Source organism: Micromonospora humida (assembly GCF_016901255.1).
Lineage (GTDB): Bacteria > Actinomycetota > Actinomycetes > Mycobacteriales > Micromonosporaceae > Micromonospora > Micromonospora wenchangensis.
The window spans coordinates 1-230,686 of record NZ_JAFEUC010000003.1 but is presented as its reverse complement, the minus strand read 5'-3'; the positions used below and the strand labels follow the sequence as shown (position 1 = coordinate 230,686).

188 protein-coding genes, 2 pseudogenes and 1 riboswitch (1 of these 191 cut by a window edge) are annotated in these 230,686 nt (G+C 73.7%); of the genes and pseudogenes, 90 read left to right on the top strand and 100 right to left on the bottom strand.

Annotation, left to right across the window (positions count from 1 at the left end; genetic code table 11):
• The 15 genes in view from JQX11_RS07980 to JQX11_RS07910 are tightly spaced (at most 12 nt apart) and all read right to left on the bottom strand, a layout consistent with a single transcriptional unit that may run on beyond the window.
• On the bottom strand, positions 1 to 1,896 hold the 5' portion of the coding sequence (locus tag JQX11_RS07980; protein WP_204924341.1) for a baseplate J/gp47 family protein. 483 nt of this gene lie to the left of the window's left edge; the window shows 1,896 of its 2,379 coding nt (coding positions 1-1,896); it begins with the start codon at positions 1,894 to 1,896; the stop codon falls past the left edge of the window.
• Entirely contained in the window at positions 1,893 to 2,255 is a 363-nt protein-coding gene (locus JQX11_RS07975; RefSeq protein WP_204924340.1) for a GPW/gp25 family protein, read from the bottom strand. Before JQX11_RS07975 ends, JQX11_RS07980 begins: the two co-directional genes overlap by 4 nt.
• Positions 2,252 to 2,596 (bottom strand): hypothetical protein, encoded by a 345-nt coding sequence (locus JQX11_RS07970; RefSeq protein WP_204924339.1) that lies wholly within the window; start codon positions 2,594 to 2,596, stop codon positions 2,252 to 2,254. Before JQX11_RS07970 ends, JQX11_RS07975 begins: the two co-directional genes overlap by 4 nt.
• Positions 2,596 to 3,102 (bottom strand): phage baseplate assembly protein V, encoded by a 507-nt coding sequence (locus tag JQX11_RS07965; protein ID WP_067303923.1) that lies wholly within the window; start codon positions 3,100 to 3,102, stop codon positions 2,596 to 2,598. Before JQX11_RS07965 ends, JQX11_RS07970 begins: the two co-directional genes overlap by 1 nt.
• Positions 3,099 to 4,250: a hypothetical protein gene (locus JQX11_RS07960; protein ID WP_204924338.1), complete on the bottom strand. Its 1,152-nt coding sequence runs from the start codon at positions 4,248 to 4,250 to the stop codon at positions 3,099 to 3,101. Before JQX11_RS07960 ends, JQX11_RS07965 begins: the two co-directional genes overlap by 4 nt.
• Positions 4,243 to 4,662 carry a hypothetical protein gene (locus JQX11_RS07955; protein WP_204924337.1) on the bottom strand — a complete coding sequence of 140 codons (420 nt, stop codon included), beginning with the start codon at positions 4,660 to 4,662 and terminating at the stop codon, positions 4,243 to 4,245. Before JQX11_RS07955 ends, JQX11_RS07960 begins: the two co-directional genes overlap by 8 nt.
• Complete coding sequence (locus JQX11_RS07950) at positions 4,659 to 5,303, bottom strand: hypothetical protein (RefSeq protein ID WP_088645885.1); 645 nt, start codon at positions 5,301 to 5,303, stop codon at positions 4,659 to 4,661. The genes JQX11_RS07955 and JQX11_RS07950 overlap by 4 nt, the downstream gene beginning before the upstream one ends.
• Positions 5,300 to 12,823, bottom strand: a complete 7,524-nt coding sequence (locus JQX11_RS07945; RefSeq protein ID WP_204924336.1) for an eCIS core domain-containing protein — start codon at positions 12,821 to 12,823, stop codon at positions 5,300 to 5,302. The genes JQX11_RS07950 and JQX11_RS07945 overlap by 4 nt, the downstream gene beginning before the upstream one ends.
• Complete coding sequence (locus tag JQX11_RS07940; protein WP_204924335.1) at positions 12,820 to 13,062, bottom strand: hypothetical protein; 243 nt, start codon at positions 13,060 to 13,062, stop codon at positions 12,820 to 12,822. The genes JQX11_RS07945 and JQX11_RS07940 overlap by 4 nt, the downstream gene beginning before the upstream one ends.
• Positions 13,059 to 14,903, bottom strand: a complete 1,845-nt coding sequence (locus JQX11_RS32990) for an ATP-binding protein (protein WP_204924334.1) — start codon at positions 14,901 to 14,903, stop codon at positions 13,059 to 13,061. Before JQX11_RS32990 ends, JQX11_RS07940 begins: the two co-directional genes overlap by 4 nt.
• Positions 14,903 to 16,189: a Pvc16 family protein gene (locus JQX11_RS07930; RefSeq protein ID WP_204924333.1), complete on the bottom strand. Its 1,287-nt coding sequence runs from the start codon at positions 16,187 to 16,189 to the stop codon at positions 14,903 to 14,905. Before JQX11_RS07930 ends, JQX11_RS32990 begins: the two co-directional genes overlap by 1 nt.
• Complete coding sequence (locus JQX11_RS07925; RefSeq protein ID WP_204924332.1) at positions 16,186 to 17,010, bottom strand: hypothetical protein; 825 nt, start codon at positions 17,008 to 17,010, stop codon at positions 16,186 to 16,188. The genes JQX11_RS07930 and JQX11_RS07925 overlap by 4 nt, the downstream gene beginning before the upstream one ends.
• Positions 17,007 to 17,720 (bottom strand): hypothetical protein, encoded by a 714-nt coding sequence (locus JQX11_RS07920; RefSeq protein WP_204924331.1) that lies wholly within the window; start codon positions 17,718 to 17,720, stop codon positions 17,007 to 17,009. The genes JQX11_RS07925 and JQX11_RS07920 overlap by 4 nt, the downstream gene beginning before the upstream one ends.
• A complete protein-coding gene (locus tag JQX11_RS07915) occupies positions 17,717 to 18,235 on the bottom strand; it encodes a phage tail protein (RefSeq protein WP_204924330.1) in 519 nt (172 codons plus the stop codon). Before JQX11_RS07915 ends, JQX11_RS07920 begins: the two co-directional genes overlap by 4 nt.
• 12 nt (positions 18,236 to 18,247) lie before the next feature.
• Positions 18,248 to 20,263: a phage tail sheath family protein gene (locus tag JQX11_RS07910; protein WP_204924329.1), complete on the bottom strand. Its 2,016-nt coding sequence runs from the start codon at positions 20,261 to 20,263 to the stop codon at positions 18,248 to 18,250.
• Positions 20,264 to 20,618: 355 nt separating this feature from the next.
• Here JQX11_RS07910 and JQX11_RS07905 point away from each other — a divergent pair, with 355 nt between their 5' ends.
• The 3 genes from JQX11_RS07905 (at position 20,619) to JQX11_RS07895 (ending at position 23,111) form a co-directional block, all read left to right on the top strand.
• The gene (locus tag JQX11_RS07905) at positions 20,619 to 21,359 is read left to right on the top strand and encodes a YqjF family protein (protein WP_204924328.1); all 741 of its coding nucleotides are present in this window, start codon (positions 20,619 to 20,621) and stop codon (positions 21,357 to 21,359) included.
• 71 nt (positions 21,360 to 21,430) lie between these two features.
• Positions 21,431 to 22,093 carry a HEAT repeat domain-containing protein gene (locus JQX11_RS07900; RefSeq protein ID WP_204924327.1) on the top strand — a complete coding sequence of 221 codons (663 nt, stop codon included), beginning with the start codon at positions 21,431 to 21,433 and terminating at the stop codon, positions 22,091 to 22,093.
• A gap of 4 nt (positions 22,094 to 22,097) precedes the next feature.
• Positions 22,098 to 23,111, top strand: a complete 1,014-nt coding sequence (locus JQX11_RS07895; protein WP_204924326.1) for a MerR family transcriptional regulator — start codon at positions 22,098 to 22,100, stop codon at positions 23,109 to 23,111.
• Between the two features lie 60 nt (positions 23,112 to 23,171).
• On the opposite strand, the gene JQX11_RS07890 is transcribed toward JQX11_RS07895, so the two are convergent.
• Positions 23,172 to 23,390 (bottom strand): hypothetical protein, encoded by a 219-nt coding sequence (locus tag JQX11_RS07890; protein ID WP_204924325.1) that lies wholly within the window; start codon positions 23,388 to 23,390, stop codon positions 23,172 to 23,174.
• A gap of 168 nt (positions 23,391 to 23,558) precedes the next feature.
• Between JQX11_RS07890 and JQX11_RS07885 the strand changes: the two genes are divergently transcribed.
• The 3 genes from JQX11_RS07885 to JQX11_RS07875 all read left to right on the top strand — a co-directional run bounded on the left by JQX11_RS07885 (position 23,559) and on the right by JQX11_RS07875 (position 26,591).
• Positions 23,559 to 24,785, top strand: coding sequence for a sensor histidine kinase (locus JQX11_RS07885; RefSeq protein WP_204924324.1), 1,227 nt, complete (start codon positions 23,559 to 23,561; stop codon positions 24,783 to 24,785).
• A 70-nt stretch (positions 24,786 to 24,855) separates the two neighbouring features.
• Positions 24,856 to 25,962, top strand: a complete 1,107-nt coding sequence (locus JQX11_RS07880) for a winged helix DNA-binding domain-containing protein (protein WP_204924323.1) — start codon at positions 24,856 to 24,858, stop codon at positions 25,960 to 25,962.
• A gap of 32 nt (positions 25,963 to 25,994) precedes the next feature.
• The gene (locus JQX11_RS07875; protein ID WP_204924322.1) at positions 25,995 to 26,591 is read left to right on the top strand and encodes a GNAT family N-acetyltransferase; all 597 of its coding nucleotides are present in this window, start codon (positions 25,995 to 25,997) and stop codon (positions 26,589 to 26,591) included.
• Between the two features lie 31 nt (positions 26,592 to 26,622).
• Here JQX11_RS07875 and JQX11_RS07870 read toward each other — a convergent pair whose 3' ends face one another.
• From JQX11_RS07870 to JQX11_RS07855, 4 genes are read right to left on the bottom strand one after another with little or no spacing between them, the layout of a single operon-like run.
• Positions 26,623 to 27,228, bottom strand: a complete 606-nt coding sequence (locus JQX11_RS07870) for a response regulator transcription factor (RefSeq protein WP_204924321.1) — start codon at positions 27,226 to 27,228, stop codon at positions 26,623 to 26,625.
• Positions 27,225 to 28,376, bottom strand: coding sequence for a sensor histidine kinase (locus JQX11_RS07865; protein WP_204924320.1), 1,152 nt, complete (start codon positions 28,374 to 28,376; stop codon positions 27,225 to 27,227). The genes JQX11_RS07870 and JQX11_RS07865 overlap by 4 nt, the downstream gene beginning before the upstream one ends.
• Positions 28,377 to 28,397: 21 nt before the next feature.
• Positions 28,398 to 29,129 (bottom strand): ABC transporter permease, encoded by a 732-nt coding sequence (locus JQX11_RS07860; RefSeq protein ID WP_204924319.1) that lies wholly within the window; start codon positions 29,127 to 29,129, stop codon positions 28,398 to 28,400.
• 1 nt (position 29,130) lies between these two features.
• On the bottom strand, positions 29,131 to 30,024 hold the full coding sequence (locus JQX11_RS07855; protein ID WP_204924318.1) for an ABC transporter ATP-binding protein: 894 nt from the start codon (positions 30,022 to 30,024) through the stop codon (positions 29,131 to 29,133).
• A 347-nt stretch (positions 30,025 to 30,371) separates the two neighbouring features.
• Between JQX11_RS07855 and JQX11_RS07850 the strand changes: the two genes are divergently transcribed.
• Positions 30,372 to 33,734 (top strand): M12 family metallo-peptidase, encoded by a 3,363-nt coding sequence (locus JQX11_RS07850; protein ID WP_232377467.1) that lies wholly within the window; start codon positions 30,372 to 30,374, stop codon positions 33,732 to 33,734.
• A gap of 111 nt (positions 33,735 to 33,845) precedes the next feature.
• A complete protein-coding gene (recD2, locus tag JQX11_RS07845) occupies positions 33,846 to 36,062 on the top strand; it encodes an SF1B family DNA helicase RecD2 (protein WP_204924317.1) in 2,217 nt (738 codons plus the stop codon).
• An 81-nt stretch (positions 36,063 to 36,143) separates the two neighbouring features.
• On the opposite strand, the gene JQX11_RS07840 is transcribed toward recD2, so the two are convergent.
• Both JQX11_RS07840 and JQX11_RS07835 read right to left on the bottom strand, forming a co-directional pair.
• Positions 36,144 to 37,736 (bottom strand): arabinofuranosidase catalytic domain-containing protein, encoded by a 1,593-nt coding sequence (locus JQX11_RS07840; protein WP_204924316.1) that lies wholly within the window; start codon positions 37,734 to 37,736, stop codon positions 36,144 to 36,146.
• A gap of 160 nt (positions 37,737 to 37,896) precedes the next feature.
• Positions 37,897 to 39,744: an RICIN domain-containing protein gene (locus JQX11_RS07835; RefSeq protein ID WP_204924315.1), complete on the bottom strand. Its 1,848-nt coding sequence runs from the start codon at positions 39,742 to 39,744 to the stop codon at positions 37,897 to 37,899.
• 326 nt (positions 39,745 to 40,070) lie between these two features.
• On the opposite strand from JQX11_RS07835, the gene JQX11_RS07830 reads away from it, so the two are divergent.
• On the top strand, positions 40,071 to 41,801 hold the full coding sequence (locus JQX11_RS07830) for an amylo-alpha-1,6-glucosidase (RefSeq protein ID WP_204924314.1): 1,731 nt from the start codon (positions 40,071 to 40,073) through the stop codon (positions 41,799 to 41,801).
• 116 nt (positions 41,802 to 41,917) lie between these two features.
• Here the strand turns inward: JQX11_RS07830 and JQX11_RS07825 are convergent, their stop codons facing one another.
• Positions 41,918 to 42,931 (bottom strand): LacI family DNA-binding transcriptional regulator, encoded by a 1,014-nt coding sequence (locus tag JQX11_RS07825; RefSeq protein WP_204924313.1) that lies wholly within the window; start codon positions 42,929 to 42,931, stop codon positions 41,918 to 41,920.
• Positions 42,932 to 43,301: 370 nt separating this feature from the next.
• Between JQX11_RS07825 and JQX11_RS07820 the strand changes: the two genes are divergently transcribed.
• Positions 43,302 to 44,747, top strand: coding sequence for an arabinofuranosidase catalytic domain-containing protein (locus JQX11_RS07820; RefSeq protein WP_232377465.1), 1,446 nt, complete (start codon positions 43,302 to 43,304; stop codon positions 44,745 to 44,747).
• 122 nt (positions 44,748 to 44,869) lie between these two features.
• Positions 44,870 to 47,107 carry an ATP-binding protein gene (locus JQX11_RS07815; RefSeq protein WP_204924311.1) on the top strand — a complete coding sequence of 746 codons (2,238 nt, stop codon included), beginning with the start codon at positions 44,870 to 44,872 and terminating at the stop codon, positions 47,105 to 47,107.
• Positions 47,108 to 47,110: 3 nt separating this feature from the next.
• Here the strand turns inward: JQX11_RS07815 and JQX11_RS07810 are convergent, their stop codons facing one another.
• Together JQX11_RS07810 and JQX11_RS07805 are read right to left on the bottom strand one after the other, a co-directional pair.
• Positions 47,111 to 48,241 (bottom strand): helix-turn-helix domain-containing protein, encoded by a 1,131-nt coding sequence (locus JQX11_RS07810; protein ID WP_204924310.1) that lies wholly within the window; start codon positions 48,239 to 48,241, stop codon positions 47,111 to 47,113.
• A 164-nt stretch (positions 48,242 to 48,405) separates the two neighbouring features.
• Entirely contained in the window at positions 48,406 to 49,875 is a 1,470-nt protein-coding gene (locus tag JQX11_RS07805) for an RICIN domain-containing protein (RefSeq protein ID WP_204924309.1), read from the bottom strand.
• Between the two features lie 481 nt (positions 49,876 to 50,356).
• Here JQX11_RS07805 and JQX11_RS07800 point away from each other — a divergent pair, with 481 nt between their 5' ends.
• A complete protein-coding gene (locus tag JQX11_RS07800; RefSeq protein ID WP_204924308.1) occupies positions 50,357 to 51,247 on the top strand; it encodes a RodZ family helix-turn-helix domain-containing protein in 891 nt (296 codons plus the stop codon).
• A gap of 71 nt (positions 51,248 to 51,318) precedes the next feature.
• Here JQX11_RS07800 and JQX11_RS07795 read toward each other — a convergent pair whose 3' ends face one another.
• From JQX11_RS07795 to JQX11_RS07785, 3 genes are all read right to left on the bottom strand, one after another.
• The gene (locus JQX11_RS07795) at positions 51,319 to 52,914 is read right to left on the bottom strand and encodes a class I SAM-dependent methyltransferase (protein WP_204924307.1); all 1,596 of its coding nucleotides are present in this window, start codon (positions 52,912 to 52,914) and stop codon (positions 51,319 to 51,321) included.
• Between the two features lie 132 nt (positions 52,915 to 53,046).
• Positions 53,047 to 55,866, bottom strand: a complete 2,820-nt coding sequence (locus tag JQX11_RS07790) for a M14 family zinc carboxypeptidase (protein ID WP_204924306.1) — start codon at positions 55,864 to 55,866, stop codon at positions 53,047 to 53,049.
• A gap of 274 nt (positions 55,867 to 56,140) precedes the next feature.
• The gene (locus JQX11_RS07785; protein ID WP_204924305.1) at positions 56,141 to 57,646 is read right to left on the bottom strand and encodes a CehA/McbA family metallohydrolase domain-containing protein; all 1,506 of its coding nucleotides are present in this window, start codon (positions 57,644 to 57,646) and stop codon (positions 56,141 to 56,143) included.
• A gap of 531 nt (positions 57,647 to 58,177) precedes the next feature.
• Between JQX11_RS07785 and JQX11_RS07780 the strand changes: the two genes are divergently transcribed.
• Positions 58,178 to 59,815: a fibronectin type III domain-containing protein gene (locus JQX11_RS07780; RefSeq protein ID WP_204924304.1), complete on the top strand. Its 1,638-nt coding sequence runs from the start codon at positions 58,178 to 58,180 to the stop codon at positions 59,813 to 59,815.
• Between the two features lie 153 nt (positions 59,816 to 59,968).
• Here the strand turns inward: JQX11_RS07780 and JQX11_RS07775 are convergent, their stop codons facing one another.
• From JQX11_RS07775 to JQX11_RS07755, 5 genes are read right to left on the bottom strand one after another with little or no spacing between them, the layout of a single operon-like run.
• Positions 59,969 to 62,839 (bottom strand): DUF5682 family protein, encoded by a 2,871-nt coding sequence (locus JQX11_RS07775; RefSeq protein WP_204924303.1) that lies wholly within the window; start codon positions 62,837 to 62,839, stop codon positions 59,969 to 59,971.
• Positions 62,836 to 63,948 (bottom strand): ATP-binding protein, encoded by a 1,113-nt coding sequence (locus tag JQX11_RS07770; protein WP_204924302.1) that lies wholly within the window; start codon positions 63,946 to 63,948, stop codon positions 62,836 to 62,838. The genes JQX11_RS07775 and JQX11_RS07770 overlap by 4 nt, the downstream gene beginning before the upstream one ends.
• A gap of 14 nt (positions 63,949 to 63,962) precedes the next feature.
• Positions 63,963 to 65,495, bottom strand: a complete 1,533-nt coding sequence (locus JQX11_RS07765; protein WP_232377463.1) for a VWA domain-containing protein — start codon at positions 65,493 to 65,495, stop codon at positions 63,963 to 63,965.
• Complete coding sequence (locus JQX11_RS07760) at positions 65,492 to 66,886, bottom strand: hypothetical protein (RefSeq protein ID WP_204924301.1); 1,395 nt, start codon at positions 66,884 to 66,886, stop codon at positions 65,492 to 65,494. The genes JQX11_RS07765 and JQX11_RS07760 overlap by 4 nt, the downstream gene beginning before the upstream one ends.
• A complete protein-coding gene (locus tag JQX11_RS07755) occupies positions 66,886 to 67,353 on the bottom strand; it encodes a hypothetical protein (protein WP_204924637.1) in 468 nt (155 codons plus the stop codon). Before JQX11_RS07755 ends, JQX11_RS07760 begins: the two co-directional genes overlap by 1 nt.
• 357 nt (positions 67,354 to 67,710) lie before the next feature.
• Between JQX11_RS07755 and JQX11_RS07750 the strand changes: the two genes are divergently transcribed.
• Entirely contained in the window at positions 67,711 to 68,055 is a 345-nt protein-coding gene (locus JQX11_RS07750) for a hypothetical protein (RefSeq protein ID WP_204924300.1), read from the top strand.
• Here the strand turns inward: JQX11_RS07750 and JQX11_RS07745 are convergent.
• Both JQX11_RS07745 and JQX11_RS07740 read right to left on the bottom strand, forming a co-directional pair.
• Positions 68,040 to 68,732 (bottom strand): GyrI-like domain-containing protein, encoded by a 693-nt coding sequence (locus JQX11_RS07745; RefSeq protein ID WP_204924299.1) that lies wholly within the window; start codon positions 68,730 to 68,732, stop codon positions 68,040 to 68,042. The two genes, JQX11_RS07750 and JQX11_RS07745, sit on opposite strands and share 16 nt — an antisense overlap.
• Positions 68,716 to 69,270, bottom strand: a complete 555-nt coding sequence (locus JQX11_RS07740) for a DUF8453 domain-containing protein (protein ID WP_204924298.1) — start codon at positions 69,268 to 69,270, stop codon at positions 68,716 to 68,718. The genes JQX11_RS07745 and JQX11_RS07740 overlap by 17 nt, the downstream gene beginning before the upstream one ends.
• 124 nt (positions 69,271 to 69,394) lie before the next feature.
• Here JQX11_RS07740 and JQX11_RS07735 point away from each other — a divergent pair, with 124 nt between their 5' ends.
• Positions 69,395 to 69,892 carry a DinB family protein gene (locus tag JQX11_RS07735; protein ID WP_204924297.1) on the top strand — a complete coding sequence of 166 codons (498 nt, stop codon included), beginning with the start codon at positions 69,395 to 69,397 and terminating at the stop codon, positions 69,890 to 69,892.
• 40 nt (positions 69,893 to 69,932) lie between these two features.
• Here JQX11_RS07735 and JQX11_RS07730 read toward each other — a convergent pair whose 3' ends face one another.
• A complete protein-coding gene (locus JQX11_RS07730) occupies positions 69,933 to 70,160 on the bottom strand; it encodes a hypothetical protein (protein ID WP_204924296.1) in 228 nt (75 codons plus the stop codon).
• Between the two features lie 117 nt (positions 70,161 to 70,277).
• Here JQX11_RS07730 and JQX11_RS07725 point away from each other — a divergent pair, with 117 nt between their 5' ends.
• On the top strand, positions 70,278 to 70,982 hold the full coding sequence (locus JQX11_RS07725) for a hypothetical protein (protein WP_204924295.1): 705 nt from the start codon (positions 70,278 to 70,280) through the stop codon (positions 70,980 to 70,982).
• A gap of 26 nt (positions 70,983 to 71,008) precedes the next feature.
• Here JQX11_RS07725 and JQX11_RS32225 read toward each other — a convergent pair whose 3' ends face one another.
• Positions 71,009 to 71,569, bottom strand: coding sequence for a GNAT family N-acetyltransferase (locus JQX11_RS32225; protein ID WP_307826131.1), 561 nt, complete (start codon positions 71,567 to 71,569; stop codon positions 71,009 to 71,011).
• 36 nt (positions 71,570 to 71,605) lie between these two features.
• Positions 71,606 to 73,624: pseudogene (locus tag JQX11_RS07720) on the bottom strand (penicillin acylase family protein); the annotation flags it as partial.
• 106 nt (positions 73,625 to 73,730) lie between these two features.
• Between JQX11_RS07720 and JQX11_RS07715 the strand changes: the two are divergent.
• The 7 genes from JQX11_RS07715 (at position 73,731) to JQX11_RS07685 (ending at position 82,536) form a co-directional block, all read left to right on the top strand.
• Entirely contained in the window at positions 73,731 to 74,441 is a 711-nt protein-coding gene (locus JQX11_RS07715; protein WP_204924294.1) for a siderophore-interacting protein, read from the top strand.
• Positions 74,438 to 75,682 carry an MFS transporter gene (locus JQX11_RS07710; RefSeq protein ID WP_204924293.1) on the top strand — a complete coding sequence of 415 codons (1,245 nt, stop codon included), beginning with the start codon at positions 74,438 to 74,440 and terminating at the stop codon, positions 75,680 to 75,682. The genes JQX11_RS07715 and JQX11_RS07710 overlap by 4 nt, the downstream gene beginning before the upstream one ends.
• Before the next feature lie 144 nt (positions 75,683 to 75,826).
• Positions 75,827 to 77,377 carry a pyridoxal phosphate-dependent decarboxylase family protein gene (locus JQX11_RS07705; RefSeq protein ID WP_204924292.1) on the top strand — a complete coding sequence of 517 codons (1,551 nt, stop codon included), beginning with the start codon at positions 75,827 to 75,829 and terminating at the stop codon, positions 77,375 to 77,377.
• A gap of 23 nt (positions 77,378 to 77,400) precedes the next feature.
• Positions 77,401 to 78,693, top strand: a complete 1,293-nt coding sequence (locus tag JQX11_RS07700; RefSeq protein WP_204924291.1) for a lysine N(6)-hydroxylase/L-ornithine N(5)-oxygenase family protein — start codon at positions 77,401 to 77,403, stop codon at positions 78,691 to 78,693.
• On the top strand, positions 78,690 to 79,265 hold the full coding sequence (locus tag JQX11_RS07695; RefSeq protein ID WP_204924290.1) for a GNAT family N-acetyltransferase: 576 nt from the start codon (positions 78,690 to 78,692) through the stop codon (positions 79,263 to 79,265). Before JQX11_RS07700 ends, JQX11_RS07695 begins: the two co-directional genes overlap by 4 nt.
• A complete protein-coding gene (locus tag JQX11_RS07690; protein ID WP_204924289.1) occupies positions 79,262 to 81,046 on the top strand; it encodes an IucA/IucC family protein in 1,785 nt (594 codons plus the stop codon). Before JQX11_RS07695 ends, JQX11_RS07690 begins: the two co-directional genes overlap by 4 nt.
• A complete protein-coding gene (locus JQX11_RS07685; RefSeq protein WP_204924288.1) occupies positions 81,043 to 82,536 on the top strand; it encodes an MFS transporter in 1,494 nt (497 codons plus the stop codon). The genes JQX11_RS07690 and JQX11_RS07685 overlap by 4 nt, the downstream gene beginning before the upstream one ends.
• 13 nt (positions 82,537 to 82,549) lie before the next feature.
• Here the strand turns inward: JQX11_RS07685 and JQX11_RS07680 are convergent, their stop codons facing one another.
• From JQX11_RS07680 to JQX11_RS07655, 6 genes are read right to left on the bottom strand one after another with little or no spacing between them, the layout of a single operon-like run.
• Positions 82,550 to 83,533 (bottom strand): STM4011 family radical SAM protein, encoded by a 984-nt coding sequence (locus JQX11_RS07680; RefSeq protein ID WP_307826109.1) that lies wholly within the window; start codon positions 83,531 to 83,533, stop codon positions 82,550 to 82,552.
• Positions 83,530 to 84,855: an STM4012 family radical SAM protein gene (locus JQX11_RS07675; RefSeq protein ID WP_307826108.1), complete on the bottom strand. Its 1,326-nt coding sequence runs from the start codon at positions 84,853 to 84,855 to the stop codon at positions 83,530 to 83,532. Before JQX11_RS07675 ends, JQX11_RS07680 begins: the two co-directional genes overlap by 4 nt.
• On the bottom strand, positions 84,852 to 85,655 hold the full coding sequence (locus JQX11_RS07670; RefSeq protein ID WP_204924286.1) for an STM4013/SEN3800 family hydrolase: 804 nt from the start codon (positions 85,653 to 85,655) through the stop codon (positions 84,852 to 84,854). Before JQX11_RS07670 ends, JQX11_RS07675 begins: the two co-directional genes overlap by 4 nt.
• Positions 85,643 to 86,719, bottom strand: coding sequence for an STM4014 family protein (locus JQX11_RS07665; protein ID WP_204924285.1), 1,077 nt, complete (start codon positions 86,717 to 86,719; stop codon positions 85,643 to 85,645). Before JQX11_RS07665 ends, JQX11_RS07670 begins: the two co-directional genes overlap by 13 nt.
• Position 86,720: 1 nt before the next feature.
• Positions 86,721 to 87,671, bottom strand: a complete 951-nt coding sequence (locus tag JQX11_RS07660) for an STM4015 family protein (protein WP_204924284.1) — start codon at positions 87,669 to 87,671, stop codon at positions 86,721 to 86,723.
• Between the two features lie 6 nt (positions 87,672 to 87,677).
• The gene (locus tag JQX11_RS07655; RefSeq protein ID WP_204924283.1) at positions 87,678 to 88,610 is read right to left on the bottom strand and encodes an STM4015 family protein; all 933 of its coding nucleotides are present in this window, start codon (positions 88,608 to 88,610) and stop codon (positions 87,678 to 87,680) included.
• Positions 88,611 to 88,814: 204 nt separating this feature from the next.
• Between JQX11_RS07655 and JQX11_RS32985 the strand changes: the two genes are divergently transcribed.
• Entirely contained in the window at positions 88,815 to 90,260 is a 1,446-nt protein-coding gene (locus tag JQX11_RS32985; protein ID WP_307826107.1) for a pectinesterase family protein, read from the top strand.
• Positions 90,261 to 90,344: 84 nt separating this feature from the next.
• Here JQX11_RS32985 and JQX11_RS07645 read toward each other — a convergent pair whose 3' ends face one another.
• Positions 90,345 to 91,631, bottom strand: a complete 1,287-nt coding sequence (locus tag JQX11_RS07645; protein WP_204924281.1) for a low temperature requirement protein A — start codon at positions 91,629 to 91,631, stop codon at positions 90,345 to 90,347.
• A gap of 300 nt (positions 91,632 to 91,931) precedes the next feature.
• Here JQX11_RS07645 and JQX11_RS07640 point away from each other — a divergent pair, with 300 nt between their 5' ends.
• Both JQX11_RS07640 and JQX11_RS32980 read left to right on the top strand, forming a co-directional pair.
• Positions 91,932 to 94,124, top strand: a complete 2,193-nt coding sequence (locus JQX11_RS07640) for a carbohydrate-binding module family 20 domain-containing protein (protein ID WP_204924280.1) — start codon at positions 91,932 to 91,934, stop codon at positions 94,122 to 94,124.
• 168 nt (positions 94,125 to 94,292) lie between these two features.
• Positions 94,293 to 96,128: a right-handed parallel beta-helix repeat-containing protein gene (locus tag JQX11_RS32980; protein ID WP_269756805.1), complete on the top strand. Its 1,836-nt coding sequence runs from the start codon at positions 94,293 to 94,295 to the stop codon at positions 96,126 to 96,128.
• Here JQX11_RS32980 and JQX11_RS07630 read toward each other — a convergent pair.
• The 4 genes from JQX11_RS07630 to JQX11_RS07615 form a co-directional block, all read right to left on the bottom strand.
• The gene (locus tag JQX11_RS07630) at positions 96,040 to 97,377 is read right to left on the bottom strand and encodes an MFS transporter (protein WP_204924279.1); all 1,338 of its coding nucleotides are present in this window, start codon (positions 97,375 to 97,377) and stop codon (positions 96,040 to 96,042) included. The two genes, JQX11_RS32980 and JQX11_RS07630, sit on opposite strands and share 89 nt — an antisense overlap.
• Before the next feature lie 59 nt (positions 97,378 to 97,436).
• Complete coding sequence (locus JQX11_RS07625) at positions 97,437 to 98,792, bottom strand: carbohydrate-binding protein (RefSeq protein ID WP_204924278.1); 1,356 nt, start codon at positions 98,790 to 98,792, stop codon at positions 97,437 to 97,439.
• A gap of 126 nt (positions 98,793 to 98,918) precedes the next feature.
• On the bottom strand, positions 98,919 to 100,628 hold the full coding sequence (locus tag JQX11_RS07620) for a pectinesterase family protein (RefSeq protein ID WP_232377460.1): 1,710 nt from the start codon (positions 100,626 to 100,628) through the stop codon (positions 98,919 to 98,921).
• A gap of 142 nt (positions 100,629 to 100,770) precedes the next feature.
• Positions 100,771 to 100,938, bottom strand: coding sequence for a hypothetical protein (locus tag JQX11_RS07615; protein WP_204924666.1), 168 nt, complete (start codon positions 100,936 to 100,938; stop codon positions 100,771 to 100,773).
• 292 nt (positions 100,939 to 101,230) lie between these two features.
• Between JQX11_RS07615 and JQX11_RS07610 the strand changes: the two genes are divergently transcribed.
• Positions 101,231 to 101,563, top strand: coding sequence for a YciI family protein (locus JQX11_RS07610; protein WP_204924277.1), 333 nt, complete (start codon positions 101,231 to 101,233; stop codon positions 101,561 to 101,563).
• A 69-nt stretch (positions 101,564 to 101,632) separates the two neighbouring features.
• On the opposite strand, the gene JQX11_RS07605 is transcribed toward JQX11_RS07610, so the two are convergent.
• The 4 genes from JQX11_RS07605 to JQX11_RS07590 all read right to left on the bottom strand — a co-directional run bounded on the left by JQX11_RS07605 (position 101,633) and on the right by JQX11_RS07590 (position 107,564).
• Positions 101,633 to 103,198: a Na+/H+ antiporter gene (locus JQX11_RS07605; RefSeq protein WP_204924276.1), complete on the bottom strand. Its 1,566-nt coding sequence runs from the start codon at positions 103,196 to 103,198 to the stop codon at positions 101,633 to 101,635.
• Positions 103,199 to 103,279: 81 nt separating this feature from the next.
• Positions 103,280 to 104,533, bottom strand: a complete 1,254-nt coding sequence (gene kynU, locus JQX11_RS07600; protein ID WP_204924275.1) for a kynureninase — start codon at positions 104,531 to 104,533, stop codon at positions 103,280 to 103,282.
• 116 nt (positions 104,534 to 104,649) lie between these two features.
• Positions 104,650 to 106,314, bottom strand: a complete 1,665-nt coding sequence (locus JQX11_RS07595) for a copper resistance CopC/CopD family protein (protein ID WP_204924274.1) — start codon at positions 106,312 to 106,314, stop codon at positions 104,650 to 104,652.
• Positions 106,315 to 106,319: 5 nt separating this feature from the next.
• Positions 106,320 to 107,564, bottom strand: a complete 1,245-nt coding sequence (locus JQX11_RS07590; protein WP_204924273.1) for a PucR family transcriptional regulator — start codon at positions 107,562 to 107,564, stop codon at positions 106,320 to 106,322.
• Positions 107,565 to 107,660: 96 nt separating this feature from the next.
• On the opposite strand from JQX11_RS07590, the gene JQX11_RS07585 reads away from it, so the two are divergent.
• Positions 107,661 to 109,319, top strand: coding sequence for an FAD-binding dehydrogenase (locus tag JQX11_RS07585; protein ID WP_204924272.1), 1,659 nt, complete (start codon positions 107,661 to 107,663; stop codon positions 109,317 to 109,319).
• A gap of 59 nt (positions 109,320 to 109,378) precedes the next feature.
• A complete protein-coding gene (locus JQX11_RS07580) occupies positions 109,379 to 110,029 on the top strand; it encodes a formylglycine-generating enzyme family protein (RefSeq protein WP_204924632.1) in 651 nt (216 codons plus the stop codon).
• A gap of 57 nt (positions 110,030 to 110,086) precedes the next feature.
• Here JQX11_RS07580 and JQX11_RS07575 read toward each other — a convergent pair whose 3' ends face one another.
• Positions 110,087 to 111,103 (bottom strand): LacI family DNA-binding transcriptional regulator, encoded by a 1,017-nt coding sequence (locus JQX11_RS07575; RefSeq protein WP_204924271.1) that lies wholly within the window; start codon positions 111,101 to 111,103, stop codon positions 110,087 to 110,089.
• Positions 111,104 to 111,465: 362 nt separating this feature from the next.
• Between JQX11_RS07575 and JQX11_RS07570 the strand changes: the two genes are divergently transcribed.
• Both JQX11_RS07570 and JQX11_RS07565 read left to right on the top strand, forming a co-directional pair.
• Positions 111,466 to 115,575: a SpoIIE family protein phosphatase gene (locus JQX11_RS07570; RefSeq protein ID WP_204924270.1), complete on the top strand. Its 4,110-nt coding sequence runs from the start codon at positions 111,466 to 111,468 to the stop codon at positions 115,573 to 115,575.
• Positions 115,572 to 115,871: an STAS domain-containing protein gene (locus JQX11_RS07565; protein WP_204924269.1), complete on the top strand. Its 300-nt coding sequence runs from the start codon at positions 115,572 to 115,574 to the stop codon at positions 115,869 to 115,871. Before JQX11_RS07570 ends, JQX11_RS07565 begins: the two co-directional genes overlap by 4 nt.
• A gap of 59 nt (positions 115,872 to 115,930) precedes the next feature.
• Here JQX11_RS07565 and JQX11_RS07560 read toward each other — a convergent pair whose 3' ends face one another.
• The 3 genes from JQX11_RS07560 to JQX11_RS07550 form a co-directional block, all read right to left on the bottom strand.
• On the bottom strand, positions 115,931 to 116,635 hold the full coding sequence (locus JQX11_RS07560) for a VOC family protein (protein ID WP_204924268.1): 705 nt from the start codon (positions 116,633 to 116,635) through the stop codon (positions 115,931 to 115,933).
• A 195-nt stretch (positions 116,636 to 116,830) separates the two neighbouring features.
• Positions 116,831 to 118,564, bottom strand: coding sequence for an ABC transporter ATP-binding protein (locus JQX11_RS07555; RefSeq protein ID WP_204924267.1), 1,734 nt, complete (start codon positions 118,562 to 118,564; stop codon positions 116,831 to 116,833).
• Positions 118,561 to 120,303 (bottom strand): ABC transporter ATP-binding protein, encoded by a 1,743-nt coding sequence (locus JQX11_RS07550; RefSeq protein WP_372444567.1) that lies wholly within the window; start codon positions 120,301 to 120,303, stop codon positions 118,561 to 118,563. The genes JQX11_RS07555 and JQX11_RS07550 overlap by 4 nt, the downstream gene beginning before the upstream one ends.
• A gap of 180 nt (positions 120,304 to 120,483) precedes the next feature.
• Here JQX11_RS07550 and JQX11_RS07545 point away from each other — a divergent pair, with 180 nt between their 5' ends.
• Both JQX11_RS07545 and JQX11_RS32975 read left to right on the top strand, forming a co-directional pair.
• The gene (locus JQX11_RS07545) at positions 120,484 to 121,593 is read left to right on the top strand and encodes a hypothetical protein (protein ID WP_232377459.1); all 1,110 of its coding nucleotides are present in this window, start codon (positions 120,484 to 120,486) and stop codon (positions 121,591 to 121,593) included.
• 49 nt (positions 121,594 to 121,642) lie between these two features.
• The gene (locus tag JQX11_RS32975) at positions 121,643 to 124,861 is read left to right on the top strand and encodes an ATP-binding protein (protein WP_204924266.1); all 3,219 of its coding nucleotides are present in this window, start codon (positions 121,643 to 121,645) and stop codon (positions 124,859 to 124,861) included.
• On the opposite strand, the gene JQX11_RS07535 is transcribed toward JQX11_RS32975, so the two are convergent.
• From JQX11_RS07535 to JQX11_RS07525, 3 genes are all read right to left on the bottom strand, one after another.
• The gene (locus JQX11_RS07535; RefSeq protein ID WP_204924265.1) at positions 124,821 to 125,648 is read right to left on the bottom strand and encodes an ABC transporter permease; all 828 of its coding nucleotides are present in this window, start codon (positions 125,646 to 125,648) and stop codon (positions 124,821 to 124,823) included. The two genes, JQX11_RS32975 and JQX11_RS07535, sit on opposite strands and share 41 nt — an antisense overlap.
• Entirely contained in the window at positions 125,645 to 126,619 is a 975-nt protein-coding gene (locus tag JQX11_RS07530; protein WP_204924264.1) for an ATP-binding cassette domain-containing protein, read from the bottom strand. The genes JQX11_RS07535 and JQX11_RS07530 overlap by 4 nt, the downstream gene beginning before the upstream one ends.
• A gap of 75 nt (positions 126,620 to 126,694) precedes the next feature.
• The gene (locus JQX11_RS07525) at positions 126,695 to 128,305 is read right to left on the bottom strand and encodes an RICIN domain-containing protein (protein WP_204924263.1); all 1,611 of its coding nucleotides are present in this window, start codon (positions 128,303 to 128,305) and stop codon (positions 126,695 to 126,697) included.
• Between the two features lie 233 nt (positions 128,306 to 128,538).
• On the opposite strand from JQX11_RS07525, the gene JQX11_RS07520 reads away from it, so the two are divergent.
• Positions 128,539 to 129,186, top strand: coding sequence for a DUF2238 domain-containing protein (locus JQX11_RS07520; RefSeq protein WP_307826106.1), 648 nt, complete (start codon positions 128,539 to 128,541; stop codon positions 129,184 to 129,186).
• A gap of 105 nt (positions 129,187 to 129,291) precedes the next feature.
• Here JQX11_RS07520 and JQX11_RS07515 read toward each other — a convergent pair whose 3' ends face one another.
• Both JQX11_RS07515 and JQX11_RS07510 read right to left on the bottom strand, forming a co-directional pair.
• Positions 129,292 to 130,431, bottom strand: coding sequence for a CaiB/BaiF CoA transferase family protein (locus JQX11_RS07515; RefSeq protein WP_204924261.1), 1,140 nt, complete (start codon positions 130,429 to 130,431; stop codon positions 129,292 to 129,294).
• The gene (locus JQX11_RS07510) at positions 130,421 to 131,587 is read right to left on the bottom strand and encodes an acyl-CoA dehydrogenase family protein (RefSeq protein ID WP_204924260.1); all 1,167 of its coding nucleotides are present in this window, start codon (positions 131,585 to 131,587) and stop codon (positions 130,421 to 130,423) included. The genes JQX11_RS07515 and JQX11_RS07510 overlap by 11 nt, the downstream gene beginning before the upstream one ends.
• A 150-nt stretch (positions 131,588 to 131,737) precedes the next feature.
• Here JQX11_RS07510 and JQX11_RS07505 point away from each other — a divergent pair, with 150 nt between their 5' ends.
• Positions 131,738 to 132,379, top strand: a complete 642-nt coding sequence (locus tag JQX11_RS07505) for a TetR/AcrR family transcriptional regulator (protein ID WP_204924259.1) — start codon at positions 131,738 to 131,740, stop codon at positions 132,377 to 132,379.
• A 97-nt stretch (positions 132,380 to 132,476) separates the two neighbouring features.
• A complete protein-coding gene (locus JQX11_RS07500; protein WP_204924258.1) occupies positions 132,477 to 133,139 on the top strand; it encodes a QsdR family transcriptional regulator in 663 nt (220 codons plus the stop codon).
• A gap of 19 nt (positions 133,140 to 133,158) precedes the next feature.
• Here the strand turns inward: JQX11_RS07500 and JQX11_RS07495 are convergent, their stop codons facing one another.
• The 3 genes from JQX11_RS07495 to JQX11_RS07485 all read right to left on the bottom strand — a co-directional run bounded on the left by JQX11_RS07495 (position 133,159) and on the right by JQX11_RS07485 (position 136,659).
• Positions 133,159 to 134,112: an alpha/beta hydrolase family protein gene (locus JQX11_RS07495; RefSeq protein ID WP_204924257.1), complete on the bottom strand. Its 954-nt coding sequence runs from the start codon at positions 134,110 to 134,112 to the stop codon at positions 133,159 to 133,161.
• A gap of 205 nt (positions 134,113 to 134,317) precedes the next feature.
• Positions 134,318 to 135,136, bottom strand: coding sequence for an IclR family transcriptional regulator domain-containing protein (locus tag JQX11_RS07490; RefSeq protein WP_204924256.1), 819 nt, complete (start codon positions 135,134 to 135,136; stop codon positions 134,318 to 134,320).
• A 62-nt stretch (positions 135,137 to 135,198) separates the two neighbouring features.
• Positions 135,199 to 136,659, bottom strand: coding sequence for an amidohydrolase family protein (locus JQX11_RS07485; protein ID WP_204924255.1), 1,461 nt, complete (start codon positions 136,657 to 136,659; stop codon positions 135,199 to 135,201).
• A gap of 247 nt (positions 136,660 to 136,906) precedes the next feature.
• On the opposite strand from JQX11_RS07485, the gene JQX11_RS07480 reads away from it, so the two are divergent.
• Genes JQX11_RS07480 through JQX11_RS07460 form a run of 5 tightly spaced genes read left to right on the top strand, consistent with a single transcriptional unit; the run spans position 136,907 to position 141,096 of the window.
• Complete coding sequence (locus JQX11_RS07480) at positions 136,907 to 138,067, top strand: CaiB/BaiF CoA transferase family protein (RefSeq protein WP_204924254.1); 1,161 nt, start codon at positions 136,907 to 136,909, stop codon at positions 138,065 to 138,067.
• On the top strand, positions 138,049 to 138,846 hold the full coding sequence (locus JQX11_RS07475) for a citryl-CoA lyase (protein ID WP_204924253.1): 798 nt from the start codon (positions 138,049 to 138,051) through the stop codon (positions 138,844 to 138,846). The genes JQX11_RS07480 and JQX11_RS07475 overlap by 19 nt, the downstream gene beginning before the upstream one ends.
• A gap of 35 nt (positions 138,847 to 138,881) precedes the next feature.
• Complete coding sequence (locus JQX11_RS07470) at positions 138,882 to 139,745, top strand: DODA-type extradiol aromatic ring-opening family dioxygenase (RefSeq protein WP_145920058.1); 864 nt, start codon at positions 138,882 to 138,884, stop codon at positions 139,743 to 139,745.
• Complete coding sequence (locus JQX11_RS07465; RefSeq protein ID WP_204924252.1) at positions 139,742 to 140,104, top strand: hypothetical protein; 363 nt, start codon at positions 139,742 to 139,744, stop codon at positions 140,102 to 140,104. Before JQX11_RS07470 ends, JQX11_RS07465 begins: the two co-directional genes overlap by 4 nt.
• Positions 140,104 to 141,096, top strand: a complete 993-nt coding sequence (locus JQX11_RS07460) for a quinone oxidoreductase family protein (RefSeq protein WP_232377458.1) — start codon at positions 140,104 to 140,106, stop codon at positions 141,094 to 141,096. Before JQX11_RS07465 ends, JQX11_RS07460 begins: the two co-directional genes overlap by 1 nt.
• Before the next feature lie 12 nt (positions 141,097 to 141,108).
• On the opposite strand, the gene JQX11_RS07455 is transcribed toward JQX11_RS07460, so the two are convergent.
• Genes JQX11_RS07455 through JQX11_RS07445 form a run of 3 tightly spaced genes read right to left on the bottom strand, consistent with a single transcriptional unit; the run spans position 141,109 to position 143,857 of the window.
• Positions 141,109 to 141,972: a DMT family transporter gene (locus JQX11_RS07455; RefSeq protein WP_204924251.1), complete on the bottom strand. Its 864-nt coding sequence runs from the start codon at positions 141,970 to 141,972 to the stop codon at positions 141,109 to 141,111.
• The gene (locus JQX11_RS07450) at positions 141,969 to 142,697 is read right to left on the bottom strand and encodes a polysaccharide deacetylase family protein (RefSeq protein WP_307826105.1); all 729 of its coding nucleotides are present in this window, start codon (positions 142,695 to 142,697) and stop codon (positions 141,969 to 141,971) included. Before JQX11_RS07450 ends, JQX11_RS07455 begins: the two co-directional genes overlap by 4 nt.
• Entirely contained in the window at positions 142,694 to 143,857 is a 1,164-nt protein-coding gene (locus tag JQX11_RS07445; RefSeq protein WP_204924250.1) for an MGDG synthase family glycosyltransferase, read from the bottom strand. Before JQX11_RS07445 ends, JQX11_RS07450 begins: the two co-directional genes overlap by 4 nt.
• A 138-nt stretch (positions 143,858 to 143,995) precedes the next feature.
• On the opposite strand from JQX11_RS07445, the gene JQX11_RS07440 reads away from it, so the two are divergent.
• The 3 genes from JQX11_RS07440 to JQX11_RS07430 all read left to right on the top strand — a co-directional run bounded on the left by JQX11_RS07440 (position 143,996) and on the right by JQX11_RS07430 (position 148,444).
• On the top strand, positions 143,996 to 144,748 hold the full coding sequence (locus JQX11_RS07440; protein ID WP_204924249.1) for a lytic polysaccharide monooxygenase: 753 nt from the start codon (positions 143,996 to 143,998) through the stop codon (positions 144,746 to 144,748).
• Positions 144,749 to 144,882: 134 nt separating this feature from the next.
• A complete protein-coding gene (locus JQX11_RS07435; RefSeq protein WP_204924248.1) occupies positions 144,883 to 145,422 on the top strand; it encodes a DUF305 domain-containing protein in 540 nt (179 codons plus the stop codon).
• Between the two features lie 178 nt (positions 145,423 to 145,600).
• Entirely contained in the window at positions 145,601 to 148,444 is a 2,844-nt protein-coding gene (locus JQX11_RS07430) for an ATP-binding protein (RefSeq protein ID WP_204924247.1), read from the top strand.
• 23 nt (positions 148,445 to 148,467) lie between these two features.
• Here JQX11_RS07430 and JQX11_RS07425 read toward each other — a convergent pair whose 3' ends face one another.
• From JQX11_RS07425 to JQX11_RS07415, 3 genes are all read right to left on the bottom strand, one after another.
• Positions 148,468 to 149,223, bottom strand: a complete 756-nt coding sequence (locus JQX11_RS07425; RefSeq protein WP_204924246.1) for a MerR family transcriptional regulator — start codon at positions 149,221 to 149,223, stop codon at positions 148,468 to 148,470.
• Between the two features lie 199 nt (positions 149,224 to 149,422).
• Positions 149,423 to 150,874 (bottom strand): ATP-binding protein, encoded by a 1,452-nt coding sequence (locus JQX11_RS32970; protein WP_204924245.1) that lies wholly within the window; start codon positions 150,872 to 150,874, stop codon positions 149,423 to 149,425.
• A complete protein-coding gene (locus JQX11_RS07415; protein WP_204924244.1) occupies positions 150,871 to 152,529 on the bottom strand; it encodes an NAD(P)/FAD-dependent oxidoreductase in 1,659 nt (552 codons plus the stop codon). The genes JQX11_RS32970 and JQX11_RS07415 overlap by 4 nt, the downstream gene beginning before the upstream one ends.
• Positions 152,530 to 152,924: 395 nt before the next feature.
• Here JQX11_RS07415 and JQX11_RS07410 point away from each other — a divergent pair, with 395 nt between their 5' ends.
• Both JQX11_RS07410 and JQX11_RS07405 read left to right on the top strand, forming a co-directional pair.
• Positions 152,925 to 153,248: a TraR/DksA family transcriptional regulator gene (locus tag JQX11_RS07410; RefSeq protein WP_204924243.1), complete on the top strand. Its 324-nt coding sequence runs from the start codon at positions 152,925 to 152,927 to the stop codon at positions 153,246 to 153,248.
• A 414-nt stretch (positions 153,249 to 153,662) separates the two neighbouring features.
• Positions 153,663 to 154,589 (top strand): diacylglycerol kinase family protein, encoded by a 927-nt coding sequence (locus JQX11_RS07405; protein ID WP_204924242.1) that lies wholly within the window; start codon positions 153,663 to 153,665, stop codon positions 154,587 to 154,589.
• Here JQX11_RS07405 and JQX11_RS07400 read toward each other — a convergent pair.
• Together JQX11_RS07400 and JQX11_RS07395 are read right to left on the bottom strand one after the other, a co-directional pair.
• Positions 154,552 to 155,442 carry an EamA family transporter gene (locus JQX11_RS07400; protein ID WP_307826104.1) on the bottom strand — a complete coding sequence of 297 codons (891 nt, stop codon included), beginning with the start codon at positions 155,440 to 155,442 and terminating at the stop codon, positions 154,552 to 154,554. The genes JQX11_RS07405 and JQX11_RS07400 overlap by 38 nt on opposite strands.
• A complete protein-coding gene (locus JQX11_RS07395; protein WP_204924241.1) occupies positions 155,439 to 156,206 on the bottom strand; it encodes an HAD family hydrolase in 768 nt (255 codons plus the stop codon). Before JQX11_RS07395 ends, JQX11_RS07400 begins: the two co-directional genes overlap by 4 nt.
• An 86-nt stretch (positions 156,207 to 156,292) precedes the next feature.
• Between JQX11_RS07395 and JQX11_RS07390 the strand changes: the two genes are divergently transcribed.
• Positions 156,293 to 159,091 carry a DEAD/DEAH box helicase gene (locus tag JQX11_RS07390; protein WP_204924240.1) on the top strand — a complete coding sequence of 933 codons (2,799 nt, stop codon included), beginning with the start codon at positions 156,293 to 156,295 and terminating at the stop codon, positions 159,089 to 159,091.
• 167 nt (positions 159,092 to 159,258) lie between these two features.
• Positions 159,259 to 160,152 (top strand): MHYT domain-containing protein, encoded by an 894-nt coding sequence (locus JQX11_RS07385; protein ID WP_204924239.1) that lies wholly within the window; start codon positions 159,259 to 159,261, stop codon positions 160,150 to 160,152.
• A gap of 91 nt (positions 160,153 to 160,243) precedes the next feature.
• On the opposite strand, the gene JQX11_RS07380 is transcribed toward JQX11_RS07385, so the two are convergent.
• Positions 160,244 to 161,161 carry a 5'-3' exonuclease gene (locus JQX11_RS07380; protein WP_204924238.1) on the bottom strand — a complete coding sequence of 306 codons (918 nt, stop codon included), beginning with the start codon at positions 161,159 to 161,161 and terminating at the stop codon, positions 160,244 to 160,246.
• 168 nt (positions 161,162 to 161,329) lie between these two features.
• Between JQX11_RS07380 and JQX11_RS07375 the strand changes: the two are divergent.
• Positions 161,330 to 161,707: pseudogene (locus JQX11_RS07375) on the top strand (TerC family protein); the annotation flags it as partial.
• An 11-nt stretch (positions 161,708 to 161,718) separates the two neighbouring features.
• Entirely contained in the window at positions 161,719 to 162,786 is a 1,068-nt protein-coding gene (locus JQX11_RS07370; protein ID WP_204924237.1) for a DUF4037 domain-containing protein, read from the top strand.
• 10 nt (positions 162,787 to 162,796) lie between these two features.
• Here the strand turns inward: JQX11_RS07370 and JQX11_RS07365 are convergent, their stop codons facing one another.
• Both JQX11_RS07365 and JQX11_RS07360 read right to left on the bottom strand, forming a co-directional pair.
• Positions 162,797 to 163,135: a histidine phosphatase family protein gene (locus tag JQX11_RS07365; RefSeq protein ID WP_307826103.1), complete on the bottom strand. Its 339-nt coding sequence runs from the start codon at positions 163,133 to 163,135 to the stop codon at positions 162,797 to 162,799.
• A gap of 145 nt (positions 163,136 to 163,280) precedes the next feature.
• Positions 163,281 to 164,411 (bottom strand): glycoside hydrolase family 5 protein, encoded by a 1,131-nt coding sequence (locus JQX11_RS07360; protein ID WP_204924236.1) that lies wholly within the window; start codon positions 164,409 to 164,411, stop codon positions 163,281 to 163,283.
• A gap of 187 nt (positions 164,412 to 164,598) precedes the next feature.
• Between JQX11_RS07360 and JQX11_RS07355 the strand changes: the two genes are divergently transcribed.
• Genes JQX11_RS07355 through JQX11_RS07345 form a run of 3 tightly spaced genes read left to right on the top strand, consistent with a single transcriptional unit; the run spans position 164,599 to position 166,517 of the window.
• The gene (locus JQX11_RS07355) at positions 164,599 to 165,741 is read left to right on the top strand and encodes an acyl-CoA dehydrogenase family protein (RefSeq protein ID WP_204924235.1); all 1,143 of its coding nucleotides are present in this window, start codon (positions 164,599 to 164,601) and stop codon (positions 165,739 to 165,741) included.
• A gap of 9 nt (positions 165,742 to 165,750) precedes the next feature.
• A complete protein-coding gene (locus JQX11_RS07350) occupies positions 165,751 to 165,966 on the top strand; it encodes a DUF433 domain-containing protein (RefSeq protein WP_088647100.1) in 216 nt (71 codons plus the stop codon).
• Between the two features lie 59 nt (positions 165,967 to 166,025).
• On the top strand, positions 166,026 to 166,517 hold the full coding sequence (locus JQX11_RS07345; protein WP_204924234.1) for an Lrp/AsnC family transcriptional regulator: 492 nt from the start codon (positions 166,026 to 166,028) through the stop codon (positions 166,515 to 166,517).
• 14 nt (positions 166,518 to 166,531) lie between these two features.
• Here JQX11_RS07345 and JQX11_RS07340 read toward each other — a convergent pair whose 3' ends face one another.
• Positions 166,532 to 167,098, bottom strand: a complete 567-nt coding sequence (locus JQX11_RS07340; RefSeq protein WP_204924233.1) for a histidine phosphatase family protein — start codon at positions 167,096 to 167,098, stop codon at positions 166,532 to 166,534.
• 190 nt (positions 167,099 to 167,288) lie between these two features.
• On the opposite strand from JQX11_RS07340, the gene JQX11_RS07335 reads away from it, so the two are divergent.
• Both JQX11_RS07335 and JQX11_RS07330 read left to right on the top strand, forming a co-directional pair.
• Positions 167,289 to 167,480: a CsbD family protein gene (locus JQX11_RS07335; RefSeq protein WP_204924232.1), complete on the top strand. Its 192-nt coding sequence runs from the start codon at positions 167,289 to 167,291 to the stop codon at positions 167,478 to 167,480.
• 64 nt (positions 167,481 to 167,544) lie between these two features.
• The gene (locus JQX11_RS07330; RefSeq protein ID WP_204924231.1) at positions 167,545 to 167,880 is read left to right on the top strand and encodes a YnfA family protein; all 336 of its coding nucleotides are present in this window, start codon (positions 167,545 to 167,547) and stop codon (positions 167,878 to 167,880) included.
• 55 nt (positions 167,881 to 167,935) lie between these two features.
• On the opposite strand, the gene JQX11_RS07325 is transcribed toward JQX11_RS07330, so the two are convergent.
• Positions 167,936 to 169,342 carry a KamA family radical SAM protein gene (locus tag JQX11_RS07325; RefSeq protein ID WP_204924230.1) on the bottom strand — a complete coding sequence of 469 codons (1,407 nt, stop codon included), beginning with the start codon at positions 169,340 to 169,342 and terminating at the stop codon, positions 167,936 to 167,938.
• A 167-nt stretch (positions 169,343 to 169,509) separates the two neighbouring features.
• Between JQX11_RS07325 and kdd the strand changes: the two genes are divergently transcribed.
• The 9 genes from kdd (at position 169,510) to JQX11_RS07280 (ending at position 179,793) form a co-directional block, all read left to right on the top strand.
• Complete coding sequence (kdd, locus tag JQX11_RS07320; RefSeq protein ID WP_455565707.1) at positions 169,510 to 170,571, top strand: L-erythro-3,5-diaminohexanoate dehydrogenase; 1,062 nt, start codon at positions 169,510 to 169,512, stop codon at positions 170,569 to 170,571.
• 5 nt (positions 170,572 to 170,576) lie between these two features.
• Entirely contained in the window at positions 170,577 to 172,142 is a 1,566-nt protein-coding gene (locus tag JQX11_RS07315) for an amidohydrolase (protein WP_204924229.1), read from the top strand.
• Between the two features lie 64 nt (positions 172,143 to 172,206).
• Positions 172,207 to 173,769 (top strand): lysine 5,6-aminomutase subunit alpha, encoded by a 1,563-nt coding sequence (kamD, locus tag JQX11_RS07310; RefSeq protein WP_204924625.1) that lies wholly within the window; start codon positions 172,207 to 172,209, stop codon positions 173,767 to 173,769.
• A complete protein-coding gene (gene kamE, locus JQX11_RS07305) occupies positions 173,766 to 174,518 on the top strand; it encodes a lysine 5,6-aminomutase subunit beta (RefSeq protein WP_204924228.1) in 753 nt (250 codons plus the stop codon). Before kamD ends, kamE begins: the two co-directional genes overlap by 4 nt.
• Positions 174,515 to 174,907: a 3-aminobutyryl-CoA ammonia lyase gene (gene kal / locus JQX11_RS07300; RefSeq protein WP_088647080.1), complete on the top strand. Its 393-nt coding sequence runs from the start codon at positions 174,515 to 174,517 to the stop codon at positions 174,905 to 174,907. Before kamE ends, kal begins: the two co-directional genes overlap by 4 nt.
• Positions 174,904 to 176,250 carry a glutamate mutase L gene (locus JQX11_RS07295; RefSeq protein WP_204924227.1) on the top strand — a complete coding sequence of 449 codons (1,347 nt, stop codon included), beginning with the start codon at positions 174,904 to 174,906 and terminating at the stop codon, positions 176,248 to 176,250. The genes kal and JQX11_RS07295 overlap by 4 nt, the downstream gene beginning before the upstream one ends.
• Before the next feature lie 526 nt (positions 176,251 to 176,776).
• Positions 176,777 to 178,372 (top strand): apolipoprotein N-acyltransferase, encoded by a 1,596-nt coding sequence (gene lnt, locus JQX11_RS07290; protein WP_372444568.1) that lies wholly within the window; start codon positions 176,777 to 176,779, stop codon positions 178,370 to 178,372.
• Positions 178,373 to 178,395: 23 nt separating this feature from the next.
• The gene (locus JQX11_RS07285) at positions 178,396 to 179,169 is read left to right on the top strand and encodes a polyprenol monophosphomannose synthase (protein ID WP_307826102.1); all 774 of its coding nucleotides are present in this window, start codon (positions 178,396 to 178,398) and stop codon (positions 179,167 to 179,169) included.
• Positions 179,170 to 179,265: 96 nt separating this feature from the next.
• A complete protein-coding gene (locus JQX11_RS07280; protein ID WP_204924225.1) occupies positions 179,266 to 179,793 on the top strand; it encodes an FxsA family protein in 528 nt (175 codons plus the stop codon).
• A gap of 60 nt (positions 179,794 to 179,853) precedes the next feature.
• Here the strand turns inward: JQX11_RS07280 and JQX11_RS07275 are convergent, their stop codons facing one another.
• A complete protein-coding gene (locus JQX11_RS07275) occupies positions 179,854 to 180,195 on the bottom strand; it encodes an RNA polymerase-binding protein RbpA (RefSeq protein ID WP_007070998.1) in 342 nt (113 codons plus the stop codon).
• Positions 180,196 to 180,436: 241 nt separating this feature from the next.
• On the opposite strand from JQX11_RS07275, the gene JQX11_RS07270 reads away from it, so the two are divergent.
• Positions 180,437 to 182,521 carry a molybdopterin-containing oxidoreductase family protein gene (locus JQX11_RS07270; RefSeq protein ID WP_204924224.1) on the top strand — a complete coding sequence of 695 codons (2,085 nt, stop codon included), beginning with the start codon at positions 180,437 to 180,439 and terminating at the stop codon, positions 182,519 to 182,521.
• Here JQX11_RS07270 and JQX11_RS07265 read toward each other — a convergent pair.
• Entirely contained in the window at positions 182,506 to 183,654 is a 1,149-nt protein-coding gene (locus JQX11_RS07265; RefSeq protein WP_204924223.1) for a coiled-coil domain-containing protein, read from the bottom strand. The two genes, JQX11_RS07270 and JQX11_RS07265, sit on opposite strands and share 16 nt — an antisense overlap.
• A gap of 84 nt (positions 183,655 to 183,738) precedes the next feature.
• Here JQX11_RS07265 and JQX11_RS07260 point away from each other — a divergent pair, with 84 nt between their 5' ends.
• On the top strand, positions 183,739 to 184,248 hold the full coding sequence (locus JQX11_RS07260) for an NUDIX hydrolase (RefSeq protein ID WP_204924222.1): 510 nt from the start codon (positions 183,739 to 183,741) through the stop codon (positions 184,246 to 184,248).
• Between the two features lie 28 nt (positions 184,249 to 184,276).
• On the opposite strand, the gene JQX11_RS07255 is transcribed toward JQX11_RS07260, so the two are convergent.
• The 5 genes from JQX11_RS07255 to JQX11_RS07235 form a co-directional block, all read right to left on the bottom strand.
• The gene (locus JQX11_RS07255; protein ID WP_204924221.1) at positions 184,277 to 186,481 is read right to left on the bottom strand and encodes a glycosyl hydrolase family 95 catalytic domain-containing protein; all 2,205 of its coding nucleotides are present in this window, start codon (positions 186,479 to 186,481) and stop codon (positions 184,277 to 184,279) included.
• On the bottom strand, positions 186,478 to 187,536 hold the full coding sequence (locus tag JQX11_RS07250) for a LacI family DNA-binding transcriptional regulator (protein WP_204924220.1): 1,059 nt from the start codon (positions 187,534 to 187,536) through the stop codon (positions 186,478 to 186,480). The genes JQX11_RS07255 and JQX11_RS07250 overlap by 4 nt, the downstream gene beginning before the upstream one ends.
• Positions 187,533 to 189,995 (bottom strand): glycoside hydrolase family 3 C-terminal domain-containing protein, encoded by a 2,463-nt coding sequence (locus JQX11_RS07245; RefSeq protein ID WP_204924219.1) that lies wholly within the window; start codon positions 189,993 to 189,995, stop codon positions 187,533 to 187,535. The genes JQX11_RS07250 and JQX11_RS07245 overlap by 4 nt, the downstream gene beginning before the upstream one ends.
• Positions 189,996 to 190,230: 235 nt before the next feature.
• Positions 190,231 to 191,451: an ROK family transcriptional regulator gene (locus tag JQX11_RS07240; protein ID WP_204924218.1), complete on the bottom strand. Its 1,221-nt coding sequence runs from the start codon at positions 191,449 to 191,451 to the stop codon at positions 190,231 to 190,233.
• Between the two features lie 205 nt (positions 191,452 to 191,656).
• Positions 191,657 to 193,993 (bottom strand): TIM-barrel domain-containing protein, encoded by a 2,337-nt coding sequence (locus JQX11_RS07235; protein ID WP_204924217.1) that lies wholly within the window; start codon positions 193,991 to 193,993, stop codon positions 191,657 to 191,659.
• Between the two features lie 156 nt (positions 193,994 to 194,149).
• On the opposite strand from JQX11_RS07235, the gene JQX11_RS07230 reads away from it, so the two are divergent.
• Entirely contained in the window at positions 194,150 to 196,243 is a 2,094-nt protein-coding gene (locus JQX11_RS07230; RefSeq protein ID WP_204924216.1) for a beta-galactosidase, read from the top strand.
• Between the two features lie 10 nt (positions 196,244 to 196,253).
• A complete protein-coding gene (locus tag JQX11_RS07225; protein WP_307826101.1) occupies positions 196,254 to 197,540 on the top strand; it encodes an O-antigen ligase family protein in 1,287 nt (428 codons plus the stop codon).
• Positions 197,541 to 197,545: 5 nt separating this feature from the next.
• On the opposite strand, the gene JQX11_RS07220 is transcribed toward JQX11_RS07225, so the two are convergent.
• Entirely contained in the window at positions 197,546 to 198,196 is a 651-nt protein-coding gene (locus tag JQX11_RS07220; RefSeq protein ID WP_204924215.1) for a LysE family translocator, read from the bottom strand.
• 122 nt (positions 198,197 to 198,318) lie between these two features.
• Here JQX11_RS07220 and JQX11_RS07215 point away from each other — a divergent pair, with 122 nt between their 5' ends.
• Both JQX11_RS07215 and JQX11_RS07210 read left to right on the top strand, forming a co-directional pair.
• Complete coding sequence (locus tag JQX11_RS07215; protein ID WP_204924214.1) at positions 198,319 to 198,867, top strand: GNAT family N-acetyltransferase; 549 nt, start codon at positions 198,319 to 198,321, stop codon at positions 198,865 to 198,867.
• A gap of 82 nt (positions 198,868 to 198,949) precedes the next feature.
• Entirely contained in the window at positions 198,950 to 199,429 is a 480-nt protein-coding gene (locus JQX11_RS07210; protein ID WP_204924213.1) for a DnaJ family domain-containing protein, read from the top strand.
• Between the two features lie 8 nt (positions 199,430 to 199,437).
• Here the strand turns inward: JQX11_RS07210 and JQX11_RS07205 are convergent, their stop codons facing one another.
• Positions 199,438 to 200,022, bottom strand: coding sequence for a maleylpyruvate isomerase N-terminal domain-containing protein (locus JQX11_RS07205; RefSeq protein ID WP_232377456.1), 585 nt, complete (start codon positions 200,020 to 200,022; stop codon positions 199,438 to 199,440).
• Positions 200,023 to 200,074: 52 nt separating this feature from the next.
• Entirely contained in the window at positions 200,075 to 200,971 is an 897-nt protein-coding gene (locus JQX11_RS07200) for an NAD(P)H-binding protein (protein ID WP_204924212.1), read from the bottom strand.
• 87 nt (positions 200,972 to 201,058) lie between these two features.
• Here JQX11_RS07200 and JQX11_RS07195 point away from each other — a divergent pair, with 87 nt between their 5' ends.
• Positions 201,059 to 201,787: a TetR/AcrR family transcriptional regulator gene (locus JQX11_RS07195; RefSeq protein WP_307826100.1), complete on the top strand. Its 729-nt coding sequence runs from the start codon at positions 201,059 to 201,061 to the stop codon at positions 201,785 to 201,787.
• Positions 201,788 to 201,909: 122 nt separating this feature from the next.
• On the opposite strand, the gene JQX11_RS07190 is transcribed toward JQX11_RS07195, so the two are convergent.
• Positions 201,910 to 202,614 carry a hypothetical protein gene (locus JQX11_RS07190; protein ID WP_204924211.1) on the bottom strand — a complete coding sequence of 235 codons (705 nt, stop codon included), beginning with the start codon at positions 202,612 to 202,614 and terminating at the stop codon, positions 201,910 to 201,912.
• Positions 202,615 to 202,758: 144 nt separating this feature from the next.
• Between JQX11_RS07190 and JQX11_RS07185 the strand changes: the two genes are divergently transcribed.
• Complete coding sequence (locus tag JQX11_RS07185) at positions 202,759 to 203,667, top strand: alpha/beta fold hydrolase (protein ID WP_204924210.1); 909 nt, start codon at positions 202,759 to 202,761, stop codon at positions 203,665 to 203,667.
• Between the two features lie 18 nt (positions 203,668 to 203,685).
• Here the strand turns inward: JQX11_RS07185 and JQX11_RS07180 are convergent, their stop codons facing one another.
• On the bottom strand, positions 203,686 to 204,273 hold the full coding sequence (locus JQX11_RS07180; protein WP_204924209.1) for a helix-turn-helix domain-containing protein: 588 nt from the start codon (positions 204,271 to 204,273) through the stop codon (positions 203,686 to 203,688).
• A 317-nt stretch (positions 204,274 to 204,590) separates the two neighbouring features.
• On the opposite strand from JQX11_RS07180, the gene JQX11_RS07175 reads away from it, so the two are divergent.
• The 3 genes from JQX11_RS07175 to JQX11_RS07165 are packed head-to-tail and all read left to right on the top strand — an operon-like array spanning position 204,591 to position 206,541.
• Complete coding sequence (locus tag JQX11_RS07175; protein ID WP_232377486.1) at positions 204,591 to 205,418, top strand: alpha/beta fold hydrolase; 828 nt, start codon at positions 204,591 to 204,593, stop codon at positions 205,416 to 205,418.
• Positions 205,415 to 206,053, top strand: coding sequence for a class I SAM-dependent methyltransferase (locus tag JQX11_RS07170; RefSeq protein WP_204924207.1), 639 nt, complete (start codon positions 205,415 to 205,417; stop codon positions 206,051 to 206,053). Before JQX11_RS07175 ends, JQX11_RS07170 begins: the two co-directional genes overlap by 4 nt.
• Positions 206,053 to 206,541, top strand: a complete 489-nt coding sequence (locus JQX11_RS07165; protein ID WP_204924206.1) for a DinB family protein — start codon at positions 206,053 to 206,055, stop codon at positions 206,539 to 206,541. Before JQX11_RS07170 ends, JQX11_RS07165 begins: the two co-directional genes overlap by 1 nt.
• 406 nt (positions 206,542 to 206,947) lie before the next feature.
• On the opposite strand, the gene JQX11_RS07160 is transcribed toward JQX11_RS07165, so the two are convergent.
• Both JQX11_RS07160 and JQX11_RS07155 read right to left on the bottom strand, forming a co-directional pair.
• A complete protein-coding gene (locus tag JQX11_RS07160) occupies positions 206,948 to 207,280 on the bottom strand; it encodes an endonuclease VII domain-containing protein (RefSeq protein WP_204924205.1) in 333 nt (110 codons plus the stop codon).
• A 210-nt stretch (positions 207,281 to 207,490) separates the two neighbouring features.
• A complete protein-coding gene (locus JQX11_RS07155; protein ID WP_204924204.1) occupies positions 207,491 to 208,183 on the bottom strand; it encodes a TetR/AcrR family transcriptional regulator in 693 nt (230 codons plus the stop codon).
• Between the two features lie 57 nt (positions 208,184 to 208,240).
• On the opposite strand from JQX11_RS07155, the gene JQX11_RS07150 reads away from it, so the two are divergent.
• The 4 genes from JQX11_RS07150 to JQX11_RS07135 all read left to right on the top strand — a co-directional run bounded on the left by JQX11_RS07150 (position 208,241) and on the right by JQX11_RS07135 (position 211,730).
• Positions 208,241 to 209,353, top strand: a complete 1,113-nt coding sequence (locus tag JQX11_RS07150) for an FAD-dependent oxidoreductase (protein ID WP_204924203.1) — start codon at positions 208,241 to 208,243, stop codon at positions 209,351 to 209,353.
• A 194-nt stretch (positions 209,354 to 209,547) separates the two neighbouring features.
• Complete coding sequence (locus JQX11_RS07145) at positions 209,548 to 209,970, top strand: Hsp20/alpha crystallin family protein (protein ID WP_204924202.1); 423 nt, start codon at positions 209,548 to 209,550, stop codon at positions 209,968 to 209,970.
• A gap of 127 nt (positions 209,971 to 210,097) precedes the next feature.
• On the top strand, positions 210,098 to 211,096 hold the full coding sequence (locus tag JQX11_RS07140) for a tyrosine-type recombinase/integrase (protein WP_204924201.1): 999 nt from the start codon (positions 210,098 to 210,100) through the stop codon (positions 211,094 to 211,096).
• Positions 211,097 to 211,142: 46 nt separating this feature from the next.
• Positions 211,143 to 211,730, top strand: a complete 588-nt coding sequence (locus JQX11_RS07135) for a TetR/AcrR family transcriptional regulator (RefSeq protein WP_204924200.1) — start codon at positions 211,143 to 211,145, stop codon at positions 211,728 to 211,730.
• Here JQX11_RS07135 and JQX11_RS07130 read toward each other — a convergent pair.
• On the bottom strand, positions 211,723 to 213,429 hold the full coding sequence (locus JQX11_RS07130) for an acyl-CoA dehydrogenase family protein (protein ID WP_204924199.1): 1,707 nt from the start codon (positions 213,427 to 213,429) through the stop codon (positions 211,723 to 211,725). The genes JQX11_RS07135 and JQX11_RS07130 overlap by 8 nt on opposite strands.
• Before the next feature lie 111 nt (positions 213,430 to 213,540).
• Here JQX11_RS07130 and JQX11_RS07125 point away from each other — a divergent pair, with 111 nt between their 5' ends.
• Positions 213,541 to 213,999, top strand: a complete 459-nt coding sequence (locus tag JQX11_RS07125; protein ID WP_204924198.1) for an Rv0361 family membrane protein — start codon at positions 213,541 to 213,543, stop codon at positions 213,997 to 213,999.
• Positions 214,000 to 214,012: 13 nt separating this feature from the next.
• Here JQX11_RS07125 and JQX11_RS07120 read toward each other — a convergent pair whose 3' ends face one another.
• Genes JQX11_RS07120 through JQX11_RS07105 form a run of 4 tightly spaced genes read right to left on the bottom strand, consistent with a single transcriptional unit; the run spans position 214,013 to position 217,782 of the window.
• On the bottom strand, positions 214,013 to 214,729 hold the full coding sequence (locus tag JQX11_RS07120) for a thymidine kinase (RefSeq protein WP_204924197.1): 717 nt from the start codon (positions 214,727 to 214,729) through the stop codon (positions 214,013 to 214,015).
• A gap of 45 nt (positions 214,730 to 214,774) precedes the next feature.
• A complete protein-coding gene (locus JQX11_RS07115; RefSeq protein ID WP_204924196.1) occupies positions 214,775 to 216,169 on the bottom strand; it encodes an MFS transporter in 1,395 nt (464 codons plus the stop codon).
• Between the two features lie 15 nt (positions 216,170 to 216,184).
• The gene (locus JQX11_RS07110; protein WP_204924195.1) at positions 216,185 to 216,952 is read right to left on the bottom strand and encodes a glycerophosphodiester phosphodiesterase family protein; all 768 of its coding nucleotides are present in this window, start codon (positions 216,950 to 216,952) and stop codon (positions 216,185 to 216,187) included.
• A 53-nt stretch (positions 216,953 to 217,005) separates the two neighbouring features.
• A complete protein-coding gene (locus tag JQX11_RS07105; protein ID WP_204924194.1) occupies positions 217,006 to 217,782 on the bottom strand; it encodes a lysophospholipid acyltransferase family protein in 777 nt (258 codons plus the stop codon).
• Positions 217,783 to 217,955: 173 nt separating this feature from the next.
• On the opposite strand from JQX11_RS07105, the gene JQX11_RS07100 reads away from it, so the two are divergent.
• The 3 genes from JQX11_RS07100 to JQX11_RS07090 all read left to right on the top strand — a co-directional run bounded on the left by JQX11_RS07100 (position 217,956) and on the right by JQX11_RS07090 (position 221,695).
• Positions 217,956 to 219,362 (top strand): cytochrome ubiquinol oxidase subunit I, encoded by a 1,407-nt coding sequence (locus JQX11_RS07100; protein WP_204924193.1) that lies wholly within the window; start codon positions 217,956 to 217,958, stop codon positions 219,360 to 219,362.
• A 16-nt stretch (positions 219,363 to 219,378) separates the two neighbouring features.
• Positions 219,379 to 220,377 (top strand): cytochrome d ubiquinol oxidase subunit II, encoded by a 999-nt coding sequence (gene cydB / locus JQX11_RS07095; RefSeq protein ID WP_204924192.1) that lies wholly within the window; start codon positions 219,379 to 219,381, stop codon positions 220,375 to 220,377.
• A 115-nt stretch (positions 220,378 to 220,492) separates the two neighbouring features.
• Positions 220,493 to 221,695 (top strand): GNAT family N-acetyltransferase, encoded by a 1,203-nt coding sequence (locus JQX11_RS07090; protein WP_204924191.1) that lies wholly within the window; start codon positions 220,493 to 220,495, stop codon positions 221,693 to 221,695.
• Between the two features lie 72 nt (positions 221,696 to 221,767).
• Here JQX11_RS07090 and JQX11_RS07085 read toward each other — a convergent pair whose 3' ends face one another.
• Complete coding sequence (locus JQX11_RS07085; protein ID WP_204924190.1) at positions 221,768 to 222,469, bottom strand: hypothetical protein; 702 nt, start codon at positions 222,467 to 222,469, stop codon at positions 221,768 to 221,770.
• A gap of 66 nt (positions 222,470 to 222,535) precedes the next feature.
• Positions 222,536 to 222,997, bottom strand: coding sequence for a peroxiredoxin (locus JQX11_RS07080; RefSeq protein WP_435822406.1), 462 nt, complete (start codon positions 222,995 to 222,997; stop codon positions 222,536 to 222,538).
• A 164-nt stretch (positions 222,998 to 223,161) separates the two neighbouring features.
• Between JQX11_RS07080 and JQX11_RS07075 the strand changes: the two genes are divergently transcribed.
• The gene (locus JQX11_RS07075) at positions 223,162 to 223,890 is read left to right on the top strand and encodes an SDR family oxidoreductase (protein ID WP_204924620.1); all 729 of its coding nucleotides are present in this window, start codon (positions 223,162 to 223,164) and stop codon (positions 223,888 to 223,890) included.
• Between the two features lie 185 nt (positions 223,891 to 224,075).
• Here the strand turns inward: JQX11_RS07075 and JQX11_RS07070 are convergent, their stop codons facing one another.
• Positions 224,076 to 225,077 (bottom strand): pentapeptide repeat-containing protein, encoded by a 1,002-nt coding sequence (locus JQX11_RS07070; protein WP_204924188.1) that lies wholly within the window; start codon positions 225,075 to 225,077, stop codon positions 224,076 to 224,078.
• 137 nt (positions 225,078 to 225,214) lie between these two features.
• On the opposite strand from JQX11_RS07070, the gene JQX11_RS07065 reads away from it, so the two are divergent.
• The 6 genes from JQX11_RS07065 to JQX11_RS07040 all read left to right on the top strand — a co-directional run.
• On the top strand, positions 225,215 to 225,526 hold the full coding sequence (locus JQX11_RS07065) for a transposase (protein WP_204924187.1): 312 nt from the start codon (positions 225,215 to 225,217) through the stop codon (positions 225,524 to 225,526).
• Positions 225,523 to 226,449 (top strand): IS3 family transposase, encoded by a 927-nt coding sequence (locus JQX11_RS07060; protein WP_204924186.1) that lies wholly within the window; start codon positions 225,523 to 225,525, stop codon positions 226,447 to 226,449. Before JQX11_RS07065 ends, JQX11_RS07060 begins: the two co-directional genes overlap by 4 nt.
• Before the next feature lie 1,050 nt (positions 226,450 to 227,499).
• Positions 227,500 to 228,504, top strand: a complete 1,005-nt coding sequence (locus tag JQX11_RS07055) for a tyrosine-type recombinase/integrase (protein ID WP_204924185.1) — start codon at positions 227,500 to 227,502, stop codon at positions 228,502 to 228,504.
• Positions 228,505 to 228,594: 90 nt separating this feature from the next.
• A complete protein-coding gene (locus JQX11_RS07050) occupies positions 228,595 to 228,912 on the top strand; it encodes an ArsR/SmtB family transcription factor (RefSeq protein WP_204924619.1) in 318 nt (105 codons plus the stop codon).
• Complete coding sequence (locus JQX11_RS07045; protein ID WP_204924184.1) at positions 228,912 to 229,607, top strand: cation efflux transmembrane domain-containing protein; 696 nt, start codon at positions 228,912 to 228,914, stop codon at positions 229,605 to 229,607. The genes JQX11_RS07050 and JQX11_RS07045 overlap by 1 nt, the downstream gene beginning before the upstream one ends.
• Positions 229,608 to 229,779: 172 nt before the next feature.
• Positions 229,780 to 229,856, top strand: a riboswitch (ZMP/ZTP riboswitch).
• A gap of 13 nt (positions 229,857 to 229,869) precedes the next feature.
• On the top strand, positions 229,870 to 230,686 hold an 817-nt coding region (locus JQX11_RS07040; RefSeq protein WP_204924183.1), incomplete at its 3' end, for a bifunctional 5,10-methylenetetrahydrofolate dehydrogenase/5,10-methenyltetrahydrofolate cyclohydrolase.

Below are 230,686 nucleotides of genomic sequence, written 5' to 3'. Positions count from 1 at the left end.
GAGGGTGAGGAACACCGTCCACCAGGAACCGGTCCAGCGGACCCGGGCGGTGGCGTTGGCGACCTCGGGTAGCCGCAGGGCCGCCGCCACCCAGTCGGCGGTGGTGACCGCCCGTTCCTGGGTGGCGAAGGCGACCGGGGCGTGCTGCCGGGCGTGTTCGACGTCCTCCGGGTCGGTGCCGCCGACGGCGGGCAGCGGGTTGGTCGCGGCGAGCAGCCCGACCCGGTCGGTGACCAGGGTGGTCAGCGCGTCGTGGCCGAGGTTGCCGGCCGCGCCGCCGCCGCGCCACCAGGCGACCTGGAAGACCGTGCCGGCCGGTGGTCGCCGCCCCGACACGTCGTCGCCGAAGCGCAGGCTCACCCGGCCGTCGCGTTCGCGTTCCGGGACGAAACCCTGATCGAAACGGTCGGCGTTGAGCAGGTCCCGGCGGGGCCGCCAACTGCCCTCGGTGGTCTCCAACCGGATCAGCGGCACCGCGGCGCGCGGGTCCTGGTCGAGGGCCTGGCTGGCCGGGGTGTCGGTGGTGAACGGCACCGCCGCGGCGACCGGCTCGTCGGTCAGCACCGGCCGCCACCGGTGCTCGGCGGCCGGCGGAAGCTGCCCGGACACCGCGCTGGCGTGCTGGACGGCCACCAGGTTGGCGCGGGCCACCGCACAGGTCACCAGGTGGTCGGTGCCCGTGCCGGCGACGGAGGCGGTGACGGTCAGCGGGAAGGCCAGCCGGTCGGCGGCGCTCCACCCCACCTCCAGCACGGCCACCCCGGTCACCGGGTCGGTGGTGGGGCGCACCGACACCAGCCGGACCACCTGCCGGTGGGTGGGGTCGGCGTCGGCGCGTCGACCCGTGCGCGGGGAGAGCACCTCCTCCAGCAGCAGCAGGTCACCGGCGGCCAGGCCGGTGGCGGGCAGATCGACCAGGGTGGCCCGGGTCGCCCCGGCGGGCAGGCCGCAGTCCCGGCCGCCCCACACGTACAGGGCGATCTCGTTGCGGGCGGCCCGGGGCGCGAGCGGGGTCAACGTCTCGAAACCGGTCGCGCCGCCGGCCAGCAGCGCCGTCGCGTCGGCGGGGCGTACCGCCGGGGTGGCCCGGTCGGCGGCCAGCACCGGGGTCCCGGCGGGCAGGCCCCGACTCTCCACGTCCGACCCGGCGGCCACCCGCACGCTGAGCCAGGCGCGGGCCGCGCAGCCGTCGTGCACCGCGTAGTCCAGCAGCCGGGCGTGCCGGCGTACCGAGATCCGGCTGCGGGCGGTGCCCAGGTAGGCCTCGGTACCGGCGGCGTCCTGCCGGTAGGACAGCCGGTCGGCCACGTGGGCCAGCGCCTCCACCATCGTGACCAGCGGGTCGGCCGGATGCCGGTCGGCGCCGCCGGGCAGGGCGGCGAGCCGGTCGAGCATCAGCCGCCGGAACCCGGCGTAGTCCTTGGCCAGGTAGTCGGCCGGCGCGGTGGTCGCCGGTGGCGGCGGCACCGGCGGGGCGGCCGGCGCCGGGTCCAGGTCGCTGGGGCAGTTGGCCTTGAACGAGAAATCCTGCGCCGACAGCACCGGGTCGAAGCCGGGTGGCACCCGGTCGTCCACCGCCGAGCGCACCAACCGCAGGGTGTACGGGGAGAAGTCACCGGCCCGGTCCACCCGGACGGTCAGTTCCGCCCCGGCGGCGGCGACGCTGAGCACCCGTACGCCGGTGATCCGGACCCCGCCGTCGACCACCACGTTGCCGACGGCCAGCGGCGCACCGGCGGGCACCCCGCCGGTCTGGCCGGGCAGCGGGTGCAGGAAACCCACGTGCAGCAGCCGCTGGTCGGCGGCGTCCACCTCGACCCAGTCGATGCCGTTGAAGGCGCTGCCCGGCCGGGCCACCTCGGCCCGCCGCTCGTCGTCGTCGCACCGCACGCTCATCCCGCACCCCTCTCCACCGACACCTGCGCCGGCCGGCCGGTGGCCCGCAGCCGGTAGGCGACGTGCACCCGCACCGCCGCCTCGGCCAGGTCGACCCGGACGTCGTCGACCTCGATCAGCTCACCGAGCCACCGCTGCAACGCGCTGCGGGCCTGCAACTCGGCGGTGCCCACCACCGCGTCGTCGACCGGGGCGAACAGCAACTGGCCGAGGCCGGCGCCGAAGTCCGGCCGGTTGACCCGCTCCCCGGGCGCGGTGAACAGCACCGCCTCCACCAGGTCGGCGACGTGCCGGTCCGGGCCGGCCAGCCCGGAGCGGCCCCGGTTGTCCGGCCGCCACGGAAACGCCGGGTACGTCATGACGCCACCGCCCGGACCTGCACGCCGGCCACCGTCGGCGGCCCCTGCGGTACGCCCTCCGCGCTGACCCCGAGCCCGACGCTGGTGCCGAGCACCGGCGGCTGCCCGTTGACCAGCACCCGGGCCGCCGGGGTGGTCCACTGGAGCTGGACGCAGGGCTGCGGCTTGGTGCCCGCGCCCACCGGCACCTGGAAGGTGCACCCGGTGACCGGGTACGCGTCGGTGGCGGTGACCACCGGCAGGCCGCCGACCAGCACCCGCGCGTTGCCGGTCTGCGGGGTGACCGGGCCGGTGTGCGGGCAGGTCAGCACCGCCCCGACGTGCAGCAACGGGCCGGGCATCAGGTCACCGTCAACGCGGTCTGGTTGACCGCCACCGTCGGGCCGACCAGGGTGATCGAGGCGCCCTTGCCGTTGGAGATGATGATCCCGGTGTCGTTGATCGAGATCATCGCCCCGGTCAGCGTCTTGAGCAGGATGCCACCGGTCGGGCCCGGAGCGTCGGAGATCATCAGGGTGGCCTGGCCGGGGGTCTGCAACACGATCGGCGGGGTGGGCGGCGGGGCCGACGACACCAGCGCCGGGATCTCCGCCTTGGAGCCGTACCAGCAGCCCGTCCAGATCGGATGGTCGGCGTCGCCCTGCTCGAACTCCACCCACACCCCGGTGCCTGGCAACGGCACGGCGAACATGCCCGCCTGGATGCCGGCGAGCGGGAAGCAGGGCATCGCCCAGCTCGACGGGGGGAGCGTGACGTCCGGGACGGTCACCTGGATGCGGCCCTGCTGCAACGGATCGAGGTGGTTGACCACCGTGCCGCGATACTTGCCGTAGTACCTCGTCGTCATGGCTGTGCCCTTCCGGAGGTGGAGACCTGGGCGTTGCGGCCGAGGGTGAACCGCTGCTTGACCTCGCCCGCCCTGACCGTGGTGGTCACGCTGCGCACCACGTACTCGCCGTCGTAGGCGCGGCCCGCCCCGCGCACCCCGACCAGCCGGCGGCAGCGCAGCAGCCGGCCGTAGCGCAGCACGTCAAGCGAGCCGGACCCGGTGATCACGTTCGCCGACTGGGCGGCCCGGGCCAGACCCCGGGCGAGGGTCTGCACGACGTCCATCCGGGCGGTGGCGTCGTCGGTGCCGTCGGGGTTGGACCGCCCGACATTCATCCGCCGGTACGACAGCGGAATCGGGATCTTGCGGCCCAGCGGCGGGTTGAGCGGGCTGACGTCCGGCACCGGCAGCGGAATCGGCACCCGTACCTGCTCGGGGAACGCGGTGAGCAGGTAGACGGTCTTCTGCACCCCGTCGAAGGAGAACGACAACGACTCCACGTTGGAGCCCGCGTCGGCGTTGACCGTCAACGCCGGCTGGGGCTGACCGGCACGCACCTCCGGCCCCCAGTAGGCGGTGTTCATCCCCGGGGTCGGCCCCGGCTCCAGGTAGAACGTGTAACCCACCTCGTCGGCGAGCTGCGACACGTACGCGAAGGTGGTGCCGCGTACCGCCGGGATCCGCTGCACCGGGTTCGGCGCGAACACCAGCACGCTGGGCACCACCATCGGCACCACCCCGTACGCGGCGAACGGGGCGAGCAGGGTCAGCACCCGGGCCTCCGCCGGCATCGGCATCGGCAGGTCCGACAGGTCGATCAGGTCCATCATCTGGCTGACGTCCACCCCGGTGAGGGTGAGCGTCGACGCGCCCGCGTCGTTGCTGCGGGCCACGTCGTGCCGGGTCACCACCCCGTCGGAGAGCACCTGCGGCCGCCCGTCGAGGTGCAGCACCAGCAGCACCCGGGTCGGCGGGTCCAGGCTGCCGTCGGCGAGCATCCGCTCCACCGGCGACCCCCGGCCCAGGGCGAGACGCAGCTGGAAGCCCGAGCGCTGTCCGGCGTTCTGGGTGACCTGCGCCTCCTGCACCGCCGCCACCAGCTCCATCGGGGCCGGCCGGAAGGTCAGCGGCCCGATCAGCACCTGCAACCGCACCCCGCTAGGCATCGAGGCTCCCCGGGAACCCCTCGGGCAGGGCCACCCGGACCACCTGGCCGGGGCGGATCAGCTCCGTCGGGTCGAACACCCCGTTGGCGTCGCAGAGCTGCCAGAACGCGGTGGGGTCGCCGACCGTACGGGCGGCCAGCAGGTCGACCCGGTCGCCGTCGGCGACCGGTTCCCAGCCGGCGGTGGCGAGCCGCTCGGCGGGCGGCACGAACCGGCGACGCAGGTGCACGATCTCCTCGCCGGTCTCCGGGTCGACGGTGACCGTGGTGCCCACGGCGGCGTACCGGCTGTCCGGCGCGAGCGCCCCGGGCGTCGGCTGGCCGCCGGTGGCGCCGGTGGCGGCGAAGAGGGTCTCCGCGACCCGGCTCTGCGCGGCAACCAGGGCCGGGTCGGTGTCGGTCGGGTCGCTCATGGCAGCCGGTCGATGCCGAGGTCGGCCAGCCGCCCGCCGCGCGCCCGACCGGCGAGCTGTTCGAGCTGCTGGTGGGCGGCCATGGCCAGGCCGCCGGCCCGGCCGTCGGTGCCCACGTCGTTGACGGTCAGCACCCGCAGACCCAGCCGGATCTTGGCGCGGATCGGGTTCAGCATCGGGTCGAACGCCTCCTCGGTGATGGTCAACTCGGTGATCCGTACCGGCCAGAGCCGGCGTCGTCCGAAGGCCAGCAGCACCAGTGGCGCCGGCGGCGGCACCACCTCCAGGGTTCCGGCGGCCAGCAGCGCCGCCGCGTCCTGCACGGCGGCCAGGCTGGGGTAGGCCAGCGACTCCAGGGCGGCCAGTTGCGCGGTCAGCCCCAGCTCCACCGTCTGCGGGTCGGTGAGCTGGTCGGCGGCGTCGAGGTCGGCCTCCAGGGTGAGCGTCTGCACCGGCGGGCCGGTGATCCGCAGCGCCTCGCCCCGGGCCCCACCCTCGGCCCCGGCCGTCTTGAGCTGGAAACCGCGGGTCAGCGCGTCCGGGTTGTACTGCAGGGTGATCACCCGGCGGCTACGCCCGCTGTCCGGGTCGAGCACGACCAGGCCGGCGCGCAGCAGTCGGGGGCTGAGGGGACTGGTCACGGGGTGCCTCCAGAGGTGGGACGCCGCCAGCGGATCCGCTCCGCCACGGCCCGGGTGATCCGGCCCTGCATCAGCAGCGGGTCCAACCCGCTGAAGTCGACGGTGCAGTCGGCCAGCTCGGTGATCCGGATCTGCCCGGTGGACAGGCCGAGCCCGTCGAAGAGCAGGTTCACCCGGGCCACCGTGGCGCTCTGCAACGACACCGGCCGCAGCCGGCCCGGCAGGCCGCCACCACCGCCGGCCCGCCGTACCCCACCGCCGACGGCGAGGTGCACCAGCGCGTCGGGGGCCAGCACGATCTCGTTGCCGCCGCCCAACGGCAGGGTGATCTCCCGGGGGTTGTTGACCGACAGGTCCACGTCGACGTTGCCGATCGCCAACCTGCCGGGCGGGCCGGTCGACGGTTCGTCGCTCTGCACGTCGGCGACGGTGTGCAGCAGGTCGTCGCGGGAGGCGGCGGTCGGTCGCAGCAGCCGGTTGAGCCGCACCAGGTGCTCGGTGCGGGCCTGGCTGACCTCGCCGGTGTCGAGCTGCCACCGCAGGAGGTCGACGTTGTTGTCCGGCGGGGGCGCGCCCTCCGCCCCGAAGCTGGGCAGGTGCACCCGGTAGACCAGGTCGTCGCCCTCGACGATGAACCGGCCCGGGGTCCACCACGGCAGCGCGCCGGTGAGCCGGCGGTAGTCGACCGCCCCGTCGCGCAACGCCAGCCGCACCTCCCAGCTCCGCTCACCCCAAAGGAATCCGTCGTGGGTGACGTCGAAGTCGATGTGCCCGTTGAGGCTGTCCAGCACCTCGCCGATGCGGTAGGCGTCCAGCACCCGCACCAGCGCGTCCCACTTGCCGGCCAGGTCGGCCCGGCGCTGCGCGCTGGTGGTCCGGGCCGGCGGCGGGGCCGGGATCGGGGAGCCGCCGCCCAGCATGGTGGCCAGGTCCAGCACGAACCGGGCGTTGCGGATGTCCAGCGACGGCAGCTCACCCGAGCCGCTGGTCAGGTCGTGGGTGAGGTCGCCGAGCAGCCCCTGCTCGACGAAGACGTACAACCCGAGCCCGCTGTCGGTGAAACTCAGCCCGGTCACCTCACCGCCGCGTACGGCGATCCGCCGGCCGGGGGCCGCCGTGCCGTCCGGACCGGCCGGGTCCTGCTCGTAGCCGATCGAGGTGAACCGCAGCCCGTGCTCGGGGCGGCCGGTCGGTGCGCCGAGGAACAGCAGTTGCCGGCGCGGGTCGGCGGTGACCTGGGCTCTGATCGCGGTCAGCGTGGGCTGCGCGAGGTTGAGCCGCAGCCCACCGTGGTCGAGGAAGTCGACGCTGAGCCCGCCGGCGGTGAAGTCGGCCGTGCCGCCGGACAGGAACGTGCCGATGTCGAAGCCGACCCGGGCCGCCTCGATGGCCCCGATCCGCAGGCCGCCGAGGATCCGCATCCCCTCCGCCGTGCGGGTCGCCTCCACCAGGAAGCCGTCCTGCCCGGCCGCCGGCACCAGCCGCAGCTCCCCGAGCACCGCCTCGACGTCCGGGCTGAGCCGGATGGTGGTGCCGTCGTGCAGGTCGACCAGCAGTCCGCTGGCCCGGGTCTGCTGCACCACCAGCTCGCGCAGCAGCAACCGGCGGAACCGGCCGCCCGGGGTGCCCGCCGGCCACAGGTCGACCCGGGCCCGCACGCTGATGCCGAGCAGGGTGATCGCCCCCGCGCCCGACGGGATCCGCAGGCCGAGCGCCGCGCCCTGCCAGTTCAGCGCGTCCACCGAGATGGTCGCCAGGCTCAGCCCCGGCTGCCCGTCCGGGCCGATCTCGATGTGGTCCGGGCCGACGCTGACCACCCCGGTGTCCAGCCCTTGGATGCTGACGTGCTGGTCGTGTTCGCCCGGCCGGGGGCCGACGCCGAGCTGAGCCTCACCGCCGACCACCCGGGCCTGGATCCGCCCGCCCCGACCGAAGGCGAGGGTGAGCTGGGCCGCCCACAACGCGCCGTCGACGTGCAGCGCGGCGTCGATCCGGCCGGCGATCTCCACCCGGGTCACCCCGGTGGTGAGCCGTCCGGCGGTCACCCCCGCCGCCGCCGACCAGCGTAGGCCGCGCAGGTCCACGTCGAGGATCTCCAGCGGCGGCCGGTCCGGTTCCCCGGCCGGAACCGGTTCGGGTCGGCCGAGGCCGACGTCGAGCACCCCGTCGCGGTAGCGCAGGTCCCGCCCGGTGATCCGGGCGATGTGCAGCCGTTCCAGGTGCAGCGCGGCGGCGGCCGGGACGACCCGACCGGCGGCGTCGCGCTGCTCCGGCGTGCTGTCCCAGCGACCGCTGGCGGTCAGCCCGTCCAGCACGGTCGGCCCCCGGGAGACGATCCGCCCGTCGCCGGCCCGCCAGTCGATCGCGCCCAGCTCGATGCGGGCCGGGCCGACGTCCTCGAACCGCAGCCCGCCGGCCCGTTCCGTGACCAGCCGGCCACCGAGGCCCGCCCGGCGTACGGTGACCGCGCCGTCCGGGGTCCGCAGGGTGGTGTCGGTGAGCGTGAGGCCGTCGAGTTGGATGCGTTGGCTGTCGGTGGGGTCGCTGACGATCCGGCCGGTCACCGGGTCGACCCGGTGCGGCCCGGCCTGGATCAGGTCCACGGTGACCGTGGCGGCGTCCGGGCCGGTCGGCCGGCCGCCCACGGTGCCGGTGATCGTGGTCGGGCCGCCCTGCACCGAACGGGAGATCACGGCGAACCGGAGCCGGTCGAGCTGACCGACGGTCAACCGCCCGGAGTAGGTCAGCTCCTCGCCGGTGAGGTCCACGTCGAGGTCGCGCAGCCGCACCCCGATCAGCGCGCCGGAGACCACCTCGACGCTCATGCCCGGTGCCGGGTCGGTGACGTCCATGCCGATCCGGTCGGCGTCGATCCGGTCGATGACCAGGTTGCGCACCAGCGCGCCACGGACCTGCCGCCCGGCGGCGTTCGCGCCGGTGCGGACCCGCACGTCGAGGCTCATCCGGCCGATCCGGGTGCTGCCCCGGGCGTAGACGCTGCGGCCGGGGGAGTTCCACGCCAGCCCGGTCAGTTCGGTCTGCTCCACCACCAGGTCGGGCAGGCGCAGGTCGTCGCCGTCGGGCAGCACCCGGCCGTGGATCGCCTCGCCGGGTGTGCCGTCGGCGCGGGCCGGTGCGGTGAACGCGATCCGCTGCGCCTGCACGCCCGGCCCGGAGACCCCGGTCACCGCCAGTTCACCCACCCCGAACCCGACGGCGGCCCGGCCGACCGGCAACCCCGCGGCGGCGGCCGGGCCGGCCAGCTCGGCGGGGAGCGCACCGCCGCCGACGGTGTCGAGGTCGGCGCGCACCCGCAGCCGGGACGCCGTCAGCCGCTCCACGGCGGTGGCCCCGGCGCGGACGTCGGTGGCGGTCAGCGCGGCCAGCCGCACCTGCACCCCGAGGGTGGCCGGGTCCAGGGTGACGTCGAGCCCGCCGACGGTCAACCCGCCGACGGTGACGCCGAAGTACCGCCGGGCCTGTTCCCGCAGCAGCTGAAGCTCCTGCTCCTGGGCCCGGGTGCGGTGCCCGGGCTGGGGGCGGCCGGCGGGGTCGACCGGCTCGGCGGCCAGCGACTCCAACTCCCGCAACCGGTCCAGGTCGGTCAGCCGACGGGTCAGCTCCGCCCGCCGCTGTGCCCAGCGCGGCTCGTCGGGCAGCAGAGCGAGCTGGGCGGTGACGTCGGCGCGGGTGGGCAGATCCCCGGCGGCCAGCCGCAGTGCCGGTGCGCCGGCCGGGCCGGGCAGCAGGCGTACCCCGGCGAGGGTGGCCGACCCGGTGCTGCCCCGGGCCGTCGTCGCCGCGTCGGCGGGAACACGGTCGCGGCGGAACCTGGTGATCAGCTCGTCGTCGGGCAGGTACTCCCCGGCGCGCGACGGCAGGGACGCCTCGGCGTGGATCGGGTCGATCTCCACCCCGGCGGCCTCGACCCGGCCGGTCAGCCCGGTGACCCGGATGCCGCCGACGTCGATCGACCCGCCGACGGACTGGCGGAGCTGGTCGGACAGTTCCACCAGCCGGCGACGTTCGGCCTCGGACAGCGACTCGGCGTGCCAGCGGTGCCGGGCCTCCAACCGGTCCAGTTCCCGCTCGGCCGGCTCCAGCGCGGTGAGCTGGCTGTCGACGGCGCGTAGCCGCTCGTCCAGGGCGGCGCGTTGCGATCCGGTGGCGGTCTCGCGGCGCAGCCGCAGCGACTCCTGCTCGGCGCGCAGCCGGGCCGGCAGGCTGGTGGCCACCCCGATCAGCGTGCGGCCGACCTCGATCCGGCCGACCTGTTGCAGGCCGGCGAAGGAGAGCCCCTCGGCGGTGGCGCTGGAGAAGCTGACCCGCAGCGAGTGCATCATCTCCACCGCGTCGGTGACCCGTTCGCCGACCGTCCGTGGTGGACGGAACACCCCGTCGGTGAGCAGTCCGATCGTCGCGTTGGCCAACGGTGTGAAGATCTCCCCGGCGGTCAGCGAGGTGAACTGCTGGGCGAGGAACGGCGCTCCGGCGGTGTACGGGGCCAGCAACGCGTCGCTGATCTTGGACAGGAACGGCAGCCCGCCGTAGAACGAGATGACGTTGTGCAGCAGGTGGATCAGCGGATCGATGATCGGGATGCCGACCCAGCCGTGCCGGCCCGGCTCGGTCAGGTTCTCCTGCCCGGTCGCCCCGGCCCGAAAGGCCAGCGTGGACAGCCCGAACCGGGTCAGGCCGAGCAGCCCGCCGGGCAGCCCGTCGCTGGCGTACACCACGTCGGAGACGCTCAACGCGCCCATCCCGGCCTGCGCGCCGACCGGCCGCTCGTAGCCCCGGTCGGAGAACGAGGCGACGATGTCCAGGTCGGTCAGGGTGATCCGGCCCGTCCGCAGCGAACTGCCGGTGAAGGTGCGGTTCACCCCGTCGAGTTCCAGCCGGGGCAGCCTGATCCGCAGCACCCCCTGCCGGGCGTCCACCGACAGCGACAGCCGGTTGGCGCGTTCCCGGTCGGTGTCGCGCAGCCGGGCACCCCCCAGGTCGCCGCTGATCCACTGGGCGTCGTGCAGGTCGAACTCGTCGACGGTGACCTCGTCGGTGAACAGACTCAGCCCGGTGCGGCTGAGGAACAGCAGCTTCAGCCCCACCGCGACCAACCGGGCCAGGTCACCCACCACCGTCGGCGTGCCGTCGGTGCGCAACGACTCCGGATCGAACGTGGGCCGCCGGGTCGCGTGGTACAGCCGCAGCTCCGCCACCAGCGTCGCCAGGGCGGGCAGCAGATCCGCGCGGACCTCCCGGGAACGCAGGAACACCCACCGCCGGTCGTCCAGCGCGTACGCCTGGATGATCAACGACCGTAGCTCGGTGACCCGCCCGGCCCGCCACAGCCGGTCGTCACGCAGCCGGTCCCGCAGCTGGTCGCGGGCCTCGACGCGGCGCGGACCGGCGATCGCGGTGACGGCGAGCGAGGCGCGCATCTGCGGGGTCATCCCGGACTGCATCCGGGCCCACCGGTCCGGGTCCTCGGCGGCCAGCCGGGTCTGGTCGGCCACCGGCAGGCTGCGCACCAGCTGGAAGGCCAGCCACGCCTCCCGGGGGTTCACCGCCCAGTCGGTCAGTCCGATCGCGAGCAGGCCGCGGGTTTGCCGTTGCAGGTGCGCCGGGTCGCGCAGGGCGAGCAGGTCGAGCAGCTCGGCCCGCCACATCTCGTGGGTCAGGTACGCGTCCGGCAACGCGGCGAGGATGCGGTCCAGGTCGCGCAGGGCGTCCAACCGGTGCACGGCGGTCCGCAGCGCCTCCCGCCCCCGGGCATCCGGACCGGCGGTCGCGCCGGTCGGCCGGTCGTAGCCGATCAGCCGGCGGACCAGCTCGACGGCGTTCACCCCGTCCAGGCCGCCCTGTACGATCCGATGGATGTCCGCGACGAGCCGGTCGGCGTCGACCTGCCCGGCGCTGCGCCGCCGCCGCTGCAGCGGTTCGGCGAGGGTGCCGACGCCGGTGTAGCTGCCGCCGAGCACGTCGGCGGCGGGGATGTTCTCCTCCAACCGGTCGAACCAGCTGCCCCGGTCGAGCTGCCGCCACCGGTCCTGGGCGGCCAGCGGCAGGCTGCGCAGCAGCAGGTACGCGAAGCGGGCCTCGTGGTCGCGGATCGCCCAGTCGAACAGCCCGTACGACAGCAGCCCCTCCACCCGGGCCAGGTTCCGGTGCTCCGCGCGGGCGGCGAGGACGACCAGCAGCCGGGGACCGAGCGGCGCGTCGACCCGCTTCTCCTCCCACGGCACCTGGTCGAGCAGGGTGTCGAGGTGGCCGCCGTCGTCGAGCTGGCGGACCGCGTACCGCAGCCGGGGCCCCGGCTCGGGCGGCCCGGCGGTGGTCGGCGCGGCGGTGGCCGGGGTGCCGGCGGTGGGTGCGGCGGGGGCCAGGTCGGCGAGCTGGCGCAGCGCCTCGTCGGCCCGGCGGTCGTCGATCAGCCGTTGCACCCGGCGCAGCCGGGTGGCCAGGTCGGTGTCCCGGTCGAGCCGGGCGTCATCGGTCGACACCCCGCCCAGCGCGGTGACCTGCTCGCGCAGGGCCTCGGCGTCGTCGCCCGCCGGGGGCCGCTCGGCCAGCAACGCCCGGAAGTGCGTCTTGCGGTCACCGGCCAGCAGCTCCCGCAACACGCTGGTCCGCAGGGCCCGCAGCACGTTCAGGGCGGTCCGCCGCCGCACCGGGTCGAGCCCGTCGGTGTCCAACCCGTGCACGTTGTCGGCTTCCAGCACCCTCAGCAGGTAGGGGGTCTGCCCGCCGAGGGCGGCCAGCGCGGCCCGGGGGTAGGCGCGGTGGTGGTCGTCGTCGAGGTTGCCGGCCAGGTCGGTGCGCCGGGGCGCGGGCAGGCTGTGCACCAGGCTGCGGGCGACCACGAACGGCAGGGTGTCCAGGATGCGCAGGCAGCCCCGCACATCGTCGCCGGAGACCCACAGCCCGTCGAGCAGGTCGATCATCCGGGCCCGTTCCGCCCGGTACCGGCGGTCCACCAGCGCGCCCAGCTCCGCCTCCAGCGGCCCGGTCGTGGCCTCCTCGGCCGGCGCGCGGTCGGGGGCCGGCGGGGTGGCCGGGCGCGACGGGGTGGCCACGGCACCGGTGTCGGCGGCGACCGCCCCGGCCGGCAGCCACGCCACCGGCCGCCACAGGGCCCGCCCGGCCGCCGCCGCGTCGGCCAGCGCCCGCGCCTCGGCCTCCGGGTCGGCCACCTGCCGTCCCGGGTCCGCCGTCGTGCCGCCCGCCTGCGCCAGGTGCCCCAGCTCGTGCACGAGCAGGGCCCGCCCGGCGGCCCGGGACGGGTCGAAACCCGGGGCCAGGTGCACCACCTGGTCGGCCAGCAGCCCGCGCGCGCCGTGGTTGGCGGCCCGGCGACCGTCCCCGCCGAGGCGTACCCGCACCGCGTCGGGGCGCAGCCCCAGCGCCGGGGCGTACCTGTCGACCAGGCCCCGGGTCAGCGTGGCGAGGGCGTCGTCACGTGCCGCGACGGGTTCCGTCGCCGGGAGCGGCGCCCGCTGCGCGGCCGGGCCCGGGGCGGTCACCGTGGCCACCCGGGCAGGCGCAGCCGGACCCAGATCGCCTCGGCCAGCGCGGTCGGCAGGTCGGCGGTGGCCGGCGCATCGGTCACCGGGGTCACTGTCGACGGCAGCCCCCGCTGCGCCAGCAGCCGGGTCAGCCGGGCACCCACCTCGGCCGCCAGGGTGGCGTCGACCGGCCCGTCGACGCCGGTGACGACCAGCCGGCGGATGTCGACCTCGACGGTCGTGACGTCGGCGTTCACGACCACAGCCCCGGATCGGCCGGCCGGTCGTGCTTGGCGTACTCGGCGGCGACCGCGTCGAGCACGTGCCGCATCCCGACCGGGGTGCCCTCCCCGGCGGCGACCAGCGCGGCGCGCAGCGCGACGGTGTGGATGTCCCCGCCGGTGAGGTCCAGTTCGGCCAGCCGGGGCAGGTCCAGGTCGGCGGTGGCGACCCCGGGCGGGAAGGCCCGCCGCCACAGCCCGGCCCGCTCGGCGGGACCCGGGTGCCCGAACGGCACCACCACCCGCAGCCGGCGCAGGAAAGCCGGATCGATGGCGGTGCGCATGTTCGTGGTCAGCACCGCCACGCCCCGGTACCGCTCCATCCGTTGCAGCAGGTACGACACCTCGATGTTGGCGTACCGGTCGTGGCTGTCACGCACCTCGGAACGGCGGCCGAACAGCGCGTCGGCCTCGTCGAACAGCAACACCGTGCCACCCCGTTCGGCGGCGTCGAAGATCCGCCGGAGCTGCTTCTCGGTCTCCCCGATCCACTTGCTCACCACGGTCGCCAGGTCCACCCGGTGCAGGTCCAACCCGAGTACCCCGGCGACCACCTCGGCGGCGAGGGTCTTGCCGGTGCCGCTGGGCCCGGCGAACAACGCGCCCACCCCGAGGCCCCGACCGGTCCGGCCGGCGAAACCCTGCTCGACCAGCAGCGCCCGACCGGCAGCGGCGGCCGCCAGCTGCCGCAACTGGGCCAGGGCGGGCGCGGGCAGCACCAGGTCGTCCCAACCGGCCCGCACGTCGATCCGCTCGGCCAACCCGTCCAGGTCGCGGCGGACCCGCCCACGGACCAGCTCCCGGGCCCGGGTGACCGGGTCGTCGCCCGACCCGGCGGCGGGGGTAGCGGAGTCGAGGATGTCCCGGTGCCCCAGGTCGAACTCCCGGGCCAGCCCGGCGGCGGCCGACGCGGCGGGGCCGGGCAGCAGGTCCCGCCACAGCGCCCGCTGCTCGTCCCGGGTCGGCCGGTCCACCGTCGGCCCCGGGGTCACCCCGTCGAGGGCGACCGCGCGGGGCGTGCTGACCACCACGTCACCGACGAGCCGGGCCAGCAGCTGCGACACGGCGGCGCTCGCGTCCGGTGGTTCGTCGCCGGTCAGCTCGACGACCAGCACCGGGTCGGCGAGCACCACCTCCCGGTTCCACAGCCGGGCGAAGGCGTCCCGGTCGGTCACCGCCCGGGGCAGCTCGGCGGCGGCCACCCGGTGCCCGGTCCGGCCCACCGTCGTGCAGGCCGCCGCCACCACGTCGAGCCGGTCGTCGTGGTCGGGCCCGCACACCCGCAGCGGGCGTCGCCCGGCCTGCCAGGTGGCGCAGAGCTGCCGCACGGCCCGACGGCGGCTGGCCGGCAGGATGGCCGGCGGCGGGGGTAGCGCCACCAGGTAGGGCCGGAGCCGTTCGTCGAGCCGGCCGACGCCGTGCAGCTCGTGCAGGACCCGCTCGTCGACCCGCAGCGGGGCGTGCGGCAGGGGGCCCTCGGCCAGCTCCACCAGCCGGGCCGCGCGCAGTGGACGGTCGGCGGCGAGGGCGTCCCAGTGCCCGCCGGGCAGGGCGTCCAGGCACCAGGCGAACGTGGGTGGCCGGTCCAGCAGGCCCAGCTCACCGGCGACCGTGGCGGCCAGCACGTCACGTTCGAAGCCGGTCAGCCCGAACCCGGTGCCGATCCGGTCCAGCGGGGAGCCGTCGGGCGGGGCGTCGGCCGCCGGTTCCCCCTTGAGTAGCAGGCGGATGCGGTCCAGTTCGCCGGCCAGCCCGTCGCCGCCGGCGGTGACCGGGGGCGGGGCGGGCCAGCGGGCGGCCGGGCGTGGGGCGGGCATCACAGCACCACGGCCGGGCCGTCGTACCGGCCGGTCGGGTCGGCGTGCAGCGGACTGTCCACCCCGTCGACCCGCAACCGGGCCAGGTACGTGCCGGCCGGCAGGTCGCGGAAGGCGAAACCGATCCGCCCGGTGCGCTCCCCGCCGGGCGGCACCCCGTTGCCGGCGGGCGCGGCGAGCACCGTACCACCCGTCCCGGTCAGCCCTAGGGTGACCTGCTGGCCGGTCTCGACCCCGGGGACGACGTCGACGGTGACCGTGCCGGTGCGCAACAGCACCCCGTCGACCGTGCGGCTGGACTCGACCACCACGTCGGCGGGGGCGACGGTGATCGTCGGCCGGTAGGTGACCGGCACCGCGTCGGAGCTGATCGCCGGCCGGGGCGTGGGCGGGTCACCCAGCGCCACCGCGTGGGTGACGACCAGACCCCGGATACCGGCCGCGACGGGCCGGTCGAACGCGGTCAGCGGCAGCCGCAGCTCACCGGCGGTGACGGTGGCGGGGCTGGCCGACGCCGCCCCGATCCGCACCCGTACGTCCGGCCCGGCGAGGTTGCGGCCGGTCACCACCAGGGTCGCACCGGCCGTGACCGGGGTGCCGGTCGGCCCGTCGGCGCGTACCTGGTCGACCTCGGGGCCGTCGACGTCGATCGTGCCGGCGCTGACCGCGCGGACCGGCAGCGGCTCCCGCGCGCCGCGCAGCGGGTCGATCAGCACCACCGACACGTCGAAGAAGACACTGCTGCGGTACGGCGCGCTGAACGCCGACCAGAGCCGGAAGCTCTCCTCCCCGCCGGGGCTGTTGGTGACGCTCACCCGTAACTGCTCAAGCTGCTCGGCGAGACGGGAGTCGGCCACCGGGGCGGGCAGCGTCGGGTCCGGCGGGTCGGGGGCGAGCGAGCGGCGGATCGCCGCCCGGGTCAGCACCGGCGTCTCGTGCAGCATCGCCAGCAGGTGCCCGAGCAGGATCTCCCCGGTCAACGGGTCGTGACCGTAGACGCTGGCCACGTAGTGCAGGTCGACACCGAGCGGCGGCGCGGCGACGTCGTCCCCACCGGTGCTGCGCGGCGGCGGCCCCAGGTTGGCCCAGGTGGGATTGCGGGTCACCCGGCTCAGGAACAGGTTGACCTGGTTGCCCTCCTGGTTGCCGACGGTCACCCGGTCGGGTGGGCCGGCGGAGACCGACACCCCGCCGACCGCCGACGACGCGCCGGTGGCCCGCAGGTACGCCATCAACTGCCCGCGCAGCACGGCGGTGACGGCGGCGAGGGCGTACCCGGTGCTCATCGCGTCACCCCCGCTCCGCGCAGGTACGACTCCAGTTCCGGCGCCGGGCCCGGGGCGACGGCGGTTGCCGGGGTGAGTGTCGGGGCGGTGACCGCCGGGGGCGTCGCCGGATTCCGCTGCGGGGTGAGGCGGACCTCGATCCGGCCGATGTGCACGTGCACGGCGACCGGCTCCGGTGCCCGCGCGTCGGCCCGGGTGACAGGCGTCCGGTGGGCGGGCGGGGGGGTCGGCGCGACGTGGGGCACCGGCACGGCGGGGACCGGTGGGGCGACCGGGGCCGGCACGGCGGGCGTCGGGGCGGCCGGCCGGGGCGGCGGATCGTCCGGGTCGTCCCGGCGACGCGCCGGTGCCCCGGCCGGCGCGGTCGGCGTGGTCGCGGTGACCGGCGGTCGGGGCGGGGCCTCCCGGGTCGCCGGCGTGGGTACGGGCGCGTCCGGTCGGGGCGCGTCCGCCAGCGCCGGAACCACCACCGGCCGGCCGGGCCCGGTCACCGCCGGGGCGCGGGCGCCGGGCGGAGGCAGCGGTCGGGGCGACCAGGGGACCGGTGCCCCGGCCGGCGGCGCGGGCGGCGTCGCCACCGCGACGGCCGGGGCAGGCTCAACGACCGACGGCGTGCCCGGTGCCGGTGGCAGCGGTGCCGGCGACGGCGGCTGGTCGGCCGGCCCGCCGGGCGGCGTTGGGGTGGCCGGCCACTGTGCCTCGTCGGCCGGGAAGCCGGCCGGTTCCGGCTCCTGTGGCTCGAACCGGCCGAGGGGGCGGGGACGCAGCCGGGGCGCGGTCCCCACGGCCAGGGCGGCCAGCGCGGCCAGGTAGCCGCTCACGGGACCCGCTCCAGGTACGCCGCCCGCCGGTGCGGACCCAGCGCCAGCACCTCCGCCTCGGACCAGCCGTACGCGCGGGCCAGCCGGTGCACCTCGTCGAGCAGCCGACGCACCCGGACGTCGGCGGCGTGCCACGCCCAGGCCGGCACGTCCAGCAGCGCCTCGGTGTCGCCGCCGCAGCCTGGACAGGTCAGGGCGACCGCGACGACGCCGAGCGGGTCACGCTCGGCCATCGCGGCGGACACCGCCGGCAGCGCGGCGGACGGGTCGGCAAGCGGTGGATCGGCGTCGAGCAGGCAGGCGTCGAGCAGCCACCGCTCGGCCGCCGCCGCGTCGCCGGCCCGTGCCGCCCCGGCCAGGTCGGCGGGGGTGGGCAGCCGCAGGGTGAGCCGGTGCCCCCGCCAGTGCAGGGTGAACGGGCCGGCGGGCCGGTCGGCCCGCTGCGGCGCGGCGGCCAGCAGGTCGGCGACGGTGAGGGTCACCTCCAGCTGTTCGGGGCAGGCCGGACAGTCCGTCGTGGTCGCCACCCGGCCGCCCGTCCAGCCACCGGCCGTGGCGAGCAGCAGCGCCGTCACCTCGCCCACCGGCAGCCGGTCGGCGTCGGGCCGGCCGAGCAGCAGCAACCCCCGGCGCGGCGCGGGCTGACCGAGCGCGTCGTCCCAGGCGTGGACCAGCGCCACCTCGGTCGACGGCGGGCCCGCGACGGTCACGACCCGAGCCGGGGTTCGGCCGGTTCGGTGACCGCCTCGTCGCGCTCCCAGCCCTCGTTCTCCAGCTTGAGGTGCTCGATCGCCACCGCGTTGGCGTTGGCGTCCAGCTCCGGCAGCGCCTGGTACTCCGACACCCAGCAGCGGAACAGCCGGTACGACTGGGCGACCTGCCCGGCCTCGTTGAGCAGCTCGATGGTGATGTCCCGGCGGAAGTCGGCCAGGGACACCTCCGCGCCGGCCCCGGCGTGCAGCGCCCAGATCCGGCCCGCCCACTGGGCGAACTCGGCGTCGTGGGTCAGCCCCCGTTCCAGGGTGACCGCCTCGAACTCGGTCCGCCCCGGCGACTTGTGACTGGTCGACGGGTTGCCGCCGTCGCGGTGCTTGACCACCTCGGTGGTCCGCTTCAACGCGCTGACCTTGCTGACCCCGGCCACGTAGCGGCCGTCCCACTTCACCCGGAACTTGAAGTTCTTGTACGGGTCGAAGCGCGTCGGGTTGACCGCGAACTGCACCATGACTCACACCTCTCAGGACGGGCTCTGGCCGGCGAGCTGCTGGATCCGCACGATGACGAACTCGGCGGGTTTGAGCGGGGCGAACCCGACGACCACGTTGACCACGCCGCGGTCCCGGTCGTCGCCGGTGGTGGTCTCCGCGTCGCACCGCACCAGGTACGCCTCCCGGGGCGTCCGCCCGGCGAACGCGCCCTTGCGGAACAGGTCCTGCATGAACGACGTCAGGTTCAGCCGCAGCTGCGACCAGAGCGGTTCGTCGTTGGGCTCGAAGACCGCCCACTGGGTGCCCCGGTAGACGCTCTCCTCGATGAACAGGGCGAGCCGGCGCACCGGCGTGTACTTCCACTGGCTGGCCAGCGCGTCCGCGCCGGCGGTGGTGCGGGCCCCCCAGTTGACCGTGCCGGTCACCGGGAAGGTGCGCAGGCAGTTGAGCCCCAACGGGTTGAGCACCCCGTTCTCGGCGTCGGTCAGCGGATAGACCAGGTTGGTCACCCCGCGCAGCTGCGCCTCGGTGCCGGCCGGCGCCTTCCACACGCCCCGCTCGGTGTCCTGCCGGGCGTACAGGCCGGCGAGGGTGCCGCCGGGGGCGACGGTGCGGGGCTGGAAGCCGTCGGTGGGGTCGGGGATACGCAGCCGGGGGAAGTGGGCCACCGCGTTGGGGCCCTTGACCCCGAGCTGGTTGATCCAGTCCAGGGCGCGGTCCGGGTCGTCCACCCCGGGCGGCGGGTCGACCAGCAGGACCGCCCGGCGGCGCTCGCAGAGGTCGTAGGCGGCCGACCAGACGGCCTCCGGGTCCAGCCCGTTGTCGATGGCGGCGGGGTCGCCGTGCCGGGCGCGGGTGGCGTCGGGGATGCAGAGCAGGTTGAACAGGTCGGTCTTGAGCAGCGCGTAGATGCCGGTGTAGGCGGCCTCGCTGCCGATCAACGCGCCGGTGCCGGGCAGGGTGGTGCCGTCGGAGCCGGTGACCAGGTCGCCCTGACCGAGCCGCTTGACGCCGAGCGGGCTGAACCGGCCGACGTTGGCGGTCGTCCCGGCCAGGCCCAGCAGGGCCGCGCCGTCGGCGACGTCACCGGAGGGGGAGACGCCCGCGACGGTGAAGGCCGCGTCGAGGGCCGCCGGGGCGACCACCGCGTCGACGTCACCGAGGACGCGCAACCCGCCGGCGGCGGTGGGGACCACCCGTACCCGCAGGCCGGCCGCGCCGTCGGCGGCGCCCAGCGCGGTGTTGACCTTCCGTTGCAGCAGCGCGGCGACCCCGGCGGGGGAGGACGGCAACCGCTCGCCCTTGTCCAGCACGGTCACGGTCACCGGGGCGACCGCCGGCACGGTCTTGGCCGGGTCGTTCGGGTCCGGCTTGGTGGGGCGGTCGGGCTGCACGGTGAGCCGGTAGTTCTTCGCGGCGTCCACGGTGGGGGTGCCGAGAGCGGTGCCGACCGTGCCGCTGGGCACCGGCCGGCCCGCCCCGGAGGCCCCGGCGCGCGCCCGGACCAGCGCCGAACCCCGGTCCGGGTCGTTGAGCAGGGCCACCGCGTACGCGGCGGCGGCCGGGTCGGCGGACAGCCCGGTGAAGCGTTCGGTGTCGCCGGTGGCGGTGTCGGTGACGGTGAGGTTGAACGACTTGGCGTCGGTGACGCCATCGTGGTCGACGTCGACGAGCAGTCCGCTGCCCCACGCGCCGGTGCTCGTCGCGTCCAGCAGCAGCGCGGACTTCGCCCCGGCGCCGACCTTGTCCAGCAGGGTCACCGAGGCGGCCCGGGCGTCGGCGCGGGGCACCCGTACGACCAGGGCGGCGGCCCCGCCGTTGCGGAAGAACTGTTGCACGGCCAGGCTGAGTTCGGAGTCCCGGTCGACCCCGCCGAACCGGCGTTCGAACTCGCCGAAGGTGTTGACCCGGACGGCACGGTGCTCCGGTCCGGTCCGCACGTACCCGACGAAGGCGGTCACCCCGGTCGCCACGCCGATCACGGGGCGGACGGAACTCGCGACTTCCTCGATGTACACGCCGGGATAGGTCGGGGTGACGGGCATGACTACCTCGTCTCGCAGTGGCGGGTCGGCTGATGTCACCCTCCGCTCACCCCGCACCGGCCTCTAGCGGGCACCCGACTACGCCGCGTCAACTACCCGACATCCCCGACCGCCCGTTCCCCGTCGGACATCGACGCGCCGGACCGGTCCGATGCCCAGGCTGTCGCGGGTGAACATGCGGTGAGGTGCCTGCGGCGTCGGCTGGTGTCATCCGCCGACGGGGCAAGCCATTTTTCCTGGACAGACGGATCCCTCTTGTCCTGGACGGGTGGATCCGGCGTCCCTCGCCTCCGGGGGGAACGGCCCGACAGGCCGACCACCTGACCGGCTGGCGGCGGCGCAGCAGGATGGGTACGTGCCGATCGAGCCCGTCGCCCCCGCGCCCGCCCCGACGTTCCGCCGTACGCTGCTGCGCCAGCGTTGGGCGGACCTGACCTTTCTGCACTGGGCGGTCGCCCCGGAACTCGTCGCGCCGCTGCTGCCGGCCGGCACCCGTCCGGACACCCTCGACGGAACCACCTACGTCGGACTGATCGGCTTCCGGATGGTCGGCCTCGGTTTCGGCCGGGGGCCGGCCCTGCCGTACCTGGGGACGTTCTGGGAGACCAACGTGCGGCTCTACTCGGTCGACCACACCGGCCGGCGGGCCGTGGTGTTCCGCTCCCTCGACGCGTCCCGGCTGATCCCGGTGCTGGTCGCCCGGCTCACCCTGGGACTGCCGTACCTGTGGTCGGCGATGCGGGTGGACCACGACGGTGACCAGCGTAGCTACCGGTGTCGTCGGCGCTGGCCGGGGCCGGTGGGGACGACCAGCCGGATGGTGGTCCGGGTGGGTGCGCCGATCCGTCGGCCGACCCCGGTGGAGCACTTCCTCACCGCCCGGTGGGGCCTGCACACCCGGGCGTACGGGCGCACCCGGCACGTGCCGAACTGGCATCCGCAGTGGCCGTTGCACCGGGCCGAGCTGCTGCACCTGGACGACGAACTGGTCACCGCCGCCGGGCTGCCGACGCCGACCGGCCCGCCGGTCAGCGTGCTGTACTCACCAGGCGTGCCGGTCCGGTTCGGTCCACCGGTCGCCCTGCGCCCCCGGTGAACCCCACCGGGTCGGGCGGGTTGACCCTGACACGGTGTCAGGGTCAACACTGCGTCGGGGAGGTGGTCCGGATGACCAGAGCGGAAGCGGACCCGACGCGGGCGCTGCGGGGGCTGGCGGGTAGGGACCCGTCGGTGCGGCTGCGGGCGGCGCTGGCGATCGGCACCAGCCCCGACCCGGCGTTCGTCGAGCCGCTCGTGGCCCGCTGCGCGACCGAACCGGACTTCTCCGTCCGCGAGATGCTGACCTGGGCGCTCACCCGGCACCCGCCGGAGGCGACGGTGCCCCGGCTCGTCGCCGCCCTGGGGTCGACCCGGGCACAGGCCCGCAGCCAGGCGTTGCACACGCTGTCCAAGATCGGGGACCGGCGGGCCTGGCCGGCGGTCACCCCGGCCCTGTTGACCGATCCCGACGACGAGGTGGCGCGCAGCGCCTGGCGGGCGGCGGTCGCCCTGGTGCCCGAGGGCGCGGAGTCCGGACTGGCCGAGGTGCTGGCCACCCAGCTCGGGCGGGGTGACCGGGCGACGTGGCTGAGCCTCAGCCGGGCGTTGGCCATCCTCGGCGAGGCCGGCACGACGGTCCTGCACACCGCCGGGACGCACCCGGACCCCCGGGTACGCGCGCACGCCGCCGCCACGCAGCGGCTGGTACGCGACCCGGACGCCGGATTCGAGTTCTCCCTCGGGGAGGCGACGCGCATCGTGGCTCTCGGCGGGACCGGCGGGCCGGGGTGAGGCGGTGCTGATCGGCGAGGTGTCACGGCGCTGCGGTGTCAGCGTCCGGATGCTCAGACACTACGAGTCGCTCGGACTGCTCCGACCGACCGGTCGTACCGGCGTCGGCTACCGCGACTACTCCGACGCGGACCTTCGACGGATCTTCCACATCGAGAGCCTGCGGTCGCTGGGGTTGTCGCTGCGGGCGGTGGGACGTGCGCTCGACGACCCCGCCTTCACCCCTGCGGAACTCGTCGACGACCTCATCCGGCAGACGCGGGCGCGGATCGCCGCGGAGCGGGAGCTGCTCACCCGCCTCCGGCGGATCGACGCCGCGGGGCCCGCCGACTGGCAGGACGTGCTGCAGGTGGTCGCGCTCCTGCGGGACCTGGGCTCACCCCGCGCGGACCAGCGTCAGCGCGCGGCGCTGGCCTCGGTCGGTGAGGTGCCGGTGCCGGTGGAGGCGCTGGTCGCGGCGGCGCTGGCCGAGGCCGACCCGAACGTCGCCGGGGCGCTGCGTTGGGCGCTCGCCCACGCGGGCGTCGACGCCCTGCCCCTGCTGGCAAAGGGGCTCGACGCATCCGCGGCCGAGGTGCGGGAACGTGCCGTCCGGGCCGTCGTCGAGATCCCGGGTGGGGACGCCACCGCGCTGCTCCGCGACGCTCTGCGCCATCCGGACCCCGTGGTCGGCAGGTGCGCGGCGCTGGCGCTCGGCAGTCGTGGCGAGCCCGCCGCCGTGCCGACGCTCATCGGCATGATCGTCGCCGAGGTGAACGACGTCGACGCCGCCGACGCGCTCAGCGTGCTGGCGACCGATCCCGCCACGGCGGACCGGATCGCCGCCGGCCTGATCGAGCTGCTCACCCGGGGCGACACCGGGGCGTCGGCGCGCGGCCGGCTGACCCAGGCGCTCGCGGGCATCCCGGGGGACACGACGTCCCGGGCCCTGGCCGGGCTGACCGGGGACGAGGACCGGGCCGTCGCGCTCACCGCGCGCTACCTGCTCACCCTGCGCACCGCCCCCGACGGCCGCTGAACGCCGGCCGGGGGCGGGCTCCGGCCCGGCCCACCGCCGGCCCCGCGTCCCGGGCGTCGGTCACCGGGCGCGGCGGTGCCGGGCGACCAGCGTCCCGGCGCAGAGCACCGCCAGCAGGCCGCAGGCGGAGCCGGCCCACTGGTTGTCCAGCACGGTGGTCAGCGCCGCGTTGGCGGCGAGGCTGACGACCAGCACCACCCACAGCAGTGGGCGGAGCCGGTCGGTCGCCGGGTGCGTCGGGTCGGCCGGGGCGTCGGCGACGCGGTACGGATCGGTCATGGCTGCCTCCTCGGTGGCGGGTGTTCGACCAGTTCGACGCTAGGCGCGACGGTGGGTCGGACACGATCCCGCCAGCACGACCGGCGCTGGTACAGCAGGCGCTACTTTCCGCACCGACGGTGCCGGGCCGGCCGCCCGGTGGCCTATGTTGGCGCGGGAGGTCTTGCGATGACACACCTGCGGGACCGGGTCCGCGCCTCGGTCGACGCCCTCGAACACCTGGTCGGTGGCCTCGGCACCGCACTGTTGGCGTTGGCCGCGCTGCTCTGGGCGGTGTTCGTCGCGGCGGCCTGCCTGGTCTGGGTGGGGCTGCCGGCGGCACCCGGCGCGCTGCGGGCGGTACGCGCCGTGGCCGACCGGGAGCGGGCCCGGCTGTCCCGCTGGGGCGCGTCGATCCCCGCCCCGGGCCCGGTGCCGGCCGAGCTGCGGGTGGCGGTGCGCGACCCGTTCGTCCGCCGGGAACTCGGCTGGGTCGCGCTGCACGCGGTCACCGGCCTGATCGGCGGACTGCTCGGCCTGGCCCTGCCGCTCTACGCCGTGCAGGACCTCACGTTCCCGCTGTGGTACCGGCTGCTGCCGCCCGGGGCCGGCGCGCCGGGGATCGTCTGGTGGCGCGTCGACGGGCTGACCGAGGCGCTGCTGGTCGGACTGCTCGGTCTCGGCTGGCTGGCCGCCACGGTCGCGTTCGGCCCGGCCTTGGCCCGCCTCCAGGCCCGGCCGGGCCGGTGGCTGCTGCCCCCGCCGCCGGGCTTCGACCTGTCGCTGCGGGTCGCCGAGCTGACCGCCACCCGGGCCGCGGCGCTCGACGCCCACGCGGTCGAACTGCGCCGCATCGAACGCTCCCTGCACGACGGCACCCAGAACCGACTGGTCGCGGTCAGCGTGCTGCTGGGGGCGGCCCGCCGGGCGGTGCGGCGGGACCCGGCCCGGGCCGACGAGATCCTCGGGCAGGCGCAGGACGCGGCGGAACAGGCGCTCGGCGAACTGCGTACGGTGGTGCGGGGCATCCTGCCGCCCGTGCTGGACGACCGGGGCCTCACCGGCGCCCTGGCCGGCCTGGCCGGCGGCTGCGCGGTGCCCTGCCAGCTCACCGTCGACGTGCCGGTACGCTGCGCCGTCTCGGTGGAGGCCACCGCCTACTTCGTGGTGGCGGAGGCGTTGACCAACGTGGTCCGGCACAGCGGCGCCGTCCGGGTCGACGTGACCGTCCGTCGCGAGCAGGACCGGCTGCTGGTGACCGTCACCGACGACGGGCACGGCGACGCCGACGAGGGCGGCGGCTCGGGGCTGACCGGCATCCGTCGGCGGGTCGGGGCGTACGACGGCCGGATGACGCTGACCAGCCCACCGGGCGGACCGACGAGACTGGAGGTGGAGTTGCCGTGCGGATCGTGATCACCAAGGACGATGTTCCCGGTCGAAGCTCCGGACCGGCAGTGTCGGGGGTGGCACCTAGGCTGGTCGGATGATTGACCGCCGTCAGGTGATGCAGTTTCGGGTCGGGGCGCAGCAGCTCGACCGGGTCGAGGGCACCCCGGCGGACACCGCCGTACTCGACATCGGGGTGCAGGACACCGGCCCGGACGGCGGCCGGTGGGCCCTGGCGCTGCGCGGGGTCGAGGTGACGGCACCGGTCGCGGACGACCTGATCCTGCTCTGGACCGTTCGCGGCGCGCCGCATCTCTACCGTCGCGCCGACGTGGCCGAGGTGGCGGGGGCGGTCGCGCCATACTCCGACGCGGACGCCGGCAAACGCATCTACGACGCGGCCCGGCCGCTGAAGGCCGCCGGCATCGGCAACCTGGCCGCCCTCGACGAGGTGGCGGCGCGGATGCGGGCGGTGGTCACCACCCCGACGGTCAAGGGCGACGTCTCCGGGCGGCTGGCCGAGCTGCTGCCCGAGCCCTACCTGCGGTTCTGCCGTCCCTGCGCCGCCACTCACCTCTACGAGATGCCGTTCCGGCTGGCCGCTGTGCGGGCCGGGCTGGAGCTGCGCCCCGGCACCTCACCACCGGTCCTGCACCGCATCCCCAGGTTCACCCGGCCCGCCCCGCCCGGCGACCGGTTCGACCTGGTCCGCGCCTACCTACGGCTGCTCGGCCCGGCCACCCCCAAGCAGGTCGCCGACTACCTCGACGCCCCGGTCCGGGAGGTGCGGGCCCGCTGGCCGCAGGACGTGGTCGAGGTACGGGTCGACGGGGAGGCCCGCTCGCTGCTCGCCGCCGACGAGCCGGCGCTCACCGATGCCGCCGACACCACGGCCGTGCGCCTGCTCGGCCCGTTCGACCTGTTCCTGCAGGCGCGGGACCGGGCGACCCTGGTGCCGGACGCGGCCCACGCCAAGCAGTTGTGGCCGGTGCTGGGCCGCCCCGGGGCCGTCCTGGCCGGCGGTGAGATCGTCGGCACCTGGCGGCCCCGTAAGGCCGGCAGGACGCTGACGCTCGCCGTCCAACCGTGGCGGAAGCTGTCCACCACCGTCCACGACGACATCGTCGCGCAGGCGCAACGCCTCGCCGCCCACCGGGATCTCGCCCGGGTCGACGTCGACGTCGACGGGCCGGGCGGAGTTTGACACCGGCCCACGGCGTCGGGGGAGGATGAGGCGTGCGGGTCCCGCTCTCCACGCCACCGGCCATCCCCGCCGGTGCCCTCGCCGCCGGTGCGCAGCCGACCCTCGCCGCGCCGGGGGGTCTGGTCCTGCGCCCGTGGGAGGCGTCCGATGCCCCGGTGTTCCTGGCCGCCTACCGGGACCCGGAGATCCGGCACTGGCACACCCGTCATCCGGCCTCCGAGAGCCAGGTCCGTGAGTGGTTCGAGGGCTATCACCGGGCCTGGGCGGGGGAGACCGGCGCCAGTTGGGCGGTGACCCGCGACGGCGTCGAGGTGCTCGGCCGCATCGCCCTGACCAGCATGGATCTCGATGACGGCGTCGCCGGGTGCGCGTACTGGGTGCTTCCCGCCGCCCGCCGGGCGGGGGTGGCCTCCCGGGCGTTGACGGCGCTGGGCGGTTGGGCGCTGGACGAGGCGGGCTTCCACCGGCTGCACCTGGACCACTCGACCCGCAACGTCGCCTCCTGCCGGACCGCCCTGCGCGCCGGTTTCCTCCTGGAGGGCACCAAGCGCAGCGACGCCGTGCACGCCGACGGCCGGCACGACATGCACCTGCACGCCCGCATCCGGGGCGATCGACCAGCCGGCTGACCCCGGCATCCCGTCCAGGGCCGGGGGCCGGTCAGAGCCAGCCGTTGGCGCGGGCGGTGTGGGCCGCCTCGATCCGGTTGCGGGTGCCCGTCTTGCCGATCGCCGCCGACAGGTAGTTGCGGACCGTGCTCTCCGACAGGTGCAGCCGGGCAGCGACGTCAGCCACCGTGGCACCGTCCACGGCGGCGGCGAGCACCTCCCGTTCCCGTTCGGTGAGCGGGTTCGGGCCGGTCGCCAGGGCCGCCGCCGCCAGCGCCGGATCGATCACCCGCTCACCGGCCAGCACCCGCCGGACCGCCACCGCCAACTCCTCCACCGGTCCGTCCTTGACCAGGAATCCCCGCGCCCCGGCCTCCATCGCCCGGCGCAGGTACCCGGGTCGCCCGAAGGTGGTGAGGATCAGGACCCGGCAGGAGGGCAGTTGCCGCCGCAACGCCGCTGCGGTGTCCAGCCCGCTGCCTCCGGGCATCTCGATGTCCAACAGGGCCACGTCGGGGCGGACCCGCAGGGCCGCCGCCAACGCGGCGGTGCCGGTGCCGGCCTCGGCCACCACCTCCATGTCGGGTTCGAGGTTGAGCAGCAGGGCCAGTGCGCCGCGCATCATGCCCTGGTCCTCGGCGAGCAGCAGCCGGATCATCCGCGCGCCGACCCGTCCGGGCCGGTGGGAATCCGGGCGGTGAGCCGCAGTCCGCCGCCACGGGCGGAGGTGACGCGCAGTTCCCCGCCCGCCCGTGCGAGCCGTTCGGTGAGACCCCGCAGGCCGTTGCCCGGCTCGACCCGGCCGCCGACACCGTCGTCGCCGATGGTCAGCACCGACTCCTCGGGGTCGGCGTGCACCTCGATCTCGCACCGCGACGCGTGGCTGTGCCGCAGCACGTTCGTCACTCCCTCCCGCAGCACCCAGCCGAACGCGTCGTCCGCCTCCACCGGCAGCGGCCGACCGGGTTGCCGCACGGTGACGGTGATCCCCCCGTCGGCGAGGGCGGTCCGGGCACCGTCCAGTTCCCGTCCGAAGCTGCGGTCCCGGTAACCGGTGACCGCCTCGCGTACCTCGGCGAGCGCGGTACGGCCGATGCGCTCGATGTCTCGGGCCTCGGCCGCTGCCCGCTCCGGATCGGCCGGGGCGAGCCGGCGTACCACCTCCGCCTTCACGACCACGAGTGACAGCGTGTGGCCGAGCAGATCGTGCAGGTCCCGGGCGAACCGTAGCCGTTCCTGCTCGACCGCCGTCCGGGCCAGCTCCTGCTGGGTGCGGCGCAGCTCCGCCACCAGTCGGGCCGTCCGGGTGAACGCCAGGGTCATGGCGCCTGCCAGCACCGTGATCAGTGCCGAGGCGGCGATGTCACCGACCGGCACCCGGTGCGCCAGCCCGATCGTCAGGACGGCAGCGGCACTGCCGCCGACCCAGGCGAACCCCTGCACCGGCCGGACCAGCCCGACCGCACCGGCCGTCGCGACGTACGTCAGCAGGATCAGCCAGCCCTCCGGGCCGCCGGCGTACGCGCCCGCGAGGCCCACCCCGAGCGCCGCGAACACCAGCAGGCCGAGGTGGAACAGCACGGGCGGTACCACCAGGTCGGCCACCGGCACCGCCACCAGCGCGAGGTAGAGCAGCGCGAAGGTCACAAGCCCGGCCGCCGCGACCGCCGTCGGGCGTACCTGCCCGTGGGCGATCGCGGTGGACGGTGGCAGCAGCAGCCAGAACCAGAGCGTGTGCGACGCCACCAGCAGCAATCCCCGCCGGCGGCGGCCTGTGGGGGGAGCCGCGACTGTGGCACCGGACATGGTCGACACCGTAGCGGGATCTCAGCGACGCGCGGTCGACCGGCGGTACGCCACCGCGGCGAGCACGCCGAAGGCCACCGTCCACCCGGCGAGCACCGTCAGTCCGGTCGGGTCGGGGGCCAGGCCGGCCGCCGTACGCCAACCGAGTTCGGCGAACCGGTACGTCGGCAGCGTATGCGCCAGGTGCCGCAGCAGGTCGGGGAAGTACGCCGCCGGCACCAGCAGTCCGCCGAGCACCGACAGGGTGAGGAAGGCGAGGAAGTTGACCGGCTGGGCGAGCTGCGGGGTGAGGCCGTACCCGATGGCGAGCCCGAGCAGCGCGAACGGCACCGTGCCGACCCACATCAGCACCAGCAGGGCCGCCCACCTGCCGGCGGGTAGCTCGACGTGGTGCTGGAGGCGGCCGGCGATGCCCACCGCGACCAGCGGCGGCACCCCGCTCACGGTGCTGACCAGGGCCTTCACCGCGACCACCCGGCGGGGGGACAGCGGGGTGACCCGCAGTTGGTGCAGCCAGCGCACCGCGCGTTCCTGGGCCACCGACGAGCCCACCGAGAGCACCCCGGCCATCGCGCCGTAGCCGGCCAGGCCGACCATGAGCGCGGCGGCGGCGGTGACGCCCTCCAGCCGGTCGCCCGCTGGAAGCAGGCCCGAGAAGATCAGGTAGGTGACGACCGGGCCCAGCACGGTGAACAGCGCCAGCCGCGGGTCCCGGGCCAGACGGCGTAGCTCGAAGCGCAGATAGGCGCGCATGTCAGTGGTTCCCTTCCGCGGCGGTGAGGGTGAGGAAGGCCGCCTCCAGCCCGACGCCGGTGACCTCCAGGCCCCGGAAGCCCCGGTCGGCGGCCAGGGCCAGCACGGTGGCGTCGGCGTCGTCGGTGGTGAGCGCCACCCGACCGCCCCGGACCTGCACCGACCGGACGCCGGGCAGCAGGTCGAGGCCCGCCACCGACCCGTCGGCGAGGTCGAAGGCCACCGTACGGCCGCCGACCACCGCCCGGATCTCGGCGGGCGGGCCGTCGGCCACCACCCGCCCGCCGGCCAGCAGCACCACCCGGTCGGCGTACTCGTCGGCCTCGTGCAGGTGGTGGGTGCTGAACACAACGGTGTGACCGTCGGCGGCGTACCGGCGGATCGCCGCCCAGAACGCCTGCCGGGCGGCGACGTCCAGCGCCGCGCCGGGCTCGTCCAGGACCAGCAGGTCCGGGTCACCGGCCAACGCGAATGCGAACCGCGCCCGCTGCGTCTCGCCGCCGGAGAGCCGGTCCAGCCGGCGGTCGGCCAGGTCGGTCAGCCCGGCCAGCGCGAGCACCCGGGCGGTGTCCAGCGGCCGGCGATACAACCCCCGGGCGAGGGCGACCAGGTCCCGCACGGTGGCACCGGGGACGAAACCGGCGTCCTGCACCATCGCCCCGACCTGGCCGGCCCGGACCGCCTCGCCCGGTGACCGGCCGAACAGCGTCACCGTTCCGGCGTCGGGTGGGGCGAGGCCGAGCAGGAGCGAGAGGGTGGTCGTCTTGCCGGCACCGTTGGGGCCGAGCAGGGCGACCGTGCTGCCCGACGCGATGGTCAGGTCGATCCCGTCGACGGCCCGGACGGGGCCGAACCGCCGGGTGAGCCCGGTCAGGCGTACCGCGGTGTTATCCATGCCTGTCACGCTAGGCAGCCGGGGACCGGCGGGGCAGAGCCGGCGATACCCGTCCGGCCAGGACAAATGTCCCGGCCGCGCCCGCGTCGGCGAGCCGGTGGCACCCCGCCACGGTCAGCGGGGTCCGACCACGACGCACCGGTCCCTGGCTGCCTGCCCGACGCGTGGTATCTAGTCCACTAGAGAGGGTCTACACCGCCGCGCCGTGTCGGCGCGTCGACTTTACGGATGATGTCTGTCGACAGGGGACCCGTCATAGCGTGGGCTTCCCGGGACAGCCCGGCGTGGCCCACGAACGCCACGCCATCCGGCCCGTTCCCCATACCTGGTGAAGTGAGGCCCACTCGATGACGGTTCCACCCCCCGATCCCGCTGGTCGCGGCCGCCGCCGACTGGCCGGGCTGTGCGCCGCGGTGCTGGTCGCCACCGTGCTGCCGCTGACCGGCGGCACCGCGGCGGTCGCCGCGCCGGCCGACCCCGGCCCCTGGCGGCAGCTGCCGAGCGAGCCGTCGGCCAACGCCCGCGACGGGCGTACCCCCGACATCCGCGCCGAGCGGTTCGCCGCGTACACCCTCGACCGGGCCGCGTTGGCCGACACCCTGGCCGACGTGCCGGCCGAGCGGGCCGGCACGGCCCGACGGTCGCAGCCGGCGATGACCGTCGCGCTGCCCACCCCCACCGGGGGCTTGCAGCGGTTCAGCCTGGTCGACTCGCCGGTGATGGAGCCGGGGCTCGCCGCCCGGCACCCCGAGATCAGCACGTACGTCGGCCGGGGCCTGGACGACCCGACGGCGACGATCCGGGCCGACCTGACCCCGCTGGGCTTCCACGCCTCGGTCCGGTCGACCGGCGGCAGCTGGTACCTCGACCCGTACTACCACGGCGACCAGAGCGTCTACGCCAGCTACTACGCCCGTGACCTGATCGACACCGACCCGGCCATGGTGGAGCGCGAGGACGTCGCGGCGGCGGCCGGGGCGCTGTCGCCGGAGGTGGCCGCGGACGAGCCGGCGGGCGCGCCGGTCACCCTGCGCACCTACCGGCTGGCCCTGGTCACCGACCCGTCGTACGCCACCTTCTTCGGCGCGGAGAACGTCACCGCGGCGAAGGTGACCCTGATCAACCGGGTCACCCAGATCTACGAGGACGAGACGGCGATCCGGTTGGTGCTGGTCAACGACACCGACAAGACCAACCTGAACACCGCCGCCCTGGCCACCGAGGCGAACGGGCCGTGCGGCGCGGCGGCCTGCTACACCCCGACGCAGATCTCGTCGTGCACCAGCTCGCTGCTCAACCGCAACCGGATCGTGCTCGGTCAGCTCGTCGGCGCGGGCAACTACGACGTCGGGCACATCGGCCTGGGCCTGCCCGGTGGCGGCGTCGCCGGCCTCGGCGTGGTCGGCCTGGACGGCAAGGCGCGGGGCTGCACCGGCCTGCCCACCCCGGTCGGTGACTTCTACGCCGTCGACTACGTGGCGCACGAGATCGGCCACCAGTTCGCCGGCAACCACACCTTCAACGGCACCCAGTACAACTGCTCCGGCAGCAACCGCAGCGCCGCCAACTCCTACGAGCCGGGCAGCGGCTCGTCGATCATGGCGTACGCGGGCATCTGCCAGCAGGACAACCTCCAGCCGCACAGCGACCCGTACTGGTCGCAGCGCAGCTACACCGAGATCAGCACGTTCGTCACCGGCACCCGGCCGGCGCTCAACGAGGTGCAGACCGTCTCGCTGTCCGGCTTCGACACCGACGGCGACGCGTTCAGCATCAGCTACGCCGGCCAGTCGTCCGTGCCGGTGGTGCGCGGCGGCAACTACACCGCGGCCGGGATCAAGACGGCCATCGAGTCGATCGCCGGCTGGCCGGCCGGGGCCACCGTCACCGTCACGGCCTTCGGCGGGCTCGGCGCCCCGAACGACACCGGCTTCCAGGTCACCTTCAACGGTGGGTCGCTGGCCGGGGTCGACGTGCCGGCGCTCGAACTGACAGGCGTCGTGGGCGCGTCCGGCTTCGTCGGTGAGACCGCCCGGGGCGGCGCGGCCGGCAACAACGGTTTCCAGACCGCGCCGACCGGCAACCGGGCCCCCGTGGTCACCGTGCCGGCGGCGGCGCACACCATCCCGGCGCGGACCCCGTTCGCGCTGACCGGTAGCGCCACCGACGCCGACGGGGACACCGTCAGCTACCTGTGGGAGCAGAACGACCGGGGCGGAAGCACCGGCACCGCGCTGGTCAACAACACCAAGACCAACGGGCCGCTGTTCCGCCAGTTCGGCGAGGCGGCGGCGGTCAGCCCGACCGACACCCTGGAGTACCACTCGCCGGGGGAGAACGCGGTGAGCACCGACCCGACCCGGCACTTCCCGAACCTGGCCCAGATCGCGGCGAACAACACCAACGCCGCCACCGGGGCCTGCCCGGCCGCGCCGGCCCCACCGGCCACCGGCGGGGCGAGCAACGTGCCCGCCGCGACGGTGGACTGCTACTCGGAGTTCCTGCCCACCGCCGACTGGGTCGGCGTGACCAACGACCGGATCCTGCACTTCCGGCTCACCGGCCGGGACCACCACCCGGGCGGCGGCGGCATCGGCAGCGCCGACGTGGCGTTGACCCTCGCCCCGACGGCCGGCCCGTTCCTGGTCACCTCGCAGGCGACGTCGGCGGCCCACCTGGGCGGCGGCACCATGCCCGTCACCTGGGACGTGGCCGGCACGGACACCGCGCCGATCAGCGTGGGCGAGGTGAAGATCTCGCTGTCCACCGACGGTGGGGCGACCTTCCCGCACGTGCTGGCCGAGAGCGTGCCGAACACCGGGGCGGCGACGGTGACCCTGCCGAACGTGGACACCGCCCGGGGCCGGCTGAAGATCGAGGCGGTCGGCAACGTCTTCTTCGACCTCAGCGACGCTGACCTCACCATCACCCAGGTCCGCGCGGCCACGGTCACCTACACCGGTGACACCCTGGCCGCCCCGGTGGACGACGCCGACACGACCGGCGTGCTGCTGCGGGCCACCGTCCTCGGTGGCGGCGGTGACGTCCGCAATGCGACGGTGACCTTCACCGAGGGCGACGAGACCCTCTGCACGGCGGTCGCGACGCCGTTCGGCGCGGCGGTGGACGACGGCTCGGCCAGCTGCCGCGCCGTACTGCCGCACGGCGCGCATCCGGTCACCGCCACGGTGTCGGGGGCGTACACCGGCAGCGCGACGGCCACCGTCACGGTGGCCGGCGGGTACGGCCGGTCGGTCGCCGGCTCGGGCTACCTGAAGGGCGGGGCGACCGCCGGTGGTTACCCGCTCGACGACGACCGGCGCATCGAGGTGACCCTGGACGGCCGGATCAACAACGGCAAGAAGCTGGCCGGCAGCGCGAAGGTCGGCTACAAGTCGGGCGGCAAGCGGTACAAGTTCCAGAGCACCGCGCTGGAGTCGTTCGGTGTCGCGGTGGCCGGGGAAGCGGTCGCCGACCTGCGCTACCAGGTCACCCTGTACGACATCTCCACCGCGCAGAACCCGGTCCCGGTGGCCACCGGGCTGACCATGCGGGTGACCGCCACCGACCGGGGCGAGCCGGGCCGGCGCGACGGGATCGGCATCACCGTCTGGGACGGTGACCGGTTGGTCTTCTCCTCGGACTGGACCGGCGCGTCGACCCGGGAGAGCACCCTGACCGCCTCCGGCGGCAACCTCACCATCGGCTGACCAGGCACACCGCGACACCCGGCGTCCTTCCCCGCCCACCCGGCGGGGGAGGACGCCGGTCGGCGTCCGGGTGGTGCACGGGGCGCGCCGGGCACCCGGCACGATGAGGGGGTGACCGCCCCCGCCCGCCCGCCGTTCGCCACCCTGGACGCGGTCCTCGAACGGCTCACCTACGTCAACGAGGAGACCGGCTACACCGTCGCCAGGGTCGCCACCGACCGGGGCGGCGACCTGCTGACCGTGGTCGGCGCGCTGCTGGGCGCGCAGCCCGGGGAGAGCCTGCGGCTGTCGGGACGCTGGTCGTCGCACCCGAAGTACGGCCGGCAGTTCGAGGTCGACTCGTACACCACGGTGCTGCCGGCGACCATCCAGGGCATCCGCCGCTATCTCGGCTCCGGCCTGGTCAAGGGCATCGGGCCGGTGTTCGCCGAGCGGATCGTGGCGCACTTCGGCCTGGACACCCTGCGGATCATCGAGGAGGAACCCGCCCGGCTGGTCGAGGTCGCCGGGCTCGGACCGAAACGCACCGCGAAGATCACCGCCGCGTGGGAGGAGCAGAAGGCCATCAAGGAGGTGATGGTCTTCCTCCAGGGCGTCGGGGTGTCCACGTCACTGGCGGTGCGCATCTTCAAGCAGTACGCCGACGCCTCGATCGAGGTGGTGACGAAGGAGCCGTACCGGCTGGCGGCCGACGTGTGGGGCATCGGCTTCAAGACCGCCGACACCATCGCCCAGGCGGTGGGCATCCCGCACGACAGCCCGCAGCGGGTGATGGCGGGCCTGCGGTACACCCTGTCCGAGGCCACCGACTCGGGCCACTGCTACCTGCCCGCCCCGGCGCTCGTCGCCGACGCCACGAAGATCCTCGACGTCCCCGGTGATCTCGTCACCCGCTGCCTGGACGACCTGATCGCCGAGGAGGGCGTGGTCCGGGAGTTCCTGCCCGGCGACGACGGCGAGCCGGTGCCGGCGGTCTACCTGGTGCCGTTCCACCGTGCCGAGCAGTCGCTGGCCGGCTCCCTGCTGCGGTTGCTGCACGACCGGGCCGACCGGTTGCCCCACTTCACCGACGTCGACTGGCCCCGGGCGCTGGCCTGGCTGCGGGCGGTCACCGGCAACGACCTCGCCCCCGAGCAGGAGCACGCCGTGCGGCTGGCGCTGACGGCGAAGGTGGCGGTGCTCACCGGCGGGCCCGGCTGTGGCAAGAGCTTCACCGTACGGTCCATCGTCGCGCTGGCCGCCGCGAAGAAGGCCCGGATCACCCTGGTCGCGCCGACCGGGCGGGCCGCGAAACGGCTGTCGGAGCTGACCGGGCACCCCGCCGCCACCGTGCACCGGCTGCTGCAACTGCGTCCCGGCGGGGAGGCCGTGCACGACCGGGACAATCCCCTCGACGTCGACCTGCTCGTCGTCGACGAGGCGTCCATGCTCGACCTGATCCTGGCCAACAAGCTCGTCAAGGCGGTGCCGCCGGGGGCGCACCTGCTCCTGGTGGGCGACGTCGACCAGTTGCCCAGTGTCGGTGCCGGGGAGGTGCTGCGTGACCTGCTCACCGCGCCGGTCGTTCCCCGGGTACGGCTGACCCGGGTGTTCCGTCAGGCCGCCCAGTCGGGCGTGATCACCAACGCGCACCGGATCAACGCCGGCCGACCGCCCCTGCTCGACGGCCTGCCGGACTTCTTCCTGTTCGCCTGCGAGGACACCGAGGCCACCGCCGCGCTGACCGTCGACGTCGCCTGCACCCGGATCCCCACCCGGTTCGGTCTCGACCCGCGTCGCGACGTGCAGGTCCTCGCCCCCATGCACCGGGGACCGGCCGGTGCCGCCGCCCTGAACACCCTGCTGCAGCAGCGGCTCACCCCGCACCGCGAGGGGCAACCCGAGCGGCGGATGGGCGGGCGGGTGTTCCGCATCGGCGACAAGGTCACCCAGATCCGCAACAACTACGACAAGGGGCAGGCCGGCGTCTTCAACGGCACCCTCGGCATCGTCACCGCCATCACCCCCGAGGAACAGACCCTCACCGTCCGCACCGACGAGGACGAGAACCTCGACTACGAGTTCGACGAGCTGGACGAGTTGGCCCACGCCTACGCGATGACCATCCACCGCTCGCAGGGCTCGGAGTACCCGGCGGTGGTCGTACCCCTGACCACCAGCGCCTGGATGATGCTGCAACGCAACCTGCTCTACACCGCCGTCACCCGGGCCCGGCAACTCGTCGTCCTGGTCGGTTCCCGCCGGGCGCTGTCCGCCGCCGTGCGTACCGTCGGCGCGGGCCGCCGGCACACCGCCCTGGACCACCGCCTCGGCGCGCCGGCCGGGTAGCGCCCGACCGGCATCCGGCATCGCCGGCCGCCGCGCCGGCCACCGTCCACGGTGGCCGGCGCGGCGACGACGTGTGGTCGATCAGCGGTAGCCGGCGGCGGTGATGTTGGCCTGCACCGCGTTCTCGGTGGCGTCCGACGGGTAGCCGGCGACCATCGCCCCCTCGTAGAAGGTGCCGGCGCTGAGGTTCGCGCCGCCGTCGGGCTTGCAGCAGTCCCCGCCGCTGCCCAGGATGATCGCGCCCTGCTTCTTCATCGGGCTGTAGCCCGGCGGCAGCGAGCCGTCGTAGAGGGTGTAGAGGCTGCCGGACTGGGCGTCGCTGCCCTTGATGGCGAAGCGCGAGGTGCCGTTGTTCTTCAGGGTGGCGGTGACGAACTTGCTGGTGAAAGCCCGCTGGTTCGGGTTCCAGGAACTGCTGCCGCCGGGGAACAGGCCCCACTCCAGGTCGGCCTGCACCCACGGGCCGGAGCCGGAGCAGCCGCCGAACCAGCACTGCTTGCTGAAGTTGATCGCGTCCATCGCGCCGGCGGCGTCGGCCTTACGGGTGGTCTCGCTGTTGCCGTAGTCGAAGCAGCAGCCGTTGTTGACGTGGGTGCCGCTGGTGACCATGTACATGCCCTCGGGCGCGGACCCGGTCGGCACCCCGGTCAGGTGACCGTCGCGCCAGTAGCTGTTGCCCGGGTTGATGTAGAGCGAGTACGCCTTGGCACCGCCCACCGTCAGCGACTCCGAGGTCGCCACCGCCGGCCGGCTCTGCGGCGACCCGGGCACCACGCTGGAGCCCTGGTACCACAGGTCGTTGCCGCGGCCGGACTGGTCGAACACGACAGTCACCACGCAGGTGGTGCCGGTGCAGAACGAGTCCTGCGTGGCGGCGTTGGCGGTGCCGCCGGTGCCGGTCAGCCCGATGTTGCGGGTCGTGTTGTCCGAGGATCGGCGTACCTGGTAGAGGTTGCCGGTGTAGGCGGCGTAGAGCGCCCGGGTGGTGCTGTGCGCGGCCACGCACGGGGTGCCGCCGGCGGCGTAGATGTCGCACGGCAGGGCGCCGGCGGGCGGGGGAGTGGTCGGCGGCGGCGTGGTCGGCGGGGCGGTGGTGGGCGGGGTGGTCGGCGAGGTCCACTGCTGGTTGGCCTGACCGTTGCAGGTCCACAGCAGGATCTTGGTGCCGTTGGCGGTGCCGTTGCCGTTCGCGTCCAGGCACAGGCCGGACTGCACCCCGACGATGGTGCCGTTGGCGTTGACGTTCCACTGCTGGTTGGTCTGGCCGTTGCAGTCCCAGATGATCGCCGCCGTGCCGGCGGTGGTGCCCCGGCCGTTGGCGTCCAGGCACTTGTTGCCGTACACGGTGAGCTGGCGGCTGGCCGTCCAGGTCCAGGTCTGGTTGGCCCCGCCCTGGCAGTCCCACAGTTGCGTCTGGGTGCCGTTGCTGGTGCTGGAGTTGGGGACCTCGAGGCAGCGCCCGGAGGCGGTGCCGACGATCCGGGTGCTCTGTCCCGGCTCGATGGCGGCCATCGCCGCAGCGGCGGCCTCGGCGACCGGCGCGGTGAGGCCGGGCGTGGCCCCGGCGATGACGAGGAGGCCGGCCAGCGCGCCGACCAGCAGGGTCAGCCGGTGTCGGCGGCGGGACCGGGGGACGGGACCGGGGACCGGTCCGTTCGGGGACGGGGTGCGCACGGGGCGGCTCCTTGGTGCGTCGACGGGGTGGGCCGGGTGGACCCGCCCTCGGGTGGTGGCGGCGAATCGGTTCGCCAGCCCTCCCAGGATCACCCAAGACAGTGACATAAATCAATTTGAAGGGGGGTGTGTCCGGCCCTGGTCGCACGGGCCGGCGGTGTCACCGGCCCCAGAGCCGCCAGGTCTGGTTCAGCGGGCTGCTCTGGCTGACCGGCTTGCAGGTCCACTGCAGGATCCGCGCCTGGGCGGCGGTGGAGACCCCGTTGACGTCGACGCACTTGTTGCTGTGCCGGGCGACGAGCTGGTAGTCGTGCGGATCGTTGCCCCCGTAGGTCACCCGGCGCAGGGTGAACTGCTGGTTGGGGCCGTTCTGGCAGGTCCACTGGTCGACTGCCGCGCCGTCGGCGGTGGACGCCCCGCTGACGTCCAGGCACCTGCCGCTCTGCTGGTTGACCACCGTGTACGTGTCGGCCACCCCGGCGACCGGCCGGAAGTTCCACACCTGCTGGTCGCCGCCCTCGCAGGGGAACTGCTGCTGGGGGTTGCCGTCGGTGGTGCCCGAGCCGGTGTTGTCCAGGCACTGCTGGGAGTGCTGGGCCACCGCCACCGACGTGAAGCCGGTCTCCGTGGGCGGCAGCACGGTGACGGTGTACGTGTCGTTCTGGTTGCCGTACGGCAGGGTCACCGAGGCGGCGTTGTTGGTCAGCGTGACCACGGTGTTCGACACCGTGACCGGCCCCTGCACCGCGCCGCCGTTGTTGTACGGGATGCGCTGGGTGAGCACCCGCACCTGGTTGTTCTGCACGATGCCGCTGGTGGCGTCCAGCCGTTGCAGGTTGACCGTCAGGTTGCCGGTGGTCCGACCGCCGCCGACCAGCACCCTCGCCGTCCCGGTCGTCCTGGTGGCGAAGGCGTCGTAGGACGGGCTGGGGGTCACCGCGACGATCTGACCGGTCTGCGCGGCGTAGTAGCGGTAGACCCACCACTCGCCCTTGGGCTGGTGCTGGCCGGCGGCGTTGCGGACCAGCAGGTTGCCCAGGTCGTTGTGCAGGTTGCCGGCGCTGGCCCAGTTCGCCCGCAGGCCGTCCGCGCGGGCCCGCTCCAGCCGGGCGACGTACCAGGCGCCGTCCGCCGGGTTCTGCTCGTTGGACGCGCCGTACTCGTTGATCTGGTACGGCCGCGGGTGGGCGATGCCGCGCGCGTCGAGGGTGGCGTTGGCCGCGGCGACGTTGGCGACCGGGTCGCCGGGCAGCGAGTGCCAGCTGACGATGTCCGGCACCGTGTTGGTGGAGCGGACGAAGTCCAGGTACTGGTTCCAGAACGCGTGGTTGGTCGACGGCACGCAGGCGCAGCTCGGCCCGACGATGAGCTGGTCGGGGAACTCCGCCCGCAGCCGTTGGTAGGTGCGTCGCCACAGTTCGAGGTACTGGGAGATCGGGCGGTTCCAGAAGATGGTGATGTTGGGTTCGTTCCAGATGTCCCACTGCACCCGCAGCCCGGCCGCCCGGACGTCGCCGATGAGCCGGGTGAGGAAGTTGTCGTAGTCGGTCCAGTTGCCGTTGTCGCCGGGGAAGCGGGAGATCCCCGCGCCGTCGGCGCCCCACAGGTCGTGCGGCAGGATGATGAACTGACCGCCGAGGGCGGCGGTCCGGCGGGCCTGGGCGAGGGTGGAGTTCCACCGGCGGTCGTAGTTTCCGCCGACCCAGCCGCTGCCCGGCAGCTGTGCGCCCCCGGCCCGCATGTACTGGAACTTGACGTCCCGGTAGAAGTGGTCGGCCGGGCCGCTGGCGTTCTCGGTCATGCCGTAGATCCAGCCGGAGGCGCGGTAGGTCGGCGTGCCGTCGGCGCTGGCGAAGTTGACGCTGATCGACTCGTCGGCGGCCCGGGCCGGGGTGGCGGCGACGGCGGTGGCGGCGACGGCGGTGGCGGCGACGGCGAGCAGGCCGACGGCGATGCGGGTGGTGATCGCGCGGGCTCGTCCGGGCCGGCGGTGGGACGGGATGTTCACGGCGGCTCCTTGTGGGGCGTGGGGACGCTCTCCGGGAGGGCTTCGCATGCGAATCGATTCGCAAGGGATCGTAGAGCGGGATGATGAAGGATGTCAATGTAATGACGGTGTGGTGAAGGGGATGTTTCCGCAGATGATCTGCCTGCCGGCCAGCCAGGAGCACCTGCTGGCCTGGACCGGCAGGGGTCGTCCTTGACCACCGGGCGCGGGCGGACCTATCTTCGTTCGAATCGATTCGAGGCTTCGGTTCCGTCGTCCGCCGCCGGTGGTCCGACGTGGCACCGTCGAAGGCTGACCACCCGAACCACGAAAGGGCGTCACCCGACATGACCGTCGCACCGTCCGGCCCGGAGTTCTCCCTCCAGGACGTCCCGTTCAGCTACCGCGGTTCCTGGTTCGACATCTCCCCGGTGGTGGCCGAGAAGACGTACGCCGACGACCTGCACCTGGTCTCCCACCAGACCGGCATGCACCCGGTGCTGCGCCTGACCCCGCACGCCGACGCCACGGTCGCCGCCACCCCCGCGCTGCTCACCTGGCGCGACGGCGACGGCCGGATCGACGTCGGCTACCAGGGGCCGGACACCCTCCGGCTGCGGGGCCGGGGGCTCGGCCTGCGGATCGCCGCCGCGGCGGGCACCCTCACCCCGTTCAGTGGGACCTACCTCTACCGCGACCCGGTCGACGGCTCGGCCGTGTTCACCTCCTACGAGACGGGCCGCCGCTACCGGGTCACCGGGCTGTCCGCGCCGCTGCACGACGTCGTGGGCGTCGAGGCGCTCGGCGTCGCCGACCGGTGGCTGGACCTCCCCGCCGACCGGCCCTGGGAGATCGCGATCGAGGAGTACGCCACCGCCCGGCCCCCCTACCGGCCGACCGGCACCTTCGACGAGCTGTACCGCGAGCGCAGCGCCGAGTTCGCCGCCTTCGTCGACGCGGTCGCCCCCTGGCGCGACGTCGACACCCCCGCCGCCGAACTGGCCGCGTACGTGCTGTGGTCGGCCACCGTCGAGCCGGGCGGTTTCGTCACCCGACCGGCCGTGCTGATGTCCAAGCACTGGATGGACAAGGTGTGGAGCTGGGACCACTGCTTCAACGCGATCGCCCTGGCCGCCGGCGAACCCGACCTGGCCTGGCACCAGTTCCACCTGCCGTTCGACCACCAGGACGCCGCCGGCGCACTGCCCGACTCGGTCACCCACTCCGAGGTGCTGAACAACTTCGTCAAGCCACCCGTGCACGGTTGGGCCCTGGGCCAACTGCGCCGCCGCCTGCCCACCCCGCCGGACCGGGCGGTGCTGGCCCAGACGTACGACCGGCTGGCCCGGTGGACCCGGTTCTGGCTGGACGCCCGCCGCGCCCCCGGCAGCGACCTGCCCCACTACCAGCACGGCAACGACAGCGGCTGGGACAACGCCACCACCTTCGACGACGGCCGGGTCCTGGAGACCGCAGACCTGGCCGCCCTCCTGGTCAGCCAACTGCGCTGCCTTGCCGACCTCGCCACCGAGCTGGGCGGGCCCGCCGCCGGCTGGTCGGCCGAGGCCGACCGGGTCCATGCCGCGCTGCTGCGCGACCTGTGGGACGGCGAACGCTTCACCGCCCGCAGCCCGCACACCGGGCGACGCCGGGCCAGCCGCAGCCTGCTCGACCTGATGCCCGTCATCCTCGGCGACGACCTGCCCGCCCCGGTCGCCGGTGCGCTGGCCCGGGGCGTCGCGGCCCACCTGACGACCCACGGGCTGGCCACCGAACCGACCGACTCGCCGCACTACCTCGCCGACGGCTACTGGCGCGGCCCCATCTGGGCCCCCTCCACCGTGCTGGTCGAGGACGGGCTGCGCCGGGCCGGGCACACCGCGCTGGCCGACGAGATCAGCAGGCGGTTCCTCGCCCTGTGCGAGAGGTCCGGGTTCGCCGAGAACTTCGACGCCGAGACCGGTGCGGGCCTGCGCGACCGGGCGTACACCTGGACGGCCAGCAGCTATCTCAGCCTGGCCGCCGCGCAGCAGGAACGCCGGGCAGCGTCGATGGGTCCGGGGCCGTGCGACGCGTGAACCCCGCGCCGGGCCCGGCAGGGCGGGGTCCCGGCGCAGGGGCGTCCGGCGCGCGGCGTGTCGGCTGCCCCGGCCCGCGACCGGGACGGCTGCGGCTGCGGGAGGTCGGAGCCGGGTCAGCGGGGTCGGACCGGTCCGGTGCTGGAGCGCAGCGAGACGGGTGGCGCGTAGAGCCGGTGCCGGGGTGGGCCGCCGGGCGCGGCGATCAGCTCCAGCAGCAGCGACACCGCCTCGGCGCCCATCTGGCGCATCGGCACGTCGGCGGCGGTCAGCGGGGGGTGGAAATCCTCCGCCCAGTGCTGGGCGGCGACTCCGGTGACGGAGAAGTCGCCCGGCACCGAGAGGCCGGCACCGCTCAACGCCCGCTGCATGCCGGGCAGCGCCGCCTCGTTGATGGTGGCCACCGCCGTGACCTCCGGATGCGCCGCCAGCAGGTGCGCCACGCACGCCTCGCCGGAGGGCGTGTCGTCGCCGCAGCAGACGTCGACGCCGGTCAGGCCCCGCTCGGCGACCGCCGTCCGGAAGCCGGCCAGGGCGCGGTGGCTCGGGCCGTAACCCGCCGCGACCAGCTCGGCGGACCGGTTCACCAGGGCCACCTGGCGGTGTCCCAGGTCGGCCAGGTGGTGCACGCAGCGGGAGATCAACGTCGCGTAGTCGACGTCGATCCAGCTCATTGCGTGCGGGTCGGCCGTCCGACCGATCGTCACGAACGGCACTCCCGCCGTCGTCAGCCGGGTCACCCGCTCGTCGGTCAGCCGGATCTCCATCAGCACCACCCCGTCCACCCGCCGCCCGGTGACGATCCGCTCGAAGGACCGGTCGTGGTCGCCGCCGGACGGGGACAACAGCACGTCCAGATCGTGCCGGGCCGCCGCCTCGACGACGCTGGCGACGAAGCCGAGCTGCATGTCGGTCAGACGCTGGTTGGCCGGCGGGATCACCAGCCCGAGGGTGCGGGTGCGCCCCTCCTTCAACGCGCGGGCGCTGGCGTTCGGCCGGTATCCCAGCTCGTCGATGACCGCCTGGATCCGTTGCCGGGTCGTCGCCGACACCGCCCGCTTTCCGCTCAACACATAGGACACGGTGCTGCGGGACACTCCGGCCCGCCGGGCGATCTCCCCGATGTTCATGCCCGCCCTCAAGCCGAATTCCGCCACCGACGCGGGAATGCGTCGTGTTTCCCGTGGAGCATAGCCGTACGGCAATTCCCCACGGGGCGGGAACAGTTCCGTCGCCACCCCCCGGGGGCAATCCGCCGATGCCCGGCGTTGCGTGGGGCGCGGGCCGGGGCGGACAGGGCCTGCGGGGTAGCGCAATATATCGACGGAAGTTAATGTTAAAGATCTGACGTTTTATGTCAGGAGTGGGCGCGGCTGACGGATCGGTTCTGTACCACCCGGTCGTTCGGACGTGAAGCGCAGCCGTGCCGGAGGCGGCCACCACCGCACCCGTACCGTTCCGGAGAGGGATTCGATGAAGGTGAAGAGAAGGCCCAGTCGTATGACGATCGCCGTGGCGACGATGGCGACCCTCGCCGTCGTCAGCGGCGGCTCCGTGATGGCCGACGCGCCGGGCGCGCGGGCCGCGACCACCGGCCCGTGCGACATCTACGCCTCGGGCGGTACGCCGTGCGTGGCCGCGCACAGTACGACCCGCGCCCTGTACGGCGCGTACAACGGGCCGCTGTACCAGGTACGCCGGACGTCGGACAGCACCACCCGGGACGTCGGGGTGCTGAGCGCGGGTGGCGTCGTCGATGCCGCCACCCAGGACTCCTTCTGCGCCAACACGAGCTGCGTGATCACGATCATCTACGACCAGTCGGGCCGCAACAACCGCCTCACCCAGGCGCCCGGCGGCTACTGGCCCGGCCCCGCGCCGGGCGGCTGGGACAACCTGGCCGACGCGAAGGCGGCCCCGATCACGGTCGGCGGCCAGAAGGCGTACGGCGTCTACGTCTCGCCCGGCACCGGCTACCGCAACAACAACACCAACGGCGTCGCCACCGGTGACCAGCCCGAGGGCATCTACGCCGTCGTCGACGGCACGCACTACAACCAGTGGTGTTGTTTCGACTACGGCAATGCGCAGACCGACGGCCAGGCCGACTCACCGGCCATCATGGAGACGGTCTACTTCGGTGCCAACAAGCAGTGGGGATACGGTGCCGGCGCCGGCCCGTGGGTCATGGCCGATCTCGAGTGGGGGTTGTTCTCCGGGGTGAACGCCGGTTACAACAACATCGCGTCCATCAACCACCGTTTCGTGACCGCCATGGTCAAAGGTGAGCCGAACCACTGGGCGATCCGCGGTGGCAACGCGCAGTCGGGCGGCCTGACGACCTATTTCGACGGGCGGCGGCCCAACGGATACCACCCGATGAAGAAGGAGGGCGCGATTCTGCTCGGCATCGGCGGCGACAACAGCGTCTCCGGCCGGGGTACCTTCTTCGAGGGCGTGCTGACCTCGGGCTACCCGTCGCCGGCCACGGAGGACGCGGTGCAGGCGAACATCGCCGCGGCGGGATACGCTCCGGCCGGTGGCGGCAACCCGGGGCAGAGCGTCCAACTCGTGGGCACCCAGTCGGGTCGCTGTGTCGACGTGCCGAACGGCAGCACCACCAACGGCACGCAGGTCCAGCTGTGGGACTGTACGGGCGGGACCGCGCAGCGCTTCACCCGCACGGCGGGCCGGCAACTCCAGGTCTCGGGCAGCAAGTGTCTCGACGCCTCCGGGCAGGGCACCGGCAACGGCACCAAGGTGATCATCTGGGACTGTCACGAGGGTGCCAACCAGCAGTGGAACGTCAACGCCAACGGCACCATCACCGGCGTGCAGTCGGGTCTCTGCCTGGACGCTGCCAACGCGTCCACGGCCAACGGCACCAAACTCGTTCTCTGGGCCTGCAACGGGCAACAGAACCAGCAGTGGAGCCTGCGGAGCTGACCGCCGCGCCGCTCGACGACGAATACCAGACGTGGCGGCGAAGTGGTCGATGACCGGACCATGCGGTAAGTCACTGGTCTATGTGTGGCATCGCGGGTCGGCCATCTGTGAGGGTGTGCCCGGTGAACCCGATACCGAGCACACCCGAACGGCCGTCGCTGGGCGCCGTGCTGCGGGCCCACCGGCTGGCGGCGGGCCTGTCGATCGAGGGGCTCGCCGAGCGTTGCGGGGTCAGTGTCCGGGCGATCAGCGACATCGAACGCGACCGGGTCCGTCGCCCGCAGCGGCGTACCCTGACCGTCCTGTGTGACGTCCTCGACGTGCCGGACGACGCGCGTCGCCGGCTGGACGAGGCCACCTCCGACCGGCCCGCCGGCTGCGAGCCACCCGCCCCACCGTGCCACTTCACCGGGCGGGCGGCGGCGCTGCGTACCCTCGGCGACGCCGCGCGTCGGCCGTCGGGCGACCGGCAGCAGGCCACCGTGGTCGTCGTCACCGGGCCGGCCGGGGTGGGCAAGACCGGCCTCGTGGCACGGGCCGCGGCCGACCTGGCCCCGGAGTTCCCCGACGGCTGCTTCTTCGTCGACCTGCGCGGCATGGACGACGTCCCCACCCCGCCCGGCGAGGCGCTGCACCTGCTGCTGCGCGCCCTCGGTGTGCCGGAGCGGCGGATTCCCGCCGGGCTCGACGAGCGGGCCACGGCGTACCGGTCGGTGTTCTGCCAGCGCCGGGCCCTGGTGGTGTGGGACAACGCCGCCGACGAGGCCCAGGCGAGGCCGCTGTTACCCGGGGCCGGGCCCGGTCTCGTGCTGGTCACCAGCCGGCGACGGCTCAGCGGCCTGGACGTCGCCCGGTGGCTGTCCCTGGAGCCGTTGCCGGCCGAGGAGTCGACCGCGATGCTGCGGGCCATCGCCGCGCCCGACGCCGACGCCGACCCGACCGGGTGGGCGGAGCTGGCCCGGCACTGCGGGCACATGCCGTTGGCCCTGCGCGTCACCGGGCAACGGCTGTCCGACGAGCCGGGGCTGTCGGTGGGGGAGCTGAACCGGCGGTTCACCGGCGAGCAGGCCCGGCTCACCGTGATCGACGCCGGGGCCGCCGGCATCCACACCGCGCTGAGCCTATCGTACCGGCGGCTGGAGGCGGACCTGCGGCGCACCTTCCGGCGGCTGTCCCTGGTGCCCGGCCCGGACTTCGGCCCGGAGCCGGTCGCCGTGGTCGGCGACGCCGACGTCGAGGAGGCCGAGCGACGGCTGGAGGCCCTGGTCGAGAGCGGCCTGGTGGCCGCCGTGCCGGCGGACCGGTACGGGCTGCACGACCTGGTCCGGGAGTTCGCCGCCGACCGGATGACCGCCGAGGAGCCGGCGACGACCGGTGCGTTGCGGACCACCCTGTTGCGGTGGTGGCTGGCCCGCACCACGGCCGCCGGACAGCACTTCGAGCCGGGTGGACCGGCGTCGCTGACGGAGTTCCCGGACCGGACGGCGGCGGCCGGCTGGCTCGACGCCGAGCGGGGCAACTGGTTCGCGGCGCTGCGGTCCGCCGCCGCCGAGGGCCTGCACGGGCAGGTGGTCGACACCGTCGACGCGCTGCACTGGTTCTCCGACAGCCGGGTGCACCTCGACGTCTGGCCGGAGGTCTTCCGGTTGTCCGCCGGCTCCGCCGCCCGGCTGGGTGATCCCCGCACGGAGGCGGTCCACCTCAACTACCTGTCCTGGGCGCAGGCGATCTGCCAACGCGAGTACGCGCGCAGCGTCGCCACCGCCACCCGGGCGCTGGAGCGGGCCGTCCGCGCGGGCGATCCGGCCCAGCAGGGGTGGGCGCTGCTCTACGCCGCCAGCGGCCACACCGGGCTGGGCGAGCACGCGGCGGCGCTGCGGCACCGGCAGCGGGCGTGGGTGATGCTGCGCCGCGCGGCCGACCCGGAGGGGCTGCCACAGGCGATGGCCTCGCTCGGCTCCTCCCTGCTGGCGCTGGGCAGGCCCGCCGAGGCGCTGCGGGTGCACGAGCGGACGCGACGGTTGCTGCGCGATCCGGACCACCCGATCGCGGCCTTCGCCCGGGCCTCCACCGACGCCTTGACCTGCCGGCGCATCGGCGACGACCTCGCCGCTCTCGGCCGGTGGCCGGAGTGCGTCGCGGTCCGGCGGGAGGCGGTGTCCGGGTTGCGCGCGACCGCGATGCCGGCGATCGAGGCGCTGGCCCTGGTGGAGCTGGTGGAGGCGCTGCGCCGTACCGGGGCGACCCGGTCGGCCCCGGCGTACCTGGCGCGGGCGATCGGGTTGGCCGACGACTGTGACGACCCGGATCTCGCCCGCCGGGCCGGGGACCTGCTCGCCGAGTTGTCCGGGGCCGGTTGAGCGTCAGGTGCCGGGCACCACCCGGGCGAAGGCGTTGACCAGCGGATGCGGCCGGTATCGGTGGTCCCGGCCGGGGGTGAGCCAGCCCCGTTCGGCCAGATCGAGGAAACCCGCCTCGGCGGGCGCGGGCCCGACCAGCCGGGGCAGCAGCCGCAGGGCGCGCCGGGCCGGCGACGGCAGCCCGGCGTACGCCCGCTCGAAGGCGTCGCGGACCGACAGGTCCCCGGCGACCAGCGCGCCGAGCACCCGGTCCGGTCGGGTCAACCGGTCGATCAGCCACTGCGCGCTCCACTGCGGCCGGGTCAGCAGCCGGTTCGCGGTCACCCGCAGGGCCAGCGGCAGACCGGCGCAGCAGGCGGCCAGCTCGGCCACGGCCGGGGCGGGAGTGCCGCTGCCGTGCACCAGCGCGGTCAGCGCGGCCCGCGCGTCGGCGGCCGGCAGCGGCGGCACCAGCCACCGGTCGGCCTCCGGCAGCCCCGCCAGCGGCTGCCCGCCGGTGACCAGGGTGACGGCGGCGGCGTCCGCGGGGAGCAACGGCCCGACCTGGCGGGTGTCCCGGACGCCGTCCAGCACCACCAGCATCCGCCGGGCGCGCACCAGGTCGCGGTACGCCCCGACGGCCTGCGGGTCCGACCCGGTCGACGCCGTCGTGGCGGCCGGCAGCAGCCGTCGCGCGATCGTGGCGGCGGTGGCGTCCCCGACCGGGCCGAGGAAGCGCACCCCGTCGGGGAACCGGTCGGCCAGCCGGGTGGCGGCCTGGACGGCCAGCGCGGTCTTGCCCACCCCGGGCAGGCCGATCAGCTGCACCGCGTGGCGGTGGCCCAGCCGGGCGGTCAGCCAGGCGAGGTCGGCGTGGCGGCCGGTGAAGTGGGGTGTCACCCCGGGCAGCCCGGTGACCCCGCCCACCTGCTCGTCGGTGGTGCCGAGCCGGCCGGCGTCGGGCCCGTGCAGCCCCAGGGCGGCGCCCAGCGCCAGCAGGGTGCCGGGGTGCGGGCGGCGGATCGTGTGCCGCTCGATCCCGCCGATGGTGCGGGCGCTCACCCCGGACCGGGCGGCGAGTTCCCCGATGGTCAGTCCGGCGGCGGTCCGCAGTGACCGGAGCCGGTGGAGCTGTTCCTGCGTGCTGTCGGACACCCCGTACCCCCGCGAGGACGTCTGCTGTCCGGTCCAGTAGACGTCGGCGCGGGGACACGTGGGGTGAGGGAATCGTCACACCGGGTTCCGGTGCTGGTGGGGCGCGGGGCGGCGGTCGTCCGCCGTCCCGGCCTGCGGGAGGCGGGACGGCGGACGGGGTGCGGTCAGGCCACCCGGACCCGCTGCCACTGCTGGTTGGCGCCGGTGCCGCAGGTGTACTGGATCACCCGGGCGCCGTCGGCGGTGGAGTAGCCGCTGACGTCGAGGCACCTGCCGCTGTGCCGGGCCACGAGCTGGACGTACCCGGAGCCCGCGTCGCGTACCTGCCACTGCTGGTCGGTACGCCCCGACTGGCAACCGAACTGCTGCACCGCGGCGTTGTCGGCGGTGGATCCGCCGGCCACGGTGAGGCACTTGTCGCTGTGCCGGGCAACGATCTGGACGTAGCCGGAGCCGGCGTCGCGTAGCTGCCACTGCTGGTTGGTGCCGGTGTTGCAGCCGTACTGGGCCACGGCGGCGGCGTCGGCGGTGGACCGGTCGAGCACGTCCAGGCACTTGCCGCTGTGCCGGGCGCGCAGCGTGTCGAAGGTGTAGCCGCCGTCGACCCCGGAGACCGCGCCGGTGGCGGTGTCGATGGTGAGCTGCGGGAACCAGTTCATGGTCAGCGAGGTTGCGGTGGGGAAGTTCAGCGGCAGCCAGACGTACCGGGACTGGTTGACCGGGCCGCCCGTCGCGCCGGCCCAGCGGTCGCCGAGATAGAGGTACGAGGTGGCGGCGCTGCCCTGCACCGGCAGCACGTATGCCGACTGGGAGTCGTAGGTGGTGCCGTCGGCGAAGTTCGCCGGGTTGGTCCAGGTGCCGCCGACGCTGCCGGCGGTGGCGTACCGTGCCTGGTTGGGCGACCAGCCGGTGGCGCCCGAGGTGACCAGGAAGTAGACCCCGTTGCGTTTGAACATCGCCGGGGCCTCCCGGTAGTTGTCCGGCCACAGCGTCCGCACCAGCGACGCGACCCCGGTGTAGTCGGCGGTGAGGCGGTAGATGTTCAGGTCGGCGTTGTTGCGGGTGGCCGAGATCAGGTACGCGGTGCCGTCGTCGTCGCGGAACACCGTCTGGTCCCGGGAGTCGTGGCCCAGCGGGCGGAAGCTGCCCAGGTAGCGGTAGTTGCCGTCGACCGTGCTGGAGGTGGCCACCGCGACCCGGGCCTGGTTGTAGTCGACGCCGTTCTCCCAGTGCATCCAGAGCACGTACTGGCCGGTGTTGGCGTTGTAGATCACCTTGGGGCGTTCGATGTTCGCCGTCGCCAGCTCGCCGGCCGAGGACTGGGTGAGCACGTTGTTGCGGAACTCCCAGGTGCGCAGGTCGGTGGAGCGGTAGACCGACACGTACCGGAAGGTGTTGTTGTCGTTGCGGTTCTCGCCGAACCAGTAGTAGTAGTCGCCCACCTTGATCATGCCGCCGCCGTGGGCGTGCACGCCGGCGCCGTTGGTGTCGGTGAACTGCGTGCCGTTGACCACGGTGACGGGCGCGGCCCGCGCGGCGGGGGCGGTGAGGGTCAGCGGGACGAGCACGGCCGCGCAGGCGGCGAGGGCGAGGACGATCCGGCGGAGGGTGGTGGGGTGGGGCGCGGCAGGCATGGGCCGCCTCCTCGTGCGGTGGACGCGGGGTGCCCGCCGGGACGGGCGGGACCTTTTCATGAGCCTCACGATAAGCCGATCCACCGTCGCATGCCCATACTTCAATGTGATGAACATCGATATATAGCGGGCAGTGGGAGATCCTCGCCACGTCGTGGTTTGCAGCGGTCGTCGCGGTTGTCGAGATCGTGATGCATGATCTACGTCACATTGTGAACCCTTCTCGCGGTGTCCGGCACGGAAGGCACGATCCGGGCGGAATCCCTTTTCCACACCTCACATTTCGCCGCCGGAGCCACCCGCAACGGGTTGGCGGGCGTCACGGGGATCGCACTTCGCCACGGAAAGTAGTCATACCCCCTCCGCCCGTGGTCGGCCGGGGTTCGTTGCCGTCCGACAACCAGCGCCTCGGTTTGTGCCGCTCACTACCCTGACCGATGATCCAGTGCCTGGGTACCGTCGACAGCGATAAGGGCTTCAGATGAGCAACAGTCACCCTCCGTACGGAGAACAGCCGGATCCGAACGTCACCCCGTGGAGCGGGCCGCCGGCACCGCCCGCCGGCTACCCGGCGTACGGCCAGCCTGGCCAGGCCCCGCAGTACGGCCAGGCCCCGCAGTACGGTCAGGCCCCGCAGTTCGGTGTTCCCGTGCCGCCGCAGAAGTCGAACCGGGGCCTGGTCATCGGCCTCATCATCGGCGCGGTGGTCCTCATCCTCGCGCTCTGCGGCGCCGGCATCGGGCTCGCCCTGGTCGGCAACGACGACGAGCCCGACCCGACCCCGACGCCGAGCGCGACCGCCAACCAGGGCTCCGGCACGGAACCCTCGTCCACTCCGCAGGCGTCCGACCCGCCCACGGAGCAGCCGAACAACAACAACAACGCCGTGACGGCCCGCTACTCCAGCGACCTGTCGTCGGTCTGCGACGGCAGCCCGATCCTCAACGCGGCCACCTACAGCGGCCCGGCCACCGCCAAGGCGTACGTCTTCTCGAACAACCCGGAGCGGCCGTCGTTCTGGTCGTCGAAGATCGTCGGCTCCGACAAGCGGTACTACGCCAAGTCGGCGGACTTCACCAGCGTGTCGGTGGTCGGCTGCATGTCGATGGTCCCGGGCAGCGAGGGCGCGCCCAAGAAGTGCGACTACAAGGCCAGCGACGGCAAGAACGTCAGCGTCTCGTACATCTCCTCGCGCTACCAGCTGACCTTCTATGCCGCGAAGACCGCGGAGAAGATCGGCGACGGCGGGGTCGTCAACGCCCCGGCGACCCGGTGCCCGAGCTTCATCTCGTACAACAAGACGACGATGAAGGCGTACGCGGCCCCGGACAGCGGCACTATCGAGGCGGCGCTGGACAAGTTCCTGTCCTGACCGGCCTCCTGACGGCGGTGCCGGGGGCGGGCGGATCCCTCCCGCCCCCGGCCTTCCGTCTCCCGGCAGGGTCAGGTGTTGACCGGCCGGCGGGCGACCAGTAGCACGTGCGTCACCGGCCAGTGAAGTGGCGCCCCGTCCACCGTCGACAGCGCCGCGGTCGGCGCGAGCCGGTGGGTGACGATCCAGTCGTTGCGGTACGGGCCGCTGGCCGGGTCGACCTCGAAGCCCACGTCGGCCAGCAGGGCCTTCCAGTCGGCCCACTCCAGCCCGCAGAACTCCTCCTGCGTCTCGGACAGCCAGTTGTCGGTGTAGTCCTTGCGGGTGAGGAAGTCCATCGCCGCGCCGAGCGGCAGCTCGACCACCGCGCCGGTGCCGTCGTCGACCGGGCGGAATCCGAACGGGAACCGGTAGTCGACGGCGAACTGGTCCAGCCGGGCCCGCGTGGACAGCCCGGCGAGATGCGCGGCCACCTGGTCGGCCGGCAGTGACGCCAGATCCGCACGGGGGCGGGCCGGGTTCGCCCCGTCGGTGGTCGACAGCCGCAGCCGTACCGTCCGGTCCCGGCCGTCCGGCCCGCAGACGTCGCTGTTGATCCACACCCCGCCGGGCACCGTGTGGTCGTAGATGGCCTGCACGAACCGGCGCAGCGACGCCATCTGATCGCCGTACGACCAGATCTCGTGGGTCAGCGCGAAGGTCATCGTGGTGTCCACCGAGCGGGGTGCGAACACCGCCCCGCCGAGCACGTTGCGGCGGTAGAAGAACACGTTCGGGTTGGCGAAGAAGCCCTGTGCCTTCTTGTGCACGCACTCCTCGTACAGGTGGCGGGCCACCTCGACCCCGATCAGGTCGCTCTCCCGCAGCGTCGGCTCCCGGTCGGCCAGCTCCAGCACCGCGCCCGCGCCGCAGCCGACGTCGACGATCCGGCCGGGCCGCACGTGCTCGCGCACCGCCGCCCACTTGCGCTGCGCCGCGTCGGCGAACGCCTCGGCGTACGTCCGGTAGTCGCGGGTGGCGGTCAGCCCGCCCTCGTCCCCGACCACCGGGTCGTTGACGACCGAACGGACCAGGTCGTCGAGCCGGTAACGGGCGTAGACGTCGAGGGTGGCGGGGTGGGCCAGCTCCCGCCACGACGGGTCGTCGGCGGCCAGCCGCAACAGCACGTCCCAGGGCCGGGCGGGGGTCGGGTCGACGTCGGCCTCCACCCCGGCGAGCGGGAACCCCAACCGGGCGTACATCGCGGCGACCTGCGGCGTCGAGCAGGCGACCACCGTGTTCGCCGGGGTCAGCTCCAGGCCGGCGGTGGCCGCCACGTTCTTGAGGGTCACCTCGGCGAACCGGTCGGTCTCGGCGGTGTCGAAGACCGGCACCACCACCGACCGCAGCCCGGCCAGCACGCTGAACCGTTCGATCGCCGCCTCCCGCCGGTGGTAGGGGACCGGGTTGCGCCGGGTGTTCTCGTGGTTGGCCGAGGTGACCGCCCAGACCACGGTGGCCTCGTCGTCGGTGACCCGGCCGCCGGTGCCGGTCGGCCCGGCGTCGGCACCGGCGTGGTCGCCGTCGGCAGCGTCGTGGTGACCGCCGGTGGCAAGCCGGTGCAGATAGTCGGCCTGGAACCGGGTCAGCAGGTGATGTCGGCCGGGAAACAGCAGGTAGCGGGGCATGTACCGTTCCTAGTCGACGTCGGATCACCCGCTCCGGGCGGGGTGGCCGGGGCGGGTGGCCGGCCGCCGCCGTGCCGGATCGGGGACGGGTGGGGGCGACGCCGTGCGGCGTCGCCCCCACCCTGGCGGGTGCTAACCCACCACGGAACGCAGCGGGACCTGCTCGGCCCGCAGGGTCCGCACCAGGTCACCCAGGAACGGGTGCTCGTCGATCTGGAGACCCGCCGGGTTCGGGATCAGCAGGTACGCCGAGCCGTCCGCCACGGATACCCGGGCGGTGTCGGTGTACCGCCGCACGACCGCCTCGGCGCGGGCCAGGTCACCGGCGGCCACCTGGAGGGTGAACGGCCGCCACTGTCCGCCCAGGTTCTCGGCGACCGGGGTGGCCGCCGCGGCGGCGCGGGCCGGGTCGACCTGGACCGGCGACGCGGTCCGGGCCGCGGTGCCGCCGCCCGGGTAGAGCAGCGCGTTGGCCACCAGGTGCAGGCCACTCTCGTTGTACGCCCGGAACAGCGGGTTGAACGCGAACAGCACCGCCCGCCCGGCGCCGGTCGGCTCGTCCACCACCGCGACCGTGCCCTTGAGCGCGTCACCCTGCACCGTGTAGCCGTTGGCCCAGAAGGTGTCCCCGCTCGGGTAGCGCAGCACGTTGCGGCCGGTGCTGCTGGGGGTGAGGATCGGGTCGTTGTTGTTGAACTCGAAGTCCTCCGCCGGCCGGCCCAGCCCGACCGGGCTGTCCGGGTCCACGTCGACCCGCAGGTGCGAGCCGATCACCGTGTAGCCGGTCGGCTTCGGCTTCTCGGTGGTCGAGGTGAGCCCGGCGGCGCGGGCCATCCGGGTGCCCTCGTTGCGCAGGCCCAGGTAGGTGTGGCCCTGGGCGATCCAGTTGCGCAGGTTGGCCTGCCCGGTCGCGGTCAGCCCACCTGTCGCGTTGCTGCCGTCCGGCACCAGCAGCACCGTGCGGCCGGTGAAGGCGGGGGTGTTGTCGTTGATGTCGGCGGTGGTGACCGGGGTGAGGTCCAGGCCCCACCGCTTGCCCAGCACGTACCGGGCCTCACCGTGCGAGCCGGAGGTGGTGGAGATGCCGGTGCCCTGGAACAGGCCGACGTCCGGCCGGCTGATCGGGGTGCCGACGGCCGCCGTGGTGTACGGGGTGAGCGTGACGCCCAGCTTCTTGGCCGTGGTGTTCAGCTCCGGCGTCAACGCGCCGGCGGGCATCCCCACCTGGCCGTTGTCGAGGTCCCGGACGAGCTGCACGCCCTGACCCAGCAGGGTGAAGGTGAACTCGGCCGCGGCGGCGGAGTCCAGCTCGTAGGTGTAGGAGCCCTTCAGCGGCGGCGCGGCCAGGATCTTGCCGCCACCGGTGTTCTGGATCTTGTCGATCAGCTCGGCGTTGGGCTTGACGTCCGCGCCGGTGTAGACGGCGTTCACACCCATCAGCAGCGGGTTGCTCCACGACGACACGTCGTAGAAGTACGGGAACGGCGTGTACGGGTCCTCGCCCATGATCGCCTGGATCCAGTGCTTTTGCGGCTGGTTCATCGGGATCCAGTACGACCCCACCGGCACGGTCAGGTTGGTCGCCGAGCGGCCGCCGAAGAGCTTGGCGGTGGGCAGCTTGACCGCCTTCTTCACCTGGTAGACCTCGACGTCCATCCGGCGCAGTCGCTCGACGAGCTGGCGGGCGTCGGCGAGCTGCCGGTCGGGCAGCAGGAAGTACGACCTGACGGTCTGGTTCGGCACCGGGAACTGCACGGTGTTGGTCGGCTGGACCACCTCGTTGGGCTCCAGCGTGCCGGCCCGGCCCTGGGCGAGCGCGTCCTTCCAGACCTTGTACCAGCCGTTCAGCACCTCACCCTTGTGCGCCGCCGCCCAACCGAGGGTCGACCACTGGGTGTGGAACTGCTGCTGCACCCGGTCGGCCACCGCCGACGAGCTGCCCTTCTCGAAGGTCATCCCGGCGGCGCCGAAGCCGGCGGCCGGCACCGTGTCGCCGTACCCCATGAAGAACAGGTCGTAGGTGGAGTAGTTGAAGTAGCACTCGGTGGTCACCGCACCGCCGCACGCGCCGTTGTAGCCGAAGCCGGCCTTGTTGGCCTCGCCGATCCGGTTGATCCAGTCGACCGCCTCGCCGGAGATCTCGTGGTGGATCGGGTCGGCGTTGGGCGGGAAGAAGTACTGCCGGCCGCCCATCTCGTGCGCGTCGATGAAGACCTGCGGCGGGTACTTGCGCATCAGTTCGAGCTTGCCGTCGGTCTCCTGCTGGGTCCGGGCGAACCAGTCCCGGTTCATGTCGAAGCCGTACTCGTTCTGCCGGCGGCTGGCGTCGCGGCCGTCCGGGTTCTGCGTCGGCACGATGATCGTGACCAGGTTGTCGTTGCGCTGCTGGACCTCGCAGGACAGCCCGGCGGCCAGCTCGTACAGCGTCTTGAGGGCGGCGTCGGTGCCGCTCTTCTCGCCGCCGTGCACGTTGGCGGTGACCCAGACGATGGCCGGGGCCGCCTCGGCGATCTCGCCGGCCTGCTGCTGGTTGACCGTCCGGGGGTCGCGCAGCGAGCGGACGTCCTCGGCGATGCCCTTGAGCACGGCCGGCCGCACGTTGCGCTCGTTGGACACGATCGCGTACGGCAGCGGCTGGCCGAGCACGCTGGTGCCCAGCACGTCGGTGACGACCCGCTTCGAGGCGGTGTCCACGGCGTCGAGGTAGCCCCGCACCTCCTCGTTGGTGACCACCCGTTCCTGGCCGGTGCCGAGCGGGAAGCCGAGGAAGCTCTCCGGGCTGGGCACCGATGCCAACCGGTCGGTGGGATCGGTGCTACACGTCGTCGGGGGCGCGGCGGAGGCGGACGGGCCGACCACCAGGGGGGTGATTCCGGCCAGGAGGACGATGGCGGTGGCGCTGGCCAACCGCTGGCGGGAAAGCGATGCGGAGCGGAATATCGGCGTTCGCATGAGGCGTTTCGTTTCCCTTCCCGGGAAATGAATCAAGGGTGCCCGGAGCGTATGACCTGCGCTTTCGGGTGGTCAAGATTCACAACCGGGGACCGGTACGCGATTCGCCAATTGCCCCACACCCGCTCGAACGCGGGCGTTTCATGGCGAGTCGGCGTCCACCCTGGACCGTCGTCCGCCCGGGGGAACCTCCGCCGTACGCCTGATCATATTCACCGTCGTCGACCGGGTGCGGGCGGCCCCGGCCCGCCGACGGCGGGCCGGGACCGGGCGGTCAGCGGACCCGGACGAACACCGGGTTGGAGTAGAACCACAGGTCGCTCCACGGGCTCTCCAGCCCGTCGGCCAGCGGCTCCGCCTCGTCGGTGCTGGTGCCGCGGACCCGCAGGTAGCTGTCGACCCCGACGTCGCGCAGGGTGTGCCGGACGACGTACTGGGCACCCTGCTGCCGCCAGTCGCGCGGACCGAACCGGGCCACCACCGCGGTGGTGGGGTTGGTGTCGGCGTCCCGGTCGACGCTCGGTCCGGTCACCTGCCCGACGATCAGGTCCACCCGCCGGACCTGCGGCCGGTCGCCGTTGCCGTTCGTCCCGGCCGGCGGCCGGAACCGGATCACGACGTCCACGTCGGTACGGTCGCGGCGGCTGACGGTGACGGTCTCACCCGAGCCGGCCGAGTGTCCCTGGCTGCTTGCGGTGACGTCGAGGCGGCTGATCAGGTCACCGGTGGTGACGAAGATCCGCCCGTGGCGCAGGCCGTCCATGATGTCGTGGTACTCCTGCCGGGCCAGCACGTAGGTCTTGCTGTACTCACCCGGCCAGAAGTCGGTGCCGCCCCGGGTCCAGTGCACGTGCGAGTCGGACGTCGCGGTGATCCACCAGCGTCGCCCCTCGCCGAGCAGCGCGTCCCACAGCCCGCCGACCCGGGCGGTCGCCTGGTCGTAGCCGCCGTAGGTGGGGTGGTTGCCGTAGCCGCCGCGGGCGCTGCCGTTGAGTGGGCCCGCCTGGTGGCCCGGGGCGCCCTCGAAGCCGACGTACACGTCCGGGGCCGCGTCGTTGCCGTTGCGGAACTCGTGCGGGAGGTCCTGCCCGTACACCCCGAGCCCGGTCGCCGAGCGGGAGGTGTGGTGGGCGATCACCAGCGGCTTGTGCGGCATGTTCCGCGCCACCCGGAGGAACTCCACCATCTTGGCCTCGGTGTCGCGGCCCGGGTCGGCCGGGAACGGGTCCCGCTTGGCGAACCGGCTCTCCAGCTCGAAGAGCTGCTTCGCCTCGTCGGCGTGCCGGGGGATCATCAGGGTGTGGTGGTCCATCGCCGGGGCGTCGAACTCCATGCCCCAGAACTGCAACACCTCGGGCACCAGCCGGCGGGACCGCAGCAGATCGGGGTACGCCTGCTCCAGGTTCACCTTGGAGTGCGTCGGTCCACCGTGGTCGGTGCACATGGCCCAGGTCAGTCCGAAGTTCTTCGCCATGATCGCGTTGGTGACGATCGGATAGACCGCGTCGGCGCCCTTGTGGAACGTCGGCGGGTTCGTCGAGGTGTCGAAGTCCCCGCTGTACTCGGAGTGGATGTGGTGGTCGCCGGCCCGCCAGATCCGGTCATCGGCCCGACCTGCGCCGGCCGTCGCCTGATCCTGCCGGTCGGGATCGGCGTGGGCCGCCTCGACGCCCACGAACGGGCCGGCGGCGGCGAGCGTCGCGCCGACGCCCGCGTACTTCACCAGTTGGCGGCGTGACAGCTGACCGCCTGTGGCGTCCTCGGAATTGCTGTGCTGCACTGCGGAGCCCTCCACGTGATCCGGGTGTCGACCGTGTCGGTGACGAAGCCTCCGAGAGACGGGTGAACAGCCGCTGCACGGCGCGCGGGAGGGGAGTGAACGACGGCCGGCCAGCGCCGCCGCGTGCCCGGCCCGGCCGGTGGCCGGACCGTCACCCACCCGGGCCCCGGCCGCCGTCCCGGGTTGCCTCCCACGGGTGGGATATCTATGTAATTGCATTTCCCGCTCATCGGTGAGAAAGAGGTCTCATTGACCGCTTGCTATCCCGCAACTAGTATTCGGTGCGCAGACGGTCAACGGGGAGTGGTCGCGGCATCCACATCGAATGCTATTCCGGTGTGTCGCCCGGCCGATTCGTCAAGCTTCTGGCGAAGCCATTCCGGAGCCAATCCCCGCCATTTATTCGACGACCCGATCCCCCGAGAAACGCCGGGCGGGCCGTCGTGCCGCGTGCGCGGGGGTCACCGGGAGGTGGCATCGGCTCCCGGCACGCACCGGTCAGGACCGACCACGCCGAGAGGACCCCACTCCATGCGCGCTGACCCGCTCCGTCGCCGCCCCCCGGGCGCGGCACTGCCCCTGCTCGCCGCGGTGGCCGCGATCCTCCTGCTCGTCGCGGGCACCCCGAGCCACCTCCCGGGCGTCCACCTCGCCGCCGCGGTGGACGTCACCGACACCCCCGGCACGATCACCGACCAGTGGTCGACCACCGGCGACGAGGGCATCGAGAAGGTCATCGACAACACGTCCTACCGCAAGTACTTCACCTACAGCGGCGCCGGCTGGATCCAGTTCGAGGCGACCACGGCGGCCGTGGTGACCAGCTACGCCGTCACCTCCGCCAACGACTGGCCCGACCGCAACCCGCGCAACTGGGTCTTCGAGGCCTCCACCACCGGCGGCAGCTGGACTCCGCTGGACACCCAGAGCAACCAGACGTTCATCACCGGCTTCCACCGCAACACCTACTCGTTCAGCAACACCAACGCCTACCGGTACTACCGGCTGCGGGTGACCGCCACCAACGGGTCGGTCAACATGCAGATCGGCGAGTGGCAGATCTACGGGACCACCACCGCCACCACCCCGGCGCCGGCCGCGCCCACCGGCCTGCTCGCCACCGCGGCCAGCGACCAGATCCGGCTCACCTGGACCGACAACACCCGGTGGGAGACGGCCTACCGGCTGGAACGCTCGACCAACGGCACCACCTGGAGCACCGCGTACGTGCTGCCGGCCAGCACCACGAAGTTCCACAACCTGAAACTGCCGGCGGGCACCCACTACTACTACCGGCTACGGGCCGAGGGGGTGGCCGGCAACTCCGGCTACGCCACCGCCGACACCACCACGCTCAGCGCGACCCCGGCCACCACCTGGACCGAGACCTGGCACGCCCCCAACGAGACGCTCACCCGCTACTACTACGACGCCAACGTGGCCGTCTACCGCGATCCGGGACTGGCCTCGACCGATCTGACCTGGGTGAAGGACTACGCCAAACAGATCTGGGAGTACGTCCAGGCCAACTACGGCAACCTCAGCGGCCAGCGGCTGTACGAGGTGCTGCACGACGACGCGGGATCGGGCGGGTTCGCGCTGAGCCAGTTCGACCCCAACACGGCATTCCGCGACGTCAACGACATGAGCGGCGGCGGCTGGGGAAACACCGACCTCAACGAGGACGTCATCTCCCACGAGATGAACCACACCGTCGAGTTCACCGCGTTCGGCGTGAACGGCTCACCCGCCTACGGCATCTGGGGCGACAGCAAGTGGGCCGAGATCTTCCAGTACGACTGCTACGTCGGCACCGGCCGGACCACCGACGCCACCCGCTGGAAGAACGCGAAGCTGCTCACCTCGGACAACTTCCCCGTCGCCAACACGTACTGGTTCCGGGACTGGTTCTACCCGATCTACCAGAACTACGGCGGCAAGGTCGTGCTCAACAAGTTCTTCCAGTTGCTGTCCCAGCACTTCCACCAGTTCGACGGCGTCTACGCCCGGGACCTCAACTGGGGGGAGTTCGTGCACTTCTGGAGCGGCGCGGCCGGCGTCAGCCTCAAACCGCTGGCCACCACCGCCTTCGGCGGCTGGCCCGCCGACTGGCAGGCGCAGTTCGTCCAGGCCCAGGCCGACTACCCGGGCGTGACGTACACCCCGTGACGTAGGCCCTGACCACCCACCCCGGCGATCCGGCGACGACCCCCAGCCGGTGACCCGGCCGTGGGGTGCCGCCACCACACCTGCGGTGGCGGCACCCCACCCGGCGACCGGCGGTCGTGCCGGGCCACCCGCCGCCCGGCACGACCGCCGGCCTCAGCCGAGCAGCACCGACACCGCCTCCACCGTGTCCGGATGGGCGAGCAGCAGCGTCGCCGCCGCCGACTCCGCCGGGGCGTCGACCGGCTCCGACCAGCCGCCCTCGCAGCCCAGCAGCCCGGCGACCGCGTCCACCGCAACCGGATGCGCCGCGAGCAGGCCGTGCACCTGCCCCGTCGGCGCGCCCGGCCGGGCCACCGGGGCGGGCCCGGCCGCCGGCCCCATCCAGGGCGGCACCCAGGCGTCCAGCTCGGGCAGCGTCCCCGGGAAGGTGCGCGCGGCCTCCCGCACCAGCAGCGGCACCAACTCCGGGCCGTGCTCGCGCAGGGTGGTGATCAGCGTGGGTAGCCAGGGCAGCAGCACCGGGTCGGGCAACCGGGCGAACGCGGTGGACATCGTCTCCACCACGAACGGCGCGAGCCCCGGCACCGGTTCCAGCGCGTGAACGAAACCCGAGAGGTACCTCGGGAACGCCGGCACCACCAGCGGGTTACCCAGCAGGTCGGCGCAGCGCTGCCGCAGCTCGGCCAGCGGCAGCACACCGAGCTGGTGCCGGGCCGCCCAGAGCAGGGCGACCTTCGCCGGGCTCTCCGGATGCGACTGGGCCACCGCGAGTTCGAGCTGGGACCTGTCGCAGCCCAGCGACAGCGCCAGGCTCTCCATGCTGAACAGGAAGCCGAGCATCGCCCCGACCTGCCGGACCCCGGTCTCCTCCTCGACGAACGCGGTCGGCAACAGGGTGCAGTAGTGCGCGTACCCGGTCGTCACGAACGCCTCGCACCAGGCCGGCAGGGTCGGCGCGGTGGCCCGGTAATGGGCCAGCAACCGGCGGATGCGCCGCAGCACGTCCGGGGCGTCGTCCACCGTGCGCTCGGTGGACAGCAGTTCCACGGCCCGCGCGCCCAACTCGTCGACCAACCGGGGGCTGTCCAGCAACCGGATGGCGTCCTCCACCGCGGCGAGAGCACCGGCGGCCGTCGCGTCGGGGCCCCGGACCGACCGCCGCAGCCGCTGCTCCAGCACCTGCTCGACGGTCACCCCCTCGTAGCCCAGCTCGATCAGCGCCCGCTGGTGCCGGCCCAACGCGAGGTCCCAGCTCTCCTGGATCGACCGGTGCCCCAACCGGCGCTCACCCATGATCGGGCGGACCGCGTCGGCGGGCAGCAGGTGCCGCAGCATCCACAGCAGATCCGAGCAGCCGGCCAGCGCCGGGGTGGCGTGCAGGTCCAGCAGGGCCCGCTGGATGGTGCGCTTCTCCAGGTCCAGGCCGAGGGGTTGGAGCCGGTCGAGCACGTCGCGGGCCAGCGGTGGCAGGGCGTCGTAGCCGACCTGCCCGATCCGGTCCCCGCCGAGCAGGATCTCGCAGAGCCGTCGCACGTCGCGGCGGCCCGGCACGACGTCCTTCTCGATGCAGGTCACCGCCGCGTCGGCGAAGTCGTACGGGGTGGGCCGGGCCCGGTTGCGCAACCCGGCCAGCAGGATCGACGTCTCGAACACCGCGATCGCGTCGGCCGTGCTGGCCAGGTACCCGTTGCGGCGGGCCAACCGGACGATGTCCACGCACCACCCGCGCAGCTCCGCCTCGTCCAGCCCGTCGAGCGCCGGAGGCGCGGCGAGGAACCCGGTGAGCCGGTCGGCGACCGGACCGGCCGGCGTGGCGACCGGCGGGGCGGCCTTCCGTTTGCCCCGGCCGCCCCGGACGCCCCGCTGACCGTCGAGCCGGTACGGGGCCAGGCCCGACCGGCCGACCGCCTGCGTCCAGTTGGCGGCGGCGATCGACACCGACCCCGGTGCCAGCCCGAACTGCGCCTCGATGGCCGAGTGGCTCGACGGGATCAGCCCGTACCGCCAGCGGGTGCCGGTGCGGGGGGTGATCGCGAAGTCCGGGGCGGGGGAGTCCAGGCCGAACTGCTCGACCCGGCTGGCGGCGTGAAACGCGCCGCACACGTAGAGACAGTCCGCCGGGTCGGCCCCGGACGCGGCGAGGTGCTCCCGCATCCGGGTCCACATGTAGCGCTCCCGGTCCTCGTCCCGGTCGGTACGGTCCGACCCGGCCGGCCGCAGCCGGCGGAACAGGCTGCCGATCAACACCATCACCTGCCGGTAGGTGTCGTGGTCGGCGTCGGCGAGGGGACGCTCGACGTACTGGTCCCACCACTCCGACCAGTGCCGCACCTTGCCGTGGTGCAGCAGGTACGCCTCCAGCTCGGCGAACCGGGGCCGCAGGTCGCCGATCTCCACGCCGACCGCGTCGCCGTGTAGGGCCGACTGCTCCCCGGCCTCGCCGCCCGCCGTCTGCGGCGCGGTGTCGGCCGGCGCGTCGGTGGCCGCCGGGGCGTCGCCGCGCGGTGACCACTGGAAGACGTGGTCGGTGGAGCGGTCCACCAGCACCAGCTCCACCCCGGGTGTCTCCAGCGCGTACGCGATCGCCTGGTACTCGGCGGACGCCTCGGTGACCGGGGCGACGACGCTCAGCGGCCCCCACTCGGCGGGGAAGCCGTCCAGCTCGGAGGCGAACGCCTGCACCGCCACCGGCAGCCGACAGTTGCGCAGCTCGCCCAGGAGCGGCTGGAGATCCTCGCACAGCTCCAGGTAGATCACCTTGGGCTGCTTGTGCCGCAGCCGGCGGACCATCGCCAGCGCCGAGGCCGGCGAGTGGTGACAGACCGGGAAGATCTCCAACCGCTCGCCCAGCGCCCGGTCGACGTCGTCGACGATGCCGGCGAGGATGCCGGCCAGCGCGTCGGCGGAACCGGCGAACGTGGCCGCTGCGTCGGTGAGCTGCTCCCGCAGCGCCCCGAACGGTCCGGCGGTCGCGGGCGGGGCGGCGCCGGGCGGCGCGGCGGTGCCGGCGTCGGCGGTGGTCACGACAGCGAGGCGATCGCCTGGCGACCGCCGTCGAGGAAGCCGCCCCAGCCCTCGCCGTTCTTCTTGGCCCGGGGCTCCACCACGCCGTGCAGGTACTTGTTGAGGATCGCCAGGTCCTCCGGGCTGCGTCGGGCCAACGATCCCACCAGCGAGGAGGCCAGCGTCTCCACCCGCAGGGCCCGGTCGCCGAAGAACTGGCTGTGCAGGATGGCGTCCTCCAGCACCCCGATCTGCTCGGCGGTGGACAGCGCCGACTCCAGCTTCTCGTCGTCGCTGGTCGCCGACGCGGCGGCGGCCCGCAGGTCGGCGAAGCTCTGCAACAGGATGTCCAACAGGGTGGGCGGCACGTCCAGCTCGATGCGGTGCCGGCGCAGCAGTTCCTCGGTGCGGAACCGGACGATCTCCGCCTCGCTGCGCTTGTTGGTGACCACCGGGATGCGGACGAAGTTGAACCGGCGCTTCAACGCCGATGACAGGTCGTTGACGCCCCGGTCGCGGCTGTTCGCGGTGGCGATGATCGAGAAACCGGGCTGGGCGAAGACGATGTTGTCGTCGCTCAGCTCGGGGATGGAGACGTACTTCTCCGACAGGATGGAGATCAGCGCGTCCTGCACGTCGCTGGTGGAGCGGGTCAGCTCCTCGAAGCGGCCCACCACGCCCTGCTCCATCGCCGTCATGATCGGCGACGGGATCATCGACTCCCGGGACTGCCCCTTGGCGATGACCATCGAGACGTTCCACGAGTACTTGATGTGGTCCTCGGTGGTGCCGGCGGTGCCCTGCACGACCAGCGTCGAGTTGCGGCAGATCGCGGCGGACAGCAGCTCGGCCAGCCAGCTCTTGCCGGTGCCGGGGTCGCCGATGAGCAGCAGGCCCCGGTCCGACGCCAGGGTCACGATGCTGCGTTCGACGAAACTGCGGTCACCGAACCACTTCTGCGGGATCTCCCGCTCCAGACCGTCGGCCCGTTCCGAGCCGAGGACGAACAGCCGCACCATGCGCGGGCTCAACCGCCACGAGAACGGCTTCGGGCCGGTGTCGACCGACTCCAGGTAGTCGAGTTCGTCGGCGTACTTGACCTCGGCGGGGGCACGCAACATCTCGGACATGAGGGGTGATTCTCCTAGGTGAGGAAGCTCTTGAGCTCGAAGACGAGTTTGCGGATGTGACCGGAGAGCACCGGGGTGCCCAGGTCCTTGAGGCGCTGCCGGAACCAGGGGTTGACGCTCTGCTGACCGGAGCTGCTGACCGAGCCGACCGGGATGAACCGCACCCCGGAGCGGTGCACCGCCTCGATGCCGTCGAACAGCGGCTGGGAGCGGTCGAACTCGTAGAAGTCCGAGATCCACACCATGACCGTGTTGCGCGGCTCGACGATCTTGGGGCGGGCCATCGCCATCGCCACCGGCCCGTCGTTGCCGCCACCGAGTTTGGTGCGCAGCAGCACCTCGAACGGGTCGTGCACCCACGGGGTCAGGTCCAACGCCCGGGTGTCGTACGCGATCAGGTGTACGTCGACCTTGGGCAGCCCGGCGAAGATCGAGGCCAGGATGGTGCAGTTGACCATCGAGTCGACCATCGACCCGGACTGGTCCACCACCACGATCAGCCGCGACGGGGTGGTCTTGCGGGCGGTCTGCCGGTAGTAGAGCCGGTCGACGTAGAGGCGTTCGTCCTCCGGGCTCCAGTTGGTGAGGTTCTGCCAGATGGTGCGGTCGAGGTCGAGGTTGCGGTAGACCCGCTTCGGCGGCACCGACCGGTCGATCGCGCCGACGGTGGTCTGCTCGACCTGGGTCCGCAGCACCTCGGCGACCTCGTCGACGTACCGCCGGATCAGCGACTTCGCGTTGGCCAGCGCCACCCCGGACAGGTTGGACTTGTCCCGCAGCAGCTGCTCGATCAGCGACATGCTGGGGGTGAGCTGGGCGGCCAGCTTCGGGTCGGCCAGCACCTCCCGCAGGTGCATCCGGCGGACCAAGTCGCCCTCCAGCCCGGCGAGGGTGGCGCCCAGTCCGGTGCCGCCCTGCCGACGCAGCTCCCCCGGCGGGCAGCCGAGCGCCTGCTCGAACCAACCCGCGTCGGCCTGCCACCGGGCCAACTGGCCGGCGCTGACCGGCCCGGACCCGGTGCCGAAGACGTTGAGCAGCAGCTTCGACACCAGCGCGGCCCGGCGCACCTCGGCCTCGCCGGGCCGGTGGACCCCGCCGACGGCGGGGTCACCCCCGCCCGGCGCGCCCGGGCCGTCGATGATCGCCTCCGTCGCCTCCGTGCTGTCGGTGGTCGCCTCCGGCGTCGTGGCCGACGGGGCCACGGCGTCGGGGGAGGCGTCGACGGGCCGGTCGTCGGTCGGGCCGGCCGGGTCGGGGGCGAGCAGGCCCCGGAGTTCGTCGGCGAGCGCGGGGAAACGCTGCACCACGGTGTCCACCGACACGGTCGGGTCCAGCAGGGCGGCGGGCAGGCCGAGGTCGTCGACGACGGCCACGCTCGCCGCCTCCAGCGTGGGCTGCTCGTCGGGGTCGAAGAGCCGCCCCAGCAGCCGCCAGTAGAGCACCTGCCGACGGTTGGCGGCGGCGAGGTCGCCCGGGGTCACCGCGTCGCCCGACGGCACGGCGTCGGTTGGGGGCAGGGCGCCGGTCGGCGGGATCGGCTCGCTCATCGGCGCAGCAACCGTCCCGCGCGTTCGCGCAGCACGGCCACGGCGTCGCCCGCCCTGGCCTCGGCCTTGGCCACCTTCGGGTCGGTCACCCCGTCGGCCCAGTCGCCGTTGTGCGCCTCCACCGGCCGGCGCTTGACGGTGGCCTGCACCGCCAGCGGCTGCACCAGCCACCGGCCGCCGTCGAAGCGGGCCAGGCCCAGGCAGGACGACGAGGCGGCGACCAGCGCCGGGGTGAGCGGCCCAGCGGCCGGCAGCCGGTCCAGCGCGACCGCGAGGCGCTGCCCGCCGAGGTCGACGGTCGACCCGCCGTCGTGCACGGTGTAGCCCTCCAGCAGCACCGGCTCGGCGATGGCCACCGGATGCCGGTCCAACGGCGGGATCGCCGCCGCCGTCGCCGTGCCCAGCAGCACCCGGGCGGTGGCGAACGGGTCGGCGGGCTCGCCGGCCTGCGCCTGCCCATCGACCCAGTGCAGGTCGCCACCCTGCGCGGGCAGATCGGTGACGGTCAGCGCCCGCCGCTGCGCGATCGCGGTGAGCAGCACCGGGTACGCCGACAGCAGCCGCCACACCGCCGGGCCGCCGATCGTGGCGACCTTGGCCGCGCCCACCGTCACCCGGACCAGCCGGGGCGTGCCTGCGTCGGCCGGTTCGAGGATCGCGTGCAGCTGCACCTGGACGGCGGTCTCGTGCTCGTGGACGTCGACCCCGAGCGGCAGCAGGCGACCGCTCACCGTGGTGGTGCCGGCCGTCGGGTCGGTGGCCGGCCCGTCCTGGGCCAGCAGCACGCCCCGGGCCCACAGGTCCGCCCAGCGGCGTACCGGCGGCTGCGCCATGGTGGCCACCGGCAACCCGGCCCGCAGCTCGGCGGCGAGCCCGTCGAGCAGCACCGCCAGCCGGCGTGCCCCCGGCTCGGCCAACGGCGCCTCGACCGGTGTGCCGACGGCCGAGAGCAGCTCGTGGTCGATGCCGCGCCAGCCGGCGAGGGCCGTCTCGTGCAGCCAGGACCGGGCGGCGGCGCGGGCGGGGGAGGGGGCACCCGCTTCGCCGGTCGGCGTCCACGGGGTCCGGTGCCGCCCGAGGGCGGTGTCGAGCTGGTCGAGCAGGGCGTCGTGGGTCGCGCCCAGCAGCGCCGTCCGGGCTCCGGCCAGGGCGGCCAGGTGTTCCTGCCCGCCGGATCCGGCGGTCACCTTGCCCACCGCCTCGGCCATCCGTTCACCCAGCGGCGTGCCCGCGACCGCGGCGGCCAGTGCGGTCAGCGCGGCGGCGTCCGCCTCGCCGACCCGGGCGAAGCCCCGCAGCAGGGCCTCGTCGAATCCGGCGACCACGTCGTCGGCGTCGGCCAGCCCGGTGGGTGTGTCGCCGTGCAGCTGCGCCAGCTGTGTGCCGAGCATCAGCGACCTGCCCCGGTCGACGGGAACCAGTGCAGCTCGGGCAGCACGGCGGTGCTGGCCGGCAGCTCCAGGTAGGCCAGGTGGCGCAGGAACCGGCTGAACACCACGGCGGCGGAGGTCGGCTCGTGCCGGGCGTCCAGCCGGGACAGCAGCTCGACCCCGGTCTGCGTGCCGTCACCGGCGTCGACCCGCAGGTAGCGGGCGACCCGGTCGACGCCGTACTGGAGCACGGCCTCGTCGGCCAGGGCCTCCAGGTGCTTGCAGGGCGCGCCGCGCAGCCCGCCGCAGGGCCGGTTGTTGTTGGTGCTGCAATGGTAGGCGTGGTCACCGGCGGTCACCGACGAGACGTAGACCCGCTCGATGTCGGAACCGCTGGACACCACACCCTGTAACCGCCCGTCAGCCAGCTCGACGAAGGGCACCTTTGCCAGCTTGCGGGGCCGGGCCGGTGGCACCACCGCCACCACGCTCCGCCGCCGCGCCGCGGCCTCGTCAGCGTCCGTCACCGCATGTCCTCCCACCCGCCGGACCACCGGCGTCGACCATGGTTGATGGCGCGCGCCGGCCGGGCCGGCGTCGCCGTGACCACAAGATCATGGCCCACGGGTACGACACTTCCACGGCCTCCCGTCGCCCCGTCCCGAGGTCCGGTCCGACCGGCCGTTCCGTCACTCTGCGGGGTTCCGACGCCACCATCGGCAGGCCGCTGCCCCGCCCCGGCTCCTTGACACCGCACGCATCCCGACGGATTGTTATATCGAGCATCGTCACTTTCTGTGGCTCGCGCCGGATTACGGACCGCAGCCGTACCGAAGGAGACCGCCATGCGCGCCGTTCACCGATCAGCCGCGGGTCTCGCCGTCGCCCTGGGCGTCGTGCTCACCGCGATCCTGCCGACGTCGTCCGCGACCGCCGGCGAGCCCGTCCAGAGCCCGGACACGGGGCTGGTCTTCTACTCCAGCTACCCGACCGAGGTCGTCGGTCGGCAGGCCACGCCCGACGGCGTCTGCCGTCCCGTCCCGGCCGACGCGACCTGGCTGCTCGCCTGGAGCGGAGGTTTCCACTCGGTGGCCGGCTACCGGACGGCCGACTGCACCGGCCCGGCCGCCGAACTCAACAACCTGCACAGCTGGCCGCCGGGCTACCACCTGAGCTACCGCGCCGGCTGACCCCCGCCGTCGGCGGCAGCCCCGCGACGATCCCCGACGGGCCGGTTGTCGGCGACGACCGGCTGGCGCAGGATGGTGCGCCTCCGGTCGGGGGCGACCCTGCGGAAGTCGCTCAGGTAGATCTCGTGGTGGGTGCCGGTCAGCCGGAGCCGGTGGGCGGGGACGAACTCGTGGTGCAGGCGGGCGAGCACGGCGGCCTCGTCGTCGAAGGAGCCGACGTGCAGGGTCTGCACGCACCGCCCCTCGGCCAGCCGCTCCAGGCGGACGTCGTCCAGCCGTCCGGGTGGCCGCTTCGCCCCGACCTGCGCGACGGCGGCGGCGACCAGGTCCGGCCCGATCCAGTCGGGGACCATGAGCATCAGCGTCCAGCGCCACCGCGACTTGTCCCGCACCGTGGTGAAGGACGCCATGTCCTCGGCCCACCACAGGCCCTCCAGCGGAGGGACGACGTAGTCCCGCCCGAGTTCCCGCCTGCTGGCGAACTTCACCCGGTACGCCACGGGATAGAGCGTCTCGACCGCTGCGGTGAAGGCCGGCGCGGTATTGGGGTCGCCCCGGCCGTCGATCATCAGGTACTGCATGTCGGGCACGTCGACCAGCCGGAACCGCCCCTTCTGCGCCCGGTAGGCGTCCAGGGTCCGCCGGAAGTCGACCTTCCCGTCAGTGCCGTTCGTCATGGTCATCCTGGTCCGGGTGGCGACCCGCGACGGCGGGTTCCCATTCGTGGCCGGGAGACCCCTCGAACCACGCCTCGTGTCTTTCGTCGCCGTACACCGACCCGTATCGCACACGAATTCTGATCCGGTGGGTCACCGCCCGCCACAGATCTGCGTCTCTCGCCGGCTCGTAGTCGTCAACCGCGAACAACACGATCTCCTGTCCGACCGGGATGGGGACATCCCGGCGCAGGGAAGTGAAGTCAGGCCATTTCCCGAACGTGTCGCGCAGCGGATCCACAGTGGGTTTCTCCCACGGTCCGACCTCGTCGCCGTCCAGGTAGAAGGTCGTTGACCGGATGATCGCAGGACCAAGGCCGCAATTACGGACTCTGATGCCCGCCAGCTGACCGCTCCTACGAAAGCAGTCGAACGCCAACAGTGGTCGGACCGAATGATGATGGTGTCTGCGGTTCGCCCTGGTTTCCATGATCGAAACGCAGAGCGAGGCGACGGCGATCACAGTTGCCGAAATGGCGGTAACTGAGTTGGCGTCCACCGTCTCAAGCTACCCCGACTCGGCAAGCGAAAGTGCTCCACAGGCTCTGCACCCGGGTTCGACGTACTGCCGGCGGGACCTTCCCGGGCAGTCGACGGCCGGCGAGTCTGGGATGCTGTCCCGCATGCCCGCCTTTCCGCCGACCTTCGCCGAAGCCGTCGTGGCCCAGCCGCTCGCTGCGCAGTTCGAGGCGTTCCTCGACGAGCACCGTGCCGCGCTCGACGGCTGCCTGGAGGGGCTGACCGAGGAACAGGTCCGCCGCCCGCTGGTGGCCTCCCGGACCACGCTGCTGGGCCTGGTGAAACACGCGACCTTCGTGGAGCGGGTCTGGTTCGACGAGGCCGTCACCGGCCGGTCGCGCGCCGAGCTGGGCATCCCCGCCGCGTCGGAGGAGTCGTTCGTGCTCGACGACGGCGACACGGTCGCCGGCGTGCGGCACGCGTACCGGGCGGCCTGCGCGGCGTCCCGCCGGGCGACCGCGACGCTGGGCCTGGACGACGTCCTGTCCGGGCACCGGATGGGACCGGTCCCGCTGCGGTGGGTGTATCTGCACGTGCTCCGCGAACTCGCCCAGCACTGCGGGCACGCCGACATCCTCCGTGAGCAGATCGTCGACGGTTGACGGTCCACGGCCCCGGTCCGGGACGGGTGCGTGCGGAGGGTCAGCGGCCCCGGTTGCGGGGGTGCCGTTTGGCGGTCCGTTCGTTGCCGTGCCGGTAGTTGCCGGTGAGGCGGGCCATCAGCTCCTGCGGGTCGTCGCTGTCCACGTCGGTCAGGAACCGGGCCGCGGCGACGCCCCGCAGCACGGTGGCGAGGCGGCCGTGGTGCAGCAGTTCCACGTCACCGTTCTTGCGTAGGCGGTAGGTGAACCCCTCGGGTGTGCCGGACATCGCCACATCGTCCCCACCGGCGGGCCGGCCCGCGACCCGATTACGCCACGCCGCTCCGACGTCCGTCGGCGGCGGGCGTACGCGAGCCGCGTTGCCGCCCTCGACTACGGTCGAACGGTGACTACCGGTGACTTCACGGGTACCCGCGCGCCGGGTGGGGTGCCGCACTGGCACACGGTGCGGCGATCACGCCTGTTCACCGTGCTTCCTGCGGTTGTGCTCGGGTTGCTGGGTGTGAACTTCGTCTGGGAAGCCGTCCGTCGCAACGTCGATGTCGCGGCGACCACCGAATGGCCGTTGCGGTTCTCGCTGGTCGACCTGCAGACGACTGTCGCCATCGGGGCTGCCCTCGCCGGCCTGATGTTGACCCGGGCGCAGTTCGCCCGCGCCAACCAGCCCCGCTTCGGCTATTCGTGGACACCGTACGGCACCGACGGTGGCCGCTGGGAGTTGCACCTGTCGAACACCGGCCCGGGGTTCGCGGGTGTCACCAGGGTCGACTACCGGTTCGGTGACGGACCCTGGCTGCCGTACCAGACCTTCCAGGAGGAGCTGGCCGCGCGGGGCGTGCGACCGGTCGACGCGGAGTTCTTCTGGTTGGGTCGGGCGCCCCTTCCGCCGCAGCCCAAGCTCACGGAGGGATACCGGCTCGGCTCGTTCACCGTCGACGGGTTCGTGCAGTGCGATCCGTTCGAGATCAGGATCCAGGCTGACGACCAGCTCGGCGACCGGCACCAACTCGTCATCAATTCCACCGCGCGCCTGCCGGTGCCCGCATGGTCGCAGGTCGTCCGCACCCGGGCCGACACGCCGCCGCACTGAGCACCCGAGAGCGTCGGGCCGGCGGCTCACGCCGGGACGGGGTGGTCCGCCTCGAACCGCTCCCGGGTGAGGAACGCCAACTGCGCGCGCTTGTCGGGCATGTCGATCTCGTCGGCGAAGGTGAACCCCTCGCGTTCGAGCCGGCGCAGCGCGAACCGGTTGCGCACGTCGGGCTCGACCACGATCCGCAGCCGGGTGGGGTCGCGGAACAGGAACCGGGCCAGCGCGGGGCCGATCGCGTCGGTGAGTCCGCGCGGGGGCCGCCGGCCCGGGGCGAGCAGCAGGTGCATCCCGATGTCGCCGGGGCGTACCCGGTAGCGTTCCCCGACCGGGTCGGCCTCCGGCTGGTAGCTCTGGAACAGGCCCACCGGCGCGCCGTCCAACCCGATCAGGTACGCGTGGTGGGTGCTCAGGCTGTCGACGAACGTGTAGACCTCGCGTACCTCCTCGACGGTGTACGACCCCATCCCCCAGAACGTCGCGCGGGGCTCGGTCACCCAGCCGTGCAGCAGCGTGGCGTGGGCGGCCGGGTCGACCACGGTGAGGGTCAGCTCACCGAAGCCGGGGATCTGCTCCTGGTAGGTCACGGGGTCCTCGTCTCGGGGTGCGGGGGTCAGGGTGTGCCAGTCGGTGCCGACGGGGATCAGCCCACCGGTGGCCCACAGCGGCAACTGGTCGGCGAAGTGCGGGTCGTCGGGGCGGCCGGAGACGCCGAAGGGGACGATCCAGCGGCTCGCCGCCCGGTCGGTGAGGTCCCACACGTAGCGGGCGACCGGTCCGCGCCAGCACGCGTCGGAGACGCCGGGAACACTGGAGGTGGCCAGCACGCAGTCGGTGTCGCCGCCGAGGGCGGTGGCCGCCCGCATCGCGGCGACCCGTTCGGTGACCGCGTCGGACACCCCGAGGTGCAGCGGGTGCAGCAGGTGTCGCCGCCCCCAGGGGCCGGGTGGGTCGGCGGCGGCGACGTCCTCCAGGGCGGCGGCGGCGAGGGGTTCGACCGCGCCGCCGAGGCGGGGCAGCCCGGCGACCACCCCCTCCACGGCGTGCCCGATGCGGGCCAGCGGGTCGGTCCACGGCGCGAAGAGGGGGTCGTAGCCGCCGGGGGAGTGCAACGGTCCCAGCGCGGGATGCGCGGCCAGCCGGTGGACCAGCGCGGCCCGCCAGGCGGCGAACGTCCCGGCGTCGACGCTGTCGGCGGCCATCCGGCCGTCCCATCCGGTCAACCGGTCCCGCAGCCGTCGGGCCGGCGCGCTCAGCGGTGTCGGGTCGAGCCGGGCGAGCAGGTCCCGCAGGACCGTCGACCCGCGTCGGGTGTCCATGTGGACGTCGGGGGCGGCGACGCCGTCGGCGAGCAGGTCACGGATGCGGTGGGCCCGGTGCGGCGGGGCGAAGTCGACGCCGAGGGCGGCGGTGTCGTCGCGGCGGTCGTTGGCGCAGACCACCGGCCCGCCGACCTCGACGGGCTTGGTCGTGGCGTAGTCGCCGCGCCACCGGTAGCGGGCGTCCCAGCCGGGCACCGGTTCGCGCCGGCACCTGTCGTCGCGTTCGGGCACCAGGCCGGCGACGAGTTGGAGCACCGTGCCGTGCCGGTCGGCGACGAGCACGCTGTTGACCGGTTCGACCCAGCCACGCAGCGCGTCGGCGACGTCGTCGGCGGTGCGGGCCCGCAGCAGCGGCAGCAGCGCCTCGAAGCCGAGGTTCCCGGTGACCCAGGTCGGGGTGCGCAGGCTGAGCGCCTCGCCGGTGTGCCGGTCGTGGTCGATGACCGGCCCGCGCGGGGTCTCGATCACCTCGACGGTCTCGGTCGCGCCGCCGCGTACCTCGATCCGTTCGACGTGCCGGTGGGCCGGCACCCAGCCGTCGGCGTCGCGGACCAGCACCCGGTCGCCGTCGCGGCGGAGCTGTTCGCGGTAGAGGTCCTGGTAGTCGGCCATCGCGTTGGTGACCGCCCAGGCGACGTCACCGGCGTGCCCGAAGTGCGGCAGCCCCGGCACGCCGGGGAAGGCCAGCCCGACGACGTCGAACTCGGGGCAGGCGAGCCGGATCTGCTGGTAGATGCCGGGCAGTTCGAGCAGCCGGTGCGGGTCGCCGGCGATGACCGGCCCGCGCCCGGTCAGCGGGTCGGCGGGCAGCGCCCAGGCGTTGCTGCCGGAGCCGCCGGGCCCCTCGACGGCGAACAGGTCGCGGGCGTGCGGGCCGAGGGTGGCGGCGACGTGGGCGTGCCACAGCTTCTGCGGGAAGGTGCCGAACAGGATGTGCTGGACCAGGAACACGCCCAGCGGCGACCAGGGTCGCCACCGGCCGGGCGTGCTGCCGGTGGCGGCGAACTCCGGGGCCGCCGCCGCGCCGGCCGGCAACGCGTCGTTGACCCCGTCGGCGTACGCGGTGACCCAGCGCCGGGTGGCCGGGGTGAGCTGCTCGAAGCAGCGCCGGGCGGTGTCGTCGAGGCGGGAGCGCCGGGCGAACCGGTCCCAGTCGCGTTCGGTCGGCCCGACGTGGGCGGCGAGCCGGCCCTCGGCCCGCCACCGTTCGACCTCGAGCTGCCAGGCCCGGTCGGTGGCGGCCACCCGGCCCTGCCATCGGGCCAGCTCGTCGACGGTGTCGGCCCACAGGTGCGGTACGCCCCACCGGTCGCGGTGCACGCCGGTGGCCGGACGACCGCCCGGTTCCGTACCGGTCCCACTCTCCACAGGACTCCCCAGGTAAGTTACCCTCGCCTAACTTAGGCGGACCTTACCTGGAGGGCGTGTGAAACGGAACTGGGAGGCCCTGGTGCTCAAGGCCATGGGCGGTCGGGACTTCCGGCTGACCGTGCGCGGCACCGAGCCGGTCGGCGACCACTACCGGCGTCTGCTGATGGACGACGGCGGCCTGCTGGCGGCGGCCAAGGTGCACCCCACCATGTGGATCCGGCTCTGGTTCGACGACGCGGGTCGCTCGCACCAGCGGGCGTATACCCTGGTCGACCCGGACCCGGCGACCGGCCGGTTCAGCCTCGAATTCGCCCTGCACGACGGCTGCGCGGCCCGCTGGGCGGCCGGCGCGCAGGTCGGTGACACCATCGTGGCCACCCTCCAGGGCAGCGCCTTCGCCCTGCCCGACCCGGCCCCCGCGCACCTCTACCTGGTCGGTGACGCCGCCTCGCTGCCGGCGGTGAACAGCCTGCTCGACGCCGCCGCCGACATCCCCGCCACGGTCTGGCTGGAGTACGCCCACCCGGGGGAGCAGGCGCTCACCCCGCGCGCCGGGGACCAGCACCGGGTCACCTGGGTGCCGCGCGGGCAGGACGGGCAGCAGCTCGTCGACACCGTCCGGGCGGAGCTGCCGGCCGCGCCGGACGCCCACTACTGGCTGGCCTGCGAGGCGGGCAGCACCCGCGCGCTCACCAGGCACGTGCGGCGCACCCTCGGCGTGGGCAAGCAGCAGCTCACCGCGTTGGGTTACTGGAGCGCGCGGTGACCGGACGCCTCGGCACGCTCACCACGCTCTACGTCACGCAGTATCTCGGCATCGGGTTCATCACCGTCGGGTTGACCGCCATCCTGCGCGACGGCGGCACCTCACTGGACACCCTGGCTCTGCTCCAGTTCGTCGGCCTGGTCTGGCCGCTGAAGTTCCTCTGGGCCCCGCTGCTGGACAGGTACGGCTCCCGCCGGCACGGGCACTACCGGTCCTGGCTGCTGCCGTTGCAGGCGGGTCTGGTGCTGAGCCTGCTGGCGCTGCTGCCGTTCGCCGACCCGACCCGGCAGCTCGGCCCGGTGGTGGCGATCTGCGCCGCCTACGTCTTCCTCTCCGCCACCCAGGACATCGCGGTCGACGCGGTCGCCGTCCGGGTGCTGTCCGAGGGGACGCGGGGCGCCGGCAACGGCATCCAGGTCGCCGCGAGCTACCTGGGCAACCTGCTCGGTGGCGGCGCGTGCGTGCTGGTCTACGACCGGTTCGGCTGGCTGCCGGCGATCGGGCTGCTGGCCGCGTTGACCGCCGTCGGCCTGGTGGTGGTGTGGCGGCTGCGGGAACCGGACCGGGTCGCCCGGGTGGCCGGCGCCGGGCAGGCGTACCGGGCGTTGCTGTCGGTGTTCGGGCAGCCCGGCTGCCGCTGGTGGACCTTCGGCGTGGTGCCGCTGGTCTACACCGGAGCCGGTGCGGCCTACGCCCTGGTCACCCCGGCGCTGGTCGACGCGGGCTGGTCGCTGGCCCGCATCGGCGTGGTCACCGGCGTGGTGATCAGCGCCCCGGCGATCGTCGCCGGCCTGCTCGCCGGGGTCGGGGTGGACCGGTTCGGCCGGGCGCGGCTGCTCGTCGTCGGGGGAGCGGCCCTCGCGGTCTCCACCGTCATGCTGCTGCCGTTGCTGAACGGGCGTGCGCCGCTTGCGGCGACGGTGGCCGCGCTGTGCTGCTTCATGGCCGCGTACACCGTGGCCAACGTCGTGCTCTACGTGGTCAACATGGACTACTCGCGGCCGGGCACCGGGGGGACCGACTTCACCGTGCTGTCGTCGTTCGGGCTGATCTGCTCGTTCCTGGCGGCCTCGGTCGGGCTGGCCGCCGCCGACCGGGTCGGCTATCCCGCCGTCGCGCTCGCCTCGGTGGTGCTGGTCGCCGTCGGCGTCCTGGTCGGACTGGGGCACCAGCGCCGGTTCCGGCCGGGCACGATCCGGCCGGCCGAGCCGGCGGTTGCGCACGCCACCCCGGTCGGCTGAGCCGGTGGGCGGGGCGGGGTGTCGGGATTGACAAGAAGTTAGGTTAGGGTAGCCTAACTCTGCGAGATCAACTGGGCCGCCGGGACGACCTGACCCGCCCACCGTCCCGCCCGCGCCCCCGTCACCGACCGTCGAGGACTGCCCATGAGCCTGCCCGGATCCACCGTCGAGGCCCCCGTGACCGGGACGCGTCCCACCCCACCCCGCGCCCACCTGTTCACCGCCGGCACCGTCGAGGACTACCGCCGGGCCGTCACCGAGGGCATCGACCGGGTCGCGGCCCGGGTGGCCGGCGTCGACCGGCCCGGCACCGGCATCACCCCCGACGAGCTGGCCCCCCGGGTCGCCGGCATCGACCTGGACCGTCCGCTCGGCGACACCGCCGCCGCCCTCGACGAACTGCACGACGTCTACCTGCGCGACGCCGTCTACTTCCACCACCCCCGCTACCTGGCCCACCTCAACTGCCCGGTGGTCATCCCCGCCCTGCTCGGCGAGGCGGTGCTCAGCGCGGTCAACTCCTCCCTGGACACCTGGGACCAGAGCGCCGGCGGAACCCTCATCGAACGCCGGCTGGTCGACTGGACCGCCGAGCGGATCGGCTTCGGCCCGGCCGCCGACGGCATCTTCACCAGCGGCGGCACCCAGTCCAACCTCCAGGCGCTGCTGCTGGCCCGGGAGGAGGCGTACGCCCGGATCGTCGGCGGCGGCACCGACCGGCCCAGCCGGCCCGAGGTGCTGTCCCGACTGCGGATCATCACCTCCACCGCCGGACACTTCAGCGTCCAGAAGGCCGCCAAGCTGCTCGGCCTCGGCGCCGACGCGGTGCTCACCGTCACCACCGACGCCGGCCGGCGGATGCGCACCGACGAACTGGCCGACACCCTCGACCGGTGCCGCCGCGACGGCCAGACCGTGCTGGCCGTGGTCGCCACCGCCGGCACCACCGACTTCGGCACCATCGACCCGCTGGACCGGATCGTCGAGATCTGCACCGCCGCCGGGGTCTGGCTGCACGTCGACGCCGCGTACGGCTGCGGGCTGCTGGTCTCGCCCACCCGGCGGCACCTGCTGGCCGGCATCGAACGGGCCGACTCGGTCACCGTCGACTACCACAAGTCGTTCTTCCAGCCGGTCAGCTCCAGCGCCCTGGTCGTCCGCGATCGGCGGGTGCTGCGCCACGCCACCTGGCACGCCGACTACCTCAACCCGGCCCGGATGGCCGAGCGGCGCATCCCCAACCAGGTCGACAAGAGCCTGCAGACCACCCGCCGGTTCGACGCGCTCAAGCTCTGGCTCACCCTGCGCATCATGGGCCCCGACGCCATCGGCAGCCTCTTCGACGAGGTGGTCGACCTCGCCGCCGCCGCCTGGCGGCTGCTCGCCGACGACCCCCGCTTCGAGGTGGTCACCCGCTCGCAGTTGAGCACCGTGGTGTTCCGCTACCTGCCGCCGGGCGCCGGCCGCGACGTCGTCGACGAGGCCAACCTGCACGCCCGTGAGGCGCTGGCCGCCTCCGGCGCGGCCCTGGTCGCCGGCACCAAGGTCGACGGCGCGCACCACCTCAAGCTCACCCTGCTCAACCCCGAGACCACCCTGGACGACATCGCCCACGTGCTCGACCTGATCGCCGAACACGCCGGCTGGTACGCCCGCGCCCGGGCCACCGCCGAGCTGTCCAGCCCCGTCGGCTGACCACCCCGCCCTGGAGAAACCCTGTGTCGACCCACGACTTCATCGCCGTCGGGCTGGGCCCGTACAACCTCGGGCTGGCCTGTCTGACCGCGCCGCTCGACGACCTCGACGGCCTGTTCCTGGAAGCCCGCGACGGGTTCGACTGGCACCCCGGCATGCTGCTGGAGTCCACCCGGTTGCAGACGCCGTTCATCGCCGACCTGGTCACCCTGGCCGACCCGACCTCGCCGTACTCGTTCCTCAACTACCTCAAGGAGGTCGGCCGGCTCTACCCGTTCTACATCCGGGAGAGCTTCTTCCCGTTGCGCCACGAGTACAACGACTACTGCCGTTGGGCGGCGGCGAAGCTGCCCTCGGTCCGCTTCGGCCACCAGGTCACCGGCATCTCCTACGACCCCGCCGACGAGCGGTACGTGGTGCACGCCGAGGTGGCCGGCGAACGGGTCACCCACCGGGCCCGGCACCTGGTGCTGGGCACCGGCACCCCGCCGTACGTCCCGGACGCCTGCCGGGGCCTCGGCGGCGACGTCATCCACAACTCCCGCTACCGCGAGCACCGGGCGGCGCTGCGCGCCAAGGGCAGCATCACCGTCGTCGGCAGCGGGCAGAGCGCCGCCGAGATCTACCACGACCTGCTCACCGACCTCGGCGCCTGCGGCTACCAGCTCAACTGGGTCACCCGGTCGCCGCGCTTCTTCCCCCTCGAATACACCAAGCTCACCCTGGAGATGACCTCCCCGGACTACGTGGACTACTTCCACGCGCTGCCCGAGGCCACCCGCTACCGGCTGGAGGGCGCCCAGAAGAGCCTGTTCAAGGGGATCAACGCCGACCTGATCAACGACATCTTCGACCTGCTCTACGCCCACCGGGTACACGGGCCGGTGCCGACCCGGCTGCTGACCAACACCGAACTCACCAACGCCCGGTACGACGAGGCCGCCGGCCGCTACACCCTCAGGCTGCGCAACATCGAACAGGAGCGGGACCTCACCCTCGACACCGAAGGGCTGGTGCTGGCCACCGGCTACCACTACCGGGTGCCGCAGTTCCTCGACCCGATCCGCGACCGGCTGCGCTTCGACGCCCACGGCCGCTTCGACGTGGCCCGCAACTACAGCATCGACCACACCGGCCGGGGGGTGTTCCTGCAGAACGCCGGCACCCACACGCACAGCATCACCTCACCCGACCTGGGCATGGGCCCGTACCGCAACTCCTGGATCATCCGGGAGCTGACCGGACGCGAGCACTACCCGATCGAGGATCGGATCGCCTTCCAGGAGTTCGGCGTCCCGGCGGGCGGCACCTCGTGACCCACGTCGTCCACCGCCGGCACGACCCCGCGCTCGGCGAGTTCGCGCTGCGCACGCTCGACCCGGAGGGCGACGCCGGGCTGCTGCACCGCTGGGTGACCCACCCGAAGTCGGCGTTCTGGCTGATGCAGGACGCCGACGTCGACCGGGTCGCCCGGGAGTACCGGGGCATCGCCGACCATCCGCACCACGACGCGTACCTCGGGCTGTGGCGCGGCGAACCGACGTTCCTCGCCGAACGCTACGACCCGGCCCGGGTCGAGCTGGTCGGCCTCCATCCCGCGCAGCCCGGCGACGTCGGCATGCACTTCCTCTGCGCCCCCACCGACCGGCCGGTGCACGGCTTCACCCGGGCCGTCATCACCACCGTCCTGGACTGGCTCTTCGCCGACCCGGCCATCCGACGGGTGGTCGTCGAACCCGACGTGCGCAACACCGCCGTGCACGCCCTCAACGCCGCCGTCGGCTTCACCGTCGTCGGACCGATCCGCAAACCGGAGAAGGACGCCCTGCTCAGCGTCTGTACCCGCGACCAGTTCCTGGCCGCCACCCGAGGAGACGTGCCCGCGTGAACCCCGCCGCATCCGTGGCCCACCTGACCCCCGCCACCTGGGCCCACGCCAACCGGCTGCTGGTCGCCAAGGCGCTGGCCGAGTTCGCCCACGAACGCCTGATCGAGCCCGCCGCCACCGGGGACGGCCGGTGGGCGGTCCGCTGCGACGACGGCACGGTCGAGTACCGCTTCACCGCCCGCCGGTTCACCCTCGACCACTGGCAGATCGACCCGGAGAGCATCACCCGGCGGCGCGGCGACGAGGACCTACCGCTCGACGCCGTCGACCTCTGCCTCGAACTGCGCGGCGCGCTCGGCCTCACCGACCAGGTGCTCCCCGTCTACCTGGAGGAGATCACCTCCACCCTGGCCGGCACGGCGTTCAAGCTGACCCGGCCGGCGGTGGGCGCCGACGAGCTGGCCCGCGCCGACTTCCAGGCCATCGAGACGGGGATGACCGAGGGCCACCCGTGCTTCGTGGCCAACAACGGCCGGATCGGCTTCGGCGTGCACGAATACCACGCGTACGCCCCGGAGGCCGGCCGGCCGGTGCGACTGGTCTGGGTCGCCGCGCACCGCGACCACGCCACCTTCAGCAGCGCCGCCGACCTCGACTACGCCACCCTGCTGCACACCGAACTCGGCCCGGACACGCTGGCCCGGTTCACCGCCACCCTGGCCGATGCCGGCGTCGACCCCGACGACTACCTGCTCATCCCGGTGCACCCGTGGCAGTGGTGGAACCGCCTCGCCGTCACCTTCGCCGGGGAGGTGGCCCGCCGACGGCTGGTCTGCCTCGGCGAGGCCCCCGACGAGTACCTGCCGCAGCAGTCCATCCGGACCTTCTTCAACGTCACCGAGCCGCGCCGGCACTACGTCAAGACCGCGCTGTCCGTGCTGAACATGGGGTTCCTGCGCGGCCTGTCGGCGGCCTACATGGAGGCCACCCCGGCGATCAACGACTGGCTCGTCGACCTGGTCACCGGCGACCCGGTGCTCACCGGCACCGGGCTGACCATCCTGCGCGAGCGGGCCGCCGTCGGCTACCGCCACCCGCAGTACGAGGCGGCCACCGACCGCTACTCGCCGTACCGCAAGATGCTGGCGGCGCTGTGGCGGGAGAGCCCGGTGCCCGGCCTGGCCCCCGGCCGGCGGCTGTCCACCATGGCCGCCCTGCTGCACACCGACCGCGACGGACGGTCGCTGGCCGCCGCCCTGATCGCCGAGTCCGGCCTGCTCGCGCGGCAGTGGCTGCGCCGATACCTCGACGCCTACCTGGTGCCGCTGCTGCACAGCTTCTACGCCCACCGGCTGGCCTTCATGCCGCACGGCGAGAACGTCATCCTGGTGCTGCACGACGGCGTGGTGGAGCGGGTCATCTTCAAGGACATCGCCGAGGAGATCGTGGTGATGGACCCCGAGGCCGACCTGCCGCCGCTGGTGCGGCGGGTCCGTGCCGCCATCCCCGACGACGAGCAGCTGCTGACCATCTTCACCGACGTCTTCGACTGCTTCTTCCGCCACCTCAACGCCGTGCTGGCCGGGGCCGGGGTGCTCGACGAGGACGACTTCTGGCGTACCGTCGCCGACTGCGCGACCGACTACGCCGCCCGGGTGCCGCACCTGGCCGACCGGCTGCGCCGGCACGACCTGTTCGCCGAGGAGTTCACCCTGTCCTGCCTCAACCGGCTGCAACTGCGCAACAACCAGCAGATGGTCGACCTCGCCGACCCGTCGGCGGCGCTCCAGTTCGCCGGCACCCTGACCAACCCGCTCGCCCGCTACGCTCCGCCCCGATGACCACCGCGCTGTCCGCCGCGCCCCCCGGCCCGGCGACCCCGCTGCGGTCGCGCTGGCTGATCCTGGCGGTGCTCTGCCTGGCCCAGCTGACCGTGGTGCTGGACAACACGGTGCTCACCGTGGCGGTGCCGGTGCTCACCACCGAGCTGGACGCGAGCACCACCGACATCCAGTGGATGATCAACGCGTACGCGCTGGTGCAGTGCGGGCTGCTGCTCACCGCCGGCAGCGCCGCCGACCGCTACGGCCGCCGCCGGATGCTCGTCGCCGGCCTGGTGCTGTTCGGCGTCGGTTCGCTGGCCGCCGGGCTGGCCCGCTCCGGCGACCAGTTGATCGCCGCCCGCGCCGGCATGGGCGTCGGCGGGGCACTGCTGGTCACCGCCACCCTCGCCGTCGCCATGCAGGTCTTCGACGGTGCCGAACGCTCCCGGGCGATCGGCCTCTGGGCGGCGACCAGCGCCCTCGGGTACGCCGCCGGACCGCCCATCGGCGGGATCATCCTCGCCCACCTGCCGTGGGGGGCCATCTTCCTGGTCAACGTGCCCATCGTGCTGGTCTGCCTGGTGGCCGGCCTCGCGCTGGTGCCGGAGTCCCGCGACCCGGTGGGTGGGCGGCCCGACGTCGGTGGGGTGCTGCTGTCCACCGCCGGTCTCACCGGCGTGGTCTGGGCGATCATCGACGGTCCCGAACGCGGCTGGACCTCACCGGCCATCCTCGGCGCGGCCGGCGTCGGCGTGCTGCTGCTGGCCGCCTTCGTCGGCTGGGAACGGCGGATCGCCGCCCCCATGCTGGACATGCACTTCTTCACCGACCGCCGGTTCGTCGGCGCGGTCACCGGGGTCGTCCTGATCACCTTCGGATCCACCGGCGCACTGTTCCTGCTCACCCAGGACCTCCAGTTCGTCCGGGGCTACCCGGCCTGGGAGGCGGGACTGCGGATGGTGCCGTTCGCGCTGTCCATCGTGCTGCTCAACCTCGGCGGGGTCGCCACCCGGCTGATCCGCCGGCTCGGGGTGCCCGGGGCCATCGCGCTGGGGATGGTGCTGCTCTCCGCCGGCCTCACCCTGGTCACCCACGTCCGCTCCGACAGCTACGCCGTGCTGCTCACCGGGCTGCTGGTGATGGGTTTCGGCTGCGCCCTGGCCAACCCGGCCATCGTCGAGGCGGTGATGAGTTCCATCCCCCCGGCGAAGGCCGGTGTCGGCGCCGGGATCGACGGCACCATGGCCGAGGTGGGCGGCAGCCTCGGCATCGCCGTGCTCGGCGCGGTGCTCAACGCCCGGTTCGCCGCGCTCGCGCCGGTGGCGGTGGCCGGCGCCGGCTCGTACCCGGCCGCGCTGGCCGCCGCCGCAGGCGAGACCGAACGCGGTCGGGTCACCGACGCGTTCGCGTCGGCGCTGGTCACCGGGCAGACCGCCGGGGCGGTGGCGGTCCTGGCCGGTGGGCTGCTCGCCGCCGGGCTGCTGCGCCGCGCCGAGCGCACCCGCTGACCGGCCGGACCGCTCAGAGTTCCGGCTGACCCGGGACCGGCCATATGGCGGGAATGCGTTCCAGCACCCCACCGGCGAACACGTCGCGCAACCCGAGCGGCTTGAGGTGGACGTACCCGATGTGGCAGTCGCAGAGGGCGGCGTCGCACGCCCGGGGCTTCAGGGCGGCCCGCCACGACCCGTCGTAGAGGTTGCCGATCGGCGCGGGCCGGAAGTGGCAGCGGCGCACGGTGCCGTCACCCGCGACGGAGATCGCCGTCTCCCCGGCGTGGCAGGGCCGGTCGAGCGACGGGTGCGGACGGACGCTCCAGCCGAACAGCGGGTCCAGCGCCGTCCAGGCCGCCTCCTGCCCGGCGGTGTAGTGGTGCCCGTCGGCGGCGTTGACCCACAGGTAAACCGTCTCGGGCAGCGCGGCCCGCAGCGCCCGCGCCTCGGCCAGGTGCTCGGGCAGGCCGACCACCCCCACCGAGTAGCGCACGCCCAGCTCGGACAGCCGGGCGCAGCGGGCGAGGAACCGGTCCCGGGTGACCTGCCCCGGGTGGTACGTCGTCCACAGTGCCGCCGTGGCCCGGTCGGCGTCGGCCAGCCAGTCCACCCGGGCGGCCAGGTTTGTCTGGATGACCACCCGGTCGACGTGCGGCAGATGCGACAGCGTCACCATGGCGTCGCGGTACCAGCTGCGGGTCAGCCCCTCGCCCCACGGGGTGAACAGCACCGACAGCCGCCGGTCGGTGGTGGCCGCCACCCAGTCGGCGAACCGGTCGAGCGCCGCCCGGTCGGCGCGCAGCAGCTCCGGCGGGTCGACCCGCTTGGCGAACGGGCAGTACGGGCAGTCGTAGTTGCAGCTCGCCAGCGGCCCCCGGTAGAGCACCGCCAGCTCCGCCCCGACGTCGGCGGCCCCGGCCCCGGAACACGCCGGCTGCGCCGCCCGGGGCGGGACGACGTGCAGCGGCAGTTCCGTGCGGGGCGGGAGGACGTGCGGCGGCGCAGCGGTCACCGGGGCACGTACCCGGTCATCGCCTGCCGGACCCGGGCGGAGGTCAGCCACGGGCCGATCGCGTCGGAGCGGGCCAACCCGGCCGGGGTGAGCCGCAGCCCGTCGGCGTCCGCCCAGCCCCGGTCGGCCAGCCGCCCCAGCTCGGGGAAGTCCTCGCCCGGCGGCCGGCCGAACCGGGCGGCGTAGGCCGCCGCGTCGACCCCCTCGGCGCGCAGCAGCGACTTGAGCAGCCACCGGCGGCGCTGCTCGGCGCCGTCGAGGGCGAAGCCGAACTCGGCGTGGCGGAAGTCGTCGGCCGGCCGGGCAAGATAGTCGTCCAACACCAACCGGACCTGCGACACGGAGACCGCGTAGTCGAACGAGTAGTGCAGCGCGGTGGTGTAGGAGCGCGCCCCGCAGCCGAGGCCGACCATGCCGTCGTCCTGGCAGCAGTAGTCCGGTCCGTCCGGGGCGGGCACGTCGGCGCGGCGGAACTGCCGCATCGACTCCTGCCGGTAACCGGCCGCGCCGAGGACCTGCACCGCCTGCTCGTAGAGGGCCAGCCGGTGGGCGTCCCAGTCGGCCCGGCCGTGCGCCCGCCGACCCAGCCCGGTCAACGGCCGCACGTACAGCGGGTAGAGGTACAGCTCCTCCGGCCGCCAGGCCAGCGCCGCGTCGAGGCTCTCCTGCCAGGTCGCCGCCGTCTGCCCGTCGATGCCGTAGATCAGGTCGATGTTGAGCACCGGGACCGCCGCGTCGCGGATCGCGCCGAGCGCCGTCTCCACCTCCGTGCGCCGCTGCGGCCGGCCGGCGGCCCGCGCCTCGACGTCGAGGAAGCTCTGCACGCCGATGCTCACCCGGTGCACCCCGTGCGCCGAGAGCACCGCGAGCCGGTCCGGCGTCGCGGTGGCCGGCGAGGTCTCCACCGCCAGCGGTACGCCCGGCAGCCGCGCCCCGCAGGTGCCGGTGACGATGTCGAACAGGTCGGTCAGCTCGTCGGCGGTCAGGTACGTGGGGGTGCCCCCGCCGAACGCCACCCGGGCGTACCCGGCGTCGTCGCCGAGCGCGTCGGCGACCCGTTCCGCCTGCCGGCGCAGTTGCCGCAGGTAGGCCGTCACCTGTTCCTGCGGGGCGTTGGCCCGGGTGAACAGGTTGCAGAAGCCGCAGCGCATCTCGCAGAACGGCAGGTGCACGTAGAGGAAGAGCGCGTCGCGGGCCTCCGCCCGCCACACGTCGGCCAGCAGCGGCCGGGGCCGCAGCGCCCGGTAGGAGGTCTTGTGCGGGTACGCGTAGAGGTACTGCTGGTACGGCGAGCCGTCGAGGCCCGTGTCGGTGCTGGTCACCATTCCCCCGGTCGCAGAACGAAGTGGGCGTACGGGACGGTCCACACCACGTCGTGGCCGATCCGGTGGCCGGTGTGCCCGTCCTCGCCGTACGCGGTGCCGTGGTCGGAACAGACGATCGTGAACACCGGCCGTCCCCGCCCGGTGAGCAGGGCGAACAGCCGGTCGACCCGGGAGTCGACGTACTCCAGGGCGGCGGCGTGACTGTCCCGGCTGTCGTGCGCCGCGCCGGGCAGGTGGTGCCGGTTGGGTTGGTGCAGGGCGGCGACGTTGAGGAAGGTGAACACCGGCCGGTCGGCGGGCTGGCCGGGCAGCACCTCGGCCAGCCGGTCGAGCTGCGCGTCCAGGCAGGTCGGGGAGGTGACGCCGAACTCCGGTTCCCAGTGCGCCTCGGCGAACAGGCCGGGCAGCACCGACCCGAGCGGGCTGCGCCGGTTGAAGAAGCCCACCCCGCCCAGGCAGAGCGTGTGGTAACCCGCTCCGGCCAGCGCGGTCGGCAGGTCGGGGGCGTCGAAGACCCAGGTGTCGGCCCCGGCGGTCTCGCTGCCCGGGAACGCCGCCGCGTACAGCCGCTCGTGCCGGCCCGGCCCGACCGGGGTGGGCAGGAAACCGGCGAAGAAGGCGTGGTGCGCGGCGTAGGTGAAGCTGGCGGGGGAGTGCCGCCGCTCCCACCGCCCGCCCGGCAGCACCCGGGCCAGCCGGGGTGTCCGACCGGCTTCGGCCAGCTCGGCGGCCACGTCGAAACGCAGCGTGTCCAGGGTGACCAGGCAGATGTCGTGACTGCCGATCAGCGTGCGCATCCGACCTCCTCCCGCCAGCGGTCCCACCGGCCGCTGGTCAGCGCGTGCACCTGCTCGGCGTAGGTGTCCCGGCCGTCGGTCAGCACCCCGGGCAGCAGGTCGCCGAACGCGTTGACCTCGGCCACCGCGTGTCGCCGCCAGCCCACCAGGAACATCAGGTCGACCCCGACGTGCAGTGACCGGGGGAAGCATGCCGCCGCCCGCTCGCAGGTCTCCATCGCCGCCGCCCACGCCGTCGGGCCGGCCGCCGCCCGCAGCGCGGCCAGGTCGCCGCGCGCGTTGCCCAGGTGCAGGTTGGTCAGCGGTCCCCGGGCGGCCCGGACCACGGCGTGGGTGGCCCGGCCGGCGACCACCACCACCCGCAGGTCGACCACCCGGTCGGCCAGCCCGGCCTTGGGTAGCCACCGCTCCACGTGCAGGCCCTCCGGGGCGAGCCGGTCGACCAGTGCCGCGATGGTCGCCTCGTCGTCATAGCGGCGCAGCCGCAGCGAGTTGAACAGCCCGTCCGGGGTGATCTCGATCGGGGTGACCGCCTGCACCCGGCGCGGCCCGACCGCGAGCGCGATCACGCCGGCCGCCGACGAGCCGTGTGCCGGCTTGACGAACACCCGGTGCCAGCCGGCCGCCGTCATCGCCGCCCGCAACTGCGGGTAGCCGCCGACCGGCGGGAGCGCCGCCGGCACCGGCACCCCGGCGGCCGACAGCAGCGCGTGGCAGCGGCGCTTGTCGCACAGCGTCGCCACGTCGTCGGGGTGGTTGAGCAGCGTCGCGCCCCCGGCGGCCACCCGGCCCATTGCGGCCACCAGCCCGGCGTACGTGTCGGCGAGGCCGATCAGCTCCCCGTGCCGGGCGGGGGTGGCCGCGCCGCGCAGCAGCCGGTCCACCTCCGCGTCCTCGCCGGGGGAGTCGACCCGGACCAGGGCGTCGGCGTCCGGCGGGGCGGCCCCGGTGAGCAGCCGCGCCCAGGGCAGCACCGCCGGGTCGGGCAACCCCGCCTCGCGTACGGCCCGCCGGAACAGCGCGACCCGCCGGTTGTCGGGGTTGCCCACCACGGTCAGTCGCATGTCACTCCGACACCGCCGTGTAGCGGTAGGTCTCCCCGTCGTCCTCGTCCGGATCCTGCGGTTCGGAGACGTCCACCTCGACGCCGGGCAACGCGGCGACCACCCGGTTGGCGGCCTCCTCCGACAGGTAGTGGTGGTGCAGGTCGAGCGTGGACAGGTGGGTCAGGGGCTGCCCGTCGAGCAGCGCGGCGAGCCCGTCGTCGGACAGGGTGCCCAGCGACAGGTCGAGCCGCTCCAACCGGGGCACCACGGCGGCGGTGGCGAGGGCGGCGGCCAGCTCGTCGGCGATCTCGGCGTTGCGCAGCCCGAGCCGGCGCAGCGCCGGGAAGAGCTTCCCGGCCAGCAGCGCGTCCAGGTCGGCCACGGTGGTGTTCCCGCCGTAGTCGTCGGTGCCCAGCCACAGGTCCAGGTGGTGCAGCGCGGGCAGTTCCGAGGCGAGCACCGCGGCGACGAACTCCCGGGACAGGCCGCCGCTCTGCACGGACAGCTTCCGCAGCCGCCCGTGCCGCACCGGGGAGAAGCTGAAGTCCTCGCCGCCGCGTACCCGCAGCACCTCCAGCTCCGGATAGGCCGTCAGCAACGGGCTGACGTCGCCGACCCGCATCCAGGAGACCTCGCACTCCTCGACGACCATGTCGCCGAGGAACAGGGCCCGCAGCCGGGGCAGCCGGGGAGCCGCCGCGCAGAGCTGGGCGATCGGGGCGTGGTGGAACGCCGCGTATCCCCAGGCCCCGACGACGAGCGCCTCGACCCGGTTACCGACCTGCTCGACGAACCTGTCGAACCGGTCCCGGAACTGCTCCGACAGGACGTCCTGCCGGGTGTCGCCGTCGAAGTGCCAGTCGGCGATCCGCCAGCAGACCGGGCCGTCCACGACGGGTGGCGGCCCGTCGGCGGGGAACTCGACCACCGGCCGGCCGGCGAACGTCTGGGCGTGGGAACCGAACGTCATCGTCGCTCACTCCCCGACCGCGGTGAACCGGTAGACGGTGCCGTGGTACTCGTCGGGCGTCTGCGGGTCGTCCAGGTCGACCTGGACACCGGGCAGCGCGTCGGTCAGCCGCTGTGCGACCTCGGGCGAGAGGAAGTGGTGGTGCAGGTCGAGGCGGCGCAGGTGGGTCAGCGGCTGCCCGGCCAGCAGCGCCTCTGCGCCGGGGTCGGTCAGCACGCCCATCGACAGGTCGAGCACCTCCAGCCGGGACACCACCGGGGCGGTGGCCACCGCCTGCGCGACGTGGTCGGCGAACTCGGCGTTGCAGACCGCCAGGTGCCGCAGCGCGGGCAGCCGGTCGCCGGTCAGGATCGCGGCCAGGTCGTCGACGCCGGTGTCGCCGCCGTAGTCCTGCCGGCCGAGCCACAGGTCGAGCCGGCGCAGGGCGGGCAGGTCGCTGTCGCCCACCGCCCGGGTCACCGCACCGGGCAGGCCGCCGGTCTGGAAGCCCAGCTCCCGCAGCCCGGTGTGGCGCACCGGTCGCAGGGTCAGCTCGTTGGCCCCGCGTACCCACAGCGTCTCCAGCTGCGGGTACGCGGTCAGCAGCGGGGTGAGGTCGCCGTGGGTGAGCCAGGAGATCTCGCACTGCTCGCTGACCAGGTCGGCCAGGAACACCGCGCGCAGGGCGGTCCAGTCCTTCGCGGCGTCGGCCAGCAGGTCGACCGGGAGGGCCCGCTCGTACGCCGAGCCCCACTCGCCGATCACCAGGGCGCGGACCGACTCGCCGGGCACCTCCGCCCGCAGCGCCGCGACCAGGCCGGCGAACTCCTCCGGCTCGGCCTCGAAGTCCTCGACCTCCAGCCGCCAGGCGACGGCCGACGGCTCGTCGGGCAGTGTCATCCCCGGTGTGAAGGGGACCACCGGCATTCCGGCGAACGACGACAAGTGCGAACGGATCACGCCTACCTCCGGCTCGACTGGTGTGACAGCGGCGCGACCGTAACAGGCCCGACCGACAGGATGATCAGCACCGGGTGACCGGACCGGGTGGGCACCTACCCGGGGTGCCCGGCCGGTGACGCTTTACAGCGGAAGGTGGGTGTGGGAGGCTCAGGAAAGCGCTCCCACGGCTGTCCGTGTTCGGATACCATGGGGAGTTCGCTCGTGAGAAATCGCACCCGGCGGGCGGCGTCGATCGTCGCCACCGCCGTCACCACCACCCTCGTCGCCGGTGTCGTCACCGCCGTCTCGGCGCAGGCCGCCGCCGGCTGTCAGGTCACCTACCAGGTCGGCGCCCAGTGGACCGGTGGCTTCACCGCCGCCATCTCGATCAAGAACCTGGGTGACCCCGTCAACGGCTGGCGGCTCGGCTGGACCTTCCCGGCCGGGCAGACCATCACCAGCGCGTGGGGCTTCACCGCCAGCCCGGCCAGCGGCGCCGTCGTCGCCACCAACCTCGACTACAACGCCGCCATCGGCACCGGCGGCGCGGTGGACGTCGGGTTCAACGGCACCTGGACCGGCAGCAACCCCGACCCCGCCGGCTTCACGCTCAACGGCACGGCCTGCACCGGGACGACCACCCCCACCACCGCCGCGCCGACCACCCCACCCCCGCCGACCACCCCGCCACCCACCACCCCGCCCCCGACGACGCCGCCACCCACCACCCCGCCTCCGCCGACCACCCCACCGCCGACCAGCGGGACGCCCACTGTCGCCTCGGACGGCACCGGCAGGTACCGCACGGTGCAGGCCGCCATCGACGCGGTGCCGGCGAACAGTTCCAGCCGGACCACGATCACCATCAAGCCGGGCACCTACCGCGAGGTCGTCCGGGTGGCGTCGAACAAGACCAACGTCACCCTGCGGGGCCTCGGCTCGGCACCGTCGAACGTCGTGCTCGTCTTCAACAACTCCGCCGGCACCCGCAAGCCGGACGGCACGACCTACGGCACCTTCAACAGCGCGAGCATGTTCGTCGACGGGGCGAACTTCGTCGCCGAGAACCTGACCATCGCCAACGACTTCGTGGAGAACTCCTCGGGGGTCGACCAGCAGGCGGTGGCGCTGCACTTGAACGCCGACCGGGCGGTGCTGCGCAACGTCCGGCTCCTCGGTGACCAGGACACCTTCCTGGTCAACGACAAGACCCGGGCGTACGTGGTCGGCTCCTACGTGGAAGGCACCGTCGACTTCATCTTCGGCGGCGGCACGATCGTCATCGACGGCACCTCGATCTACGAGAAGCGGTCGACCGGTGGACCGATCACCGCCGCCCGGACGCCGGCCAGCAAGACGTACGGGATGCTGATCTACCGGTCGACGATCACCGGGGCGACGAACAACACCACCCAGCTCGGCCGCCCGTGGGGGCCGGACGCCCAGGTCCTCTACCGCGAGTCGACGCTCAGCGCGACCATGAAGACCGCCCAGCCCTGGACCGACATGTCCGGCAACGTGTGGCAGAACGCGCGGTTCCGCGAGTACCGCAACACCGGGCCCGGCGCCGGCACCAACGGCAACCGTCCCCAGCTCAGTGACGCCCAGGCGGCCACCTACACGCCGCAGCGCTACCTCGCCGGCAGCGACGGCTGGAACCCGATGTGAGCACCCCGACGCCGGGACGCTGACCGGCGGGGATCCGCCGGTCCGGCCGTCCGCGTCGGATGCCGACGTGGGCGGCCGGACCGGTCAGGAGACCGCCCGGCCCGGCCCGTGCGGGCAACTGGCCTCGTGCTCGTCGACGAGGGCCCGGCGTAGCCGACGTCGCTCGCTACGGCTGACCAGGTACTCGGTGACCGCGGTGGCCAGGCAGACCAGGGCCAGCCAGGCCAGCGCCCGTAGGGCGGGGATGCCGGCGGTGGCCGGCAGCAGGGCGAGCAGCGTCGCGGCGGCGACCAGCCGGGGCCAGATCAGGTTCCGGCAGGTACGGCTGAGCCGCCACTGGAACGTCGCGTGGGCGAGCAGGAAGGTGACCACGCCGCCGTACAGCGCGTAGCGGCCGGTGTGGTCCAGGGGCTGGCCGCCGGTGTAGGTGTCGGCCTCCCCGACGAGGGAGGGCATGTGCTTGAAACCCAGGGCCAGCAGCATGATGCCGGCGATCATCGGCAGGTGCAGGAAGGAGTAGCAGTCCCGGGCGAGCGCGACCCGTTCGGCCGGTGGGGCGGCGCGCAGGGCGTGCTCACCGACCAGCGTCGACAGGTCGATGTAGATCCACTCCAGGGCGCCCGCCACCACCACCGCGAGGGCGGAGGCGGTCAGCAGGCCGATCGAGTTGGTCAGCTGGGAGCCGGCGATGCCGACCGCGATCAGCACCTCCCCGAGGGCGGCGATGACGATCAGGTTGTGCCGTTCGGTCCAGTGCCGGGCAGAGAAGATCATGCGTGGTGGCAGCGGCAGGGCCTGGCCGGCGACATAGTCGACGATGCCGGCCAGCACCCACAGCAGCACCTGCGCGGCGAGCATCCGGTCGGTGGGCAGCGCGGTGCGCGGCAGCAGCGCCGCGCCGGTCAGCAGCCCTGCTGCCACGACCGGGGGCACGGTGAGCGCCAGGACGTGGCGGGCCCGCAGCTGCGGCGACGAGTACCGCCGCAGGATCAGGTAGCAGCACCGTACGGCGAGATAGCAGCCCACAAACCACAGCGGCGTGTCGATCCCGCCCGGTGAGTCCTGGAACGCCTCCCGGGTGGTGACGGCGAGCACGAACATCACCGGCGTGGTGGCCAGCAGGGTGAGCCGGGCGATGCCGTAGTTGGCGCGTACCCGGTTGCCGAGCCAGGCGAACAGCGACCAGGACCACCACAGCAGGCTCAGCACGAGCAGCCCGTGCAGCACGCCCAGGTCGTTGTCCTCGGCGATCATCAGGGTGGTGACCTGGAGGAACGCGAAGACGAACACCAGGTCGAAGAAGACCTCGGCGGTGCTGACCCGGGTGGACTCGGTGACCGGCCGCAGGCCCCGGCGTAACGACGTGGTCACCGGTGCCATGCGGTGCCGGCCCGGCCGGTGGGCGGACGGGGCACGGCACCCCCTCGTCACGGTACGGACGACGCCGGGTTCCGGGCGCGACGCAGGGCAAACCCCGACGTGGAGCGCGGGCGACGCCGGGTGGCCGGAACACCGCACGCTGCAACTCCTTACGGATCATTGCGGGCGGATGTCGAAAAGTTTGCCGCAAGGTCTTGCAAAACCTTTCATCGATGCCGCATCGTCTTCTCCACCGGACGGCCGTCCCACCGCCAAGCGCCTCTTCGACCCCCGGAAGTAGGTCCACTCCCGATGTCCACACCCCGCGTCTCCCGGGCAGCCCGTCTGCGACGGGGTCTCCTCGCCCTCGCCGTCACCGCCACCTCCCTCGCCGGCCTGAGCGCTCTGCCGGCCACCGTTCCCGCCTCCGCCGCCGTCGCCCTCAACGACAGCGAGGTCACCGCCAACCTCTGGGAATGGAACTGGCGCTCCGTCGCCGCCGCGTGCACCGACCACCTCGGCCCGGCCGGCTACGGCGCGGTGCAGGTCGCCCCGCCGCAGGAGTCGGTCAGCCTGCCGAGCAGCGCCGACGGCGTCCACCCCTGGTACGAGGTCTACCAGCCGGTCTCCTACCGGCTGGAGAGCCGGTTCGGCACCCGGCAGCAGTTCGCCGACATGGTCACCACCTGCCACGCCGCCGGCGTGCGGGTGTACGTCGACGCGGTGGTCAACCACATGGCCGGCGCCAACAACCCCGAGTCGGTCGTCGGGTACGCCGGCACCGACTTCTCCGGCCCCGGTTACAGCTTCCCCGCCGTGCCCTACGGCACCGGCGACTTCCACCGCCCGGGGGACAACTGCCCGACCTCCGGTGCGATCAACGACTGGAACAACGAGGCCCAGGTGACCAGCTGCGAGCTGCTGTCCCTGACCGACCTCTACACCGAGAAGGACAGCGTTCGCACCAAGATCGCCGGCTTCCTCAACGACCTGGTCGGCCTCGGCGTCGACGGCTTCCGGGTGGACGCGGTCAAGCACGTCAAGAAGGACGACTTCGCCGCGATCCTCGGCAAGGTGCGCAACACCACCGCCGAGAACAAGCGACCGTACGTCGCCCAGGAGATCTTCGACGGGGCCAGCAACGACGCGCTCAAGGCGCGCGCCTTCACCGGCAACGGCGACGTGCTCGACTTCGGGTACGCCAAGGGCCTGAAGTCCGCGTTCCAGGGCTCGATCGCCAACCTGGCCAACGTCGGCAGCTGGAACCTCGACGCGCCCAGCGCCAACGTGTTCGCCATGGTCACCAACCACGACCTGGAACGTGACGGGGTGGTGCTGTCCTACCGCGACGGCAGCGACTACGTGCTGGCCAACTACTTCGCGCTGGCCTACCCGCACGGCAAGCCGTCGGTCTACGACAGCTTCACCTGGTCCAACCGCAACCAGTCGCCGCCCGCCGACGGCAACGGCTACGTCACCGACACCGTCTGCGGCGGCAGTTGGAACTGCCTGACCCGGTCCACCGGGATCAAGGGCATGGTCGGCTGGGCGAACGCCGCGAAGTCGGTCAGGAGCGTCTCCGACTTCACCGTGGTCAACAGCAACGTCATCGGCTTCCACCGGGGCGACCGGGCCTGGATCGGGATCAACGACTCCGGTTCCGCCACCACCGCCACCTTCACCACCGGCCTGGCCGACGGGTCGTACTGCGACGTGATCTCCGGAGCACGCGGCACGGCCGGCTGCACCGGCACCACGGTGACCGTCAGCGGTGGCCGGGCCACCGTGCAGATCCCCGCCAACGGCGCGGTGGCGCTGCACGTCAACGCGAAGGGCGGCCCGTCGACCACCCCCACCGCCACCCCGACGCCCACCGCCAGCGCCACGCCGACGCCGACCGCGCCGGCCGGCACGGTCGCCACCACCTTCACCGTGACCGCCACGCTGACCGGTGACCAGAGCGCCTACGTCGTCGGCAGCGTCCCGGCGCTGGGTTCGTGGGCCCCGGCCGCCGCCGTCCCGCTGACCGCGCAGGGCGGTGGGACGTACCGGGCGGTGGTCACCCTGCCGGCGTCCTCGACGGTGGAGTTCAAGTTCCTCAAGAAGACCGCGGCCGGCGTCGTGACCTGGGAGTCGGGGAGCAACCGGACGCTGACCACGCCGAGCGGCGGCACCTCCTCGGTGACCGACACCTTCCGGGGTGACCCGGCCGGCACCCAGGGGGCGTCGTTCACCGTCAACGCCACCACCACGTACGGGCAGAACGTCTACGTGGTGGGCAGCGTCGCGGCGCTGGGCTCGTGGAACCCGGCCAACGCGGTGGCGCTCTCCTCGGCCGCCTACCCGTTGTGGCGGGCCACGGTCGCCCTGCCGGCGAACACGACGTTCGAGTACAAGTACCTCAAGAAGAACCCGAACGGCACGGTGACCTGGGAGTCCGGTGGCAACCGTAGCGGCACCGTCGGGTCCACCGGCTCGTGGAGCGCCAACGACACCTGGCGGTGACGCCGGGCTGACCACGGCGGCCGATCCCCTTTCCCGGGGGTCGGCCGCCGCGTCGTTGGACCTCCGGTCGGGTCGACCCTGCCAGGTTGACGGATGTCGATGCCCTCTCGTATCGTCCGGAAAGCGCATTCTTGCTCCGCGCCGCCCACCCCGCCGGAGGTACGCCCCATGCGCCCGTCCCCGCTGCGCCGGCTGGCCCCGCTGGTCGCCGCCGTGCTCACCGCCACGGCCGCCCTCCTGGCCGGGCCGGCCACCACCGCCTCGGCCGCCACCATGTTCAGCGACGACTTCACCGACGGCGACACCGTCGGCTGGTCCCGGTCGGGTGGGACGTGGGGTGTCGTCACCGACGGATCCCCGGCGCTGCGGCAGTCCGACGCGGGCAGCGGGAACGCCCGGCTCTTCGCCGGCAACGCCGGCTGGACCGACTACACCGTCCAGGCCCGGGTGAAGCCGCTCAGCCTCAGCCTCGGCCCCGGCAGCCAGGTCGGCCTGCTGGCCCGCGCGGCCGGGTCGACGCGCTACTACCGGTTGGCGCTGCTGCCCGGCGACCAGGCGCAGTTGCAGGCGGTGAACGGCGGCACGGTCACCGTGCTGGCCGGCATCTCCCACCCGGTGGCCACCGGCACCTGGCACACCCTCGCCGTCGAGGTCACCGGCGGCACCGTGCGGGGCCGCGTCGACGGGGTCTTCGTCGGCGAGGTCACCAACCCGCTGATCGGGGCCGGCCGGATCGGGGTGCAGACCACATACTCGTCGGCGTCCTTCGACGACGTCCTGGTCAGCAACGTCGACATCCCGCCGACCACACCGCCGGTCCACAACGACACCCCGCCACCGAGCAGCACCCCGCCGGCCACCACACCACCGCTGACCCCGCCACCCACCGTGCCGCCGCCCGGGACCGTCGTGCTGGTGGTGGCCACCGACGGCGACGACGCCAACCCCGGGACGCTGGCCCGGCCGTTGCGCACCATCCAACGCGCGCACGACCTGGCCCAGCCCGGCACCACGATCGCGGTGCGCGGCGGCACCTACGCGCCGACCAGCACCATCAAGATCCTCAAGGACGGCACCGGATACCACCCGATCACCCTGATGAACTACCAGGGCGAGAAGGTGGTCATCGACGGTGAGAACATGCCGTACACGCCGGCCGCGGTGGGCGCCAGCATCCCCCGCGCCGACCGGGGTGTGCTGCACGTCGAGGCGGACTGGTGGCGGTTCGTCGGCCTGGAGATCGTCCACGGCCCGTACGGGATCTTCGGGGTGGACACCAACTACGGCAGGTACGAGCGTCTGGTCACCCGGGACAACTACGAGTCCGGCCTGCACCTGCAGGGCGCGTCCAGCGGCAACCGGATCGTCAACCTGGACAGCTACGGCAACCGGGACCCCCGCAAGAACGGCGAGAGCGCCGACGGGCTGGCCATCAAGGAGGGCTCGGGCCTCGACAACCAGGTACGCGGCGCGCGGCTGTGGCGCAACTCCGACGACGGGTTCGACGCCTGGCTGTTCCTGTCGCCCATCCTGATCGAGGACAGCGTCGCCTACGACAACGGCTACAACTACTGGGACCTGCCCGACTACGCAGGTGACGGCAACGGCTTCAAGCACGGCGGTGGCAACGATCCCCGCCCCGCCGTCGACCACGTCACCCGCAACAGCATGGCCTGGGGCAACTCGGCCGGCGGCTTCATCGACAACGGCAACCCGGGCGCGCTGGTCTTCGACCGCAACACCGCGTGGCGCAACGGCAAGGCCGGCTTCGACGTCTCCCGGTCCGCCTCCCAGCTGCACCGCAACCTCGCGGTCGGCAACTCCCCGGAGGTGTCGCCCGGCTCCTCGACCGGGGGCGGCAACTCCTGGGACCTCGGCGGCACCTGGCCACTGGCCAGCACCGACCCGTCGACGGTCACCGGCCCCCGGGCCGCCGACGGATCCGTCCCGACGTCGGACTTCCTGCGCCCCGCAAGCGGCGTCGACGTGGGTGCCCGGCTCTGACCGGGGGCGTCCCGGCCGGCTCGCGGGGGATGACCAGGGCGCCCCACAGCGCCGCGAGGAGCGCGAAGCCCGCCGCGACCGCGTACGCGAGTGAACCGGAGCGCTCGACCAGGACCCCGCCGAGCGCGGTGCCGACCGGGAACCCGATCAGGTTGACGCTGATGGAGACCGTCATGATCCGGCCCAGCCGGGCGGGATCGGTCCGTCGTTGCCGCAGGGACAGCACACCCACGTTGAGGGCGCCCTCCAGCAGGCCGAACAGCGCCAGCCCGACCGCCAGGGTGGCGAGCGTCGCGACGGCGCCCAGCGGGTAGATCGCGACGGCGGACAGCACCGTGGTGACGATCAGCAGCAGCCGTTCGCGACCGGCCCGCAGCAGTCGTCCGGCGGCCAGCGCACCGGCCGCACCGCACAGGCCCACCAGGCTCCAGAGCGCGCCGGCGTACTGCTCGGTGTGCCCTGCGCCGCCGACCCGCTGGGCCACCGAGACCGGCACCGCCACGACGAGGATGCCGAAGGTGACCTGGTAGCAGGAGTAGGACAGGGCGAGCCCGCGCAGGGTGGCGTCGCGGACGAGATAACTGACGCCTTCCCACGCCTCGCGCAGCAGGTGCCGGCGCTCCGTCCGGGGCGGTTCGGCGGCCGACCCTCGCAGCAGCAGCAGGCTCAGCGCGGCCAGGACGTACATCGCGACCACCAGCACCAGCGCCGGGTCGGGGCCGATCAGCGCGATCACGGCACCGCCGACCAACGGACCGACGACCTCGATGACCGAGTAGGTGCTGAGGTCCAGCGCGTTGGCCCGGTCGTAGGCGTCGTCGGGCACGAACCGGGGGATCAGCGTGCGGATCCCGCCCGCGCTGAGCGGGCTGGTCAACGAGAAGAGCCCCAGCAGGGTCAGCAACACGGCGGGGGTGAGCCGGCCACCCGCGGAGGCCAGCGCGATCAGACCGATGAGGACGGCGCTGACGAGGTTGTCCAGGATGACCGCGCGGGCGGCACCCACCCGGTCGAGCAGCGCGCCGGCCATCGGGCTGACCAGGAAGCCGGGCAGGGTCAGGAAGAACCCGCCCAGCCCGGCCAGGACCGGGGAACGGAACCGCGCGAGGACGTAGAGCACGACGACGAACAGCAGCATCTCGGACGCCAGGCGGGACAACGAGGCCGACAGCAGTAGCTGGGGCACGTTGCGGGTGGTGAGGACCTGCCGGTAGGTCATCGGCGGCGCGGGTACGGGGTCGGCTGTCATTCCCGGAATGCTCCCGCCGGGCGGGGCCCCGCTGCGGGCGGGGCCCCGACCCGTCGGGTTCAGCGTCCCTGGAGCGTGCGGACGTTGTCGCCGAAGGTCCAGCCCTTGGAGCCGTCCCAGTTCACCGACCAGGTCATCAGCCCCTTGAGGCCGCCCCGGTAGGTGTTCCACGCCTGCGCCACCGAGGCCGGCGCGAGGTAGCCGCCGCCGGCGCCGGGCTGCGCGGGCAGGCCGGGCACCTGCCTGTCGTACGGGACCCGGATGGTGGTGCCCTGGACGACCAGGCCGGCGTTGAGGCAGTCGGTCTGGGCGGTGAAGCCCGCCACCGTCCCGGCCGGGTACGAGTCACCGGCGCAGCCGTACATGCTGCCGTTGTAGTACTGCATGTTCAGCCACCAGAGCCGCCCGTTGTCGACGTACCGCTTGATCACCGGCAGGTACGCGCCCCAGATGGAGCCGTAGGTGACGCTGCCGCCGGTGACGTAGGCGGTCTCCGGGGCCATGGTCAGGCCGAAGCCGGCCGGCATCTGGGCCAGCACCCCGTCGATGATGCGGATCAGGTTCGACTGCGAGGGGGACAGCCGGGTGATGTCGCCGCTGCCGGTCAGCCCGGTCTCGATGTCGATGTCGATGCCGTCGAAGTGGTACCGCTTGAGGATCGGCACGACGGTGGCGACGAACCGGTCCGCGACGGCCGCCGAGCCGAGGTCGATGCCGGCGGTGGCCCCGCCGATCGACAGCAGCAGGGTCAGCCCGGCGGCCTTGGCCTGGCACATCTCGGTCGGGGTGGGCACCCGGACGGTGGCGTCCATACCGTCCTCCCAGAGCACCGTGCCGTCGGCGCGGATCACCGGGAAGGCGGCGGTGACCACGTTGTAGCCGTGCCCGGTGATCCGGGCGTCGGTGATCGGTATCCAGCCCAGCGGCGGGTGGACGCCGTTGGCCGCGCCGTCCCAGTTCTCCCAGTAGCCCTGGAGCACCTTGCCGGCCGGCCGGGACTTCAGCGCGCAGCCCGTGCCGTCGGGCGGCGGCGTGGTCGTGCCGGGGGTGGGTGTCGGGGTCGGGGGCCGGGTGGGGGTGGGGGTCGGCGACGGTGGCCGGGTGGGCGTCGGGGTGGGGGAGGGGGTGCCGGTGCAGACGCCGAGGTCGCGCCAGAGCGCCGGCACGGCGGCCGGGTTCCAGCCGGCGCCGGCCGGCGGGGTGTGGGTCACCAGCGACTCGTAGAGGTGGCCGAGGTAGCTGACCCGGGTGCCCGCCGGGTAGCTGACGCCCTCGGCCCAGGCCGGTGCGGAGCAGGCCGCGAGGGTGCCGGCGGTGACGGTGGCCGGCGCGGCGACGCCGTTCGCGGCGGGCAGCGCGGCGGCGAGCAGCACCGCGCCGGCCAGCACGGCCGTCGTCCCTGGTCGAAGTCGCATGACATACCTCCTCGTCGATGGCGGGGAGGCTATCAGTTAAGTTTGTTAAATGTAAATGCCCGGCTGCCGTCGGGTCCGCGCCGCCGCCGGCCACGGGCGGATCGTGGCCGGCGGCGGCACGGGTGCTCAGGGGATCGGATTCCAGCCGTCGACGCCGGCCAGGTAGCGCTGCGGGATGAAGTCCGGGGCCTGCGCGTCGGTCAACTGTGGCCGGTCGGCGGTGACCGTCGACCCGGGACCGCTGTTGCGGTATTCGGCGAACCGGGCGTCGCGCCACGAGAAGCCGGACATGTCGGTCCAGGGGGAGTCCTTCACGTGCGCGCCGAGCACGCTGTCACGGAACACCACCTGACCGATCGCGTTGACGTCCCCGCTTGGGTGCCACGGCCGACCGAGGTGCACGCTCTGCGCCGCCGCCGCGTCGGTGGTCAGGGCGCAGCCGGTGAACAGCAGGCCGTACGGGTTGCCGATCATCGTGGAGGCGGCGGTGACGTAGCCGTTGTTGCTGGTCGAGCCCCGGTCCAGCGAACGGATCTCGCAGCCGTCGAAGACCCCGGTGCCCCGGCCGAAGATGAAGTCGACGTCGCCCTCGACGTAGCAGTCCCGGAAGTACGCCCGACCGACAGCGTCGGCGGAGGCGCTGTTGTGGTAAAGCGTGTCCTGGTTGCCCAGGAACCGTACGTCGTCGAAAACCAGCCGGTCGGCCCGGGTCAGCACGGCCACCGCCTGCTCGGCGCTGTAGTCGTGCGCCGCCTCGTCGAAGTCGTTGGCGAAGGTCAGGTGCCGGGCGGTGAAGTCGTTGCCGTCGATGGTCACCGAGGCGCTGCCCGACGTGCCGTACGTGCCACCGCCCGGCTTCGGGGTGCCCGAGGCGTTGTCGTAGACGATCACCACGTCCCGGGGGTCCCCGGTCGACCCGACGAACGACACGTACGGCTTACCGGCCGGCACCGCCACCGTCTCCCGGTAGGTGCCCGGCCTGATGGTGATCGTGTACCGGCTCGCGTTGCCCACCGGCACGGCGTCCACGGCCGCCTGCACGCTGGTGAAGTCCCCGCTGCCGTCCGGGGCGACCACCGAGGACCGCTGCGCCGGCCCGGTGGGCGTGGGCGTCGGGCCGGTGGGCGACGGGGTGTCCGACGGGGTGGCGGTGGGGGTCGGCGTCGCGCCGGTCGGGGTGGCGGTGGGGCTCGGCGGTGCGCTGGTCGGCGCGGGTTCACCCCGGGTCACCAGCACGTCGTCGAAGCGGGCGGTGGCGTTGCCGGTCTGCACCCCGATCCGGCCGGTCGCGGTCAGCGTCGCGGTGCCCGCCCCGACGGGGACGCCGTCCACCCAGCCGCGTACCACCGTCCCGGCGACCTCGATCCGCAGCGTGTGCCAGTCGCCGACCGTCACCGGGTGGGACACCGTGCCCAACGGGGTGACCCGGCCACTGCGTACCGCCTCCAGCCGGACCTGGTCGCCGGCGTGCAGGGCGAGCCGGTAGTAGCTGGTCGCGCCGCTGGCGCGGGCCAGCAGCGCGACCATGCCGTTGCCGGGCAGCGTCAGCGGCTTCACCCGGGCCTGGACGGCCTGGTCGGCCCAGGAGGCGCTGCCGGCGAACAGCCGGGCGTCGCCGGTGTCGGCCCTGGCCTGCTGCAACGCCGGGCTGTCGTCGGCGGCCACCGCCCAGGAACCACCGGACCTCGACCAGCCGGCGAGGTCGCCGTCGGCGAAGTCGTCGCTGAACAGGGTGGCGGCATGGGCGACCTGTGCGCCGCCGAGCTGGGTGAGGGCGAGCAGCGCGGTGGTGAGTGCCGCGACGGCGAGGGCGGGCAGGCGGCGGCTTCTGCGCATGGCGGATGAACCTCCGGGGACGGGGTGGAGGTGGGCAACGGTGCGTGAAAGCGCTTTCCTGGGCGCACCGTAACCCCGCCCGTGCACGACTGTCAATCGATGCCGCCGCCGGGAACGGACGCACCCCGCCCGCGACGGTCCGCTACTGCCCGTGACGCCACCGTCGGTCCGGCAGCGCCCGGGTCGTCTCCTCGGCCGGTATCCGTTCGGCCTCGGCCTGCGCGAGGAGTCGCTGCTTCGCCGCCTCGTGTTCCGCGGCCTGGATCTGCTCGCCCCGACTCGGCGCCGGCTCACCCTGCACACTGTCCACCCGGTCCTCCTTAGACGGGGCGCGACGGTGCTCGGGCAGCAAGACCGGCGCGCCGGACGCGGGTGCGGCTCCTGGCCGGAAGGACGGTTGTCCTACGAGCCACACCCGATCAGCATTCAGTGATCGGACAGTTGCGGTCGAGAGCTGGGAAGTTCGCCGGCTACGTGCTGCTCAACGACGCTGGTCGTCCCGGTGACATGTCCGTGCTCGTAGCCGCTGAACGCTCCGCCCGCGTCCCGGGGTCCGCGAGGCGCGGCAGGTACGCCTGGCCGGCCGCCGCTACGATGCGGGGATGGGCAGGTTCCCTGCGCTCTTCAACGGCGCGGCCGACGAGGCCGGCAAGGCCGCACTCAGCGAACAGCAGCAGACCGAGTTCCTCCACGCCTGGGCATCGTGGGCGCAGGCCAACGAGCGGGCTCTCGTCGACCCGGGCGCTCCGTTGTTCGCGAAGAAGCTGGTCACGGCGCAGGGGGTCGAGGACTTCACCGACGGTATGACGGGTTACCCCATCGTGGAGGCGGACTCTCACGACGAGGCGGTCCGGATCTTCTCCGGCCATCCACACCTGGGACTGTTCACCGGAAACTCGATCGCCGTTCCCGAGTGCCCGCCGCCGCCCGGCTGACACCCCGCCCGCAGGGTGATCTCGCCGGGCACGCCCTTCGCCGACCGGGACCGTCGGCGGCACACCGGCTCAGTCCTCGGTCTGCGGGCCGAGCAGGCGGATCTCCTCGATGTCCAGCGCCGCCTGCACCTCGCGCAGCACGCTGTCGTCGATCTCGTTGTTGTCGCGCAGCCGGGTCACCTCGCGGCGCTTGTGCTCCAGCACCCCCAGCCGCAGCCGCGTGTCCGACTCCTGGGCCCGGTCGGCCTCCGGCCCCCCACCGGACTCCGTCACCAGGTCCAGGTAACGCTGGTAGTCGGCACGCAACCGGTCCACCGCCGTGCCGTCGACCTCGAGGTCGGAGGCGACGCCCGGCAGCGCCGCCAACGCCACCTCGGTGGCCCGGCGGCGGGCGTGCCGGACCTCGTCCCCGCGTGCCTCGTCCCCGCGCAGCCCGGCCCAGCGAGCCACCGCCGGCAGGGTGGTGCCCTGCACCAGCATGATCGACACGATCGCCACGGCGGTGCAGAAGATGATCAGATCCCGTTCCGGCACCGGCGTGTGCGTCGTGACCGTGGTGACCGGCACCGCGAGGGCGGCGGCCAGCGACACCGCCCCCCGGAACCCCGCCCAGCCGGCCGCCACCCGGACCCGCCGGCTCACCGTGGCGCCCCGGCCCACCACCGGCAGGCCGTAGGAGAACAGCTGCAACCACACCAGCCGGACCACCACCACCATCAGGGTGACCGAGGCGGCGATCGCCACCGACCGCACCAGCGAGGTGCTGGTCACGTGGTTCACCGCCCGGGGGATCTGCATCCCCAGCAGCACGAACAGCGCCCCGTTGATCAGGAAGGTGGACAGGTCCCAGAAGGCGTACGCCAACACCCGGGACCGGGCCCGGATGATCCTCGGGCTGGCGTACGACAGCAGCAGGCCGGCCACGACGACGGCGAGCACCCCGCTGGCGTGCACCACCTCGGCGAGCAGGAACGCGGCGAACGGGGTGAGTACGCTCAGCGCGCCCTCGCGCAGCGGGTCGTCCAACCGGCGGCGGATCAGCACCACGACCAGGCCGACGACCAGACCGGCGGCGACGCCTCCGGCGGCCGAGCCGAAGAACCGCCCCAGGAAACCGAACACCCCCGGCGCGGTGCCACCGACGATCAACCCGACCGTCACCGAGAACAGCACCAGCGCGGTGCCGTCGTTGACGAGGCTCTCCGCCCGCAGCGTGGTCAGGATGCGGCGGGGCATCCGCTTCGCCAGGCCGGCCACCGCCGCCGCGTCGGTCGGGGCGAGCACCGCGCCCAGCACCCAGGCCGCCTGCGGGCTCATCCCCAGCCCCTTGGCGACCAGCGCCACCGCCACCATGGTCACCACCACCAGCGCCACCGCCAACGAGGCGATCACCAGCAGGTTCGACCGGATCTCCCGCAGGCTGATCACCAGGCTCTCCCGGTAGAGCACGGCCGGCAGGAAGAGCAGCAGCACCACCTCGGGTTCGAGCACCACGTCCGACAGCGGCGGCAGCAGCGCCAGCAGGCCACCCATGGTGATCAGCAGCACCGGCGGGGCGACCCGGTACCGGCCGCCGATGGTGGTGCCGACCAGCACGGTGGCGGCCAGCACCACGATCAGGACCAGGACCTCCACGCCACCCCCCGCCTCCACCCGACATGCTGGTACGAAGTCGGCGGCGGGGCGGGGAGAATCCGGGAACTGCCCGGGTCCGGCTCAGGTGACCCGGGACGGCTCCGCCGGCACCCCGGTCCAGGCCCGCCGTTCGGCGATGTCCCGCAGCCGGTCCATCGCGTCCCACACGTCGACGTGACGGGTGTAGAGCGCCGCCGGGCCGAGCCGCAGCCGGTCCGGCACCCGGTAGTCGCCGACGACCCCGGCGTCGACCAGGGCGCGGGAGATCCGCAACGCCTCCGGGTGGTGCAGCGACACGTGCCCGCCGCGCCGGGCGGGGTCGCGGGGCGAGGCGAGCCGGAAGCCGTGCGGGACGAGCCAGGCGTCGGCCAGTTCGATGATCAGCTCGCCGAGCCGCAGCGACTTCTGCCGCACCTGGTCCATCCCGGCGTCGGCCAGCACGTCCAGGGCCGGGTCGAGGGCGGCCATCCCGAGCACCGGCGGGGTGCCCACCAGGAACCGCTCCGGGCCGGGCGCGGGATCGTAGCCGGCACCCATCCGGAACTGGTCCCGCTGGCCGAACCAGCCCCAGATCGGCTGCCGCAGTGACTCCTGCAGCTCCCGCCGCACATAGAGGAAGGCCGGCGCTCCGGGGCCGCCGTTGAGGTACTTGTAGGTGCAGCCGACCGCGAGGTCGGCCCCGGCGGCGGTCAGGTCCAGCGGCACCGAGCCGACCGCGTGCGACAGGTCCCACAGCACCAGCGCGCCGACCCGGCGGGCCGCCTCGGTCACCGCCGCGACGTCCAGCAGGGCCCCGCAGCGGTACGACACCGCCGAGAGCACCACCAGCGCCACGTCCTCGGTCAGCGCCGCCGCCAGGGTGTCCGGGTCCAGCCCCTCGTCGAGGTCGGAGGGGAGCAGCCGCAGGGTGTGCCCGCGCTGGGCGGCCAGCCCCTCCAGCAGGTACCGGTCGGTGGGGAACTCCTCGGCGTCGGCCAGGATCGTCCGTCGGTCGGGCCGGGCGTCGAGGGCGGCGGCGGCCAGCTTGTAGAGGTTGACCGAGGTGGAGTCGGAGACGATCACCTCGCCGTCGCGGGCGCCCAGCGCGTGGGCGGCGATCCGGTCCCCGATGCGGCGCGGCCACTCGATCCAGGTCGGCCAGCTCCGGACCAGTTCGGTGCCCCACCCGCCACGGACCAGGCCGGTCAGGTGGTCGCCGGTGGCGGCCGGCAGCCGGCCCAGCGAGTTGCCGTCGAGGTAGAGCAGGTCGTCGACCACGAACCGGTCCCGCAGGCCGGCGAGCGGATCGGCGGCGTCCCGCTCCTGCGCGACGTGCCGGGATGTCGGTGTGGTCATGGTGTCCTCCCTCCGCCCGGGGACACCCGGGCCGATGCAGGCTAGCCGATCGGCCCGGCGAACCGTAAGGGACGGTGGCCCGGCCACCCCGTACCCCCGGCCGGGTCGGCCGTCGCTCAGCGGACCGGGACGGTCGCGGTGACGGTGGCCTGGTCGATGTCGCTGGTGCGGACGGTGAACCGGATCGTCCAGTCCCCGCGCGCCGGCAGGCTGATCTCGGCGCTGCCGTGGTGCGGCTCCGGGGTGTCCACCGGCACGGTCATCGGTTCGATCCCGGCCGCCGGCAGGGCGAGGCTGACCGTCCACTGGGCCACCGGCAGCGGCTGCCCCTGCGGGGTGTAGACGTACGCGTGCAGCGAGTTCGGCACCCCCACCCGGACCGGGTAGATGTCGAACTGGAGGGTGTAGGTGGCGCTGGTGAGGGTCTGCGCGACGCCCTCGCGGGTGGCGCGGGCGGCCTGCGTGTCGGCGGTCCGGCCGGGCGGGGTCTGCACCAGCACGGCGGTCAGCGCCAGCACCACCGCCGTGGCGGCGAGTTCCACCCCGGCGGCCCACGCGACCCGGCCCGGCCGGTCGGCGGCCCGGCCGGCGCGCACCGCCCGCCGCTGCCAGGCCGCGACGCCGAGCACGGCGGCGAGCAGCGCCGCCTTGGCGCAGAGCAGCCGACCGTACGCGGTGCCGACCAGCGCGCCGGGCCGGCCGAGTTCGATCGCGGCCTGCCCGACGCCGGAGGCGACCAGCCACCCCACCGCGACGGTCGCCCACCGCGACCAGGCCGGCAGGATCCGGCCCAGGACCCGCCGGTGGGTGCCGGGCAGCAGGAACACCGCCAGGGTGAACAGCCCGCCCAGCCACACGCTCATCCCGGCCAGGTGCACCACGTCGGCGAGGATGCTCACCGGCGGCAGGGGCGAGGCCACCGGGTGCCCGGCCAGCGGCCAGGTCACCATCCCGGCCAGGCCCACCAGCGCCAGCGCCACCCGCCGGCCGCGCCCGGCCCGCCCTGCGGCCACCGCCGCCAGCAGCCCGGCGGCGATCGCGGCCAGCGCCAGCCGGGCCCCCAGCAACGGCCCGATGTCGCTGTCGGCCACCGCCGTCAGGTCACCACGCGACAGGTCGCCGACCGGCACCCCGACCATGTCCGCGGCCTGCGCCACCCACGTCCCGGCGGTGCCCACGACCACCAGGGCGAGACCGACGTACCCGGTGGCGGTCACCGCGCGACGGCGGCGACGGCGCGGCCAGCGCACCGCGCCGAACAGGGTGGGGCCGATCGCCAGGACCAGGCCCAGGTAGCCGATGTACCGGGCGGCGGGGGTCCACCCGCCCGAGGGGCGCTCGTCGACGCTCACCGGCTCCGGGGGCGTCGCCGACGGCGCACCGGCCGAGTAGGCGAAGCTGCCGGCGACCGGGTGGCTGTCGGCCGAGATGACCCGGTAGCTGACCAGGTAGGTGCCGAGCGGCCGGTCCGGCACCCGGACCGGGATGCGCAGGGTGGCCCCGTCCGCGACCGGCTCCCCGGCGGTGACCCGCCGCCCGTCCGGGCCGAGCACCTGCACCCGGCCGATGACCGGGGAGACCGACTCGCTGAAGACCAGCACCACCTCCCCGGGTGGGGAGCCGATCACGGCGTCGCGGACCGGGCTGGTGGCGACCAGCGCGGCGTGGGCTGCGGCCGGGGTCGCCGGGGTCAGCGGTACGGACAGCAGCGCGAGGAGTAACCCCAGCAGTACGGCGGAACGGGTGGTACGCACGCACAGTGGTTCGTATTTCGTGGTCACATGGTTCAACCGTCGCCGGAACGATCCGGCTCACCGGTCGGGCGCTGGTGCAGGGCGAGGGTCAGCAGGAGGCGGGCGTCCGGGTCGTCGAGGGCCGGGCCGAACAGGCCGCGTAGCTGCCGCATCCGGTAGCGGACGGTCTGCGGGTGGGTGTGCAGGTCCTCGGCGACGGCGACCACCTGTCCCTGCCGGCGCAGCCAGCCGTGCAGGGTCTCGGCCAGGGCCCGGCGGGTGGTGGGCCGCAGCCCGGCCAGCGGGGCCAGCACCGTGCCGGCGAGGTGCCCGGCCAGGCCCGGCTCCCACGCGGTGAGCAGGGTGAGCAGGTGGTCGTCGCAGGACACCACCGGGTCCGGGCCGAGCGCACCCTGCTGGTGCAGGGTCAGCGCCCGGCGGGACAGCCGGTACGACAGCCGCGCCTGCTGCCGCTGCACCGTCGGCCCGAGCGCGGCCCGTCGTCCGACCAGCGCCTGCCGGGCGCGGTCGAACCGTCCCGGCGTACCGGGATCGGGCAGCACCACCCGGATGGCGTCGCCGACGACGGCGGCCAGCGCGCCCGCGCCGATGCCCCGGGCCACGTGTTCGGCGTCGGTGCCCTCGACGCTGAACACGGCAACGGTCGCCGGCAACGGCCAGCGGGCCGCGTCGGCGGCGGCGTGCAGCACCGCCCCGGTCGGCGGATCGGGCTGCACGAGGAGGGTGACCAGTCGGCGTCGGGTGGTGGCCCAGTCCTGGGCGGTGTCCCGCTGCTCGGCGAGGAACCCCTCGGCGGCGGCCCCGGCCAGCGCGTCGACGTAGCCGAACAACGCCCCGGCGATCACGTACAGGTCGGCCGGGGCCGGGCCGGCCGGCGTGGCGGCGGGCCCGCCGGGCCCGGCCGGCCCGGTGGCGTGTTCCACCAGGAAGGCCCAGATGTCGCGGGCCCCGAGGGTGAGCACGGTCCGCAGCGCGTCCACCCGGTGCCCCTCGCGGTACTCGGTGCGCCCCAGGGCGTGGAACACCTCCCGGGTTCCGGTCAGCTCCCGGGCCGGGTCGGCGACCGCGTCGACGAAGGTGTCGACGGCGGTCTGCACGCCCAGCGCCAGGCCCTGCCCCTGCCCACCGGTCAACGACCGGCCCTGGGCGGCCATCGCGGCCCGGACGGTGGCGAGGATCCGCTCGTGCAGCGGTCCGCGCAGCCCCCGCAGGTGGTCGCCGACCGACGGCGCGAGACCGGCGAGACCGGGCTCGATGTCGAGCAGGGCGTCGGACACGATCGGCCATCCTTTGTCATCCGGGTGACAATTCCGCTGGTGAATACTGCACCCCGGCACGGATCATTTTGGCACCGCGCTACGTAGGGTCGGCGCATGGAGACGGATGTCATCGTGATCGGCGCCGGCCTGGCCGGTCTGGTCGCCGCCGCCGAGGCCGCCGACGCGGGCCGTCGGGTGCTGCTGCTGGACCAGGAGTCGGAGCACAACCTCGGCGGGCAGGCGTTCTGGTCGTTCGGCGGGCTGTTCTTCGTCGACTCGCCCGAGCAGCGGCGGATGGGCATCCGCGACTCGGTCGAGCTGGCCTGGCAGGACTGGACCGGTAGCGCCGCCTTCGACCGGCCCGAGGACCACTGGCCGCGCCGGTGGGCGCAGGCGTACGTGCACTTCGCCGCCGGGGAGAAGCGGGCCTGGCTGCGGTCGATGGGTCACCGGGTCTTCCCGGTGGTGAGCTGGGCCGAGCGGGGCGGGGGAGCGGCCCACGGGCACGGCAACTCGGTGCCCCGGTTCCACGTCACCTGGGGCACCGGCCCCGGCGTGGTCGAGCCGTTCGCCGGGCGGGTCCGGCAGGCCGTCGCGCAGGGCCGGGTGACGTTGCTGTTCCGGCACCGGGTCGACGAACTCGTCACCACCGCGGGAGCCGTCACCGGGGTACGCGGCGCGCTCCTCGCCCCCGACGACGCGCCCCGGGGGTGCAGCAGCTCCCGGGAGGTCGTCGGCGACTTCCAGCACGACGCCCAGGCCGTGATCATCACCTCGGGCGGCATCGGCGGCAACCACGACCTCGTCCGGCGGGCCTGGCCGGCCCGGCTCGGCACCCCGCCCACCCGGATGGTCACCGGCGTCCCCGCCCACGTCGACGGCCGGATGCTCGCCATCACCGAGACCGCCGGCGGGCAGGTGATCAACCCGGACCGGATGTGGCACTACACCGAGGGGCTGCGCAACTGGGACCCGATCTGGCCCCAGCACGGCATCCGCATCCTGCCCGGCCCGTCCTCGCTCTGGCTCGACGCCACCGGGGCCCGGCTGCCGGCACCGCTGTTCCCCGGCTTCGACACCCTGGCCACCCTGCGGCACCTGCGCGCCACCGGCCACGACTACAGCTGGTTCCTGCTCACCCAGAAGATCATCGAGAAGGAGTTCGCGCTGTCGGGCTCCGAGCAGAACCCCGACCTCACCAACCGCAGCGTCCGGCAGGTGCTGCAACGCGTCCGGCCGGGGGCGCCCGGCCCGGTCGAGGCGTTCAAGCGGCACGGGGCCGACTTCGTCGTCGCCGACTCGCTGCCCGAGCTGGTGGCCGGGATGAACAAGCTGGCCGCCGAGACCGACGGTCCGCAGCTCGACACCGCCGCGCTGACCGCGCTGGTCGAGGCGCGCGACCGGGAGATCGCCCACCCGTTCGGCAAGGACGCCCAGCTCGCCGCGATCAGGGGGGCCCGTCGCTACCGGGGTGACCGGCTGATCCGGGTCGCCACCCCGCACCGGCTGCTCGACCCGGCGGCCGGCCCGCTGATCGCGGTGCAACTGCACGTGCTGACCCGCAAGAGCCTCGGCGGCCTGCACACCGACCTGTCCGCCCGGGTGCTGCGTCCCGACGGCGAACCGCTGGCCGGGGTGTACGCGGCCGGCGAGGTCGCCGGCTTCGGCGGCGGGGGCATGCACGGCTACAGCGCCCTGGAGGGCACCTTCCTCGGCGGCTGCCTGTTCTCCGGCCGTACCGCCGGTCGCGCGGCGGCGGCGGCCGCCGGCTGACCGGCCCGGCCGGGTCCTCGCTAGGCTCGGCTGCCGTGGACGACGACGCGCTGACCGCGATGGTGACCGTGGCGGCGGGACAGGTGACCCTGTCCGACAGGCGTACCGAGCGGCGCTGGTCCGTCGGGGTGGCGGCGTACCGGCTCGGCGTCGTACCGGTCACCCAGGGGTGGTACGCCCGGGTGACCGGGGAGCGGCCGAGCACCACCCGGGGCGACCGGCTGCCCGTCGAGGGGGTGTCCTGGGTCGACGCGGTGCGCTTCTGCGACGCCCTGTCCCGGCAGGAGGGGCTCACCCCGGCGTACCGGCTGCACGACGACGGTGAGGGTGCGGACTGGGACCCGCGCGCCGACGGCTACCGGCTCCCGACCGAGGCCGAGTGGGAGTACGCCTGCCGGGCCGGCACCACCGGTCCGCGCTACGGTCCGCTCGACGAGATCGCCTGGTACCGGGGCAACTCCGGCGAACGACCGCACCCGGTGGCCGACCGCACCGCCAACCCGTGGGGCCTGTACGACCTGCTCGGCAACGTCTGGGAATGGTGCTGGGACGTCTACGACGCCGAGGTGTACGGCGGCTACCGGGTGCTGCGCGGGGGCGGCTGGTTCGACGAGCACTGGAGCTGCCGCGCCTCGGTACGCCGCCGCAGCCACCCGACGCTGCGCATCGACGACGTCGGTTTCCGGCTGGCCCGTTCCCTGCCGCGCTGACCCCGTGACCGGTGCCCGGACGGTCCGTGACTCCTGCGCAGACCGGAACCCGCCCGGTCAGGCCAGCCGGCGGGTGCTGTGCCGCACGATCAGCGGGGTGGCCAGCTCGATCCGGTGGCTGTCCAGGCCCTCCCCGGCCACCAGGGAGAGCAGCATCCGGGTCGCCATGCCGGCCATCTCGGCCAGCGGCTGACGCACGGTGGTCAGCGGCGGAGCCGCCCAGCGGGCCGAGTCGAGGTCGTCGAAGCCGACGATGCTGATGTCGTCGGGGACCCGGGCGCCGCGCTCGTAGAGCGCCTCGTAGGCGCCCAACGCCATCTCGTCGGCGCAGGCGAACACGGCGGTGGGGGGCTGGGCGAGGTCCAGCAGGGCGTTCATCTCCCGGTAGCCCGACGGGGAGGTGAAGTCGCCGTGCCGGACGTACCCGGCGGGGATCTTGCGGTTGGCCGCGTTCATCGCGGCCCGGTACCCGTCGACCCGGGCGCGGCTGCACGGCACCGTCGGCGGGCCGCCGATCACCGCGATCCGGTGGTGACCCAGGTCGAGCAGGTGTTCGGCGGCGGCCACCCCGCCGGACCAGTTCGTCGCCCCGACCGACGGGATGCCCGCGCCGGGCTGGCCGGCCGGGTCGATGATGACCACCGGGATGCCCAGTTCTTCGAGCTGGCCCTGCTGGCTGGGGGACAGGTCGGAGAGCACGAGCAGCACCCCGTCGCAGCGGCGCTTGGAGAGCTGTTCGATCCACCGCCGGTCGGGGCGGCTGCGGCTGCGCCCGTGCACGGCGGAGACGACCACCCCGACGCCCGCCCGGTAGGCCAGATCCTCGACACCGTCGAGGATCTGCATCGCCCAGGGACTGCCGAGATCCCGGAAGACCAGGTCGATGAGGCCGGCGGCACCGGGCATCGCGGGCGCCCGGCGGGCGGTGTACGACCGCCGGTCGAGCAGGTCCTGGATCCGGCGTCGGGTCGCCGGGGCGACGTCGGGTCGACCGTTGAGCACCTTCGAGACGGTGGGCACGGACACCCCCGCGGCGGTCGCGATCTCCGACAGCGTCGCCCGGTCCTCCGCCATGCCCATCTCCTCCACAGTCGTGCGCCCGTCGGCAGCATAGCCCGAAAGTTTCGGAGTTCGGGTGACGCCCTGGTCGTTGCGGCGGTGCGGCCCCCCGACACCGGCCGGTCGGGGAGCACCGGCCCTGGTGCCGGCCCGGGTGACCGTGGGCCCGTCGGCAACCGAAACTTTCCCGAAACCGACTTGTCCGGTGCGGTGGGTCGGGCCGGGAGACGACGGGCCTTCACGCCCCGCCCGATTTCTGCTGCGGCGGCGCATACGGCATGCTGTGCCGCAGTGGCAGGAGACTCTGCCGGTGACCGGCGACGAGCCGCGGACACGCGGTCGTCCCTGCGCGAGACGTGCGGGAGGGCGGGGCGGCGATGGCCGAGGCTGAGGCGGGGCGTTCCGTGTTCACCGGCGCCAGCGAGATGGCGGCCCGGATGCGCGCCTTCGACTGGCCCGCCACCTCACTGGGCGCGGTCGCCGACTGGCCGGCGAGCCTGCGCACCGCCACCCGGATCTGCCTGACCTCCCGGTTCCCCATGATCGTCTGGTGGGGCCCGGAGCTGCGCTTCCTCTACAACGACGCGTACGGCCCGCTGCTCGGCAGCAAACACCCGGCCCTCGGCAAGCCCGGCGACCAGGTGTGGGGCGAGATCTGGCACATCATCGGGCCGATGCTGCGCGGCGTGGTGGAGACCGGCGAGGCGACCTGGTCGGAGGACCTGCTGCTGCCGATGAACCGGCACGGCTACTGGGAGGAGACCTACTGGACGTACTCCTACAGCCCGCTGCACGACGACGACGGTGTGGTGCGCGGCGTGTTCACCGCGGTCAGCGACACCACCGAACGGGTGATCGGCCAGCGGCGGCTCGCCGCGTTGCAGGATCTCGGGGCCCAGGCCGGCACCGCCCGTACCGTCGGTGAGGCGTGCGAGCTGGTCGCCGGGTCGCTCGGCCGGGCCGGGGCCGACGTGCCGTACGCGGCGGTGTACCTGCGGGCCCGCGACGGCGGGCTGCGGCTGACCGCCAGCACCCGCGCCGGTGAGGTCGACCGTGCGGGCGGGGCCACCGCCGCGGTGTGGCCGGTGGCGCAGGTGCTCGCCGACGGTCGACCGGCGCACGTCACCGACCTGCTCGACCGGGCGGGCGAACTGCCGGCCGGCGGCTGGCAGACCGCGCCGACCGAGGCGGTGGTGCTGCCGCTGCACGGCGAGACCGGCGCCGAGGACATCGGTGTCATCGTGCTGGCCGCCAGCGCCGGCCGGGCGCTCGACGACGGCTACCGCACCTTCTTCGACCTGGTGGCCCAGCAGAGCGCCGCCCTGATCAACGGCGCGGTCGCCTACGAGGTGCAGCAGCAGCGGGCCGAGGAACTCGTCGAGCTGGACCGGGCCAAGACGGCGTTCTTCTCCAACATCAGCCACGAGTTCCGTACCCCCCTGACGCTGATCAGCGGCCCGTTGCAGGAGCTGCGGGCCCGGCTGGGCGACGGGGACGCGCAGGTCCGCGACGAGCTGGACGTCATGCACCGCAACGCGTTGCGGCTGGGCAAGCTGGTCACCGCGCTGCTCGACTTCTCCCGCATCGAGGCCGGTCGGATGCAGGCGAGCTACGAGCCCGTCGACCTGTCCCGGTTCACCGCCGAGCTGGCCAGCGTGTTCCGGGCGGCGGTCGAACGCGCCGGCCTCACCCTCGACGTGGACTGCCCGCCGCTGTCGGGGCCGGTGCACGTCGACCGGACGATGTGGGAGAAGGTGGTGCTCAACCTGCTCAGCAACGCCCTCAAGTTCACCTTCCACGGCGGCATCCGGGTCACGGTCGCCGACCACGACGGCACCCCGACGGTGCAGGTCGCCGACACCGGCATCGGGGTGCCGGCCGACGAGATCCCCCGGCTGTTCGAGCGCTTCCACCGGGTGCCGCAGGCCCGGTCCCGGTCCCACGAGGGCAGCGGCATCGGCCTGGCCCTGGTCCGGGAGCTGGTCGGCCTGCACGGCGGCACGATCACCGTGGACAGCACCCCGGACGTCGGCACCACCTTCACCGTACGGCTGCCGTACGGCGTCGCCCACCTGCCTGCCGAGCACGTCGTCACCGGCGTCGGCGCGCCGGTGCCGTCGGACAGCGCCGAACCGTTCGTCGCCGAGGCGCTGCGCTGGCTGCCGGTCGCCGGCACCGACGACCCGCCGGTGCCGCAGCCGGCACCGGCCGGCCTTCCCGGCGCGGCCCGGCCCCGGGTGCTGATCGCCGACGACAACGCCGACATGCGCGAGTACCTGCACCGGCTGCTGCGGTCCCGCTACGACGTCACCGCCGTCGGCGACGGGATCGCCGCGCTGGCCCGGGCCCGGACCGCACCACCCGACCTGATCGTCAGCGACGTGATGATGCCTGGTCTGGACGGCCTCGAACTGGTCGCCGCGCTGCGCGCCGAACCCCGCACCATGGGGGTGCCGGTGCTGCTGCTGTCGGCCCGCGCCGGCCAGGAGGCCGCCGTCGAGGGGCTGGAGGCGGGCGCCGACGACTACCTGGTCAAACCCTTCTCCGCCGAGGAGCTGTTGGCCCGGGTCCGGGCCAACGTCGACCTGGCCCGGTTGCGTAACCACCACGCCAACTGGCGGGCCGCGATGATCAACTCGTTGCAGGAGGGGTTCTTCGTCCTCGACGCCGACGGCGCGCTGGTGGAGATGAACACCGCCTTCGCCGAACTGTTCGGGTACGGCCCCGAGGGCCTGCCCTACCGCCCCCGCTACCCGTGGTGGCCCGACGACGTCGCCGACGCCTCGGCGAACCGGCTGGTGGCCGACGCGTTCGCCCAGGCGATGACCGTCTCCCACGGATCGTTCGTGGTGCCGCTGCGGCACCGCGACGGGCACCGCCTCTGGACGGCGGTCGCCTTCAACGCGGTCACCGACGACCACGGACGGCGGATGGTCGTCGGCACCATCCGCGACGTCACCGCCGAACGGTACGCGGTGCAGCGGGAGACCGCCCTCAGCACGCTCAACCAGCGGCTGTCCCGGGCGGCCAGCACCAGCGAGGCGTTGCGCGCCGGCATCGAGGAGCTGAGCCAGCTCTGGCAGGCCCACCGGGGGGTGGCCGTCCGCTGGGCGCCCGACGGCACGCCGACGGTGACCGCCACCCCCGGCACCGACTGGGAGCAACTGTCCGGCCCGGTCCGCGAGACGGTCACCACGCTGCGGACGCAGCCACCCCTGCGGATCACCATCGACCCGGCCACCGGGTCCCGGCCCGCCGGCGTCGGCACCACTGTCGACTCGCCGCAGGGTCCGCTGGTGATCTGGCTCGAACTCGACCCGGCGCGCGGCTTCGGCACCGAGGACCAGATGCTCCTGCTGCTGCTGTGCGGCGCGCTCGGGCAGGCGTTGCACCGGGCCCACGCCACCGACCAGCAACGTGAGGTGGCGGTCGCCCTGCAACGCTCCATCCTCGGTCCGGCCGAGCTCCCCGCCGGGTTCGCCGTCCGCTACGAGCCGGCGACCCGCCCCCTCGAGGTCGGCGGCGACTGGTACGACGCGGTGACCCTGCCCGACGGCCGGATCGGCATCGTCGTCGGCGACTGCGTCGGCCGGGGTCTACCGGCCGCCGCCGTGATGGGGCAACTGCGTAGCGCCTGCCGGGCCCTGCTGCTGGAGGCGTCCGGCCCGGCGCAGGTGCTCACCGCCCTGGACCGGTTCGCCCGGATGCTGCCCGGTGCGGCCTGCACCACCGTGTTCTGCGGCATCCTCGATCCGGAGACCGGGAAGTTGACCTACAGCAGCGCCGGGCATCCACCGGCGATCCTCACCCACCCCGACGGCCACACCGAACTGCTGGCCGACGGCCGGGGCAGCCCGCTGGGCATCCCGTCGCGCGGTGGCCGCCCCGACGCGACAAGCATCGTGCCGGCTCGGGCCGTGCTGCTGCTCTACACCGACGGTCTGGTGGAACGCCGCCGCCAGTCGCTCGACACGGGGATCGCGCAGGCCGCCTCCGCCGTCCGGGAGGACCACACCGCCGGGGTGGAGCAGCTCGCCGACCGGGTGATGCGGCGGATGACCCCGCAGGGCGGGTACGACGACATCGCCCTGCTGCTCTACCGCCATCCGGCACCACTGGAGCTGTCGTTCCCCGCCGAACGCTCGCAGATGGCCCCGGTGCGTTCCACCCTGCGCCAGTGGTTGCGCCGCACCGGCGCCGACCCGCACCTGGCCCAGGACGTGCTGGTGGCCACCGGTGAGGCCTGCGCCAACGCGGTCGAGCACGGCCACCGCGACGCCCGTCCCGGGCTGATCCGTCTGCTCGCGGTGGCCGCCGGCACCGACCTGTTCGTCACGGTGGTCGACTCCGGACGGTGGAAGGTGCCCGAGATAGACCACGACCGGGGACGCGGCATCAACCTGATGCGCGCGTTGATGTCGCACGTGGACATCCGGACCACCGACGCCGGCACCACCGTCGAGCTGCACACGAGGATCCCCGCATGAACACGCCCCTGGGCCTGGCCACCGGCCGGCAGGCCGACGGCGCGCCGGTGCTGACCGTCACCGGCGAGATCGACATGAGCAACGCCGACGAGTTCCGGACGGCGATAGCCGACGCCGCCGTCGACGGGCACCGGCTGACCGTCGACCTGACCGGCGTGGAATACCTGGACAGCGCCGCGCTGGCCGCGTTGTTCGCCCACGTCGACGGCCTGTCGGTGGTGGCGAACCCGTTGCTGGCCAGCGTCCTGACCATCTCCGGTCTGAGTCGACTGACCACGGTCACGATCCTCGACTGACCCGATCGGCCGGCACGGGCCGTGAGCCGACGGGGGCACCCCGGCGAACGGCCTGGCGGTCAGCTCGCCGTCACGCAGAACTCGTTGCCGTCCGGATCGGCCAGCACGACGTCGCCGGACGCGCCGACCCCGAGCCGGGTGGCCCCGAGGGCGACCAGTCGGTCGACCTCCGCCTGCTGGTCGCCCGCGGGCGCGAGGTCCAGGCGTTGCCGGTTGCGGCCCTGCTTCGCGGCCACGGGCGGGCCGCCCCAGGCGACCTTCGTGCCGCCGTGCGGTGACTGGACGGCGGTCTCCTGGTCCTGATCCCAGACCAGCGGCCAGCCCAACGCCTCGCTCCAGAAGAGGCCGACCTGCCGGGTGCCGTCGCAGGCGATCTCGCCGAGCGGACCGCACCCGGCGAGGAAACCGTTGCTCGCCTCGATGACGCAGAACTCGTTGCCCTCGGGGTCGGCCAGGACGATGTGCCCCTCCTCGGGACGCTGCCCGACGTCGAGGTGGCTGCCGCCGAGGTCCAGTGCGGCCGCCACCTGCCGCCGCTGGTCGTCGGGGCTGGTGCTGGTCAGGTGCAGGTGCATCCGGTTCGGCCCGCGCTTCTCCGAAGGGCTCGGGACGAACCGGAGGCTGAGCTGGGTCGTCGTGCCGGGCAGGAGCGCACCACCGGCGGCGTCCTCGACGACCTCCCGGTGGAGCAGGCCGGCCCAGAAGCGCGCGAGCCGGTCCGGATGTCGGGCATCGAGGGTCAACGTCAGGGGTCCCGAGAGCATCACCGCACAGTAGACGCCGACCGGTGGGGCAACAAGGCGATTGCGTCGGGCCGGCGGGGCGCATCGGCGATGGTGGCACCGGGCGGGGTCGGGGCGGTGGACGGTGGTCGCCGCCCGGACCCGTGAGCCGAGGTTCACCGCGCTGCTCCGGCACGTCCCCGGGGTGCCGGAAACCGTGCCCGGGTTGATCCCCTGTCAGTGGCCGTGCCAGGACCGCCACAGCGACGCGTAGACGCCGTCGGCGGCGACCAGGTCGTCGTGTCGGCCGATCTCGGTGATCCGGCCGTCCTCCAGCACCGCCACCCGGTCGGCGTCGTGCGCGGTGTTGAGCCGGTGCGCGATGGCGATCACCGTCCGGCCGGCCAGCACCGCACCGAGCGCCTGCTCGGTGCGCCGGGCGGTCGTCGGGTCCAACGCGGCGGTCGCCTCGTCGAGGATCAGGATGTCCGGGTCGGCCAGGACGAGCCGGGCCAGCGCGAGCTGCTGGGCCTCGGCCGGGCCCAGGTCGCGCACCCCGGCCCCGAGCGGGGTGTCGAGGCCGTCCGGCAGGTCGGCGAACCAGTCGGCCCCCACCGCCGCCAGGGCGGCCCGTAACTGCGCGTCGGTGCCGCCCGGCGCGGCGAACACCAGGTTGTCCCGCAGCGTACCGAGGAAGACGTGGTGTTCCTGAGTGACCAGGGCGATCCGGCGGCGGCGCTCGGCCGGGTCGAGGTCGGTGACCGCGACCCCGCCGAGGGTCACCGTTCCCTGGGCGGGCACGTCGATGCCGGCGAGCAACCGGGCCAGGGTGGACTTGCCCGCCCCGGAGGGGCCGACCACGGCCAGCCGTTCCCCTGCCGCGACCGTCAGGTCGATGCCGTGCAGCACCTGCGGGCCGTCCGCGTACCGGAACGTGGCCCCGCGCACCTGCACCATGCGCCCGGTGGGCAGGGCCGCCCGGCCCCGGGGCTCCGGCGGCACCTGCCCCACCCCGAGCACCCGGGCGTACGACGCGACGCCGCGCTGTGCCTGCTCCACCCACAGCAGCAGCCGGTCCAGCGGGTCGATCGCCTGTTGCAGGTAGAGCGCGGCGGCGACCACCTCACCCAGGCTGACCCGTCCCCGCGACAGCAGCACACCCCCGGTGAGCAGCACGGCGGCGATCGGGAGCGGATAGCTGCCCTCCACCACCGGAAAGAACGCCGACCGCAGGGCGAGGGTGGCCCGCCGGGTGGTCCACACCGCGCCGATGCGGGCGGTGCCGTGGGCGACCCGGTCACGGCCCAGCCGCAACGCCTCGACGGTACGGGCGCCCTCGGCGGTCGTGGTCAGCGCCTCGGTCAGCTCCGCCGTCGCCGCCCCCTCGGCCAGGTAGGCCGGGGTGGCCCGGCGCAGATACCGGTGGACCGCCACCCCGATCGACGGGAACCCGGCGAGCGCGACCAAACCGAGCAGCGGGTCCAGCAGGAACACCGCGCCGAACAGCAGCGTCAACTGGGTCCCCGCGATGACCAGCACCGGCACCACGTCACGCAGCATGGTGCCCACCGTGGACACGTCCACCGAGCTGCGGGTGGCCAGGTCACCGGTGCCGGCGTGCTCGACCACCGAGACGGGCAGGCCGAGCAGGCGGGTCACGAAGTCCTCGCGCAGCCGCGCCACGGCCCGCTCACCGAACCGGTGCCCGGCGAACTGGGCGTAGCGGGCGAGCAGCCCCTGCACCAGCACGCAACCGCCGATGGCCAGCGCCAGCCGGTCCACCGCGCCCGCCCCGGCCCCGGCGGTGACCTGGTCGACGATCCGCCCGATCAGCCACGGCGCGGCCAACCCGGCGAGGGCGGCGGCGCTGTGCAACGCCAGCACCCCGACGACCGCCCACCGGTCACCGGCGAGCACGTCGCGGGCGGCCCGCCGGACCACCGCCGCACTCGCGACCGGGAGCTTCGTCACCGTCCGGCCCGCCCCACCGGCGTGTCGTCGGTGCCGCTGGTCCGCGAGACCAGCCGCCGGTAGTCCGGGTCGGCGGCCAGCAGCGCGGTGTGCGTCCCGGTGCCGGTGATCCGACCGGCGCGCAGGTGGGCGACCGTGTCGGCGTGCCCGAGCAGCACCGGTGAGGTACTCAGCAGCACCGTCGTGCGACCCGTACGGGCCTGCCGCAGGCGCTGGGCGACCCGGGCCTCGGTGTGCGCGTCCACCGCCGACGTCGGATCGACCAGGATCAGCACCTCCGGGTCGGCGAGCAGGGCACGGGCCAGCCGGACCCGCTGCCGCTGGCCGCCGGAGAGGGTACGGGCCCGGTCGCCGACCGGGGCGTCGAGGCCGTCGGGAAGCCCCTCGACAACGTCGCGGGCCGACGCCACGTGCACCGCCGCGTCGATCCGGGCGTCGTCGACGGTGCCGTGTGGACCGGTGAGGATCTGCCGCAGCGTTCCGGCGAAGAGGTACCCGTCGTGGTCGGCGACCAGGATGCGGGAGCGCACCTCGTCGAGGTCGACGGCCGTCAGCGCGACCCCGCCCCAGGTGACCGCGCCGGTGACGTACCGGCCCAGCCGGTCGGCCAGGGCCGCGGCGTCGGCCGGGTCGTCGGCGGCGACGCCGACCAACCCGCCCACCGGGACCGTCAGCCCGCTGTCCGGGTCGTGCAGCGGGGCCGGGCCGGCCGGGGCGGGACGGGTCGCCGGGCCGCCCACCGGGTCGGGGGCGAGCCGGAGCAGGTCGACGATCCGCCGGGCGGCGACCCGGCCCTGGATCAACTGGTAGCTGCCCTCCAGCAGGAACCAGACCGGCACGATGAGCACCGCCACGTAGCCGTAGACTGCCACCAGTTGCCCGACGGTGATCCCGCCCGTCACGGCCGTGCGGGCGGCCAGCCACACCACCACGGCGAGGAACAGCCCGGGGATGACGGCGGTCAACGCGTCGACCCAGCTGAGCACCGCACCCACCCGGTAGCCCTCGGCCCGCAGCCGTTGCGACCGGGCGGCGTACCGGCGGGCGAACAGGTGCCGGCCGCCCACCCCGGCGAGCACCCGCAGGCCGGCGACGATGTCGTCGGCCCGGGTGGTCAGCTCGCCCTGCTGTTGCCGGTAGACCGCCTCGGCCCGCTCCAGCCGGCGCAGCAGCGGACCGACGACCAGGGCGATCACCGGCACCCCGAGCAGCGTCACCAGCGCCAGCACCGGGTCGATCGACCAGAGCACCACGGCCGCGACCGCGTACGCCAGCACCGCGCCCACGCCGGGGCCGGTCAGGGTGAGCACCTGCGAGGTGCGCACGATGTCGTACCCGCCGACGGTGGCGACGTCACCTGCGGCGAGCCGGCGGGGCAGCACCGCCCCGACCCGGGCGAGCTGACGCAGCAGCACGGCCGCCGAGCGGGCGCTGGCGTCCTCCCGGATGAACGTCATGGTCCGGTGCCGCATGATGCCCGCCCAGGCCAGCGCGGCCCCGGCGACCACGATCGCGGCGACCCAGCCGAGCAACGCGGCGGTGTCGCCGGTCCGCAGCCCGTCGTCGACGGCGCGGGCGACCAGGAACGGCCGCACCGACAGCCCCACCATCCAGACCGTGCCGAACAGCGACCCGCGCAGCACCCGCCACGGCTGGCAGCGGACCAGCCACCAGATGTACCGCAGCGGCCCCGCCGTGTCCGGCGTGCCCGGGTCCGGGTGGGGCAGGCGTGGAGGCACCGACCCAGGCTAGTCACCGGCCGCCGCCCGCACCGGCCCGTACGCGGCCGCGACGCGGTGGCGTGCGTACACCTCAGTGGCTGGCGGGGTGGCGGCATTGACGCGGCCTACGACGACCGGCAAGCTCCTGTGCTCGGATCGTCGACGGCGGGCGTCGTCGGCCACGGCGGGGGAGGGGCGATGACGCGGCGGCCGGCCATCCGCGTATCGACGCTGCTCACCACGCTGCTCGTCGTCGGCGCGGCGACGGTGGCCGTCCCCGACCCGGCCCGCGCGGCGGTGCCGGCCACGGTGTGCCGGGTCCGCGACGGGCGGCTGACCGAGATCTCCGGCATGGCCGTCACCGACTCCGGGTTCGTGATGGTCAACGACGGCGCCGACGAGGCGTCCCGGCGGCGCATCTTCTTCCTCGACACCCGGTGCGCGGTGGTGCGCACGGTGGCCTACCCGTCGCGGCCCCGCGACACCGAGGACCTGGCGCTCGGCGCGGACGGCACGGTCTGGGTCGCCGACACCGGCGACAACGACCGGACCCGGTCGACGGTGGCGCTGTGGAAGCTCGCGCCCGGGGTCCGCCGGCCGGTGCTGCACCGCCTGACGTACCCCGACGGGGCGCACGACGCGGAGGCGCTGCTGCTCGACGGGGCCGGTCGCCCGGTGGTGGTGACCAAGCAGGGCGGCAGCGCCGGCGTCTACGTGCCGACCGGGCCGCTGCGGGCCGGCGCGACGGTGCCGTTGACGCTGGCCGGGCAGGTCCGGTTGCCGCTCACCACGACCCCGAACCCGTACTCGTTCTTCGGCCGTCGGCTGGTCACCGGCGGGGCCGTCGCCCCGGACGGCCGCCGGGTCGTGCTGCGCACCTACGCCGACGCCTTCGAGTACGAGGTGACCGACGGCGACGTGGTGGGCGCGCTCACCGGCGGCACGCCCCGGACCGTGGCGCTGCCCGACGAGCCGCAGGGCGAGTCGGTCAGCTACAGCCGCGACGGCCGCTTCCTGCTCACCGTCTCCGAGACCGCAGGTCAGCCGCCCGGCACCCTGCCGACGGTGCTGCGCTACGCCCGCCCGGCGGGCCCCTCGCCCCCCACGCCGGCCGCGTCGTCCCCGCCCGCCCCGACGGCGTCCACCGGAGCACCGGCGGCGGCGTCCCCGGGCGCGGCCCCCGCCCCGGGGCCCCGGGGCGGCGTCGGCGCAACCCGGTCGCTGCTGCTGGGGGTCGGGGTGATCGGCGTCGGCCTGCTGCTGGCGGCGCTGGTCGGGGTGGCCAGGTCGCGGCGGACCCGTCGCTGAACCGGGGGGACGGCGTCGGCCGGGTGTCCCGGTGAGGGATGCTGGAGCCGTGCAGATCAGCATCCTCGGCCCGCTCGCCGTCGACGGCCGGCCGGTCCGGGGTGAACGGCTCGCCGCCGTGATCCGCACGTTGGTCGACGCGCGGGGCCGGGCGGTCTCCACCCCGCTGCTGGTGGACGCGGTGTGGGACGGCGCACCACCGGACGACGCGACCGGCGCGGTGCAGGCCCTGGTCTCCCGGGTACGCCGGCTCGGACTGCCGGTGGTCGCCGTGCCGGGTGGCTACCGGTTGCCCGCCGACCAGGTCACCGTCGACGCCGTCCGGGCCCGGTCGCTGCTGGAGCGGGGGCGGGCCGCCCTGCGCGACGGTGCCGGGCCGGCCGCCCGGGACGCCGCCGACGCGGCCCGGACGCTGTTCCCCGAGGTCCCGCAGTCGGACACCGGGGCGACCGCCCGGCTGTTCGCCGACGTCGTCGCGTTGCGCGCCGAGGCGGCGCTGACCGGCCCCGGCCCCTACGACGACAGCGACCTGCGCTGGCTCGTCGCGCGGACCCCGCCGGACGAACCGTCGGCCGCCCTGCTGGTCCGGATGCTCGCCGCCCAGGGGCGTGACGCCGAGGCCCTGGAGGTGGTCGCGCGGCTGCGCACCGAGCTGGCCGACCGCTACGGCACCGACCCGTCGCCGCTGATCAACCAGGTCCACCTGGCATTGCTGCGGGGTGAGCTGACCACCCCGGCCGGCCCCGCGTCGCCGGTCGCGCCGGCCCGGACGGTCCTGCCGTCCGCCTGGCGGCGGCCGGTGACCGCGCTCGTCGGCCGGGAACGTGACGTCGAGGCGGTGGAGACGGCGCTGGCCGAGGCGGCCCTGGTGACCGTCGTGGCCACGGGCGGCGCGGGCAAGACCCGGCTCGCCGCCGAGGTGGTACGTCGGGCGGTGGCGGCCGGACGGCCGGCCCGGGTGATCGAACTGGCCGGGCTGCGGGCCGCCGAGGAGGTGCTGCCCGCCGTTCTGGCTGCTCTCGGCGGGGCGGACACCACGACGGCCGGCGGCACCCTGGGCCTCGACCGCCGGGTGCTCACCCCGCCGGAGCGGCTGCGTGCCCTGGCGCCGGATCTCGACGGCCTGGTGGTGCTGGACAACTGTGAACACCTGCTGGACCCGGTGGCGGCGGTCGTCGCGGACCTGGTCGCGGTGAGCCCGCCGGAGGTGGCCGTGCTGGCGACCAGCCGGGCGCCGCTGGGCCTGGCCGGGGAGCGGGTGCACCGGTTGACCGCGCTGCCCGACGCCGACGCGGTGGCGCTGGTCGAGTCCCGGGCCCGCGCCGGTGGTGCGGTGCCCACCTGGGACACCGACCGGACGTTGGCCCTGTGCCATCGCCTCGACAATCTCCCCCTGGCCCTCGAACTGGCCGCCGCCCGGCTGCGGCACATGCCGATCGACGACGTGCTCGCCGGGCTGACCGACCGGTTCGCGCTGCTCGACGCCGCGCTGCGCGGCCTGCCGGAACGGCACGCGAGCCTGTGGGCGATGGTCGACTGGAGCCGGGAGCTGCTCGCCCCCGCCGACCGGGACCTGCTCCAGCGGGTCGCGGTGGTCCCCGCCCCGTTCACCGCCGACCTCGCCGCCGCCGTCGCCGGCCTGCCCGACGTCCGGCGTGGGTTGGCGCGGCTGGTCGAACAGTCCCTGTTGACCCTCGTCGAGGGCGACGGCCCACCCCACTACCGGATGCTGGAGACCGTCCGCGAGTACGGCGAGGCCCGGCTCGACGCGGCAGGTGACCGCGCCCCGGCGATGGCCGGCCTGGTCGGCTGGGCCCGACGGCAGGCGGTCGGGCTGCTCGACCGGTTCATCGGCCCCGATCAGCTCGACGCGTTCGCCGGGTGCGCCGCCGAGCAGGACAATCTCGTCGCCGGCCTGCGGTGGGCGGCCGGGCACGACGACGAACCGGCGGTGGTGGACATCGCCACCCCGCTGTTCCACCTGTGGGCGGTGCGGGGCCTGCACCTGGAGGTCTCCGGCTGGTCCCGGGGCCTGCTGCACCTCGACGCCCCCGACCGGCGACGCGGCTGCGCGATCGTCTCCGGCCGGGCCAGCGGTCGGCCGTTGCCCGACGCCGACCGGCTGGCCTGGATGTGCCTGCTGGTGGTGGTCAACGCCGGCATCACCGGCCCGCTCCGGCTCGCCGTGCTCGCCCGCCGGGCCCTGTTCCGGCTGCTGGCCGAGCGGCCCCGGGAGGTCTCCTCCCGGCACGCGGTGCTCGCCACGGTGCTGCCAGCGTTCGACCAGCTCGAACCGGAGCTGGCGCTGCCGGGCACCACCACCCTGATCGAGCATCCCGACCCGTACGTGCAGGGCTTCGGCCTGTTCGCCCGCGCGGCGATCGGGGACAGCGGGGGTCTGCCGGCGGCCTCGGTGGCCGACGCCGAGCAGGCGTACCGCCGGTTCGAGACGGCCGGCGACCACTGGGGGATGGCGATGGCGGCACAGGTCGTCGGGCACGGCCTTACCCTCACCGACGGCAGGTCCACCGAGTGGCTGGCGCGTGGCGTGCACCACATGGAGCTGATCGGCGCCACCCAGGACGTCCGCGCCGCCCGGGTGGTGCTGGACGTGCAGCTCGCGCTGTGCGGTGACCCGGCGGCCGAGCGGCGGTTGGTCGAGACGGCGACCCCCGGCCAGGGGGAGGAGGTGGAGACCGCCCAGGCGAGCCTGGGGCTGGCCCGCCTCGCCTGGCAGCGCGGGCGGCACGCCGAGGCGCTCGACCACGCCGAGGCGGTGGTCCGTGCGCTGGCCGGCTGGACCGGCCCGCCGCCGCAGGCCCGGGTCGTGCTGCGGGTCGCGGTGGCGGTGCTGCGCCTGCGGATCGCCGAGGTCTGGCCGGCCGCTCGGCGCGACGTCGACCTCCGCGCCACCGACCTGCTGGCCGCCGCCGGCGCGGAGGCGCTGTCGTCGCGGGACCTGCCGGTGATCGGGACCTGGGCGTTGGGGGGCGCGGAACTCGCCGCCTGGCGCGACGACGTCGGGACCGCCCGTGAGCTGTTCGCGCTCGGCACCCGGCTGGGCAGCAACTCGGCGGCGTTCTTCCCGTCGGGCATCGGGGAACGGCTCACCGCCGCCCTCGGTGACGAGGCGCGGCGGGAGCCGTTGCTGGCCGGGTGGCGGGCGCGGCCGGCCGCCGCGGCCGCCACCCGGATCGGCGAGCTGATGGACGACCTGCTCGGCCGGGTCAGACCCGCCGACGGTACGCCCGCAGCGCCAGTGGCATGAACACCGCCACGAAACCGGCGCACCACAGCAGCGTCCACCACACGTGGTTGCCGACCGGGGTGCCGAGGAACAGTCCGCGCATCGCCGTCACCAGGTGGGTCAGCGGGTTCACCGTCACCACCGCCTGCATCCAGCCCGGCAGGGTGCCGGCGGCGACGAACACGTTGGACGCGAAGCTCAACGGCATGATCAGCGCGAACATCACCCCCTGCACCGCGCCCGGCGTGCGGACCTTCATCCCGACGTAGACCGGCAGCCAGCTCAGGCAGAGCGCGAACAGCACCGCGAGCAGGCAACCGGCGAGGGCCTGGACCGGGCCGGACTCGACCCGGAAGCCGAGCAGGTAGCCGATCGCCAGCGTCGACACGGTCACGATCACGTACCGGACCACGTCGCCGAACACCGCGCCGACCAGCGGTGCGGACCGGGGGACGGGCAGCGAACGGAACCTGTCGAAGATGCCCTTGGCGATGTCGGTGTTGAGGTTGACGCCGATCGCGATGCATCCGGTGGCGATGGTCTGCGCCAGGATGCCCGGCAGCAGGTACTGGAGGTAGTCGTGGGTGGAGCCGGCGACCGCGCCACCGAAGACGTACACGAAGATGACCAGGAACAGCACCGGTTGCAGGGTGACGTCGATCAGCGCCTCGGGGGTGCGCCAGGTCTTGATCAGGCTGCGTCTGGCCAGTGCCAGCGAGTGTCGCAGCAGGCGCAACGGCCGGGGCTGCGCCACGACCGTGGACAGCGTCGGTCCGGTGCGGGGCGGGATACCGGTCAGGGTGCTCATGCGGCGACCTCCGTACGGGTGGTGTCGTCGGCCGCGGTCCGGCCGGTGAGGGTGAAGAAGACCTCGTCGAGGCTGGGCAGGTGCAGCGAGAGTTCGGTGACCGCGATGCCGGCGGCGGCCAGCCGGGCGACGCTCTCGGTCAACGCGGAGTCGTCGGTGACCGGCACCGCGAGCACCCCCCTGCGGATCTCGTCGGCGGGCGCGCCGGAGCCCACCCGGGACAGGATCGCTGCGGTCGGGGCCAGCTGCGCCGGGTCGGTCGGCCGCACCTCCAGGGTCTGCCCGCCGACGATCCGCTTGAGCCCGTCCGGGGTGTCGTGGGCGATGACCCGGCCGTGGTCGATCACCGTGATGGCGTCGGCCAGCGCGTCGGCCTCCTCCAGGTACTGCGTGGTGAGCAGCACGGTCGCCCCGTTGCCCACCAGCGACCGGACCACGTCCCACATGTCCTCGCGTTTGGCAGGGTCGAGGCCGGTGGTCGGTTCGTCCAGGAAGATCACGTCCGGTGAGCCGACCAGGCTGGCGGCCAGGTCCAGCCGGCGGCGCATCCCGCCGGAGTAGGTCTTGGCCGGCCGGTTCGCGGCGGCGGTCAGGTCGAACCAGTCGAGCAGTTCGGCCGCCCGCCGCCGCGCGCCGGCCCGGCCGAGTTCCAGCAGCGTCCCGAACAGTTCCAGGTTCTGCCGCCCGGTCAGGTCCTCGTCGACCGAGGCGTACTGGCCGGTGAGGCCGATGGACTGCCGGACCCGCTCGGCCTGGCGTACCACGTCGAGGCCGTTGATCCGGGCGGTGCCGGCGTCGGGGACCAGCAGCGTGGACAGGATGCGCACGGCGGTGGTCTTGCCGGCGCCGTTCGGGCCGAGCACCCCGAGCACGGTGCCCCGGGGTACGGCGAGATCCACCCCCTGCAACGCCCGGGTGGACCCGAAGGTCTTGACCAGGCCCTCGGCTTCGATCATCAACTCAGCTGTCATGCCGGCCAGCGTGCGCCGGCCGGCTGACACCGCGCCGACACGCCACCGACACGCCGCCGACGCCCCCGCCGGGGGTCAGCAGCGGACGATCGTCGCGTTGTTCAGGGTGATGTTGCCGATGGTCAGGTTGTCGGCGCAGGGGTTCTCCACGATCCGGTTGTTGACCAGGGTGAAGTTGCGCAGGGTGAGGTCCCGGTTGCCGGGGAACTCGGCGCGTTCGGCGAGCCGGACCTCGCCGCCGCCGCTGATCGTGCCGCCGTTGGTGGCCAGGCTCACTCCGTAGCAGTTCTCGATGAGCACGGCGTTGTTGCCGGTGTTGGCGATGTCGACCCGGTCGATCGTCGCGCCCCCGGACTCGGAGACGCAGAACACGCCCCGGCCACCGCCCCGGGCCCGGACGGTGCCGACCCGGATGTTGGTCGGGTAGCTGTCGCCGATACGGCCGTTGCGGTTGGCCATCCGGAACGCGGCGTAGCCGGTGCCGGTGCCGGCGTTCTCGGCGTCGACGGTGGACACGGTGGCGTTGATGGTCTGGTTGAGCAGCAGACCGGACTCGCCGACGTTGCGGGCGGTGACGGTGCCCACGGTCAGCCCGTCCACGCCGTACGTCTCGACGGCGTGCGAGCTGGCGCCCGAGACGTACACGGTGTCGATGCGCACGTTGCGGGTCCACTGGCTGGTGTCGCCCCGGTTGTCGATGCGGACTCCGAGGCCGGCGGAGAGCCGCATGTCGAGCTGCCCCAGCACGACGTTGGTGACGTTGCGCAGGAAGACCCCGTACAGCGGGGTGCCGGTGAGGGTGAGGTGCTGCACCTCGACCTGGGTGGTGCCCCGGGAGTAGACGGGGGCCTGGTCACCGGAGCCGGTGCCGGTGACGTTGATCGTCCCGCACACGTCGAGGGTGGTGTAGCTGGGCAGCGAGATGCGGGAGTTGGCGCTCATCGAACCCGAGCCGCGCACCACCACCCGCTGCTTGCTGGTCCGCCCGGCGGTCAGGCTGTTCACCGCGGCCTGTACGGCGGCCCGCAGGTCGGTGCCGGTGTGTACGGTCGTCCCGCCGTTGCGGACGGTCCAGGTGCCGCCGGCCAGCACCGCCTCGGCCTGGAAAGCGCCGCTGCCGCAGTCGGCGGTGCCGCCCGGCCGGACGAGCTGCCACTGCTGGTTGGTCCCGTCGAGGTCCTGGTACTGGGAGATGGTCGCCCCGTCGGCGGTGGACCGTTCCCACACGTCGAGGGCCTTGCCGGAGTGCCGGTTGAGCAGCCGGACGTAGCCGCCGGCCGAGTCGACGAGCCGGAAGTGCTGCCGGGTGTTGCCGCTGGTCGCCGGGTTCTGCACCAGGGCCGTGCCGTCGAGGGCGTTGGGCAGTTCGAGGACCTTGCCGCTGTGCGCCGAGCGGAGCTGGTAGTAGCCGCTGCCGACGTCGACGAACCGCCACCGCTGCACGGCGAGGTCGTTGCGGGTGTACTGCCTGACCGGCGCGCCGTCGGCGGTGGACCAGTCGTACAGGTCCATCGCCTTGCCGCTGTTGCGGTTGACGAGCACGTAGTCCACGCCGGTGTCGACGGTGGCCGCGGAGGCGGCCGGCGGGGCGACGGCGGTGGCGGCGGCGACCAGGGCGAGGGTGGTGACGGCCAGCAGGCCGAGCCGCCGGGGACGGGGACCTCGGGTGCGGGTGGCGGGTGGCATGGGGCTCCTTCTGCGGTGACGGGGTGCCAGGACGGGCCGCCTGCACCGTATCGACACCCATGGATTCAGGTAAACCCCGCCGGTCGGTGCCGACCGGGCAGGCCCGGACCGGACCTGCGCCCCACCGCTCCGACGCACGGGCGGCCCGACGACGGTGCTCCGACGTGGGCGCTGTTATCGTCGGCGGCCGGGCGGCGACTGGGCGGCCCCCACGCATCGAACAGGTGGTCGCCGTGACCCGGGCCCGTACCCTCGTCCCGCCGCTGCTGCTGGGCCTCGTCGTCGTGGCGCTGGTGCTGTCCGGCATCCGGCCGTACGACCGGCTGACCTGGCTGCTGGAGACGGTCTGGGTGATCGTCGGCGTGCCGGTGGTGCTGCTGGTGTGGCGGCGCTTCCCGTTGACCACCCTGCTGTGCTGCCTGCTGGCGGCGCACGCGCTGGTCCTCATCGTCGGCGGGCACTGGACCTATGCGCGGGTCCCGCCGGGTGACTGGGTACGCGACGCGCTCGACCTCTCCCGCAACCCGTACGACCGGCTCGGGCACTTCGTGCAGGGCTTCGTCCCGGCGATCCTGGTCCGCGAGATCCTCGTCCGGCGTTCCCCGCTGCGCGGCAGCCGCTGGCTCGCCCCGCTGGTGGTCTGCGCCTGCCTCGCCTTCAGCGCCTTCTTCGAGATGATCGAGTGGTGGTCCTCGGTGGCCGGTGGCTCCGCCGCCGACGACTTCCTCGGCACCCAGGGCGACGTCTGGGACACCCAGTGGGACATGTTCCTCGCGCTGGTCGGGGCGGTCACCTCGCTGGCCCTGCTCAGCCGGTGGCACGACCGCCAACTACCGGCCGCCACCCCCGCCCGTCCGGCTCCCGCCGTCCCGGTGGGCTGACCGGCCCGGTCCGTCGCCGCTCCGGCTCGACTGCCCCGCCGGTCGCCCACCGCCGCACCCGGTCGAGCGCCGGACCGGTGCTCGCCGGCCGGCCGGGTCGGCAGGTCACGGTCGGTCGGCCCAGGCGTCGAGGACCGTGGCGACGTCCAGCGGCTCGGCCGGGTCCGGTGCCGGCCGGGGCGGCGGCGCGGGGGTCCGGGCGAACCGGGGTGCGGGTGCCGGCTGCACCTCGCCGCCCACCGCGACGAAGGTGCCCCGGGCGGCGTTGTGCGGATGGCGGTGCGCCTCGGTGGGGGCGAGCACCGGCGTGACGCACGCGTCGCGGTCGGCGAAGACCGCCGTCCACTCGTCGCGGGTGCGTTCGGCGAACCGGGCGGTGAACCGCCGCCGCAGCTCCGGCCAGCCGGCCGGGTCGTACTGGGCGGGCAGCGTCGGGTCGTCGGCCAGGCCGAGGCCGGTCAGCAGCGCGGCGTAGAACGCCGGTTCCAGCGCGCCCACCGCCACGAACCCGTCGTCGGCGGTGCGGTAGGTGTCGTAGAACGGCGCGCCACCGTCGAGCAGGTTGCCGCCCCGGGGGGCGGTCCACCGGCCCGCGCCGAGCATCCCGTGCAGGAAGGCGGTGAGCAGCGCCGACCCGTCGACCATCGCGGCGTCGACCACCTGCCCGAGGCCGGAGCGTTCCCGTTCCAGCAGCGCGGCCAGCACCCCGGTGACGAGCAGCATCCCACCCCCGGCGAAGTCGCCGAGCAGGTTCAGCGGGGCGTGCGGGCGGTGCCCGGGGCGGCCCAGCGGCTCCAGCGCGCCGGCCAGCGCGATGTAGTCGATGTCGTGCCCGGCGCGGTCGGCCAGCGGGCCGTCCTGCCCCCAGCCGGTCATCCGGGCGTACACCAGGCGGGGGTTGCGGTCCCGGCAGGTCTCCGGCCCGAAACCGAGCCGCTCGGCCACCCCCGGCCGGTACGCCTCGACCAGTACGTCGGCCCGCTCGACCAGACGCAGCAGGTCGGCCACCCCGGCGGGGGTCTTCAGGTCCAGCGTGGTGACCCGCCGCCCCCGGTGCAGGGGGCCGGTCGCCGGGACGCTCAGCCGTCCCGGACCGACGCCGCCCGGCCGGTCGACGCGCACCACGTCCGCGCCGAGGTCGGCCAGCACCATGCAGCCGAACGGGGCCGGGGCCAGGCTGGCCAGCTCCACGACCCGTACCCCGGCCAGCGGTCCACGGGTGGGCGCGTCGGGGTCAGAGGGCACGGGCGATCAGCTCCTTCATGATCTCGTTGGTGCCGCCGTAGATCTTCTGCACCCGGGCGTCGGCGTACATCCGGGCGATCGGGTACTCGGTGGTGTAGCCGTAGCCGCCGAACAGTTGCAGGCACCTGTCGACGATCTCGCACTGTCCCTCGGTGAGCCAGGCTTTCGCCATCGCCGCGGTGGCCACGTCCAGCTCGCCCCGGTCGTGCCGGCCGATGCAGTCGTCGAGGAACACCCGGCTGACCCGGGTCCGGGTGACGCACTCGGCCAGCACCATCCGGGTGTTCTGGTGGCCGATCAGCGGTTTGCCGAAGGCGGTGCGTTCCTTGACGTACGCGGTGGTCAGCTCGACGGCCCGCTGCATCGCCGCCACCGCGCCGACGCCGATGACCAGGCGTTCCTGGGGGAGTTGCCGCATCATCTGGCCGAAGCCGAGCCCCTCGGCCCCGCCGAGCAGGTGGTCGGCCGGCACCCGCAGCCCGTCGAAGAACAGCTCGGCGGTGTCGTTGCCGTGCAGCCCGATCTTGGACAGCAGCCGGCCCCGCCGGAATCCGGCCGGTTCGTCGCCGACCTCGCAGACCAGCAGGGAGATGCCGGCGGCGCCCTGGGTCGGGTCGGTCTTGACGGCCAGGACGACCAGGTCGGCGAGGCCGCCGTTGCTGATGAACGTCTTGGCCCCGGTGACCAGGTAGTCGTCGCCGTCGCGGACGGCCCGGGTCCGGATCGCCTGCAGGTCGGAGCCGCCGTCGGGTTCGGTCATCGCGATCGCCCCGACCAGCTCCCCCCGGCACAGTCCGGGCAGCCAGCGCCGCTGCTGCTCGGCGCTGCCGTAGGCGACCAGGTAACCGGTGACGATGCCGCTGTGCACCCCCAGCCCGAGGGTGCTCTCCCCGACGTGTGCCTGCTCGTGCAGCAGGACCGCCTCGTGGGTGAAGCCGCCGCCGCCCCCGCCGTACTCCTCGGGCACGGACAGGCCGAGCAGGCCCAGCTCACCGGCGCGCCGGTAGTGGTCGCGGTCCGGGTGGCCCTGGGCCAGCAGTCGTTCGGTGTGCGGCAGCACCTCCCGGGTGAAGAAGTCGCGGGCCAGGTCGGCGAGGTCGTCGTGCTCGGGCGCGCGCCACGGCGAGGTGTAGGTGTCGAGTCCAGGCGTCGGCATGGGTCCACCCTCACGCCCTGTTGGCGACGTGTCAACAATCCTTGATCATCGTCCGGCGTCGACCCGCCCGCCGGCGACCGGCACCCCGGCTGACGGGACCGGCCGCCGACCCGGGACACGCCGCGCCGACCTGCCGATAGGGTTCGGCGGATGAGCGTTGACACCGAACCCCGGCGACGGCGGCTGGAGCCCGACGCCCGGCGGGGACAGATCCTCGCCTGCGCGGTACGGCTGTTCGGCGCGCGCCCGTACGCGGACGTGTCGACCACCGACGTCGCCCGCGAGGCCGGGGTGGCCCGGGGCCTGATCAACCACTACTTCGGCACCAAGAAGCAGCTCTACCTGGAGGTCGTGCGGGTGATGGTGACGGTGCCCGGGGTCGCCGTCGAGCGGCTGCCCGACGGCGACCTGCGCACCCGGGTCGACGCCAGCGTCACCTGGTTCCTCGACGTGGTCTCCCGGCACCGCGACTCCTGGCTGGCCGCCGTGACCGCCGGTGGGATGGGCCACGACGCCGACGTCGCCCGGGTGCTCACCGAGGCCGAGGAGGTCGCGGCGGACAGCGTGCTCGTCGCGGTCGGGCTGGCCGACGTCACGACCTGCCGGGCCGAGCTGCGCGGCATGATCCGGGCGTACGGGGGGCTGGCCACCTCGACCGCCCGGGAATGGCTCCAGCGGGGCGCGCTGGACCGCGACCAGGTGCACCTGCTGCTGACCGCCACCCTGCTGACCATCGTGGAGCAGGTCTATCCGGCCATCGCCGGTCGTCCCGCCGCGTCCCACCCGGACTGATCCGCCGACGGGCCGCGCCGCTCGCGTCGGCGCAGCTCACCGCGATGCCGGTGGGGATGTCGTTGAACAATCGATGGTCGACGACCGTGTACCAGGTATGGGCTCAGCGACGTTCCGTCCGCGCACGTCCGGTGCCGCACGGCCCGACAACGCGGGCGGCCACGGCGCACCCGGCGGGTCGCGTGGCCTGCCACCCCGCCGGGTGCTCAGCCACGAGGCCCTGGTCCGGGGCGGCGGCTACTACTTCCTCGCCCACGGCACGGTCGACATGGACGGGTTGGCCCGTGCCCTGGCGGTCAGCCGGGCGACCCTCTACCGCGTCGCCGGCAGCCGGGACCGGTTGCTGGGCGAGGTGCTGTGGTGGCTCGGCAACCGGCTGCTCACCGTGGCCCGTCGGGCCCGGCGCGCCGACGGGGTCGGTGGCGTCGTGGAGGTGACCCGGCACTACGTCGGGGAGCTGTCCCGGTCCGCGCCGTTCCGCCGGTTCCTCGCCGCCGAACCGGAACTCGCCGCCCGGATCCTGTTCACCACGCCGGGGCTGGTGCACCGCCGCTTCGTCCGTGCCCAGGTGGCGATCTTCCGCGAGGTGCTCGGCCCCGACCTGCGGGCCCTGCCGGGCGAGCCGGAGTCGCTGGCCTACCTCTACATCCGCATCGTCGAGTCCGCACTCTACGCCGAGCTGCTGACCGGACGCCCGATCGACCTCGCCCTGGCGGAGCAGGCCCTGCGGTCGCTGCTCACCTCGACGCCCCCGGCCTGAGCCGGGGGCGTCGGGCGGATCAGACCGCGTGCGGACAGCTGTCCCGGTACGCGGATATCTCGGCCCCGGTCCGGGGCGGTGGACAGAGGAACTGCTCGTAGCGGACGTCCTCGTCGACGAAGCGCTTGAGCCAGGAGATGCTGAACGACGCGATGGTGGTGTCCGGCGTGTTGGGCGCGAAGTGGCTCGCTCCGTTCAACTCCAGGTACGCCTTGTCCAACCCGTCGGGCAGGCTGGCGAAGAACGGTTCGGCGTGGCTGCGGGTCGGTGCGACGGTGTCGTTCTCGGCGCCCACGATCAGCGTCGGTACCTGGGACCGGGACCAGTCCCTGGTCAGGTTCCACGGCGTCAACGGGATCGCCGCCCGCAGCGACGGCCGCGCGATGGTCGCTTCCAACGCGCCGCCGCCGCCCATCGAGTGGCCGATCACGCCCAGCCGGTCGCGGTCGATCCGGTCGCGCACCGTGCTGCTGTCCACCAGGAAGTCCAGCGCCGCCAGCAGTTGCCGGCCCCGGCTGGCCGGCTGGTCGGAGCGGGTCACGGTGTCGATGTTGAACACGACGAACCCCTGGGAGGCCAGTCGTGGCCCCAGCCAGGCCATGCTGGACCGGCCGGCGGTGAACCCGGGCGCGATCGCCACCGCACCGAAGGTGCCCTCGGCGGTGCTGGTCGGGAAGTAGATGGTGCCGCCGCCGAAGCCCCGGACGCTCAGCGCGGACACGGTCGTCTCGGCGGTCGCGAAGGGTCCCCGGGCGGCGGCGATGCTGGCCGCCGTCGGGGCCGGGCCACGGGGGTACCCGCCGTCGGCGGCGTCGGCCGTCGGGACGAGGGTGAGGCCGGAGGCGACCAGCAGGCCGCTCAGCGTCACGACGAGCAGGGCGCGCAGTCGCCGCCACCGTCGGTCGGACGGTCGGCCGGCGGTGGCGGTGTGCCGCCCGGGACGGGGCGGTGCGGTACGGACGGAAGGTTGCATCGACGCTCCCACGGATCGACGGGCGGCCGGTGCGCTCTCCGTCGCGGGGCGGGCCCGGCGCCGGCGGGAGAGGCCGGACCGGGCGGCGGAGGGCGTCGGCCGGGACGCCGGCCGGTGCGGCACGGCGTACGGCCGACGGTGCCAGGGCGGGAAGCCGCTGACCAGCCTGGACGGTGATCCTGAGACGGCTGTCGCAGCCGCCGGCTCAGCCCGGACGGTTGGTGGCGGGCCGCTGCACGGTCATCGGCACGGAGTCCAGCCGGGCCCAGTCCCGGCTGATCTCGGCGGCGGTGCGCAGCAGGCGGGGCAGGTGCTCGTCGGTGAGCCGCTCCAGTGAGGTCTCGGCGGCGTGCACGGTGACGTTGAGCGCTGCCACCACCCGGCCGTCGCCGTCGCGTACCCCGGTGGCGACCGACCGGATGCCGGCGGCCAGGTCCTGGTCGGCCAGGGCCCAGCCGCGTGCCCGCACCTCGCGCAGTTCCCGGTCCAGCTCGGCGCGGTCCGGCTGCCAGCGGGCGGCGATGCCGGAGCGGCTCGGCACGGCCAGCACGGCGGTGAGTTCCGCCGGGGTGAGGGCGGCCAGCAGCACCTTGCCCATCGAGGTGGCCACGGCCGGGAACCGGGTGCCGATGGTCACCGCGAGCGTGACGATCTTGGGCACCGCGACCCGGGACACGTAGACGATGTCGCTGCCGTCGAGCTGGGCCAGCGAGGTCGACTCGTCGGTCTCGGTGACCAGGTGGCGCATGTGCGGACGGGCGACGTCCCAGATGCTCAGCGAGTTGACGTACGCCACGCCCAGCTCCAGCACTCGGGGGGTGAGCGCGAAGCCCCGGTCGGCGGCGCGCACGTAGCCCAGCTCCTCCAGGGTGAGCAGGATGCGGCGGACGGTGGGGCGGGCCAGCCCGGTCACCGTGGCGATCTCGCTGAGCGTCATCGTCGGCTGGCCCGGACGGAAGCAGCGCAGCACGTCGAGGCCGCGCGCCAGCGCCTCGATGAAGTCGGTTCCGGCCTCGCGCCCCATGGGGTCCCTTCGCTGGCTGCCCCGCGCCCGGCGGGCGGTCACCCGCCGGGCGCGTCGGATGGCTAATGCTTCCACTGTGCCGAGCCGGCGTCCCACTCGGTGTAGGTGTACGGGTTGTCCAGCACCGCCGTCTCGGGGACGTCCGGGTTCATCCCCTTCTCCCACGCGTCGACGCCCATCGTGGCGGTGAGGTGCTCGACGGTGCGTTCCACGGCGGTGCGGGCGGCGGCGAGGTCGACGTCGACCAGCCGGTGCTCGTGCTTGACCACCCGGCCGTCGACCAGCACGGTGTGCACGTCGCCGCGCTGGGCCTGGAACGCAACGTGGCCGTAGGGGTGCAGGATCGGGAACATCACCGGCGACCGGTCGTTCTTGATCAGCACCACGTCCGCCCGGCGGCCCGGGGTGAGGGCGCCGACGAGGTGGTCGAGGCCGAGTGCCCGGGCGCCGCCCCGGGTCGCCCACTCCACCACCTGCTCGGCGCGCAGGTGGCAGTGGGTGACGGTCTCCTGTCGACCGTGCGCCTCGAGGTGTTCCCGGGAGCGGTCGGCGCTGAGCGTGGCGCGCATCGCGGAGAACAGGTCCCCGCTCCACCAGACGCTGGTGTCCATGGACAGCGAGACCGGGATGTCGTGCTGGCGTAGCTGCCAGGTGGGCGGGTAGCCCTGGCCGGCGCTCTGCTCGCTCTCGGTGGACACCGAGACCGAGCCGCCGGTGGCCGCGATCCGGTGGTACGAGTCGCGGTTGAGGGTGGCGGCGTGCACGTAGACGGTCGACTCGGTCATGAAGCCGTGCTCGTGCATCAGCCGGATGCCGTCGTCGTTGGTGGCCCCCCAGACCCCGGCGTGGGTGGTGACGGGTACGCCGAGGTCCCGGGCGACCTCGAAGGCGGCCCGCTCGGGGAAGGTCGGGTCGCCGGTGACGTCGAAGGCCATCTGGAAGCCGAGCCGGTCGCCGCGACCGTGGATGCGGCGGGTGACGAAGTCGCCGAACTCGGGGGTGGTGGCCCACTCCCACGGCCCCTGTTGCAGGTTGCCGTAGGCGAGCACGAACCGGCCCGGCACCGCCTCCAGGGCGTCGACGGCGGCGTCGGCGTGCTGCGGGGTCTGCAGGCCGTGCGACCAGTCCACGGTGGTGGTGACCCCGGCGTCGATCGCCTCGATGGCGGCGAGCAGGTTGCCGGCGTGGACGTCCTCGGGGCGGAACAGTTTGCCGGATTCCAGGTAGTACCAGACGAAGTACTGGGTGAGGGTCCAGTCGGCGCCGTAGCCGCGCATCGCGGTCTGCCACATGTGCCGGTGGGTGTCGATCATGCCGGGCATGACGATGCCGCCGGCCGCGTCGATCTCCCAGGTGCCCTCGGGCACGTCCAGCCCGACGCCGACGGCGGCGATCCGGTCGTCGACGACCAGCACGTCGGCGCGGGGCAGCACCGTGTGGGCGTCGTCCATGGTCAGCACCAGGCCGTTGCGGAAGACCACCGGCCGGCCCACCGCCGGTGTCCGCCCCTCGTTCGCGCTCATCGCCGCCACTTCCGTTCCGAGGTCTGCGGACGATCGTCCGCTGTACGGTCAGATCAAGTTTCGCCAGTGTGTTCCCGGTCACCGGTCATGTCAAGGGCGAGTTGCCGAACTGTTTCCGCTCGTTGCAAACGGCGTGGAGCTGGGAGTTTCCCGAGAATTGCCTCGGGGTGTTGACGCCCGGTGGGCTCATCGGGAAACTGGCCAGGCGGACAGTCGTCCGCCTGGCGGTCAAGTCGAGGGGTGGGGCATGGCGGAGGAGACACCGAGCAGGACCGGGCCGCTGCACGGCGTCGTGGTGGCCGACTTCTCCCGCATCCTCGCCGGGCCGTACGCCACCATGCTGCTGGCCGACCTCGGCGCCGAGGTGATCAAGGTGGAGGGGCCCGGCGGCGACGACACCCGCACCTGGATGCCGCCGGTCCGTGACGACGTCTCCACCTACTACCTGGGCATCAACCGCAACAAGCGGTCCATCGCGCTCGACCTCACCGACCCCGACGACCTGGCCGTGGCGCACAAGCTGGCCGCCCGCGCCGACGTCCTGATCGAGAACTTCAAGCCCGGCGGGCTGCGCCGCTTCGCGCTGGACTACGACACCGTCGCCGCCGGCAACCCCCGGGTGGTCTACGCCTCGATCAGCGGGTTCGGCACCGGCGCCGGCGCGGGCTACCCCGGATACGACCTGATGGTGCAGGCCATCTCCGGGCTGATGAGCCTCACCGGCGACCCGGACGGCCCGCCCTACCGGGCCGGCATCTCCGTGTTCGACGTGATGGCCGGGCTGCACGCCTCGATCGGCATCCTCGCCGCCCTGCACCACCGGCACGACTCGGGCCGTGGCCAGCACGTCGAGGTCAACCTGCTCTCCTCCGCGCTGTCCGGCCTGGTCAACCACAGCAGCGGCTACGTCGCGGGCGGGGTGGTGCCCTACCGGATGGGCAACGCCCACCCCAGCCTCTTCCCGTACGAGCCGCTGCCCGTCGCCGACGGCGAGCTGATCGTGATCGCCGGCAACGACGGGCAGTTCCGCCGGCTCTGCCAGGTGCTCGACCTGCCGGAACTCGTCGACGACCCCCGGTTCACCCGCAACCAGGACCGCACCGCCAACCGGGAGGCGCTGCGCCCGCTGCTGGTCGAGCGGCTGCGCCGACGCACCCGCGACGAGTGGTTCACCGACCTGATGGCCGCCGGGGTGCCCTGCGCCCCGATCAACACCATCGACGGCGGGGTGGCGCTCGCCGAACGCCTGGGGCTGGATCCGGTGGTCACCGTCGGCGAGGGCACCGCCGCGGTGCCCGGGATCCGGCACCCGATCACCCTTTCGGACACCCCCGCGCGGTACGGCACCCCGCCGCCCGCGCTCGACGAACACGGCGAGGAGATCCGCGCGTGGCTGACCGGCAGCTAGACTTCCCGACCTCGATCGGCACCTCCGACCCGACCACCATCCGCCTGCTCGGTCAGGACCTGGCCGGCGACCTGATGGGCCGGGTGGGCTTCGGTGAACTGGCCTTCTGGCTGGTCGCCGGGCGTCGCCCCGGCCCCGGCGAGGTCCGCGTCTTCGAGACCGTCCTGGTGGCCCTGGCCGACCACGGCTTCACCCCCACCGCGATCGCCGCCCGGCTGACCTACCTCAGCGCGCCGGAGGCGTTGCAGGGCGCGATCGCCGCCGGCCTGCTCGGTGGCGGCTCCCGCTTCCTCGGCGTCACCGAGGACTGCGGCCGGTTCCTCGCCGACACCCTCGCGGGTCTCACCGAGCCGCCCACCGACGACGCCGGCTGGGACGCCGTCGCCCTGGACGCGGTCCGCGCCGCCCGCGCCGACAGGCGTCTGGTGCCGGGGCTCGGCCACCCGGTGCACAAGGAGACCGACCCGCGCACCCCGGTGCTGATCGCGATCGCCGAGCAGGAGGGCCTGCGCGGGCCGCACCTGCGGCTGTTCGAGGCGATCGGCCGGGTCCACCCGCAGGTGCTCGGCCGCACCCTGCCCCTCAACGGCGCGGGCGTGTGCGGCGCGGCCCTGGCCGACCTCGGCCTGCCCATCGACCTGCTGCGCGGCTTCGCCCTGCTGGCCCGCACCGCCGGCCTGCTCGGCCACCTCGCCGAGGAACGCCGTCGCCCGCTCGGCATGGACATCTACCGCACCGTCGACCGCAACGCCCGGTACGTGCCGGACGACGCCGACTGATCCCCCCACCTCCACCGTCTGCGAGAGGAGCGGCCATGGCCCAGGTCGTCGCGGTCATCGCCTCCACCCACCATCCGTTCTACTACCGCGCCACCACCGCCACCGGCGAGGACCGGCCCCCGTTCGCCGACGAGTGGGCCCGCAAGATCCTCGCGTTCCGGGAGACCCTCACCCGGGCCAGGCCGGACGTGCTGGTGATGGTCGGCTCCGACCACTTCCACCAGCTCTGGCTGGACAACATGCCGCAGTTCCTGGTCGGCAAGGCCCCGTTCTACGACGCCAACTGGTACAACGAGGAACGCGAGTTCGGCCTGCCCCGGATGCTGCTGCGCGGCCAGGAGGACCTGTCGGCCCACGTGCTGCGGGCCGGCCTGGACGCCGGGTTCGACCTGGCCTTCAGCAACGAGCTGCGGATCGACCACAGCATCACCTGCCCGATCATCACGCTGCGGCCCGAGGCGGACCTGCCGATCGTGCCGATCTACACCAACATCTTCGCCCCGCCGCTGCCGCAGCCGAAACGGTTCGTGCAGCTCGGCGCGGCCATCCGGGAGATCGTCGAGAGCTGGCCCAGCCACCTGCGGGTGGCCGTCATCGGCACCGGACACCTGTCGCTGGAGCTGGGCGGGCCCCGCCAGTTCGGCCCGCAGGGCCCCGACCCGGAGTTCGACCGCCGGGCGGTGGAGTGGATCGCCAACGGCGACCTCGACGGCTGCCTGTCCGAGGTGACCCTGGACAGCCTGCACGCCCCCGGCAACGCCACCCACGGCTTCATGGACTTCATGCTGATGATGGGGGTGGCCGGCGCGGGCGCCAAGGCAGACCACGTGGACACCCTCGACCTGTTCCACACCATGGAGGCGTACTTCACCTGGTACCCGAACGGAGCGCCGGCATGAGCCGCTACCTGGTCGACAAGTTCCTCTACACCGTCGACCGCGACCCGGAGCTGGTCGAGCGCTACCGCACCGACCCGCACGGCACGGTGGCCTGGTGGGAGGCCGAACGCGCCAACGCGGTCCTCAACTGCCACACCGGCGAGGCGAGCACCTGGCTGCGCTTCACCGACGAGGAACGCGACGCGCTGGCCAGCCACGACCATGTCCGGCTCTTCGCCCTCGGCGCCCACCCGTTCCTGACGTTGACCCTGTTCATCGCCATGTTCGAACGGGACCACGTCGAACCGATGGCCTACCAGAAGCAGTACGGCCTGCGGCTGGCACACTTCTCGCTGCCCTACCCCGACATCGCCACCTGATGGCCGCCGGAGCCGACCCCGCGTCGATGTCCGCCGTCGTCGTCACCGGTCACGGCGTGCCACCCGAGGTGGTCACCCGCCCCCGACCGGTGCCGGCCGACGGCGAGGTGCGGGTACGCGTCACCGCCGCCCCGCTGACCCCGCTGGACCTGCTCTGCGCCTCGGGCACCTCCTACCTGGGCGCGCCGGCGTTGCCGTACGTCCCCGGGGTGCAGGGCGTGGGCACCCTCGACGACGGCACCCCGGTCTGGTTCCCCACCCGGGCGGGGATGGCGCCGGGCGACGGCAGCCTGGCCGGGTACGCGGTGGTCCCCGCCGCCGACCCGGTGCCGCTGCCGCCGGACGCCGACCACCACCTGGTGGCGGCCCTCGGACTCTCGGCGGTCGCCGCCTGGGCGGCGTTGACCCTGCGCGGTGGACTACGACCTGGGGAGGTGGTGCTGGTGCTCGCCGCCGGCGGCACGGTGGGGCAGGCCGCCGTGCAACTCGCCCGGCTCGCCGGGGCGGGACGGGTGGTCGCCGCCTGCCGGTCCGACGCCGCCGTCTACTCCGCCCGCCGCTGCGGCGCGGACGCGGTGGTCCGGCTCACCGCCACCGATGATCCGCAGACCCTCGCCCGGCGGTTCCGGCAGGCCGCCGACGGCCCGGTGGACCTGGTGCTGGACCCCCTGTTCGGGGTGCCCGCCGTGGCGGCCCTGCGTGCCCTGGCCCCGGGTGGCCGGCTGGTCAACCTCGGCGGGTCGGCCGCGCCGACCGCGACGATCGACTCGGCCACCCTGCGCGGCGGATCGTTGCGCCTGCTGGGCTACACCAACAACGAGCTGACCCCCGCCGAACGGGCCGCGGCCATCACGCTGGTCGCCGGGCACGCCGCCGCCGGCCGGTTGACCGTCACCCACCAGGTGCGGCCGCTGGCCGAGGCGGTCGACGCCTGGGCCGACCAGCGGGCCGGCACCACCGCCGGTCGCCTCGTCCTGGTGCCCCCGGACTGACCGGCACCCGGCTCACCGCCGCCGGGCGGGTGCCGGGTCCCGGGCGGCCCGGGACACGCCGAGCCGGACGCCCACCACGAGGGCGACGACCGCGCCGACGACGAGCGGCAACCGGACCCCGGTCAGCGACAGGGTCTCCCGGAACGCCGTGGCCCCGACGAGCACCCCGGTGACCGGTTCGGTTAGGGTCAACGCGACAAGCGGCGCGGCGAGCCGTCCGTGCTGGAACGCGGCCTGGTTCACCTGCACGCCGAGCAGGGCGACCACCACCAGCGCCCACGACCTCGGGTCGAGGGCCAGCGCGACCGGGTCGCCGTGCCACCGGGCGGCCACCGCCTTGAGCAGGGCGGCGCTCACCCCGTAGAGGACCCCGGCGGCGATGCCGAGCAGGGTGCCCCGGGCCGCGTCGCCGGCCCGGCGGGCGGCGGCCAGGCAGCCGGCGACGACGGCGACGGTGCCGGCGGCGACCCACCCCCAGGCCGACGCGCCCGGCTCGGTCACCCCGGCCCGGGGGTCGGCGGCGGCCAGGAAGGTGACCAGCCCGGCGGTGCCGACGAGGGTGGCGGCGAGGTCGCGCCGGTGCACCGGCTGCCGGCGCCAGCCGGCCTCGATCAGGATGGCCATGAACAGCCCGCTGGCCAGCAACGGTTGCACCAGGGTCAGCGGTCCGTAGCGCAGCGCCACGGCGTGGGCGCCCACCCCGACGACGTCGGGGATCCAGCCGAGCTGCCAGAGCCGGGTCCGCACCAGCCGCGACAGCAGCCGCAGGTCCAGCGCCCGCCGCCGCTGCTGCTGTTTGGCCGCGCGCTGGTGCAGCGTGGTGGACAGGGCGAACGCGAACGCCGCGACGAGCGCGGCCAGCACCGCGAGGGTCATGTCCCGTCCAGGTGGTCGCCGAGCGGGCCCACCGTCCACCCCCGTTGCCGGCACTCGTCGAGCAGGTGGGGGAGGGCGTCGAGGGCGGACCGCCACGCGCCGGGCGTGGCGGCGCAGGAGGAGTCGTGCAGCAGCACGGTGCCGCCGCCGCGCAGACCGCGACGGAGTTCGGCCAGGACCGACCGGGCGTCGGCGGTACGGGTCCAGTCCCGTCCCCAGCACGTCCAGAGCACCGGCCGCAGACCCAACCGGCGGGCGGCCAGCAGGGCCGGCCCGGTCGACACCCCGTACGGCGGGCGGTAGAACCGGGGGGTCTGCCCGGTGACGGCGACGGTCAGTTCGTGGGCGGCGGCGAGGTCGCGGCCGGTGGCCAGCGGCCCCCGCAGCAGCAGGTTGCGGTGTTCCCCGCCGTGCAGGGCGACCTCGTGCCCGGCGGCGACCAGCCGCCGTCCCAGCTCGGGGTGCCGGCGCAGCATCGTGCCGAGCAGGAAGAACGTGGCCCGTACCCGGTGGGCGGCCAGCACCTCCAGGAAGTGCGGGGTGGACCGCGGGTCGGGGCCGTCGTCGAAGGTCAGCGCGATCCGGTCCGGCGGTCCCACCCCGTCGAGCCGGTGCAGCAGTCGCCCCCGCAGCGCCGGCAGCGCGGTGACCGCCGGCGCCCCGTGCAGGCCGGCGGCGACGGCGACCAGGCCCGCCGCCAGCAGGCCCGCCGTCCGCTGCCTCACCGGTGGTCCCGCGTCGGGGCGAGCAGCGCCGCGACCACCGCCACGGCGTCGCCGAGGCCCCGGCGTGGCTGGTGGTACGCCCGGCCGTCACCGGGTACGGTGGCCATCGCGGTGACCAGTGCCTCCACGGCGGCCGGGTCGGCGGACAGCGGGTCGGGCCGGTCGCGCCGGCCGGCGGTCTCCACCAGCGCCGGCCGCAACTGCTCCACCGACGACGCGCGTCGGGTCAGGCCGGCCCGCGCGAGGATGCCGGCGTTGGCCCGCCCGTGTCCGGGCAGCGGCCGGTAGGTCACCACGGGCACCCCGGCGGAGAGCGCCTCCTGGCAGGTCAGGCCGCCCGCGTTCTCCACCACGACGTCCACCGCGCGCATCAGGGTCGGCATGTCGTCCACCCAGCCGAACACGTGCTCCCAGTCCCGGCGCAGCCGCTCGTAGAGCGGGGTGTTGCGCCCGCACACCACCACCGGTCGGGCCCAGCCGGTCGCGCCGACCTCCGCCACCGTGGTCTCGACGTCCCCGGCGCCCCACGCCCCGGCGACGATCAACGCCAGCCGGTCCTGCTCGGGCAGCCCGAACCGGCGGCGGGCCTGCCGCCGGTCGGTGCGGTGCGCGCCGCCGAAGGCGGGTGACACCAGCGGTTGCACCGTCGTGACCGGGGTGGCGTCGGCGTCGGCCGGGGGCGCCTCGGCGTGCCGCAGCGCGTAGTACCGGTCCACGCCGGGGCTCAGCCAGGTGGGGTGGAGGGCGAAGTCGGTGACGTAGCTGACCACCGGGACGGTGAGCCGGCCCTGCCGGCGCAGCGGTCCGAGGAGTTGGTTCGCGAAGGGGTAGGTGGTCACCACGGCGAGGGTGTCCGGTGGGATGGCCCGGCCCAGCCGGCGTCGTACCGGTCGCAGCAGGCCGCGGATCAGCGCGACGGACAGCCGGGACCGGGCGGTCAGGGTGAACAGCGCGTCGTAGCCGCGGGGGAGCCGACGCAGCACGTCGCGGTACGCCTCCCGCAGCATCCAGCGCACCGGGCGCGGCAGCACGTCCAGCAGGTTCAGCCGGTCCACCGTGAGGCCGCGTTCCCGCAGCCGGCGGGCCAGTTCGCCGGCTGCGGTGTCGTGGCCGGCGCCGACGTCCGCCGAGATTACGAGGACCCGCCCTCGGCACTCCATGCGGGCGCGGATACCCGTCGCGGGTCGGGACAGTCCCGGGGGCGGCCGGCATCCGGTGCCGAAAACAGGAAGACGTCTTTACTGTTAACAAACTTTAATTTACCGTGGTGACAATCCCCCCTCGTCGAGGAGTACCCCATGCGCCGCACGATCACCGTCCCCCTGGTGACGACAGGTGCCGTCGTCACCTCCCTGGGCCTCGCCGCCCCCGCCCAGGCCCACGGCTACGTCTCCGCCCCGCCCAGCCGCCAGGCCCTCTGCGCACAGGGCAAGGTGCCCGACTGCGGGCAGATCCGCTACGAGCCGCAGAGCGTCGAAGGCGTCAAGGGCCTGCGCAGCTGCAACGCCGGCATCACCCAGTTCGACGTCCTGAACGACGACAACCGGGGCTGGCCGGCCACCCCGGTCGGCAGCACGGTCACCTTCACCTGGGTGAACACCGCCCGGCACGCCACCAGCACCTGGGAGTACTTCATCGGCGGCACCCGGGTCGGCGTCGTCGACGGCGGCGGCCGGCAACCCGAGGCCACCGTCTCGCACACCGTCAACCTCGGCGGCTTCACCGGCCGACAGAAGATCCTGGCCGTCTGGAACATCTCCGACACCGCCAACGCCTTCTACTCCTGCGTGGACGTGCAGATCGGCGGAACCGGCCCCACCCCCACCCCGAGCCCGTCGCCGACCCGCACCCCCGCGCCCACGCCCACCCCGACCCGCACCCCGACCCCGACCGCCGCGCCGACCACCGGTGGCAGCTGGACGGCCGGTCGCAGCTACCAGGTCGGCGACGTGGTCACCTACCAGGCGGTGAGCTACCGGTGCCGGCAGGCGCACACCGCCCTGCCGGGCTGGGAGCCGCCCTACGTACCCGCCCTGTGGACCCGGATCTGACCCGGCCGTCGACCATGCCACCGCCTCGACCGGGCGTCACGTCCCCACCCGCCGCCGGCCCCCGACGGGCCGGCGGCGGCCGGCCACCCGTGCCCGCCGGCCGACCCGGCCGCCGCCGGGGCACCCTGGTCGCCGTGGCGGCCCTGCTGCTCGCCGGATGCGCGTCCACCGCGCCTCCGGCCACCCCCGCGCCGGCACCGTCGGGCACGACGACCGTGGTAGACGGAACCGACCTGGTGTTCCTGCACACCATGACCGCCCACCAGGAACGGACCCTGGCCATCGTCCGGGCCGCGCCGCAACGGGTCCGGGAACCCCGGTTGCGGACCCTCGTCGCGGCGATCGACGCCACCGAGAGCGACGAGGTGGCCCAGGCCCGCCGGTGGATCGCCGCCGCCGGCCCGGCCGGCGACCACCACCGGCACGCCCACCCCGACCCGGGCGACACCCCCGACCCGGTAGCACTGCTGCGCGGCACCCCGGACGCCGGCTACGACGCCGCCCTGGTGGCGGTGCTGGTGCCGCAGCAGCGGCAGGCCGCCGCGCTGGCCCGGGCGCACCTGGCGGTGGCGGTCGCCCCGGCCGTCCGCGACCTGGCCCGGCGCATCGACGAGTCCCGCACCGCGCAGATCCGACTGATCGCCGCGCTGCCTGTCACCCCGCCCACCCGCTGACCACCGACCGACGCCGCACGACGACGCCACACCGGAAACGGCCGATTCCGCCATCCGTACGGTCAGCGGGCCGAATCGTTCGGTCACCCCCGCGACATCGATGTTCCTCGTGTTTCCGGCCACCGGTATAGTCCCGGCAATCCCCATTGGAGGGTCGCAGGGAATACACGTGATCTGCGTGACGGCAGCTGGGCTGGAGGATGCGCTGTCCGGCTCACCATTCGTCGGACGGCGGCCGGAGGTCGCCCGCATCCGCGCCGCCCACGCCGACAGCGTCCGCACCGGCACCCAGGTCGTGTGCGAGGTGGTCGGCGACCCGGGAATCGGCAAGACCCGCCTCGTCCACGCCGCGCTGGACGGCTGCCTCCCGGCCCTGCCCCGGGCCGTCGGCACCTGCGTGGAAGCCGAGCGGGACATCCCGTTCCACGTCTTCCGGCACGCCTTCGGCGCCCCCCACCCCGTGCGCGTCGACCCACAGCACCCCACCGCCGTGCCCGACGGCCTGCCGACCCCGCCCGCCGTCGCTCCGCTCGACGTACGCCAGTTCCGCACCTACCAACTGGCCCGCCGGCTGCTCACCCTGGCCGCCCGCGACGGGCTGGCCCTCGTCCTGGACGACCTGCACTGGGCCGACACCTCGTCCATGGGGCTCGTCGCCCACCTGCTGCGCTACCCGGTGTCCGCGCCGCTGCTGCTGATCCTGGTCTACCGGCCCCGCCAGCTCGACACCGCGATGCCGTTCGGCCCGCCCGACGCCGGCATCCCCGGCGGCCGGGGCCGGGAGCGGATCGAACTGGGACCACTCAGCCTCGCCGAAACCGTCGCGCTGTACCCGGACGAGGACCCGGCCGACCTGGGCCGCCGCCACGACCGGGCCGCCGGCAACCCCGGCTACCTCGCCGCGCTGGACGCCGTCGGGCCGGCCGACGGCGACCGGGACGCTGCGCCGACCACCGGACCCCGGCTCACCGACCGGGCCGTGGCCACCCTGCGCGCCGAGTGGGCCGGCCTGGCCCCGGTCGACGCGACCTGCCTGCGTGCCGCGGCCGTGTGCGGCACACCGTGCGGGGTGGACCTGCTCGCCGAGGTCGCCCGGCTGCCGGCCGGGCAGGTGACCGAGTCCGCCTGGCGTCTGGTCCGCCGGGACCTGCTGCGGGTCGTCCCGACCACGGCACGGTTCACCTTCCGGCACCCGGTGCTGCGCGCGGCGGTCGCGCAGGACACCGACCCGGCCTGGCGGGCGGAGGCACACCACCGGGCGTTGACCGTGCTGCTCGCCCGGCAGGCCCCGCCGGCCGAGCGGGCGGAGCAGGCCGAACACCTGCTCGGGCTGCCCCACGGCCGGCCGGTCGAACCCTACGTCGACGTGCTCTGCCGGGCCGCCGAGCAGATCCGCGGCGACGCCCCGGAACTGGCCGTCCGCTGGTTGCGTACGGCGTTGCGCGCGGTACGCCCGCCGGCCGGCTCCCCGGACAGCCGGCACGACGTCACCCTGCTGCTGGCCCGGATCACCGGCGAGATGGGCAACCTCGCCGAGAGCCGCACCCTGCTGCGGGAGGTCGTCCCCGAACTGCCCGTCGACCCGACCGGCCGCCGGACCGCCGCCGTCGCCCAGTGGGTACGGGTGGAACGCCTGCTCGGCAACTACGCCGAGGCCGCCGCGATCAGCCGCCGGGAACTGGTCGGCACACCGACGCCGACCGCCGGGGCGTTCCAGCTCGCCACCGAACTCGGCGCGATCGGCATCCTGTCCGGTCACCCGTCGCCGGTGCCCGGCGGCGCACCCGACGGCGAGGCCAGCGGCGTCGACCGGGCCGGCCTGCTCGCCGTGCGCGGACTCGCCGCCGCCCACGACGGTGAGGTGCAGATCGCCCGGGAGTTGCTCGCCGTCGGCGCGCCGATCGTCGACGCGCTGCCCGACCGGGACCTGCGCGAGCGCCCCGACTGCCTGCTGGCGTTCGGGCTGGCCGAGCTGTTCCTGGAACGCCCCGCCGACGCCACCCGGCACCTCGACCGGGGAATCACCCTGGTCCGGGACGCCCACCGCGACGACGGGCTCTGCCAACTGCTGCTCGGCCGCAGCCAGGTCGCCTACCACCGGGGCCAGCTCGGCACCGTGATCGGGCTGACCACCGAGGCCGGCGGCATCGCCCGCCGGATCGGCAGCCGTTCCCTGCTCAGCTTCGCCCTCGCCTTCGAGGCGCAGGCCACCGCGTGGCGGGGTGGCCCGCGCGACGACGAGCGCGCGGTGGCCCTGGCCCGCACCGCCGTGGAGCTCGCCAACGACCTCGACAGCTGGTCGGGACGGACCGCGGCGACCGCGCTGGCCACCGCGACACTGCTCGCCGGGGACCCCGCCACCTGTGTGGAGATGCTCACCGACGCCGGTGGCGACAGCCGGCTCACCCGCCTGCAGGCCTCCCTGCGACCGATGTGGCACGAACTGCTCTGCGCCGCCGCCCTGGCCGCCGGGGACCTGCCCGAGGCGTACCGGCGGGCCCGCGCCGCGTTGGCCGCCGCCGACCTGCTCGGCCTGCCCGGCCAGTACGCCTTCGCCGAATCGGCGTACGGGGAGGTGCTGCTCGCCCGGGGCGAGGTGCTGACGGCGCTGCCGTACCTGCGCACCGCGTCGGACCGGTTCCGGGCCGCCGGCATGACGCTGCGGCACAGCCTCGCCCTGGTCGCCATCGCCCGCGCCTCCGAGGCGGTGGACCAGCACGGCCCCGCCGGCCGGGCCCGCCGCCGGGCACAGGAACTGGCCGCCCGGTGCGGCACCGAACGGGTCGGCCTGCGACTGGCCCGGCCGGTGCGGGCGCTCGCCGAGACCGCCCTGACCGACCGGGAGTGGCACATCGCCCGGCTGGCCAGTACCGGCGTCACCAACCGGCTGATCGGCCGTCAGCTGCACATCAGCCCCCGCACGGTGGAGGCGCACCTGACCCGGATCTACCGCAAGGCGGGCGTGGAGTCCCGCTCCGGTCTGGTCGCCTGGGTGTCCCGTTTCGACGACACCGACCGCTGAGCCGGGCCCCCGCTGCGGTGGCGTCAGCCCTTGTCGGCCAGGGCGCCGTCCCCGACGGGCGTCGGCTGTGGACCGTTGGTGTCCAGCAGGCCCGCGATGTGCGCCTCGGCCTGGTGCTCCACCGCCAACCGGAACGCCTCGGTGAGCACGTTGACCACCCCCTGGGTCAGCAGGATCGTCTCCCGGTCCCCGTCGGACCACGACGGCCGGGGCCCGCCGCCACCCAGTTCGGGGGCGAGCGTCAACATCCGGGCGGTGACCTCCGCGACCAGTTCGTCGGCGAGGGGCCGGACGCTGTCGAGCACCTCACTGAGTGCCTGCAACGCCGGCACCGTGCCCATCCGGACCCGGTGCAGGTCCAACGCGGCACGCAACGGCCGGGGCCGCACCGTGCGCACCGTACCGTCCGGCGCCCGCCCGATCACCCCGTGCCGGGTCAACGCGTGGGTCAACGCGGGCCGTTCGGCAGCCAACCGTTGCAGCATCGCGGTCAGCCCGTCGGAGGTGTCGTCGCCGCCCCGCACGCCGAGCATCGCCTCGATGGAGACCAGGTTGAAACCCTGCCGTTGCAGCGTCAGGATGGCCTCCAGCCGGCGGACGTGGGAGTCGTCGTAGAGCGCGACCCGACCCCGGCGCACCGGGGGTGCCAACAGCCGGCGGGCCTGGTGGGCGCGGATGTTCCGCGCCGACATGCCCACCTTGCGGGCGAGTTCCTCAACGGTGTAGCCGACCGCGGTGCCGGCGGTCGCCGGCCCGGTCGTCACCCGGTCGATGGTCACGATGGCCTCCGCCTGCGTCGGGGACGGGGTACGGCGACCTGCCGGCCGGTTGCGGCGGACGGCAGACCCCCCGTGGCCGAGCGTATGGCCGGGCCACTCCCGGCGACATGAGGGGAACCACTACTTGCCCCCGACGGCGACCAACCATTATCCTCCGTGACCGCGCGATCACAGCATCCTCGGACGGCCGGATTCGCTGTCAGCGTCCCCGGGCGTCGGTGGCGCGTCCCGGGGCGGTGAACGGCAGGAGCACCCGGAACACGGTCGACCCGGGCACGCTCTCCACCCGGATGTCGCCGTGGTGCTTGTTGACCACGATCCGGTACGAGATGTCCAGCCCCAGCCCGGTGCCCTCACCGACGGCCTTGGTGGTGAAGAACGGTTCGAAGATACGCGGCCGGACCGCCTCGGCGATACCCGGCCCGGTGTCGACGATCTCGACGGCCAGCAGGTCGCCGGCCCGGCCGGTGCGCAGCGTCAGGGTGCCCTCCGGGCCCATCGCCGACAGCGCGTTGTCGATCAGGTTCGTCCACACCTGGTTCAGCTCGGCCGCGTACGCCGGAATCGGGGGCAGGTCCCGGTCGTACGCCCGGACCACCCGCACCCCCGGCGGCACCTTGGCCTTGAACATGACCAGGGTGGCGTCGAGCAGGTCGTGCACGTCCACCACCTGGTGCGGGGCCCGGTCGAGCTGCGAGTACTGCTTGGCCGCGCCGACCAGGGTGGAGATCCGGGTGACCGCGTCGTCGATCTCGGCCATCAACTGCTCGGTGTCCAACGTGTACGACAGCCACCGCACCGCCGACTCCAGGTCCTGCTGGCCGACCACCTCGCGGACCTGCTCCAGCCAGGCGGTGTCCAGGCCGGCGGCGACAAGCGTCGGCGCCAGGTCCCAGCCGGCGGTGACCCGCTGCCCGTCCAGCCAGTCGGCCAGGGCGTCCTCGGCGTCGCTGGCCGCCATCGGGGACAGCTGCGGCGCGCGGGCGGCCCGCTTCACCGCCTCCTCCTGCAACTCCACCAGGGCGTGCAGCCGCCGGCCGTCGAGCCGGCCGTCGGCGATCATCGCCAGCTTGTGCCGCATCCCGGCGACCCGGTCCCGCAGCGCCGAGGTGGCCCGTACCGCCGCCCCGGCCGGGTTGTTCAACTCGTGGGTGAGCCCGGCCGACAGCGAACCCAGGGCGAGCAGCCGTTCCCGCTCGCCGATGATGGTCTGGGTGTCGCGCATCCCGAAGAACAGCCCCTCCAGCAGGTGCATGGCCATCGGGAACCAGGTCCGTACCGCGTGGGCGAACGTCTCGGCGGGTAGCACCAGGAACGCGGCGTCGGTGACCGCGCGCAGCGTGTTCAGGTAGACCTGGTCGACCTGCCCACCGAGGTACGCCTGGGTGGCCCCGCCGTACACGCCGCGCTGGTCGGTGCGGGTGACCTCCAGGTCGTCGCCGTGCACCCGCCGGCTCATCGACACCGTGCCGGACAGCAGGGTGAAGAAGCAGGTCGCCTCCTCGCCCTCGGCGTAGACCACGGTGCCGGCGGCCCGGTGCTCGACCCGACCGTGTTCGGCCAGCCAGTCGAGCTGGTCGGCGTCGAGGGCGGCGAACAGGAACAGCTCCCGAACCTGGTCCGGGGTGAGTCGTTCGTCGGAGTCGCTCACTGTGCCTCCAGATAGCGGTGTACCAGCGAGACGGCCATGGCACCCTCACCGACCGCCGAGGCGACCCGCTTGACCGAGGAGGCCCGCACGTCACCGGCGGCGAACACCCCCGGCAGGCTCGACTCCAGGTGGTACGGGTCGCGGGCGAGGGTCCACCCCGGTAGTTTGCGGCCACCGACCGTCAGGTCCGGGCCGGCGACGATGAAGCCCCGCCCGTCGCGGACCAGCACCCCGTCCAGCCATTCGGTGCGCGGCTCCGCGCCGATGAAGATGAACAGCCACGAGGCGTCCACCTCGCGGACGTCGCCGCCGCGGGTGTCCCGCAGCCGCAGCCGTTCCAGGTGCCCGTCGCCCTCGCCGCCGACCACCTCGGTGTGCGGGTGCACCACGATCCGGTCGATCCGGTCCAACTGCTGGATCAGGTACGACGACATCGAGGCGGTCAGGTCGGCACCCCGGATCAGCAGGTGCACCCGGCTGGCGTACCGGGAGAAGTGCACCGCCGCCTGGCCGGCGGAGTTGGCCCCGCCGACGATCCAGACGTCCTGGTCGACGCAGCTGGGTGCCTCGGTCGACGCCGCGCCGTAGAACACCCCGCGCCCGGTCAGGTCGGCCAGACCGGGCGCGTCGAGCACCCGGTAGGACACGCCGGTGGCCAGCACGACCGTGTGCGCGGCGATGGTGCTGCCGTCGCCGAAGTGCAGCAGCCGGGCCGCTCCGGCGCTCTCCAGCCCCACCACCTCGCGGGTGCTGAGCAGCTCCGCGCCGAACTTCAACGCCTGCCGGCGGGCCCGGTCGGTGAGCTGGGCGCCCGAGACCCCGTCGGGGAAACCGAGGTAGTTCTCGATCCGGCTGCTCTGCCCGGCCTGGCCGCCGGTGGCCCGCCGCTCCACCAGCACGGTGCGCAGCCCCTCCGACGCCCCGTAGACGGCGGCGCCGAGCCCGGCCGGCCCACCACCGACCACCACCAGGTCGTAGAAGTCGGCGGACGGGGCGACGGTGAGCCCCGCCACCGCCGCCAGTTCCGCCTCCGTCGGGGCGACCAGCGCCTTGCCGTCCGGGGTGACCACCAGCGGTACGTCGGTGGCGTCGGCCCCGGCGGCGGCGAGCAGCCGGCCACCCTCCGGGTCGTCGGTGAGCAGCCAGCGGTAGGGCACCAGGTTGCGGGCGAGGAAGTCACGGACCGCGAACGACGGGGCCGACCAGCGGTGCCCGACCACCCGGATCTCGTCGCTGGCCTGGTCGGGGCTGGCCAGCCAGGCCTCCAGCAGGGTGTCCACCACCGGGTAGAGCTTCTCCTCCGGCGGGTGCCACGGCTTGAGCAGGTAATGGTCCAGGTCGACCACGTTGATCGCGTCGATCGCCGCCTCGGTGTCGGCGTACGCGGTCAGCAGCACCCGGCGGGCGGCGGGGAAGAGGTCCATCGCGGCCTCCAGGAACTGGATGCCGTTCATCTCGGGCATCCGGTAGTCGGCCAGCATCACCGCCACCCGTTCGCCCCGCAGCTTGATCTCCCGCAGCGCCTCCAGCCCGCCGGGGCCGGAGTCGGCCCGGACCACCCGGTACCGGTCGCCGTACCGGCGGCGGATGTCCCGGGCGACCGCCCGGGAGACGGCGGGGTCGTCGTCGATGGTGAGGATCACCGGCTGTGCCATGGTGCCCATGTAAGCACAGCCGTCGGGCCGGTCGTCCGGGCCGCCGAGGGCGGTCCGGCAGTGGTCGGCCCGACGGTGGTTATCCGTTGGTTTTCCCCCGGACACGGCCTATGGTTGCCCCCATGTACCCGGCCGTCAGCCTCCGCCCGACCGCCACCGGTTCCCCGGTGGCGGTGGTCGTGGTCGGCCGGTGCGGGGCGGTGGTTCCCGGCGGGACCGTTCCCGACGCGACCCTGCCCGCCGTCGTGCCCACCCAGGGGCGGCCGAGCCCGATCCCCGCCGGGCGTGGCCCACCCGGAGACCCCGCATCCTCCGCAACGGCCACCAGGGCGAAGCCACCAGGCTTCGGCCCTTTTTCTATTTTCCGGCTTTTCTGAGCCCGAAAGGACCCTTCCATGAGCACCGATCTGCACCACCAGGCCGACCAGCACCGGCTGACCATGCTCCGCGAGAGCCTCACCGACCAGTTCGCGTCGCAGACCGCCCGGTTGACCGAGCTGACCGCCGACACCGGTGATCCGGCCGAGGCGCACACCCGGGGCGCGCTGATCGCGGCGACCCGGCAGAGCCTGGACCACCTGGCCGGCGCGCTGCGCAGGATCGCCGAGGGGAGCTACGGCCGTTGCGAACGCTGCGAGGTGTCCATCCCCGCCGAGCGGCTGGAGGTGCTGCCCCAGGCCCGCTTCTGCGTGCCCTGCCAGCAGAAGGCACACGGCTGACCCACCAGGTGCGGCCCCGCACCGGTGGGCCGGTTCCGGTCCCCACCCGCCGGCCCCCGGGCTGGCGGGTGGGGACCGGTGGTCGGTTCGCATCCTCTCGAGCTGATGACGGTGACGCGTCATCTGTCGACGGCGTCACACCGGGAGCCCGGCCCGGCAGCCCCGGAGGCCGCGAAACCTCGTCGTGGTGCCCGGTGTCGTGGTGCCCGGTCGGGAACCGAGTCGTTGACGTCGTCAGATCGAAAGGACGCGCACCGGTCATCCCCACCCCGGATCCATCCCACCTAGCAGCCTAGGATGCCCTGCGGATGGTGACCCCGACCCCACCCGCGAACAAGGCGGAAGAACAGCCACCCGACCAGGTGGGACGCAGACGGAATCGGGGCCAGCCGGGGGACCGGTCGAGCCGGTACGGTGCTCGCCGTGACCGCAGACGATCGTCGGGCGGCCGGCCCGGTCGCCGTGCTCGCCAACCCCGTCGCCGGCCGGGGCCGGCACCGGGCGCTGCTGCCCAGGGTCCTCGACGGCCTCGCCGCCGCCGGGCACCCGGTGGAGCTGCTCACCGCGCACGACCCCGCCGGGGCCGAGGCGGCCTGCCACGCGGCGGTCGCCGCCGGGGCGTCCGCGCTGGTTGCGGTCGGTGGCGACGGCACGGTCCACCGGGCACTGCAGGCGGTCGGCGGTACGGCGGTGCCGTTCGCCCCGGTGCCGGTCGGCACCGGCAACGACTTCGCCGCCGACGCGGGGTTCCCGGCCGATCCCCTCGCCGCCGTCGCGGTGATCGCCGACGCGCTGCGGGCCGGCCGTACCCGTGGGGTCGATCTGGCCCGGATGACCGGCGGCGACGGCACCGACCGCTGGTACGGGGCGGTCCTCGCCGCCGGGTTCGACGCGATCGTCAACGAGCGGGCCAACCGGATGCGCTGGCCGCGCGGCCCCCGCCGGTACGACCTGGCGATCCTCGTCGAGCTGGCCCGGTTGCGCCCGCGCCGCTACACGCTGCGCCTCGACGGCGTCGCGCACGAGGTGGACGCGGTGCTGGTGGCGGTGGGCAACGGTGCCCGTTACGGGGGCGGTATGCGGATCTGCCCCGCCGCCGACCTCACCGACGGGCTGCTCGACGTGGTCGTCGGCGGCCGCTTCGACAGGCGCACCCTGATCCGGGTCAAACCGCGCATCTACGCCGGCACCCACGTGACGCATCCGCTGGCGAGCAGCTTCCGGGCCCGTACCGTCGAACTGGCCGCCGAGGGCATCACCACCTACGCCGACGGGGAACGGTCCCTGGACCTGCCGGTACGGATCAGCGCGGTGCCTCGGGCGGTGCGTCTGCTGCGGTGAGCGGCCCACGCGGGGCGGCGGCGCGGACCGCGCCGATGCTGGCGACGACCACCAGGCCGATCGCCAGCACCTCGACGGGGTGCAGGTCCTGCCCCAGGATCAGCCAGCCGGCGAGCGCGGCGAGCGCGGGACCGAGGCTCATCAGCACGGCGAAGGTCGAGGTGGCCAGCCGGCGCAGGGCCAGCAGTTCCAGCGTGTAGGGCAGCACCGAGGCGAGCAGCGCCAACCCGGCCCCGAGGGCCAGCACCCCCGGATGCCACAGCCGGGCCCCGGCGTCGGCCAGGCCGAACGGCAGGGACAGCAGCGCGGCCAGGGCGAGGGCGAGGGCCAGCCCGTCGGCCCGGGGGAACCGGCCGCCGACCCGCGCGGAACTGACGATGTACGCGGCCCACAGCGCGCCCGCCGCGAGCGCGAGGCCGACGCCGACGGGGTCCAGCCGGTCGAAGCCGCCCTGGCCCAGCAGCGCCACCCCGGCCAGCGCGAGGCCCGCCCAGCACCAGGCTGTCCACCGCCGGGCGGTCAGCACCGACAGGGTGAGCGGCCCGAGCACCTCCAGGGTCACCGCCGGGCCGAGCGGGATCCGTTCGATGGCCTGGTAGAAGACCGAGTTCATGCCGGCCAGGGCGAGCCCGAACGCGCCCACCGCCAGCCAGTCGGCCCGGTCGTGTCCGCGTAGCCGGGGGCGGCACACGAGCAGCATCAGCACCGCCCCGATGGCCAGCCGCAGGGTGACCGTGCCGGGGACGCCGACCCGGGGAAAGAGCAGCGCGGCCACGGCGGAGCCGAAGTGCACCGACAACGCCCCGCCGAGCACCAGCCCGACCGCCGTCGCCCGGCCGGACGACCCGGTCACGGGGAGGGCAGGGCCAGGTCGAGCACGGTGCCGAGACCGCTGGGGCGGCCTGGTCCGGCGGCCGGCAGCACCAGCACCCCGCAGCCGGCGGCGACCGCCCCGGCGTCGGCCGGGGTGTCCCCGACCATCAGCGTCCGTTCCGGGTCCACCCGCAGCATCCCGCAGGCGCGCAGGAAGATGCCCGGGTCCGGCTTGCACCGCCCCACCTCGTACGACAGCGCGTACGCGTCGACCAGGTCGGCCAGGCCCCAGGCGGCGAAGAGGGGGCGGATGTCGAAGCCGATGTTGCTGACGACCGCCACCGGGATCCCGGCGTCGCGGAGCGCGGTGAGCACCGGCGCGGTGTCCGGGTAGGGCACCCAGCCGTCCGGGGTCAGCACCCGCTCGTAGAGCGCCTCGGCGAAGCCGTCGATCCCGGCGTCCACCGTCTCGGCCAGCCCGGTGTACGCGGCCCGGTGGGCGTGCTCGTAGAGGTCCCGGTCGGCCCAGAGTTCGGCGAGCCGGGGCGGTACCCGGGCCGGCAGCGGGCCGCCGGCCCGGCCGGCGGTGAGCAGCCGGTCGGCCAGCGCCGTGGCCCGCATCCGCTCCAGCTCGACCCCGCACGTCGCGGCGGCGGCGACCACCCAGTCGTGGGCCGGTTCGACCTGGGCGAGGGTGCCGTGGAAGTCGAAGAGCACCGCCTGGACGCGATGGCGGGACGCGCCCGCCCGGGTGGCGTGCGTGACGCCGTTCGGGGTCGGGGACGGTTCGGCATGATCCGGCACGTCGTGCACCCTACCGACCCGCCCCGACGGTCGTGCCGGACGGCCTTGGCGGGTGGGTGTCGGTGGTACCGATTAATCTTGCTGACATGTCGAGCCCCGCCGAGCGGTACGCCGAGGCCCGTCGCCGGGCTGCCCAGGCCGCCCAGTTCCCGGCCCTGGAAGAGTTCACCCTCGACCTGGGGTTCGACCTCGACGACTTCCAGCGGGAGGCGTGCCAGTCGCTGGAGCGGGGCAGCGGGGTGCTGGTCTGCGCCCCGACCGGGGCGGGCAAGACGGTGGTCGGTGAGTTCGCCGTGCACCTGGCGTTGCGGGGCGTGCCGGGTGCGGCGTCGCCGGCCGGGGACGCGCCCCCCGCTCCCCGGCGCAAGTGCTTCTACACCACGCCGATCAAGGCGCTGTCCAACCAGAAGTACCACGACCTGGTGCAGCGTTACGGTGCCGCGCAGGTCGGGCTGCTCACCGGCGACAACGCGATCAACGGGGACGCCCCGGTGGTGGTGATGACCACCGAGGTGCTGCGCAACATGCTCTACGCCGGTTCGGCCACCCTGGCCGGCCTGGCCTACGTGGTGATGGACGAGGTGCACTACCTCGCCGACCGGTTCCGGGGCGGGGTCTGGGAAGAGGTGATCATCCACCTGCCCTCCTCGGTCACCCTGGTGTCGCTGTCGGCGACGGTCTCCAACGCCGAGGAGTTCGCCGACTGGCTGGTCACGGTGCGCGGTGAGACGGCGGTGGTGGTCAGCGAGCACCGGCCGGTGCCGTTGTGGCAGCACATGCTGGTGGGCAGGCGGATGTTCGACCTGTTCCACGACGCCGACGCGGCCCGCAAGCACGACGTGCACCCGGAGTTGTTGCGCTACACCCGGGAGCAGACCCGCCGGCTGGAGCTGGGGGAGGGGCGCAGCGCCGGCCCCGGCGGCGGTCGGCGGGGTCCGCGCTGGCGGGGGCCGCTGCGTCCGGACATCGTCGACCGGCTCGACCGGGAGGGGCTGCTCCCGGCGATCCTGTTCATCTTCAGCCGGGCCGGCTGCGCCGCCGCCGTGCAGCAGTGCCTGGCGGCCGGTCTGCGGCTGACCTCGGCGGAGGAACGCGCCGAGATCCGTCGGGTGGTGGAGTCCCGGGTCACCGCGATCCCCGGCGAGGACCTGAGCGTGCTGGGCTACTGGGAGTGGCTCGACGGCTTGGAGCGTGGTCTGGCCGCCCACCACGCCGGGATGCTGCCGGTGTTCAAGGAGGTCGTCGAGGAGTTGTTCGTCCGGGGGCTGGTCAAGGCGGTCTTCGCCACCGAGACCCTGGCGTTGGGCATCAACATGCCGGCCCGGTGCGTGGTGCTGGAGCGGCTGGTCAAGTTCAACGGCGAGGCCCACGTCGACCTGACCCCGGGGGAGTACACGCAGCTCACCGGGCGGGCCGGTCGGCGGGGCATCGACGTCGAGGGGCACGCCGTGGTGGTGTGGTCGCCCGAGACCGATCCCCGGCACGTGGCGGGCCTGGCCTCCACCCGTACCTATCCGCTGCGGTCGAGCTTCCGGCCGTCGTACAACATGGCGGTCAACCTGGTCGGTAGCGTGGGTGCCGAGCCGGCCCGTGCGCTGCTGGAGTCGTCGTTCGCCCAGTTCCAGGCGGACCGGTCGGTGGTCGGGCTGGCCCGCCAGGTGCAGCGCAACACCGAGACCATCGACGCGTACGGCGCGGAGGCGGCCTGTCACCAGGGTGACTTCGACGAGTACTTCGCGCTGCGGGTGGCCATCGCCGACCGGGAGCGGGCCATCGCCCGGCAGGGGCAGACCCAGCGCAAGGCCGCCGCGGTGGCGGCGTTGGAGCGGTTGCGGGTCGGTGACGTGATCCGGGTGCCGTCCGGGCGGCGGGCCGGGCTCGCGGTCGTCCTCGATCCGGCGACCGGGGGGTTCGGTGAGCCCCGGCCGCTGGTGCTCACCCAGGACCGTTGGGCCGGGCGGGTGAGTCCCGGCGATTTCACCACCCCGGCCGAGGTGCTGGCCCGCATCCGGGTGCCCAAGCACTTCAACCACCGTTCGCCGGCTGCCCGGCGGGATCTCGCCGCCGAGGTCAGCGGCACCGGGCTGGACCGGCACGGTGGCCGGCGGGGTGGCCGGTCCCGGCAGGCCGCCGGTGAGGACCACCGGCTCAGCCAGCTCCGCACCGAGTTGCGGCGGCACCCCTGCCACGCCTGCCCGGAGCGGGAGGATCACGCCCGGTGGGCGGAGCGGCGTCGGCGGCTGGAGAAGGACACCGACGAGCTGCGGCAGCGGGTGTCGGGGCGGACCGGCTCCCTGGCCCGGACCTTCGACCGGATCGTCGCCCTGCTGACCGCCCGGGGTTACCTGTCGGCCGACGGTGGGGTGACCGACGCCGGTCGGATGCTGGGCCGGATCTGGACGGAGGCCGACCTGCTGGTCGCCGAGTGTCTGCGGCGGGGTGTCTGGGACGGTCTGTCGCCGGCGGAGCTGGCCGCCGCCGTCTCGGTGGTGGTGTTCGAGGCGCGGCGGGACGTCGACGAGCGGGCGTCGCTGCCGCGTGGGCCGGTCGCCGACGCGGTCGACGAGACGCTCAAGCTGTGGAGCGAGATCGAGGCCGACGAGGCGCAGCGGGGCCTGACCGCCACCCGGGAGCCGGATCTGGGGTTCGCCTGGCCGATCTACCGGTGGGCGCGGGGGGAGACCCTGGCCAAGGTGCTCGCCAGTGGGCACCAGTTCGACGGGGAGATGCCGGCCGGGGATTTCGTCCGCTGGGCCCGACAGGTCGCCGACCTGCTCGGTCAACTATCCGACTCCGGTGGGGCGTCGACTGAGTTGCGGGCCACCGCGCGGCAGGCGATCGCCGCCGTGAACCGGGGCGTACTCGCCCATTACCCCTCCGCCTGATCATCACTTTCGGTCACCGTCGGGCGGTGAATCGACGCATCGGACGGTCACCGTGACGGCACCCCCCGGATTGCCGGGGGGCCGCTGTTGCGCCTGCTCGCAGGCTCCCCGATCATTGCTCGGGCGCGGTCGCCTACGCGCCGGTAATGAGTGGGGGGAAGACCGCTGTGGCGGAGATCAATCACTTTGAGTACGGGTGGATCACACCGGCGCTGAGTTACGCGCTGTCCGTGCTCGGTTCGTTCCTCGGTCTGGTCTGTGCCGGGCGGATCCGTACCGCCACCGGTTCCGGCCAGCGGTTCTGGTGGGGCCTGCTGGCCGCCTGGGCGATCGGTGGCACCGCGATCTGGGCGATGCACTTCATGGCCATGCTCGGGTTCGCGGTCACCGGCACCCGCATCCGGTACGACGTGCCGCTGACCGCCGCGAGCACGGTGATCGCCGTCACCGCCGTCGGGATCGGCCTGGCGATCGTCGGCACCGGCCGGCTCGGTGCCGCGAAGGTCCTCGGGGGTGGCCTGTTCACCGGGATCGGCGTCGCGGCCATGCACTACACCGGGATGGCCGCGATGCGGCTCAACGGTGACCTGAACTACGACGCCACCCGGGTCGGGCTGTCGGTGGCCATCGCCATCGTCGCGGCCACCGTGGCGCTGTGGCTGGCGATGACCGTCCGCCGGGGCCTGGCGATCGTCGGTTCCGCCCTGGTGATGGGGGTGGCGGTCAACGGCATGCACTTCACCGGGATGAGTGCCCTGTCGGTGCATCTGCACGGGCAGCGCGGCGAGGTGACCGGCGCGGGGGTGAGCACCCTGCTGGTGCCGATCGTCCTCGCGGTGATCTTCGTGGTGGTGGGGTTGGTCTACGCGCTGCTGGCCGCGCCCACCGACGACGACCGGGCCGCCGCCGCCTACCTGCAGGCCCGGCAGGTCAACGCGCCGGTCGTCGAACCGCAGGCGGCCCCGGACCCGGTGGGCCTGCGCGCCCGGTCGACCACCCTGGGCCGGCCGGGCACCCCGTTCCCGTCCCGTCGGGACGCCCCGCCCCCGCCGTCGCGCTGACCGCCGCAGGCTCCGACGGCGGGATCCCGACCGTCCGGTCGGTGGTGCGGGGCGGACCGGTGGACGATCCGCCCGCACCGCCTCCGCGCGGTCAGTGCTGGGCGAGGGCGTCGACGAGCCGCCGGCACGAGCCGGCCAGGTTCCACCGCTGGGCCAGCTCCAGCAGCCGGTCGGGGTCGGCGGGGGCGGCCGGCAGCGTGGTCGGCAGCGCCGGCAGCGGCACGTCGGTGGCGACCCGGACAACCTTCGGGGCCACCGCCAGGTAGTCGCGGGCGCCGTCGAGCTTGGCGCGCAGCCCCGGGGCGAACCCGGAGCCGGGATCGTCGAGCGCGGCGAGGATGCCGGGCAGGTCTCCGTAGCGGTCGATCAGCCGGGCGGCCGTCTTCTCGCCGACCCCGGGCACCCCGGGAAGCCCGTCGCTCGGGTCACCGCGCAGGGCGGCGAAGTCGGCGTACCGGTCGGCGGGGACACCGTAGCGGGCCCGGACGGCGGCGTCGTCGCAGTCGTCGAGCTTGGCCACCCCGCGACCGATGTAGAGCAGCCGGACCCGGCGCTCGTCGTCGACGAGCTGGAACAGGTCGCGGTCGCCGGAGACCACCTCCACCGGGCCGGGCTGGGTGACCGACAGGGTGCCCAGCACGTCGTCGGCCTCGTAGCCGGTCGCGCCGACGGCGGTGATGCCGATCGCGGCCAGCACGTCGAGGATCACCGGCACCTGCGGGGAGAGGGTGTCGGGTACCTCCTCGCCGCCGGCCGGGGCGACCCGGTGCGCCTTGTACGACGGCAGCAGCTCCACCCGCCAGGCGGGCCGCCAGTCGTGGTCGAGCGCGCAGACCATCCGGTCGGGCCGGCGGGTGCGGACCAGCTGGGCGAGCATGTCGAGGAACCCGCGCACGGCGTTGACCGGCTGGCCGTCGTCGGTCCGTGCCGCCGACTCGGGCACCCCGAAGTAGGCCCGGAAGTAGAGGCTGGGCGCGTCGATCAGCAGGATCGGCTGTTGGTCTGCCACGCCCGACAGCCTGGCACACCCCACCGACAGGATGAGGGACGCCCACCGTCCGCACCGGCCCGGTCTCCGCTGTCACCGGCGGCTGACCTCCCTCGCCGCGGTCGGAGGTCGGCAGCGCCTTCCCGAGGTGCCGCGGATCCACAGCGTTCTGTCAGCCGGATCCGGCTGACATGCAGTTCATTCGCCATCCTGGGCCTGCGCAGCCTGTACTTCTGCCTCGCCGGGCTGCTTCGCCGCTTCGTCCACCTGCACTACGGCCTCGCCGTCCTGCTTGCCTTCGCCGGCGTCAAGCTCATCCTGTCCGAGACCCCGGTCGGGAAACTACCCATCCCGGTCACCCTCGGCGTGATCGTCGTGACGATCACGGTGTCGATCGGGTGGAGCCTGCGCTCCACCCGCGGCACCACCGCTCCGCGGGAACACCGATGACCGCGATCCACCTGCCACCACCGTCGTCGGCCTCGGCCTGCCGATCCTCCACAACGCCGGCGTCGAGGGTGGGTGTCGGTCGGAATCCGGCGTGACGGCACGGTGGCCGCCGGGTGAGACTGCCGGGCATGGAGTTCGTGCCCGGTCTTGTCCTGTGCCGCCGCTTCCACGACGAGGCGATCGCGCCGCTGCTGATGGACCGCCTGCCCGGCCTGCGGTACTCCGCCGGCCTGCTCGACGGCGGTTCGGAGCTGCTGGGCCTGGACACCGAGCGCTCCACCGACCACGACTGGGGGCCGCGGGCCCAGGTCTTCGTCGCCGACCCGGCCGAACTGGCACCGTTGCGCGCGGCACTGGCCGACCTGCCGCTGCGGTTCCTGGGCCGGCCGACCCGCTTCCTCAGCTGGCCGACGGCCCGGGTGGGTTTGCCCGACGTCGACGGTGACCGCAGCGGGGTCGAGGTGGTCGGGTTGCCCGACTGGCTGCGGGGCCGGCTCGGTTTCGACCCCACCGTCGCCGTCACCACCGACGACTGGCTCGCCGTGCCGACCCAGCGGCTGGCCGAGCTGACCGGCGGGGCGGTCTTCCACGACGGGCTGCACGGTGCCCTCGGCGCGGTCCGGGCCGCCCTGGCCTGGTATCCGGACGACGTGTGGCGGCACGTGCTGGCCGCCGGGTGGACCCGGGTGGGGCAGGCCGAGCATCTCGTCGGCCGGTGCGCGGAGGTGGGCGACGCGCTGGGCAGCCGGCTGGTGGCCGCCCGCGTCGCCCGGGACCTGATGCGGCTCGGCCTGCTGGCCCGTCGCCGCTGGCCGCCGTACGACAAGTGGCTCGGCAGTGTGTTCGCCGCGCTACCAGACGGCGGCCCGGTGGTGGCGGCGCTGGCCGACACGCTCGGTCCGGGCGACTGGCCGCACCGGCAGGCAGGGCTGGTGCGGGCGCTGGAGACGGTGGCCGGGTGGACCAACGACACCGGGCTGGCCGGACCGGTCGACGTGGCGGTCCGGCCCTTCCACGGGCGGCCCTTCCTGGTGCTCGACGCGCCCCGCGTGGCCACCGCGCTGCGCAACTCGATCGTCGACCCGTCCCTGCGGGACCGTCCCCTGGTCGGCGCGGTGGACCAGTACGTCGACAGCGTGGACGTACTGACCCACCCCGAGAGGGTCCGCCGGATCTCGGCGGTCGTCGCCTCCTGACCGGCGTCGGTCAGGAGGACGACGGCCCTGGCGGGTCCGTCAGCCGGTACTCCCAGCCTTCCCGCCAGGCGAAGTCGGCGTCCACCAGGTCCTCCAGCCTTACCCCGTCGATCCGGTGGTCGAGCCCCCATCGGGTGGCGACGTGTCCGATCACCAGGATCCGCCGTCCCGCCCACCGCGTGGGAAGGTCGTCGAGAAAGCGTCCGACCCGTCGGACAGCCTGTCGCCAGCTCTCCCCGCCGGGGTAGGGACGGTCGAGGTAGCGGCTGCGCTGTTCGTGCAGTTCGCGCGCCGGACTGCCGTTCCGCTCCCCGTAGTCGCACTCCCGTAGCCGCCAGTCGTGCAGCACCGGGACGGTGGTTCCCGAGAGGGCGATCTCTACGGCAGCCAGCCGGTGCCGACGCCCCGCTCGTTGTCCTCGCTCCAGGAGTGCGTTTCGAAGACGACCTCCGTCTGCATGGGGTGATGATATCGACGGCGGGCGTCCCGGCGGCTCAGCCCAGGATCCGGGAGCGGATGAACGCTCCCGACTCGGTCAGCACGGCGGTGCCGGTGAAGTCGGTGCCGGCGCAGGTGCCCCGCCGGAACACCGAGTTGCTCTCCGGGCCGTCGGAGTAGCTCCACATCGAGTAGCTGATCTTCAGGCGTTGCAGCAGGTCCAGCCAGGTGGTGGCGCTGGCCAGGTCGTTGGGGCCGTCGCCGGTGAAGGTCTGGGTGCCGAACTCGCTGACGAACAGCGGCAGGCTCCGGGCGGCCCGGGCCACCGTGTCGCGTTGCAGGTCCCGGTGGGAGGCGGCGTAGAAGTGGAACGTGTACATGATGTTCTCGGCCTCGACGGGGTCGTCGGTCACCTCGGTCTCGTCGGCGCCCTCGGAGACGCCGAGGGAGGAGAAGCCCCGGGTGCCGACCAGCACCACGCTGTCCGGGCCGGCGGCGCGGATCACCGGGATGACCTGCTCGGCGTAGCTCTTGATGGTGGCCCAGGCGACCCCGTTGGGCTCGTTGGCGATCTCCCAGAGCACGTTGGTCCGTGCGGCGTGCCGGGCGGCGACCTCGGCGAAGAACGACCGGGCCCGGTCCAGGTTGACCAGCGGGTCGCCGGGGGTCAGGACGTGGAAGTCGACCACCACGTAGAGGCCGAGGGCGCTGGCGGTCTCCACCGCCTCGTCGACCCGGCGGGTGAAGCCGGCCGGGTCGGTCTCGAATCCTCCCTCCTGGACGTACATCGCCACCCGGACGAAGTCGGCCCGCCAGTCGGTGCGCAGCGCTGCCAGCGAGTCGGGGTTGAGGCAGTTCGGGAAGAACTGCAGGCCGTGGCTGCTCATCCCGCGCAACTGGACCGGCTCGCCGGCCGCGTCGCACAGGTGCACCCCGCACACCCGTAGCCGGCCGTGGCGGTCCACCGGGGACCCGACGGGCGCGGCGGCCGGTGCCCCGGTGGCGGGGACCGGGGCGTCGGCGGTGGCCGGTGGCGGGGCGGACCTCGCGGGGTCGGCCGGGCTCGTGGCGGCCGGTGGTGCGGCGTCGGTCTCGGCGTTCGCGGTGGGGACGGTCAGGGCCGCCCAGCCGGCGACGAGCGCGGCGAGGGCCACCGCCGTCGAGGTCAGTGCTGCGCGTCGGTGCATGGGAACTCCGGTCGGGCTCGTCGGGACCGGGGAAGGCGTCCGGTGGTACGTAGCCGCGGCGGGCGCGGTTCACCGGGGTGCCGGCCGACGCCGGACTGGGCCCCGACCCGAACGACCGTTAAGCTTGCGGGGTGGCGCCCGACGGACGACGGGCGGCGGCTCACCCACCTCTGGAGCTCATCGCGCTATGACTGTCGACCGCATCCTCCCCACCGACGAGGCCCACGACCTGCTCGACCTCGCCACCGAACTGGCCGACCGGGAACTCGCGCCCCGGGCAGCCGGTTTCGAGGAGCGCGCCGAGTTCCCCCGCGACGTGCTGCGCACCCTGGGCCGGGCCGGCCTGCTGGGCCTGCCGTACGCCGAGGAGCACGGCGGTGCGGCCCAGCCGTACGAGGTCTACCTGCAGGTGCTGGAGATCCTCGCCGGCCGGTGGCTCGCGGTCGCCGAGGCGGTCAGCGTGCACACCCTGTCCTGCTACCCGCTTGCCGCGTTCGGCACCGACGCCCAGCGCAAGCTGCTGCCGGAGCTGGTGGGTGGGGAACTGCTCGGGGCGTACTGCCTGTCGGAGCCGCAGGGTGGGTCGGACGCCGCCGGGTTGACCACCCGGGCGGTCCGCGACGGCGACGACTATCTGGTCACCGGGGTCAAGGCGTGGATAACGCACGCCCAGGTGGCGGACTTCTACAACGTGTTCTGCCGCACCGGCGGGCCGGGCCCGAAGGGCATCTCCTGCCTGCTGGCCGACCGGGGCACGCCGGGCATCGCCCCGCAGGCGGCCGAGCGGACGATGGGGCTGCGTTCGTCGCCGGTGGCGCAGATCGCCTTCGACGACGCCCGGGTGCCGGCCGAGCGGCTGATCGGCGGGGAGGGCGCGGGCTTCACCATCGCGATGTCCGCGCTGGACTCGGGGCGGCTGGGCATCGCCGCCTGCGCGGTCGGCCTGGCCCAGGCGGCGCTGGACTACGCCGTCGGCTACGCCCGCCAGCGGCAGCAGTTCGGCCGGGCCATCGTCGACTTCCAGGGGGTGGGGTTCCTGCTGGCCGACGCGGCCACCCAGATCTCCGCCGCGCGGGCGCTGACCCTGGCGGCGGCCCGGCTGCGCGACGCCGGCCGGCCGTACTCGATCGAGGCGGCCAAGGCGAAGCTGTTCGCCACCGACGTGGCGATGCGGGTGACCACCGACGCGGTGCAGGTGCTCGGCGGGGCCGGGTACGTGGCCGACCACCCGGTCGAGCGGTACATGCGCGAGGCGAAGGTGCTCCAGATCGTCGAGGGCACCAACCAGATCCAGCGGCTGGTGATCTCCCGGGCGCTGGCGAGGGACTAACCTGTGCCGGTGACGTTTCCCCGGATCACCATCGACCCCGAGGTGATGGGCGGCGCGCCCTGTGTGCGGCAGTCCCGTGTCCCGGTGGCGACCCTGCTGGCGATGATGGCGGAGGGCATGTCGGTGACGGACATCCTCACCGATCTGCCCTTCCTCGATGAGGAGGATCTGGCCGAGGTGCTCAACTTCGCGGCCGACGCGGTGCGCGACCGGGCGGCCCGCTGAGCGTCACATCGGGCGGGACGTCGTCGCCAGGGGAGCGCTCCACCGGGTAGGTTGCACGGGTGGAGGAGATCGACCGTGCCATCGTCGCCGCGCTGACCGCCGACGGCCGCCTGTCGTACACGGATCTGGCGGAGAGGGTCGGCCTGTCGGTCTCGGCCGTGCACCAGCGGGTCCGCCGGCTGGAACAGCGCGGCGTGATCAACGGGTACACCGCCCGGGTGTCGTTCGAGGCGTTGGACCTGCCGATGACCGCGTTCGTGGCGATCCGGCCGTTCGACCCGTCGCAGCCGGACGACGCGCCGGAGCGGCTGGCCCACCTGCCCGAGATCGACTCCTGCTACTCGGTGGCGGGTGAGGACTTCTACCTGCTCCTGGTGCGGGTGGCCGGGCCGGCCGACCTGGAACGGGTGCTCCAGGAGATCCGCACCGCGGCGAACGTGACCACCCGCACGACGGTGGTGCTGTCCACCCCGTACGAGGGGCGTCCGCCGAAGGTGGCCGTGGGGGAGCTGCGGAGCCGTGCCCGCAGCGGCGCGGAGGCCCCGGCCTAGCTGCCGCCCGGGTGCTAGCGGCCGTTCCAGCGCAGGATCACCGGGCGGCCGTGTTCGTGGCCGAGCACGCTGACGGTGGCGGTGTCCAGGCGTAGTTTGCCGCCGCCGGCGGCGGGCAGGCCGATCCACCGGGCACCGACGACCCGGAGCAGGTGGGCGTGCCCGACCAGCCCGACGTCGCCCTGGGCCAGCAGCGGCGTGAGCCGGGCGAGCAGCCGGTCGACCCGGGCCCCGACCTGGTCGGGGGTCTCCCCGTCGGGGCAGCCGTCGGTCCAGAGGTCCCAGTCGGGGCGTTCGGTGTGGATGTCGGCGGTGGTGCGGCCCTCGTACCGGCCGTAGTGCCATTCGGTGAGGTCGTCGTCGGTGGCGTCGACGGTGAGGCCGGCGAGCTGCGCGGTGCGCAGCGCCCGTCGCCGGGGGCTGGCGAGCACGGTGGCGAAGCGCTGCCCGGCCAGCACCCCGGCCAGGGCGCGGGCCTGCCGCTCGCCGTCGGGGGTCAGCTCCAGGTCGGTGTACGAGGTGTGCCGTCGGCTGGCGCTCCACGTCGTCTCGCCGTGCCGGATCAGGATGATCTCGCTCATCCGCCCAGTCAACCAGCATCCGCCGGTCCCAGCCGGCCACCTATTGTCCTAGGACGCCGTACAGATGGTGCGCCAAGGCGCACCCCTTCCCGCCAGCGCCTACGGCGCGGTTTGTTTCGGGTCGGCCGGATCGGGGACGCCACCGGTACGGGGCAGCGGCCCCGTGACCGCCGCAGCGACAGGAGGCGACATGAGCTTCACCGACAAGGCGAAGAACAAGGCCCAGGAGCTGACCGGCGCCGCGAAGGAGCGGCTCGGCGACATGACCGACAACGAGCGGATGCGGGCCGAGGGCGCCACCGAGCAGAGCGAGGCGCGGACCAGGCAGGCCGGCGAGCACGTCAAGGACGCCGGTCGGGACGTCCGGGACGCCATGCGTTGACGGTCCACGCCGGTCGGGTGGCCCCTGGGCACGGTGCGGGGGCCACCCGGGTTAGCGTGCGGGCATGCTGGTCGCCCGTTCGCTGGTGTTGTTCGTCCTGGCCGCGCTCGCCGAGATCGGTGGGGCGTGGCTGATCTGGCAGGGCTGGCGGGAGCACCGGGGCCTGTGGTGGATCGCCGCCGGGGTGATCGCGTTGGGCGTCTACGGGTTCGTGGCGACGTTCCAGCCGGAGGCGAACTTCGGCCGCATCCTGGCCGCGTACGGCGGGGTGTTCGTGGCGGGATCGCTGGCGTGGGGGGTGCTGGTCGACGGCTTCCGGCCGGACCGGTGGGACGTGGCGGGCGCGGCGATCTGTCTGCTCGGCGTCGCCGTGATCATGTACGCCCCGCGCGGGGCGTGACGCCCGTCGCCCCCGTGACCGGTCCGGGTCACGGGGGCGACGGGGTGGTGCGGGTTCAATCGTCGCGGTGGGCGGCCCACCACTGCTGGCCGGCCTCGGGGAGAGTGTCGATCGGGTCGTAGTAGGCGTAGCGCTTGTTCAGCGCTTCCAGGTCGGCCGACTCGATGGAGGTGCGGTAGTTCTTGGTCCAGTAGGAGATGCCGCGTTCCCGGTCGTACTCGGTGAGCATGTGCACCCAGCGCTTGCCGACGAAGGGCACGTCGCAGACGATCCGGGGGGTGGCGTAGCCCGGCAGGTAGCCCATGATGTCGTGCTGGAGCTGCTGGGCGTGCCAGACGGGGACCCGCCAGTGCTCGGCGTTGGGGATCATGTCGCACATGTAGAAGTAGTACGGCAGGATGCCGGCCTCACCCTGCAGGGCGAAGCACAGGTCGAGCAGGTCGGGGGCGGTGGCGTTGACGCCGCGCATGAGCACGCCCTGGTTGCGCACGTCGCGGACGCCGACGTCGAGGGCGGTCTGGGCGGCCTTCGCGACCAGCGGGGTGATCGACTGGGCGTGGTTGACGTGGGTGTGGATGGCCAGGTTGACGCCGCGTCGGGCGGCGGTGCGGGCGACCCGTTCCAGGCCCTCGACGACGTCGTTCTGCAGCCAGTGCTGGGGCAGGCCCATCAGGGCCTTGGTGGCGAGCCGGATGTCGCGGACGGTTTCAAGTTCGAGCAGCCGCATCAGGTACGACTCGAGGTTGCGCCAGGGGACGTTGGCCACGTCGCCGCCGGAGACGACGACGTCACGGACGCCGGGGTGGGCCTTGAGGTAGGTGATGTGGGCGTCGTAGCGGTCGACGGGCTTGAGGGTGAGCTTGAGCTTGTCGACGGCGGGGGTGGAGTTGCCGACGAGGTCCATCCGGGTGCAGTGGCCGCAGTACTGGGGGCAGGTGGAGAGCAGTTCGGCGAGGACCTTGGTGGGGTAGCGGTGGGTGAGGCCCTCGGCGACCCACATGTCGTGTTCGTGCAGTGAGTCGCGGCTGGCGTAGGGGTGCGACGGCCAGTCGGTGCGCCGGTCGGCGGCGACGGGGATCATGTAGCGGCGGATCGGGTCGGCGCGGAACGCCTCGGTGGTCATCGGGGCGAACGGCACCATCGTGTTGATCATCTGGGGTGGCACCAGCATCGACATGGTGGCCAGGGCCTGCTGGTCGGCGGCGAGGTCGGTGTAGAAGCTCTCGTCGACGGTGTCGCCGAGGACGGCGCGGAGCTGCTTGATGTTCTTGACGCAGTTGACGCGTTGCCACTGGGCGTTCTCCCACTGTTCGCGGGTGACGTCCCGCCAGCCGGGGAAGCGGGTCCAGTCGGGTTCGACCAGGGGGGTGCGGCGGTATTCGTAGGGCTGCCCGGCGGTCGGTACGGCGACCGGGGCGGGGCGGGGGCCGGGGATGGTCGCCATCGGTTGGGTCTGGGTCACGGCCCCTCCTCGTGGTGCGTGCGGCCGGGGTGACCGGCAAGCTGGTGCGATGATCGGTAGATCCGAAGGCTACTGGAAAATATCCGGCGAAGAAATTAGTCTGCCGTAAGTTTTCCCGCGATGCGAGTCCTGGTCGGGGCTTCGGGCGGTGGAGAGGGGAGGTCGGCGTGACGTCACCGGTGGGTCTGCACCGCGTCGTGGAACCGGCGGGGGTGCTGCCGCAGGCGGCCTGGCGGTTGGACGCCGACCCGCGGATCGCCCCCAACGAGGTGCGCATCCGGGTGGAGCGGCTGAATCTGGACGCGGCGAGTTTCCGGCAGTTGGCGCAGAAGCACGACGGCGACGGGGCGAAGGTCCGTGCCGAGGTGCTGGAGATCGTGTCGGCGCGGGGCAAGATGCAGAATCCGGTGACCGGGTCGGGTGGGATGCTGATCGGCACCGTGGAGGAGGCCGGCCGGCGGTCGCCGTTGGGGTTGGCGGTGGGTGACCGGGTGGCGACGTTGGTGTCGTTGACGCTGACCCCGCTGGCGATCCTCGACGGGCTGGCCCGGTGGGACGGGCGCAGCGAGCAGGTGCCGTGTGACGGGTACGCGATCCTGTTCGCGCGGTCGATCGCGGCGGTGTTGCCGGCGGATCTGCATCCGGAGTTGGCGTTGGCGGTGCTGGACGTGTGCGGGGCGCCGGCGTTGACGGCCCGGGTGGTCGCCGAGCAGGTGGCGCGGCGGGAGCGGGCGGGTGACGGGTCGCCGGTGACGGTGGCGGTGATCGGTGGGGCGGGTAAGAGCGGGTCGTTGTCGTTGGCGGCGGCGCGGCGGGCGGGTGCTGGTCGTACGGTCGGGGTGGTGCCGGTGGCGGCGGAGCGGGACGCGCTGGTGGCGGCCGGTCTGGCGTCGGTGGTGGCGTTGGCTGACGCCCGGGATCCGGTGGGGGTGTCGTCGGCGGTGACGACGGCGTTGGGTGGGCCGGCGGACGTGACGGTGGTGTGCGTGGACGTGCCGGGGTGTGAGCACGGCGCGGTGTTGGCCACGGCGGACGGCGGCACGGTGATCTTCTTCTCGATGGCGACGAGTTTCGCGGCGGCGGCTCTGGGTGCGGAGGGGTTGGCGGCGGACGTGACGATGCTGGTGGGCAACGGTTACGTGCCGGGGCACGCGGAGTTGGCGTTGGGGTTGGTGCGGTCGGAGCCGGGGGTACGTGGTCTCTTCGCGTCCCGGTTGGCGGCAGACTGAGTGCCATGACGAACCCCTCGACGTTGTACCGCGGTGGAGTGCTGCACTGTCCGGCGGAGCCGAGCGCGACGGCGCTGATGGTGCGGGACGGGCGGATCGCCTGGTTGGGTGCGGACGCGGACGCGCCGGTCGCCGACCGGGTGGTGGAGCTGGGTGGGGCGCTGGTGACGCCGGCGTTCGTGGACGCGCACGTGCACGCCACGGACACCGGGTTGGTGTTGTCGGGCCTGGATCTGTCGTCGGTGCGGTCGGCGGCGGAGTTGCTGGATGCGGTGGCGGTGTTCGCGGCGGGTCTGCCGTCGGACGCGGTGGTGTTGGGGCACGGCTGGGACGAGTCGGGTTGGGTGGATGCGGCGTTGCCGGACGCGGCGGGGTTGGACCGGGCGGCGGGTGGCCGGCGGGTGTATCTGTCGCAGGCGTCGATCCATTCGGCGTTGGTGTCGCAGGCGTTGCTGGCGGCGTGTCCGCAGGTGGTGGAGCTGCCGGGTTTCGACGCGTCGGGGTGGTTGCGGCGGGACGCGCACCATGTGGTGCGGGCGGCGGCGCGGGCCGGGGTGACGCGGGGGCAGCGGGTGGCGGCGCAGCGGGTGGCGTTGGCGCGGGCGGCGTCGTTGGGGATCGCGGCGGTGCACGAGTGTGGTGGGCCGGAGATCTCCGACGAGGAGGATTTCACGGGTCTATTGGGTCTGTCGGGTGCCGGTGTGCCGGAGGTGTACGGGTACTGGGGTGAGTTGTCGGGGGCGGCGCGGGCGCGGGAGTTGGGGGCGGTGGGTGCGGGTGGTGATCTGTTCGCGGACGGGGCGTTGGGGTCGCGCACGGCGCATCTGTCGGGGCCGTACCGCGATGGTGAGGGGTGTGGGCACGGGTATCTGAGCGCGGATCAGGTGCGTGATCATCTGGTGGACTGTGCGGCGCACGGGGTGCAGGGCGGGTTCCACGCGATCGGTGACGCGGCGATCGGGACGGTGCTGGCGGGTTTCGCGGGGGCGGTGGCGGTGTTGGGCACGGATCGGGTGCGGGCGGCCCGGCACCGGGTGGAGCATGCGGAGATCATGAGCAAGCGGTTGATCGCCGGGTTCGTGGAGTACGGGATCGTGGCGAGTATGCAGCCGGCGTTCGACCGGTTGTGGGGTGGTGCGGGCCGGATGTACGAGTCGCGGTTGGGGTTGGACCGGTCGTGGGAGTCGAACCCGATGGGGGCGATGCACTCGGTCGGGGTGGCGTTGGCGTTCGGGTCGGATTCGCCGGTGACGCCGCTGGATCCGTGGGGTTCGGTGCGGGCGGCGGCGGCGCACCACAATCCGGCGCAGCGGATGAGTGTGCGGGCGGCGTTCGCGGCGCACACCCGGGGCGGGTGGCGGGCGGTGCATCTGGACAACGAGGGTGTGATCGCCAAGGGGGCGCCGGCGACGTTCGCGGTGTGGGAGGCCCCGGCGGGGGTGGAGCGGGGGTTGCCGGTGGTGCAGTCCGACGATCCGGAGTTGCGGGGGCCGGGTGATCCGACGCCGTTGCCGGTGTGTCGGGCGACGGTGCTGCGCGGTGAGGTCATCTACGAGGAAGGCGTGTCGTGAGCGAGCGGACCATTGAGGTGCCGGCGCGGGTCCGTGCCGTCGTCGGGTGCGGCGGGTCGTCGTGGTGAGCGGGAAGCTCGACCTGGATCCGGTGCTGGTGGCGCGGGCGCGGGAGTTGGCGCGTCGGGCCGGGCAGCCGGTGGTGGAGTTGGCGCGTACCCACACCACGGTGTCGGTGGAGCGGGCGGTGCTGCGCCTGGCGGGGGTGGCGGGCGCGGACCCGGACGGTATTCCGTGGGTGAACCGCCTGGTGGACGCGGTGGTCGCGGACGTGGGTCTGGGGCACGGGGTGGCGGCGCCGGTGTTCGACGCGTTGGTGCGGGAGCAGTTGGACGACGTGACGTTGCTGGCGCAGAAGGCGGCGGCGGGTTCGGTGCGGTTCACGCTGCCCGCTGGCAGGGCTGCGACGGTGGCGCGTCGGGCGGCCCGCAGGGCGGTGGCCGCGGGTGTGCGGCGGGTCGACAGGCGGCGGGCGGAGCGGGATCGCCTCGTGAAGCGGTACGGGGATCCGAAGCAGCGGCCGTGGATCTATCTGATCGTGGCGACGGGGGACATCTACGAGGACATTCCGCAGGCGCAGGCGGCGGCGCGGGCGGGTGCGGACGTGATCGCGGTGATCCGGTCGACGGGGCAGTCGTTGTTGGACTATGTGCCGGAGGGGGCGACCCGGGAGGGGTTCGCGGGTACGTACGCGACGCAGGAGAATTTCCGGTTGATGCGGGCGGCGTTGGACGAGACGTCGAAGGAGTTGGGCCGGTACGTGCGGCTGACGAACTACGCGTCGGGGCTGTGCATGCCGGAGATGGCGACGTTGGCCGGCCTGGAGCGGCTGGACATGATGCTCAACGATTCGATGTACGGGATTCTGTTCCGGGACATCAATCCGGTTCGGACGTTCGTGGATCAGCGGTTTTCGCGGCAGGTGCACGCGCGGGCGGGGATCATCATCAACACCGGTGAGGACAATTACCTGACCACGGCGGATGCGGTGGACGAGGCGCACACGGTGACGGTGTCGCAGTTGCTCAACGAGTTCTTCGCGCACGAGGCGGGGTTGGCCGACACCCAGTTGGGCCTGGGGCACGCGTTCGAGATCAATCCGGAGGTGCCGGAGTCGTTCCGGCTGGAGTTGGCGCACGCGTTGTTGGCGCGGGAGTTGTTTCCGGATGCGCCGTTGAAGTGGATGCCGCCGACGAAGCACATGACGGGGGACGTGTTCCGGGGGAATCTGTTGGACGGGTTCTTCAATCTGGTGGGGACGATGACGGGGCAGGGGATCCTGCTGGTGGGGATGATGACCGAGGCGGTGGTGACGCCGTGGTTGTCGGACCGGGACATCGCCCTGCAGAACGTGCGGTACGTGTTGGGTGCGGCGGGTGGGTTGCACGAGGATTTCGTGCCGGCGCCGGGTGGGTTCATCCAGCAGCGGGCGCACCGGGTGTTGGGTGAGGCGGTGGATCTGCTGGAGCGGATCGGGGACCAGTCGTTGTTGACGGCGATCGCCGAGGGCACGTTCGGGATCATGAAGCGGCCGGCGGACCGGGGCAAGGGCCTGTCCGGGGTGGCGCGGCACGAGGCGGACTACTACAACCCGGCCACGGAGATCCTGGAGCAGCAACCATCATGAGTGAGAAGACGGTCGTGCGGCCGTACGGGGACACCACAGGTGACGGCATGGTGCAGGTGTCGTTCACGTTGCCGGTGTCGCACGACAAGCGGGCCGAGGGTGCGGCGGTGCAGTTGGCGAACAAGATGGGCATCGATCCGGCGATGCTGGTGCACGCGAAGCCGATGAGTGACGGGTTCACGTTCTTCGTGGTGTACGGGCGGGTGAACCATCTGGTGGACCTGTCGGCGGTGCAGGTGGTGGAGCGGGATTATCCGCTGCTGGCGGCCAAGGAGGTCAACGCGGTGGTGAAGCGGCGGTTGCGTCGCAAACTGTCGGTGGTGGGGGCGTGTATCGGCACGGACGCGCACACGGTGGGCATCGACGCGATCCTCAACGTGAAGGGTATCGCCGGGGAGAAGGGCCTGGAGTACTACCGGGAGTTGAAGGTCACCAATCTGGGTGCGCAGGTGAGTGTGCCGGAGTTGGTGGAGGCGGCGCGGCGGGAGCGGGCGGATGCGGTGCTGGTGTCGCAGGTGGTGACGCAGCGGGATGCGCATCTGCACAACACGCGGGAGATGTCGGCGGCGTTCCGGGAGGCGATGCCGGCGGGGAAGCGGCCGTTGCTGATCGTGGGTGGGCCGCGGTTCGACGAGACGATGACCGCGGAGCTGGGTGTGGACCGGATCTTCGGTCGGGGTACCACGCCGGGTGAGGTGGCGTCGTACCTGGTGCATGCGTTGGTGACGGACAGGGAGGCGCGGGGATGAGTGACGCACGGTTGGGGTTGACGGTGACGCACCGGCGGTACGTGCCGTACGCGCATGCCCACTATGCGGGGAACCTGGTGGACGGGGCGTACGTGTTGGGGTTGTTCGGGGACGTGGCGACGGAGGTGTGTATCCGTACCGATGGTGACGAGGGGTTGTTCGCGTCGTACTCGGATGTGCAGTTCGTGTCGTCGGTGCGGGCGGGTGACGTGGTGGAGGTGACGGCGACGGTGGTGCGGGTGGGTACCCGCAGCCGGGGGATCGACTTCGTGGCGCGGGTGGTGTGCCGGGGTCGGCCGGAGCGGGGTGGGTCGGCGGCGGAGGTGTTGGCGGAGCCGGTGGTGGCGGTGACGGCGACGGGCACCGTGGTCGTTCCGGCGGCGGCGTGAGGCTGGCGGTCTGCGCCGACGTCGGGTCGACCTGGACGAAGGCGGCGGTGGTGGATCTGGACGCGGGCCGGCTGGTGGGGGCGGCGTCGGCGCCCACGTCGGTCGGCACGGACGTGCTGCACGGGTTGGACGCGGCGGTGGGCGCGGCGGCCGACGGGGCCGGCGCGGGGCCGGCCGGGGTGCTGCCGTGGTACGTGTGTTCGTCGGCGGGCGGCGGGTTGCGGCTGGCGGTGGTGGGTTACGAGCCGTTGGTGACCGCGCAGGCGGGTCGACGGGTGGGGTTGTCGGCGGGCGCGAACGTGGTGCACGTGGCGGCGGGCCGGTTGGGGGCGGCGGAGCTTTCGGCGGTGCGGGCGGCCCGCCCGGACGTGGTGTTGCTGGTGGGTGGCACCGACGGCGGGGATGTCGACACGGTGACGCACAACGCGACCCGGTTGGCGCGGGCCCGGTGGCGGGTGCCGGTGGTGCTGGCGGGCAACGTGGAGGTGCGGGACGCGCTGCGGGGGGTGTTGGCGGCGGCGGGGGTGCCGGTGACGGTGGCGGACAACGTGTTGCCCCGGATCGGGGTGTTGGCGCCGGCGTCGGCGCGGGCGGCGATCCGGGAGGTGTTCCTGCGGCACGTGATCGGGGGTAAGCGGTTGTCGCGGGGGGCCCGGTTCGGCCGGTTGGTGCGGGCGGCGACCCCGGATGCGGTGTTGACGGGGGTGGAGGTCCTCGCCGACGTGGTGGGTGGTGACCTGGTGGTGGTGGATGTGGGTGGGGCGACGACCGACGTGTATTCGGTGTTGACGCCGGACGAGCGGGCCGACGGGCCGGGTCGGGAGGTGGCGGGGTCGCTGTGGCGGGCCCGCACGGTGGAGGGTGACCTGGGGATGCGGTGGAGTGCGCCGGGGGTGGTGCGGGCGGCGGTGGAGGAGCGGCTGCTCGATGTGGCGGAGCAGGAGACGTTGGGGGTGGCGGCGGCGGCGCGGGCGGCCGATCCGGGGTTCCTGCCGGTCGACGGTCGGGACCGGGTGGTGGAGGGGCGGATCGCGGCGTTGGCGGCGACGGTGGCGTTGCGGCGGCATGCCCGGGGTGCGGCGACGGGTGAGCGGGCGGGGCGGGATCTGCGGGACGTGCGGTTGCTGGTGGGTTCCGGGGGTGTGTTGCGTCACGCTGACGCCGGGGCGGCGGTGGGCGTGTTGACGCAGGTGTTGACCGATCATGCCGGGGGGTGGCCGTTGCCGCGGGCGGCGCGGCCGGTGGTGGACGTGGATTACGTGCTGGCCGCCGGTGGGTTGCTCGCCGCGGAGCATCCGGCGGCGGCGGGGGCGTTGCTGCGGCGGCATCTGGGTGGGGATTGAGACCCGCCGACGCGACACGCCGTGTCGGTGGGGGCGACTGGCCGTGGGTGGGTTGACAGCGGCGGGGGTGTAGGCCGTACCGTCTTTGAGTCCTACTACGGGAAGCGGCTGTTGTTCGCTTCGTCCCTTCGTCCGCTGGCCGAGCGACATTGTTGGTGTATCGCGTCGCGGCGGCCAGGTCCAGCGGGCGGGGGTCGGCGGGGCGGCGCGAACCGGCCGCGGTTACCGGTGTACGGGCAGGGTGAGGGGCACGGCCAGTAGACAACGGCCAGGCGGGGGCAGCCAGTCCACCGTCGGGTCGGTCCGAAGGTCGGCGTCGCTCGTTCTCGCCCCACCGGCCGGGAAGGGCCTGGGAGCATCGGGGCGCGGCTTAGGCCGCGCCCCGATTTCGTGTCCGCCCCACCACGACCGGTTCCCGGATCAGGGCGGTGGGGCCGGGGTGACCTCGGCCGGTTCGGGCTCGGTGGTCTCGGGAGCACCGGCGCGGGGCGGGTAGCCTTCGGCCCGTGATCGTGGTGAGGTGCCGGTGACGACGCTCGACCGGGATGAGACGCGTACCCCGACCGTGGTGCGGCCGGTGCGGTCGCCGTTGCCGTTGCGGGTGGCGGTGCCGGTGGCGGTGGCCGCCGGGCTGGCGTTGTTGGTGGCGTTCCCGCCGTACGGCTGGTGGCCGTCGGCGGCGGTCGGGGTGGCCGGGTTGGCGGCGGCGACGCACCGGCGGCGGCTGCGTGCGGGCGCCGGGTTGGGTTTCCTGACCGGGGTGGCGTTGTTCGCGCCGCTGCTGGCGTGGACGAACCTGCACACCGGGCTGCTGCCGTGGGTGCTGCTGTCGTTGTTGCAGGCCGGCTATCTGGCGGTGCTGGGTGCGGCGACGGCGTGGGTGTCGCCGGTGGTGGACCGGTGGCGGTGGGCGTGGCCGCCGGTGACCGGGGTGTTGTGGGTGGGGCAGGAGGCGCTGCGGGACCGTACCCCGTTCGGGGGTTTCCCGTGGGGGCGGCTGGCGTTCAGTCAGGATTCGTCGCCGCTGCTGGGGTGGGCGTGGTTGGGGGGTGCGCCGCTGGTCACCGCGGTGGTGGCGGTGGTCGGCGGGTTGCTGCTGGTGGCGGTGTGGCGGCGGTGGCCGGGGGTGCGGTGGCAGCCGGTGGCCGCTGTGGTGGCGGGTGTGGTGGCGCTGGTGGCGGTGGGGTGGCTGGTGCCGTCGGGGGCCGACCCGGGTGGCCGTACGGTGCGGGTGGCGATCGTGCAGGGCAACGTGCCCCGGTTGGGTCTGGACTTCAACGCCCAACGGCAGGCGGTGCTGAACAACCACGTCGACGCGACGTTGACGCTGGCGGAGCGCGTCGCCTCGGGTGCCGAGCGGCGTCCCGACCTGGTGGTGTGGCCGGAGAACTCCTCGGACATCGACCCGTTGCGTAACGCCGCGGCCGGGGCGCGGATCTCGCAGGCCGCCGACGCGATCGGCGCGCCGATCCTGGTCGGTGCGGTGCTCGCCGGCCCGGGTGACGGTGAGGTCCGTAACGCGGGCATCCTGTGGCGGCCGGGCGGCGGCCCGGATCTGGGTCAGGTGTACACGAAGCGGCATCCGGTGCCGTTCGCGGAGTACGTGCCGATGCGGTCGTTGGCGCGTGCGGTGTCCAAGCAGGTGGACCGGGTGCGGGCCGATTTCGTGCCGGGGGCGTCGCCGGGGGTGGTCGACGCGGGTGCGGTGGTGCTCGGGGACGTGATCTGTTTCGAGGTGGCCTACGACGGGCTGGTGCGGGACACCGTCGACGGTGGGGCGCAGTTGCTGGTGGTGCAGACGAACAACGCCACGTTCGACGTGGCGGAGGCCCGGCAGCAGTTGGCGATGGTGCGGCTGCGGGCGGTGGAGCACGGTCGTGCGGCGTTGATGGCCTCGACGGTGGGGGTGTCCGGGTTCGTCGCCCCGGACGGGCGGGTAAGCGACGCCACCGGGTTCAACACCCGGGCGGTGGTGGTGCGGGACGTGACGCTCGCCGAGGGGCGTACCCCGGCCACCCGGGCCGGATGGTGGCCGGAGGTGGCGTTGGCCGGGCTGGCGGTCGCGGCCCTGGTCGTCGCGGGGGCGTTGCGGCGTCGCCGGGAGGTCACCGCCGCCGGGTGAGCCGGCAGGAACGGGGGACAGGCGTGGGCGAGGCAGCCGGGGGACAGCCGGGGGTGGGCCGGGTGCTGGTGGTGGTCCCCACCTACAACGAGGCCGACAACATCGCCGACGTGGTGGCCCGGGTGCGTCGGGCCGCGCCGGCGGTGGACGTGCTGGTCGCCGACGACAACAGCCCCGACGGTACGGGGACACTCGCGGAGGCGATGGCCGCCACCGACGCTCAGGTGCACGTGCTGCACCGGCCCGGTAAGCAGGGGTTGGGGGCGGCGTACCTGGCGGGGTTCGGGTGGGCGCGGCAGCACGGCTACGACGCGGTGGTGGAGATGGACGCCGACGGGTCGCACGCCCCGGAGGACCTGCCGGCGTTGTTGGCGGCGGCCCGCGACGCCGACGTGGTGATCGGGTCGCGGTGGGTGGGTGGGGCGCGGGTGGTGAACTGGCCGTGGCGGCGGCTGCTGCTGTCGCGGTGCGGGAACCTGTACGCGCGGATGGCGTTGGGGATGCCGGTGTCGGATGCGACAGGTGGGTTCCGGGTGTACCGGTTGTCGGCGTTGCGGGCGATGCGGCTGGAGTCGGTGTGTTCGCAGGGGTACTCGTTCCAGGTGGAGTTGTCGCGGTTGGCGCACCGGGCGGGGGTGCGGATCGTGGAGGTGCCGATCACGTTCGCCGAGCGGGAGCGGGGGGCGAGCAAGATGAGCCCGCTGATCGTGGCCGAGGCGTTGTGGCGGATCACCACCTGGGGGTTGCGGGACCGGCGGCCGGCGCGGTGGCGTCGCGGTCACGACCGGTGGCCGTGAGGGGGCGTGGCATGCTGGAGGGGCGGGCCTGTCGCCCCGCGGGCATTGTCCGGCCGGTGGCGGTGAGCGGGTGCCGCGCGACGCGGATGAGGTGAGATGCGCCGATACCTGAGGTTCGTGCCACTGGTCCTGCTGCTGGCGGTGGTGGCGGAGTTGGCCGTGTTCATCGGGGTGGGCCGGGCCGTCGGGTTCGGTGCGGCGGTGCTGCTGGTGTTCGCCGCGTCCCTGCTGGGGCTGGTGTTGCTGCGCCGGGAGGGGATGCGCGCCTGGCGGGGGTTCCGCACGTCGGTGGAGTCCCGGCAGCCGCCGGGCCGGCAGGTGACCGACGGGCTGGTCGGGTTGGCCGGGGCGTTGCTGCTGGCGATCCCCGGCCTGCTCAGCGGGCTGGTGGGGGTGTTGCTGCTGGTGCCGCCGGTGCGCCGGTTGGCGCGTGCCGGGGTGCAGCGGGCCACCGAGCGGCGGGTGTCGTCGATGGTCGCCGGTGACCTGTTCGGTCCGCGTACGGTGCGGGTGCGGCAGGGGGAACCGGCCGCGCCGCCGGCCGGGGAGGACGTGGTGGCCCCGCAGGTGGTCGACGAGGGTCGGGCCATCGAGGGGGAGATCGTGGAGCCCCGCCGGCCCTGAACACCGGACACACGACGACGCCCCCGGGACCTCCCGGGGGCGTCGTCGTCGCTGTGCGGGTCAGGCGCGGCCGCGGCGGGTGCGGACCTCCTGGAGCCGTTCGGCCAGGATGTCCTCCAGCTCGGCGATGGACCGCCGCTCCAGGAGCATGTCCCAGTGGGTACGCGGCGGCTTGGCCTTCTTCTGTTCCGGTTCGGTGCCGTCGACGAGCCGGGCGACGCTGCCGTCGAACTTGCATTCCCAGGTGGTGGGGACCTCGGCGTCGACAGCGAACGGCACCTCGAACTGGTGGCCCTTGGCGCAGAGGTACTCGCGGGTCTGGCGCGGCGCGAGCTCGGTGTTGCGGTCGGATTCGTAGCTGACCGCGCCCAGCCGGCTACCGCGCAGCATGCGCTCGCCCATGTTCGACTTCCCCTCGCTCGTGGTGCTGGTCTTCCGGTGTAACGGCCGGTCACCGCCGGGGCATTCCCGCCCCGACGGGTGGGACGACCCCCGCAAGGGTAGCCGGCCACCACACCGACCCGGCGGGTTCGCCCCGGCCGGGTCGACATCGGTGTGTGCACCGCGATGGTAGCCGCCGCGCGCCGCGGTGGCAGCGGTGACGGGCCGTTGCGGGGCGGCCGGTGACGATAGCATCCGCGGCATGGCCACCACCGTGCATCCCGGCGCGTGCCCCCTGGACTGTCCCGACACCTGCGTCTGGCAGCTCACCGTCACCGACGGGCGACCGGTGGCGCTGCGCGGCGACCAGGAGCATCCGTTCACCCGGGGCGTGTTGTGCGGCAAGGTGAACCGTTACCTCGACGCGGTCACCGGGCCCGACCGGCTGACCACCCCGCTGGTGCGGGTCGGCCCGAAGGGTGTCGGGCCGGTGTCGTACCGGCCGGCGAGCTGGGACGAGGCGGTCCGCCGGGTCGCCGACGGGCTGCGCGCCAGCATCGACGTCCACGGCCCGGAGTCGGTCCTGCCCTACTACTTCGCCGGCACGATGGGCCTGGTGCAGGGCTGGTCGATGGGTCCGCGGCTGTTCGCGCACCTGGGGGCGTCGCGGCTGCGGACCACCATCTGCACGGCCGCGTCCCGGGCCGCCCTCTCGTCGGTCTACGGCGGGTCCGTCGGTTTCGAACCGGAGTCGGTGGTGGAGGCGAAACTGGTCGTCCTGTGGGGGGCGAACCTGCTCTCCACCAACCTGCACCACTGGCCGTTCGTGCGGCAGGCCCAGCAGCGCGGCGCCCACGTCGTCACCATCGACCCGCTGCGCACCGACACCGCCGCCCGCAGCGACGCGCACGTCGCGCCGCTGCCCGGCACCGACGCCGCGCTCGCCCTGGGGTTGATGCGGCACATCCGGGATCTCGGCGCGGTCGACCGGCCGTGGGTGGCCGCGCACACCGTCGGCTGGGACCGGTTGCAGGCACGCCTCGACGAGTGGCCGGTGGAGCGGGCCGCCGCCGAGTGTGGTCTCGACGTCGACGTGGTGCGGGACCTCGGTGAGCGGATCGCCACCACCCGCCCCACCGCCATCCGGATCGGGTTGGGGCTGCAACGGCACGCCGGGGCCGGGCAGGCGGTCCGGGCCATCGCGGCGATCCCCCTGCTCACCGGGGACTTCCGGTATCCCGGCGGTGGGGCGTTGGCCACCACCAGCGGGCACCACCGCATCGACGCCGACCGGGTCGCCCGGCCCGCCGGGATGCCCGCCCCGCCGGCCCGGTCGATCAACATGAGTCGGCTCGCCGCCGCGCTCACCGACGAGGCCGACCCGCCGGTCACCGCGCTGGTGGTCTTCGACACCAACCCGGTCGCGACCGTTCCCGACCAGAACCGGCTGCGGCGCGGCCTGACCCGCGCCGACCTGTTCACGGTGGTGCTGGAGCAACGCTGGACCGACACCTGCGACTTCGCCGACGTGGTGCTGCCGGCCACCATGCAGCCGGAACACCTCGACCTGCACACCTCCTACGGCCACCACTACGCCACCCTGAACCGGCCGGTGCTCGACCCGCCGGGGCAGGCGCTGCCCAACACGGAGATCTTCCGGCGGATCGCCGCCGCGCTCGGGTTGGACCATCCCCGGCTGCGGGACAGCGACGAGGACCTGGCACGGCAGCTGCTCGACGGCACCGGCGTCGACTACGACGAGTTGACCCGCCGGACGTACGTGCGGGCCACCGGTGTGGCCGTCGGTTCCGCCCCGTACGCCGAGGGTGGGTTTCCCAGCCACGACGGGCGGGCCCGGTTCCACGATCCGCGGCTGACCGGGCAGGGCGTCGACCCGCTCGTCGGGTACACGCCGCCGGTGGAGGTGGGTGACGCCGTGCTGGCCCGCCGGTTCCCACTGGCGTTGATCTCCCCGGCCGGCCGGTTCTTCCTCAACTCGACGTTCGCGTCGCTGCCGTGGCACCGCAGCCGCACCGGTCCGCCCCGCATCCACCTGCATCCCGTCGACGCCGCCGCCCGGGGCCTGACCGACGGCGATCCGGCGCGGGTGCACAACGACCGGGGGGAGTTCCTGGCCACCGTCGCCGTGGACGACGCCACCCGCCCGGGGTTGGCGTTCACCTACAAGGCGTACTGGGCGCGGTTGAGTCCCGGCGGCAGCACCGTCAACGCGGTCACCGGGGTCCGCGACACCGACCTCGGTGGTGGGCCGACGTTCCACGACACCCGGGTCGAGGTGCAGGCCGCCCCGGCCGGCGTGATCCAGCCCGGTCAGCCCGGCGACTGAGCGCTGATCCGCGCCAACGCGGTGGCCAGGTCGCTGACCTGGTCGGCGAGTTGACCGGCACGGCGCTGGGCGGCGTCCCGGTCAGCCAGCGCCCGGTCCAGTTCGGCCAGTCGGGCCCGGTCGGCGGCCGACGCCCGCTGCGCCCGTTGCAGCTCGGCGCGGGCCTCGGTCAGCTCGGCGGTCAGGGCGTCCACCCGGGCCAGCGCGGCGGCCAGTTCCTCCCCGGCGCGGGCGGTCCGCGCGGCGGTCTCCTCCCGGGCAGCGTCGGCGTCGGCGCGCGCGGCGTCGGCGTCGCGGCGGGCCACCTGCGCCTCGGCCTCGGCCTGCCGGGCCTGGTCGGCGGCGGCGGTGGCGTCGGCGCGGGCCGCCGTGGCGGCGGCGTGCGCCTGCCGGGTCTCCTGGCGGGCGGCGGTGGCGTCGGCGACGGCCCGCTGCGCGTCGGTGGCGTGCCGGGCGGCGTCGGCGCGGGCGGCGTCCCGGTCGACGGTCAGGTCGGCGGCGAGCTGCCGGGCGGTGTCCCGTTCGGCGCGCAGGGTCCGCAGCTCGTGGCGGGCGGCGTCGCGGTCCCGTTCGGCCTGCACCCGCAGCGCCTGGGCGGCGGCGGCGTCCCGGCGGGCCGTGTCGGCGGCGGTTGCGGCCTGTTCGGCCTGTTCCCGGGCGGCGGCGGCGCGGGTGTCGGCCTGCTCGGCGCGCTGCTGCGCCGCGTCGGCCGAGGCGAGCGCGGCCCGGGTCTCCTGCCGGGCGCGGGCGGTGTCGGCGGCGGCCGTCTCGGCGGCCTCGCGGGCCTCGTCGCGGGCGGTGTGCGCGGCGGCGATCTCGGTGGCGGCGTCGGCGCGGGCCTGGGCGAGCTGCCGCTGCACCCCCGCCGGGGACAATTCGGCGTGCAACGCCTCGGTGAGGGTCTGCACCACCTGGTCGAGCCGGTCGACGACCTCCCAGGTGCGGGCCACCTGACCGGGCAGTCCGGGGGCGTTGCGGTGGCGCATCCGCGAGTTGCGCGACGCCCGCTGGCAGGCGCCGTCGTTGTCCCGGCAGTACCGGAACGGGCGTCCCGCACCGGCACGTTGCGGGACGTCACGTCCACAGTGCGCGCAGGGACGCAGGTCGGCGGGGGTGGTGGGCTGCGGGTCCATCGACGGGGAAGTCTAGAGGCTGCCCGGGCACACCCCCACCACCGGTACGACCCGCGCCGTCGCCGGGACCGTTACGGTGGGCCGGTGGCCGTCTCCCCGTACATCGTCAAGTTGCGCGCCCACGTCGGACACGACCTGCTGCTGCTGCCCGGGGTGACCGGGGTGGTCCACGACGACGCCGGTCGGGTGCTGCTGGCCCGCCGTAGCGACAACGGCCGCTGGTCGCTGCCGGCCGGCGTGGTCGACCCGGGCGAGCAGCCCGCCGACGCGGTCGTTCGGGAGGTGTGGGAGGAGACCGGGGTGCGGGTCGTCGTCGACCGGATCGCCGGGGTCGCCACCCACCCGGTGGTCTACCCCAACGGTGACGCCTGCGAATACCTCAACGTGTGGTTCCGGTGCCGGCCGGTCGGTGGGCGACCCCGCGCCGACGGCGACGAGTCCACCGAGGTCGGCTGGTTCGCCCCGGACGCGCTGCCGGAGCTGGACGAGTGGGCGCGGCTGCGGCTGGACACCGCCGCCGCCCACGACGACGCCCCCTGGTTCGCGCGCCCCGGGCAGCGGCATCCCGCCCTGTGCCGGCCCGACGCGCTGTGACCCGCGTGCCTGCCGGACCGTGGGCGGGTCACCGGCGGTGGGTCACCCGCACCGGGGTGCCCGCCGGCAGGTCGCAGTCGGTGTCGCCGTAGGGGCTGCGGACCCGGATCCGGCGGCTGGTGGCGGCGACCAGCCGGGCGGTGACCCGACCGTCGTCCCAGGTCAACTCCTCGACGGTGAGCCGGCCCCGGCAGGTCACCCCACGCAGCGTCCCCCGTCGCAGGCCCGGCGGCAGCGCCGGCAGCAACCGCAGCAGACCCGGGCGGGTCTGCACCAGCGCCTCGATCAGCACCGCCGGCAGGGTGTGCGCGGCGTCGGCGTTGTAGGTAACCCGGCCCGGGTTGTGGGCGCTCATCAGCGACCGGAAGAACATGTCCGCCGCGACGATCCGCCGCAGGTACGCCCCGACCAGCGGCCCGTCGCCGAGCCGGGCGGCCACCAGGGCCCGGTGCAGGATGCCGTGGGCGGAGCCGTCCTCGTCGCCGCGGACCGTCAACGCCCGGTGCGCCGCCGCCGCCAACTCCGGGGTGTCCTCGGGGTCGATCTCCCCGGTCGGCCACACCGGGTAGAGGTGGCTGACGTGCCGGTGGTCGTCGTCGGGGCGGTAGCCGGGCCACGCCCACTCGGCCAGCGCGCCCCGCGCGTCGATCCGGTAGCCGGGCAGCCGGTCCCGGGCCGCCGTCCACCGCTGCGACCCGGTCACCTCGGCGGCGACGGTCATGGCGTGCCGGGCGGCGGCGACGTCCATGGTGGCGTTCACGGCGACCGGCACCGGCCGGCCGGCCCCGTCGAGGGGGCCGGTCTCCGGCGAGTACGACGGCACCAGCGCCGGCTGCCCGTCGACGTCGGTGAGCACGTCGGTGAAGAAGTCGGCCACCTCGGCCAGCCACCCCGCCACCTCCCCCAGCGGTTCCCCGGTCACCTGGTGGTGTTCGTAGAGGGGGTGCAGCAGCCAGTGCGCGCCGGCCAGCCACGCGGTGAACGGCCAGTGCGGGTGGACGTGGAACAGGTGTCCGTGTTCACCGTCGGTGCGGCTGGGCGCGAGCAGGCCCCGTGCCCCGTAGACGGCGCGGGCGTTGTCCCGCCAGTGGTCGACCTGGGCGCGGACCAGCCGGGCGTGCGCGGCGGTCACCTCCGGCAACGCGCCGACGTTCGCGCCGGCCAGTTGCAGGTTGAGGTTCGCGTCGGTGGTGAAGTCCCCCGCCCAGGCCGCGTCCCAGGACCCCGTCCAGATGCCGGTCAGCCGGGGCGGCAGCACCCCGCTGGCGCTGAACAGCAGGTACCGGCCGGCGTGGAAGAGCCGTTCCAGCAGCGCCGGGTCCAACCGGTCACCGGCGGTGACCTGCCGGTCGAGCAGCGCCCCCACGGGCAGGTCCCGGTCGGCGGCCGGCACCGCCAGGTCCAGGTCGACCCGCCGGTAGGGGCCCGTGTGCCGGGTGACGTGCCGGGCCAGCAGCGTCGGGTAGTCGGCCGGGCCGTCGGCGAGTCGCCGCTGCTGTGCGGCGGTGGGCCACGCCGCGGTGGCGGTGCGCTCCAGGGCGGTGGTCAGCAGCGCCGGTCCGCGTACCAGCACCCGGTCACCGGCGGGTTCGGCGTCGCCCCGCACCAGGGTCACCGCCTCGAAGCCGTACGCGCCGCCGACGTCGGGGTAGCGGCCGCGTACCCGCAGGAACACCAGCCCGTCGTGGCGGTAGGCGGTGGTGTCGTAGTGCACCGTGTCGGGGCGGCCGGGCAGGTCACCGGTCGCCCCGACGACACAGTCGCCCTGGTCCAGGTGGGTGACGACCAGCCGGTCGGCGCGGGAGACGAAACTGCGTCGCCGCCGCCCGGACCACCGCACCACCACCTCGCCGGTGGTGAAGTCGGTATGCCGCCGGTAGTCCCGCACCGTCGTCGCGGGGGCGTCGACGGTCAGCGCGAACCCCGGATGGTACGACTGGGTCCACGCCAGGTCCCGGCCGCCGGTGAGCAGTTCACCGGCCTCGGCGCGCCGGCCGGTGAGGACCAGTTCCCGGATCCGGGGCAGCAGCGCGGCCAGGTGCGGGGCCCGCGCGTCGTGGGTGCCGTTGGGCAACACGAACCGGTGGTGGTTGACCACCAGCCGTTCGGCGTGCGGGTCACCGGGGACCATCAGCCCGTACTCGCCGTTGCCGGTGAGGAAGGCGTCGGGCCAGTCGGCGGCCGGTGCGTCGTCCCAGATCCGGTGTGCCGACGGGGGTGGCCCGCCGGTCACCGGGGGGTCCGGGCCGTCGGCGCGGCGGTGCTGTCCCGGATGGTCAACCGGGGCGGCAGCAGCGTCACCTCCGGCACCGGCTCGTCGTGCAGTTTGCGCATCAGCAACGCCACCGCCTGCCGGCCGATCTCCTCGGCGGGCACCGGCACCGAGGTGATCCGGGGTGCGGCCTGTTCGGCGAACTGGTCGGGGCAGATCGCCACCACCGACATGTCCTGCGGCACCCGTCGTCCCAGGGTCGGCAGGCAGGCCAGCACCGGCCCGACGGCCGCCTCGTTCTGCACCACCAGCGCCGACAGGTCGGGGTGCCGGTCGAGCAGGTCGGCGAGTTCCTGACGGATCGCGGCGGGCCCCTCCTCGAAGGGTTGGGTGACGACGGTGACGCCGTGCCGGTCGGCGGCGGCGGCCACCCCGGCGCGGGTGCGGTGGGCGAAGCCGGTGCCCCGGTCGTAGACGGCGGCGGGAGCGCCGAGCAGTGCCACCCGGTGGTGCCCGAGCCGGGCCAGGTGTTCCACGCACACCTGACCGGCGCGGTGGAAGTCCAGGTCCACGCAGGTCAGGCCGGTCGGGTCGGCGGGGACGCCGATCAGGACGCTGGGTCGGGTCAGGTCCCGCAGCAGCGGCACCCGCGAGTCGTCCAGCTCGACGTCCATCACCAGCATCCCGTCGACCATGGCGCTTCCGGCGATGCGGCGCAGCCCCGACGGCCCCTCGTCGGAGGTGACGAGCAGGACGTCGTGGTCGAAGCGGCGGGCCGTGGTGACCACCGCGATCGCGAACTGCATCACCACCGGCACCTGCATGCCGGCGCGCAACGGCAGCACCAGGGCGATGGTGTTGGCGCGTCGGCTGGCCAGCGCCCGCGCCCCGGCGTTGGGGTGGTAGCCCAGTTCCCGGATGCTGGCCAGCACCCGGGTGCGGGTCACCTCGGAGATGGCCCGTTTGCCGCTGAGCACGTACGACACGGTGCTGACCGCCACCCCGGCGTGCCGGGCGACGTCGACGATGGTGACCTGGTCGGGCGACTTGCGGCTGCGCCCGGACGTGCCGGTCACCGGGCACCGCCGGCGGTCACCGTGGGGCGGGGTTGCGGCGCGGCGGCGCGGGTGTGCACGGTCACCGCGCCGACGGCGCGGATGTCGCGGGCGGAGCGGCCGACCAGCAGGGTGTGGGTGGCGTCCTCCAGCACCGGGCCGCCGCGCTGCTCGTCCCACCAGGTCAGGTCGTCGGCGCGCAGCCGCAGGGTGACGGTGCGCCGCTGGCCGGGGGCGAGGGTGACCCGGGTGAAGTCGCGCAGCTGCCGCAGCGGCTGCTTGACCCGGGAGCGGCGCTGCCGGGTGTAGAGCTGCACGGTCTCCTCACCCTCCCGGTCGCCGGTGTTGGTGACCTCGACGCTCACCTCGACCTCGTCGCCGGCGGTCACCGTCGGCGGGTCCACCCGCAGGTCAGCGTAGTGGAACCGGGCGTAGCTCAGGCCGTGGCCGAACGGGTACAGCGGCTCGCCCCGGTAGTAGAGGTAGGTGCTGTCGGCGCCGATCACGTCGTAGTCGAGCAGGTCGGGCAGGTCGGCGGCGTCGGGGTACCAGGTCTGGGTGAGCCGGCCGCCGGGGTCGGCTGCGCCGAGCAGCACCTGCGCCAGGGCGGTGCCGTGTTCCTGCCCGCCGTGCGCCGACCACAGCACCGCCGGCAGGTTCTCGTGCGCCCAGCCCACCGCGTACGGGTAGCTGCTGGTGAGCACCAGCACCGTCTGCGGGTTCGCGGCGTGCACGGCGCGCAGCAGCCGTTCCTGCCCGGCGGGCAGGGCCAGGTCGACGCGGTCCTCGGTCTCCCGGCCGTTGACCATCGGGTGGTTGCCGAGGACGACGACGGCCACGTCGGCGGCGTCGGCCAGCGCGGCGGCCTCGGCCACGCCGTCGGCGACGAGTTCGACGGTGAACGCGGTGGCGGTGTCCGGGTCGGTGGCGTCGGCGCGGAGCCGCCCGTCCTCGTCGACCCGCACGTACGCGCCGGTGGCGAGGTGGTGCAGCAGGGTGGTGCCGTCGGGGCGGTGCCGGAAGCGGAACGTCTCCCGCACGATCCAGCCGCCCGGTCCGGGGCGGTCGTTGGCCAGTGCCCCGTCGTCGTCGGCGCCGACGTGCCGGCCGTTGGCGACGGCGCGTAGCGCCACCACGTCCTGCCCCCAGTCGAACACGTCGAACCAGGTGCCGTCGCGGCCGTCGTCGGCGGTCAGCGGCCCACCCTCGGAGGAGCGGGGGCAGCGGACGTACCGGTCGCCGACGCGCAACGCGATCCGGTCGGCCCCGCAGTGGTGGGTGACGGTGGGCAGTTCCCGGGCGAGGCCCTCCCGGACGGTGACCGCGTACGGCAGGGTGCCGCTGTACCAGTCCTCGTACACGGTGTCGGCGAGCGGGCCGAGGACCGCGACCCGGGGTGGGGTGCGGGTGGGCAGTGGCAGCAGCCCGTCGTTGTCGAGCAGCACGATCGACTGGCGGGCGGCCTCACGGGCCAGGTCCCGGTGGGCGGGGCTGTCGAGCACGTCGGGGCAGACCCCGGCGAACGGGTCCTGCCCGGGTGGGTCCAGGTCGCCGAGGCGGATGCGGACGCTGAGGATGCGGCGGACCGCCCGGTCCACGTCGGATTCGTCGACGAGCCCCCGCTGGAGGGCTTCGGTGATGCGTCGGACGGTCGGTGCGCTGTCGGTGTCGTCCTCGGTGAAGTTGTCGATGCCGGCGCGCAGGGCGGCGGCGAATCCGGTGACGTGGTCGGGCAGGTGGCCCTGCACGCCGGCGATGTTGGTGACCGCCCCGGCGTCGCCGACGACCATCACCTCGTGGCTGGTCCACCGGCGCAGTTCGTCGTTCAGCAGCGGGCTCAGGTGCGCGGGCACCCCGTCGACCAGGTTGTAGGAGGCCATCACGGCGACCGCCGCCCCGGCGGCGAGTGGCGCGCGGAACGCGGGCAGTTCGTACTCGTGCAGGACCCGGGGTGGCAGGTCGCTGGAGGTGGTGGCCCGGTCGGTCTCGTTGTTGTAGCCGAGGAAGTGTTTCACCGTCGGGGCGGTGCGCAGCCGGTGGGGGTGGTCGCCGCGCAGCCCGGACGCGTAGGCGGTGGCGAGCCGGCCGGTCAGCCACGGGTCCTCCGACCAGCCTTCCTCGTTGCGGCCCCAGCGGGGGTCGCGCAGCGGGTTGACCACCGGCGCCCACACGTTGAGCCCGACGCCGGCGGGGTCGGCCTGGTGTTTGACCCGCACCTCGGTGCCGACGGCGTCGCCGACGGCCCGGATCAGGTCGGGGTTCCAGCTGCTGGCCAGGCCGACGACCTGCGGGAAGACGGTGGCCGGGCCGAGCCAGGCGACCCCGTGCAACGCCTCGGTGCCGGTGCGGAAGCCGGGCAGGCCCAGCCGGGGCACGGGGGCCTGCCACTGGTGCAGCAGGCCGATCTTCTCCGGCAGGGTGAGCTGGGCCAGCAGCTCGTCGGCGTGCGTTTCGGGGGACGGTCCGGTGGGGTCGTTCATCTGCGGTTACCTTCCGGTGGCTCGCGGTGAGGCGTCCGGCCGGCGGTCGAAGCGTTTCGACGGCCGTGGTGACGTGCGGCATCGCGGAGTGAGGGTGGTGGCGGTCGTCGGCCCGGAGCGGCGAAGCGCTTCGACGACTGCGGAAAACGTGCCGCCCCGGGTGCCCGAACGACGGGGCGGCGGTTCGAGGTTGGCACCTGCGCGTCGGCCGGTCAAGAGGGGACCGGCCCCCGGATCAACCGGCGGGGAGTCGACCGGCCTCGATGGTGGCCAACGCGGCGGTGGCACCGCCCAGCGCGGGGGCGGCGGAGTCCAGCGTGGAGGCGTCGAGGCGGCAGCCCCCGGCCTGCGGGGCGAGGGTCCGGGCGACCAGTTCCGCGCGGGCGGCCGGCAGCAGCCAGGGCGCGAGGGTGGCGAAGTGCCCACCGACCACGATCGCCTCCGGGTTGAGCAGGTTCGCCAGGATCGACGCCCCGTGCCCGAGGTGCCGGCCGATCTCGGCGAGCCCGGCCAGCACGGCCGGGTCCTCCTGCCGGGCCGACGCCACGATCCGGTCGAGTTCCGGCAGGTAGTCGGTGACCGGGCCGTCCTGGGTGGCGTCGGGCAGCAGGCGGGCCACCACGGCCGGCAGCGCGGTCGACGCGGCCAGGCAGCCGCGTCGGCCGCACGGGCACGGTGGCCCGGCCGGGTCGAGGCAGAGGTGGCCGAGTTCACCGGCGTGGCCCCGGCCGCCCCGCAGCAGCCGGCCACCGGCGAGCACCCCCGCGCCGACGGAGACCCCGCCGGTGACGTGGACCAGGTCGGTGGCGCCGGCGTACGCGCCGTGGCGCTGTTCGGCCAGCACCGCGAGGTTGGCGTCGGTGTCCACCGTGACGGTGAACCCGGTCTCCCGCAGCGCGGTCCGCAGATCGGCGGCCAGCGGCACGTCCCGCCAGCCGAGGCCGCTGGCCAGGGGCACCCCACCGGCGGTGTCGACCAGGCCGGGCACCCCGACGGTGAGGCCGAGCACGGTGCGGCCCTGCCCGGTGACCCGGCCGATCGCGCGGCGGGCCAGGGTGACCAGCGCCCGGACGGTGTCGGCGGGGCCGGCGGTCGGGGCGGGGAACGCCCGCCGCCAGGTGAGCAGCCGGTTGCCGCCCGGATCCACGGCGACCACCACCAGGTCGTCCGCGCCGATCTGCAGGCCCAGCGCCGCGTACGGGGAGCCGTCGAGGACGAGCATGGTGGCCGGCCGGCCGACCCGGTTGCCGGTCAGCCCGGTCTCGCGGACCAGCCGCCTGTCGAGCAGTTCGGTGACCAGGCTGGACACGGTGGCCTTGTTGAGCCCGGTGGTGGCGGCGATGTCGGCCCGGGAGCAGGGGGCGTGCAGGCGGACGTGCCGCAGGACCACGGCCCGGTTGGCCACCCGGACGTCACCCAGGTCGGTCGGCTGCGGTTCGTTGTGGATGCTGATCACGGTCTGTCCGCTCCCTGCGCCCGACGGTGGGTGGTGCCGTGCCGGTGCGTCGTCGCCCACCGTCGACCCCGCACGGGCACGCCGGGTCGGCCGGTGGGCGACGCCGTCGGCGGGCCGGTGCGCCGTCGGTACGTCTGTTCGGCTGGAAACTCAACTAACTCTAGCGGCACGTCCGGAGCCCGGACAGCCACCCGGCCCGGTGGGGTCAGTCCGGTGGGAACCACGGGGTGAACGGCGTCGGGGTGACCGGTTCGCCGTTGAGCAGCAGCCGGCGGGGGGCGTCGTCGCCGACCACGCTCAGCCGGCGGACCCGCAGCGGCCCGTCGGTGCGGACCCGCAGGGTGTCGCCGTCGCGCAGCGCCTGCACCACGGTGTCGCCGTCGACGTCGTGCAGCACCGTGCGGGCGTCCACGCCACCCCAGCTGACCAGGGTGACGTCGTCGAACGGTCCGTCGCCGACGGTGCCGGTGGCCGCGACGAGCGGCACCAGGGCGCCGTGCCGGACGAACAGCGGCAGCCGGTGCAGCGGCACGGCCACCCGCAGGTGCCGGCCGCCGCCGTGCCGTTCGCCGGTGCCGGCGTCGATCCAGTCGTCGCCGGTGGGCAGGTAGACGGCCCGCCGCCCGGACGGGTCGGTGACCGGGGCGACGAGCAGGTCGGTGCCGAGCCGGTACTGCAGGTCGGTGGTCCACGCGGTCGGGTCCTCGGGGGTGTCGACGAGCAGCGCCCGCATCATCGGCGCGCCGGTACGCGCCGACTCCACCGCCGCCGACCACAGGTACGGCATCAGCCGGTAGCGCAGCCGCAGCGCGGCGACCGCGTCGCGTTCGGTGTCGGCGGGGAAGTCCCACGGCAGCCGGCTGGTGGTGCCGTGCAGCCGGACCAGCGGCGACAGCGCCCCGAACTGGGTCCACCGCACGTACAGGTCCGCCTCGGGGGTGCCGTGGAAGCCGCCGGTGTCGTGGCTCCAGAACGGCACCCCGGACAGCCCGTGGGACAGGCCGCCGCGCAGGGTGCTGGCCAGGCCGGGCCAGGTGGCGTTGACGTCGCCGCTCCACTGCGCGCTGTGCCGCTGCCCGCCCAGGTACGACGAGCGGGCCCACACCGTACGGTGCCCGGCGACCTCCTCGGTGAGGTCGGCGACGATGTCGTTGAACAGCAGGGTGTAGACGTTGTGCAGTTCGACGCCGGTCATGCCGTTGTGCGCCACCGCGTCGGCCGGCACCCCCTCGGCGAAGTCGGTCTTGAACACCGCCACCCCCTGCTCCAGCAGGGGGCGCAGCAGCCCCCGGAACCAGGCGACGGCGTCGGGGTTGGTGAAGTCGACGATGGCGCTGGCCGGGTAGCTGCCGTGCCACACGTCCGCCACGTACGTGCTGCCGTCGGCGCGGTGCAGGAAGTAGCCGGCGCGGGCCGCGTCGGCGTAGAGCGGGCTGTCGGTCATCAGGTACGGGTTCATCCACAGGCACACCCGGAACCCCTGCCCGGCGAGGGTGGCCAGCATCCCGGCCGGGTCGGGGAACGCCTCGTCGTCCCAGCGCAGCTCGGACCAGCGGCCGGCGACCTGCCAGTAGCAGTCCAGGTGCAGCACGTCGCAGGGGATGTCGCGGTCCCGGATGCGGCGGGCCCGCTGCAGCACCCGCTGCTGGCTGTCGGGGTAGAACCCCGAGGAGATCCACGCCCCGAAGGCCCACTTCGGCGGCAGGTACGGCCGGCTGGTCAGCTCGTCGAACCGGTCCAGCACCTCGACGGGGGTGGGGCCGGCGAGCACGTAGTAGTCGAGCAGGTCGTCGGGGACGATGATCTGCACGGCGCTGTGGGTGGACTGGCAGACGTCGAACTGCACCGGCATGCCGCTGTCGACGAGCACCCCGTAGCCCCGGTCGGACAGGTAGAACGGCACGTTCTTGTGGGACCGCTCGGACTCCCCGCCGAAGGCGTCGTAGTTCCACATCAGGGCCCGTTGGCCGCGCTTGTCCAGCGGGGTGAACTTCTCCCCGAAGCCGACGAACCGTTCGTCGCCGAACGCCACGAAGCTCTCATGCCAGGCGACGGGCGCGCCGTCGGCGCTGCTGCGGCCGAACGGCAGGGTGCGGCGTCGGCCGCTGATGTCCCTGGTGCCCGGGTCCTGGTCGAGCAGCACCCGACCGTCGGGGGTGAGGAACCGCAGGTGCCAGGGGTCGAGACGGATCTCGGCGACGACCGCGCCGGCGTCGATGAGCACGTGGGTGTCGTCCACGGTGATCGCGGCGGGGTGGGCCCGGGGGTGGACCAGGGGCAACGCGCGGGCCGAGCGGCTGCGGGCCTGCGGGTCCTCGGCGAGGCGGACCCGGATCACGCCGTGGCCGGCGGCGTCGAGGCGGACCACCAGGCTGCCGCCGTCGGACAGGGCGGCCTTGACGGTGACGCCGTGCTCGTCGGTGGCGACGACCTCGGCCCGGCCGACGGTGGCGACCCCGTCCTCGCCCGGTTCCCGTACGGGCAGGTCGGGCGGGTCGGCCACGAACGTCTCGTACGGGACCAGTGGCGGTCGGTACGGCATCGGCGTCTCCTCGGGCACGTTTTCCGGCGGTACCGACAGTTTCTTTGCCTTCCCAACGAACTGTCAACGAGGGACTTCGATTGACTCGCGATCAACCTGATTGACATGGGTAAATCACCTCCATAGTTTGGACACCTATCAAACAAAGTCGACGGGATGGTGAGTATGTGGGACGACGGGCGGCTCTGTTACGGCGGTGACTACAACCCCGAGCAGTGGCCCGCCGCCACCTGGCGCGAGGACGTCGCCCTGATGCGCCGGGCCCGGATCAACCTGGTCACCGTCGGTGTGTTCGCCTGGTCCCGGCTCGAACCCGCCCCCGGCCGCTACGATTTCGGCTGGCTCGACGAGGTGCTGGACCTGCTGCACGACGGCGGCATCCGGGTCGCCCTGGCCACCCCCACCGCCTCCCCACCGCCCTGGTTCTCCCTGGCCCACCCCGACGCGCTGCCGGTCACCGCCGACGGCGTCCGGCTGCACCACGGCAGCCGCGACACCTACTGCGCCGCCGCCCCCGCCTACCGGGCCGCCGCCCGGGGCATCGCCGCCACCCTCGCCGCCCGCTACGCCCACCACCCGGCCGTCGCCCTGTGGCACGTGCACAACGAGTACGGCACCACCTGCCACTGCCCGCACGCCGAGGCCGCGTTCCGCCGCTGGCTCGTCGAACGCCACGGCGACCTGGACACCCTCAACGCCGCCTGGGCCACCAGCTTCTGGAGCCAGCACTACACCGACTGGGCGTACGTGAGCACCCCCCGGGCCACCCAGTACCTCGGCAACCCCGGCCAGCTGCTGGACTTCCGGCGGTTCTGGTCCGACACCCTGCTCGCCGCGTACGTCGAACAACGTGACCTGCTCACCGCGGCCAACCCGGCGCTGCCGGTCACCACCAACTACGTCCTGGGCGACTGGGTGCCGGTCGACCACGCCCGCTGGGCGGCCGAGGTGGACCTGGTCGCCGTCGACCACTACCCGTCGGCCGTCGACGGCGGCGCCGAGGAACAGACCGCCCTCGCCGCCGACCTGGCCCGCGGCTGGGCACGCCACGGCCGCCGACGGGCCGCCACCCGACGCGGCGCGGCCCCCGCCGACGGGCCGGCCGGTTGGCTGCTGATGGAGAGCGCCGCCAGCCAGATCCACACCACCGGCCGCTCGCACACCAAGGAACCCGGCCGGATGGCCCGGCACAGCCTGTCCCACGTCGCCCGCGGCTCCCGGGGGGCGATGTTCTTCCAGTGGCGGGCCCCGGCCGGCGGCGCGGAACGATTCCACTCCGCGCTGGTGCCGCACACCGGCCCCGACACCCGGGTGTTCCGCGAGACGGTCCGCCTCGGCGAGCACCTCGACCGGCTCGCCGAGGTCACCGCCGGCGAGGTCACCGCATCGGTCGCACTGGCCTTCGACGCCGCCAGCGGCTGGGCGCTGCGCCACCCCGGCATGCCCTCGACCCTGCTCGACGGCCACGCCGAACTGGCCGCCGCGCACCGGGCGCTGTGGCGGGCCGGGTACGGCTGCGACATCGTCGTCCCCGGCGACCCGCTCGACCGGTACCGGCTGCTCGTCCTACCCGCCGTCTACCTGGCCGACGACGATGTCGCCGGCTGGGTCCGCGCCCACGTCGAGGCGGGCGGACACCTGCTGGTCAGCTACCTCAGCGGGGTGGCCGACCAGCACGGCCGGGTGCACCTCGGCGGCTACCCCGGCGCGTACCGGGACCTGCTCGGCCTGCGGGTGGAGGAGTTCCACCCGCTCGCCGCCGACGAACAGGTGCTGCTCTCCGGCGGCGGGACCGGCCGGATCTGGTCGGAGACCGTCCACCTGTGCGGCGCCGAACCGGTCGGCACGTACGTCGGTGGGGTCCTCGACGGCCGACCGGCGGTGACCCGGCACCGCACCGGCGACGGCACCGCCTGGTACCTGTCGACCCGGCCCGACGACCGCACCTACCGGCGGCTGCTCACCGAGGTGGCCCGGACCGCCGGCCTCGCCCCGGTCTGCCCGGACGCCCCACCCGGGGTGGAGGCGGTCCGCCGCGCCGGCCCGCAGGGGAGCTGGCTGTTCCTGCTCAACCACACCGACCGGCCGCAGCGGGTGCCCGTCACCGGCGTCGACCTGTTCACCGACACCCCCGCCGACGGCACGGTGGTCCTGCCGGCCGGCGGCGTCGCGGTGGTCCGCGAGGAACCGGCCCCGATGGCGTCCGTCACAGCCACTCCGCCGATGACCGACCGGACCCCGCCCGCCTAACCTTGCCCCGGTGGGGACGAGGAACACGACGGCACCGCGCACACTGCCGCTCTGGCCGCTGTACCTGATGTTCGCGGCGATGCCGCTGTGGTGGCTGCTCGGTGGCCTCTACCTCGGCTGGGCGCTGTTCGGGATGCTGCTGGCGGTGGTCCTGCTCACCCACGGCCGGGTGTCCTGGCCGCCCGGCTCGGCGCTGTGGTTCGTCCTCGTCGGCCTCATCGTGGTCAGCGCCACCCGACTGGAGAAAGCCAGCAGCCTGCTCGTCTACGGCCTGCGGCTGGGTTTCGTCCTCACCGCCCTCGTGGTCTACCTGTACGTCTACACCGCCGCCCGGCAGGGGGCCCGCTGGGACCGGCTGTTCCAACCGGTGCTGTTGTTCTGGTTGGGGATGGTCGCGCTCGGCTGGGTCGGCGTGCTGGCCCCCCGACTGGCGCTGACCACCCCGGTGGAGGTGCTGCTGCCTGACGGGCTGGCCGGGCAGCGGATGATCCGGGCGGTCACCCACGTGCACTCCACCGAGTTCAACCCCACCGGCCGCAACCCGTACTACCGCACGGCCGCCCCGTACCCGTACACCAACAACTGGGGTACGGGGTTCGCGCTGCTCGTGCCGTGCGTGCTGGCGTACCTGTCGGCGGTGCGCACCGGACCGCTGCGCCGGGTGCTGCTGGTGTCCCTGCCGCTGGCCCTGGTGCCGGCGTTCCTCACCCTCAACCGGGGCATGTTCGTCGGCCTCGGAGTGGGCCTGCTCTACCTGGGGCTGCGCGCCCTGGCGCGCGGCGACGTCCGGCTCATCGGCACGATCACCGCCGGGATGGCCGTGGCCTGGGTGGTCACCCTGGTCGTCCCGGTCGGCGACATGATCATGAACCGGGTGGAGAACACCGACTCGACCCGCGACCGCGCCGACCTGTACCGGCAGACCCTCGACGCGGTCCTGCACTCGCCGCTGCTCGGCTACGGCGCCCCCCGCAGCGCCGACACCACCACCGGCGCGGAACCCCTCGGCACCCAGGGGCAGGTCTGGTTGACCACGTACAGCCACGGCATCCCCGCCCTGCTGACGCTGCTGGCCCTACTCGCGGTGCTGGTCCGCAGCACCGCCGTCGCGGTGTCCGCGGCCGGCCGGTGGCTGAGCGTGGTGCCGGTGGTCGCCCTCGCCCTCGCCCCGTTCTACGGCTTCACCGACATGAACCTGTCGGTGATGTTCTACGCGATCGGACTGGCCGTGGCCGCCGTCGACGGCCCGGTGAACCGGGCACTGCCGGCGGCGGCACCCCGGCCGTCACCGGTCTGAGCGGATCAGCCGGCCGCCACCGCGGCCCGGGACCGGTCCGCCGCGATCCGCACCGCCATCGCGGCGAGCACGCTGCCCGTCACCCACCGCTGGACCCGCGCCCAGCCCGGCCGGCGCACCAGGAACGCCGACACCGACCCGGCGGTCAGCACGATCAGCGTGTTCACCGTCAACGCGACGGTGATCTGGGTGCCGCCGAGCAGCAGGCTCTGCACCGCCACGTCACCCCGGGCGGGGTCGACGAACTGCGGCAGCAACGACACGTACAAGATGGCGATCTTGGGGTTGAGCAGGTTGGTGAGCAGGCCCATGGCGAACAGCCGGCGCGGCCGGTCCACCGGCAGCTCCTGCGGCGTGAACGCCGAACGCCCACCGGGGCGCAGCGTCCGCCACGCCAACCACAGCAGGTACGCCGCACCGGCCAGCTTCACCGCCGTGTACAGCGGCGGCACCAGCACGAACACCGTGGCGATGCCGGCGACGGCGGCGGCCAGGTAGACGCCGAACCCGGCGGCCACCCCGAGCAGGGACACCAGCCCGGCCCGCCGGCCCTGGCTGACCGACCGGGACACCAGGTAGACCATGTTCGGCCCCGGGGTGAGCACCAGACCGAGCGCCACCAGGGCGATTCCCGCCACCGCACCGACCGTGACCATCGCCGCCCCCGTCCTGCCGCACCTGCCCCGCACCCTACGCCGCGCCGTCGTCCCGCGACGCCCCGTGGTGCCCGGCCCCCGCGGGGGTTCCGGACGGGCGGGGTAGCGGCCACACTGCTCAGATGTCTGTGACCCTGCGGGCCGCCCCCACCGTCACCGCACCCGGACTGCTCCTGCGCTGCTGGCGCGACGACGACATCGACGCGTTGGTCGAGGCGCACCGGGACCCGGAACTGCGGGCCCGCACCCGTAACCCGCTGACCACGCCGACGCAGGCCAGGCGGTGGGTCGACGGCAACCGGCAGGGCTGGGCGGCGGGCCGCCGGTTCAGCTTCGCCGTCTGCGAAGCCACGTCCGACGGCGACCGGGTGGTCGGCTGCGTCCTGCTCAAGGACGTGGTGCCGGGCCGCGTCGACGCGGAGATCGGCTACTGGACGGCCGGGCCGGCACGCGGCCGTCAGGTGGCGCCCCGGGCGGTGGACGCGGTGAGCCGGTGGGCGTTCACCCGGTTCGCCGCGACCGGGCTGGCCCGCCTGGAGCTGCTGCACCAACTGGACAACCCGGCGTCCTGCCGGGTGGCGCAGAAGAGCGGCTTCCCCTTCGTCGAGGTGCTGCCCGCCCGGCCGCCGTTCCCCCTCGACGGGCACCGCCACGTACGGCACCACCGCTGAACACCGGGGAATGCCGCCCGCCCCGCAGGCGCTGCACCGGTGACGGCCGGGCGGATACGGTGGCGGGGGAGGTGTCCGGAGGATGGTGGACGCGTGGGAGGCCGCTGTCGAGGCGCAGATCCGCAGCGCCCAGGAACGGGGCGAGTTCGACAACCTGCCCGGCATGGGCAAACCGATCCCCGGCCGCGACGTCCCCTACGACGAGTCCTGGTGGATCACGAGTTTCCTGGAGCGGGAGGCGCTGCCCACCGACCTGCTGCTGCCCACCCCGTTGCAGTTGCGCCGTCGGGTCGAGCAGGTGCCCGACGAGGTCCGTGACCTGCCCACCGAGGAGTCGGTGCGGGAGTTCGTCGGGCTGCTCAACCAGGAGATCGTGGCGTGGCTGCGGTACCCCGCGGGGCCCCGGGTGGCGGTCCGCCCGGTCGACACCGAGGCGGTGCTGCGCCAGTGGCGGGCCCACCGCGCCACCCGCGCCGCCCCCGCGCCGTCCGCTCCGACACCCGCGCCACCGGCACGACGACGTCCCCGGTTCCGCTGGCCGTGGCGGCGACCACCGGGGTAGCCGCCCGATCAGTCGACGGCAGCCCGCCAGGTCCACGCGGTGCGGCGGGGCCACTCACCCAGGGTGGCCCGCCCGGTCATCCAGAGCAGCACGTCGGCCGGGTCGCCGGCGGGCGCGTCGGGGAACAGCCGCCCCAGCACCGCCGCGCTGGGTGCCGTCGGCGGCCGCCACGTCACCCCGAGCCCGCGGGTGATGTCGTACGTGTGCAGCAGCGTCTCGGCGATGCCCATGGCGGCGAAGCCGGCCGGGTCGCAGGGCCCCCAGTGCCAGGCGCGGGTGGGTGCGGGCACGGTGTCGAGCGCGGCGGCGAGCAGCCCCCCGCAGGCGGCCACCACGACCAGCACCTGGGCCGGGGTGGCGTCGGGGTGGACCCGCAGGTCGAGCGGGAGGTAGCCGGTGTCGGGCCGGCCGGTGAGCTGGGTGGCGTAGCCGAGCAGGTCGTGGGCTATGTGCGCGGCGGTCGTCCAGCACGACCACGCAAGGTCCCCGGCGGGGCCGGTCCAGTCTCGGTCGGTGTGCGGGCCGAGCGTGCGGGTCAGTTCGTCGACGGCGTCCCGGACCCCGCGCCCGGTCACCCGTTCCTCGGTGGGCATGCGACCGATCCTCGCACCACCGTGTCCCGCGCGCCGGGTCGTGTGGCGCGGCTCAGGCCCGACGTGCCGGCTGCGGGCCGGTGGGGGACGCGGCGGCGACGAAGGTTTCGAGCACCGACCGGGCGGGTGCCGGACGCCGGCCGAGGAGTGCCTCCAGGGTCGGGTCGGTGACGGCGAACTCGCCCCGCCGGGCGGCCCGGTACATGCCGAGGGTGAAGTCGGCGGCGGCCCCGGGCATACCCCGGGCGACGGCGGCGGCCCGCCACTCGTCGTCGTCGAGGACGAGCCGGGTGACGGTGCGTCCGGTGAGGTCGGTGAGGATGCCGGCGACGTCCGTCAGGTCGAGGGCCTCCCCGGCGGTCAACGCGGGGGTGACGCCGTCGAGCACGCCCTGACCGGTCAGCGCGATGGCGGCGGCCTCGGCCAGGTCGTCGTGCGCGGTCCAGGACACCGGCCCGTCGGCCGGTGCGACCAGGCGGCCGGTGGTCAGGGCGTCACCGATGACGAACCCGAGGGCGCCGGCGTAGAAGCCGTTGCGCAGGGCGGTGAACGGCACCCCGGTCGCGGCCAGGTGCTCCTCGGTGGCGGCGTGGGTGACCTGGGCGGGGAAGAGCGAGTCGCGGGAGGCGGCCTGGTGGCTGGTGTACAGGATGCGGGCGGCTCCCGCGGCGCGGGCGGCGTCGACCGCGGCCCGGTTCGCGGTGACCGCGTCGCCGCCCCGGATGGCGGCGGACACGATCAGCACCCGGTCGGCCCCGGCGAAGGCGTGCTCCAGCGTGGCGGGGTCGGTGAAGTCCCCCCGGCGGACCCGCACGCCGCGTTCGGCCAGGTGGGTGGCCTTGTCGACGTCGCGCACGCTCACCCCGAGGGCGGTGGCGGGCACCCGGGCCAGCAGTTGGTCGACGATCCGGGAGCCGAGCTGCCCGGTGGCACCGGTGATGACGAACACGAGGGGATCCCTTCGACGAATCAACGTTACGGCGCAGACGTTAACACCGCTAAGTCGTCGCTAACAAGGTGCTGTTATCGTTGATCCGTGACCGTGACGCCCGACACCCCGCCCCGCGACGACGCGCGATCCGACATCGTCACCGCAGCCGCCCGACTGCTGCGCGAGCACGGGGCGCACGCGGTGACCACCCGCGCCGTCGCCCAGGCCGCAGGCGTGCAGGCACCCACCATCTACCGGCTGTTCGGCGACAAGAACGGCCTCGTCGACGCCGTCGCCGAACACGTGCTGGCCAGCTACGTCGCCACCAAGGCGGTGGCCACGGACGCCGCGCCGCAGGACCCGGTGGCCGACCTGCGTGCCGGCTGGCGCACGCACCTGGAGTTCGGCCTGGCCAACCCCGAGTTGTTCCGGCTGCTCGGCACGCGCGGGCCCGGCGACCCGTCCCCGGCGTCGGTGGCGGGTCTGGCGGTGCTGCGCTCGCGGGTGCGCCGGCTCGCCGCCGCCGGCCTGCTGCGGGTCGACGAGCAGCGGGCCACCATGATGATCCACTCCGCCGGCACCGGCGTCATCCTCACCCTGCTGGGGACCCCCGCGTCGCAACGCGACCCCGGACTCGGCGACGCCGTGTTCGACGCCGTCCTCGGCGGCATCCTCACCGCCGCCCCGGTGACCCCCGACCCGACCCTGCACACGGTCGCGGTGACCCTCGCGGCGGTGACGCCGGACCTGCCCGGCCTCACCGACGCCGAACGCACGCTGCTGACCGAGTGGCTCGACCGATCGCTGTCCCTGCTACGCGATCCGCCGCGGTAGCCCGACGTCGTCGTGTCCCGACCAGGTGGGCCGTCCGCGACGGCGCGATCCACGTCCGGCCCCGAGAGCGCCGGGCAGCCCACCGCCGTGCGCCGGCAGTCGCGAAGCCGTAGCCGTGACGCTCAGCGGAACCGGTCGATGGTGACGGGAACCAGCCCCTGGAGCCGCACCTGCGCCGTCAGTGCGTGCAGGAGCACGCCGACCGCGTCGTCGCGGTCGCCCGTCAGGTCGCACGTCACGTCGAGTCCCCAGGCGGCGCCCGCGGCGACCCGGCGCAGTTCCCAGCGGAATGCGTCGCGGCCGACCTGACGGCACACCGTGCCCAGGACGCGCACCCCGGGCTCCGCGAGGTCGCCGGTGACCGGCATCCGCCACGCCCCGCCGAGCGCCGTGAGACCGCCCGGGGTCAGCGCGCCGGCGAACAGGATCCGGTAGGTGCGCGTCTCGCGGAACCCCGGTGTGGCCTCGGACCGGTGCAGCAGCAGGGGCGGCGACGGCGGCGCGGGAAGCACACCGAAGCACGTCCGCAACGCGGCCTCGTCCGGCAGGGCAGCACCGCAGAACTCCCGGTAGAGCGTCGCCGCCCCGTCCCGGCTGACGGGCGTCACCCGGGCCCGCAGCGTGGGATCGACCCGCAGGCGTCGGCTGGTGGCCGACGCGTCGCGCCACCGGCCCTCCGAGCGGCTCCAGCCGCCACCCACCAGCCCGACACAGGAGTGGTCTGCCGCGAGGAGGAACTCCTCGGCCAGCAACCCCTCCGGCTCGCCGGCACCGTCGTGGACCACGTAGTAGTGCAGAGCCGCGTGGTAGCGCAGAGCCGTCGCCATCCGTCGATTCTCGGGCCGGCGGGTCGACGACCGCAGCCGGCTCGCCGCAGGCCCCGTCCTGCCCCTCTATTATCTCACGGGCACGATTTTCCACTACAACGGGTAGTTGCCTACCGGTGAACCGGTGACCGCTACCGTGCCGCCATGCTTACTGGCGAGGAGAACTTCGTTCGTCGCGGGCACCTCCGGTTGTGGACCGAGCGTTTCGGGCAGCCGGACGACCCCACCGTCCTGTTGGTCATGGGCACGTCCACCCAGGGCATCGGCTGGCCCGACGAGCTGGTCGAGGCCCTGGTGGACAGCGGCCGGCAGGTGATCCGGTTCGATCACCGCGACACCGGCCGTTCCGACTCCGTCGATTTCACGACGCACCCCTACGCACTCGCCGACCTGGCCACGGACACAGTCGCCGTCCTGGACGCGTACGGTGTCGCCACCGCGCACGTCGTGGGGACGTCGCTGGGTGCGGCGATCGGGCAGTGGCTCGCCGTGCACCGGGCGGCCCGGGTCCGCACGCTGACGGCCATGGCCTCCTCCCCGATGGGGAACAACCCCGGCCCGGCGTGGGCGCGGGCGCTGGCGGGTCAACCGGCTGCGCAGGGCGAACTCCCACCTCCGACGGCGCGGTTCCTCGACCACCTGATGGACGCGGCGAGGGCACCCCGCGCGACGGCACAGCAGCGGGTGGACGCCGACGTGCAGACCTGGCGGATGCTCAACGGTGACGTGCTGCCCTTCGACGAGCCGGCCGCGCGGCGGTTCGTCGAACACTGTCACGACCGGGCCGGTAACCTCGCCGCCGCGGCGAACCACGATCTGGCCGGTCGGCGCTGGGACGACGACCGGCGGGCGTCGCTGTCCGGCATCACGGCTGCGACGTTGGTCCTGCACGGCAGCGACGACCCGCTGTTCCCGCCGGCCCACGGTGAGGCGCTCGCGGCGCAGATCCCCACGGCGCGGCTGGAGATCGTGCCCGGGATGGGCCACCACCCGTTCTTCGCACCCGGGCTCACCGAACGGATCGCCGGCTCGATCATCCGCCACACGACCTGATCCTGCGGGTGGGTGCGTTCAGGTGGGCGAGGTCGGGGAGGGGGACAGGTGGGCGCGTTCGCCCTGGGCGCTGAACAGCGTGAGCAGTTCCGCGGCCTGCGGGCCGGCGCTGCCGATCTGGTGCGGGACGCGGGTGTCGAACTCTGCGGCTTCGCCGGGGCCCAGCTGGTATTCCTGGTCACCGAGGATGAGCCTGACCTGTCCGTTGAGTACGTAGAACCACTCGTACCCCTCGTGGGTCTGCAGGCTCGTCGTGGCCGACTTCCCGGCCGGCGGGTAGATCACCTTGTAGGCCTGGATGCCTCCGGGACGTCTGGTCAGCGGCACGACGGTGAAGCCGGAGCGCCGTACCGGCCGCAGGTGGATGCGGGGATCGCCGGTGGGTGGGGCCGCGACCAGTTCGTCGAGCGGGACGCCGTGCGCCCGTGCCAGCGGCAGCAGCTGCTCCAGTGTCGGGCGCAGTTTCCCGTTCTCGAGACGCGACAGCGTGCTTGCGGTCAGGCCGGTCTCCGCCGCCAGGGCGGCCAGCGAGATGTTCCGGGCCTGGCGTAGTGCGCGCAGCCGCGGGCCGACGCCCGCAAGGACGTCGCCTGACGTGACGTTCATGGGCCCATGATGCGGATCCGCAACATTTCTCGCAAGTGGGCAACGCTGCTGGTCATGCTGGTGGCGGAGGTAGACAACCGATGCCCACATCAGCAGTAGCTTCGAGACCGGCGGCCCGGTGGTCGCGCACCGTCGCAGCCGTCACGGCGGGGCTCGTCCTGACGACAGCCTGCGCGACCACCGGCGGCAGGGCACAGAACACGACGTCACCGCGAGCCAGCGCCACCGCCGCGGCGGGCTACGACACGGCCACCCGCGATGACGCCCCGTTCAACCGTCAGTTCACCCACGGGACAGCCCACGTCGACGGCGTGACGATGCACTACGTCACCGGCGGCACCGGCGAGCCACTCGTCCTCCTGCACGGCTGGCCCCAGTCGTGGTACTCGTGGCGCGAGATCATGCCGGCACTCGCCGAGAAATACACCGTGTATGCGCTTGACCTGCCGGGACTCGGCGACAGCGAGGGCGCGCCGCCCAGTTACGACAAGGCCACCCTGGCCCGCTACGTCCACCGGCTGCTCGCCGGCAAGCTGGGGCTGAACAGGATCAATCTGGTCGGGCATGATCTCGGTGCCGGGGTGGCGTTCCAGTACGCCGCCCAGTTCCCGGACCAGGTCGTCAGGTACGCCCACCTCGACTACCCCATGCCCGGCCCCGCCCTCAGTGCGAACGCCTACCGGCAGGCGAGCTGGCACATGTCGTTCCACCACCAGGACGGGTTCCCCGAACTGCTGGTCGACGACGACGTCCGTGACTACCTGTCCCTCTTCTACGGGTACGTCGCCCATGGTGGGACCAGCTTCGGCGGGCCGGGCGCGAAGGCTCCCTTCACCGCGCAGCAGATCGACGAGTACGCCCGCACCTACCAGCGCCCGCAGGTGCTGACCGGTGGATTCGAGCTTTACCGCACCCTGGACCAGGACGAGCGGGACAACCGGGCCGCGAAGCCGATCACCATGCCGACGCTGCTGCTGACGGCCGAGGGCACACTCGACTTCACCCGCTCGACGGTGCAGCCCCTCATGTCCGACATCACCCGCGCCGTGCAGGTGCCCAAGGCCGGGCACTGGCTGATCGCGGAGAACCCGGGATTCGTCACCACCGAGCTGGTGGAGTTCTTCGCGAGGGGGGCGGGCCGATGACCGATGCGCCCCCTGCCGAGTCCTTCTGGGAACAGCACCACCGTGCCCGGCGCGACGGCGGCCCCGGGCACCCCAACCCGGTGTTGACGCAGACAGCCGGGACACTGCCTCCCGGCGACGCCCTCGACCTGGGGTGCGGCGTCGGCGGCGACACCATCTGGCTCGCCCGACACGGCTGGCAGGTCACCGCCGTCGACATCTCCAGCGCCGCCGTCCAACGGGTACGTGCCCACTCCCGGCAACTCGGCATCGACCACCGGGTGAACGGCGAACAGCACGACCTGGCCCGGAGCTTCCCCGCCGGGCAGTTCGACCTGATCTCCGCGCAGTACCTGCACAGCCCCTTCGCACTGGACCGCACGCGGGTGCTGCGTACCGCGGCGCACGCCCTGCGCCCCGGCGGTCATCTCCTGATCGTCGACCACGGCTCGGCCGCACCCTGGTCGTGGAACAAGGATCCCGACACGCATCATCCCTCACCCGGCGAGACCGCGGCCGTGCTCGCCCTCGACCCGACCCGGTGGTCCGTCGTACGTGCCGACACGCCGCACCGCCGGGCCACCGGACCGGGAGGGTGGACCGCCACCGTCACCGACAACGTCCTGCTCATCCAACGACATGATCGGACAAGCTGATGCCGCCCAGGAGACGCAAGGACACCGGGCCCGCCTGGACCGCCCCCGGGGAGAAGGACACCCTGGTCGGCTTCCTCGACTACCTCCGCAACGCGATCATGGACAAGGTCGCCGACGTGCCGGAGCCCGAGGTCCGCACCGCCGGCGTGCCCTCCGGCACCAACCTCCTCGGGCTGATCAAACACGTGACCGCCGTCGAGAGGTTCTACTTCCTCGAAGAACCGATCACCAACATGCGCCGCACCTTCCAGCCCACCCGTGACGACACCGTCGACGGCCTGCTCGCCGCCTATCGGGCAACGATCGCCCAGGCGAACCAGGTCATCGACACCTGGACCGAGCTGACCCGGCCGGCACCCCGGCCACCCGGCCGCGCCCTGCCACCGTCACAGCGATGGGTGCTGGTCCACATGATCGAGGAGATCGGACGCCACGCGGGGCACGCCGACATCATCCGCGAGAGGATCGACGGCGCCACCGGCCGCTGACCGCCTGTGGTACGGCTGGCCCGCCGCCGGCGCCGCGGTGGCGTGCCCAACCCGCACGGGGGCGGCCGGGGGTGCGGGACCACTTCGACAGCCAACCGATCACTCCGGTCCAATTACTGTATTACCGGTAACTGCAATACGATAATTGGAGCCGTCAAAACGGGCATAACGGTGTAGCACCATAATGACTGTTCTGTTATTTTCCTACATGCGTATAGGAATTGGCTGTGTCGTCGACCCGTATGGCCTCACCGAGGGGCCACGTCGCCGCTGGAACGTCGACCGGCGCAGGGCAGAAGGCAGCGGCCATTACGGCCTGGTCCCTACCGAGACGCCGACAGGGCGGCACGCACTGGAAGGGCCCGCCTGGCGGTCCCCCCACCACCCAACGTTCACCGGGCGGACGTCACACCGGGCCTTCCCCTCGGAGCGCCGGCGTATGCGCCTGTTCCAGATAACGCACAGCGGCACGGAGGGCGCGGGGGGAGTCCTTGAAGTGGCCGAGGGCGGCGTTGCAGCTCACGCAGAGCAGCCCGCGCACCCTTCTGGTCTCGTGGCAGTGATCCACCACCAGGCGCACCGCGTCGGCTGTGGGCGTGCCGTCGAGTCGGGGGCGGCCGACGGGGTGGGAGGGCATGTCACGCTCATGAGTGCCACAGATGGCGCAGCGGTACTGCTGGGCGGCACGCCGTGCGTCGTACTCCTGCTCGGTGATGCCGTACTTGGTGCGGAGGTTCATCGCCCTCACCGCCGACGGACCCATCCTCTGGCGCATCGCACGGTTGACGGCCCGACCCCGCTCCAGGCAGGACGAGCAGCAGAGGGTCGGACGTCCCGACGCTCCGACGAAGGCGTCCACGCTCCGCAGCTTCCGGCACCGCTTGCACACCCTGCTCTGTGACACGTGCGTACCGTAGCGCCCGGCTGTGACACGGCTCCTTCCGTCGGATCACGCGGGCGGTGGAGGCAGTCGGGTGGCCACCGCGTCGAGGACCCAGTCCAGGCCGATGGTGAAGGACGTCGCGGCGTCCACCTCGGTGCCGTCGTGCACGGCCCGGGCCAGCGCCGGGTAGCGGCCGGTGGCCAGGATCCTCGTCACGCGTGGGCCGTGGGCGCGCTGCCAGTCGCGTTTGGACAGGCCCGTGGCGCGTTCCGCCCGCAGGTTGGCGATCTCCCGGCGGAGCGCGCCGATGACGTAGGCGCCGACGGTCTCCACGGCGCGCAGGACGGTGTCGGTGTCGGCGAGCCCGTCGAGGGCCGCCAGTTGGGTCTCGGTCACGGCGAGGCCGTTCGGCCCCAGGGTGGGTCGGCCGCCGAGCGGGTCGGCCAGCCACTCGTGCCGCAGCACGGTCCGCCGGGTGCGGTGGGCGACGACCCGCAGTGTCTCCCGCCAGTCGGCGGGCGGTTCGGCGGGGATGATCTCGGCGTACACGGCGTCGACCATCAGGTCGAGCAACTCGTCCTTGGTGGCGAGGTAGCCGTACAGCCGCATCGGGCCGGCGTCGAGGCGGGCGGCGACCTTGCGCAGCGACACCGCCGCGAGGCCGCCCTCGTCGGCCAGCGCGACGGCGGCGGCGACGATCCGTTCCCGGTCGAGCGGCACCGGGGGAGGCGGCGGTGCCGGCCGGTCCCACACGGTCACGGGGTCACCTCCGGATGGGTGGCGGCGACACGGTCGGTGTCAATACAGTGTATCGCCATGAGACATCGTATCGCCGTGGTGGGTGCCGGTCCCGGCGGCCTCACCCTCGCCCGGGTCCTGCACCGCCTCGGCCATCCCGTCGTCGTCCTGGAACGCGATCGCGGGCCCGACTCCCGTCCCCCCGGGGGCACGCTGGACCTGCACGAGGGGCTCGGCCAACTGGCGCTGGACAAGGCGGGGCTGACGGCACGGTTCCGGGAGCTGTCCCGTCCCGAGGGGCAGGCCATGCGCATCCTCGACCCGGCGGGAACCGTGCTGCGGGACTGGCGACCCCGACCGGACGAGCGGGCCAACCCGGAGATCGACCGTGGGCAACTGCGTGACCTGCTGCTCGACTCGCTCGACGTGCGGTGGGGACACCAGGTGACCCGGGTGGTGCCCACCGACGGCGCGCTCGTGCACTTCGCCGACGGCCGGCAGGAGGCGTTCGATCTCGTGGTCGGCGCGGACGGCGCATGGTCGCGGGTGCGGCCCGCGGTGTCGCCGGTGACCCCGACGTACACCGGCGTCACCGCGGTCGAGACCTCCCTCGACGACGTGGACACCCGCCACCCGGACCTGGCCGAGCTGATCGGCGACGGCGCGGTCGCCGTGTACGGGGTGAACCGCGCGATCGTCGCCCAGCGCAGCAGCGGCGGCCACGTCACGGTGTACGCGCAGCTCCGCGCGCCGCTGGACTGGCACGCGCAGCTGCACCTGGCCGACGTGGAGGCGACGCGGTCGGCCCTGCTCGCCCTGTTCGACGGGTGGGCGCAACCGGTGCGCGACCTGGTCGGCCGGGGCACCGCGTTCGTCCACCGTCCGATCCACGTCCTTCCCGTGTCCCGCACGTGGGCCCACGTGCGTGGGGTGACGCTGCTGGGTGACGCCGCGCACCTGATGCCGCCGTTGGGGGCGGGGGCGAACCTGGCGATGCTCGACGGCGCCGAGCTCGCGGAGTCCGTCGCCGCCGACCCCGACGATCTGGACGCGGTGGTGCGGGCCTGGGAGGAACGGATGTGGGCCCGGGCCGGCAGGTGGGCGGCGATCACCACGGCCGGTCTGGAACGCCTGGTCGGCCCGGACCCGGCCACCGCCCTCGCCCTCTTCGACGAGGTCCAGCCCTCCTGACCACCGTGTGCCCACGGTCCGCCGGCACCTGGTCGACGAGGCCCTGCTGAGCTTTGACCAGGGGGTCTACCGGCGTACCGACGACGGGGTTGACGGGCGCGCCGGGACGAGGTAAATACTGAAGTACGAGTTGAGCCACCCCGACTCAACTCCACTGGAAACCTTCGGCCCGAGGAAACCGAGGAGGCACGACCATGCTGATGCGTACCGACCCCTTCCGTGAGATCGACCGGCTCGCCGAGCAGCTCTTCGGCACCACCAGCCGCCCCGCGGTGATGCACCTGGACGCCTGGCGCGACGGCGACCACTTCCACGCGGCGTTCGACCTGCCCGGGGTGGACCCCGACAGCATCGACTGCACGGTGGAGCGCAACGTGCTGACCGTCCGCGCACAGCGCCGCCGTCCCACCTCCGACGGCATCGAACTGGTCGCCGCCGAACGGCCGATGGGCACCTTCTCCCGGCAACTGTTCCTCGGCGACACCCTCGACACCGACCGGCTGGAGGCCGCCTACGAGCACGGGGTGCTGACGCTGCGCATCCCGATCGCCGAGCGGGCCAAGCCGCGTCGGGTCCCGGTCACTGCCGGTAACGGACACCGGCAGATCACCGCCTGACCGCCACCCCCACGGTGGGGGCCGCACCGGCCCCCACCGGGCCGAACGCCGTCGCGCCCGGGCGTCGGGCAATCCGCCCGGGCGCGCCTCACCGTGATTACCCACCGGGGCTGAGAGTCTTTCTCGCATGCTGCGTCCCGACGGCCCCGTCCTGCCCCGCACCGCGACCCGCCCGGCGCTGACCGGCACACCTGTCGACTTCACCGAGGCGTGGCTGCGTAACCGTCGGCTGTCGGCGCACACCCGCGACGCGTACCGGCGCGACATCGCCGGCTGGCTCACCTGGTGCGCCGGCGGTGACCTGGACCCGCTGCGGGCCACCTTCCTCGACGTCAACGCCTACGCCCGGCAGTTGGAGGCCACCCCGTCGCCGCGCAGCGGCCGGCCGTTGACCCCGGCCACCGTCGCCCGGAAACTGTCCGCCCTGTCCAGCTGGTACGAGTTCCTGGTGAAGCTGCGGGCGGTGGACGCCAACCCGGTCTCCGGGGCCGACCGGCCGCGCATCGACCGGGACCACTCGGCCACCGTCGGCCTCACGCCGCAGGAGGTCGACGCGCTGCTGGCCGCCGCCGACACCGACACCGGACCGACGGCAGCCCGCAACCGGGCCGCCGTCGCCCTGCTGGCCGACCTCGGCCTGCGGGTCGGTGAACTGGTCTCCCTCGATCTGACCGACCTCGGCGCCGAACGGGGGCACCGCAGCGTCCGGTTCGTCGGCAAGGGCGGCAAGTCCCGCCGCCGGGCGCTCACCCCGGGCACCGCGTACGCCCTCGACGCCTACCTGGCCGAGCGGGCGGCGGCGACCGGGGTGGCCGTCGAGGCGTTGACCGGGCCGCTGCTGGCCACCACGACCGGCGGTCGACTCGACCGGCACTCGGTGTTCCGGCTGGTGCGCCGGCTGGCCGCCACGGCGGGCATCGCCGCGGCGGCGAAACTGTCCCCGCACTCGCTGCGGCACGCCTTCGCCACCACCGCCCGCGAGGAGGGGGTGCCGTTGGAGGACGTGCAGGACGCGATGGGGCACGCCGACCCGCGGACCACCCGCCGCTACGACCGGGACCGGCACAACCTCGACCGGGACCCGGCGTACGTCATCTGGGCGGCGCGGGCCCGGCGGCGCGGCTGACGAAAACCGGTTGACGGAGTAAGCGCTCACTCCCGAGTGTGGTGCCATGACGGCACCCGGGGGACGCCGACGACGCGCGCCGGCCATGGCCGCCGACCGCCGCCGCGCCATGATCGTGCAGACCGCGCTGCCCCTGCTGACCCGCCGGGGCACCACCCTGACCACGGCCGAGGTGGCCCGGGCCGCCGGGATCGGTGAGGCGACCGTGTTCCGCGCCTTCGCCGACAAGCAGGCGCTGCTCGACGCCTGCGTGGCCGAGGTCCTGCGCCCCGACCCGCTGCTCGACCGGTTGACCCGCATCGACCGACGCCAGCCCCTCCCTGGTCGGCTCACCGAGGCCGCCGTGGCGGTCCACGCCCACCTGGCCCGGCTGGGCGCGGTGCTCGGCGCCCTGCACGCCGCCGGTCGGGCCCGACCCGACCCGCCACCGGCCGGTACGGCGACGACGGCGGTCCGCTCGGCGGTGGCCGCCCTGTTCACCCCCGACGTCGACCGGCTACGGCTCCCGCCCGACCAGCTCGCCGACCTGTTCCTCGGTCTGCTGTCCCCGCCGGGCCCGCTGGCCACCACGACACCGTCCACCACCGACCTGGTCGACCTGTTCCTGCACGGCGCGCTGACCCGGGTCAGGTGAGCAGGTCGAGGTGGTGGTGGGCGTCGGCGGAGATGTCCTCGTGCCGCAGCCACCGCCGCGTCCACAACCGGGCGGCCACCTCGGCCTGACCGTCACCCCACGCGGCGTGCTCCACGAGCAGCGCCGCCGCCAGCGCGTACGCCATCCGCAGGGCCAGGGCACGCGCGCCGGCCAGGACCGTCGCCGACGCCGGGTCGGCGGTGACCTCACCGAGGGTGGCCCGCAGCTGTCCGGCCACCGTGGCGAGCGTGTCGGCCAGGACCGGTGACAACGGGCGGGCCATGTCGGCGGCGGCGGTGAGCCGCGTCAGCAGCGGGCCGGCCGCGTCCTGGCGGGTGACCGCGCGCAGGACGTCCACCGACAGCACGTTGGTGGTGCCCTCCCAGATCGGCAGGACCTGCGCGTCACGTAGCAGCCTCGGCACGCCGGTGTCCTCGACGTAGCCGGCCCCGCCGAACGCCTCCACGTACTCGGCGGCGGACGACACCGCCAGCCGTCCGGTGGCCAGCTTCGCCAGTGGCGCGACCACCCGCAGCTCCGCGGCGGCCTGCGGGTCGCCGCCGACCTCGACCCGGCCGAGCAACGCGAACGCGTGTCCGGCCAGGGCGAACGCGCCCGCCGCGTCGACCGCCAACGCGCCGAGGGTGGCCCGGTGCAGCGGATTGTCGGCCAGCAGCCCACCGGCCACCCGCCGGGTGCGCGCGTACGCCGTCGCGTAGGACAGGCCCCGGCGCATTCCCGACGCGGCGGCGGACGCGTTGTGCACCCGGGTCACCACCACCAGGGTCATCGCCCGCACCAGCCCCGGCACCGCCGGGTCACCCAACGGCAGCGCGTACGCGTCCCGCAAACCGATCTCGGCGGTCGGCAACGCCCGGGTACCCAGCTTGTCCTTGAGCCGCCGCACCACCACCCCGGGGGCGGGGCCGTCCGGGGCGGCGGTGGCACCGGCCAGCGGCGAGTCGGCCGCGTAGCGGGGCACCAGGAACGGGGCGAGGACCCGGCTGCCCCGCCCGGCACCCTCCGGCCGGGCCAACGCCACGGCCATCGCCGCGTCGGCGGCGGAGCAGAACCACTTCTCCCCGGTCAGCCGCCACGACCCGTCGGCGGCGGGCCGGCCGAGGGTGCCGGTGCCGGACAGGTCGGAGCCGCCCTGCGACTCGGTCATCCACTGCCCGCTGACGATCGCCGTGTCCGGGTCGGTGGCGACCAGCCGGGGCAGCCACGCGTCGCGCACCTGCGCGTCGACGTCGGGGCTGCTCAGCAGCGCGGCGGCCCCGTCGGCCATCGCCACCGGGCAGGAGAACGTCGCCGACTCCGGCCCGTACAGGTGCAGCAGGGCGTGCTGGACGACACGGGCGGCGGCCCCCCACGTGCCGCGCGCCGAATCCAGGTAGGGCAGGGCGACCACGGCGTGCCGGGCGGCGGCGGCCCGCTGCGCCTGCCAGCCGCCGCTGGTGTCGATCCGGTCGACACGGGCACCCCACGGGTCGTAGCGGACCAGCGTCGGCGGGTGGGCCTCGGCATCGGCGTGCGCGGCGCGCAGCGGCCCGACGACGTCGGCGGCCAGCGCGGTCAGCCGGTCCCGCGCGGCGGTGTGCCCGTCCGCGCCGAGCTGCCGGGTCAGCCACGACCGCAGCAGCCGGTCACCGGCGTACGGGTCGTCGATGTCCGGCACCGGCTGCACGTAGCGGCTCATCCGTCGCTCCTTCACCAGGGGTGTGCGCCGACGGTAGACGATCGCCCCGGCGGCGCGACAGGGGGCGAACCGCCTGCGCCGCCCCGGCCCGCCCGCCTACCGTCGCAGGTGATGAGCGTGCAGCAGGCGTGGACCCGACCGGCGCGGCGGCGTCGCCCGGTGCGCACCGGCCTGTTCCTGGGGGGACTGGCCGTCGGCCTGTGCCTGGTCGGGGTGGCCGGGCTGGGGCTGTGGAACGTGCAGGTGGTGACGGGCGCCACCGGCCCGGTGCGGGACACCGCCGACGGGTTCCTGCGGGAGTTGTCCGCCGGTGAGGTGGAGCAGGCCTACCGGCGGTTGTGCGCGCCGACCCGCAGCCGGTGGAGCGAGGTCGGGTTCGCCGGGTGGGTCCGCACCCCGCCGGTGGTCACCGGCTACGAGATCCTCGACGTGTCGGTCCGCACCAAGGGGGGCCGGCCGGCGGGGGAGGTGGCGGTGCGGGTCACCCGCGACGGCGGGGCCGACGAGCAGCGGCGGCTGCCGGTGGTGAGGGAGGACGGGAAGTGGCGGGTCTGCGGCGACCCGTACTGACCCGCCCGCCGGGTCAGGCGCGCGGGCCCAGGTCGCCGGAGCGGTAGTGCCGCCGGCACAGCACCTGGTAGCGCACGTCGGCGGTGTCGACGGTGTCCCCGATGACGACCTGCGCACCCTCGCGGACCACCCGCCCGTCGACGACGCGGGCGTTGAGCAGCCCCTCCCGCCCGCACCAGCACAGCACCTCCACCTGGATGCGGGCCACCTCGTCGGCCAGTTCGAACAGCCGCCGGGCGGCCGGGAACAGGCACGACCGGAAGTCGGTGGCCAGGCCGAAGGCGTACACGTCGACGTCGTAGCCGTCGACCAGTTCGGCCATCTGCTCGACGTGCGCCACGTCGTAGAACGACGCCTCGTCGCAGATCAGGTAGTCGATGCGGACCCCCTCGGCCCAGGTGTCACGGACCAGGGTCCGCAGGTCCAACTCGTCGGTCACCTCCACCGCCGTGTGGGCCAACCCGATGCGGGTGGTCACCTGCGGCCCCAACGAGCGGTCGATGCGGGTGGTGACCAGGCCCCGGCGGCCCTGCCGGGCGTGGTTGTAGTTCATCTGCAACGCCATCGTCGACTTGCCGCAGTCCATCGGACCCCAGAAGAACTTCAACGCGGCGGCGTGCAACGGGCGGCCGTCGACGCCCCGGGCGGCGGCACAGCCGGTTCCCCCGTCATGCGGGCCGGGCAGGGGACGGGCCAGGCAGGTGGGGGTGGCAGCGGCGTCGTCGGTCACGTCGGGGCAGCCTAGCCCATCGGCGCGGGTGGATTCGGCCGATGGTCAGAGCACCCGGGGCGGGGTGTTGCCGGCGGCGACGATGGCCCGGCGGATCGGCACGGCGGCCAGCAACGCGAACCCCACCACGAAGAAGATCAGCAGGGAGACCAGACCCACCCGATAGGAGGAGGTGAGCTGGAAGACCAGGCCGAACGCCAGCGGACCGAGCCAACTGGTGCCCTTGTCGCTGATCTCGTAGAACCCGTAGTACTCGCCCTCCTTGCCGGCGGGGATGAGCTGGCTGAACAGCGACCGGCTCAACGCCTGGCTGCCGCCGAGGACCAGACCGATCGCCCCACCGAGGATCATGAACGGCAGCGGCGCCTCGGCGGGCAACCGGAACGCCCCGATGATCACCCCGGTCCACAGCACCAGCGACAGCAGCACCGTCTTCCACGCCCCGATGCGCCGGGCCAACGCCCCCAACGCCAACGCCCCGCCGAAGGCGAGGAACTGCACCAGCAGGATCGTCACGATCAGCGTGCTCTGCCCCAGCCGCAGCTCCTCGGTGCCGTACTGGCTGGCCAGGGTGATCACCGTCTGGATGCCGTCGTTGTAGACCAGGAACGCCAGCAGGAAGAACAGCGTCAACGGGTACGCCTTGATCTCCCGCAGGGTCCGGCCGAGCTGCCGGAACCCGTCGGTGACCACGTTGCGGCCCGCCCCGCGCAGCGCCTCGGCGGTGGGGTGCTCCCGCAGCCACCGCAGCGGCACCAGGGTGAACACCGCCCACCACACCCCGGCCGACACGATCGACCAGCGGGCCAGGTCCAGGGTGCGCTGCGGGTTGTCGTCCTCGCTGAGCAGGGTCACCGCCACCAGGTTCAACGCCAGCAGCAGACCACCACCGAGGTAGCCGATGGCCCAGCCGCGGCTGGACACCGCGTCGCGTTCGTCCGGGCCGGCCAGCTGCGGCAGGAACGAGTTGTACACCACCACCGCCGCGCCGAAGGCGATGTTGGCGACCAGGAACAACGCCCCACCGAGCAGGTACCGCTCGCCGGTGACCAACGCCATCGCGACGGTCGCCCCGGCGCCGGTGAACGCCGCCCCGGCCAGCAGCCGCTTCTTGTGCACCGTCCGGTCGGCGATCGCCCCGACCACCGGCAGCACGAACACGGTCAACAGCACCGACAGCGAGATCAGGTACGGGTAGTAGGAGCCGGCGGCGACCCGGACGCCCAGCGGGTGCACGTACCCGTCGCAGGTGTCCGCGCCGAGTTCGCAGCCGGCGGCCAGTTCGGTGACGGTGGTGAGGAACGGGCCGAGGAACACCGTGATGACGGTGGTCTGGAAGGCCGAGTTGGCCCAGTCGTACAGGTACCAGCCGCGCCGCTCCCGGCGCAGGCCCGCCGGGGTGCCGGTGGCGGTGGAGGTGGTGGTGACCGGGTCGGCCATCGGGGTCCTCGGGGCTCAGGCGGCCCAGAGGCCGCGGCTGCGGTAGACGTCGCGCAGCACGCCGACGTGATCGGTCATGATGCCATCCACACCACGATCCAGTAAGTCGTGCATCCGGGCAGGTTCGTCGATCGTCCAGACGTGCACGTGCACCCCCAGCCGGCGGCAGTAGGCCACGAACCGGCGGTCGACCACCGGCACCCCGGCCCAGCGGGGCGGCACCTGCGCGGCCACCACCGACGGCGGCAGCCGCAACGGCCGGCCGTGCCGCGACGCCAGCCACAGCCGGGCCACCCCGCGCATGCCCAGGCCGGTGGCGACCCGGCCGCCGGTGGCCGCGCGCAGCCGGGCCAGCCGGGCGTCGCTGAACGACGCCAGCAGCACCCGGTCGGCCGCGCCGGCGCGGGTCACCGCCTCGACCGCCGGGGTGACGCCACCGTCGGCCTTCACGTCGATGTTGAACCGGACCTGCGGCCACCCGGCCAGCACCTCGTCGAGCCGCGGCACGACCGCCGCGCCGCCGACCCGCACCGTCGCCAGGTCGGCCCAGCGCAGGTCGGCGATGCGGCCCCGCTGCCCGGTGACCCGGCGCAGGGTGGCGTCGTGGAAGACCACGCACACCCCGTCGGCGGTGGCGTGCACGTCGGTCTCCACGTACCGGTAGCCCAGCTCGACGGCCCGGGTGAACGCGGCGACGGTGTTCTCGTCGCCGTCGGCGGCGCCACCGCGGTGGGCGAAGGCCAGCGGGGTGGGGGCGTCCAGGTAGCCGGCTCGGGTCGACACGCAGCGCAGTATGCCCGCCCTCGGTGGCCGGCGGGTGGCCGACCGGCGGCGGGTCAGGCCGAGGTGGGGCGGCGGTGGACCCGGCTGGTGTCGACGGGACGCCCCGGGTCGACGTGGCGGGGTCCGTCCGGTTCGTCGGGACGCAGCGGCACCAGGGTGTCGGTGATCGCGTCGATGATCCGGTCGGTGCCCCGGCGGGCCGCGCCGGGCGCGTCGGGGGAGAGGTCCCCAAGGTGCAGGGGCGCGCCGAAGCGGACCCGGATCACCGGGCGGCGCACCAGCGTCCGGGCCAGCGCGCGCAGCATCCCCCGGGGCGCCCGGTAGGGCAGCACCTCGTGCGACCCCCACTGGGCCACGGGCACCACCGGGGCGTCGCAGGCCATGGCGAGGCGGGCGGTGCCGGTCTTGCCGCGTTCGGGCCACATGCCGGGGTCCAGCCCGATGCGTCCCTCGGGGTAGACCAGCACCACCGACCCGGCGGTGACCGCTGCGGCGGCGTCGTCGAGTGCCCGGCGTACGCCGGTGGTGCCCCGGTCGACGCGCAGGTGCCCGGCGTGGCGCATCAGCGCGCCGAGGCCCGGGGTGCGGAACAGCCCACCGGTGGCCATGAAGCGGGGCGACATGCCCCGGGCCCGGCAGGCGGCGCCCAGCACGATGGGGTCGAAGGGGCTGATGTGGTTGGCGGCCAGGATCAGCGGCCCCCGGCGCAGGTGCGCGGGGACGTCCCCGCTGACCTCCAGGCGGGCGAACAGGGCGACGACCAGCCGGGCGAGCAGTTGGGCGGCACGCCAGAACAGGGGTGGCTGCCAGCCGGGGCGCGGGGTGTCCATCAGTCGCCGATGGTCGCACGGGCGTGGGGGAGGACCGGAAGCCGGGTCGTGCGGCCTGTGGTGATCAGGGTCATTGGTCCCGGGTCGGGTCGGGACCCCCGACCCTGCCCGACAACCTACGACGCGCGGTAGTATCTACTACGTCTCGTAGTATCAATGGCAGGGGGATCCCGGTGGACGCGTTGGACGTCGCCCGCTGGCAGTTCGGTGTCACCACCGTCTACCACTTTCTCTTCGTACCACTGACCATCGGACTGTCCGTCCTGGTCGCCATCCTCCAGACCCGCTGGCACCGCACCGGCGACGAGAAATACCTCAAACTCACCAAGTTCTACGGCAAACTCTTCCTGATCAACTTCGCCATGGGCGTCGTCACCGGCATCGTGCAGGAATTCCAGTTCGGCATGAACTGGTCCGACTACTCCCGCTTCGTCGGCGACATCTTCGGCGCACCCCTGGCCATCGAAGCCCTCGTCGCCTTCTTCCTCGAATCCACCTTCATCGGCCTGTGGATCTTCGGCTGGGACCGGCTACCCCCACGCCTGCACCTGGCCAGCATCTGGGCCGCCGCCATCGGCACCAACCTGTCCGCCTACTTCATCCTCGCCGCCAACTCGTTCATGCAGAACCCCGTCGGCTACCGCTTCAACCCCGACACCGGACGCGCCGAACTCACCGACTTCGTCGCCGTCCTCACCAACAAGGTCGCCCTGATCACCTTCCCGCACACCCTCGCCGGCGCCTTCCTCGTCGCCGGCGCCCTCGTCACCACCGTCGGCCTCTGGCACCTCATGCGCCGCCGCGACAACCCCGACACCGACGCCTACCGCCACGCCACCCGCTTCGGCGCCTGGGTCGTCCTCATCTCCGCCACCCTCGTCGTCCTCACCGGCGACATCCAAGGCAAGATCATGACCCAGGTGCAGCCCATGAAGATGGCCGCCGCCGAAGGCCTCTACACCACCGAAAGCCCCGCCTCGTTCTCCGTACTCACCGTCGGCAGCCTCGACGGCAACCGCGAGATCTTCGCCCTCAAGATCCCCTACCTGCTGTCCTACCTCGGCACCGGCGACCCCAACGGCACCGTCCACGGCATCAACGACCTCCAGGCCCAGTACGCCAGCCAGTACGGCCCCGGCAGCTACACCCCGATCATCCCGGTCACCTACTGGAGCTTCCGCTTCATGATCGGCTTCGGACTCGCCGCCGCCGCCGTCGCCCTGCTCATCCTCTGGACCCAACGCAAGGGCCGCACCCCCACCAACAGGTGGCTGCTGCGCGCCGGCCTGATCATGCCCGTGCTCCCACTGCTCGCCAACTCCTTCGGCTGGATCTTCACCGAGATGGGCCGCCAACCCTGGATCGTCTTCGGCGAGATGCTCACCCGCGACGGCGTCTCCCGCAGCGTCTCCCTCACCGAAGTCCTCACCTCCTTCACCGCCTTCACCCTCATCTACGCCACCCTCGCCGTCATCGAATTCAAACTCCTCCTGCGCTACGCCCGCGCCGGCGTACCCGACATCACCCCCACCCCCGACGACACCGACGACGCCGAGCGCCCGCTCGCCTTCGCCTACTGAGCCCCGGAGCCCCACCGTGGAACTCACCACCATCTGGTTTCTCCTCGTCGCCGTGCTCTTCACCGGCTACTTCATCCTCGAAGGCTTCGACTTCGGCGTCGGCATGCTCCTCCCCGTCCTCGGCCGCGACGACCGGCAACGCCGCGTCCTCATCAACACCATCGGCCCCGTCTGGGACGGCAACGAGGTCTGGCTCATCACCGCAGGCGGCGCCATGTTCGCCGCCTTCCCCGAGTGGTACGCCACCCTCTTCTCCGGCTTCTACCTGCCCCTACTGCTCATCCTGCTCGCCCTCATCGCCCGCGGCGTCGCCTTCGAATACCGCCACAAGCGCCCCGAAGCCACCTGGAAACGCCGCTGGGACCACGCCATCTTCTGGGGCTCCGCCATCCCCGCCCTACTCTGGGGCGTCGCCTTCGCCAACATCTTCCGCGGCGTACCACTGGACGCCGACCACGAATACGTCGGCAGCCTGATCGACCTGCTCAACCCCTACGCCCTGCTCGGCGGCCTGACCACCCTCGGCCTCTTCCTCACCCACGGCGCGGTCTTCCTCGCCCTCAAGACCACCGGCGACATCCGCCACCGCGCCGGCACCCTCGCCGTCACTCTCGGCGTCGGCACCGCCGTCGTCGCCGTCGCCTTCCTCACCTGGACCCTCACCATCCGCGCCAACCTCGCCGCCATCGTCCTCGCCGCCGGCGCCGCACTCGCCCTACTCGGCGCACTCGCCGCCGCCCGCGTACGCCGCGAAGGCTGGGCCTTCACCGGCACCGCCCTGGCCATCGCCCTCGCCGTCGCCACCCTCTTCACCGCCCTGTTCCCCAACGTCATGCCCTCCACCGCCGACCCCGCCGGCACCCTCACCGCCACCAACGCCGCCTCCACCCCCTACACCCTGAAAATCATGGCCTGGGTCGCCGTCGTCTTCACCCCGATCGTCCTCGCCTACCAAAGTTGGACCTACTGGGTGTTCCGCAAGCGAATCGGGGTACAGAACATCCCGCAACACTGAGAGACGCGCGAGGGGCGCGGGGACGCGGGGCCGGAGCGAGGGGGTCGCACCGGCCCCGCAACGCGTCCACCACAAACCCGTCGCCGACCAGCCCACCCACCGCTATCGTCGCCGCATGCCGCACGACCCCCACGTCCGGGAACTCACCGACGACGACACCACCGCCGCCTGGCACCTCGGCCGCACCGCCTTCGGCTCCGACCCGCAACCCGCACCACCACCCACCACCACCCCCGGCACCACCCGCTACGGCGCCTTCGACCACACCGGCCGCCTCATCGGCAAAGCCATCGACCTGCACCACCACCAGTGGTGGGACGGCCGCACCATCGCCGCCGCCGACATCGCCAGCGTCGCCGTCGCCCCCGAAGCCCGCGGCCGCGGCGTCGCCCGCGCCCTGCTCACCACCCTCCTGCGCGGCGCACACGACCGGGACGCCGCCGTCAGCGCACTGTTCCCCACCGTCGCCGCCCCCTACCGCGCCTGCGGCTGGGAAACCGCCGGCACCCTCCGCACCGTCAACCTCCCCACCGCCCTGCTCACCCGCCACCACCCCAGCCCACACCTCACCGTCCGCCCCGGCACCGCCGCCGACCTCACCGCCGCCGACGAACTGCACACCCACACCATCCGCCACCGCCGCGGCCTACTCGCCCGCAGCGGCCCGCTGCACGAACACCGCCGCACCCGCCACACCACCGACAACACCCTGCCCTACGACGGCCTCACCCTCGTCGAACACCACGGCCACCTCGTCGGCTACGCCGGCTGGAACCGCCGCAACCACTACGGCGACGACGGCACCATCACCGTCGAAGACCTCGCCGCCACCACCGCCGACGCCGCCCGCGAACTCGTCGGCATCCTCGCCAGCTGGCACAGCGTCGCCCCCACCCTGCGCCTCACCCTGCTCCCCGGCGACCCCCTCACCCCCCACCTGCCCGTGGAGAAGGCCCGCGAACACGAACAGGACACCTGGATGCACCGCCCCGTCGACGTCACCCGCGCCATCCGCGACCGGGGCTGGCCACCACACCTGCACGGCACCGCCACCTTCACCCTCGACGACCCCCTCGCCGACTGGAACACCGGCACCTGGCACCTGGAGATCACCGACGGCCACGCCGACCTGCGCCGCACCACCACCCCCGCCGACCTGCACCTGACCGTCCGCGGCTTCGCCCTGCTCTACACCGGCGCCGCCACCGCCCGCACCGTCGCCCAGGCCGGCCTGCTGCACCACCCCACCGGCACCGACCCCACCCCACTCGACCTACTCGCCGCCCCCGGCCCCGCCCAACTCGGCGACTACTTCTGACCCACCCCGGCCGGGGGCCTCCGCATCGGCTGCCCCCGACCAGCCCCCACCACAGCCGTCACCGGCCCCACCTCACCGCGCCTCGCGCAACTCCGCCAACCGCGCCTCGATCTCCGCCAACTCCGCCCGCAACTTCTCCGCCTGCTGCTCCGCCTCCGACCGTTCCGCCGACAGGATCTGCTCCACCGCCTCCTGCACCCCCGGCACATCCACCAACGCCACCATCCGCAACGCCTCCGCCGGCTTCACCACGTACGGCTTCGCCAACGCCTTCGCCCCCTGCTGCGCCGCCACCGTCCACTCACCATCGGCATACGCCAACGTCACCGTCAAACCCGCCGGCCCCTTCGGCTTCGCCACCTTCGCCGGCCGCCGCGCCGCCGGCTTCTCCACCGGCACGGACTGCTGCTCCACCTTCGGCTCCTCCCGCCTCTGCACCGGCACCCGGGGCGTGTCCAACACGAACTCCGGCTCCGCCTTCGCCGTCGGCTCCACCTGCTCCACCACCGGCTCCGACTTCACCTCCACCACCCGACGACCCGCACCCCGCGGCGCCACCGCCAGATCGGCGGGGGAGAAGGGCAACTCGTCGCGACCGAACCGCACCACCACGAACTCGTCCGACACCGCCGGATCGGTCACCTCCACCACCTGACCCACCTGCCCGGCGATCTGCCCCGCCGACGCGGTGAACACCACCTTCGGCTTCCGCCCCGCCGCCAACGCCTCCCGGATACCCCGCACCTCGTCATCGGACAAACCCTGGCCCGCCATCACAACCCTCTTTCGTACACGTGTCTGATCCTGCCTTGATACCAGCCCACCACGACAACCGGAAGATCAGCCCCCCAGCACCCGCAACGCCTCGTCCGCGTGCTCGTTCATCCCCAACTCGCTGTGCACCACCGCCAGCACCCGCCGGTCCTGACCGATCACGAACGTCATCCGCCGCGTGCTCAACGGCCCCAACGGCAACCGCCGCCGCACCCCGAACGCCTGCGCCACCACACCGTCGACATCCGACAACAACGGATAGTCGAACCCGTGCATCCGGGAGAACTCCGCCTGCTTCTCCACCGCATCCCGACTGATCCCCACCCGCTGCGCCCCCACCGCCGCGAACTCCGCCGCCAGATCCCGGAAGTGACAACTCTCCGCCGTACACCCACGCGTCATCGCCGCCGGATAGAAGAACAACACCACCGGCCCCGCCGCCAACAACTCCGACAGCCGCCGCGGCGCACCCGTCTGATCCGGCAACACGAAATCCTCCACCAGATCACCGACACTCACACCCACCACACACCTCCACCGATCCGATCCGTCCGAAACGCGGTGAGCGTAAGCGATCACCCCACCCACCGCCGCGCCACCGCGCCACGTGAGCACCCACACCCTGCCCACCACACCGGCGCGGACGGTACCGTCACACCACCGCACACCGGACCGGCAGGGGAGCAGGGACAATTACCACGGTCACCGTCATCACCGGCGGCAGCCGAGGCATCGGCGCCGCCACCGCCCGACGGCTCGCCGCCGCCGGCCACCACCTCGCCATCGGCTACCGCCGCGACCACGCCGCCGCAGCCGCCGTCGTCGCCGACATCCACCGCCTCGGCCGCCGCGCCGTCGCCGTCCCCGCCGACACCACCGACCCCACCCAGATCGACCGCCTCTTCACCGCCGCCGCCGACCTCGGCCCCCTCACCGCCCTGGTCAACAACGCCGGCGTCACCAGCCCCATCGGCCCCTTCACGGCACTGCGCCCCGACGACCTGCGCCGCGTCGTCGACGTCAACCTCATCGGGTACGTCCTCTGCGCCCAACAGGCCGCCCACCGGCTCACCCACGGCGGCGCCATCGTCAACATCTCCTCCGCCGCCGCCACCCTCGGCAGCCCGGGGGAGTACATCCACTACGCCGCCGTCAAAGCCGCCACCGACACCCTCACCATCGGTCTGGCCAAGGAACTCGCCCCCCGCGGCATCCGGGTCAACGCCGTCGCCCCCGGCATCATCCGCACCGACATCCACACCGACTCCGGCGTACCCGACCGCGCCGACACCGCCGCCGGGCGCATCCCGCTCGGCCGCGCCGGTGAACCCGACGAGGTCGCCGGCGCCGTCGCCTGGCTGCTCGGACCCGACGCCACCTACACCACCGGCGCGGTGCTGCGCGTCGCCGGCGGCCTCTGACCGGCCGCCCGGCCGTCAACCGGTGAACAGCCTCGCCGCCGTCAGCACCGTCCGCACCACCCCGTACCCCGGCAGCACCGACACCACCGAACAGGGAACCCACAACCAGAAAGCCCACAACCGGGGAGCCAGCCCGCGGGCACGGACGGACACCCGGCGTTCGCGACCGCTCCAGATCCCGCCCGTCAACACCCCTGCCTATCCCGCGGTGGGACGGCTTCTGGCCGGGCCGCTCCATCAGGCAGCACCGTCTCGTCGTCCACCCAGGCGCATCGCACCGTGCTGCTATTCACCCCCTTCGCGCCAACGAGGTACGCACCGTTCAGGTTCGCGTTGGCCAGGTACGCGTCGGTCAGGTCTGCGCCGTTCAGGTTCACATTGGTCAGGTTCGCACTGCTCAGGTTCGCACCGTTCAGGTTCGCGTCCACCAGGTTCGCGTCCACCAGTTTCGCATTCCCCAGGTCGGTCTCGTCCATATTCACACCGTTGAGGTCACCGTTGGTCAGGTCCGCGTTGGTCAGGAATGCGTCGGACAGGTTCGCGCCGCTCAGGCTCACACCGGCCAGATACGCGTTGCGCAGACCCGCGCTGGTCAGGTTCACGAGATTCAGGTTTGCGCCGGCCAGGTATGCGTCGCGCAGGTCCGTACGCGCCAGGTTCGCACCCGCCAGGTTGGCACCCGCCAGGTTCGAGCGGGTGAGGTCGAGCCGGGTGTTGCCGTCGTGGGTGATGTCCCGACGGCCCAGCACGGTCAACGTGGCTTGAATGTCCACCGATGGGGGGACCGCAGGACGGTCGGCGGTCGGATGTGGGACCGGGCGCGCGGGTTTCGGGGGCGCAGGGGCATGGACCCTGACGAACGCGGCAAGGACGTCAACGACGGCGGGCTGGTCCGCGGCGGAGTCACGCATGATGCGTTCCAGGGCGTAGATCGCGCCGAGGCGTACGTCGACCTTCTCCGGGCCGGATTGGCCGAGCTGCTCGACGGCCTTGGTGAATCGGTCGGTGATCTGTCCTTGCTCGGTCAGGCGCTGCTGCTCGCGGTTGGCCATGCTGGTTTCCTGGTTGGCCTTGTAGGTCAGATACAGGCCGGCAGCGAGAACGAGCACCGACACGACCTGACCGACGGCGATCCACCGCTGCCACGGGTCGGGCTTGAGATCGATCGGCGCGTGCTCCAGGCGCATGACGCGGTTCCGGCTGCCGTCTCTTGGCACACGGGCGGCATGAGCATCCTTGGAACGGGAAGCGGCTCGGGACTGAGGTTCCCCCGGTAGCTCGGAGGCTTTCGATCATGTTCTGATGGAGCTGAAGGGAGTCATCCGTGGCTGCACCGAAGAAGTACCCCGATGAGCTGCGTGAACGTGCGGTGCGTTTGTATCGGGAGTCGGACCCGAAGCCCGTGATCCGGCAGCTGGCACGCCAGCTTGGTGTGCATCACGAAGCGTTGCGCAACTGGATCCGCCAGGACGAGGCCGACCGCGGTCAGCGTGACGACCGGCCGACGACCTCGGAGGTGGAGGAGCTGCGCCGGCTGCGGCGGGAGAATGCCGAGCTGAAGCGGGCCAACGAGATCCTGAAAGCCGCGTCGGCTTTTTTCGCCTCGGAACTCGACCCGACCCGGCGACGGTCGTGACGCTCGTCGACGAGCTACGCGATCGCTTCGGGGTCGAGCCCGTCCTCCGGGTCCTCAACGTCGCCCCGTCGACCTACTACGGCTGGCTCGCCCAGGCCGCCAACCCGTGTGCTCGGCGGCGGGAGGATGCGGAACTGGCGGTGGAGATCGCGGAGATCCACGACGTATCGGGTGGCACCTACGGCAGTCCAAGGGTGCACGCCATGCTGCGCCGGCAGGGCCGCCAGGTGGGTCGCAAGCGGGTGGAGCGGTTGATGCGGAACGCCGGCCTGCAAGGGGCGTTCCTGCGCAAGAAGTGGCGCATCCCGTCGACCCGGTCGAACCCGAAGGCGACACCGGCTCCCGATCTGGTGAACCGGCAGTTCACGGCTGCGGCGCCGAACCGGTTGTGGGTCGCCGACGCCACCCGCATCCCCTGCGGTGAGGGCGTGTTCTGGCTGGCCGCAGTGCGGGACGTGTTCTCCAACCGCATCGTGGGCTGGCGCTGCTCTGACCGCTGCGACACCGACCTGATCCTCGGCGCCCTCGAATACGGCATCTGGTCCCGCGACGTCCGCGACGGCCAACTGATCCACCACTCAGACCGCGGGTCGAACTACACGTCGTTCCGCTTCGCCCAACGCCTGGCCGACAACGGCATCCTGCCCTCCATGGGGTCGGTCGGCGACAGCTACGACAACGCCCTGATGGAGAACTTCTGGTCGACGTTGAAGATCGAACTGGTCTACCGCAACTCGTGGCGCACCCGCGACGAGGCCGAGAACGCGATCTTCACCTACATCGACGGCTGGTACAACACCCGCCGCATCCAGAAAGACCTCGGCTGGCGATCCCCAGACGAGTACGAAACCGCCTGGCACACCCACCAGGCCCGACACGACCAGACGGCTATCGTTCAGCCTGAGCCCACCGGCGCCAGGTAACTAACCCTCCGGCAAACCGGGGGAACCTCAGGACATCCGGGTGTTGGGGGGCATGCCTCCATTTGATCCCAACCCGGCCAACCTTCAGCACCCACCCGATCCGGCACTGGCCACGCTATTGCCGAACGAACGTTTCGCACTCGCCACCGAACCCCATGATCGCCAGACCGGCGGCCAGACCCGGCCGGTCCGGGAACCGCTTGATCAGCATGGAGTCAGGGGAGATGTAGCGATACCCAGCCCGATCCCGCCCAGCAACCCGTACCGATGTGCAGCAGCCACAGCACCCGGTGGCGATCCCCCGGCGCGCCGCCGGGGGATCAGCCGGCTGTACCCGGGCGGCGCGACGGTGTGCCGACAGTCGAGTGCGGACAGCATCGGTACTCCTTCTCCGGACCATCGCGGTGACGTGCTCCGTCGCGTGCCCCGCCGCCTGCTGCGGGCGAACCGACGCTGTGCCAGCGGTCACCCCGGTGGGTCGAACGGTCACCCGACGGCCCTCGTGACCACTCACGATCATGATTCGATAATGCATATTATGTAAAGCTAAGCCGGAGAGGAGCCCCCTGCCGGCCTTCGGGCACCCGGGATGGCGAGTGCCCGCCTTCGGGGCCGCAACCGCTTCTCACACCCGCGTGGTGTCCACCGCGCAACAGCGGGTCGCACTGCCGCGCCGGATCCGACGAGCCGCCTGTGCGGGTCAGGCAGCCGACGAGCCGCCGGTGTTCCGGTGGGACGTCGGTTCGTGTGCGTGGCCTGCCGGTGCGGACAGCGGCCCGGGACGTCCGCCGGTCCACTGCGGCGTCCCGGGCGTCACGCGACCCGCAGCCCCGCTGCGCGCATCCCGGACTGGTGCTCCACCATCACCCGGACGGATGCCGAGCCGTGAGACTCCCGTTCAGGCGCGCTGACAGCCCGCCGAGGATGCAGGCAATGTCGGCAGGTGGAACCGGCCCGGATGCACTGCGGCCCGGATGCACTGCGGAGCAGCCTGATGTCGCTCCCCTCCCCTGGTGGCCGACAACCCGAGAAAGCTGCATAATATACCTTATGCATTACAAACAGGACGAATCGGTTGGACGGCTCGTCGAGGAGTTCCTGACCGCGCGAGCCACCCGCAAGCCCTCCCCACACACGCAGGAGGCGTACCGGCGGGACCTGCTGGCCGTCGCGGCGCTGGCCGGCGAGGAGTGCAGCCCTCCCCTGCCCCTCGACGAGTTGACGATCTCCGCCCTCTCCCCCCGGCTGATGCGGGCCGCGTTCGCCCGGTTCGCCGCGCCCCGGGCGGCAGCGTCGGTGCACCGGGCCTGGTCGAGCTGGAACGGGTTCTTCTCGTTCCTGGTGGCCGAGCAGGTGGTGGCGGGCAACCCGATGCCGGCGGTGGGGCGTCCCCGCACCCCGCTCCCCCAGCCCAAGCCGTTGCGGGGTGAGGACACCCCGGAGGTGCTGCTGGCGTCGGTGTCGCGGGAGGACGCGCGGCAGCGTGATCCGTGGCCGGAGCGGGACGTCGCGGTGCTGGCGTTGGCGTTGTGCGCGGGGCTGCGCCTGGCGGAGTTGTTGGCGTTGCGGGTGTCGTCGGTGTCGGGGAGGGCCGGTGAGCGGCGGGTGGCGGTGGCCGGCAAGGGTGGCCGGCCGAGGGTGGTGCCGGTGGAGCCGGAGTTGGACGAGGTGGTGGCGGCCTACCTGGACAGTCGGCGGCGGCGGTTCGGGGCGCGCAGCGTACGACCGGACGGGGTGTTGTTCGTGGATCGGCGGGGTGAGCCGCTGCGTCGGGGTGGGTTGCAGTATCTGGTGGATTCCTGTTACCGGCGGGCGGGGATCACCGATCGGGTACCGGCGGGGGCCCGGTTGCACGCGTTGCGGCACACGTTCGCGACCCGGTTGGCCGAGGACGGGGCGGGGGCGGCGGAGATCATGCGGTTGTTGGGGCATGCGTCGTTGGCGTCGTCGCAGACGTACATCGAGGTGACGGCGGGTCAGCAGCGGGCGGCGGTGCGGTCGAACCGGACGAACCGGGTGTTGGTGGGGTTGGTGTCGGGAGGGCGTCCGGGCTGAGGGTGGGGTGGTCCGGGGTGCGGTGGCTGTCGAGCATGACGGTTCACCGCTTGCTGAATACAGCGGCCGCTGTACTGTCGTGGTGTGGAGATGTTGACGCACGGTCAGGTCCTTGCCCGCTTCGGCCATGCCCTGTCCGACCCGGTGCGGGCCCGGCTGCTGCTCGCGTTGCGCGAGCGCCCCGGCTACCCGGCCGAGCTCGCCGATCTGCTCGGCACCAGCCGGCAGAACCTGTCCAACCACCTGGCCTGCCTACGCGGCTGCGGCTTGGTCGTCGCCGTCCCCGAGGGTCGACGGACCCGGTACGAACTGGCCGACGCCCGGCTCGCGCACGCCCTGGGTGACCTGCTCGGCCTGGTCCTCGCCGTCGACCCGGCCGCCTGCGCCGGCACCGACGGGTGCTGTTGATGACCGGGCCGCTGCCGCTGCTGAGCGCCGAGCCGAGCCCGACGCGGCGGGCGACGCTGGTGCGCCGGGTCCGCCTGTTGGTGGCGGCCACCATCGCCTACAACGTGATCGAGGCGGCCGTCGCGCTCACCGCCGGCACCCTCGCCGACTCCACCGCGCTCGTCGGGTTCGGGTTGGACTCGGTCATCGAGGTGTCCTCGGCCGCCGCGGTGGCGTGGCAGTTCACCGCCGCTGACCACGAACGCCGCGAACGAACCGCGCTGCGGATCGTCGCCGGCTCATTCTTCGCCCTGGCCGCCTACGTGACCGTCGAGTCGGTGCGGGCTCTGGTCGGCGGCGACCGGGCCGAGCATTCCACCGTGGGACTGGTGCTCGCCGTGCTGTCGTTGCTGGTGATGCCGCTGCTGTCGGCGGTGCAGCGCCGCGCCGGGCGGAAGTTGGGGTCGGCGTCGGCGGTGGCCGACTCCAGGCAGACGCTGCTGTGCACCTATCTGTCCGCGGTCCTGCTGGTGGGTCTGGCGGTCAACTCGCTGTTCGGCTGGTGGTGGGCCGACCCCGCCGCTGCGCTGGTCATCGCCGCCGTCGCCGTCAGAGAAGGCCGCGACGCTTGGCGCGGGCACACCTGCTGCACCCCGGTCATATCCGACAGCGGCCCGACGTCCGACGGATGTTGCGCGCCCGGCAGCCCGCGGTGACGGCCGCGCCGGCCCGTCGGACCCGTGTGCTCGGGCGGTCGTCGACCCTCGGGTGGCCCACGTAGCCGTTCCCGAGACGGATCAGTTTGTCGGCGTCGGGTTTCGCCGGAACCTGGGAACGGCCCGTGTGGCGCGGGCGTACGGGGTGTGGGTGGGTGTGGGATGGTGTGGGTGGACGCGACTGGCGGCACGGGGATGGGTCAACCATCGGGGAGCTCGTCGCGGGGGTCGACCGCCTGGGCCTCCGTGGTCGAGGTGAGTCATGTCTGTTTCCTCTTCCCTCTCCCCCACGCCTGGTATGGCCCGGTTGTTGCCGGGTGGGCCGGTGGCGGAGCGGATTCTCGCCGAGGTCGCCGACGGGGTGGCGGCGTTGCGGGCGGCCGGGGTGGTGCCGGCGTTGGCGACGGTGCTGGTGGGTGACGACGACGCCAGTGCCGGGTACATCCGGATAAAGCAGCGGCAGGCGGCGGAGTTGGGGTTCGCGTCGCCGCACGTGCGGTTGCCCGGGTCGGCGTCGCAGGCCGATCTGCACCGGGTGTTGCGGGATTTCAACGACGACGCCGGGGTGCACGCGGTGTTGGTGCAGCATCCGGTGCCGGGGCAGCTGGATTACGACCGGGCGTTGGAGGTGCTGGATCCGGATTCGGACGTGGACGGGATGCATCCGGTGAATATGGGCCGGTTGGCGTTGGGGTTGCCGGGGCCGTTGCCGTGTACGCCGGCGGGGATCGAGGCGTTGTTGGCGTTCCACGGGGTGCCGGTGGCGGGGCGGGAGGTGGTGGTGTTGGGTCGTGGTGCGACGTTGGGGCGTCCGTTGGCGATGTTGTTGGCGCAGAAGCGGCCGACGGCGAACGCGGCGGTGACGGTGGTGCACACGGGGGTGGCGGACTGGCCGCGGTACACGCGGCGGGCGGAGATCCTGGTGGCGGCGGCGGGGGTGCCGGGGATCGTGCGGCCGGAGCATGTGCGTCCGGGTGCGGTGGTGGTGGGTGGTGGGGTGCGGTACGAGGGTCGTCGGTTGTTGCCGGATGTGGACGAGTCGTGTGCGCGGGTGGCGGGGGCGATCACGCCGCGGGTGG

Bases quoted from the DNA above. Each gene is read 5' to 3' on its own strand.
- JQX11_RS07865 (WP_204924320.1), bottom strand. From the start codon at position 28,376: ATGTCCGGTGCCACAGTCGCGGCTCCCCCCACAGGCCGCCGCCGGCGG.
- JQX11_RS07270 (WP_204924224.1), top strand. From the start codon at position 180,437: ATGGCCACCACCGTGCATCCCGGCGCGTGCCCCCTGGACTGTCCCGAC.
- JQX11_RS07355 (WP_204924235.1), top strand. From the start codon at position 164,599: ATGACTGTCGACCGCATCCTCCCCACCGACGAGGCCCACGACCTGCTC.
- JQX11_RS07820 (WP_232377465.1), top strand. From the start codon at position 43,302: ATGACGATCGCCGTGGCGACGATGGCGACCCTCGCCGTCGTCAGCGGC.
- JQX11_RS07165 (WP_204924206.1), top strand. From the start codon at position 206,053: ATGCCGCCCAGGAGACGCAAGGACACCGGGCCCGCCTGGACCGCCCCC.
- JQX11_RS07415 (WP_204924244.1), bottom strand. From the start codon at position 152,529: ATGGCACAGCCGGTGATCCTCACCATCGACGACGACCCCGCCGTCTCC.
- JQX11_RS07180 (WP_204924209.1), bottom strand. From the start codon at position 204,273: ATGAACGTCACGTCAGGCGACGTCCTTGCGGGCGTCGGCCCGCGGCTG.
- JQX11_RS07735 (WP_204924297.1), top strand. From the start codon at position 69,395: ATGCCCGCCTTTCCGCCGACCTTCGCCGAAGCCGTCGTGGCCCAGCCG.
- JQX11_RS07585 (WP_204924272.1), top strand. From the start codon at position 107,661: ATGGAGACGGATGTCATCGTGATCGGCGCCGGCCTGGCCGGTCTGGTC.
- JQX11_RS07230 (WP_204924216.1), top strand. From the start codon at position 194,150: ATGGTGAGTATGTGGGACGACGGGCGGCTCTGTTACGGCGGTGACTAC.
- JQX11_RS07370 (WP_204924237.1), top strand. From the start codon at position 161,719: ATGGAGTTCGTGCCCGGTCTTGTCCTGTGCCGCCGCTTCCACGACGAG.
- JQX11_RS32990 (WP_204924334.1), bottom strand. From the start codon at position 14,903: ATGCCCGCCCCACGCCCGGCCGCCCGCTGGCCCGCCCCGCCCCCGGTC.
- JQX11_RS07480 (WP_204924254.1), top strand. From the start codon at position 136,907: ATGGCGGAGGAGACACCGAGCAGGACCGGGCCGCTGCACGGCGTCGTG.
- JQX11_RS07205 (WP_232377456.1), bottom strand. From the start codon at position 200,022: ATGCCCACCGAGGAACGGGTGACCGGGCGCGGGGTCCGGGACGCCGTC.
- JQX11_RS07160 (WP_204924205.1), bottom strand. From the start codon at position 207,280: ATGAACCTCCGCACCAAGTACGGCATCACCGAGCAGGAGTACGACGCA.
- JQX11_RS07825 (WP_204924313.1), bottom strand. From the start codon at position 42,931: ATGAACATCGGGGAGATCGCCCGGCGGGCCGGAGTGTCCCGCAGCACC.
- JQX11_RS07360 (WP_204924236.1), bottom strand. From the start codon at position 164,411: ATGCACCGACGCGCAGCACTGACCTCGACGGCGGTGGCCCTCGCCGCG.
- JQX11_RS07090 (WP_204924191.1), top strand. From the start codon at position 220,493: ATGCCGCACGACCCCCACGTCCGGGAACTCACCGACGACGACACCACC.
- JQX11_RS07315 (WP_204924229.1), top strand. From the start codon at position 170,577: ATGACGAACCCCTCGACGTTGTACCGCGGTGGAGTGCTGCACTGTCCG.
- JQX11_RS07410 (WP_204924243.1), top strand. From the start codon at position 152,925: ATGAGCACCGATCTGCACCACCAGGCCGACCAGCACCGGCTGACCATG.
- JQX11_RS07440 (WP_204924249.1), top strand. From the start codon at position 143,996: ATGCGCCGCACGATCACCGTCCCCCTGGTGACGACAGGTGCCGTCGTC.
- JQX11_RS07070 (WP_204924188.1), bottom strand. From the start codon at position 225,077: ATGCGCCTGGAGCACGCGCCGATCGATCTCAAGCCCGACCCGTGGCAG.
- JQX11_RS07915 (WP_204924330.1), bottom strand. From the start codon at position 18,235: ATGGTGCAGTTCGCGGTCAACCCGACGCGCTTCGACCCGTACAAGAAC.
- JQX11_RS07125 (WP_204924198.1), top strand. From the start codon at position 213,541: ATGAGCGTGCAGCAGGCGTGGACCCGACCGGCGCGGCGGCGTCGCCCG.
- JQX11_RS07185 (WP_204924210.1), top strand. From the start codon at position 202,759: ATGCTTACTGGCGAGGAGAACTTCGTTCGTCGCGGGCACCTCCGGTTG.
- JQX11_RS07335 (WP_204924232.1), top strand. From the start codon at position 167,289: ATGAGCTTCACCGACAAGGCGAAGAACAAGGCCCAGGAGCTGACCGGC.
- JQX11_RS07890 (WP_204924325.1), bottom strand. From the start codon at position 23,390: ATGACCGATCCGTACCGCGTCGCCGACGCCCCGGCCGACCCGACGCAC.
- JQX11_RS07485 (WP_204924255.1), bottom strand. From the start codon at position 136,659: ATGAGCGCGAACGAGGGGCGGACACCGGCGGTGGGCCGGCCGGTGGTC.
- JQX11_RS07900 (WP_204924327.1), top strand. From the start codon at position 21,431: ATGACCAGAGCGGAAGCGGACCCGACGCGGGCGCTGCGGGGGCTGGCG.
- JQX11_RS07445 (WP_204924250.1), bottom strand. From the start codon at position 143,857: ATGGAGTGCCGAGGGCGGGTCCTCGTAATCTCGGCGGACGTCGGCGCC.
- JQX11_RS07565 (WP_204924269.1), top strand. From the start codon at position 115,572: ATGAACACGCCCCTGGGCCTGGCCACCGGCCGGCAGGCCGACGGCGCG.
- JQX11_RS07235 (WP_204924217.1), bottom strand. From the start codon at position 193,993: ATGCCGTACCGACCGCCACTGGTCCCGTACGAGACGTTCGTGGCCGAC.
- JQX11_RS07330 (WP_204924231.1), top strand. From the start codon at position 167,545: ATGCTGGTCGCCCGTTCGCTGGTGTTGTTCGTCCTGGCCGCGCTCGCC.
- JQX11_RS07455 (WP_204924251.1), bottom strand. From the start codon at position 141,972: ATGACCCTCGCGGTGCTGGCCGCGCTCGTCGCGGCGTTCGCGTTCGCC.
- JQX11_RS07870 (WP_204924321.1), bottom strand. From the start codon at position 27,228: ATGATCCGGCTGCTGCTCGCCGAGGACCAGGGCATGATGCGCGGCGCA.
- JQX11_RS07960 (WP_204924338.1), bottom strand. From the start codon at position 4,250: ATGCCTAGCGGGGTGCGGTTGCAGGTGCTGATCGGGCCGCTGACCTTC.
- JQX11_RS07570 (WP_204924270.1), top strand. From the start codon at position 111,466: ATGGCCGAGGCTGAGGCGGGGCGTTCCGTGTTCACCGGCGCCAGCGAG.
- JQX11_RS07535 (WP_204924265.1), bottom strand. From the start codon at position 125,648: ATGAGCACCCTGACCGGTATCCCGCCCCGCACCGGACCGACGCTGTCC.
- kal (WP_088647080.1), top strand. From the start codon at position 174,515: ATGAGTGACGCACGGTTGGGGTTGACGGTGACGCACCGGCGGTACGTG.
- JQX11_RS07770 (WP_204924302.1), bottom strand. From the start codon at position 63,948: ATGTCCGAGATGTTGCGTGCCCCCGCCGAGGTCAAGTACGCCGACGAA.
- JQX11_RS07610 (WP_204924277.1), top strand. From the start codon at position 101,231: ATGGGCAGGTTCCCTGCGCTCTTCAACGGCGCGGCCGACGAGGCCGGC.
- JQX11_RS07530 (WP_204924264.1), bottom strand. From the start codon at position 126,619: ATGACAGCTGAGTTGATGATCGAAGCCGAGGGCCTGGTCAAGACCTTC.
- JQX11_RS32980 (WP_269756805.1), top strand. From the start codon at position 94,293: ATGCGCCCGTCCCCGCTGCGCCGGCTGGCCCCGCTGGTCGCCGCCGTG.
- JQX11_RS07880 (WP_204924323.1), top strand. From the start codon at position 24,856: ATGATTGACCGCCGTCAGGTGATGCAGTTTCGGGTCGGGGCGCAGCAG.
- JQX11_RS07860 (WP_204924319.1), bottom strand. From the start codon at position 29,129: ATGCGCGCCTATCTGCGCTTCGAGCTACGCCGTCTGGCCCGGGACCCG.
- JQX11_RS07390 (WP_204924240.1), top strand. From the start codon at position 156,293: ATGTCGAGCCCCGCCGAGCGGTACGCCGAGGCCCGTCGCCGGGCTGCC.
- JQX11_RS07085 (WP_204924190.1), bottom strand. From the start codon at position 222,469: ATGGCGGGCCAGGGTTTGTCCGATGACGAGGTGCGGGGTATCCGGGAG.
- JQX11_RS07790 (WP_204924306.1), bottom strand. From the start codon at position 55,866: ATGCGAACGCCGATATTCCGCTCCGCATCGCTTTCCCGCCAGCGGTTG.
- kynU (WP_204924275.1), bottom strand. From the start codon at position 104,533: ATGACCACACCGACATCCCGGCACGTCGCGCAGGAGCGGGACGCCGCC.
- JQX11_RS07470 (WP_145920058.1), top strand. From the start codon at position 138,882: ATGGCCCAGGTCGTCGCGGTCATCGCCTCCACCCACCATCCGTTCTAC.
- JQX11_RS07050 (WP_204924619.1), top strand. From the start codon at position 228,595: ATGTTGACGCACGGTCAGGTCCTTGCCCGCTTCGGCCATGCCCTGTCC.
- JQX11_RS07460 (WP_232377458.1), top strand. From the start codon at position 140,104: ATGGCCGCCGGAGCCGACCCCGCGTCGATGTCCGCCGTCGTCGTCACC.
- JQX11_RS07970 (WP_204924339.1), bottom strand. From the start codon at position 2,596: ATGCCCGGCCCGTTGCTGCACGTCGGGGCGGTGCTGACCTGCCCGCAC.
- JQX11_RS07340 (WP_204924233.1), bottom strand. From the start codon at position 167,098: ATGAGCGAGATCATCCTGATCCGGCACGGCGAGACGACGTGGAGCGCC.
- JQX11_RS07140 (WP_204924201.1), top strand. From the start codon at position 210,098: ATGCTGCGTCCCGACGGCCCCGTCCTGCCCCGCACCGCGACCCGCCCG.
- JQX11_RS07210 (WP_204924213.1), top strand. From the start codon at position 198,950: ATGGTGGACGCGTGGGAGGCCGCTGTCGAGGCGCAGATCCGCAGCGCC.
- JQX11_RS07805 (WP_204924309.1), bottom strand. From the start codon at position 49,875: ATGCCTGCCGCGCCCCACCCCACCACCCTCCGCCGGATCGTCCTCGCC.
- JQX11_RS07930 (WP_204924333.1), bottom strand. From the start codon at position 16,189: ATGAGCACCGGGTACGCCCTCGCCGCCGTCACCGCCGTGCTGCGCGGG.
- JQX11_RS07220 (WP_204924215.1), bottom strand. From the start codon at position 198,196: ATGGTCACGGTCGGTGCGGTGGCGGGAATCGCCCTGGTGGCGCTCGGT.
- JQX11_RS07630 (WP_204924279.1), bottom strand. From the start codon at position 97,377: ATGACAGCCGACCCCGTACCCGCGCCGCCGATGACCTACCGGCAGGTC.
- JQX11_RS07965 (WP_067303923.1), bottom strand. From the start codon at position 3,102: ATGACGACGAGGTACTACGGCAAGTATCGCGGCACGGTGGTCAACCAC.
- JQX11_RS07190 (WP_204924211.1), bottom strand. From the start codon at position 202,614: ATGGCGACGGCTCTGCGCTACCACGCGGCTCTGCACTACTACGTGGTC.
- JQX11_RS07750 (WP_204924300.1), top strand. From the start codon at position 67,711: ATGCGCGCCGTTCACCGATCAGCCGCGGGTCTCGCCGTCGCCCTGGGC.
- JQX11_RS07275 (WP_007070998.1), bottom strand. From the start codon at position 180,195: ATGGGCGAGCGCATGCTGCGCGGTAGCCGGCTGGGCGCGGTCAGCTAC.
- JQX11_RS07105 (WP_204924194.1), bottom strand. From the start codon at position 217,782: ATGGACACCCCGCGCCCCGGCTGGCAGCCACCCCTGTTCTGGCGTGCC.
- JQX11_RS07505 (WP_204924259.1), top strand. From the start codon at position 131,738: ATGAGCGTTGACACCGAACCCCGGCGACGGCGGCTGGAGCCCGACGCC.
- JQX11_RS07045 (WP_204924184.1), top strand. From the start codon at position 228,912: ATGACCGGGCCGCTGCCGCTGCTGAGCGCCGAGCCGAGCCCGACGCGG.
- JQX11_RS07705 (WP_204924292.1), top strand. From the start codon at position 75,827: ATGAGCCTGCCCGGATCCACCGTCGAGGCCCCCGTGACCGGGACGCGT.
- JQX11_RS07545 (WP_232377459.1), top strand. From the start codon at position 120,484: ATGACGCGGCGGCCGGCCATCCGCGTATCGACGCTGCTCACCACGCTG.
- JQX11_RS07975 (WP_204924340.1), bottom strand. From the start codon at position 2,255: ATGACGTACCCGGCGTTTCCGTGGCGGCCGGACAACCGGGGCCGCTCC.
- JQX11_RS07465 (WP_204924252.1), top strand. From the start codon at position 139,742: ATGAGCCGCTACCTGGTCGACAAGTTCCTCTACACCGTCGACCGCGAC.
- JQX11_RS07670 (WP_204924286.1), bottom strand. From the start codon at position 85,655: ATGCGCACGCTGATCGGCAGTCACGACATCTGCCTGGTCACCCTGGAC.
- JQX11_RS07765 (WP_232377463.1), bottom strand. From the start codon at position 65,495: ATGAGCGAGCCGATCCCGCCGACCGGCGCCCTGCCCCCAACCGACGCC.
- JQX11_RS07145 (WP_204924202.1), top strand. From the start codon at position 209,548: ATGCTGATGCGTACCGACCCCTTCCGTGAGATCGACCGGCTCGCCGAG.
- JQX11_RS07055 (WP_204924185.1), top strand. From the start codon at position 227,500: ATGCATTACAAACAGGACGAATCGGTTGGACGGCTCGTCGAGGAGTTC.
- JQX11_RS07560 (WP_204924268.1), bottom strand. From the start codon at position 116,635: ATGCTCTCGGGACCCCTGACGTTGACCCTCGATGCCCGACATCCGGAC.
- JQX11_RS07215 (WP_204924214.1), top strand. From the start codon at position 198,319: ATGTCTGTGACCCTGCGGGCCGCCCCCACCGTCACCGCACCCGGACTG.
- JQX11_RS07780 (WP_204924304.1), top strand. From the start codon at position 58,178: ATGCGCGCTGACCCGCTCCGTCGCCGCCCCCCGGGCGCGGCACTGCCC.
- kamE (WP_204924228.1), top strand. From the start codon at position 173,766: ATGAGTGAGAAGACGGTCGTGCGGCCGTACGGGGACACCACAGGTGAC.
- JQX11_RS07745 (WP_204924299.1), bottom strand. From the start codon at position 68,732: ATGACGAACGGCACTGACGGGAAGGTCGACTTCCGGCGGACCCTGGAC.
- JQX11_RS07510 (WP_204924260.1), bottom strand. From the start codon at position 131,587: ATGCCGACGCCTGGACTCGACACCTACACCTCGCCGTGGCGCGCGCCC.
- JQX11_RS07665 (WP_204924285.1), bottom strand. From the start codon at position 86,719: ATGCGACTGACCGTGGTGGGCAACCCCGACAACCGGCGGGTCGCGCTG.
- JQX11_RS07955 (WP_204924337.1), bottom strand. From the start codon at position 4,662: ATGAGCGACCCGACCGACACCGACCCGGCCCTGGTTGCCGCGCAGAGC.
- JQX11_RS07830 (WP_204924314.1), top strand. From the start codon at position 40,071: ATGACCGTCGCACCGTCCGGCCCGGAGTTCTCCCTCCAGGACGTCCCG.
- JQX11_RS07150 (WP_204924203.1), top strand. From the start codon at position 208,241: ATGAGACATCGTATCGCCGTGGTGGGTGCCGGTCCCGGCGGCCTCACC.
- JQX11_RS07135 (WP_204924200.1), top strand. From the start codon at position 211,143: ATGACGGCACCCGGGGGACGCCGACGACGCGCGCCGGCCATGGCCGCC.
- JQX11_RS07245 (WP_204924219.1), bottom strand. From the start codon at position 189,995: ATGAACGACCCCACCGGACCGTCCCCCGAAACGCACGCCGACGAGCTG.
- JQX11_RS07575 (WP_204924271.1), bottom strand. From the start codon at position 111,103: ATGGCGGAGGACCGGGCGACGCTGTCGGAGATCGCGACCGCCGCGGGG.
- JQX11_RS07660 (WP_204924284.1), bottom strand. From the start codon at position 87,671: ATGACGTTCGGTTCCCACGCCCAGACGTTCGCCGGCCGGCCGGTGGTC.
- JQX11_RS07855 (WP_204924318.1), bottom strand. From the start codon at position 30,024: ATGGATAACACCGCGGTACGCCTGACCGGGCTCACCCGGCGGTTCGGC.
- JQX11_RS07525 (WP_204924263.1), bottom strand. From the start codon at position 128,305: ATGCCACCCGCCACCCGCACCCGAGGTCCCCGTCCCCGGCGGCTCGGC.
- JQX11_RS07640 (WP_204924280.1), top strand. From the start codon at position 91,932: ATGTCCACACCCCGCGTCTCCCGGGCAGCCCGTCTGCGACGGGGTCTC.
- JQX11_RS07625 (WP_204924278.1), bottom strand. From the start codon at position 98,792: ATGCGACTTCGACCAGGGACGACGGCCGTGCTGGCCGGCGCGGTGCTG.
- JQX11_RS07885 (WP_204924324.1), top strand. From the start codon at position 23,559: ATGACACACCTGCGGGACCGGGTCCGCGCCTCGGTCGACGCCCTCGAA.
- JQX11_RS07580 (WP_204924632.1), top strand. From the start codon at position 109,379: ATGGTGACCGTGGCGGCGGGACAGGTGACCCTGTCCGACAGGCGTACC.
- JQX11_RS07910 (WP_204924329.1), bottom strand. From the start codon at position 20,263: ATGCCCGTCACCCCGACCTATCCCGGCGTGTACATCGAGGAAGTCGCG.
- JQX11_RS07115 (WP_204924196.1), bottom strand. From the start codon at position 216,169: ATGGCCGACCCGGTCACCACCACCTCCACCGCCACCGGCACCCCGGCG.
- JQX11_RS07685 (WP_204924288.1), top strand. From the start codon at position 81,043: ATGACCACCGCGCTGTCCGCCGCGCCCCCCGGCCCGGCGACCCCGCTG.
- JQX11_RS07490 (WP_204924256.1), bottom strand. From the start codon at position 135,136: ATGGGGCGCGAGGCCGGAACCGACTTCATCGAGGCGCTGGCGCGCGGC.
- JQX11_RS07170 (WP_204924207.1), top strand. From the start codon at position 205,415: ATGACCGATGCGCCCCCTGCCGAGTCCTTCTGGGAACAGCACCACCGT.
- JQX11_RS07730 (WP_204924296.1), bottom strand. From the start codon at position 70,160: ATGTCCGGCACACCCGAGGGGTTCACCTACCGCCTACGCAAGAACGGT.
- JQX11_RS07760 (WP_204924301.1), bottom strand. From the start codon at position 66,886: ATGCTCGGCACACAGCTGGCGCAGCTGCACGGCGACACACCCACCGGG.
- JQX11_RS07620 (WP_232377460.1), bottom strand. From the start codon at position 100,628: ATGCGCAGAAGCCGCCGCCTGCCCGCCCTCGCCGTCGCGGCACTCACC.
- JQX11_RS07495 (WP_204924257.1), bottom strand. From the start codon at position 134,112: ATGCAACCTTCCGTCCGTACCGCACCGCCCCGTCCCGGGCGGCACACC.
- JQX11_RS07130 (WP_204924199.1), bottom strand. From the start codon at position 213,429: ATGAGCCGCTACGTGCAGCCGGTGCCGGACATCGACGACCCGTACGCC.
- JQX11_RS07850 (WP_232377467.1), top strand. From the start codon at position 30,372: ATGACGGTTCCACCCCCCGATCCCGCTGGTCGCGGCCGCCGCCGACTG.
- JQX11_RS07500 (WP_204924258.1), top strand. From the start codon at position 132,477: ATGGGCTCAGCGACGTTCCGTCCGCGCACGTCCGGTGCCGCACGGCCC.
- JQX11_RS07175 (WP_232377486.1), top strand. From the start codon at position 204,591: ATGCACTACGTCACCGGCGGCACCGGCGAGCCACTCGTCCTCCTGCAC.
- JQX11_RS07265 (WP_204924223.1), bottom strand. From the start codon at position 183,654: ATGGACCCGCAGCCCACCACCCCCGCCGACCTGCGTCCCTGCGCGCAC.
- JQX11_RS07800 (WP_204924308.1), top strand. From the start codon at position 50,357: ATGAGCAACAGTCACCCTCCGTACGGAGAACAGCCGGATCCGAACGTC.
- JQX11_RS07280 (WP_204924225.1), top strand. From the start codon at position 179,266: ATGCGCCGATACCTGAGGTTCGTGCCACTGGTCCTGCTGCTGGCGGTG.
- JQX11_RS07795 (WP_204924307.1), bottom strand. From the start codon at position 52,914: ATGCCCCGCTACCTGCTGTTTCCCGGCCGACATCACCTGCTGACCCGG.